Here is a 183,643-nt window from a genome sequence, read left to right as displayed (position 1 = left end):
CGAGGCAGGGAGGCAGAAACGAAGGCTGGTGGCGATCAGTCGCCTCGACGAAACGTCCCATCCGGCACCTCCGAAGCAGCTATCGAAGGCTATCACAGCGCGGGTTTTCACACAGCCTCGGCCCCAATCTAGGGGAGCGGAGCACGCCGCGTCGAGACGGCGGGAAAAGCTCCGCAAAGACAGCGGCCATGGGGTTGCGCACCGCCGGGCGCGCCGCTATACACGCGGCCTGTTCGCGAGGCGGAGTGTAGCGCAGTCTGGTAGCGCACCACGTTCGGGACGTGGGGGTCGCAGGTTCAAATCCTGCCACTCCGACCAGCGGAAGGCCTTTCGGTCTTTCGACGGCTTCGTGAACGAAAGGGGCGGCCTCAGGGCCGCCCTTTTTCGTTTCGCGAGGAGGAACGTCGGTCCTTGCCGGAACGGAGCCACGGCGAGGGATGGTGCTTTGATGCGGGGGCCTTGAAGGGCGCCTTTCGCTGCCTGGAGTATAGACACCGAAAAATCCCGCTTGTATCGGTATTTGTAGCAAGGAATTGTCGCAAGGGGAGCGCTGCGTTAACCAGTCTTTCACAGGGTGCAGCAATATTTGACACCTTACATGCCCATGAAAGAGGCAAAGGGAAGCGACGAGGAGATTGCTGCGATGGCGTCCATCCACCCACCCCCTTCCAAGGTCGTGAACCTGTTTTCGCGGCGTGAGCCGGAAACGGGCGTTGCAGCGGGCCGCGCGCAGGTGGTGCGCGCCTTCGCCGAGGCCACCCAGTCGCTAGGCCGGGCCGCCGAACTGCTCGACGGAAGCGCCCTCGATGCGGACACCAAGCTCACCCTCATCCGCGGGGTCAAGGAACTGGTGATCCGCACGTTCAACCTGAACGCCGCCTACATGGAAGCCGAGAGCGCGACCTTCCGCCTGCGCGGGCACGAGCAGCGCCCCGCGTCGCCGACCGGCGAGCCTTGCGGGCCGGATTCTGCACCCTGAGACGAGCGCCTTCGGGTCCTGGCCACAGGCAGCGTCCGCGACGGGCCGCGGAACTCCGGGCACGCGCCATGCGTTCGACCTGCATCACACGCAGGAGAGAGCCATGGCGGACACCGACTCCAAGATCGTCGACAACAAGATCGTCGAGCCGGACAACAGGCAGCAGCCGCCGCCGTCCTATGATGCGCCGGGCCCCCAGGTGATGAGGGCCGACACCGTGCGCAGCGGTCCGCTCGGACGGCCGGTTCTGGCGGTGCTGGTCACAAGCCTCGCCGCGGCGATGCTCGTGCTCTTTGTCTACCTGCTGTTCTGGTCGTCGACCGTCCCGTGACCGGCGTCAGGCCGTGACGAGCCTGCGGATGCCGGGGTTCTCCGGCGGCGGCGCGACGCGGTACTCGCCGCACCAGTCGCTGCGCGCGACGGATGGCCAGCGCGCCGATCCATCCTCGCGCGCCACGGGCGGATGAGCACGGCACAGGCCGCCACCCCGCGGTTCGAAGAAGTTCCGGCAGTTGCCACACATTTCGGCCATGCGACGCCTCTCGGTTCGTTGATGCGGCGCATAGTCTTAGCGGATGGGCGTTACCTCAGCGTTTCCATCAGGCCTGCAAGAAGGCGCGAACGCGGCAGGATCGAGGAAACCAGACCGTACTCCTCGAGGGTGTGCGCGCCGGCGCCGTCGATGCCGAGGCCGTCGAGGGTCGGGACGCCGAGGGCAGCGGTGAAGTTGCCGTCCGAGCCGCCGCCCGTCATCGGGCAGTCGGCAAGGTCGAAGCCGACCGCATGGGCGACAGCCTTCGCCTTCTCCAGCATGTCGACGATCATCGCCGTCTTCGGGTAGGCGGGCCGGTTGATGCCGCCGTCGATGGTGATGGTGACGTCCGGATCGACCGGCTTGAGGCCGAGCAGGCGCGCGACCATCTCCTCGCCGACGGCCGGGTCCGGCACCCTCAGGTCGATCTCGGCCGAGCACGTCTCGGGCGTCACGTTCGCCGCCGTGCCGCCCTTGATCAGGCCGACGGTCGTGGTGATGCCGCGCGCATAGTCCGTCATGGCCTCGATGGCGAGAATCTGGTGCGCCATCTCGCGGATGGCGCTGCGGCCGTCCTGGTGGCGTGCGCCGGCATGGGCCGGTCGGCCGTGGGTCGCGATGGTGAAGCGCCCGACGCCCTTGCGGGCGGTAACGATACGGCCGCCGTCGCGGGCCGGCTCGGTGACGAGGACATAGGCGGCTCTTGCGGCCTCCTCCTCGATGACCTGGCGCGAGGTCGGGCTGCCGACCTCCTCGTCCGGCGTGAACAGGAAGGTCACCGGCCGCGCCGTCGGCACGCCGGCCCGCACCAGCGCCCGATAGCCGGCGACGGCGAGATAGGCGCCGCCCTTCATGTCGTAGAGGCCCGGCCCGTAAAGCCGGTCGCCGTCGCGTCGGAAGGGCAGGCGGCCGGTGAGTGTGCCCTTCGGGTGAACCGTGTCGATATGGGTGAGGACGAGGATCGGCCTCTCGTTGGAGGGCTCCGCCGACGACACCTTGAGGATGCCGCCATAGCCGTCCCGCCCCTCGCGCCGGTCGAGGGTGACCGGCAGCCCCTCGAAATCCTTCTCGACGGCGTCGAGAACGGCCTCGACGCCGGCCGCGTCATAGGTCGGGCTCTCGATGGACACCCAGCGCCGGATGCCCTCGATCACCTCGTCCTCGTGGAGGGGAACGGTCGCAGCCCTGACGCTCATTGCAAGTCACCTATCGCTCGCGCTGCGCCCGTCGCGCCGCCGCCCGCATCTCGTCCAGCGCGGCGATGGTCCGCCGCGCATTGACGCCGAAATCCTGCCGTCCGTAGCGTGCCGCCGAACGCATGTCGATGCGGGACCTGCCATTCACGTGGCGAATGCGGATGACGATGTCGTCGCGCAGGCCGAGCACCACCGATCGCGTCACCATCTCGATGCGGCCCTCGCGGTCGGGGCCGTGGTAGTCCACCTGGTCGAGCACCGTCCAACGCCGCGCCGCGACCAGGTCGGTGACAATCTCGCCGACGCTCTCGGCCGGGAGGTCGATCTCGATGGGCCTGATCTCCGGATAGATGCGTCGCTGGGTCGCCGCGAGGCCGGCGTCGTATGTGGCGGGATTGGCAGTCCGCGGCCGGGCCATGGCGGAGATGGCGAAGGTGGGGGGATCGGCAAAATCGGTCGTCACGTCGGCGATGGCCGGCAGGCGCCAGCCGATGACGGCGAGGGTCACGGGATAGGCCGAGACGGCGATGCCGAGGATTATCGCGGCGGCCGCGTATCGTCCCCCGCGATAGCCGGTGAACCAGATGAGGACCCCGGCGAGAATGGCCGCGAGGACTCCCGCGCCGACCACGCCGAGGCCAACGGTCAAAGCCGTCACGGCCTGGGCGCCGTCGAGCCTGTCGGAGCGGGCGGCGAGCACGGCGATCAGCAGGACGGCCATGCCGACCGCCGTCAGGCGCAGGCTCCAGACGGCGAGGCGGGAGGTCGGCTCGACCAGGGGGCGGCGCATGCGATGCAGGTCCCGCCTCAGCTCGTGGTCTGGCAGATGTCGCGCAGCGCCTGCCACTGTGCGGGGCTGAGGGCCGGCGCCACGATCGGCCGGTCGCGGGCCATGCGGCGGATCGCCTCCTCGCGTTCGGCGCTGGCGGGATGGCTGGTGATCCAGGAGAGCGCGCCGGGCGGGCCGCCGCCTCCCGCCGAGCGGAAGAAGCCGGCGAGCCCTTCCGGATTGCCGCCGGCCTTCAGCATCAGGTCGACGCCGAAGGTGTCGGCCTCGCGCTCGGCCTCGCGCGAGAAGGCGCTGCTCAAGAGGGTGCGGGAGGCGAGCAGGATGGCGGTGCCTCCGGCGAAATCGCCGAAGACCGTGCCGAGCAGGAAGCCGAGGCCGCCGCTCTGGATCGCCGACTGCAGGCCATGCCGGTAGCGGACATGGCCGATCTCGTGGCCGAGCACGCCGGCGACCTCGTCGGGCCCGCGCGCCCGCGCGATGAGCCCGCGCATGATGTAGACGTATCCGCCCGGCAGCGCGAAGGCATTGACCATGGAATGGTCGATGACGACGACGCGCAGCGGCACGTGCAGGTTCGCATGCCGTTCGTAGCGGGAGACGAGTTCGTTGAGCGCAGCGACGCCGGCCGGAGCCGAGCAGGTCTTCATCCCGCCGGGGCCGCCGAACTCGCGCCTGATCTGCGGATCCATGGATGCGCCAAGGCGCATTTCCACGCTCGCCGGAACGAGCGGCGCGATGCGGCCGGCAATGGCCGGCAGTCCGAAATAGGCGAGCCCCAGTAGCGAGATGACGGCGGCGATCGCCCAGACGACTACCGAACGGCGTTCCTTGCGGGAGGCGGCGGAGCCGGTGAGCGTCAGGGGCGCGCGGCCGGCGAGCTCCGCCGCGAAGGCCGGGTCGGCGATCTCGAGCCGCGGTTCGGTGGTCGAGCCTGGATCTTGCTGCCGCGTGACGGCAAGGCCCGCGCCGCGGAAGCCCTCGATCCTGCGGACGGAGGCATAGGGCCATGTGGCGATCACGGCGCCTTCCGCGGAGAAGATCGCCAGCCCCTCCGGATGAAGCGACACCTCCACCGCGTGGCGGCGGCTGACGATCCCGTCGTAGTAGATGGCGGCGACGCTGGGCATCAGACACCGAACCCGAAATCGACCGCATCGCCGAGGCTGTCGCCCATGGCGGAGGCGTTGACGTTGTGAGCCCTCACGCCGTCGAGCGCCGCAAGGTTCAGCACCGTCAGCGATGCGAGGCGGACCCGGTAGAGCCTGAGGTCGATCAGAAGCTGCTTGGCGATCCATAGGATGCCGAAGAAGGCCATATAGGCCAGCACGAGCAGCACGACGCCGGTGACGCCCGCCACCGGCGAGTCCAGCGCCGGGGTGCCCCTGGCGAAGATCGCCGCTGCGATGCCGCCGAAGACGATCGCCCCGACGATCGCCATCACGATGAGAACGCCGAAAATGGCAAGGCCGCCGATGATATAGACGCCGTAGGAGGTGCCGATGGTGAAGGTCGAGGACAGCGACGCGCCGCCGATCCTGACGCCGTTCATCCGCCAGCGGAACAGGACCGCCTGGAAGGCCGGGAACAGTAGCACCGGGATGGCCACGGACAGGATGCCGGCGGAGCTCAGCGCGATGATGATCATGCCGGCGGCCGGGTGCTTGTCGAGCGTGCCGCTGCCTGCCGCATTGAACAGGCTCTTCCACAGGTCCGGCGGGATCGACAGGGCGACCGACATGACCACCAGGAGCGGCAGGCCGAGCGCGAGCAGCCAGATGAGGATGCCGCGCCGGAACAGATCGCCGGCGGTCCCGACGAAATCGCCCTGCGCGTCGCCGTACCAGGTCGCGCGCATCTTCATCCGCTCCATGGCGGTCGCCGCCCAGGGAAGGGCCAGCCCGAGGGTGGCGATGACGATGAGCCAGAGGCCGAAGGCGCGGAAGGCATAGGCCCAGGCCGATCCGGTCATGCGCAGCCTGAGGCCGCGGAACGAGGTCCGTGTCAGCCGGTAGCGCCGCCCGGCATAGACGGCGAACTGGCCGAGCAGCAGGTAGAGCACGAAGACCGTCGCCGAGACGACGAACTCGGCCTGCGGGACGCCGAGGAGGACGAAGAACGAGGCCGCCTGGATCGGCACGAGGATGGCGAGGGCGATGAGGAAGCCCTTCAGGAGTTCCATGCCGCGGCCGGTATAGGTGACGTCCTCCGGGCCGACGAAGCTGTGCGCCCAGTAGTAGCGGCGTACCTCGGTGATGAACCAGAATCGGTAGATGCCGAGCGTGACGACCTGCAGCAGGAAGCCCCGCACCAGCAGCCCGAGCAGTTCTCCCGCCTGACCGGTGAAGCCGATCCGGGTCGCCGGCGGCACCGGCGCTCCCGCCGTCGGAACGGCGGGAACCGACGGCCGGGCGGCCGCCTGCTCGGCCGCGGCCATGGCGGCGGCGGCGGAGCGCGGCCCCCACGGTCCAGGCTGAGCGGCATCGGTCATGGCATCCTCCGGCGGCGAACCTTCGGCATGCTAGCGGCAGGATCGTTTCAGCGCCACGCCGGCATTGCGCCGGCGGGATTGCGCGAAGGCTCAAGCCGCGCCTCAGGCGGGGAAGCGGTAGGCCTTGAACTGGTCCCTGAGCGTCGTCTTCTGGATCTTGCCCGTCGCGGTGTGCGGAATCTCGTCCACCACCACCACGTCGTCGGGCATCCACCACTTGGCGATCTTGCCGTCCATGAAGGCGAGAACGCTCTCGCGCGTCGGGGTCCGCCCGGTCTTGGGCACCACGATCAGCAGCGGCCGCTCGTCCCATTTCGGATGCACGACGCCGATGACCGCCGCTTCCGCCACGTCGGGGTGGCCGACCGCGAGGTTCTCCAGGTCGATGGAGGAAATCCACTCGCCGCCTGACTTGATGACGTCCTTGGAGCGGTCGACGATGCGCATGTAGCCGTTGGCGTCGATGGAGGCGACGTCCCCGGTGTCGAAGAAGCCGTCCGGATCGAGGATCTCGCCGCCCTCGCCCTTGAAATAGGCGCCGGCGACGGAGGGACCGCGCACCATCAGGCGGCCGAAGGCCTTGCCGTCGCGCGCCAGCTCATGCCGCTCGTCATCGACGATCTTCATCTCGACGCCGAAGGGCGGGTGTCCCGTCGTCTCCTTGATGTCGAGCCAGGCGTCGCCGGTGAGGCCGGCGACCTCGGGCTTCAGCGAGCACACCGTGCCGAGCGGGCTCATCTCCGTCATGCCCCAGGCGTGGAGAACCTCGACGCCATAGACGTCGCGGAAGGTCTGGGTGACGGCGCGCGGGCAGGCCGAGCCGCCGATGACCGTCTTGTGCAGGTGGGGCAGCTTCAGGCCGTGCTGTTCCAGGTGCTGCAGGAGCATCAGCCAGATCGTCGGAACAGCGGCCGAATGGGTCACCTTGCAGGTGTCGAGAAGCTCGTAGATCGAGGCGCCGTCCATCTTGGCGCCGGGCATGACCATGGTCGCCCCCGCCATCGGGGCGGTGAAGGCCAGCGACCAGCCGTTGGCGTGGAACATCGGCACCACCGGCATGATGACGTCCTTGGACGCCAGGCCGAACATGTCCGGATTGTTCACCACCATCGAATGGATGACATTCGAGCGGTGCGAATAGACGACGCCCTTCGGGTTGCCCGTCGTGCCGGAGGTGTAGCACATGCCGGCGGCGGTGTTCTCGTCGAAGCTCTTCCAGGCGAAGTCGTCATCGACCTCGTTCAGCCAGTCCTCGTAGGCGACCGCGTTGCGCAGGCTCGTCTGCGGCATGTGCGCGCCGTCGGTCAGCACCACGAAGCGCTCCACCAGCGGCAGCTTGTCCTGCAGCTTCTCCAGCAGCGGCACGAAGGTCAGGTCGATCAGCATCATGCGGTCTTCGGCATGATTGGCGATCCAGGCGATCTGCTCGGGGAAGAGGCGCGGGTTGAGCGTGTGATAGACGGCGCCGACGCCGGTGATGCCGTACCAGGCCTCGAGGTGGCGCCAGGTGTTCCAGGCCACCGTCCCGATGCGGTCGCCGAGCGTGATGCCGTCCTTCTCCAGTCGCTTGGCGACGCGCAGCGCGTTGCGGCGGATGGCGGCGTAGTTGGTCTCGACGATCGGCCCCTCGATGGACCGCGAGATCACCTTGCGTTGGGCGTGATACATCCCAGCATGGTCGATGATCTTGGAGATGAGCAGCGGCCAGTCCTGCATCAGACCGAGCATGGTGTCCTCCGGGGCATTCCGCGTCGCCGGCTGACGGCCGGCCGTTGGGGCCGAAACCTAGTGCAGGAGGCGGAGGCCCGTCCACTGCCGGGTGTTCCGCCGTTCGGCAGGTGTCTGGATGTTGCGCCACAGGCGGGTCGAACCCGCGCGGGGTCTTCGCAGCTTGGCGTTGAACCCGGCGGATCACATCGCTATGGTCCGCCGCTCCTGCTTCGCCCGGCCCGCGTGCCGGATGCCCTGCAGCAGGCTCTTGGGTCGTCGTCTAATGGTAGGACTCGGGTTTTTGGTACCCGCTATCTAGGTTCGAATCCTAGCGACCCAGCCAAGCTCCTTGGCTATCGAAGACAGCCGGATAAACACGCCCTAAGCAATGCACAGCAGGCCTTAGGATTTGCGTCGTGACAGGATGGGTTCCAACGCTGTCATCACCATGGCAGGTGCAATGAAAACGAGCCCTGGCGCAGCAATCAGTATTCCAACCCACCAGGGCCAGCCCATTACACTGACGGCTCCAAAATAACTTCCAATTGTCAGCGGCAGCAGAAATCGAAGTAAGATTGCGGCGACTACGGCGATGACAGCGGCTATAGCGCCGAGGTGATGCTCGATCCCCGCAAAGCCGAGCCAAATCTGCAGCAGTCCAATGATCAGGAAAATCGGAAGAAGGATGAAACCCATGCCAACACCCTCTCAGAGCAAAAGCGAGAATATTCAACTCTAGCGAGTGCCGGCAAATTTGGTCAAGCTAATCAGCTATAGGAACATTCCGCGCCTCTGTCGCGTTTTCCCGTCATTGCATCGGCTTTCGCGCCCTTTGTCGCGAAAGCCGTGAGGCTGGGAACGACACCGATGACAGGGCTCCGATCACTGGGCGCCGCGGTGGGGATCATCTCCCTCGTGGCAGCCTTCTCCCCCATCGCATCCGCGACGTCCGGCGCGCGCGTCTGCACGGTCGATACCTACGAGAGCGCCATCCTGTCCCAGCCTGGGCAGCCGGCCTCCGACCGCGTCATGGCGCTGATCGAGGGCAACCTGCCGCTTTATGCGATCGACATCGCCCTCGACGACAGCCTTCAGACCGAGGTCACGACGCAGCAGATGGAAATCATGCGTTCGGTGGCGCGCGAACTCGGCCTTGCCGCCGACGAGCCGATGCCGACGGCGGCCGACTAAGCGCAGCCTGGCTCCGCTCTGGCGGGCGATTTCTAGCGCGCGCAGATCCTGAAATCGTCGCCCTGCCAGCAGGCGCCATCGCGCTGCGACCGGCGTGCCGTGCCCCAGCGGGAATTGATGCCGTCGCGCGTCAGGCCGCGGACCTCGGCGAGGCCCGGCTCGATGACCGAGACCGACACCATGGACATGTTGCCGAACAGCGCTCCCTGCGCGCCGCCTCGCGGCGACAGGGTGAACGAGCCGTCGCGCCCGTCGGGTGCGAAATCGCAGGTGCGGTCGAGCACCACGCGCCCGGCCTGCTCGATGCGGCAGCCGGCATCGCGCGCCTCGCCGGCGACGGGAAGGAGACAGAGGGCGACGAGGGGCAGGAACGTGCGGGTCATGACAGGCTCCGGGAACGATCGAACGCTCATGCAACAGGACCGGCCGCGGGACAAGCCGCTCGACCGGCAATGCAGGGGATGACGCCGGAAGGGTTGGCGGTCGGCTCTGGTGTCGGCCGCAGCTTCGAGCCGGTCAGGCTGCGGCGTGACGTGCGGTTCTCTGCCAGTAGTCGACGATCGAGCCGATCATGGCCCGGTAGCCGTCGAGCGAGACGGGCTTGTGGAACATGGCGTTGGCGCCGCATTCATAGGCCTTGTCGACGGCCGGCCGCGCCGTGTCGCCGGAGATGACGACCACCGGGATGTGACGTGTCGATTCATCGCCCCGCAGCGCCTTCAGGAAATCGAACCCGTCCATGGCCCCGAGCCTGAGGTCGAGGATGATGATGTCGGGGTCCTCGATGAGAACCGGATTGTCGCCGCGCGCCTCGGCGAAGTGCAGCCGCGCCAGCGCCTCCTCGGCGGAGCTGAAGGTCTCGAACGCGCAGTCCGGGATACGCTCCTCGAAGAACTGCAGCATGAAGCCGATGTCATGCAGTTCGTCGTCAATGATCATGAGGCGCGTCAATTGCCGCATGTCCGTCTCCGGCCAGCAACGTGAGGATTTTCAGGAACGCGATGAAAAGCCCGCAACGCCAGGAAAGGCCTGGCGCATCGTTACCAGACTACAGTCTGGGGGGAGACGAGACAACAGGCCGCCCTGCGATCTGACGGCATTTCCAGATCAAATTTCCATGTGAGAAAACTGCGACGACCGTAGTGTGAAAGTCTCTTCGGTTGACAGGGACGAGCTTTCGAAGACGTTGCCTCCGGTTCCCTGTTGCTGTCGCAACTCTCGGACGATCCAAGGATCGACACAGGGCGGCGGGCATCAGGACTGCGCACCGGCCGGCAAGACGCCGGTGGCGGGCTGAGGGCTGGAGCGCGCCGCGGTGTCTCAGGGCTGCTTCTTGCCGTCCGGGCCGAACTGCCTGAGGAAGGCGGTCAGATTGGCGATCTGGGCCTCGTCACGAATTCCGACGAACACCATGCGCGTGCCGGGCGTGACGGTCCGCGGATCCCGGATGTAGGTCGCGAAGTTGTCTTCCGCCCAGACCTTTTCGGCGACCGCCGGGGTCTTGTAGGCCGGCGAATAGTTGAAGCCGGCGACCGATCCCGCCCGGCGGCCGAAAAGGCCGTTGAGCTGCGGGCCGACAAGGTTGCGCGCCGTCTCGCCAAGCTGATGGCAGGCGCGGCACTGGCTGGCGAAAACGCGTTCGCCGGCAGCCGGGTCACCGGCCGTCTGGGCGAGGGACGGAGACGCCGCGGCGAGAGCAACGGCCACACCGGCGGCGAGGACATGGATGCGCATGGGCTTTCCCGATTGTTGGGCACCGCCGGGGCGGAGGCCGCCTGTCGTTGGTCGACGTAGAGGATAGTGACTGGCACAGACCGGGGCCAGCGGCCTTGATCTGCCTCAGTGCGCCGTCACGTCCTCAATGCGCCGCGACTTCGGGGCTCGCGCTTTTCGCGTGGACCGGGTTACGAAACCGCATCCGAAGGATTATTTAGGATCGCGGAATATGTCGGTGGGCAGCACCGGCATGCCTCTTGCGTGGATTGCTCCAACGTATCGGGCTTCAGTGAGGTGAGATCGATGTCGTCGGGCGTTGCAGCAATTGCCGGAGCTTTCGCCGCCCAGGACGGCAGGTCCCCGGCCATCGAGAGCCTCATGGGCAAGGCCCGCGATGCCAGCGATTTCCTGAAGGCGCTGGCGCACGAGAACCGCCTGCTTCTGCTCTGCCTCCTCTCCGAGAGGGAGCGCTCGGTCGGGGAGCTGGAAACAATCTTGGCCCTGCGGCAGCCGACCGTCTCGCAGCAGCTGGCGCGCCTGCGGCTCGAGGGGCTCGTCACGACCCGCAGGGACGGCAAGACGATCTACTACAGTCTCGCGAGCGACGACGTGCGACGGGTGATCGGCGTCGTTTACGACATCTTCTGCGGCGCACCGGACAAGTCCGCAGACTGATCCCCGACACGCCAGACCAGGAGAGCGCGCGCCGCACCGGTGCTAGACTTCCCGAAAACATCCCGCGAATCACACGCGGATGGAGGGAATGGTCTTGGACGATGCGGTGAAGGAACGTTCGCTCGCAGTCTACCTCGCCGCCTTTGCGGCGGCTCTCTCAATTCCGCTGCTGCTCCTCGCCGGTCTGCTCGCCTGGCGCTATGCACAGGCCGAGGGCGCCCGGCTCGAGGCGGGTGGCCTGCAGCGCACGGAGAACGTCGCGGCGGAGATCGACCGGCTTCTGTCGTCCCGCCTCGCCATCCTGAAGGTCCTTGCGACCTCGCCGACCATCGACCAGCGCGACTTTCTTGCGTTCGACGATCAGGCGCGCGAGTTCTCCGGCCTCGGCATCGAGATCCGGCTGCGCGGCCTTGACGGCCAGATCGTGGTCGATACCAGCGTGCCCCGGGGAATGCCCCTGCCGAACTGGCCGATGATCCAGCCGATGCAGGAGGCGATCGCGCTCAAGGCGCCGGTCTTCTCCAACCTGTTCGTCAGCCGGGGCACCGGCACCTATGCGGTGGCCATCTTCCTGCCGGTGATCCGCAATGGCGAGGTCGCCCACCTGATATCGACAACCTTCAGTCCCGACGTCTTCTCGCGCGTGATGACGGAGTTCGGCGTCCGCGCTCCCTACTCCGCCTCTCTGTCGGACCGCTCCGGTCTCATCATCGCCCGGTCCGAACGGCATGCCGAACTGGTCGGGCGCCCGCTGCCCGCCTTCACGGCGGCCGTCGGCACCAGCGGCAACTGGCGCGGCACCAATGCCACCGGCATCCCCGTGTCCGCTTTCTACATCCGCTCGCCGATATCGGGGTGGCTGCTGACGCTCGGCGTCGACGTGACGGCCCTCAACCGCTCGCTGTGGCAGTCGCTGGGATGGATGGCGGCAACCGCCGTGCTTCTGCTCACGCTAGCCGTTGGGATGGCATGGTTGATCGTCGGCCGGCTGGCCTCCGCAAGCCGTGCAATGACGGACGCCGCGACGGCTGTGGGCCGAGGGCAGCTCACGGTCGTGCCGAAGACGCAGATCGCCGAGGTCAACCGGGTTGGCGAGGCCTTCGCCCAGGCCTCCGTCCGGCTCCACCTCCAGTCCGCGGCGCTGGCGCGCGCCAACCGGGAACTGGAGCAGCGGGTCGAGCAGCGCGGGGTCGAACTCAAGGCGAGCGAGGAGCGCTATCGGCTGCTCGCCGAAAACGCCAGCGACCTGATCATCCTGCGCAACGCCGAGGGCCGTGTCTTCTATGCATCCCCCTCCGCCCGCAAGCTGCTCGGCTATTCGCCGGAGGAGATGCGGGAGATCAGGCCGGCCATGCTGGTCCACCCCGACGACTGGGCGCGGGTGGACACCATCAACCAGGCCATCAGCGAGGGGAGAGACCTCGGCTTCAGCATCCACCGGCTGCGCCACAAGGAGGGTCACTGGGTGTGGATCCAGGCGGCGTACAGCCGCCTCGAGGGCGTCGGGCCGGACGAGCCCAACATCATGGTCGTCGTTCGCGACGACACCGAGAGGCAGGAGCAGGAGGCAAGGCTCCACCAGTCCAACGAGGCCCTGCGGCAGTTCTCGGCCATTGTGTCGCATGATCTGCAGGCGCCGCTGCGCCACATCAACATGTTCTCGGACATGCTGAAGTCACGCGTCGGCGAGAGCGACCCGCAGGCGGCGGGCTATGCAGCCAGCATCATGGCGAGCGTCGAGCGCATGCAGCGCCTCATCCGCAGCCTTATCGCCTACACGCAGGTCGCCTACGCCTCGGTGAAGCAGGAGGATGTCGATCTTGCGCGCGTCGCGGCGGACGCCGTGGCCCTGCTGGGTGCGGACATCGAGGCCGCTGGCGCGACAGTGAAGACCTTCAACCTGCCGACCGTGACCGGGGACGCGGGACTTCTCATCCGACTGTTCCAGAACCTCATCGGCAACGCGGTGAAGTACCGCGGCGAGGAACCGCTCGTCGTCAAGATCCGCGCGCGTCCGGCGGGGCGCTTCTGGGAAATCTCGGTGGAGGACAACGGCATCGGCATCGACGGGACCTATGCCGACCGGATCTTCGAGATCTTCCGCCGCCTGCACCGCGACGAGAGCCGCTATCCCGGACTCGGGCTGGGGCTCGCCCTGTGCCGCCGCATCGTGGAGAGCCACGGCGGCGAAATCTGGCTCGACAAGGAGTGGTCGCGGGGCGCACGCTTCCTCCTCACGCTGCCGCGTCGGCGTGCGGACAAGACGCGAGGAACCGGAGGAGAGGATGCAGATGCCGGGTCGGAAGCTGCTGATCGTCGATGACGATCCCAACGAAGTCCTGTTCCTGCGCAACGCCTTCGACGGAGCCGCGTCGTCGTTCGACATCCGCCACGCCGACTCCGGCGAGGCGGCACTGGCCGCGATCCCGGTCTTCCATCCCGATCTCGTCCTGCTCGACCTGAACATGCCGGGCATGGATGGCTACGACGTGCTCGGACGGATCCGCGCCGGCGATGCCACCCAGGGACTGCCGACCCTCATCTTCTCCTCCTCGGAGCGGCAGGAGGACGTCGATCGCAGCTATCGAAACCACGCCAACGCCTATGTGGTGAAGCCGCGCTCCTTCGAGGGCTATCGCCAACTGGCCGAGAGCATCGAGCGCTTCTGGTACGAGACCGCCCGGCTGTGAAGGGCCGGGTCATCGTGCCGCGGGCGGTTGCGCTCGTCGCGCTGGCTGTCGGCCTCTCGGGCTGCGTGACGACGACCTCGCCGGCATGCCCGCCCGGTGGCCGCGAGCGTCTGGTCGCGGAGTTGCTGTTCGGCCGCAACATCGGCGGGCGCGTCGGTGTCACCGAGACCGCCTTCCGACGCTTCGTCGATGCCGAGGTGACACCCCGCTTTCCCAATGGCCTGACCATCACCGACAGCCGAGGCCAGTACCGGCAGGCCGACGGCCGGCTGGTGCGCGAGCCGGGCAAGGTGATCCTGATCGTGCTGGGCGACGAGGCGCGCGACCTGCCGCGCCTCGCCGAGGTCGCCTCCGCCTACCGCCGCCGCTTCGCGCAGGAATCGGTGGGCATCATGACGCGCCGCGCCTGTGTCGCCTTCTGACCGGCTTGAAGGCGAAGGCCGGAGGGCGCTAGATCGCGCGCCATGAAGACGACCAACGCTCCGCGTCCCGATCCATCGCCGCTGCCGCCCGACCTGTCGGAGCGCAAGATCCGCGCCCGCTCCTGGTTCGAGGCGCTCCGCGACGACATCTGTGCCCGCCTCGAGGCCCTCGAGGATGAACTGACCGGTTCTCCGGCGCCGGCCGGCCGGTTTCGTCGCAAGCCCTGGACGCGCACCGACCATACCGGCCGTGACGGCGGCGGCGGTGTCATGAGCATGATGGCGGGCCGCGTCTTCGAGAAGGTCGGCGTCCATTGCTCGACGGTCTATGGCGAGTTCGCCCCCGAGTTCCGCGCCCAGATTCCCGGCGCCAGCGACGACCCGCGCTTCTTCGCGACCGGTATCTCGCTGATGGCCCATCCGGTGAATCCCAACGTCCCGGCCGTCCACATGAACACCCGGTTGGTGGCGACGACGCGGATGTGGTTCGGCGGCGGCGCCGACCTGACGCCGGTTCTCGACCGCCGCCGCAAGCAGGACGACCCGGACACGCTCGCCTTTCACGCTGCCATGCAGGCGGCCTGCGCGCCGCATTCCGTCGCCGACTATGCCCGGTACAAGGCCTGGTGCGACGACTACTTCTACCTGCCGCACCGCAAGGAGCCGCGCGGCATCGGCGGCATCTTCTTCGACTATCTCGACAGCGGCGACCGGGATGCGGACTTCGCCTTCACCCAGGATGTCGGGCGCGCCTTCGCCGACATCTATCCCGAGCTTGTCAGGCGCAACGTGGGAACGCCGTGGACCGAGGCCGACCGGGAGGAGCAACTCGTGCGGCGCGGCCGCTATGTCGAGTTCAACCTGCTGCATGACCGCGGCACGGTGTTCGGGCTGAAGACGGGCGGCAACGTGGAGAGCATTCTCTCCTCCATGCCCCCGGTCGTGAAATGGCCGTGAGCCCCGAAGGGCGGCACGGAGGGAGGGGAGCATGATGCAGCGGATGACGGGCGGCGAGGCGATCGTCGCGGGGCTCCTCGCCAACGGGGTCGACACGGTCTTCGGCCTGCCGGGCGCGCAGATGTATCCGCTCTTCGACGCACTCGCCCGCAATGCCGACCGCATCCGCACCATCGGCGCGCGGCATGAGCAGGCCTGCGGCTACATGGCCTTCGGCTACGGGCGCTCGACCGGCCAGCCCGGGGTCTATTCGGTCGTGCCCGGTCCGGGCCTGCTCAACACCACGGCGGCGCTGGCGACGGGCTGGGGCTGCAACACGCCGATGGTCTGCCTGACAGGGCAGGTCCCTTCGGCCTTCATCGGCAGGCGCCGCGGCCACCTGCACGAGATCGCCGACCAGCTCGGCACGCTGAAGTTGCTGGTCAAATGGGCCGAGCGTATCGAGAGGCCGGCTGATGCGCCGGCCCTCGTCGCCGAGGCCTTCCGGCAGGCGCAGTCGGGTCGGCCGGGACCGGTGGCGCTTGAGATGGCCTGGGACGTGATGGCGGATTCCGAGGTTGTGCCGGATGCCATCGCCGGCGTTCGCGACGCGCCGCCAAAGCCCGCTCCGGCGATGATCTCTCACGCCGCCAACCTCATCCGCGCGGCCCGCCTGCCGATCATCATGACCGGTTCCGGAGCCCAGCACGCGAGCGCCGAGATCGCCCGCCTTGCCGAGACCATCGGCGCGCCGGTGGCGGCCTTCCGGGGCGGGCGTGGCGTCATCGACGAGGAAGGCCCCTGGGGCCTCTCCTCCTACGCCGCCTTCCGCCTGTACCGCGACTGCGACCTCGTCATCGCCATCGGCACGCGGCTCGAGATGCCCACCATGCGCTGGGGCAACATGATGCAGGTGGCGACCGGCCTCGACGGCGGCCGCAAGCTCATCCGGATCGACATCGATCCGGCCGAGATGACGCGGCTTTTTGCCGATGCCGGCATCGTCGCCGACAGCGCCGAGGCGGCGGCCGCGCTGGCCGAGGCCCTTGCCGGACACCGCGGCCCCGACAACCGTTCCGCCATCGCGACGGCGCGGGCCGAGGCCGCCTCGGCCATCCGCGTCGTCCAGCCCGAGATGGACTATCTCGATGTCATCCGCGACGCCCTGCCGGCCGACGGCATTCTCGTCGAGGAGCTGTGCCAGGCCGGTTTCGCCAGCTATTTCGGCTACCCCGTCCACCAGCCACGCACCTATGTCTCGACCGGCTTCCAGGGCACGCTCGGCTTCGGCTTCCAGACGGCGCTCGGCGTGAAGGTCGCCCATCCCGACCGCGACGTGGTGTCCATCGCCGGCGACGGCGGGTTCATGTTCGGCGTGCAGGAACTGGCGACCGCCGAGCAATACGGCATCGGCCTCGTCACCGTCGTCTTCAACAACCAGGCCTACGGTAATGTCCGCCGTGACCAGGAGACGCGCTACGGCAACCGGCTGATCGGCGCCGACCTGGTCAATCCGGAATTTCCCGCCCTCGCGAAGGCCTTCGGGGTGGACAGCGCGACCGCCTCCTCGCCGGCCGAACTGCGTTCGGTTCTGTCCCAGGCCCTGCAAACGGCGCGGGCGACGTCGCGCCCCTCGCTCATCGAGGTGAAGGTCGAACGCGGATCGGAGGCCTCGCCCTGGCCCTTCATCCACCCGGTGAAGGCCTATTGACCGGCGCATTGCATCGCCCAAGTGCGTCCGGAAGCGAGCCTCGAAGGACGCACCTGGCTCATGCAAGGCAAGCCTCTGGCCTCAGGCGTCTAGCCGCAATTACCTATCATAGGAAAAAAATCATTGACACGGCGCCCCGCCGTTGATAGGTTGTTTCGTTCGTGCAGTGATGGGGTTTGACGACTAACGGGAGCTGGGCATGGATCGCAGACATCTGATGGCCGGCGCGGCCCTGCTGCCTTTCGCCGTGCGCGGCGCTCGCGCCCAGTCCGGCCCGATGCGCTTCATCTTTCCCTTCGCCGCCGGCGGGGCAGGGGACGCGCTCACCCGCATCGTCGCCGACGAGATCGGCGGGGCGCTGAACGAGACGACCATCGTCGAGGCGCGTCCGGGTGCCGGCGGCCAGATCGGCACGCAGGCGGTCATCAACGCGCCGCCCGATGGCCGCACCTTGTTGCTGACGCCGGTGGCGCCGATCATCATTCACCCGATCATCTTCCCGCAGCTGCCCTACGATCCGTTCCGCGATCTCGCGCCGATCAGCCTCGTCACCACCTTCGACTTCGCGCTGGCGATCCATCCGGACACGCCGGCGAAGACCCTGACCGAGCTCGTGGCCTGGATGAAGCAGGACCCGCGCCGCGCCACCTACGGTTCACCGGGCGTCGGCAACCTGCCGCACTTCTTCGGGGCGCTGATGGGCGAGAAGATCGGCGTCGCCATGCAGCACGCGCCCTACCGCGGCTCGGCGCCGGCGCTCAACGATCTCCTCGGCGGCCAGGTGCCGATGGTCATGACCACGACCTCCGACGTCACGGAGCTGGCGAGGGCAGGCCGCATCCGCGTGCTGGCCGTCTCCGGCCGCGAACGCTCACCCTTCCTGCCCGACGTGCCGACCTTCACCGAGGCCGGCATCCCCATCGCCGGCGGCGCCTGGTACGCGCTCTATACGAAGGCCGGCGCGCCGGCCGAGATGATCGGCAAGGTCAGCCGCGCCGTGATGGCGGCGATGCGCGATGCGGCCGTGAAGGAGAAGGTGCTGCGCCTCTCCATGGTGCCAACGGGGTCGACGTCGGAGGATCTCGCCCGCATCCAGAAGGAAGACCACGACGCCTGGACGCCGGCCGTGCGCGCCTCTGGCTTCAAGCCTTCGTAAGGGAAACTCGCCCCACCCTCACCCTCCCCTTGTGCGCTTCGCTTCAAGGGGAGGGGGACTACGACGCCCCGCAACTGCAGATCAGTCGCGCCTGGCTCGGCCTCAGGCTGAAAGGCGCGACGCGGTAGTCTCCCTCTCCTCGCATCAGCGAGGGGAGGGTAAGGGTGGGGCCTTCAGAAATCGCACGAAGCCCAGCCGGAACGAATTGCCATGCCGCATGCCGACAGGAATGTCCTCTTCATCATGTGCGACCAGCTGAGGTTCGACTACCTGAGCTGCTACGGACACCCGAAGCTCAAGACGCCGAACATCGATGCGCTGGCGGCGCGCGGCGTGCGCTTCACCCGCGCATATGTCCAGTCCCCGGTCTGTGGCCCCTCTCGCATGAGCTATTACACCGGCCGCTACATGCGCTCGCACGGCTCCAACTGGAACAACTTCCCGCTGCGCATCGGCGAGCCGACGCTCGGCCAGCACATCAAGGGTCTCGGCGTCCGCAACGTCCTCGTCGGCAAGACCCACATGACGGCGGACGACGAGGGCATGGAGCGGCTCGGCATTCCGAAGGGCTCGGTGATCGGGGTGGAGGCGGCGCAGTGCGGCTTCGAGCCCTATGAGCGCGACGACGGCCTGCATCCCTCTCGCCCAGGCGCGCCGCGGCCGGCCTATGACAAGTATCTCGAGGAGCACGGCTTTCCCGCCCGTAACCCCTGGGAGGATCGCGCCAATTCCGGCGTCGGTCCCAACGGCGAGAAGCAGAACGGCTGGCTGCTCGCCCATGCGGACAAGGAGGCGAACGTCCCGGAGGAGCACTCCGAGACGCCCTACATGACCCGCCGCGCCATGGACTTCATCCGCGAGGCGAAGGAGGACGGCCGCCCCTGGTGCCTGCACCTCTCCTACATCAAGCCGCACTGGCCCTATATCGCGCCGGCGCCCTACCACGACATGTTCTCAGAGGATGACGTCCAGCCGGCGATCCGCTCCGACGGCGAGCGGCAGAACCCGCATCCCGTCTACGGCGCCTTCATGGACATGCGCGTGTCGCGTAACTTCTCCCGCGAGGAGGTCCGCCGCCGCGTGATCCCCGCCTATATGGGCCTGATCAAGCAGATCGACGACCAGCTTGGCGTGCTGTTCAGGTTCCTCGATGACGAGGGCCTGACGGAGAAGACGATGATCGTCTTCACCTCCGACCACGGCGACTATCTCGGTGATCACTGGCTGGGCGAGAAGGACCTGTTCCACGAGGTTTCGGTGAAGGTGCCGATGATCATCGTCGACCCGTCGACGGAGGCTGATGCCGCCCGCGGCACGGTCTGCGACGCGCTGGTGGAAGCCATCGACCTCGCTCCCACCTTCATCGAGTTCTTCGGCGGCGTGCCGCCGCGCCACGTCCTCGAGGGACGATCCCTGGTGCCGCTGCTGCGGGGTGCGAAGCCGCTCGACTGGCGACGCGTGGCGATCTCCGAATACGACTATTCCATGCTCGATTCCCGCCGCACGCTCGGCCGCAAGCCGGACGAGTGCCGCCTGTTCATGGTCTTCGACGGCCGGTTCAAATATGTCCACGCGCCGGGCTTCCGCCCCATGCTGTGGGACCTCCAGACCGATCCGAACGAATATCGCGACCTCGGCGACGACCCGGATTTCGAATCCGAGCGCGACCGGCTCAAGGAGCATCTCCTCGCCTGGGCGCTGACCGACCACAACCGCATCACCATGCCCGACGCCACCATCGAGACCTACGGGCCCGCCCGGCAGATGCGCGGCGGCATCCTCATCGGCTACTGGGACGAGACGGAGGTGGCCGAAGCCCGCAAGGCCTACGGCCTGGATTGAGCGGCGCAGGGTCGTCGTTCCTGCTTGCCATCGGGCGTCGCGCGAGGCTCCATGAAAGTCCCCGCCCGGTCAGGACAGAGCCGCCGTGAGTCTCGACTTCGATCCCCATCCCCTGCGCCGCCAGGTGCTGGACGAGTTGCACGCCCGGCCGTTCCAGCTCGTCGAGACGCCGCGCCGCGTGCTGCTGCACGCCTTCTCCACCGGCGATCTTCCCGCCTCCGCGGAGCGCGCGACGCTCGCCGCCTGGTGCACCGCGACCGGTGCGGCCCGGCCGGACGACGGGGCCAACTTCCATCGCGCGGTCTTTCCCACGGCGCGGCTGCGCTGGGAGCGGCACAGCGAGTTCTCCACCTATGGCTGGGACGTGTCGGCGCCGGGCGCCGATCCCTTCCACTGGCCGCTGCCGCAGCCGACCCCGGTCGGCGGCTCGCTGGCGGCGCCCGGCCCGCTGCTCGTCGCCATCGATCTCGCGCTGATGCGCGAGGAGGCCCTCAAGCCGGACTGGCAGAGCCTCTTCGACCCGGCCTCGCTTTGCGTCTCCACGGTGAAGGACGGTGCGGCGCTGATCGCCACCGACTTCCGCCAGGATGCGCGCGGCTTCACGCGCATTCTCGTCGTCGATCGCGGGCTCAATCCGGCCGCAGCCGGCGCCCTGATGCAGCGGCTGCTGGAGGTGGAGACCTATCGCTGTTTCGCCCTGCTCGGCCTGCCCGAGGCGCAGCGCATGGGGCCGATCATCGGCCGCATCGAGCGCGAACTGGTGGCGGTGGCCGGCCGCATGAAGACGGCGACGGGGCTCGAGAGCAATGCCGCCCTGCTCGACACGCTCGTCGCCCAGGCCGCCGAACTGGAGGCGGAGGCGGCCCTGTCGAGCTTCCGCTTTGGCGCGACGCGCGCCTACGAGGCGCTGGTGCGCTCGCGCCTCGCCGTCATCGGCGAGACGCCGGTGGAGGGGCGCTCCACCTGGGCGGCCTTCCTCGACCGCCGCTTCGCCCCTGCCATGCGCACCTGCCAGACCGCATCCGAACGGCAGGCGGAGCTGTCGCAGAAGCTCACCCGCGCCGCGAACCTGCTGCGCACCCGCGTCGACATCGCCCTCGAACAGCAGAACCGTGCCCTGCTCGAGACCATGTCGGAGCGCGGCCGCCTGCAGTTGCGCCTGCAGCAGACGGTGGAGGGGCTCTCCATCGCGGCGGTCTCCTACTATGTGCTCGGCCTGCTCGGCTATCTGTTCAAGGGCGGCAAGGATGCCGGCGTGCTGCCCTTCGAGCCGACGGTGGCGACCGCCGTGGTGCTGCCCTTCGTCGTGGTGCTGATGGCGCTGGTGGTGCGCCGCATCCGCAGTTCGCACGGCGAACATTGACCGCATCGCTGCCCCGGCGCGCCGCGCCGTTCCGCCGGCCGGCGCGATCGGCTAGACCTTCGGCGAAACCCAACGGGAGATCGCCATGGAAACCGTGAAGCTCGGCCGCACCGGCCTCGACGTCTCGCGCCTCTGCCTCGGCTGCATGACCTATGGCGCGCCCGACATGGGCGCCCATCCCTGGTCGATGGGCGAGACCGAGAGCCGCCCCTTCATCCGGCGGGCGCTGGACCTCGGCATCAATTTCTTCGACACCGCCAACATTTATTCCCTCGGCTCCAGCGAGGAGATCGTCGGCAAGGCGCTGAAGGACATGGCGAAGCGCGACGACATCGTCATCGCCACCAAGGTGTTCAACCGCATGCGGCCGGGACCGAACGGCGCCGGCCTGTCGCGCAAGGCGATCATGACCGAGATCGACCATTCGCTGCGCCGCCTCGGCACCGACTATGTCGACCTCTACCAGATCCATCGTTTCGACTACGACACGCCGATCGAGGAGACGCTGGAGGCGCTGCACGACGTCGTGAAAGCCGGCAAGGCGCGCTACATCGGCGCCTCCTCGATGAGCGCCTGGCGCTTCCTGAAGATGCTGAAGACCTCCGAGGCCAACGGCTGGACGCGCTTCGTCACCATGCAGAACTACGTCAACCTGCTCTACCGCGAGGAGGAGCGCGAGATGCTGCCGCTCTGCTGCGAGGAGGGTATCGGCGTCATCCCGTGGAGCCCGCTCGCCCGCGGCCGCCTGACCCGCGACTGGGACGAAACCAGCGCCCGCACCGAGACCGACGAGTTCGGCAAGACGCTCTATGCCGCGACCGGCGACGCCGACCGCAAGGTGGTCGGGGCCGTCGCGAAGGTGGCGAAGGGCAGGGGTATTCCGCGGGCTCAGGTCGCGCTTGCCTGGGTGTTGCAGAAGCCCGGCATCACCGCGCCGATCATCGGCGCCAGCAAGATGGAGCACCTTGACGATGCCGTAGCGGCGCTGTCGGTAAAGCTGACGGCGGAGGAGATCGCGGAGTTGGAAGGCGCCTATGTCCCGCACGCGGTGGTGGGGTTCAAGTAGGGCGATGCTCAGCCCTTGATTTCATACAGGCCGCGGGCAACGCGAATGAACAATTCGGTATTTTGTCCTGGATTGCCTTTTGCGTGTTTGGCGAGAAACGTCCTGTATGTGTAGTCTGCCCAACCTGGGCAGACGGCTCTTACCATCTCTGCGTTGAAGGGTTGCCTCAGCTTTCCGGTTCTTGCTGCTGAGTAAATCTGCTTTGCGAACTCCTTCAATGTCGCCTCCTCACCGGATCGGCGAGAACCGCGTCGGCCTGAGAAACCGCACGTGCTGGGTCTCGACGAGGCCCTTCACCTTGGCGAGATAGGCCTGCCAGCGCGGGTCGGCCATCATGCGGTCGCGGCGGACGAGGCGGTCGTCGAGGCTCTCGTAGGACCACCAGGCGACGACGTGGTTCAGCTCCGCCGTCTCGGACGTGAAATAGCCGTGGAAGGTGCCGAGCAGCTCCTTCTGGATCGGCAGCCCGTGCTCCTCGTAGAGCCCGACGAACTCCGCCACATGGCCGGTCCTGATGCGGTAGTCGCGTTCCTCGACGATCATTCTCTCACCCCTTGGGATTGTGCGACGGATCAGCCCAGCCGAAGACGGTGCGCTTTTCGATCTCGGCCACGTCGACGGGGCGGGGGAAGGGCTCCGGCGCGGGCTCGCCGGGCGTCCGCTCGCGGCCGATGGCGGCGAAGAAATCCTCGAGGCCGCCCGGCATCAGGAACCAGACGAAGCTCATCGGCTCCGGCCCCGGATTGACGAAGCCGTGCTTGCGGTCGCGGCCGATGAAGACGGTGGAGCCGGCCTCCATCGCGATGTCCTCGCCGTCGATCCGCGCGAAGCCCTTGCCCGAGGTCAGGTGGATCACCTCCTCGTGCTGGTCGTGGGTGTGCTCGCGGATATGGCAGCCCGGCGCCACCGTCTGCGTGCCCATGGCGAAGCGGTTCTCTGAGGTGATCGTCTTCGGGTTGAGGATGCAGCGCACGAAGCCGTTGGCCGGCACGGGCTGCCAGTAGGACGGGCTCTCCTGCGGGCCGAAGACCTTCACCTCGCCGGGCGGTGTCGGGCTCATCAGTCAGACCTCCTGCGCGTCGAGCCGCCGGTAGAGCGGCAGGGCGTAGGGCGCGATGCGCCGGAGAATCGGCTGGAAGGGCTGCGGCGTCGGCTCCGAGAACGGCAGCCCGAGTTCGCTCTCGGGGACCCCTTGCGTGATCTTCGCCAGTTCCCGCCCCAGCGAGACGGACAGCGCCACCGCCCGGCCGTTGCAGCCGGCCCAGGCGTAGCCGTTGGGACCGAGCCTGTGGAAGCGCGGGAAGCCGGCGACCTGGGGTTTCAGAAGGTTGTCCGGCGTCATGCCGACATAGCCCGACCAGACATAGTCGAACTCGACGTCGCCGATCTGCGGCCAGAGCTTTTTCAGCCGATCCGCGAGATAGGGCTTCAGGTTGTCGCCGGCGGCACCGGGAAAGATCGCCGCGCCGCCCGTCACCAGCCGGTTGCGCGCATCCCATCGGCAGAAATAAAGCTCGCGGTGGGTGTCCGACATCGCCTGCCGGTCGGGAATGATGGTCTTGGCGATGTTGTCGCTGATCGGCTTCGTAGCCATCTGCCAGGACAGCACCGGAATGACCTCACGGGCAATGGCGGGATTGAGCGTGTCGCTGAACTCGCCCGTATAGGCGTTGGTGGCCAGCACCAGCGCCTTCGCCGTCACCGAGCCCTTGTCCGTCTTGACCACCCAGGCATCGCCGACGCGCGCATAGGACTGGACCGGCGAGCGCGAGCGGATGACGGCGCCGAGCGTCAGGGCAACCTCGGCAAGGCCACGCGCCAGCCCGAGCGGATTGATGTGGCCGCCCGTCCGGTTCCAGAAGCCGCCGAACCAGGCGTCCGAGCCGAGCATGCGGGCCATGGCCTCGCGGTCGAGCAGTTCCACCGGCGCGCCGAGCGCCGACCACTCCCTGACCCGCTTTTCGGCGATCTTGAAGCGGCCCGGCGAGTGAACCGGCTGCACCCAGCCGGCCTGTTCGGCCTCGGCCGGAATGTCGTGCTTGCGCACGATGTCGAAGAGATATTGCGCGCTGTCGCGCAGCACGGCGTTGAAGCGTTCTCCTGCGTCGCCGTGCCGCGCCGCCATACCGGAGGGATCGTGACCGGCCAGCGTCGGGATCACCTGTCCGTTGTTGCGTCCAGACGCGCCCCAGCCGGGCTCCACCGCCTCCACGACCGTGACCCCGACGCCCATCTCGCGCAGGTGGATGGCCGTCGACAATCCCGTGAAGCCGGCGCCGATGACGACCACATCGGCGGTCTCGTCACCCGTCAGCGGCGAAAGCGCGGGACCTGCAGGCGCGGTCGCGGCCCAGAGCGAAGGCGGCCAGGGGGCCGATGATGTCGACGACATGAAGCATTCTCCGCGGAATGTGGCATGATCCATGAAAGCGATATGCCGGAGCAGCGGCAAGGGCCGGGTGCCGGCGGCTGTGGAGGAGGGGGCCGCCCGGACGGTGGAATGGGCTTCGGTGACTCCAAGATATAGAATAATAATCTGTTTGTATTGCGAATGGCAGAAAAATGATACCGTGTGTCTTATCAATAATGTCGTTTGACAGAATTTTGTGCTATGGTAGCTATGAAGTGTGAGCAGCCGAGGTGCGGCGTTTCTGCTGGCCTCGCCGCGTTGCCTCTGCCGTCGCATTAGGCTGAACTGCGCGCCACATTTGATCAGGGAGGGCCGCTGCCATGCCGCTCAAGCACATTCTCGGCGCAGACCATGTCGTGGTCACGGTGCGCGATCTCGACGCAGCGGCGAAGGGCTGGGAGCGCATCGGCTTCACCATGTCGCCGCGCGGCACCCATTCGCCGCATCTGGGCACCGGCAACTACACCACCATGTTCGGCGAGGACTATCTGGAGCTGCTGGGCGTTCTCACCGAGACCGACCAGAACAAGCCGACCCGCGACTTCCTCAGCCGGCGCGAGGGCATCGAGCGCACCGCCTTCACCACCGATGACGCCGCCGCCGGCGCGGCGGAACTGAAGGCGCGTGGCCTCGAGCCGCTCGGCCCCGTCCACTTCGGCAGGCCCGTCGACCTGCCGGGCGGCGGTACCGGCGAGGCCAAGTTCAACGTGTTCCGCTGGCCGCTCGACCAGAATCCGGGCGGCATGCGCATCTTCGCCTGTCAGCATCTGACCCGCGACACGGTCTGGATTCCGGAGATCATGACCCATGCGAACGGTGCGAAGCGCATCGCCCGCATTGAGGTGCTCTCCGCCGATCCGAAGGCCGCCGCGCAGAAGATGGCAGGGCTCATCGACGAGCCGGCGACCGAGACGCCCGACGGCTGGCGCGTGCCCTCGGGCGGCAAGCGCGCCGACTTCCGCTTCTACGACGCGAAGACCTTCGAGGCGCTCTATCCGGCCGCCGTCCGGGAAGGCGCTGCGTCCGAGGGCGCGGTTGCCCTGGTCATCGCCACCGACGACCTCGCCAAGGCGAAGGCGGCCTCGGGTGGTATCGCCCATGGCGAGGAGACGGTCAGCGTGCCCGCCAGGCGCGCCAATGGCGTCATCGTGAGCTTCGTGCCGCATTGAGCGGCACCGACAATTCCTAAGCAGTGGGGCGATTGACGGGAATTTCCCATTCGCCCATCGTTGAATTCGAGTGTGCCCGCCGCCAGGAGGCTTTCATGAACTTTACCCGCCGCGCAGCCCTGATGACCTCGGCCGCCATCGCCGCCAACGTCGTCGATCCGTTCAAGGCCTTCGCCCAGCAGACGCCCCGCAAGGGCGGCGTCTTCGTTGTCCACTACGGCGCCGAGCAGCGCCAGCTGAACCCCAGCATCCAGGCCTCCACCGGCGTCTATATCGTCAGCGGCAAGATCCAGGAGCCGCTGGTCGATCTCGATGCCGCCGGCAATCCGGTCGGCGTGCTCGCCGAGAGCTGGGAGGCAACCCCCGACGGCAAGACCATCACCTTCAAGCTGCGTCGCAACGTGACCTGGCATGACGGCAAGCCCTTCACCTCGGCGGACGTGCAGTTCACCGCCATGGAGATGTGGAAGAAGGTGCTCAACTACGGCACCACGCTGCAGCTCTTCCTGACCGCCGTCGACACGCCCGATCCGCATACGGCGATCTTCCGCTACGAGCGGCCGATGCCGCTGAACCTGCTGCTGCGGGCGCTGCCCGACCTTGGCTACATCTCCGCCAAGCATCTCTACGAGGGCAGCGATGTCCGCCAGAACCCGCGGAACCTTGCCCCCGTCGGCACCGGTCCGTTCAAGTTCGTGTCCTACGAGCGCGGCCAGCACATCATCGCCGAGCGCCACGACGGCTACTGGAAGGGTCCGGCGAACCTCGACCGCATCATCTGGCGGGTCATCACCGACCGCTCCGCCGCCGCCGCCCAGATGGAGGCCGGCCAGCTCCACTACTCGCCCTTCTCAGGCCTGACCATTTCCGACATGGCGCGCCTCGCCAAGGATCCGCGCTTCGTCGTCTCGACCAAGGGCAACGAGGGCAATGCCCGCACCAACACGCTGGAGTTCAACTTCCGGCGCAAGGAGCTGGCCGACCTCAAGGTGCGCCAGGCCATCGCCCACGCCATCAACGTGCCCTTCTTCATCGAGAACTTCCTCGGCGACTTCGCCAAGCTCGGCACCGGCCCGATCCCCTCGGTCTCGGCCGACTTCTATCCGGGCGCCGACACGCCGCAGTATCCCTACGACAAGGCCAAGGCGGTCCGGCTGCTCGAGGAGGCCGGCCTGAAGCCGGGCGCCGGCGGCACCCGCCTGTCGCTGCGCCTGCTCCCGGCGCCCTGGGGCGAGGACATCTCGCTCTGGTCGACATTCATCCAGCAGTCGCTGGGCGAGGTCGGCATCCGTGTCGAGGTCGTGCGCAATGACGGTGGCGGCTTCCTCAAGTCGGTCTATGCCGACCATGCCTTCGATCTCGCCACCGGCTGGCACCAGTACCGCAACGATCCGGCCGTCTCGACGACGGTCTGGTATCGCTCGGGACAGCCGGCCGGCGCGCCCTGGACCAACCAGTGGGGCGTCGCCGATCAGGTGCTCGACAAGATCATCGACGACGCGGCCACCGAGGTCGATCCGGCCAAGCGCAAGGCGCTTTATGCCGACTTCGTCAAGCGCGCCAACGGCGAACTGATGATCTGGATGCCCATCGAGCAGATCTTCGTCACCTCGATCACGGCCAAGGCCCGCAACCACTCCAACACGCCGCGCTGGGGTTCGTCGTCCTGGCACGATCTTTGGTTGGCGGAGTGAGCCCGCAGCACCAGCCCCCGGCCTGATCCCATGCGTGTCCTCAGTCTAGCGGGGCGGCGTCTCGCCGCCTCGATCCCGACCTTGTTCCTGATCCTCGTCGGCGTGTTCCTGCTGCTGCAGTTCGCGCCGGGCGACACGGTCGACGCCATGATGGCCCAGATGGGCGGCGGCGACGCGAAAACGGCGGAGGACCTGCGCCGCTTCTACGGGCTCGACATGTCGGTCACGGCGCAGCTTGCCAGCTATCTCTGGCGGCTGGTGCGCTTCGACCTCGGCTTCTCCGCGATCTACGGCAAGCCGGTGGCCACCGTCATCGCCGAGCGCCTTCCGGCGACAATCCTCCTGATGACCGCCTCGCTGTCCTTCGCCTTCTTCTTCGGCCTCATCCTGGGGGTCATCGCGGCGCGCGGCGTCAACAAGTGGCCCGACACGCTGATCTCCACGGTCGGCCTCATCTTCTACGCGACGCCCTCCTTCTGGTTCGGGCTGATGGCCATCGTCGTCTTCTCGATCTACCTGCAATGGCTGCCGGCCGGCGGCCTCGAGGACATCACCACCTCGGCGACCGGCATCTGGCGGACGCTCGATATCGCCCGCCACCTCATCCTGCCGACGCTGACCCTCGGCCTGATCTTCCTCGCCATCTACCTCAGGATCATGCGCGCCTCCATGCTGGAGGTCCTGAACCTCGACTTCGTGCGCACCGCCCGCTCCAAGGGCCTCGACGAGACGCGCATCATCACTCGCCACGTGCTGCGCAACGCGCTTCTACCGATGGTGACGCTGATCGGCCTGCAGGCCGGCACCATGCTGGGCGGCTCGGTGGTCGTGGAGAGCGTCTTCTCCCTGCCGGGGCTCGGGCGCCTTGCCTATGAAAGCGTCGTCCAGCGCGATCTCAACACGCTGCTCGGCATCATCTTCGTCTCGGCCCTGCTGGTCATCACGGTGAACTTCATCGTCGACCTCGTCTATGCGCGCCTCGACCCGCGCATCACAACGGGGGGCTGAGCCATGGACGTCATCAAGGCCTATTTCCGATCGCCCCCGGCCATCATCGGGCTCGTGCTGCTGGCGGTCATCATCGCCATGGCGCTCAGCGCGCCCTTCCTCTTTCCGCGCGACCCGCTGGCGCTGGCCGGCCGGCCGCTGGTCTGGCCCTTCGCCAATCCGCGCTTTCCCCTCGGCACCGACAATTCCGGGCGCGACATCGCGGCGCAGATCTTCTACGGCGCCCGCATCTCGCTGCTGATCGGCGGGGTCGCCACCGTCATCGCCATCGTGATCGGCATCGCCATCGGGGCGGTCTCGGGCTACTATGGCGGCTGGGTCGACAATGTGCTGATGCGCATCACCGAAGCCTTCCAGACGCTGCCGAACTTCCTTCTGCTCCTGGTTCTGGTGGCGGTGTTCGGCTCCAACATCGTCACGGTGACGGTCGCCATCGGCATCGTGTCCTGGCCCGCGCCGGCGCGCCTGACGCGCGCCGAATTCCTGTCGCTGCGCAACCGCGAGTTCGTCCAGGCCGGCCGCACCCTCGGCCTGAAGGACCTCAAGCTCATCTTCGGCGAAATCCTGCCCAATGCCCTGCCGCCGGTCATCGTCTATGCCAGCGTCGTCATGGCGGTGGCAATCCTGCTGGAGAGCGCGCTCGCCTTCCTCCGCCTCTCCGACCCCAATGTCGCCTCCTGGGGTAACCTGATCGGCCTCGGCCGCGACGTGCTGCGCGTGCAGTGGTACGTCTCCGCCATTCCCGGCATCGCCATCCTCGTCACCGTGCTCGCCGTCTCCCTCGTCGGGCAGGGGCTCAACGACGCCCTCAACCCGCGTCTGAAGGGACGGTGACCGTGAGCCAATCCCCCGTGAATGCCGCCCCCGTTCTCACCCTCGAGGGCCTAAGCGTCCGCCTGCCGGCGGGGGCCGACCGCCCGCATGCGATGAAGGACGTCTCCTTCGCCATCGCCTCCAACGAGATCCTCTGTGTCGTCGGCGAGAGTGGCTCGGGCAAGTCGATGACCGCCAACGCCATCATGCGGCTGCTGCCGGGGGGCGTCACCATCGACGGCGGCAAGGTCATGTTCGGCGGCCGCGATCTGACGCAGCTCTCCGACGCAGAGATGCGGGATGTGCGCGGCGCCGGCATCGCCATGATTTTCCAGGAGCCGATGACGGCGCTCAATCCGCTGCGCACCATCGGCGACCAGATCGGGGAGATGTTCGACATCCACACCGGCCTGTCGAAGGCGGAGATCGCCGCCAAGGTGCAGGACCTCCTCGTGGAGGTGCGCATTCCCGATCCGAAGCTCGCCGCCCGCGCCTATCCCCACGAGCTCTCCGGCGGCCAGCGCCAGCGCGCCATGATCGCCATGGCGCTGGCGCTTGACCCGAAGGTGCTCATCGCCGACGAGCCGACCACCGCGCTCGACGTGACGACGCAGGCGCAGATCCTCGCCCTCATCAAGGATCTGCAGAAGCGCAAGGGCACTGCGGTGCTGTTCATCACCCACGACTTCGGCGTCGTCGCCGAGATCGCCGACCGCGTCGCGGTGATGCAGCATGGCCTCGTGGTGGAGCAGGGGCCGGCGGCCGATGTGCTCAACCGGCCGCAGCACGCCTATACAAAGCAGCTCATCGCCGCCGTGCCGCCGCTCAAGGCGCCGCCACCGCGGCCGATCTCCGACGAGCCGATCCTGACCATGGCGAACGTCTCCAAGACCTTCCGCACCGGCGGTTTCCTCGGCCGCGGCGTGCGCGTCACCCATGCGGTGAAGGACGTCTCGCTGGTGCTGCCGAAGGGCGGCACGCTCGGCATCGTCGGCGAGAGCGGCTCGGGCAAGTCGACGCTCGCCCGCTGCATCATCCGCCTCATCGATCCCGACAGCGGCTCGGTGGTGCTGAACGGCAAGGACCTCGCGAAGCTGACGCGCGAGCAGATGCGCCGCGAGACGCAGCATATCCAGATGGTGTTCCAGGACCCCTTCGGCTCGCTCAATCCGCGCCGCAAGGCCGGCGAGCTCGTGGCACAGGGGCCCATCGTCCACGGCATGGACCGGGCGAAGGCGCTCGCCAAGGCCAAGGATCTCTTCGGCCTCGTCGGGCTCGATCCCGCCTCCACCGACCGCTATCCGCACGAATTCTCCGGCGGCCAGCGCCAGCGCATCGGCCTCGCCCGCGCGCTCGCACTGGAGCCGGAGGTGCTGGTGGCCGACGAGGCGGTCTCCGCCCTCGACGTCTCGGTGCAGGCGCAGGTGCTGCGGCTCCTCGCCGACCTGCGCACGCGGCTCGGCCTCTCCATCGTCTTCATCACCCATGATCTGCGCGTCGCGGCGCAGGTCTGCGACCTCGTGGCGGTGATGAAGAGCGGCGAGGTGGTCGAGGCCGGCCCCATCGGCGAGGTCTTCGGCAACCCGCAGCACCCCTATACGCAGGCGCTGCTCGCCTCCATTCCGGGGCGCGAGTTCGGGCTGTCGCGGGAGGCCGAGACGGTCTGACGGCTCCGGTCCCGCCAGCTTTGCGATGGGCAGCCTTGCAGGTCGTCGGCCGAAGGGCGACTTTCCAAGGGCTCCGACGCTGCCTAAGGTCCGCTCCCCTGCCAAGCCACGAGCGGGCCTTTCATGGTCGACATCGCCACCCGGGTCTACAATCACACGTGGAAGCTCGACCCGATCATCCGGTCGCTTCTCGACTCGGACTATTACAAGTTCGCGATGCAGCAGCTCATCCGGCGCTTTCACCCGGAGGTGACGGCGACCTTTGCGCTGAACAACCGCAGCGTGTCCGTCCGCCTCGCCGACGTTATCGACGAGGGGGAACTCCGCGAGCAGCTCGACCATGTCCGCGAGCTGCGGTTCCGGCCGAAGGAGCTGATCTGGCTCGCCGGCAACACCTTCTACGGCCGCGAGCGCATCTTCGGCCCCGACTATCTCGCCTTCCTGAAGGATTTCCGGCTGCCGGAGTACCAGCTCGAGAAGCGCGACGGCCAGTACGAGCTGACCTTCGCCGGCAAGTGGGCCGAGACGACGATGTGGGAGGTGCAGTCGCTCGCCGTGATCAACGAGCTGCGCGCCCGCGCCACCATGCGCTCGCTGTCCAAGCTCGAACTCGACATCCTCTATGCCAACGCCAAGGCCAAGGCCTGGGAGAAGATCAAGCGCCTGCGCCGGCTGAAGGATGAGGTCGGCACGCTGAAGATCTCCGATTTTGGCACCCGCCGTCGCCACGGCTTCCTCTGGCAGCAGTGGATGATGGAGGCGATGGCCGACGCGCTTGGCCCCGAGGTCTTCACCGGCACGTCCAACATGAAGCTCGCCATGGATCTCGGCCTCGAGGCCATCGGCACCAACGCCCACGAACTGCCCATGGTCTATGGCGCGCTGGCGCGGAGCGACGAGGACCTGCTGAAGGCGCCCTACAAGGTGCTGGAGGACTGGGCGCGCATCTACGACCAGAACATGCGCATCATCCTGCCGGACTGCTTCGGCACCGCGCATTTCCTCGCCCACGCCCCCGACTGGGTGGCCGACTGGACCGGCGCCCGCCCTGATTCGAAGGACCCGACCGAGGGCACTGAAGAACTCATCCAGTGGTGGACCGGGAAGGGCCGTGACCCCACGAAGAAGCTGGTCATCCTCTCCGACGGCATGGACATCGATTCCATCGAGGAGACCGCCCGCCGGTTCAAGGGCCGCGTCCGCATCGGCTATGGCTGGGGCACCAACCTGACCAACGACTTCAAGGGTTGCGTGCCGAACGGCGACCCGAACGGGCTGGCGCCGATCTCGGTGGTCTGCAAGGTGATCGAGGCGAACGGCCGCCCGGCGGTGAAGCTCTCCGACAATCCCCTGAAGGCGACCGGCCCCAAGGACGAGATCGAACGCTATCGCCGCGTCTTCGGCACGGCGGGCATGAAGGCGCACGCGGTTGTCGTCTGACGTCGACGGGCAGCCATCAGCGGAGGTTCGACCATGCATGACCTGACCGGCAAGGTCGCCTTCATCTCGGGTGCCGGCTCCGTCGGCGAGGGCTGGGGCAATGGCAAGGCGACCGCCGTGCTGCTGGCGCGGCAGGGCGCGACCATCTACGGCACGGATATCTCCGCCGAGGCCGCCGAGGAGACGAAGGGTCTGATCGCGGCGGAGGGCGGCACCTGCGTGGCGCGCGGCGTCGACATGACCCGGGCCGCCGAGGTGGAGGCGGCGGTGGCCGACTGCCTCGCCCGCTTCGGCCGCATCGACATCCTCGTCAACAATGTCGGCGGCTCCGCGCCCGGGGACCCGGTGTCGATGAGCGAGGAGGTCTGGGACTTCCAGCTCGACCTCAACCTGAAGACCGCCTTCCTCGCGGCCAAGCACGTGATCCCGGTCATGGAGCGGCAGGGCGGCGGCGCCATCGTCAACCTCTCCTCGATCGCCGGCGTGCGCATCCTGCCCGACCGGCCGCATGTCGCCTACACCACGACCAAACTCGGCATTCTCGGCTTCTCGCGGTCGATCGCCGTGACCTATGCGAAGAAGAACATCCGCTGCAACACGGTGATCCCCGGCCTGATGCACACGCCGCTGGTCGAACACCGGCTGGCGAAGACCGTTGCCGGGGGCGATGCCGCGGCGCTCATTGCCGCCCGCAACGCGCAGGTCCCGACGGGCAGGATGGGCGATGCCTGGGACGTGGCGCAGGCCGTGCTCTTCCTCGTCTCCGACGAGGCGCGCTATGTGACGGCCGCCGAGATCGCGGTGGATGGCGGCCTGTCGGCGGCGAGCCGGTAGAGGCGCGTTGTCCCGCCGGGCGATACATCACGTATCGAAATTGCTATGATCGCGCGGAAGGAGGCCGCCATGAACGTGATGGTCACGCAGGGAGCCGAAGGACTGCCGCGGCGGGCGTTCACCGTCGAGGACGCCTTCCGCATGGTCGAGACCGGCATTCTTCGGGAGGATGAAAGGGTCGAACTGATCGAGGGGGAGTTCGTCCCGATGAACGCGAAGAACCGCATCCATCAGCGCGTGCAGGATGATCTCACCATGGCCTTCGCGCGGCTGCTTCCCGTGGGCTTTCGCGTCGGGGTCGAACCAACCCTGCAGCTTTCCGAGACCACTTTCCTGTCGCCGGACATCGTCGTGTACCGCGATTTCACCGGCGAGCGGTTGACCCCTGCCGACATTCTCCTGGCCGTCGAGGTGACGGACACGAGCCTGGCCTTCGATCTCGGTCGGAAGGCCGGTCTTATGGCGCGCCATGGCGTCGATGAGTATTGGGTCGTCAATGCCCAGGGGCTGGATGTCACGATCCATCGCAGGCCGCGCCCCGACGGCTATGGCACCGCCCTCCGGCTGTCGAAGGACGAGGCGCTGACCCCGGCGCACCCGGATCTTGGCATGGTTACGCTTCGTCTCACCGACCTGCGCTGAGCCCTATTCCGCCGCCGCCTTCCGCTCGAACGACCCCCGTGCGTGCCGCTTCGGCCGCGCCGCGATCTTCAGCGCCTCGAAATCGGCCCTGTCCTTCACTGCGTTGCGCAGCGCCTGGTCCTTTCCGGGCTGGTACTGCGGCGGCTGGTGGATGTCGACGCCGTACCAGGCGGCCGCCTTCAGCATGAAGGAGGGGTCGGCGAGATGCGGGCGGCCGAGCGCCACGAGGTCGGCGCGACCCGCGGCGAGGATCGTGTTCATCTGGTCGGCCGAGGTGATGTTGCCGACGCACATGGTCTTCACATCGGCCTCGTTGCGGATCGCGTCCGAGAACGATGTCTGGAACATGCGGCCATAGACCGGCCGGCTCTTCGGCGATGTCTGGCCCGTGGAGACGTCGATCAGGTCGACGCCGGCCTCGGCGAAGGCCCGGGCGATGGCGATGGAATCGGCTTCCGTCAGCCCGCCCTCGGCCCAATCGCTGGCGGAGATCCGAACTGACATGGGTTTGTCCGCCGGCCAGGCGGCGCGCATGGCGGCGAAGACCCGCAGCGGGAAGCGCAGCCGGTCGTCGATGGAGCCGCCATACCCGTCCCTGCGGGTGTTGGTGAGCGGCGACAGGAAGGACGCCAGCAGGTAGCCGTGGGCGCAGTGCAGTTCCAGCATGTCGAAGCCGCAGCGCACGGCGCGCTCGGTCGCCGCGACGAACTGCGCGGTGATGCCAGCCATGCCCGCCTCGTCGAGTTCGGCCGGCACCTGGCTGTCGGGATAGTAGGGCAGGGGTGAGGCCGAGACGAGGGGCCAGGCGCCTTCGGCCAGCGGCCGGTCCATGCCTTCCCACATCAGCTTGGTCGCGCCCTTTCTGCCGGCATGGCCGAGCTGGAGGCAGATCTTCGCCCGCGAGTTCTGGTGGGCGAAGGCGACGATCCGCGTCCATGCCGCCTCCTGCGCGTCGTTCCACAGGCCGGCGCAGCCGGGGGTGATGCGGGCGTCGGGGGCGACGCAGACCATCTCGGTGTAGACGAGGCCGGCGCCGCCGACGGCGCGGGCGCCGTAGTGGACGACGTGCCAGTCCGTCGGCAGGCCGTCGACCGCCGAGTACATGCACATGGGGGAGACGACGGCGCGGTTCTCGACCGTCATGTCGCGCAGCGCCAGCGGCTGGAACAGCGGCGGCCGCGGACGTTCCAGGTCGGCGCCGGGCACGCCTTCCGCGAACATCCGGTCGGCGGTCGCGATGAAGTCCGGGGCGCGCAGCTTGAGGTTCTCGTAGGTGATCGCCTTGGAGCGCGTCATCAGGCCGAAGGCGAACTGGCGCGGGTCCATGTCCCAGAAGCGGTCGACATGCTCGAACCAGACGAGAGACACGTCGGCGGCGTGCTGGGTGCGCTCCACCTCCTCGCGCCGGTCGGTCTCGTAGGAGGCGAGCGCCTCCTTGACGGTGCCTTTGGCGCGTAATGCGTCAAAGAGCGCGATGGAATCCTCCATGGCGAGCTTGGTGCCGGCGCCGATGGAGAAATGCGCCGTGCCCTTGGCGTCACCCATCAGCACCACATTGTCCTTCACCCAGCGCTTCGAGCGGATCATCGGAAACTGCCGCCACAGCGAGCGGTTGGTGATGAGCGGATGGCCGGCGAGTTCCTCGGCGAAGACCTGCTCGAGGAAGCGCGCGGAGGCCTCCTCGTCCATGTGGTCAAGGCCGGCACGTGCGAAGGTGTCGGGGTCGGTCTCGATCACCCAGGTCGAGCCGCCCGGCTCGTACTGGTAGGTGTGGGCGATGAAGATGCCGTGCGCCGTCTCGCGGAAGAAGAAGGTGAAGGCGTCGAGTTCGCGGGTCGAGCCGAGCCAGGTGAACTTGTTCGGGCGCAGGTCCACCTCGGGCTGGAAGTGGTCGCGGCTCGCCTCGCGGATGCGCGAGTTGATGCCGTCCGAGGCGACGATCAGGTCATAGCCTTCGAATGCGCCGAGGTTCGGCTCCACCTCGGTCTGGAAGCGCATCGCGACGCCGAGCTGGCGGGCGCGCTCCTGCAGCAGGATCAGGAGCGTCTGGCGCGAGCAGCCGCAGAAGCCGTTGCCGCCGATGCGGTGCACCGTACCCTTGAACCGCACCTCGATGTCGTCCCAGTAGGCGAAGTTCTCGGTGATGGCACGGTAGCTCTCGGCGTCGTAGCGCTCGAAGATGTCGAGCGTCGCATCGGAGAAGACGACGCCGAAGCCGAACGTGTCATCAGGGCGGTTGCGCTCGAACACCGTGACCTCGGCCGAGGGCTGCCACTTCTTCGTGAGGATGGCGAAATAGAGCCCGCCCGGTCCGCCGCCGATCACCGCGATGCGCATGGACGTCTCCTCTGTCGGCCTGCCGCCCGGCGGCGGCCGCTGGACCGCCCGCTCGACAAAATAGTTTAGGCTTAAAACAATCGGCGGCAAGGCAGCGAAAGCCCCTTGCCGGGAATTATTTGAAGCTTAAACTATTCTGTCAGGAGGCCACGATGCCGACGGACCCCGCCGCCGCCTCATCATCCGCCGCACGGCCGCTCGCCGGCAAGCGGGCGCTCGTCACCGGGGGCGGGCGCGGCATCGGCCGGGCCATTGCGGCGGCGCTGACCGGGCAGGGCGCCGAGGTCGTCATCCTGGGCAGGAACCCGGCCGCTCTCGATGAGGCCATCGCCTTCGGCGCCGCGGCCCAAGCCCTTACGTGCAACGTGACCGACGCGGGAGCGCTGGAGCGCGCCCTCGCCGATGCCGGCAATCTCGACATCCTCGTCAACAATGCCGGCCATGCCGAGACCGCGCCGATCAAACGCATGGACCGCGCGCTGTTCGACCGGATGATCGCGCTCAACCTCACGGCGGTCTTCGAGGCCATCCGCCTCGTCCTGCCGGGCATGGTGGCGCGCGGATCCGGGCGCATCGTCTCCATCGCCTCGACAGCCGGGCTCACCGGCTATCCCTATGTCTCCGCCTATTGCGCGGCAAAGCACGGGGTGGTCGGGTTGACGCGGTCGCTGGCGCGGGAGGTCGCGACCTCCGGCGTCACCGTCAACTGCGTCTGCCCCGGCTTCACCGAGACGGACCTCGTCTCCGGCTCCATCGACACCATCGTGGCGAAGACCGGTCGCACGCCGGAGGCGGCGCTCGCCGACCTCACGAAGTCCATGCCCATCGGCCGCCTGATCAGGCCGGAAGAGGTCGCAGGGGCCGTGCTCTGGCTCGTCTCCGATCAGGCCGCAGCCGTCACCGGCATCGCCCTGCCGGTGGCCGGTGGCGAGATCTGAGGGAGAGCCGCCATGTCCTCCTTTGATCCTCTCGCTCCTCTCCACTCCGCCCATGTCGACACCTTCGCGGCCCGCGGCCTGCCGCCGGCCGAGCTGCAGCCGACCTTCCTCTTCGATCGCCCGGAACTCGCCTATCCCGAGCGCCTCAACTGCGTGACCGCGTTCATCGATCGGCACCTGGCCGAGGGGAGGGGCGACAGCACCGCCATCCTCGCGCCCGACGGCACGCACTGGACCTATGCCGACCTTGCGGCTGAGGTGAACCGCATCGCGAATGTGTTCACCGGGTCCCTCGGTCTCGTGCCCGGCAACCGGGTGCTGCTGCGCGCGCCGAACAACCCGACCATGGTCGCGGCCTACCTCGCGGTGATCCGGGCCGGCGGCATCGTCGTCGCCACCATGCCGCTGCTGCGCGCCCGCGAACTCGGCCAGATCGTCGACAAGGCGGAGATCGCCCTGGCGCTCTGCGACGACAGGCTCACCGAGGAGTTGACCAAGGCCACCGGCACCTCCCGCTTCCTCAAGCGCATCGTCACCTTCTCCGAGTTGCAGTCGCTCGCCGCCGCGGCATCGGCGGATTTCGCCGCGGTCGACACGGCGCGCGACGATGTCTGCCTGTTCGGCTTCACCTCGGGAACGACCGGCGAGCCGAAATGCACCATGCATTTCCATCGCGACCTGCTCGCCATCTGCGACGCCTATGCGGGCAATGTGCTGAAGCCCACCGCCTCAGACCGCTTCATCGGCTCGCCGCCGCTCGCCTTCACCTTCGGTCTCGGCGGTCTCGTGCTGTTCCCCTTCCGCGTCGGCGCCTCGACCGTGTTGCTCGAGAAGGCCTCGCCCGGCGACCTGCTGCCGGCCATCGCCGCCTTCAGGCCGACCATCTGCTTCACCGCGCCGACCGCCTACCGCGCCATGATCCCGCTGCTCGGGGATCACGACTGGCGCTCCCTGCGCAAATGCGTCTCGGCTGGCGAGGCCCTGCCGAAGGCCACCTTCGATGCCTGGCAGGCGGCGACGGGCCTCAAGCTGATGGACGGCATCGGCGCCACCGAGATGCTGCACATTTTCATCTCGGCGCCGGAGGAGGCGATCCGCCCGGGCGCGACGGGCAAGCCGGTGCCCGGCTATGAGGCGAAGGTGATCGGCGCGAACGGCGAGGACCTGCCCCCCGGCACGCCCGGCCGTCTCGCCGTGCGCGGTCCGACCGGCTGCCGCTATCTCGCCGACGACCGGCAGCGGACCTATGTCCGCGACGGCTGGAACGTCACCGGCGACACCTATGTCGCCGACGAGGACGGCTATTTCTGGTACCAGGCGCGCAACGACGACATGATCGTCTCCGCCGGCTACAATATCGCAGGACCCGAGGTGGAAGCGGCCCTGCTCGCCCATCCGACCGTCGCCGAGGCCGGCGTCGTCGGCCGGCCCGACCCCGAGCGCGGCATGATCGTGAAGGCCTATGTGGTGGTGAAGCCGGAGGTCACGCTGACACCGGCGCTCGCCGTCGAGCTGCAGGCCTTCGTCAAGAACGAGATCGCGCCCTACAAGTATCCGCGCGACATCGCCTTCGTGCCCAGCCTGCCGCGCACCGAGACCGGCAAGCTGCAGCGCTTCGCCCTCCGCGAGCGCGCCGCCCGCGAGGCGGCCGGCCCATCCGACGACAACGCCAAGGCCGCCGAATAGACGCGCGCCGCCGGAGACGCTCCATGACCCAGCCCGTGACACCCGTGATCCCGCTCGCCCTGCCGGACGAGGACGTCCGCCCCGTCACCCTCAACCCCAAGGGCTGGCCGGTGCCCCGCGGCTATGCCAACGGCATGGCGGCCAAGGGCCGCATCATCGTCACCGGCGGCGTCGTCGGCTGGGACGTCATGGGGAACTTCGCGGAGGGCTTCGTCGCCCAGGCGCGCCAGTGCTTCGAGAACATCCGCGCCATCCTGGCCGAGGGCGGCGCCAGTCCCCACCACATCGTCCGCCTCACCTGGTACGTGACGGATGTGGAGGAGTATTCCGCCAACCTGCGGGCCATCGGCGTCGCCTATCGCGAGATCTTCGGGCAGCACTACCCGGCCATGGCGGTGGTGCAGGTGGTGCGGCTGGTGGAGGTGGCTGCGAAGATCGAGATCGAGGCGACGGCGGTGGTCGCGGAGTAGGGGGCGGGAGGCTATCGGCTCTTGAGTTCCGCGAAAACATCAATTCGCTGCGACCCTATTGGACGCTTCCCCTTTAGCAGTCCCTCAGCCTGACCAGTGTATCCAACGTCGCTTCGCCATACTTCGTTTGGACCCATCGTCAAATTGAACCGAGGGGGCTTTCGGAGTGGCTCGAAAAATGCGCGACCAACCCGGAAATGAATTGCCAAATGAAATATGCCCGTCAGTAGACTCTGAACGTCCTCACCGCCACCCAAGTGATAAGCTGGCGCAGGGTATATAAAGGCGCCGCATACCATTCGCCCCGCATTGCTTCCGATGCGTGTGTCTGGAAGAACAGTCGCATACACGTAATCGCTAGCTTGCTTAACGCTATGAGACCAGCGAGCATATTTCCAACTATCGTTGGGTTCTTTCACTTCAAATGCGATTGCGCAGTCTCGGAATCGTGAATCATCTGGAAATGCTACGATATCGGCGCGGATTGTAAGACGCGGGAACAACGCTGGCCGAAGTCGAACCTCTTCAAAGCAAGTAAAATTGCCATTCAGGGCGTTTACAAGCTCAGCCTGTCGGAGCTTTTCGATATCCATCTCAATCCGCCTCTTTCGATTTTTCGGCTGAGGCAGCAACGATGCAGTGATTCTAGATGCAAATCCGACTCAGTCGTGAATCCTGATCACCGCCTCCACCTCGACCGTGATGCCCATCGGCAGCGAGCCCATGCCGACGGCGGAACGCGCATGACGGCCGCGATCGCCAAGCACCGCCACCATCAGGTCGGAAAATCCGTTGATGACGCGCGGATGGTCGCCGAAATCGGGCGTGGCATTGACCATGCCGAGGACCTTGAGAAACTCCACCTTGGAGAGGTCGCCGCCAGCCGCCGCCTTGGCTGAGGCGAGGATCTGCAGGCCGACCAGCTTGGCGTGCTCGTAGGCTGCCTCCACCGTCACGTCGCCGCCGACCTTGCCGGAATGCAGCGATCCGTCCGCCCGGCGCGGGCCCTGTCCCGCGAGATAGGCGATGGCGCCGTCGCGCCGGAACGGCACGTAGTTGCCGGCAGGGGTTGGCGTCGGCGGCAGGGTCAGGCCCAACTGGGCGAGCTTGTCTTCGGGACTCATCGGTCGCGTCTCCTTCACCTCAGCTTGCCGCGGGCTGCGACCGGCAATATGCCGACGATTTCGTCGCCGCGCACCATCACCACCTCGTCCACCATGTTGACGACGACGCAGACATGGTTCGGCACCACGCGCACCACGTCGCCGACCTTCGGCCGCTCGTTGCACTTCGTCAGGTCGAGCATGCCGTGTTCCTCGGCGAAGCGGGCGATGCGTGCCTCCGGATGCTCGAGGATGAGGCCGAAGCCGTCGAGCCCGCCGCCGGGATCGGAGGTCAGCGTCTTGGAGCCGGCGTCGAGGATGCCGCGGTCGGGGCCGGCACGGCTGACGACAGTGGTGTAGATGGTAAGGGCGCAGTCATCGAGCGTCGCGACGCCGGCGGCGATCTGCATGCGGTCGTTGTAGATGTAGGTGCCGGGCCGGTGCTCGGTGGCGCCCTTGAGCTTGCCGACGTTCTTCATGTTCGGCGAGCCGCCGGTGGAGACGATCTCCGCGTCGAGGCCTTCGAGCCGGATGCCGGCCAGCGCCGCATCAAGGAACTTCTGCGCCTCCGGCCAGCCGTCCTCGGTCGGGTACATCATGAAGCCCCTGAAGGCGAGGCCGGGGGAGGCGGCGACGAGCTTGGCGAGTTCGATCGCCTCGTTCGGCGTCTCGACGCCAGCGCGCTTGCGGCCCGTGTCGCATTCGATGACGACGCCGAGCGGCCGGCCGCCGGCTGCGGCCGCCTTGGGCAGGTCGCCGATCACCACCGGATTGTCGGCGGCCACCGTCATCGTCGTGGTCTCGAGCAGCCTGCCGAGCCGTGCCATTTTCTCCTCGCCGAGGAGATTGTAGCTGATGAGGATGTCGTCGATGCCGGCGGCGGCCATCACCTCGGCCTCGCCGATCTTCTGGCAGGTGATGCCCTTCGCCCCGGCGGCGACCTGCAGCTTCGCCAGTTCCGGGCTCTTGTGCGTCTTGATGTGCGGGCGGTTGGCGACGCCCGCAGCGTCGCACTGGGCCTGGATGCGGGCGATGTTGGCCTCCACCCGGTCCATGTCGATGACGACGGCGGGCGTGCCGTAGTCGCGGGTGATCTTGGCGGCAAGCGAGGTGGTCATGAACGATCCGATCAGACGTGCAGGTAGCGGTCCTTCAGGTCGGGACTGGCGAGGAAGTCGCCGCTCGTCCCTTCCCAGACGATCCGGCCCTTCTCGAGGATCAGGTGCCGGTCGGCCAGTTTGACCAGAGCATCGACGTTCTTGTCGATGACCAGGATCGATTGGCCGTCCTGCTTGAGGCGCGCGAGGCAGGCCCATATCTCGGCACGAATGACCGGGGCGAGGCCCTCGGTCGCCTCGTCGAGGACGAGCAGCTTCGGATTGGTCATCAGCGCCCGGCCGATGGCCAGCATCTGCTGCTCGCCCCCCGAGAGCTGGTTGCCCATGTTGCGGCGGCGCTCCTTCAGGCGCGGGAAGAATTCATAGACCCGCTCCAGCGTCCAGGCCTGCTCCCGCCCGTCGCGGTTGGCAGCGGTGGCGACGAGGTTCTCCTCGACATCGAGGTTGGGGAAGATCTGCCGTCCCTCGGGCACGAGGCCGAGCCCGGCCTGCGCCACCCTGAAGGGCGGGCTGCCGGCGAGCGCCACGCCATCGACGTCGATGGAACCCGCCGCGGGCTTCAGCAGGCCGAAGATCGACTTGATGGTCGTCGTCTTGCCCATGCCGTTGCGGCCGAGCAGGGTGACCACCTCGCCGTTGCCGACGCCGAGCGAGACGCCGAACAGCACCTGCACGTCGCCATAGCCGGCCTCAAGGTTGGAGACGGTCAGCATGACGGTCCGCCTCCCTCCTGCCGGGCCACGGCGGCGCGCGCGACGGAGGCCTTGGTCTTCGCCAGCAGCCCCATCATCACCTCGCGCTCGGTTGGGTCGAGCCCGGCGAGCAACTCGCGCACCCAGGCGCCGTGCTCGCGCGCCATGCGGTTGAATTCCGCGTGTCCCCGGTCGGTCATGGCGATACGCTGGACACGGCCGTCCGCCGTATCGCGCCGCTTCTCAACATAGCCCTGCTCGGCGATACGGGCGACGAGCCCGGTGACGTTGCCGTTGGTCACCATCATGCGTCGGGAGATCTCGCCGAGCGTCATGCCGTCCGGCGACTTGTCGAGCTGGGCCAGCAGGTCGAAGCGCGGCAGGGTGATCTGGAACCGATCGGCGAGACGGCGTCGGATCTCCCGCTCGATCATGGTGGTGCAGGTGAGCAGGCGCAGCCAGAGCCTGAGTTCGGGGCGGGCATCGCGCGGCTGGTCGGCAAGGCGCGTTTCCGCGTCGATGGCGAGATCGACATCGGTCATGCGAAGTCCTCCTCGCCCAGATAGGCCTCGCGCACGGCCGGGTCGGCGCGCACCACCTCGGGCAGGCCCGAGGCGATGACGCGGCCATAGACCAGTACCGAGATGCGGTCTGCGAGGCGGAAGACGGCGTGCATGTCGTGCTCGACCAGCACCATGGGGTAGCGCCCCTTCAGCGCCAGCAGCACCTCCACCATGCGCTCGGTCTCCTCGCGCCCCATGCCGGCCATGGGCTCGTCGAGGAGGAGGAGCTTCGGCTCGGAGACCAGCGCCATGGCGATCTCGAGCTGGCGCTTCTCGCCGTGCGACAGGCTTGCAGCGGGCGAGGACGCGCGGGGCGCAAGACCTATCTGGTCGAGAGTGGCCATGGCCGTCTCGTTCAGCCGCTGGTCTGCGGCGGCGGGACGGAAGAAGCGGAACGAGGAGCCGTCATGGGCCTGGGCGGCAATGGCGACGTTCTCCAGCGTCGTGAAGCCGGGCAGGACCTGGGTGATCTGGAACGAGCGGGTGAGGCCCTTCAGGGCGCGGGCGTGGACCGGCAGGTGCGTCACGTCCTCGCCGCCGAAGGTGACGGTGCCGGCATCCAGCGCCACCTCGCCGACGATCTCGCCGATCAGGGTGGTCTTGCCGGCTCCGTTGGGGCCGATGATGGCGTGGAGTTCGCGCGGCGCGATGTCGAGCGTCACGCCGTCGGTGACCTTCAGCGCGCCGTAGCTCTTGTGGAGGTTCGACAGCGAGAGGATGGGGGCGGTCATCGCCTGTCCCCCCGGTCCAGCAGCTTCACGATGCCGCCGCGGGCGAAGATCGCCACCAGCACCACCATGGGGCCGAACAGCGCCTTCCAGTGCTGGGTCAGTTCGGCCAGCCACTCCTCCACCAGCGTCACGCCGATGCCGCCGATGATCGGGCCGATGAGCGTGCCCATGCCGCCGAGGACCACCATGGCGATGAACTCGCCCGACCGTTGCCAGGTCATGTAGGCCGGGGCCACGAACATGCCGAGATTGGCGAAGAGCGCGCCGGCCAGCGCGCAGATGGCGCCGGCGATGACATAGGCGGCGAGGCGGTAGCGGAAGGGATCGAAGCCGAGCGCCCGCATGCGCCGCTCGTTCTCCTTGGCGCCGCGCAGCACCCGGCCGAAGCGCGAGCCGACGATGGCCCGGAGCAGCAGGTAGCAGGCGATCAGTGTGCCCAGCACCACGAAGTAGAAGGTGGTGTCGTTGGCCAGGATGCGCGTGCCGAAGACCTCGGAGCGGTGGAACATCCTCAGGCCGTCGTCGCCGCCATAGGCCGACAGGCTGGTCGCGGTGAAATAGGCCATCTGCCCGAAGGCAAGGGTGATCATGATGAAATAGACACCGCGGGTCTTCAGCGAGATGGCACCTGTGACCAAAGCGAAGCCCGCGCCGGTGAGGATCGCCACGGGAAAGGCGATCGCCGCATCGACGATGTCATGGGAGAACAGGATCGCCACCGCATAGGCGCCGAGGCCGAGGAAGGCCGCATGGCCGAAGGACACGAGCGCGCCGTAGCCGAGGATGAGATCGAGCGACAGGGCGCCGATCGCCATGACCATGGCCCGTGTCACGAGGCCGAGGATGAAGCGCTCGCCCCAGACGAGCGGAACCAGGGCGAGCAGCAGAAAGACGGTGGCAGGAAGCCACAGGCGGCGCCAGAGAGGCGGTGTTGCGGGAATGCTCGGAAGGGAGGGTTCGGCCATGGCTCAGCCCTTGGCCGGGAACAGGCCGGTCGGCCGGAAGAACAGCACGGCGGCCATCAGGATGTAGATGGACATGGAGGCGATGGCCGGGCCGACGGTGCGCGCATCCGACGGCGACAGCCCGGCGAGGCGCAGGAGGTCCACCGAGAAGGAGCGCAGAAGCGTGTCGACGAGGCCGACCAGCAGCGCCCCGATGAAGGCGCCGCGGATGGAGCCGATGCCGCCGATGACGATGACGACGAAGGCGAGGATGAGGAGGTTGTCGCCCATACCCGGCTCGACCGAGAAGACGGGCGCCGCCATGCAGCCGGCAAAGCCCGCCAGCATGGCGCCGAAGCCGAAGACGATCATGAACAGGCGGCGGATATCGACCCCGAGCGCCGAGACCATGGGCGCGTTGGTCGCGCCCGCCCGGATCAGCATGCCGACCTTGGTCTTCGCCACCACGAGGTAGAGCCCGAGCGCCACCATGAGCCCCGAGGCGATGATGACGAGGCGCCACACGGGGTAGAGCACGCCGTCCGCGATAGGGATGGTGCCGGAAAGCGAGGGCGGGATCGGCACCTGCAGCGGGGCCGCGCCCCAGACGATCTTCACGCCCTCGTTGAGGAACAGGATCAGGCCGAAGGTCGCCAGCACCTGTTCGAGGTGGTCGCGGTCGTAGAGGTGGCGCATCACCACCACCTCCAGCAGCAGGCCGCAGGCAAGGGCCGTGATCAGCGCGAGGGCGATGCCGAGGAAGAAGTTGCCGGTCCAGGCGACGAACATGGCGGCGAGATAGGCCCCCAGCATGTACTGCACGCCGTGGGCGAGATTGATGAAGTCCATGACGCCGAAGACCAGCGTTAGCCCCGCCGCGATGAGGAACAGGAGCACGCCGAGCTGCAGCCCGTTCAGCGTCTGGATGATGAGCAGCGTGGAGGACATCGGACCTTGGCGATCGGGATGCACGGACGACCAGCCCTGCATCAGGCAAGTGCGTCCTTCGAGGGTCGCTGCGCTCGCACCTCAGGATGAGGGAGGTGGAGCGGTTGCAACAGCGTGGTCTGGCCGCACCGGCGGAACCGCCGATGCGCGAAGTGCCGGTCTCCCCCTCCTCATCCTGAGGTGCGAGCGTGAGCGAGCCTCGAAGGACGCACTCAGCCGATGCAGGGCCTCAGGAGATCACCACCGCATCTGGCACTGGGCGGCGTAGACGTCCGTGTAGTTCTCGAAGATGCGCTCCACGATCTCGGTCTGGAACTTGCCGTCCGGCCGCTTGGCGGCGCGCACGGTGTAGAAGTCCTGGATCGGATAGTGGTTGTTGGCGAAGCGGAAGCGGCCACGCAGCGAGGTGAAGTCGGCCTTGCGCAGCGCCGTGCGCACGGCGGCGCGGTCGGCGAGGTTTCCGCCCGTCGCGGTGACGGCGCTGTTGATCAGCATCGCCGCGTCGAAGGCCTGCATGGCGTAGGAGCCGGGCACGTGGCCATAGGCGGCCTCGTAGTCGGCGACGAACTTCTTGTTCTGCGGGTTGTCCATGTTCGGCGCCCAGGTCATGCCGGCGAGCATGCCGATGGCGGCGTCCTGCTGGGCCGGCAGCGTCGATTCATCCACCGTGAAGGCGGAGAGGAAGGGTACGCGCTGGGTGAGACCGGCCTGGCCGTACTGGCGCACGAGGTTCACGCCCATGCCGCCCGGCATGAAGGTGAACAGCGCGCTGGCGCCGGAGGAGCCGATGCGGGCGAGTTCGGCGGAGAAATCGAGATGGCCCAGGGGGGTGTAGACCTCGTCGACGATCTGGCCGCGGAAATGCCGCTTGAAGCCGGCCATGGCGTCGCGGCCGGCCTGATAGTTCGGGGTGAGCAGGAACACCTTCTGCATGTTCTGCCGCTGGGCGTAGGCGCCGAGCACCTCGTGAACCTGGTCGTTCTGGTAGGAGGTGACGAAGAAGTTCTCGTGGCAGCCGCGGCCGGCATAGCTGGACGGGCCGGCATTGGCGCTGATCAGGAAGGTGCGCTGCGAGTTGACCACCGGCGCATGGATCGCCTGCAGGATGTTGGAGAAGATCGGACCGACGATGAAGTCGACCTTGTCGCGGTCGATGAGCGCCTGCACGCGCTGCACGGCGACGTCGGGCTTCAGTTCGTCGTCGACGACGATGACCTGAACCTCCCGGCCGCCCATGCGGCCGCCGAGCTGGCGCACCGCGAGCTGCAGGCCATCACGTGCCTGCTGACCGAGGACGGCAGCAGGGCCGGATAGAGTCTGGATCACGCCGATGCGGATCGGCTCCTGTGCCTTGGCTGGAATGGAGGCGAAGGCCGCGGCCGCGCCGAGCGCCAGGGGAACGAGAATGCGCTTCATCGAAAACCTCCCACCCCGAGGGGAACTCGGGTCCAAAGCCGCCCCGGGCTTGTCCGTGGTCGCGGCCGATGCGAAGGCATTATCGCCGTGGAATTTTCGCGAACAACCCCGTCCGTAAAAAATATTTTAAGTGTAAAATAATTCGGCAGGAGACCCGAATGTTGCTCACCGATCACGCAGACGGCAAGCCCCGGTGCTGGTGGCCCGGCCACGACCCGCTCTACGTCGCTTACCACGACACGGACTGGGGCGTGCCGGAGCGCGACGACCGCGCCCTGTTCGAGAAGCTGATCCTCGACGGTTTCCAGGCCGGCCTGTCGTGGATCACGATCCTCCGCAAGCGCGACCATTTCCGCAAGGTCTTCGACGGCTTCCGCCCCGAGGTGATCGCCAGCTATGCGCCGGACAAGGTGGAGGCGCTGATGGCCGACCCGGGCATCATCCGCAACCGCGCCAAGATCGTCGGCACGGTGAAGTCGGCCGGCATCTATTGCGACATGATGGGGCGCGGGCAGGGCTTCGCCGACTACCTCTGGGGCTTCGTCGACGGCCGCCCCCTCCAGCCGGATTTCAGGGACCGCTCGCAGGTGCCGACCGAGACGGCCGTGGCGCAGGCCATCTCGAAGGACCTGAAGGCGCGCGGCTTCACCTTCGTCGGCCCCACCATCGTCTATGCCTTCATGCAGGCGGTGGGCATGACCAACGACCACATGGTCGGCTGCTTCCGCCACGAGGAGGTGAAGGCGCTGGCGTGAGGGGCTGGATGCGCTTGAGAGCCAGCGCCCTGCATCGGCCGAGTGCGTCCTTCGAGGCTCGCCACCGGCCGATGCTGGGGCATCGCCGGGGCTCGCACCTCAGGATGAGGGGGGTGTGAGCGGCACCACGGTTGAAATGAATCACGACGGTCACACCCTGGCCGGCCCCGATGCAGGCCTCCAACCCACCTCATCCTGAGGTGCGAGCCTGGAAGGCGAGCCTCGAAGGACGCACTTGCCTGATTCAGCGCGCCTCACTCCCCCTGCGTGCAGATGCGCGCGATCTCGCCGACCCGCGTGCGCTCGGTCGTGCTCATCTGTCCCGACAGCGCCTGTCCCCAGAGATTGTCGCGCTTGAGGCCGTCGGCCGTGCAGGTGCAGGCATCGCGGCAGACGTCTTCCGCCTGCCCGTTGCTGATGCAGGTGCGCATGCAGGCCTCGACGAAGGGGCGCGTATCGCTGTCCGCGATCGGGCGCTGTGTGGCCGCTCCCGGGAACAGCCACATCCAGCCGAGGATGAGGCCGATCAGGACCGGCTGGTGAACCAGATAGACCGGTAGCGAGTGCCGCCCCATCGTGGCCACGAGCGCCGCCGGCCGTGAGGTCGCCCGCCAGGCGGCGAGGCGCTCCTCGCCGACGATCCGCAGCGCAAGCCGCGCCGCGACGATGCCAGCGAGGACGCAGCCGAACCAGGGCAGCAGCGGCACGAAGTCACCGGAGCGGATCGGCCGGTCGCCGAGCCCGATCCACAGCAGCAGGTCGCTGTTGAACAGCGGATGGACGCCGAGATGCGGCAGCGCGAAGGCGGTCACCGCCGCGCCTGCGACCGCCAGTGTGGGCAGCAGGAGGAAGGGCAGTGCGAGGACGCTCGCCACCGCGATGTGGTGCAGGATGCCGAAGAACACATAGGCATCGGGCATGAAGGCATAGGTGCCGGCCGTGACGAGGGCGGCAGCGCCGGCGACGAGCGCCAGCCGCCGGAGGTAGCCGGCGGTGTCGAGCCGCTGGCGCGTGGCGAGGACGAGGCTTGCCCCGACCAGGGCGAGGAAGGAACCGGCGATTGCGTGGGCGAACCAGCGCCAGCCGGCATGGGCGACGATGTCGGTCGCGATCAGACGGTAGAATGAGAGGTCCCAGGCGAAGTGGTAGATGAACATCGCCATGAGCGCCGTGCCGCGCGCCACATCGACGAGGTCGATCCGGCGCGGACCCGGCCGGTCCTTCGGGCGGTCCGGCAGGCGCCCTTCGGCGGCGATCGTCATGCGGCATCCTTGCGAAACGGCGGCCCCTGGGGCGGGACACGCTGCAGCAACCCGGTTAGCGCGCCGCCGTTCCGCCGTCCACCTTGACCGGTCGGCCCGGCCCGCTGCGCCGAGCCGCCTCGCTGCTGCCAAAACCGGTCTTGCCGGTGTGCGGCGAAGCAGGCAGGAAAGGCCATGGCTTCCCGTCCGTCCCCCTCCCGGCAGAGCGCGCCGCGCGCCTGGCAGCGCATGTTGTCCGGCCGCCGCCTCGATCTGCTCGATCCCTCGCCCCTCGACGTCGAGATCGAGGACATCGCCCACGGCCTTGCCCGTGTCGCCCGCTGGAACGGCCAGACCACCGGGCCGCACGTCTTCTCGGTCGCTCAGCACTGCCTGCTGGTCGAGGACATCGCGACGCGCCTGAAGCCCGGTTTGGAGACGCGCTGGCGCCTCGCCGTGCTGCTGCACGACGCGCCGGAATATGTCATCGGCGACATGATCTCGCCGTTCAAGGCGGTGATCGGCGGCGACTACAAGGCGGTGGAGGCGCGATTGATGGCGGCCATCCACATCCGCTTCGGCCTGCCGGCCGTGGCGCCCGCCGAGATCGCGGCCCTCACCAAGAAGGCCGACCACATCGCCGCCTTTCTCGAGGCGACGCAACTCGCGGGTTTCGGGCTGGACGAGGCCGCCGCGATCTTCGGTTCGCCGGCCGGCGTCTTCGGCGGCGCGAAGGGCGTGCCGCCGGTGCTCGTGCCGCTGGAGGCCGAGGCCGCCAAGGCCGCCTATCTCGACCGGTTCACCGCCCTCGGTGGATGAGGGCGCATCCCGCGCCCGTCGGCCGGAGACTGCGACATCTCCCTCATCGCCGTGTCGCCTGTGTCGCGCTATCTGTTGAACGTCCCCGATTCCGGGACCCGAGGAGGTTGTCCATGGAGGTTCACGTCTGTTCGCTGTCGCGCCTTGCCGCGACCGTCGAGGCGACGGGCGCGCGCCACGTGGTGACCCTCATCAACCAGGGCACGGCGGTGCCGCGTCCCGCCGCCGTCCAGCCCGAGGATCACCTCTTCCTCGGCATGAACGACATCGTCACGCCGATGGACGGCTATGTGGCGCCGGGCGAGACCCATGTCGACCGCCTGCTCGGTTTCGTCGATGGCTGGTGGCAAGGCCACGGCACGGCGAGCCCGCTCGTCGTCCACTGCTGGGCGGGGATCAGCCGCTCCACCGCCGCCGCCTTCATCACCGCCTGCGCCATCCACCCGGGACAGGACGAGGACGACCTTGCGCGCGAACTGCGCCGTCTCAGCCCCAGCGCCACGCCGAACCTGCGCCTCGTCGCCCTCGCCGACCGCAAGCTCGGCCGCGACGGTCGCATGGTGGCGGCGATCGAGCGCATCGGCCGCGGCCGCGACGCCTACGAGGGCGAACCCTTCTCGCTGCGGCTGCTGCGCTGATCGTTCCGGGCCGCCGGCGAGACTTTCGCAAGACCTTCCGGTGACAATCGGTCCGGTGCGCGGCATCGGGCGGAAATGTTGCGGGCTCATTTCGCGGACGCTCTGCTGGCGCATTCCGCGTCGGCGCATGTCGAATTCGGCCTCGGGAGGCCGCACCGGATGGAAATCGTCTTCGGCGTTCTCGTCGCCATCGCCGTCGTCTTCGGCCTGCCGATCCTCGCCATCGCCGCCTTCATCCGGTCCGGCGATGCCAAGCGCCGCCTTGATGCCGTTGAACTGCGTCTCAGGCAGACAGAAACCGAATTGGGGCTGATCCGGGCCGGCCTCGCGTCAGGCCAGCCGCTGCCCGTGGCGCCCGTCATCCCCGCCGTCGACGCCGGGCTGGTCCCGACCGGGGAGCCGCCGGTCGCCGCGCGTCCCGACGAACCTCTTCCCGTTTCCGAGCCCGCTGTCGCCGAGCCCGCTGTCTCCGAGCCCATCCTGGCCGCCCGGCGCACGGTTCCCGCCGTCACCAGCGCCGGCCCGCTGGACGCCGTCGACCCGCTGGACGCGCCGCCGGCCGCCGCTCCTCCGCCTGCACCGCCCGCCAATCTCGGCGGCTTCGAGGAGACCATCGGCTCGCGCTGGGCCGTCTGGGTCGGTGCCGTCGCCCTCGGTCTCGGCGGTATCTTCCTCGTGCGCTATTCCATCGAGCAGGGACTTATCGGCCCGGGCATGCGCATCGCCCTCGGCCTGCTGTTCTCCATGGCGCTGCTCGCCGGCGGCGAATGGCTGCGTCGCAGCGACAAGGGCCTGCCGACCCTGCCGCTCGCCGACATCCCCTCGGCGCTGACGGGGGCCGGCTCGGTCGCCGCCTTCGGCACCATCTACGCCGCCCACGCGCTCTACGACTTCATCGGGCCGGCCTTCACCTTCGTCGCGCTGGGCGGCGTCGGTATCGGCACGCTGGTCCTCGCCGGCCTGCACGGGCCGCTGCTCGGCGCCATCGGTCTCGTCGCCGCCTTCGCCGCACCCTTCCTCGTCGCCGCCAAGGACCCGAACCCCTACGTCTTTCCGATCTATGCGGCGATCATCACCGCGGCCTGCTTCACCCTCGCCTGGATCCGCAACTGGTCCTGGCTGCGCCTCGCGGCCACCGCCGTGTCGGTCGGCCTCGGCGCGCTGACGCTGGTCGCGACCTCGGGCGGCGCTTATCCGAGCCTCGTCCAGGCGCTCGCCGGCATCGTCACCGCGGCCCTCTTCGTCGTTCCGGGCATCCGCTTCGCCGAACCCCGCGAGCGCGGCGGCGACGTGGTGGCGACGGCCATTCTGTCCGCCTTCGCACTTCTCGGCATGCTCGCCGTGGCCGAAGGCCAGCGCGAGATGACCGCCGTCGCGCTCTACCTGCTGCTCGCGGCCGCCGTCATGGCGCTCGCCTGGCGCGCGCCGTCCGTCACTGTCGCCATTCCCGTGACCGGCCTATTCGCGCTCCTCATCCTGCTCGGCTGGGCCGTGGGGATGAAACCGTCCGGCCTCGCCGATCCGCTCGGCGTGCCGCCGGAGTTTCCGGCGACGCTCTCGCGTCTGACCTGGTCGGGCCTTGCCTTCGCGCTGCTCTTCGGCATCGGTCCGGCGTTCCTTGGCGTCTGGCGCCGCCAGCGCGAGGCCTGGGTGGTGCTGACGCTTGCGGCAACCTCGGTCGTGGTGCCGCTGGCGATCCTCGCCATCGTCTATGGCAAGGTCGAGGGCTTCGTCATCTCGCCGCGTTTCGCCGCCCTCGCCATGGTTCTGGCGGCGAGCTTCGGCGCGGCAACGGAGGCCGCCCATCGCCTGCGCTCCGGCCAGCGGCCGGGCCTCGCCTCGGCGTCCGCGCTCTACGCCATCGGCGCGCTGGCGGCGCTCGCCTTCGCGCTCACCCTGCTGCTGGAGCGCGCCTGGCTGACCCTGGCGCTCAGCCTGATGATCGCGGGCATCGCCTGGGTTTACACCTTCCGGCCGCTGCCACAGCTGCGCTGGGTGGCGGCGCTGGCCGGCGCTGGCGTTCTCGTACGGGTCCTCTGGGACCCGGCCATCAACGGCTTGGATGTCGGCCAGACGATCGTGTTCAACTGGCTGCTGCCGGGCTACGGGCTGCCGGCCCTCGCGACCGCCGTGGCTTCCGTCATGCTGCGCCAGCGGCGCGGCGAGGATGCGCCGGTCCGCATCCTCGAGGCGCTCGCCCTGGTCTTCACGGCGCTGCTGGTGATCGTCCAGGTGCGCCATGCCTTCGGCGCCCACGGGCTCCGGCTCTTCGCTGCCCCCATGCGCTTCCCCGAGGCAGCAACCCATACCGTCACCATGCTCGCCTTCGGCCTCGGCCTGTCGCGCCTCGCCGCGATCCGCACCGGCGCGCTGTGGGAGAACGCCGTTCTGGTCGTCCGCTATGCATCCTGGGCCTGGATCGCGGTCGTCATGGGCTTTGCCTTCAATCCCTGGTTCACGGGGGCCGATGCCGGCCCCCACCCGATCATCAACTGGGCGATGCTCGGCTACGGCCTCGGCGCGTTGCTGGCGCTGGCGGCCGCCGTCTTTGAGCGGCAGGCGGGCCGGGCCGTCGAGAGCCGGATCATGGGTCTGTTCGGCCTCGCCATGCTGGTCAACTACCTGAACATCACGGTGGCGCTGCTCTTCCGCGGCGAGGTGTCGCTCCGCGACATTTCGGATGCCGAGCTCTACGCCTATTCCGCGGTGTGGCTGGTCTTCGGCATCGCCCTGCTCGCAGCCGGGGCCTGGCTCGGCAGCCGCACGCTGCGCCTCGCCTCGGCAGGCATGGTGGCCCTCGCGGTGCTGAAGGTCTTCCTCGTCGACATGGCCGGGCTCACCGGGCTGTGGCGGGCGCTGTCCTTCATCGGCCTCGGCCTGGTGCTGCTGGTCGTCGGGCGCGTCTACCAGCGCGTCCTCGGCATCGCCCAGGCGCGGGCGCAGGCCGCGCCGCCCGCGGGCGGCTGACGGCTCAGAGGATGGCGAGGCCCGCCTTGCCGCTCTCGGTGCCGAAGGCGACAGCCTTGCCGTCGGCCCGCCAGGCGAGCGCCGTGATGGCGTCACCGTCCGGTTCGCGCATCAGGATCTCGGCGCCGTCCTCGATCCGGCAGAGCAGGATCAGGCCGTCGGCGAAGCCGGCACCGATCACCGGCGCGCCGGGGTGCCCGGCGACCTGCGTCACCCGGATGCCGGCCTTGGCGGCCGGTGCGATCATGGTGGGGGTCGCGCCCATCGGACCGTTCTTGCCGGAGAAGGGCCAGAGGATCGCCTCGCTCGCGCCGGACGTCGCCAGGAACTTGCCGCCCATGGCCCAGGAGATGGAGCGCACCTTGCCGGGGTAGCCGGACATGCGCATGTGCTGGCCGTCCTCGAGCCGCCAGCCGTGCAACTGCGGCTCCTGCATGGTGGTGAGGACGAAGCGCTGGTCGATGCTGACGGCGACGCCGAGATGCGAGCCCTTCCATTCGAGACGGACCGGCTCGCTCGTCACGTTGGGATACCAGAGCGTCACGCCGTTGTAGTGGGCGATGGCCAGCCTCAGCCCCTTGGGGAAGAAGGCGAGGCCGCCGACGGCGGAAGGAAGGGCCAGCGATTTGGCTTCCCCCTTGGTCTGCGAGACGAAGGCCTTGCGCCCGGCGCTCCAGGCGATCGCGCCGTTGGGGCCGAGGGCGACGCGGTCGATCCAGGTGCCGCCGCTGTCGTGGAGCACACGCGGCTCGCCCTTGCCGTCGTAGGCGATGACGCGGCCATCGTCGCCGCCAGTCAGGAGCAGCGTTCCGTCGCCGGCCGTATCCAGAATGCCGCCGTCGTGCAGGCTGATCCGCTTTTCGGCCTCGCCCGCCACGACGACCTCGCCCGACGCGAGGACGAAGACGGCCTCGTCGCCGAGAAAATGCGCCGCCAGAACCGGCTCGCCCGTCGCGATGGGGCGGATGCGGTCACGGATGGAGGGGCGCTGCGTCTGGGCGGTCATGGCGTCTTGCTAGCTCAAGGCCGGGCGGAAGGCGAGGGGGAGAACAGGGGATGAGGGCCCTCGCCCCTTTGACATCGGCCGCCGGCTGGTTCATGCCAACGCCCGATTTTCCAGGAGATGCCCCTTGGCCAGCGGAACCCCGACACAGGTCGCGCCGACGCTCGGTTTCGACGCCATTCAGGACCTGGCGCGTGCCGTGCCGTTCCGGCCGCGCCTGTCGCGCCTGATCTTTCTGCGCCACGGCGAGACCGAGGGCAACCGGAAGGGCATCTACCAGTTCCCCGAGACGCCGCTGAACCAGACCGGCGAGGCGCAGGCGGCCGAGGCCGCCTCGATCCTGGCGCTGGCGTCGATCGTGCGTGTCGCGGCAAGTCCGATGATGCGCGCCTGGCGCACCGCCGCCGTGGTCACCGACGGCCGCGACGTGACGCCCGAGCCGGACGCCGCGCTGCAGGAGCGCATGTACATGGGTCTGTTCGGCACGCCGGTCGGCACGCTCGACTGGCGCGTCGATCCGCCGGCCTGCGAGCGGCTGTCGACCTTCGTTCACCGCACCGGCCATGCGCTGTCGCGCTGGATGGCGCAGGAGGACGATCCGGAGGGCGACGTGCTGATCGTCTCGCACGGCGGCGTGCTGCTGGTGCTGGCGGCGCTGACCGGCGTCGATCTCCATACCGAGCTCAGGCGCAATGCCACGCCGATCCTGTTCTCCCGCACCACCGGCGGCTGGGAAGCGACCGCGGCGGGGTAGTCAGCCACCGAACTCCGCCTTCACCGCCGCCGTGTGCTGGCCGAGCGCCGGCACCGGCCCGAACTGCGGCGTCGCGCCATCGTGGATCGCGGCAGGCGCCAGCAAGCGCTTGCGGCCAGCCGGGGTCTCGACCTCGATGTAACGGTTCTGCGGATGGACCTTGAGGTCGTCCAGCGAGGAGACGCGGCCATAGGCGACCTTTGCCTTCTCGAGCTTCGCAACGATCGCCTCGCGCGGCACCTTCGCGAAGGCGGCGAGGATCAGCGCGTCGAGCGCCGGGCGGTTGGCGACGCGCTTGACGTTGGCGTTGAAGCGCTCGTCCGTGGCGATGGCGGCATCGCCCAGAACGTTCTCGCAGAGCGAGGCCCATTCGCGCTCGTTCTGGATGGAGAAGAGGATCGCCTTGCCGTCGGCGCAGGGATAGGCCCCGTAGGGCGCGATCGTCGGGTGATTGAGACCCGAGCGCGGCGGATAGATGCCGCCATAGGCATATTGCAGGTAGGGCACGTTCATCCAGTCGGCGAGCGCGTGATAGAGCGACACGGCGATGTGCCGGCCCTCGCCGGTGATGGAGCGGCCGATCAGCGCCTGCAGGATGGCCTGGAAGGCGGTCATGCCGGCGGCGATGTCGCAGACGGAGACGCCGACGCGGGCGCGGCTGTCGCCCTCGCCGGTGATCTCGGACAGGCCGGATTCGGCCTGCACCAGCAGGTCATAGGCCTTCAGGTGCTGCCACGGGCCTTCCTCGCCATAGCCGGAGATGGAGCAGGTGATGAGGCGCGGATGGCGCCTGCGCAGCGTCTCCATCCCGAAGCCGATGCGCTTCAGCGCGCCGGGGGCGAGGTTCTGGATGAACACGTCGGCCTTCGCGACCATCGCCGCCAGCACCGCCTGGTCGCCTTCGTCTTTCAGGTCGAGGACGACCGATTCCTTGCCCCGGTTGAGCCAGACGAAATAGGCGCTCTCGCCATCCACCGCTCGGTCGTAGCGGCGGGCGAAGTCGCCCTCGTCACGCTCGATCTTGATGACGCGGGCGCCGGCATCGGCGAGACGCGAGGCGGCATAGGGCGCCGCCACCGCCTGTTCGACGGAGACGACGAGGAGGCCGGCAAGATCGGTCTGGGACGACATGGACGTCAGCACTCATCATGGAGACAGGTCGCTTCTCCATAGCGAGGCCATGCGGCCGCGGTCCATAGGGCACGGCCACGCGGCAGGGCTGGTGGCCGCTCCCGGAATGGACGCGCGGCGCTCAGGAGGCGAGCGCCCTGTCCACCGCCTCGCGTTCGGTCTCGATCACCGTGATATAGGCGAGGAAGGCGCTGTCCGGCATGGTGCGCCCCTGCTCGATGTCGCGCAGGCGGGCGAGATTGATGCGGTAGCGCCCGGCGAATTCCGGCTGGCTCAGACCGAGGGACTGGCGTAGCAGTCGCACGCGCCTGCCGGCGACGCCACGGTCGAGTTCTTCCTCGGTCGAGGGCGGATTGTCCGGATCGTCGAGCGCGTTCTGCTCGATCTCCTCCGGTGTCATGGCGTCGAGACGAGCGCGGGTCTCGGGCGACATCCTCGGGGGATTCCTGGGGTCGATGATCAGCCTAGCCTTGACCATAGCGTTTGGCCTCCGTCCGATTGGCGCGCCTCGCCGAGATGATCCAATGGATCGAGCCACGCCGCGTGTAGACGACCGTCATAAGCCGGCCGTCGTAGTTGCCGACCGTCCTTCTCCGATCCTCACCGTTCGACGCCCGCGTGACGTCAAAATCGATCCGCTCCGGATCGGAAAAAACGTCAACGGCTTCATGGAAGCTGAAGCCGTGCTTCTTCAGGTTTGAAGCGGCCTTGCCATCATGCCAGTCGAAATCAAGCGACGATGCCATACCATATCATACGGAAAATCCGTATGATATGCAATCATCGCGAGTGTTTCTAACTATCCTCACCTCTGCCCGTCGCGCTTCGCGATCTGGTCCTGCGTCAGTCCGCCCATGCGCGGATGCGGGCGCCCGCCGGTGGTCATGGCCAGCGCGAAGAGGATCTCGTCGGCGCGCGGACTGTCCTGGACCATCAGCGTTACGCCGTCGAAGTGCGAGCGCACGTAAGCCGCGTTGCGGTGATGGATCGGCACGTCGAGGATGGCTCCCATGGGGCCGACCTTCGTCATGGACGGCACGATGGACAGCGCCTCGCCCAGCAACTCGCGCATGGCATAGCCGCCGGGCACGTGCCAGAGCGCGCCATGCTCCAGTTCACCGGCGGCACCCACCAGCGAGCCCTTGCCATAGGCCTCGATCGCCGCGGTGTCGCCGCCCAGCGCGTTGAGAAGCTTCGTCGAGCATTCGAGGCCGAGCGGCTTCAGCGCATCCATCATCGGCTGGATATCCTCGACATAGCGGCCGGCGAAGGGGTTCTTCAGGATGGCGGCCACCCAGCCCTTCAGGATGGGCTTTGCGAGCTTCGGCCCGCCGTCGTGGCGGACCTCCTCGACGCCGACGACGATTTTCCTGACGTCGATGGTCATGGTCTCATCTCCCTGAGGCTTTGTGTCTGTCCGAGCACGCACGTTTCGCCCTTCAGGACGATAGCAGCGTCGCGAATGAGGCCCCGCTGGCGGAACTGCTCGGCGCGGGTGCGGCCGGCGTCGAGCGCGGCGGCGATCTGCGCCTGCGTCAGCGCGCCGACGGCGGTTGTCACGAGGTGGTCGCCGAGGTCGCTGTCGGGGTCGAGAGCGCGAGCCGGACTGCGGCGGACCTGCGGGTCGTCGATATCAACGGCGTTGGCCACGAGGGTCGCCGCGACATCCGCGGATGCGGCATCGCGGGCGAGCACCGTGACGGAATCGGCAATGCCAAGCGAGAAGGACCGCCCCTGCGCACCCGAGGTGGCGATGCCGCCGATGCCGTCGGTGTCCTTGAGGGTGATGCGGCCGTTGAGCGCCGGGATCGAGCCGCGCGAGAAATCCGCGGCGACCGCGATCTCCATGGTCTCGCCCTCGGTCAGGTGGATGGCGATGTCGCCGCCGTCATTGACGAAGGCGCGGTCGAGCGGGGCTGCCTCAACCATGCAGTCCAACAACTCGTCGGCGACGGCCCCGGCGACCGCCGCCATCGGGGTCACGAAAATGCCGGCATGGGGCCGGCAGGCGGCGACCATGCGGCGCGCCACCGGCGTCGTCACCCGCGGCCGGTCGCTCATAGGCTTGCGCAATTCGGTGAGCTCCCCGGCGAGCTCGGGCAGGATCGTCCCGAACCTTGCGATGGCCGCGTCATAGGCGTCGCGAACGGCGGTGGAGGCCCCCCAGGCGCGCAGAATCACGTCGATCGGGCCGTGCTGCAGGTGCAGTCGGTCGCCGTCGAGGCGCTGGATCGCGGGCGAATCCCACATCGTCAGCCGACCCGCGCCAGCAGGGCGAGCAGCGTTGCGGCCTCCTCGGTCGACAGCGGCTCCAGCGTGCGGGCCGAGACCTCCGGGCCGCGCGCCTTCATCTGCTCGACGATGTCGCGGCCGGTCGGGGTGAGGGCCAGGAGAACGAGACGCGCATCGTTCGGGTCGACGGAGGGCGAGACGAGCCCGCGCTTGGCGAGCCGCCCGGCGACGCCGAACATGGTGGCGGGGTCGATGCCGACCAGGCGTCCCAGCTGGTTCTGCGAGGTGGGCCCGAGGTCGTGCAGCTTGGCGAGCGCCGCATACTGCACGGGCGTCACGTCCATGCCGTCCATGACCTGCTCGAAAATGGCGCTGGCGCGCTGGTGGGCGCGGCGGATCAGAAAGCCGATCTGATCCTCGACGAGGTAGGGCCTGCCGGCCGGGGCCTCGCCCTGGGTCTTCAGGCGCTTTGCCGTCATGAAGGCGTCTCCGGGAACGGCCAGGGATTGCCCTCGATCCAGCCGTCGATGCGGGCTTGAGGGGCAACGTCACGCAGGATGTCGTCGATCGACACGATGTCCTCCATGTGCCCGCCGAGCCGTTCATACAGCGCCCGCGGCATGGTGAACTCGATGGGGGCGACGATGGCCGGGGTCGGCACATAGCCGAAGGCGTTCTTCGGCATGCGGGTGACGTCGGCCATGATCGTGATGCCGCCGCCGGGCCAGAGATAGACCGGCGCGCCGCCCATCGTCACCTTCGTCTCGCCGGAGGCGACCGACCGCGTCAGCAGCACCGGGTTCTCGGTGACGCCGGCGCGCAAGCTGCCGCCCGCGCCCGCCATGAACAGCACCGAGCAGAGCGAGGGCTCGCAGTTCTCGCCGATCCGGTCGACGACCTTCATCACCGCATCCGGAATCGGGGCGGGCACGGGCACGAGGTTCTCGTCCAGCACGCAGTAAAGGAAATGTTCGCCCGTGGTGGAGGTCATCAGCAGGCGCAGGCCCGGCCAGGCCATGGCCGGATCGATCTTCTGGATGATCGACAGCGGCTCCTCGATGTCCGTGCCGCCCCAGCCGATGCCGGGATTGGCGACCTGGAAATAGCGGCCGGGCGTGGATTTGCGCCCGCGCACGCGGATGCCGGCCTGTCGCATGTCGAGCACGCGGCCGGCCTGGTGCTCGGTCAGTACGCCGGTGATGTGGTCGTCGACGACGATGACCTCGTCGACATGGCCGAGCCACTGCTTGGCGAAAATGCCGACGGTGGCCGAGCCGCAGCCGACGCGCATGCGCTGTTCGGGCTTGCCGTCGACGATGGGAGCCTGGTTGGCGGCGACCACGACCTCATGGCCGCCGTCGATGGTCATCGTCACCGCCTCGCCGGCGCTGAGCTTCAGCATCGTGTCGCAGGTGACGTTGCCCTCCTTCTTGGAGCCGCCGGTGAGGTGCCGCACGCCGCCGATGGAGAGCATCTGGCTGCCGTACTCGGCCGTCGTCACATGGCCGACCTGCTCGCCGTTGACGCGGATGGGCGCAGCCTCGGGGCCGAGGTGGCGGTCTGTGTCGATCTTCACCTTGACGCCGCAGTAGCTGAAGATGCCCTCGGTCACGACGGTCACCGTGTCGACACCCTCGTGGACCGCCGAGACGATGAAGGGCGCCGGCTTGTAGTCGGGATAGGTCGTCCCGGCCCCGACCGCCGTGACAAAGGTCCGCTGCGGGTCGAGGACCTGTCCGTCCCAGTCGTTCTTGCCGAACTCGACAAGCTTGCCGCCGCTCTCGACCGTCCTTGCCAGCAGCACCACGGGGTCGGTGCGCACGAGCTGGCCGTTCTCATTGGCATAGCGCGAGCAGGCGCCCGCGCGGCCCGGCCGGATGCGGCAGAGCACCGGGCAGGCATCGCAGCGCAGGATGCCGTCGCCTTCGTCCGCGCCGAACTTCTTCGATCGGGCCGCGATGGACAGTTGGTCAGTGGCGGTCATTCCGCGGCCTCCTTCGCCTGCATCGCATGCCACAGCCGGTGCGGCAGGACAGGCACCTCGGTCATGCGCACGCCGACGGCGTGGCGGATCGCGCCGAGAATGGCCGGAGCCGTGGCGACGAGCGCCGGCTCGCCGACGCCCTTGGCGCCGAACGGGCCCTCCGGCTCGGTGTCCTCGATCAGGTGGATGGTGATCTCCGGCATGTCGCCGGCGGTGGGGATCAGGTAGTCGTGCAGGTTCTCGGTGCGGCCGGGGAGGTATTCCTCCATCAGCGCAAGGCCCAGCCCCTGGGCGATGCCGCCGTGGATCTGGCCTTCGGTCAGGGTCGGGTTGATGGCTCGCCCGACATCGTGGGCGGCTACGATGCGCCGGACCTTCACCGTGCCGAGCAGGCGGTCGACCTCCACCTCCGCCACCTGCGCGGCGAAGCCGTAGGTCGCGTAGGGAATGCCCTGGCCCTTGGGATCGAGGACCGTGGTCGGCGGGTCGTACTCGCCCTCGCCGGCCAGCACGATGCCGGTTTCGTCGGCAGCAAGGCTCGAAAGGTCGATCGAGCGGCTCGCCTCGCCGTCCATGACGACCAGCCGCGGCCCGTCGAGCCTCAGTCTTGCCTCATGTCCCGCATTGGCGAGCGCCAGGATCCTGGCCCTGAGGTCGGCGCCTGCGAGCTTCGCCGCATTGCCCGAGACGAAGGTCTGGCGCGAGGCGGAAGTCTTGCCGGCATCGAGGGTCAGGTCGGTGTCGCCGATGACGAAGTCGAAGGCGGCTGTCGGCAGGCCCAGCGCATCGGCGGCGATCTGCAGCAGCACGGTCGAGGAGCCCTGTCCGATGTCGACAGCGCCATTGAGGAAGGTCAGGCGACCGTCCTTCGCGAGCGTGATCCGCATCTTCGACGGGTTTGACATGGAGGTGTTGCCGCAGCCGTACCACATGCAGGCGACCCCGACGCCGCGCGCCGTGCGACTGCCTGTGGCGTTGTGCGCCTCCGCTTCGGCCATCAGCGCGTCGTAGTCGGCCTTCACCGCGTCGAGGCATTGCGGCAGGCCGGCCGAGGCGTGGAGCACCTGACCGGTTGGGGTCCTGTCACCGTGGTCGATGGCGTTGATGCGGCGGATCGTCCAGCGGTCGATGCCGAGGCGGTCGGCGAGATCGTCGATCAGCGTCTCGCCGGCGATCGCCGCCTGCGGCACGCCGAATCCGCGGAATGCGCCGGCCGGCGGCTCGTTGGTATGCACGGCGCGCGTGGCGTTCTTCACATGCGGCACCTTGTAGGGCCCGGTCGCATGCACCGGCACGCGATTGGCCACCGTCGGCCCCCATGAGGCATAGGCGCCGGTGTTGAAGTCGCCGGTCATCTCATAGGCGGTGAAGCGCCCCGCGGCGTCGGCCGACATGCGCGCGTGGATCTTCGAGGGGTGCCGCTTGGTCGAGGATGCCATGCTCTCGGTGCGCGAATAGACGATGCGCACCGGCTTCCTCAGAAGCCACGCCGCCGCGGCGATGAGCGGCTGCACCGAGACGTCGAGCTTGCCGCCGAAGCCGCCGCCGCAGGCGGTCGGAACGATGCGGACCTGGCTCATCGGCACGCCGACGACGCGGGCCACTTCCTCCTGATCCATGACGGCGGCCTGCGTGCAGGCGGTGACCTCGATCCTGTCGGAAGAGTCGTCCCACGCGATGTCTTCACGCGAACCGGTGCCCACTTCGCTTGAAATCGCTTTTGTCCGGACCGCAAACCCCGCCTCGGGCTCGATATAGGCGTGTTCGACGAAGCCGGTGCGGAAGCGCCCCTCTGCGGTAGTCGCGCCCATGCGATGGCCTTCGTTCACGTCGCCGGTCTCGAGGTAGCCGCGGGTGAGCACGTTGTCGGGAATATTGGCATGCAGCGGCGTCGCTCCAGCCGCCAGCGCCGCCTCGACGCCGATCAGCGGCTGCTGGACCTCCCAGCGGATGGGGAGGTCGGCATCGGCGACGGCTTCTACCGCCTCGCGCGTACCCACCAGCGCCAGTACCGCCTCGCCGCGATAGCGCACGAAGCCGGGGGCCAGCACCGGCTGGTCCTTCAGCGTCGGGAAGATGCCGAAGGAGTTCTCGCCCGGAATGTCGGCGGCGGTCAGGATCGCCGCGAGGCCCGGATGGGCCACCTTCACGGCATCGAGGTCGCCCAGGGTGAAGCGGGCGCGGGCATGGGGCGAGCGCACCGCGCGCAGCCAGAGCGCATCGGCGGGGGCAAAGTCGGCGCCGAAGCGGTCGGTGCCCAGAACCTTCGGCAATCCGTCGGCCCGGGCGATGCGGGCGCCGACGGCTTCACCGGCCTCCGCCACCGGCGCGAAGCTGTCGATGCCGCGCGCCACCGCGTCGATGGCCTCGATGATCTTCACATAGCCGGTGCAGCGGCACAGAACGCCGCCGATGCCGTCCTCGATCTCCTGCCTGGAGGGCGAGGCATTGCGCGACAGGAGGTCCGTCGCCGCCATGATCATGCCCGGCGTGCAGATGCCGCACTGGGCCGCGCCCTGGGCGAGAAAGGCGGCGCGCAGGCGGTCGACCAGCGGGTTCTGTGCCTCGATGGTGATGATGGCGCGGCCCTCGGCCTGTGCCGTCGCCACGAGGCAGGCGCAGACCTGCGCCCCGTCCATCAGCACGGTGCAGGCGCCGCAGTCGCCGGCATCGCAACCGATCTTGGTGCCGGTGAGCCCCAGCCCCTCGCGCAGCGTGTCGGCAAGGCTCGCGAAGGGGGCCGCCTGCACCGGGCGATCGGTGCCGTTGACGGTCAGCCTGACGGTCCGGAGCACGGGATGGTCGAGCATCAGGCGGCCTTCCGGCTGGCGGTGGAGGCAAGGTCGGCGAGCGCGTCGCGCACCAGCGCCTCGGCCGCGGCGAGACGGTAGGCGGCGGTGGCGCGCACGTCGTCGATGGGGTTGAGGGCGGCGAGGTGCGCGGCGGCAACGACGCTGCTGGCTGCCGCGAGCGGAACGCCCTTCAACGCAGCCTCCAACCCGGCCAGCCGCTGCGCCGCGGCCGAGCAGGCCCCTACCGCGATCCGCGCCTCGGTGATCTGCCCGGCGGCGTCGGTCGCCACCACGGCCGACACCATGGCGATGGAGATGACGAGATACTTGCGGGCACCGAGCTTGAGGAAGGTCGAGCGCGCGCCTTCCAGCTTCGGCACGATGAGCGCCGTGACGATTTCGTCGGCCTTCAGCGCCGTCTGCCGGTAGCCGGTGACGAAGGCGGCGAAGGGCAGGGTGCGCGTCCCCGTGCGGCTTGCAAGTTCCACCTGCGCGTCGAGCGCGAGCAGGTTTGGGATGCCGTCGCCGGCGGGCGACGCCGTGACGATGTTGCCGGCCAACGTGCCGAGGTTCTGCACCTGGACGCCGCCCACCTCGCGCGCGGCGCGCCGCCAGCCGTCGAACAGCGGCGGCAGGTCGGCCGTCGCGAGGTCGGTCCAGGTCGTCATGGCGCCAAGCCGCCAGTGACCTTCTTCCGCGCTGATGCCCTTGAGACCCGGCACGGCGGAGATGTCGAGCACGTCCCTGTGGGCCGGATCGCCCCAGGCGCGGCGGGCGGTGCGGACCGGATAGACGTCGGTGCCGCCGGCGAGCACGGTCACGTCGTGCTGAGCCCTGATGGCGAGCGCCTCCGCGAGGCTGGTCGGGCGGAAGTAGCGCATCAGCCCCTCCAGCCCCAGAGCGCCTCGGCCTCGGCTGCGGTGTAGTAGCCGCGCGCCACGTCGCGGGCGACAAGCGCCGGATCGCGCTTCGCCGGGTCGCCATAGCCGCCGCCGCCCGGCGTCATCACCTCGACGCGGTCGCCGGCGCGGATGCGCAGCCCCTGGTCCTTGGACAGATGCTCGGGAATCGTCGTCTCGTCACCGCGATGGATCTTCACGACGTTCGGCGCGCCGTCCTTGCCGCCGAGCACGCCGGGCGGACCGAAGCGGCCGTGGTCCATGACGAAGGAGGCGCGCGCCTCGCCGCGCAACAGCTCCACCTCGTAGTGGACGCCGAAACCGCCGCGCGTCTTGCCGGCTCCCCCCGACCCCTCGCGCAGCGCGAAGCGGCGGAACAGCACGGGATAGTATTGCTCCATCACCTCGACCGGTGCGGTCTTGGAGATTCCGATGGTCGAGCAGCCATTGGTCAGCCCGTCATGGCCGGCATTGCCGCCATAGCCGCCGCCGGTGATCTGGTACATGACGTAGCCGGCGTTTTTCGCGGGATCGAAGCCGCCGAGGGCGAAATTGCCGGACGTGCCGGCGGGCGCCGCTGTTACCTTTTCCGGGATCGCCTGAACGAGGGCGAGGAACACCGCTTCCGCGATCCGCTGCGAGACCTCCGCCGCGCAGCCGGAGACGGGGCGCGGATACTGCGCGTCGAGGAAGGTGCCCTCGGGCTTCAGCACGGTCAGCGGCTCGAAGGCGCCGGAATTGATGGGAACGTCCGGGAAGATGTGCTTCACGCCGAGATAGACGGACGAACAGGTCGTGGCGAAAACCGAGTTCATCGGCCCCTGACAGGGCGGGGATGACTCCGAAAAGTCGAAACTCATCGTCTCGCCGGATTTCGTCAGCGTCAGCGCGATGCGCAGCGGTTCGTTCACGACGCCGTCGGAATCGACGAAGCTCTCGGAGCGGTAGACACCGTCGGGAATGGCGCGGATCTCGGCGCGCATCCGCTCGGCGGAGCGGGCGCGGATCTGCCGGATCGCCTCGTCCAGTGTCGCCGTCCCATATTTTGCGACGAGGTCCATCAGCCGGGTTTCGCCCACCAGCAATGCCGCGGCCTGGGCCTTGATGTCGCCGATGCGCTGGTCGGCGATGCGGATGTTCGACGAGATGATCGCGAAGATCTCCGCATCCATCTCGCCGCGCTTGAAAAGCTTCACCGGGGGGAGCCTCAGGCCCTCCTGCTCGACCTCGGTCGCATGGGCGGAGAAGCCGCCCGGCACCATGCCGCCGATGTCCGGCCAGTGTCCGGTGTTCTGCAGCCAGCAGAACAGCTGGCCGTCGACGAAGACCGGTTTGGCGAAGCGCACGTCCATCAGGTGGGTGCCGCCGAGATAGGGGTCGTTGACGATGTAGATGTCGCCCGGCTCCGGCTTGCCCACCTTGCCTTCGCCGATCAGGCGGATGATGTGCCCGGTCGAGTGCTGCATCGTGCCGACGAAGACCGGCAGGCCGAACTCGCCCTGCGAAATCAGCGCGCCGGTGTCGCGGTCGTAGATGCCGTCGGCGCGATCGTCGGCCTCGGCGATGACGGGAGAAAACGCCGAGCGCGAGAAGGCGATGTCCATCTCGTTGCAGACCTGCTGCAGGCCGGCCTGGATGACCGCGAGGGTCAGGGCGTCGATGGCGGGGGGCGGAGCGTGGACGGTCATGCCTTCACCCTCAGGTTGCCGATGGCATCGACGGTCGCCACCGCCCCCGGCTCGATGACTGTGGTGGCGTCGATCTGCTGGATCACCGCGGGGCCGGTGACGGAGGCGCCGATGGGCAGGGCGTCGCGGGAATAGACCTTCGCCGGCCACCAGCGCCCGTCGGCATGGACCTGCCGCTCGCCGATCACCGCGTCGGCGGCGCTGGCCTTGCGGTCGGCCGCGTTCAAAAGCGCCGACAGCGGGAAGGCGCGGCGGCGGCCGATCACCGACGTCACGAGATTGACCATCACCGCGCGGATTTCCGGCAGGCGCACCTGGAAGCGGTGGAAATAGGCTGTCTCGAAAGCCGCCTGGATCTCCTCGCGCGTCACGTCCGGCGAGGAGAGCTGCACGCGGATGAGGTGGGTCTGGCCGCGGAACTGCATGTCGGCGCCGTGGATGACCACCGTCTCCTCGATCTCGGCCTTCTCCTCCTCGACCACGGCGAGGGCGCTGTCGCGCTGCGCCGTCATCAGGCGCTTCACCTCCTCCATGTCGACCTGGTCGAGCGGCCTGTTGACCGTGTTTACCCGGTCCTGCCGGAGATCAGCGACGAGGCAGCCGAGGGCATTGGTGAGACCGGGCCGCGCCGGCACCAGCACTTCGGGAATGCCGAGCTCGCGGGCGAGCGCCACGGCATGGAGCGGACCTGCGCCGCCGAAGGCGAAGAGCACGAAGTCGCGCGGGTCGTAGCCGCGCGACAGGGACACCATGCGGATGGCGCCGGACATGTGGACGTTGCCGAGGCGGATGACGGCCGCGGCGGCCTCCTCCACACTCATGCCGAGGGGCGCGGCGAGGTCGCGCTCGAAGATGGCGCGGATGTCGGAGAGCGACGCTTTCGCCTGCACCGCCGTCAGCCGGTCGGGGTCGAGCCGCCCCAGAATCAGGTTGGCGTCGGTGATGGTCGGCCGCGTGCCGCCGCGCCCGTAACAGATCGGCCCCGGTTCCGAGCCGGCCGAATGCGGGCCGACCTGCAGCATCCCTGCGGCGTTTACGGAGGCGATGGAGCCGCCGCCGGCGCCGACGGTGCGCACATCCACCATGGGGAGGTGGATGGGCAGGCCATAGTCGATGGTCAGTTCCGCCGAGACCTCCGGCACGCCTCCGTGGATCAGCGCGACGTCTGTGGAGGTGCCGCCCATGTCGTAGGTGATGGCATTGGAAAGGCCGGACTGGCCGAGGGTCGCGGCAGCCGCCATGACGCCGGAGGCCGGGCCTGACATGACGGTCTTGGCGGCCTCGCGGGCCACCATGCTCGCCGGCACCGTGCCGCCATTGCCGTTCATCACGAGGAGGTCGTGGGCAAATCCCTTCGCCGACAGGTCGCCCTGCAGCCGCTGCACATAACGGTCGAGGATGGGCTGCACCGCGGCGTTGACGCTGGCAGTCGTGCCGCGCTCGTACTCGCGATACTCCGACAGGAGTTCGTGGCCGAGCGTCACATAGGCGTTCGGCCAGACGCTGCGGACGATCTCGCCGGCCCGCAACTCGTGCACCGGGTTGGCGTAGGAGTGCAGGAAGTGGACGACGATGGCTTCGCAGCCGGCGGCGGCCAGCGCCTCGGCTTCGCGTCTCACGGCCGCTTCGTCCAGCGGGGTGACGACCTGCCCTTGAGCGTTCATGCGCTCGGCCACCTCGCGGCGGAACGGCCGCTCGATCAGCGGTTCGAAGGTCCCGGTCATGCCGTAGGCTCTCGGCCGGGTGCGCCGGCCGAGCTCGAGGATGTCGCGGAAGCCTTCCGTGGTGATCAGGCCGACCCTGGCGACCTTGCGCTCCAGCACGGCATTCGTGGTCGCCGTCGTGCCGTGGATGATGAGGTCGAGGTCGGCCGGGCTGACGCCCGCCGCTTCAATGGCCCTCACCACGCCCACCGCCTGGTTGGCGATGCTGGTCGGCACCTTGGCGAGCCTCACGGTCACGCCAGCACCGTCCTGCTCGGTCAGGAGCAGGTCTGTGAAGGTGCCTCCAACGTCGATGCCGGCAACGCGCCTCACGATTCACGTCCTTTTCATTCGCCTACGAACGGTGGGGTCGGAACCACGCCGTCCGGCTGTGCTCACCCTCCCCTGGAGGGGGAGGGTCGGCGCCCTCAGGGCGCCGGGGTGGGGTGAGGACGGCTGGATCACCCCACCCCGACCTCGCTTCGCTCGTCCGACCCTCTCCCTCCAGGGGAGGGTGAGGGCGCTGAGCCGACCAGCGCGTTCACACGCTGAGATAGGCTTCCCTGATCTCGTCGTTGCCCTCGAGATCCTCGGTCGTTCCCTCGTAGCGGATGGCGCCCTTCTCGATGACATAGGCCCGGTCCGACACGGCGGAGGCGAAGTAGAGGTTCTGTTCGGACAGCAGCACGGCGATGCCCTGCGCCTTCATGGCGAGCACGGCATCGGCCATCTGCTCGACGATGACGGGGGCAAGGCCCTCGGACGGTTCGTCCAGCAGCACCGCATGGGGATTGCCCATCAGCGTGCGGGCGATCGTCAGCATCTGCTGCTCGCCGCCCGACATGGCGGAGGCGCGACGGCCCTTCATCTCGGCCAGATTCGGGAAGATGGCGAAGAGCCGGTCGAGCGACCAGGGCTCCTTGCCCGGTGCGCCGGCCGCCGATTTCCGGCCGACCTCGAGGTTTTCATAGACAGTGAGATCGGTGAAGATGCGGCGGTCCTCCGGCACGTAGCCGAGGCCGAGGCGCGCGATGCGGTAGGGTTGCCAGCCGGTCACGTCCTGGCCCTCGAAGGTCACCGTGCCGCCGTTCGGCGGGACGATCCCCATGATCGCCTTCAGCGTGGTCGACTTGCCGGCGCCGTTGCGGCCCATCAGGGCGACGACCTCGCCGGCCCTGAGCTGCATGTCGACGCCGAACAGCACCTGCGCGTGGCCATAGGCCGCCGACAGCCCGCGCGTCTCGAAGATGACGGTGGAGGGAGCCAAGGTCATCACTGCGCTCCCGCCGCCTGCCGGCGCGCCTTGAGGGCGGCCTGCGAGCCGGCCTCGCCGAGATAGACCTGCTTGACGCGCTGGTTGCCGCGCACTTCGTCCGGCGTCCCGGCGGCGATGATCTCGCCGCGCACGAGCACGAGAATGCGGTCGGCATGGCCGAAGACCGAATCCATGTCGTGCTCGGTGAAGAGGACGCCGATGCGCCGCTCGCGGGCGATGTCGGCAGTGAGCTGCATCAACGCCGTGCGCTCCTTCGGCGCCATGCCGGCGGTCGGCTCGTCCATCAGCAGAAGTTTCGGCTCCGAGGCGAGGGCGATGGCGAGTTCCACCCGCTTCACGTCGCCATAGGCAAGTTCGTTCACCGGCCGGTCCGCCATCTCGCCCATGCCGACGCGGTCGAGGAAGGCGATCGCTGCGTCGCGATGGAGGGTTGTCGCCGCCGCCGCCACCGACCGCGTCTGACCGTGGTGCGAGATCAGCGCCATCTGGACGTTCTCCACCACGCTCATGGAGACGAAGGTCTGGGCGATCTGGAAGGTGCGGCCGACGCCGAGGCGCCAGATCTCGCGCGGCGGCTTGCCCGTGATGTCCTGTCCGGCCAGCACGATGGAGCCGGCGTCGGGCCTCAACTGGCCGCCGACCATGTTGAAGGTCGTCGACTTGCCGGCGCCGTTCGGGCCGATGATGGCCAGCATCTCGCCGGCCTCCAGCGTGAAGGTCACGTCCTTTCCGGCCGTGACGCCGCCGAAGCGCTTCTCGAGGCCGGTGACGGCGAGGAGGGGCGTGGTCATGCCGCCTCCTTGGCCACGGCGGCTGCCGTCGTGGCGTTGCCGGCCGGGCGGCGGGCAATCTTCTCGCGCAGCGTGTCGATGGCCCCCACTACGCCGCGCGGGAAGATCAGCACGATGGCGATGATCGAGGCGCCGAGGAAGAACCGCCAGAAGTCGGTCAGCGGCATGAAGAAGTCCTTGACCGAATGGAACACCGCCGTGCCGACGAGCGGGCCCATGACGGTCTGGATGCCGCCGGTGAGGATCATCATCAGGAAGTCGATGGACATGGCGATGGAGATCATCGTCGGGTCGATCGAGCCCTTGGAGAAGGAGTAGAGGCCGCCGGCGAGGCCCGCCGCGGCGCCCGCCACGATGAAGGCGAGCCAGCGATGCGTCCGCACGTCGATGCCGATGGCATCCGCCCGGTTGGCGCTGTCGCGCGCGGCGCGCAGCGTATAGCCGAAGGGCGTGTAGATGAGGTGCCGGAGCGCCGCGATCGTAATGAGCGAGAGCACCGCGACCACGTAGAAATAGACCTCGCGGCTCGCCGCCCAACGCGACGGCCAGACGCCGACGACGCCGTTGTCGCCGCCGGTCACCTCCACCCACTGGAAGCAGATGGCATAAGTGATCTGGGCGAAGGCGAGCGTCAGCATGGCGAGGTAGATGCCGGACAGGCGGACGATGAAATAGCCGAAGAGCGCGGCGGCGAGGCCGCCCGCGAGCGGGGCTGCGACCAGCGCCAGTTCCATCGGCGCCTTCAGTGGGCCGGTGACGAGGAGGCCCGCCGCATAGGCGCCGACGCCGAAATAGGCGGCATGGCCGAAGGAGACGATGCCGCCATTGCCGATCAGGAGGTTGAGCGAGAAGGCGGCGAGCGCGAAGACCATGATCTCGATGCCGACCTTCACCTTGTAGGTGTCGCCGAGGATCGGGATCAGAAGCAGCGCCAGGGTCAGCACGATCCAGACGACCGTCTCGGTACGGCCGAAGGCCTTGAGGTTCAGGATGCCCTCGGGCAGCACCGCGCGGCCCGCGGCGACGTCCGGCTTGCCCATCAGACCCCAGGGCTTGATCACCAGCACCACGGCCATGAGCAGGAAGACGAGCACCAGCGTGATCTTCGGGAAGATGAGGATGCCAAAGGCCTCCAGCATCTTGATGATCAGCGCGGCGATGAAGGCGCCCGGCACCGAGCCCATGCCGCCGATGACCGTGACGACGAAGGCCTCGGTGATGATGGAGAGGTCCATGCCGGTATTGGCCGGCAGGCGCGGGATCTGCAGCGCCCCGCCGAGGCCGGCGAGGAAGGCGCCGAGGAACAGCGTGCCGGTGAACAGCATGGCCTGGTTGACGCCGAGCGCGCCGACCATCTCGCGGTCCTGCGTCGCGGCGCGGATGAGCACGCCGAAGCGCGTCTTGTGCATGATGAGGAGGAGGGCGCCGAGCACCGCCGGGCCGACGAAGATGAGGAACAGCTCATAGGCCGGGAAGCGCTGGCCGAAGATCTCGATGCCGTGGCGCATGCCGGGCGCGCGTGGGCCGGTGATGTCCACCGGGCCCCAGACCTTCAGCACCACGTCCTGGACGATCAGTACGACGCCGAATGTCGCGAGAAGCTGGAACAGCTCCGGCACCTTGTAGATGCGGCGCAGGAGGACGAATTCCATGATGACGCCGAGGATGCCGACCACCGCGGCCGACAGCAGGACGCCGAGGAAGAACAGCGCCGGCGAACGGTCGAACTCCAGCAGCCACGGCACGATGGTGACCGCCATGTAGGCGCCCAGCATGTAGAACGAGCCGTGGGCGAAGTTCACGATGCGCGTCACGCCGAAGACGATGGTCAGGCCCGACGCGATGACGAACAGCGCCGAGGCGCTGGCCAATCCCGACAGGGCCTGGATGACGAAGAAGGAGAGATCCATCGGAGGGCGGCTCTCGGCGCAAACGATCAGAACAGGGTCGCGGCAGGGCCACGATCCGGCGGGGGAACGAAGCCCGGGCCGCGGCCCGGGCGTCTCATGCGAATGCGGTCAGCGCCGCGATGTCAGATCTTGCGCGCGGCGCGCACCTCGGCCTCGGGGAACATCACGTCCTTGCCGTCCACGTAGCGGAAGTTCTTCATGGTCGGCAGCTTGCCCTTCAGCGTCGTCTCGCCGACCCAGGCGCCGAGCGTCGACTGCTGGTCGATCCCGCGCATGGTGACCGGACCGCAGATGGTCTGCGTCGTCAGGTCCTTGAAGGCCGCGATCATCGCCGCCGTCTCCGTCGATTTCGCCTTGTTGAACATGTCGCGGATCATGAACGGGACGACATAGCCGAGCACCGAGCCGAGGCGCGGCGTGTCGTTGAACTTCGCCTTGTAGGCGGTGACGAAGGCCTGGTGGCCGTGCGTGTCGACCTGCTCCGGCGGGTAGCCGGTGACGATCCAGCCGTCCGGGGTCTCGTCGCCGAGCGGCAGCAGATATTCCGGCTCGCCGGTGAGCAGGCTGACGACCGTGCGGCGCTCGAACAGGCCGCGCGTGTTGCCCTCGCGCACGAAGGCGGTGAGGTCGGCGCCGAACAGGACGTTGAAGATGCCGTCCGGGCGGCTCTGGCCGAGCGCCCCGACAGTCGCGCCGGCATCGACGCGGCCGAGCGCCGGGAACTGCTCGGCGACCACCTCGAAGCCGGGAACGGCGGCGCCCATCAGGCGCTTGAAGGCGGCGACGGCCGACTGGCCGTACTCGTAGTTCGGGGCGACCACGGCCCAGCGCTTGATGCCCTTGTCCTTGGCGGCGTCGACCAGCATCTTGGTCTGCATGTAGGTGCCGGGGCGGACGCGGAAGGTGTAGGGGTTGCCGCTTGCCATGGTGAGCGCATCGGTCAGCGGCTCGGTGGCGAGATAGAGCACCTTCTTCTGGTTGGCGAAGTCGGCCAGCGCCAGGCCGACATTCGACAGGAAGGCGCCGGCGATGAAGGAGACGTTCTCGCGGGTGACCAGTTCCTCGGCGACGCGCACGGCGTCTCCCGGAGTGGCGCCGTCATCGCGATAGACGATCTCGAGCGGGCGCCCGGCGAGGCCGGAGAGACCGCCGGCGGCGTTGATCTGCTCGACCGCAAGCTGCATCCCGTTGCGATAGGGCACCGCAAAGGCCGCCATGCGGCTGTAGGAGTTCAGTTCGCCCACCTTGACCGGGGCGCCCTGCGCGGCGCCGGGGCCGCCGGTCAGCGCGACGCCGGTGGCGGCGAGGCCCCCGACGACGGTACGGCGCGACAGATTCAGCTTCGTCATGAAACATTCTCCCCTCAGATGCGGGCGGCGGGGACCGCCCGTTCCACCTCTGACCGAGACTTCCGTATTGTTCTTCTCCGGAAGATCATTCGTAAGCGAACGATACCGCGTCTCCTGCGGCTGGCAAGAGCCTTTTTTGGAATTCATGCGAACTGCGGCAACGCTCTGCGCAGCGAGGCAGCGCGCCCGGGGAATGTATCGCGTTCAGAATGGGTTACGCGAAGGTCGGCCGCAGCGAGCCGACCGTGATCCCGTTCCAGTTCTTCATCACGGGGTTCACGAAGCGCCCGAATTTGGCAGCCTCTGCCTCGTCCATGGGCAACAGTTTCGCGATCAGCGCGGCGATCATCACCTCGCTCGCGCGCGAGGCGCCGTCGAGGCATTTCAGCGCGATGCCGAAGCCCTGCCCGGGGAGCGCCGCGCAGAAGACGCCCTCGGCGCCGGTCTTCACGAAGACCCGTCGTCCGAACAGCGTCATCACGTCGGTGCAGAAGCGGCCGGACCCCGCCACCATGAAGGGCTCGGCGGCGCAGGCTGCCCGCAGCCGCGCAAAGGCCTTCGCCCGCTCCGGCCCGACGCCCTCACCGGTGGCGAGCTTCGCAAAGCCGTGGGCAAGGTTCTTCAACGGGACAGCGAAGGTCGGGATGGAGCAGCCGTCGGTGCCGACCGCCGTGTCGGCGTCAAGCCGGTGCCCGGTCACCTCGCCGACCGCCTCGGCAACGAAGCGCTGCACCTTGTGGTCGATGCCGACATAGCCACGCGGGTCGATGCCTTCAGAGCAGGCGAAGCAGACGAAGCCGGAGTGTTTCCCTGAGCAGTTGTTGTGGAGCGCCGTCGGCTTGCCGCCCGAACGGGCGAGGGCGTGGGTTGCGGCGGTCCCCGAGGGCCAGTGCGCGCCGCATTCGAGGGCGGCTTCGGTCAGGCCGGCCTTCGCCAGCATCCCGGCGGCCGTCTCGACGTGGCGGGCTTCCCCGCCATGGGAGGAGCAGGCCAGCGCCAGTTCGGCATCGCCGAAGCCGTAGCGGTCGGCCGCGCCGCTCTCGACCAGCGGCAGGGCCTGCAGCGCCTTGATGGCGGAGCGCGGGTAGATCGCCCTGTCGATGTCGCCGATGGCATGGACGATGCGTCCGTCGGAGTCGCAGACGACGACGGCGCCGCGGTGGACGCATTCCACCATGTCCCCGCGCAGGACCTCGACGAGGACGGGATCGGACGTGGCAGAAACGGACATGGCGGCCTCCAGCGATGGCGAGGCTTTAGAGCACGAGCGCCCGCGCCACGGAAAGCCTCATTCGGCCGGCTGCACCGATGTCTCGACCTTGCCCTGCGGCGCGTCCATGCGGGCGTTCATGTTGGCCACCATCTTCTTGACGATGGTCGAGGCGGTCTTCTCGAACAGGAACGGGAAGAAGGCATGGACCAGGGCGCAGAAGGCGCAGAAGGCGAAGGTGCCGGCATAGCGCAGCGCGACGCCCATGTGCTGGAAGTAGCTCTCGTTGACCGACTGGGGGTGGGTCATGAAGAGCGTCTTGGCGCGGTCGAGCATCGGGGGGCTCCACTGGATCAGGAATCAACCAATGGGAGAGGATAGTCGAGTTCAAGCGGGAGCATGTCCCAATGCGTCGGCTGATTGCCGATCGCATGTGGACATCATCCCATCAGATATGATTTGATTGGGACAATGTCACAGCCTCTGTCTCTCGACTCCATCGACAAGTCCCTGCTGCGCCACGTCCAGCAGGATGCAAGCCTGTCGATCGAGCAACTGGCCGAGCGGGTGAATCTGTCGCGTAACGCCTGCTGGCGGCGCCTCAGGCGGCTGGAGGACGAGGGCGTCATCCGCGCCCGTGTCGCCCTGGCCGATCCGGTCAAGCTGAACCTCGAACTGACCGTCTTCATCGCCGTGCGAACCAGCCGTCACGACGCCGACTGGGCGACCCGCTTCCATCAGGCCGTGCAGGACATTCCCGAACTCCTCGGCGTGTACCGGACGGCGGGGGAGATCGACTACATCCTCCACGCCCGCGTGCCGAACGTCGCGGCTTATGACCGCCTCTACAAGAAGCTCACCGCCCGCATCGAGATGCAGGACGTCTCGGCGAGCTTCGTCATGGAGGAGATCAAGGAAGTGACGGCGCTGCCGCTCGACTTCGTGTGAGGGGCAAGCCTCAAGCCGGCCTGAAGGCCCCGGTCAGCGAGGGCGCGCCGTCGCTGGTGGCGAGGCCCTTGCCCACGAGATCCTCGAGATGGGCGAAGACCGACAGCCCGGCGGCGCTCTTCAGCCGCGGATCGATCCCCTCGTAGATCGCCGCGACGATCTCGGGGATCTGGCGGTCCCCCGAGGCGAGGCGCTTCATGATCGCCGCCTCGCGCAGCCGGCGATGATGCGACAGCGCCCGCATGAACTTCGCCGGCTCGCGCACGGCACCGCCATGTCCCGGCCAGAACAGCTTCTCCTCGCGCGCCCTGAGCTTGTCGAGGGAGGCCATGTAGTCGCCCATGGCGCCGTCCGGCGGCGCGACGATGGAGGTCGACCAGGCCATGACGTGATCGCCGGAGAACAGCGTCTCCTCCTCGCGCAGCGCAAAAGCCATGTGGTTGGCGGTATGGCCGGGCGTGAAGACGGATTCGATCGTCCAGCCGGTGCCGGAGACGACGTCACCGTCCTTCAGCACGATGTCGGGAGCGAAGTCCTTGTCGCCGGAGGCGTCGAGCGCATTGGTTTCGCCGAGATTGAGCGGGCGCGCGGCCCGGTGCGGCCCTTCCGCATAGACTGGCGCGCCGGTAGCGGCCTTGATCGCAGGGGTCGCCGGGGAGTGGTCCCGGTGGGTGTGGGTGACGAGGATGGCCTCCACCGTCTCGCCCTTCACCGCCTCCAGTACCGCGGCGATGTGGCGCGGATCGTCCGGGCCGGGATCAATGATGGCGACGCGGCCCTTTCCGACCACATAGGTCACGGTGCCCTTGAAGGTGAAAGGGCCGGGATTGTCGCAGAGGATTCGGCGGACCAGCGGCGAGAGCTGTTCCACCTCGCCGGCGACCGCCGCGTCTTCGCGATTGAAGGGGATGTCCTCGGCCATTCTGCCTCTGTCGAATCGCGGGTGGTGGCCTGCTTGCGGCAGGCGCCGCCGGTCGGCTAGTGAGCCCAAGCGACCACGCCGGCCGGCAAATGACAAGCTGCCGCAACGGCATAGCCCCCGAAGGATTCCGACATGCGCAACGCGACCATCGCCGCGACCCTCTGGCCGTCGACCACGACCCATCTTGCTGCGGGAACCCTCATCCGCCCGGTTCTGCTGATCGCTGCCGGCGTCTGCCTGATCACGCTGGGCGCCAAGGCGAGCGTGCCGTTCTGGCCGGTGCCGCTGACCCTGCAGACCCTGGCCATCTCGGTGGTCGCGGCCGCCTACGGTTTCCGGCTCGGCGTCGCGACGGTTGCCGCCTATCTCCTCGCCGGCCTTCTCGGCGCACCGGTCTTCGCCGGGATGAACGTCGGCGTCGCGCCCTTCATGGGGCCGACCGGCGGCTTCCTCGCCGGCTTCGTCGTCATGGCCGCCATCATCGGCGCGGCCGCCGATCGGGGTTGGGACAAGGCATGGCCGAAGATCCTCGCCGCCATGGCCCTCGCCAACGTCGTCGTCTTCGTGCCCGGCCTTTTCTGGCTCGGCACCTTCACCGGCTTTGGCGCGCAGCTGCTGGCGGCCGGTCTCTGGCCCTTTGCGCTGGGCACCGTGGTGAAGACGGCGCTCGCTGCGGCGCTGATGCCGGCCGCCTGGGCCATCGTCCGCCGCCTCAGGGCCTGACGGGCCTGATCGCGAATGCCCGGCGCGCCTGTTCGATGTGGGCGAGTTTCGCCGCGAACTGACTCCAGTCATCACGCTCGGCGATGGGCGCCCACAGCGCCTCGACCTCCTCGATCAGCAAGGTCGCCGGGCCGTCGCCGTCGAAATAGGCGGCGGCCTCCGTCGGTTGCGGCAGGGGTGCGTGGGCGCCGAGCGCGGCCTCCAGCCGGTCGAACTCGGCCCCCCGGTAGAGTGAGGCCTGTGGCCCGACCTTGGCGAAGGCGCGCCGCGCCAGGCCGCCGTGCCAGTCGAACACGGTGCGCTCGAACAGCGCGCCGGATTTCAGCAGGAACTGGAAGAAGGCGGCGGCGAGCTCGTCATCCGCCTCGGCTCCCGCCTCCGCGACGCCGAGCCGCGCGCAGAGCGCCCGCCTGAGGCCGGCGTGGAAGGCGCCGGCATAGGACCTGAGCGCATCCTCGAGGTCGGCGACAGGCGCGACCAGCGTCAGGCATTCGGCGAAGCGTTCGAGGTTCCACGCCACCGCCCCGGGTTGGCGGCCGAAGGCATAGAGCCCGGTCTGGTCGAAATAGGCGGCCGTGAAGCCGGGGTCGTAGCGCTGAAGGAAGCGCCACGGGCCATAGTCGAAGCTCTCGCCGGTCACCACCATGTTGTCGGTGTTGAGCACGCCATGGACGAAGCCGGCGGCCATCCATTCGCCGACCATCGCGCCTGAGGCTTCAGCCACTGCCGCCAGCAGGGCAGGGGCCTCCCGCGTAACGTCGCCATCGCGCGCCGCCTGCGGGTGATAGTGGCGGACGGAGTGGGCGACCAGCGCCGCAATCCCCGCCTGATCGTTGTACGCCAGACAGCGCTGGAAGGTGCCGAAGCGCACATGGCTGTGGGACAGGCGCACCAGCACGGACGAGCGCGTCGGGGACGGCTCGTCGCTCCGCACCAGTGCCTCGCCCGTCTCGATGAGCGAGAAGCTCTTCGAGGTATAGACGCCGAACGCCTCCAGCAGGGCGGTCGCCAGCACCTCGCGCACGCCTCCCTTCAGCGTCAGCCGACCGTCGCCGAAGCGCGAATAGGGTGTCTGTCCCGAGCCCTTGGTGGCGAGGTCAAGGAGGCGGCCCTCGTCATCGACAAGCTGGGCGAAGAGGAAGCCGCGGCCGTCGCCGATCTCCGGGTTGTAGGAACGGAACTGATGGCCGTGATAACGCAGGGCGAGGGGTTGCGGCAGATTGTCTGGCAGGGGCTCGAAGCGGCCGAAATGGGCGATCCAGTCCGCGTCCGTGAGATGGCCGAGCCCCACTGCCTCCGCCCAGCGCTGGTTGCGGTGGCGCAGGACGTGCTGCGGGAAGCGGGCCGGGGCGACGACGTCGGAAAAGGCCGGACCGAGCGCCGTGTGGGCGGTCGAGGGGCGGTAGGTCACGCCGCCGCGGCCTTGCCCTGCAGGTCCTTCGCCACATCCGCGAGCATCTCATAGGAGCGCACACGTTTGCCATGGTCGAAAATGGCCGAGGCGACGATGACCTCGTCCACCTGCGTGTTGGCGATAAACTGCTCAAGGCCGCGCTTCACCGTCTCGGGCGACCCGACGAAGGAGAACTGCAGCATGCGCGAGGCCTGCGCCTTCTCCATCGGGCTCCAGAAGGTCTCAATGTCGTCGATGGGCGGCGGCAGCAGGCCGCGCACGCCCCGGAAGATGCCGGCGGCGCGCTGCTGGGCGGAGGTGAAGAGATGGCGGGCCTCGGCGTCGGTGGGGGCGAGGAAGACGTTGCAGCCGGCGACGGCATAGCTTTTCGACAGCTGCTTCGAGGGCTCGAACTTCTGCCGATAGACCGCCAGCGCCTGCATCAGCGCGTCGGGGGCGAAATGCGAGGCGAAGGCATAGGGCAGGCCGAGCATGGCCGCGAGCTGCGATCCGAATGTCGAGGAGCCGAGGATCCACAGCGGCACCTCGGTGCCGGCGCCCGGCACGGCCTGGATCGCCTGTCCCTCCTGGACCGGCGCGAGGAAGGCCTGAAGCTCCAGCACGTCCTGCGGGAAATTGTCGGATTCCATCGGATCCACGCGCAGCGCCCGCATGGTGCGCTGGTCTGTGCCCGGCGCGCGGCCGAGGCCGAGGTCGATGCGGCCGGGAAACAGGCTCTCCAGCGTGCCGAACTGCTCGGCGATCACCATCGGCGCGTGGTTCGGCAGCATGATGCCGCCGGCGCCGACGCGGATGCGGTTGGTCGCCGCCGCCACCTGCCCGATGACCACGGCCGTCGCCGCGCTGGCGATGCCGGTCATGTTGTGGTGCTCGGCCAGCCAGTAGCGCGTGTAGCCGAGCCGGTCGGCATGGCGGGCGAGGTCGATGGTGTTGCGGAGGGCGTCGCCCGGCGTGGAACCCTCCGGCACCGGGGCGAGGTCGAGAATGGAGAACAGCGTCATGGGGTCATCCGGGTTCAAGGTCCGGTGGTCAGGACCCTCAAGATAGGCGCGCCGCGCCGGATGGGGAGAGGGCCGACGGCGGGTCAGCCCTGCTCCGGGGCGCCGAGCTGGCGCAGTGCTTCATGGACCACGTCCGCCTTGTGACGGAGGTGCTCGCGCATCAGGGTTGACAGCGCCGCGCCGTCGCGGGCCCTGAGCGCCGCCATCATTCGCTCATGATCCGCGATGGCCTCGGCCCAGCGCTCCGGCGACTTGCGGGCGACGAAGCGGACGGCGTGGATCCGGATCATCAGGTTCTGGTAGAGGGCGGCAAGCGTCGCGTTGCCGGCGATACGGAAGACCTCCTCGTGGATCTGCCGGTTCAGCCGCGAATAGGGCACCCATTCGCCGCGCCGCCAGTGGCCGACCATCTCGGCATGCAGGGTCTCGAGGCGGGCAAGGTCATCAGGCGTCAGCCGCGCGCAGGCGAGTTCCCCGGCCAGCGCCTCCAGCATGCCCATAATGGGGAAGAGCTCCTCCACCGCCTCCGGCGCGATCCGGGCGACGCGCGCGCCCCGGTTCGGGGTGAGGTCGACGAGCCCCTCCGCGGCGAGCACCTTCAGCGCCTCGCGCAGGGGCGTGCGCGAGACGCCGAACAGGTCGCAGAGGTCGGGCTCTGAGATCTTGTCGCCGGCCTTCAGCGTGCCCTCGACGATCATGTCGCGCAGCCGCCCGGTGAGTTCGGTGGCAAGCGAGCGGCGGGCGATGAGAGGGTGTTCGTTCATCGAAGGGTCCTCTTCACGGGCTGCATCAGGCAAGTGCGTCCTTCGAGGCTCACCCTTTCAGGGTTCGCACCTCAGGATGAGCAGGACGGAGGCCTGCATCAGACGTTCAGGAGGCGCGGCCTTGCTCGCTCCATGATCCGATCTGCCATACTCATCCCTCCTCATCCTGAGGTGTGAGCCCCCGGCGATGCGCAAGCATCGTCCGGCGGCGAGCCTCGAAGGACGCATTTCGGCAGTGCAAGCCAGGTCTCACGCCGCTTTCGCACCACCCTCGCGTTTGGTGTCGGCGAGATAGGCCATGGCGGCGGTGACGCCGCCCGATTTGTGCGGCACCCCGGCGAGCCCCAGCCCCATCTCGACGCCGCCCAGCGTGCCGACCAGAGTCAGGTCGTTGATGTCGCCGAGGTGGCCGATGCGGAAGACCTTCTTCGCGACCTTCGACAGGCCGGTGCCGAGCGACATGTCGAAGGCGTCGAGAATGATCGACCGCAGCCGGTCGGCATCATGGCTCTCGGGCATGACGACGGCGGTCAGCACCGGCGAGAAATGCTTCGGGTTGGTGCAGAGGTTCTCGAGCCCCCAGGCGGCCACCGCGCGGCGCGTTGCCTCGCCATGGCGCATGTGCCGGGCGAAGACGGAATCGAGACCCTCCTCGTGCAGCATCTGGATCGCCTCGTCGAGGCCGTAGAGCAGGTTGGTGGCGGGGGTGTAGGGGAAATAGCCGGACTTGCCGGCCGCGATCATCTCCTCCCAGCCCCAGAAGCTCTTCGGCAGGCGGGACGTCTTCGACGCGGCGAGCGCCTTCTCCGACACCGCGTTGAACGACAGGCCGGGCGGGAGCATCAGGCCCTTCTGCGAACCGGCGACCGTGACGTCCACGCCCCATTCGTCGTGGCGGTAGTCCACCGAGGCGAGCGAGGAGATGGTGTCGACCATCAGCAGGGCCGGATGGCCGGCGGCGTCGATGGCCTTGCGCACCTCGTCGATGCGCGAGGTGGCTCCCGTCGAGGTCTCGTTGTGGACGACGCAGACCGCCTTGAAGCTGTGCGCCTTGTCCTCCCTCAGAGCCGCCTCGATCGCGTCCACGTCAGCGCCAGAACGCCAGTCGGAGGGGATGAAGGTTGCCTCCACCCCGAGCTTGCCCGCCATGGTCTTCCACAGCGTGGCGAAATGGCCGGTCTCGACCATCAGGACCTTGTCCCCCGGCGACAGGCTGTTGGCGAGGGCAGCTTCCCAGGCGCCGGTGCCCGAGGCCGGATAGATGACCACATGGCCCTTGGTCTTGAAGATCGAGCGCATGCCGTCGAGCACGCGCAGGCCGAGCTTGCCGAAGTCCGGGCCGCGATGGTCGATGGTCTGCATGCCGATGGCGCGCAGGATACGCTCCGGCACCGGCGAGGGGCCGGGGATCTGCAGGAAATGGCGGCCGGCGACGCGCGGTGCATTGGGGGCCATCGGGGGTCTCCTCGGAACAGGGCGGCGCCGGTTCTCGCGCTCGGCCTCTTGCCAGAATGAATAATGAATGCAAAATTCAAGTCAAGAGGAGCGCAGGCTCCTCAGAGCGTGACGGCTGCAGATCGCGCGTGCGTCCTTCGAGGCTCGCCACCGGGCGATGCGTCTGCATCGTCCGGTGGCGAGCCTCGACGGACGCACTTGGCTGATGTAGGGCTTGATTCGATGAACGAAATGAGCAACACGCCCGACACGCCGCTGCAGCGCCGCCTCGCCTCCGAAGTGAAGGGCGACGTGCTCTTCGACGCCTTCTCGCGCGGGCGCTACGCGACCGACGCCTCGATCTATCAGCTCATGCCGGTCGGCGCGGTCGTGCCGGACACCATGGACGACGCGATCCGTGCGGTCGCGCTGGCGCGGGAGGAAAAGGTCACGGTCCTGGCGCGCGGCGGCGGCACCTCGCAGTGCGGGCAGACCGTCAACGCATCGCTCGTCGTCGACTGCTCGAAGCGCCTGACCCGCATCCTCGATCTTGACGTCGCCGGACGGCGCGTCCGCGTCGAGCCCGGAATCGTCCTCGACGACCTCAACCGGCAGCTCAAGAAGCACGGTCTCTGGTATCCGGTCGATGTCTCCACGGCCTCGCGCGCCACCATCGGCGGCATGACCGCCAACAATTCCTGCGGCGGCCGCTCGCTGCGCTACGGCACCATGCGCGACAACGTCATTCAGGTGGAGGCGGCGCTGGCCGACGGCACCCGGCGCTGGTTCGGCGAGGTGTCGCGCGACGACGCCCTGCGCAACGATGCCGATCTTCTCACCCGCGACCTCCTGACCCTCGGAGAGCGCGAGGCGGGCGAGGTCGAGGCGCGCTTCCCGAAGGTCCAGCGCCGCGTCGGCGGCTACAATCTCGATGCGCTCGTGCCGGGCGGCGCCACCAACAACATGGCGCACATTCTCGTCGGCTCCGAGGGCACGCTTGCCTTCACCACGGCCGTCGACCTGAAGCTTTGGCCACTGATCGGCCCCAAGGTCTTCGGCATCTGCCACTTCGGCTCCTTCCACGAGGCGATGGACGCCGCCCAGCATCTCGTGACGCTGAAGCCGATCGCGGTGGAACTGGTCGACCGCACCATGATCGGGCTTGCCCGCGACATCGCCATGTTCCGCCCGACCATCGAGCGCGTCGTGCGCGGCGACCCCGATGCGCTGCTGGTGGTCGAGTTCGCCGAGGAGACGGAAGCGGAGAACCTGCAGAAGCTGAAGGACCTTGAGGCCCTGATGGGCGATCTCGGCTTCTCGTGGCAGGGATCGGGCGCTCGCTTTGGCGGCGTGGTCCCCGTCATCGAGCCGGCCTGGCAGGCGGCCGTCACCGAGATGCGCTCCTCCGGTCTCAACATCATGATGTCGATGAAGGAGGCCGGGAAGCCCGTCTCCTTCGTCGAGGATTGCGCCGTGCCGCTGCAGGATCTCGCCGCCTATACGGCGGGCTTGACCGAGATCTTCCGCGCCCACGGCACAGAGGGCACGTGGTACGCCCATGCCTCCGTCGGTTGCCTGCACGTGCGGCCCGTCCTCAACATGAAGCTGGACGTCGACGCGAAGCGCATGCGCTCCATGGCCGAACAGGCCTTCGAACTGGTGCGCACGTACAAGGGCTCGCATTCCGGCGAGCACGGCGACGGCATCGTCCGTTCCGAATTCCACGAACAGATGTTCGGCACGCGCCTCGTGCGCGCCTTCGAGGAGGTGAAGGACCGCTTCGATCCGGAGGGCCTGTTCAATCCGGGAAAGATCGTGCGCGCACCGAAAATGGATGACAGGACGCTCTTCCGCTATCCGCCGGGCTACGAGGGGATCGACTTCCGGCCGTCCCTCGACTGGTCCGACTATCCCGGGGCGGGCGCGGGTTTCCTCGGCGCCATCGAGATGTGCAACAACAACGGCACCTGCCGGAAGCTCGATGGCGGCGCCATGTGCCCGAGCTACCGGGTCACCCGCGACGAGCAGCACGTGACGCGCGGGCGCGCCAATACGCTCCGCCTCGCTATGACCGGACAGCTCGGCCCGGATGCCCTCCTGTCGAAGGAGATGGAGGAGAGCCTTTCCCTCTGCGTCTCCTGCAAGGCCTGCAAGCGCGAATGCCCGACCGGCGTCGACATGGCGCGCATGAAGATCGAGGTGAAGGCGGCGCGCTATCAGGCGAAGGGGGCGAGCCTGCACGACCGGCTGGTGGCGCACCTGCCGCGCTATGCCAGCATCGCGGCGAAGATGCCGTGGCTGTTCAACCTGCGCGACCGGGTGCCGGGTCTTGCCACGCTGTCGGAGAAGCTGGCGCAGTTCTCGGCCCGCCGCTCGCTGCCGCAATGGCGCTCCGACGTCTTCGCGCCAAAGGCGGTCGCCGAGGGTCCCGAGACGGGCCGCGAGGTGGTGCTCTTCGCCGACACTTTCAACCGCGCCTTCGAGCGGGAGAACCTCGATGCGGCGGTGACCGTGCTGACAACAGCCGGCTATCGCGTTCATCATGCGCAGCCCGTGGGCGGCGGGCGTCCGCTCTGCTGCGGCCGCACCTATCTCGCCACCGGCATGATCGACAACGCCCGGACGGAGGCCGAGAGGCTGATTGCAGCGCTGGCGCCCTTTGCCGCGCGAAACATCCCCGTGATCGGCCTTGAGCCCTCCTGCCTGTTCTCGCTTCGCGACGAGATCCCGGCGCTGCTGAAGTCGGACGAGGCTGCGTCCGTGTCGAGGGTCGCCGTGCTCTTCGAGGAGTTCATCGCCGCCGAGGCGAAGGCCGGCCGGCTGGCGCTGCCGCTCGGCGAGATGAAGGCCAAGGCAGTTCTGCACGGCCACTGCCACCAGAAGGCCTTTGGCGCCATGGGCGCGGTGGAAGGCGCGCTCAGGCTCATCCCCGGCCTCGAGGTGCAGACGGTGGAGAGCTCCTGCTGCGGCATGGCGGGGGCTTTCGGCTACCACGCCGAGACCATCGACACCTCGCTCGCCATGGCGGAACTGTCGCTGCTGCCGGCCATCCGCAAGGCGCCGGAGGATGCCATCATCGTCGCCGACGGCACGTCCTGCCGCCATCAGATCGCCGATGGAGCCGGACGCGAGGCCGTGCATGTGGCCCGTATTCTGGCAAGGAGCGTGGAAGCGGCGCGGCCGGCCGATTGAGAAACGAAAAGGCCCGCCGTGGCGGGCCTTCCCTGTCGCTTCTTCGAGGCGCCGCCGGCTCACTCCAGCTTGACGCCCGCATCGGTGACCACCTTGCGCCACCGCTGCACCTCGGACGACACGAAGCGGCCGAACTCCTCGCCCTCCAACGTCGGAATGGGGGAGCCGTTGCGGGCCCAGGCGTCGCGGATCATCGGCACCTGCAGGGCGGCACGGATCTCGCGGCGCATGCGGTCGATGACGGGAGCCGGCGTGTTCTTCGGCGCGAAGATCGCATACCAGGTCGAGACGTCGAAATTCTGCAGGCCGGCTTCCGCCGCCGTCGGGACGTTGGGAACCGCCGGGCTGCGGGTCGCGGCGGCCACCGCGATGCCGCGGATGGCGTTGCCCTGGATCTGCGGGGCGGAGGTGCCGAGACCGTCGAAGACCATGTCGATCTGGCCGGCGACGAGATCGGCCATGGCCGGACCCGCGCCGCGATAGGGGACGTGGCGGATCTTCGTCTGGGTCAGGATCTTGAACAGCTCGCCGACGAGATGGTGCGTCGTGCCGATACCGGCCGAGCCGTAGATCAGATCGTCGGGCTTCGACTTCGCCAGCGCGATGAGCTCGGCGAGGGTGGTCGCCGAGACGCGGCGCGGATTGACGACGATCACCTGCGGCGGCTGGGCGATGATGGCGATCGGGATGAAATCGGTCTCGATATTGTAGTCGAGCCGGGGATAGAGAGACGGCGCGATGGTGTGATGGGCGGCGCCGACGAAGAAGGAATAGCCGTCGGGCGCGGCGCGCGAGGCGACGAGCGCCCCGGCCGTGCCCCCGGCGCCGGCGCGGTTCTCGATGATGACGCCCTGGCCGAGTTGCTTCTCGAGCTGGGCTGCCAGCGGCCGAGCGAAGGCGTCCGTGCCGCCGCCAGCGGCGAAAGGCACGTGGAAGGTAATCGGCCGCGTCGGCCAGGTTTGCGCGTCGGCGGTCGCACCGGTGAGCGTGACGGAAAGCGCGGCCAGGCCGGCAAGAACAAATTTTCGCATCGGGGTCCCTCGGAACGGTTTCCTCTGGCGGCCCGATTGGGACGGGCCGCTCGTCCGGACTTGTCTGCCGGTTGCTACAGAGACTAGCGCCTGATCCGGGGGTTGCAAGGTGGACGCGACCGTCATCGTTGCGCGACGACGGCCGCGGGCACGATTCAGGTGCCGACCCGCACCGGCGCATTCAGCTTGCGCAGGGCGGCGATCACCGACAGCGCGGTGATGCGGCCGGTCTTCGGGTTGTCCGACGGGATGTTCTCGATGGCGAGCGACAGCTTGGCCGAATCGCTGTCGACCTCGATGGCATGGCAGTTCCGCGTCACCGTCGGGTCGGCCCAGATGTCGATGGTGGTGCGGTCCGGCCCGATGCCGGCGAGCGACAACGCCACGGCGACATTCACATTGGCCGGGAAGCCCTTCGCCGCTTCGCGGGCCGAACCCGAAAAGATCAGGGTCGGCTCCATGATCGCATCCATGTCGAGCCCCTTCTCGACGAGATAGGGGGCGCCGACGAGGCCCTTCGGTGGCTTTCGGGTGATCATGCGCACCGAATGGATCGTGCCCTCGGCCGCGGCGGTGACGGCGTCGAGGCCAAGCAGCGCGCCGGTCGGCACGATGATCTGGCCGCCATGGGTCTTCGCCAGGTCCATCAGGTGCGGTCGCGGCAGCAGCGCGCCGCAGGAGAGCACCATCACCCGCTTGCCGGCGGTCAGCATCGGCGTGCAGATCTCCTCGATCACGGCGGCCGGGGCGCATTCCACGGCGAGGTCGGCAAGCGCCGGAAACTCGGACAGCGGGACGACCGGCGCGGCGATGCCCTCTGCCGCAAGCCAGGCCTTCGCCTTGGCCTCGTCGCGGGCGGCCACGCAGGCGAGTATCGTCCCGGGAATCGCGCCGCCGGCAATCTTGGCGGCGAGCGTCCGTCCGATGGCGCCGAGACCGGCAATGGCGATGCGCGTGGGGGTCATGGAACTCTCCGTCGAAGGGAGCGGGACCATAGAATTTCCAGCGGCGAATGCCAGCCCATGCGGTCATGGAGGCCATGTGTCGCAGCGGTGATCCGAAGATGCGCGCCGCTGCCGGAGACCCGTGGCCGCACCCGGTGCCAGGGGGGTGGACAAGAGGTGGGTTTTGGCCATGATCCGCCGCTTCCAGAGGAGTTTTGCATGAATACCCCCTCCCGACGCTCCCTTCTCGCCCTTGCGGCGGCAGCTCCCCTCCTGATGGCGGCGCCCGCTGCAGAGGCGCAGACGTGGCCGGTGCGGCCCGTGACCATGATCATCCCCTTCGCCGCCGGCGGCCCCACCGACGTGCTCGGCCGTATTATGGCGGAACGGATGTCGCAGATCCTCGGCCAGCAGGTGGTGGTGGAGAACGTCGGCGGGGCCGGTGGCATGACCGGAACGGCGCGCATCTCGCGCGGCTCTCCGGACGGCTACAGCTTCGTGCTCGGCACGGTCGGCACCCATGCGGTGAACCAGACCCTGTACAAGCAGCCCCTCTACAATGCGGCCACCGACTTCGCCCCGGTGACGCTGATTGCCGAGGTGCCGCTGATCCTCATCACCCGCAAGGACTTCCCGGCGGCCAATCTCCAGGAGTTCATCGCCCATGTGAAGGCGAACCAGGCCAAGTTGCAGTTCGCCTCCGCCGGCGCCGGGTCCGCCGTTCACCTCGGCTGCCTCTACCTCAACTCGGTGATGGGCACGAACCAGGTGACCCATGTGCCGTATCGCGGCTCGGCTCCCGCCATCCAGGACCTCGTCGGCGGCCGCGTCGACTACATGTGCGAGATTTCCTCCACGGCGCTGCCGCATATCCAGGGCGGCACGGTCAAGGCGCTCGCGACGCTCACCGCCAATCGCGCCACCGTCTTCCCCGATCTGCCGACCGCCCAGGAGCAGGGCCTGCAGGGTTTCGAGGCCTACACGTGGAACGCCTTCTTCTTCCACAAGGACACTCCCCCGGCGATCATCGAGCGCCTGCACGCCGTTACCGTCGAGGCGATGGACACGCCGGCCGTGCGTGAGCGGCTGCAGGCTCTCGGGGCCATCATGGCGACGCCCGAGCGTCGCGGCCCGGCCTATCTCGCCCAACTCGTGAAGAGCGAGATCGAGAAATGGGCTGCTCCCATCCGCGCCAGCGGCGTCAGCCAGTAACGTTCGACATCCGGATGTGACCAAAGGGGCGGTCGGTCTCGGGGCCGCCCGCCCTGTCCGTTTAGGCCGCCCGTTCGAGGGCCGCCAGAACTTCGGACCGGCGCGGCAGCGCCGCGACGGCGCCATAGCCGGTTGTCGACAGGGAAGCCGCGGCGCAGGCATAGCGTCCCGCTACGAAGGGGTCGCCTGTCACCAGCCACTCGGCGAGGAAGGCTCCGTCGAAGCAGTCGCCGGCCCCGGTCGCGTCAACCGCGCCCACGGCGATGGACGGGATGATGCGCCGCTCCGCGGCCGTCGCGATGAGGGCCCCCTCCCGGCCGAGGGTCAGGGCGACGATCTTCGATCCGCCCTCCAGGTAGAAGTCGGCGATGGCATCCGGCGTATCGCGCCCGGTAAGCTGGCGCGCGTCGTCGAGGCCGGGGAGGGCGATGTCGGCGAGCCGCATGGCGGCATTGGTCACCTCGCGCGCCCGCTCCAGCGGCCACAGCCTCAATCGCAGATTGGTGTCGTAGGAGACGGTGACGCCCGATGCCCGGGCCTCCGCCATGGCCATGCGCACGGCCGCGCTGGCCGACGGCGAGATGGCCTGCGAGATGCCCGACACATGCAGCACACGGGCCTGGCGGATCGCCGTCACCGGCAGGTCGGCGGAGGTGAACTGCGCCGCCGCCGATCCGGCGCGGCGGTAGGCGAATTCGTGGCCCTCGGGGCCGTGGGTGACGAAGTAGAGCCCGGTCTCGCCACCCTTCACCAGGCGCATCGCGCTGGTGTCGATGCCCTCGGCCTGCCACAGGTCGAAGAAGGCCCGGCCGAAGGTGTCATCCCCCACCGCGCCGATGACGCCGACGCTCGCGCCTGAGCGTGCCGCCGCAATGGCGCAGTTCGACGTGTCGCCGCCGAAGCCGAACAGATAGGTCGGCTCACGCGGAATGGTCTGGTTGAACTCGCCGAGGGCTTCGCCGAAGCAGAGGATGTCGGAAGGCATGGCATGTCCGGTCGCGCAGGGGCGATCAGCATAGGCGGGGCGCGCCGGCCGGCAAGAGGCGAATAGGGCGCCTGTTCCGGCGGAATTGTCGCATTCCGGCTGTCGGCAGCCGGTTCTTGATCCATGTCGATGATTTAGCTGTTGCCTTGCGAGTATCTCTTGCCTAGTTGGTGCGATGCAGTATCATTCGTGTACGAATGAACCAGCGTCAGGCGCTTACCACCCCGGGCTCCGCCATGTCGAACATGAATTCCGAGCGTGTCCTTGAGGTTCGCCACTACACGGACCGCCTGTTCTCCTTCAAGACGACCCGCGACCCGGCGTTCCGCTTCGTCAACGGCCAGTTCACGATGATCGGCCTCGAGATCGACGGGCGCCCGCTCCTGCGCGCCTATTCCATCGTCTCGTCCAACTACGACGACAATCTTGAGTTTTTCTCGATCAAGGTGCCCGACGGCCCGCTCACCTCGCGCCTGCAGAACATCAAGGTCGGCGACCAGATCCTCGTTGGCCGCAAGCCGGTCGGCACGCTGGTGCAGGACGCCCTGCTGCCCGGCCGCGATCTCTACCTGTGCGGCACCGGCACCGGCCTCGCGCCCTTCATCAGCGTCGTCAAGGACCCCAACGTCTACGACCGGTTCGACAACATCATCCTCATCCACGGCACGCGCTTCATCGCCGAGCAGGCCTATCACGACTACATCACCAACGAATTGCCGAACGACGAGCTGATCGGCGATTTGGTGCGCGAGAAGCTGAAGTACTACTCGACGGTCACCCGCGAGCCGCACGTCCACAACGGCCGCATCACCCAGTTGCTGGAGAGCGGCGCTTTGCAGGCCGAGTTCGGCCTCGGCCCGCTCGACAAGGCCAACGACCGCGTCATGATCTGCGGCTCCCCGGCCTTCCTGAAGGACATGGTCGACATGCTGGTCGCTCGCGGCTTCGACGAGGGCGCGATCTCGAAGCCCGGCCATTTCGTCATCGAGAAGGCCTTCGTCGAGAAGTGACCCGCGCCTGGCCGCCGGCAGCGCCCAGCCGCGGCCGGCGTCATTCTTCGCGAATGACGTGAACCTTTTCTGCCATCCCGGCGACTGACGACGGGGCCGCATCCGCGGCTGCCTGTCGAACGTCGTCCGGATCCATGAACCCCGCCCTGCACCGGCCTGTCGCCGCTCCCTCCGCCCTCCATCTCATCAAGCGCGGGCTGATCCTGCTCGCGGTTGCCGGACTGGGTGTCGCGGCCGGCGGCCTGCTGGCGGCCGCGGGCGGCCGGGCGATCGCCGACGGTCTCGATCTCGGGCAGTTCAAGGACCGCGCCGTCTTCACGGCGGCAATGGGGCTGTCCGGCGGCCTCGGCGGGGGATGTCTCGGCCTCTGGCTCGCCCTGCGGGCCTCGGCCGCGCCGTGGTCGGTGGTGCGGGTGGTCGCCGGCGCCGTCGCGAGCCTTGGCGCCTCTGCAGCGGCCGTTCTCGCCTTCGCCTTCGTGATGACGACACCGCCGCCTCCGGCCTATCCCTATCTCGTCACCGAGTTCCGCGCCGGCGCCGCCGACGTGCTCTCGCTCGGGCTCGGGGCCGCTTCCGGCCGCACGCTCTGGTCGGAAGTGACGAAGACCAGCCGGACTGCACCCGGTGGTGGCACCGTCATCGAGGCGGTCTTTCCCATGGCCGTTCGGTCGGGCGTCGACTACATCGTCGTCCACCACCATCGCCGCGAGGTCGCGCGGTTCAGCCTCGGCCTGCCGTCCGATCCGCCGGCGACCGTGAGCTTCAGCCCCTGGCTCTCGCCCGACCGCTGGCAGGGCACCGAAGTCAGCGAGGCGCCGACCGGCGTCGAGATGCGGTTCCGCATCGAAAGGCGCATCGTGCGCTGAAGGCTCAGCCGGGTCGCTCGATGCCGAAGCGGGCGGCGGCGGCCTTCAGGTCGGCCTCGCTCCAGAAGCGGTGCTCGCCGCGCGCATAGGCGTCGGCATTGGCGGCATAGAGCCAGGCGTTGAAGCGGTTGGCGGCGCCCGAATCGCGGTTCGCCTTCACCACGGCCGGCACCCCGGCGACGATGGAGTTGGGCGGGATGACGGTGTTCTCCTTGAGGAAGGAGCCCCCGGCGATGATCGAGTTCTCGCCGATGATGCAGCCGTCCATGATCGTCGCGCCGATGCCGACGAGGACATTGTCGCCGATCCTGCAGCCGTGCAGCGTCACGTGGTGGGTGATGGAGCAGTCCTTGCCGACATGCGTGCCCGTGCCGTTGCCGACATGGATCATGACGAAGTCCTGCACGTTCGACCGCTCGCCGATGACGACCTCATGCATCTCGGCACGGATGACGGCGTTGGGCCAGACCGACACGCCGGCGGCGAGGCTCACCTGGCCGTAGATCTGCGCGCTGGGATGGACGAAGGCGGCGGGATCGATCGCGACGAGAGGTCCGCTGGGCGGAACCTCGGAACCCTTGAGCATGGCGTGACCTCGGCGGGCCGCTTCTGCGGGCGGCGGCGCCGACCATGCCCTTGCAGGCGAGCCGCGGCAAGCAGGCCCCGTCAGTCCTCGCGGGCGAGGGACGGGCGCTCAAGCCACTCGACGTCGTGCAGCGCTGCGACCTCCGGGTCGAAGCTCGCGGCCGGCGACAGTGGCGGCGCGACCATGACCGGCAGGCGGGTCTCGTCGGGGGTCATGGTCCGGCTCCTGTCGGCGAGGGTGTGGCGGTGGGCGGGCGCGGCACCGACCCGGTGGTCGCGGGGGCGCCCTGCTCCATCAGGTGGAAAACGATGGTGCGCATGACGGCGTTGTTCTCGTCCTCGGGAAGGTTGCGCAGATGCGGGTAGAACGGGCGGAAGGCCGTTCCCAGCAGGGCGACGAGTTCGGGAGACGCCTTGGGGATCTCGTCGGCCGCATAGGTCGCGTAGGAGGTGCGGCCGGCCAGCGCGGCGACCTGCGCCAGCACCCGCTCCTCGATCTCGCCGGTGTTGCGGAACTGGACGAGCGCGAAGGCGGCGCAGGCCGACAGTGCCTCGCCCGCGCCGGTGCGCAGATCGGCATCGGCGACCATCGCCTCCGCCGTGAAGCGTGCGAGGTCGGACGGCGCACAGGCTTCGCCCGCACCGGCCGGTGCGGCGAGCAGGGCGAGAATGGCGGGAACCGGGAGAAACCGGGCCAGCGCGCGCATCGGCGCCTCCGCACAGGAACAGACCTTGAGCGGAGACCGTGGACTGATCCGGTTAACGGGGTGTTAACAGCGCGTGCCGCAGGCCGGCCGTTCCTGTCGTGCGGCGACCGGACGATTCAGCGCACGCGGTTGCCGGAGACGCTGAGCTGGGCGTAGCGTCCGACGCCCTCGCGGGCCATGTCGCCGGTGACGGGCGTCTTCCATTCCATGCCCACCACGGCGCCGATCCGGGCGCCCTGCACGAGGTTGTCGGCGATCAGCGCCTGTCCGGCGCCGGGCACGACCGAGACTGCGATGCCGACCGGCGCGCCCTTGATGACGTTGGCGGTGACCGACAGGTCGCGCATGTACTGGCCCCAGCCGAGCTGGATGCCCGCGGTCGGCGCACCCTCGATGACGTTGGCCGAAATCGCGGCGTCGGCCTCCGCCGAGATGCCGATGCCCGCGACGTCGTTCGGGTCGGTGCCGGCCGGGCGGCGGTTGACGAGGTTGCGGATGATGTTGCCGTGGATGTTGGCGAGGCGTCCGCCGTGGTTGAAGTTGGTGGCGACGATGCCGAGGGCGGCGCCGTCGATGATGTTGTTGGCGACCACGGCGCCCTCGAAGCCGAACTCGACATAGACGGCGACCTCGCCGAGGGCGGCGAAGTTGTTGCCGGTGATGGCGACGTTGGCGGCGCCGTTGGCCCGCACCGCCGAGAAGGCGGCGCCGCGCACGCGGTTGCCGCTCACTGTCACGTTGCCGGCGCGGAAGACGTTGATGGCATTGCCGTTCTGGCCCGATCCACCGTCGCGCGCACCGATCTCCTCGATGCGGTTGCCCTCGACGATGGTGCCGTCGTCGCCGGCGAGCGTGCGCCAGACGAGGATGCCGTTGTTGGCGGCCGAGCGGATGGTGTTCTGGCTGAGCGTCAGGCCGCGGCTGTCGAGCGCCACGATGGCGGCCTTGGCGACCCCGGAGACGGTGTTGCCGCGCGCGATGCCCTCGATCCCCTCGAGGACGATGCCATGATGGCTGGAGCCGGCGATCTCGCAATCCTCGACGCGCACGCCGCGTCCGTGCTGGAGCACGATGAGGCCGCGCCTGTCGGGCAGCGCCTTGCCGGCGCCCTCGATGACGAGGCCCGACAGCGTCACCATGTCGGCGCGCTGGGCGGTCAGGCAGGCCGTCCCTCCCTGGAACACCAGGCGCGTGGCGCCGCGCACGCCGATGATCTGCGTGTTCGCGGGGAGGCGGACCTCGCCGATCTTGTAGGCGCCGGGCGCGAGCCGCAGCGGCATCCGCGAGCCTGCGGCGGTTTCCACCGCCCGCTGCATGTTGCGCGTCTGGTCTTCCGCTGCGCCCGGCTTGAGCCCGAAGGACTGGCCGTCGAGCGATGCGGCGCGCACGGAGGCGGGAAGCGCGAGCGTTGCGGCGGCGGCGAAGAGGAAGGAGCGGCGGGCGAGCATGAGGGCCTCCGGGGTTGCCGAGGCCCGCGCAAGCGCCGTGCCGGGGCGTCTGTGCCGGAATGGGATGTCCCGATGACGGTTGTCGCCGTCCATCGCCTGCGTCAGGCTCCGCCGACACTGCAGCGAAGGCCTCCATGAAACTCGCCATTATCGCTGACATCCACGGGAACGTCCTCGCGCTGGAGGCGGTCCTCGCGGACATTGCCGGGCGCGGCATCGACCGCATCGTCAATCTCGGCGACTGCGTCTCCGGCCCGCTCTGGCCGGCCGAAACGGCGGCACGGCTGATGGCGCTCGGCCTGCCGACGGTGCGCGGCAACCACGACCGCTGGGTTCTCGAGGCGCAGGGGGAGGGGCTCTCCTTCTCCGACAGATTGGCCCGTGAGCAACTGGACGAGGGCCAGCGCGATCGGCTCGCGAGGCTCCCCATGCAGCGCGACATGGATTGTGCCGGTCTCGCCGTCCGCCTCTTCCATGCGACGCCGGCCGACGACAACACCTATCTGATGGAAGACAAGCAGGGCGGCCGGCTCGTGCAGTCGGACGTCGAAGCGATCCTCGGACGGCTCGGCGATGTCGGGGACGCCCGGCTCGTGCTCTGCGGCCACAGCCATCTGCCACGGCTCCTCGTCCTCGGCGGCCTGACCCTGGTCAATCCCGGCAGCGTCGGACAGCCGGCCTATTCCGATCCGACGCCGCCGGACGCGCACGTCTCGGAGGCGGGCTCGCCCCATGCCCGCTATGCCATTGTCACCGTGCGGGCACGGGCGGTGGCGAGCGTCGATTTCGTCGCCGTCGCCTATGACTGGGAGCAGGCGGCGCGAAAGGCCGAGAGCTATGGCCGGGCCGACTGGGCGCGCGGCCTGCGGACGGGTTTCGCCAAGTAGGGACGGTCCACGATGGCGGCCGCGGCTCTGACGGCCACCTCGGCAAGGTCCGCCGCCGTCAGCCTTCGGTGGAAGCCGCCGCGGGCCGAGCGCCCGGTTCTCAGCGGCAGCGGCACGTGGACGAACACGGCACGTTTCACCTGCCGCCTCGCCACCGCTTCCAGCGCCAGCCAGTAGGCGAAGTTGCAGAGATACTCGCCGGCCGATGGCGACAGCCGCGCGTGAAGACCGGCGCGCCGGAGGCTCTGGGTCAATGCCCCTGTCGCAAAGCCGGTCGGCACGCGCCAGGGCCCGTCCGCGACGATGTCGGCGGAGGTGTGAAAGACACCCGAGGCGTCCGGCACGCGCCGGGTCGTGACGTTGTGGGCGTGCTTCTCGACGCGGACATGGCCGGTGCGGCCGGCGAGACCGAAGAGCAGCACCGCGTCCGGCCGCTTCAGGGCGATGAGGGCGGGCAGGTCGCGGGCGACCTCGGCATAGACGGTGTTGAACACGTGCCCGACGATGCGGACGCCGGGCAGGCGCAGCGCGGTGACGGCCTTCACCATGGCGGGCGTCGGGTTCTTCTCCCAGCCGGGAAAGGGGCCGAAGCCGGTGACGAGGAGGGTGGTCATGGGGCGGACCTCGCTAACGCGCCTCACTCGACCTCATCCGCCCTGCACCTCGCAAGTGCGTCCTTCGAGGCTGCAGGTCACAAGGGCGGCTGGAGGTCACCCTGCCTCACTTCAGCCACGCCCCGAGTCGCCGCACCGCCTCCTCCATGTCCTCCGTCGCGCCGGCGAAGGAGAAGCGGATGGCATGCATGCCCCCATAGGGGTCGAAATCTGGCCCCGGTGTCGCGGCGATGCCGGTCTCGGCCAGCATCCGCCGCGCGAAGTCGAGGCTGACATTGGTATATTTCGCCACATCCGCATAGACGTAGAAGGCCCCGTCCACCGGCAACAGCCGGTCGAGCCCCGCCTTCGGTAGCCCATCCAGCAGCACCCGCCGGTTCGCGGCATAGCCCGCCTTGATCGCCTCCAGTTCCTCGGTGGCGTCGAATGCGGCGAGCGCGGCTACCTGGGAGAGCTGCGGCGCCGAGATGAAGAGGTTCTGCGCGAGGCACTCCACCGAGCGCGCAAGGCTCTCCGGCACGATCATCCAGCCGATGCGCCAGCCGGTCATGCAGTAGTATTTCGAGAAGGAGTTGATGACGGTGACGTCGTCGCTCGTCTCCAGCGCCGTGTGGCAGGGCATCTCGTAGGAGAGCCCGTGATAGATTTCGTCCGAGATGAAGCGGATGCCGAGGTCGCGGGAGGCCTCCACCAGCGCCTTCAGCGCCTCGGGCGTCATCATCGTGCCGGTCGGGTTGGCGGGGCTGGCGATGAGGATCCCGTCGAGCCGCTTCCGCGCATGCTCGGCCGCCAGCATCTCCGGCGTGACGGCATAGCGCGTCGCGGCGGTGGTCTCGATGAACACCACCTCGCAGCCGAGCGCCTCGAGGATGTTCTTGTAGGCGGGATAGCCGGGGCTTGCGATGGCGACGCGGGCGCCCGCCTCAAACAGGGCGAGGAAGGACAGGATGAAGGCCGAGGACGAGCCCATCGTCACCGCGATGCGCCCGATCGGCACCTCGACGCCATGGGTCTCGGCATAATAGCGGGCGATGCGTTGGCGTAGCTCCGGCGTGCCGAGCGCCAGCGTGTAGCCGATCTGGCCGCCCATCAGTGCGTCCGACGCGGCCTTGCGGATGCTCATCGGCGTGGGAGCGGCCGGCTGGCCCACCTCCATGTGGATGACGTTCTGTCCTTCCGCCTCGGCCTTCGCGGCGGCCGTCATCACGTCCATGACGAGGAAGGGCGCCACCGATCCGCGCCGGGTCGGGGTCAGGAGGCTGCGGGCGATACCCTCGCGCGACATGGTCATTTCATCCCGGGCTGCTGCGGCGTCATCGTTTCGCCCCCTTGACCAGCCAAGAGAGCATCGCAGCGCCTATCACAGCGGGCGGGACGGGTCACCGTTCTCCGCGATGTGACCGGCGGCGCGTTGACCCTGGTCAGAGGGCTCCTTAGGTTCGCCAGCGATGACGTCGTCCCGATTTCCGATCCGTGCCGCGGCGGCCGCGATTGCCGGCCTGATCGCCCTGACGCCCGCCGCGCGCGCCCAGATGCCCGGCGGTCTGCCGATCATCCGCGACACCGAGATCGAGAACCTGCTGCGCGACTATGCCCGGCCGCTGTTCCGCGCCGCCGGCGTCGGCGGCAGCCAGACCAACGTCATCATCGTCAACAACCGCGGCTTCAACGCCTTCGTCGCCAATGGCCGGCGCATTTTCATCAATGCCGGCGCCATCCTCGATTCGCGCACGCCCAACGAACTCATCGGCGTCATGGCGCACGAGACCGGCCACATCGCCGGCGGCCACCTCGCCCGCCTGCGCGAGGCGGTGGAGCGCGCCCAGATCATCGCCGCCATCGGCATGATCGTCGGCGTGGCCGGCGCGGCGGCGGGTGCTGCGACCGGCGGGCGCTCCGGCACCGGCGAGGCCGCTCCCGGCGTGCTGACCGCCGGCGCCCACATGGGCATGCGCTCGCTTCTGTCCTACCAGCGCGGCGAGGAGGCCGCGGCCGACCGCGCTGCCATCACCTACCTCAACGCCACGGGCCAGTCGGCCAGGGGTATGGTCGAGACCTTCCGCCGTCTCCACAACGAGACGATGTTCATCGCCCGCCATGTCGACCCCTATGCGGTCAGCCACCCCATGCCGGCCGATCGCATCGCCATCATCGAGCCGCTGGCGCGCGCGAGCCCGCACTACGCCAAGACCGATCCGCCGGCGCTCGACGCCCGCCACCAGATGGCGCGGGCCAAGCTCGCCGGCTTCCTCGACCGCGCCGACGCCATCATGCGACGCTATCCGCCGTCGGACACCTCGCTGCCGGCCCGCTATGCGCGCACCATCCAGATGTTCCGCTTCGGCGACCGCAACCGCGCCGCCGCCATGGCGGACGACCTGATCCGGTCGCAGCCGAACAATCCCTATTTCCACGAGATCAAGGGGCAGATCCTGCTGGAGACCGGCCAGCCGGCCGCTGCCATGGGGCCGCTGCGCCGCGCCGTGTCGCTGGCGCCCAATGCCGGCCTGATCCGCATCATGCTCGGCCACGCCCTCGTCGCCTCCGGCAACAACAGCGTGCTCGACGAAGCCATCCGCGAACTGCGCCTCGCCCTCCAGCGCGAGCCGGAGGCCGGCGACGGCTACCGCCAGCTCGCGATCGCCTATGGCCGCAAGAACGACCGCGGCCAGGCCGATCTCGCCTCCGCCCAGGCAGCGTATCATTCCGGCGATCTCCAGACCGCGCGGGGCCTTGCCCGCCGCGCGCAGGGGTCTCTCCCCACCGGCTCGCCCGGTTGGCTGATCGCCGAGGACATCTACAATCAGCGCCCCCGGCGCAACTGAGGACCGTTTCCATGTTCAAGCGCCTGATCGCGCCGGCCTTCGCGGCCCTTCTCGCGGTGACAGCTCCGCTCGCTGCCCAGACGGCGGCCGCCCCGCCGACGGCCGAGGAGCGCGCCCGTATCGAGGGCATGATCCGCGACTATCTGCTGAAGAACCCGGAAGTGCTGCAGGAGGCGCTGGTCGAGCTTGAGAAGCGCCAGGCGCAGGCCGAGGATCGCGCCCGCGCATCGGCCTTCTCCGCCAATCGCGAGGCGCTCTACCGGTCGCCGAACCAGGTCGTGCTCGGCAATCCGCAGGGCGACATCACCCTGGTCGAGTTCTTCGACTACAATTGCGGCTTCTGCAAAAGGGCGCTGCCCGAGACCATGGAACTGCTGCGCTCGGACACGCGCCTGCGCGTCGTCCTGAAGGACTTCCCCGTCCTCGGCCAGGGCTCGATGGAGGCCGCCCAGGTGGCCGTGGCTCTCAAGATGCAGGTCAACGCGCCGAAATATCTCGAGTTCCACCAGAAGCTGCTCGGCGGCCGCGGCCAGGCCAACGGCGTCCGCGCCCTGGAGGTCGCCCGCGAGGTCGGGGCCGACATGACGCGCCTGCAGCGTGACATGCAGTCGCCGCAGGTGCGCGACACGCTGGCCGAGAACATGCGCCTCGCCGAACTGCTGCGCATCAACGGCACACCGACCTATGTGGTCGGCGACGAGGTCGTCGTCGGTGCCGTGGGCCTCGAGAAGCTGCGCGAGAACCTCGCCCGGGCCCGTGTCGCCTGCGCGTCGCAGCCGACCATGTGCTGAACCGCCGAGCGGACCATTCAGCATTGCTCGGTTGCCTTGTACAGGCACTCGGGGTCGCTTGAGTGTAGCTCGTCTTTTGAGGCTTGCTCGAAACGATTATAGATTGAGTGATCGGACGCCCCGAGAAGCATCGAGTGAGATCGCGAGGTTCTCAAAGAGGCGCCGGATGCTCTTTTCCCTCAGATCGACGTCCAAGACGGCCAACTCATGACCGATCCACAAATCTGTGGCGGTTGCCACCACGGCAGTCCCTCCCGCGCGCAGCAGGTTGGTAATCTGCGCGTTGATCCGGATGCTCGTTGACTGTGTCGGCCCCGGATTGCGGTAGTTGCCAAACCGCCTGCGCAAGCTATCGCTTTCTCCAATGTATCGATGTTCTATGCCGTCGGAATTGATCATTCGGATGGAGTATAGTCCAGGCTTCTCCTCAAGCGTTGGAGCAACAATTTTTCCTCTATTGTCTAGAGTTAAATGCCCTGCAGTTGTCCATCTCAATCCAATGAGACAGGTGTGTTCTTCCAAGGGTGGTTGATTGGCTGACGCGAGCCGAGTTTCTCGGGCGCGGCCGCTGTTTTCAGTTTGTCCTGGGGGTAGATTTGGCGCCATCCGAGGAAGGCACTGGAGGCAATTTCGGTTGTCGCGTCGGGCAGAACGGGCGGCCGCCTGTTGAGCCACCTCCATGGTTGGGAGAGGGCCGGTCCAACTGCCCGACGCCCGATCACCACCGCCGTGAATTCCCCTCCCATCTTGGCAGTAGGGACACGAGCCGAGATGAATACGTGTCTTATCGAGAACCCGATTCTCATAGACCCAGTAGTTCATCGGCTTCGAAGCCTCACTCTCTCACCTCGTACCGATAGGCCTTTGACACAATCCGCCAGCCGTCGGTGAGCTTCAGCAGCACCAGATAGTCCGTGAAGAAGCGCGGTGGCAGTGCGCAATTGACCTTCACGAAGGCGGTCGACTCGTCCGAGCGATCCACCGTGACGATGAAGTCGTGGCGCGAATGGCCCTGGGATTTCGCCGAGGGGCGCTTGGCGACGCGGTCGAGCCAGTCCTGATAGGTCAGCACCTGCAATTCGCCCTTGTCCTGCCAGCGCAGGTCGGCGGTCGGATGGAAGGCCGCGCCGAGCTTGGCAACGTCGCCCTCGTGCAGGCCGTCGAAATAGAGCTGGATGACGGCGTCGACGCTGGAGCGGTCGAAGGCCGGGGCGGTCGAGGCGGGAACGGGGGTCGCGATGGTCATGGGGGCGTCTCCTGTCGTGGTCTTGCCCGCAAGCTAAGCACACCATGGCGCGTGACGGAACGTCGCTTGCCCGCCGTGCGTCGCTTGGCCATAGTGCGGCGCAACCGACGGGGGCATGTCAGCCCGCGCCGTCGAAGTCGGGAGACCATCATGATTCAGGAGCTCATCAACCGCGTCGCGGCCGCCGCCGGTATCGACGAAGGGCTCGCAGCCAAGGCTGTCGGCATGATCCTCGGCTTCCTCCAGAAGGAAGGCCCGCAGGAGCAGGTGCAGCAGATGCTGGCGGCGCTGCCCGGGGCCGAGGGCCTCATCACCCAGAGCGGAGAGGGCGGCGGTGGCGGCCTGATGGGTATGGTCGGCGGCCTGATGGGCGGCGGCATCATGGGCCTCGGCGCCAACCTGATGGGTGCGGGCCTCGACATGGGCCAGATCTCGACGGTCGGCAAGGAACTCATGGCCTTTGGCCGCGAACACGCGGGCGAGGACGTCATGGGCCAGATCGTCGCAGGCACGCCGGGCCTGTCGCAGTTCGTCTGACGCCACATTCCGCATTGGCGCCCCGCTGTTGACAGGCGGGGCTGCCTGGCGTCCAAGGCAAGCCATGGCGCCCACTCAGCCCACATCCCCAGCCCCGATCAGCGGGCCGCTCGCGCGCATCCTCAAGGCCGGCCGGCCGGCGGTGATGGGCATTCTCAACATCACGCCGGATTCCTTCTCCGACGGCGGGCGCTTCTTTGATCCGCTCGTCGCCATCCGCCATGCCGAGCGCATGGCGGAGGAGGGCGCCGACATCATCGACATCGGCGCGGAATCGACACGTCCCTATGGCGGCCCCCAGCCGGTCAGCCGCGACGAGGAGATTGCCCGTCTCGCGCCCGTCCTGCCTGAAGTGGTGAGGCTCGGCCTGCCGGTCTCCATCGACACCATCAAGTCCGACGTGGCGCGCTGGGCGCTCGACCGGGGTGCGGCCATCGTCAACGACGTCTGGGGGCTTCAGCGCGACGCGGCCATGGCGCCGCTGGTGGCCGATCGCGGCGTGCCGGTTATTCTCATGCACAACCGCGAGACGTCCGACCCCGCGCTCGACATCATGACCGACGTCGTCGCCTTCCTGCGGCGCTCCATCGGCGTCGCCGAGAGCGCCGGCATCCCCCGCGACCGGATCGTCGTCGATCCCGGCATCGGCTTCGGCAAGACCCCGGAGCAGAGCATCGAGACCCTGGCGAAGCTGGACCGGCTGAAGGCGCTCGGCCTTCCCATGCTGGTCGGGGCCTCGCGCAAGCGCTTCATCGATACTGTCTCGCCCTCGCCCGTCACCGAACGCCTCGGCGGCTCGATCGCCGCCCATGTCCTCGCCATGGAGGCGGGGGCGGCCATCATCCGCACGCACGACGTCAGGGAGACGCTGCAGGCGCTGAAGGTGGTGAGCGCCATCCGGAAGGCCACATGAGCGACCGCATCTTCCTCAAGGGCCTGCTGATCCACGCCCACCACGGCCTCCTCTCGCACGAGAGCGAGGTCGGACAGCGCTTCGTCATCGACCTCGACCTGGCGCTGGACCTCTCGAAGGCGGCAGCCAGCGACCATCTCGTGGACACCGTCTCCTACGCCGACGTGGCCGAGGTCACGGTCAGCACCTTCAAGGCGCACAATTTCAACCTGCTGGAAGCCGCGGCCGGCGCGGTGGCCGACGCCATCCTCGCCGCCTTCGGCCGGGTCGAGGCCGTGACAGTCACCATCCACAAGCCGCATGCTCCGATCGCAGCCATCTTCGACGATGTCGGCGTCGCGATGACGCGGCGGCGGCCGGCCTGATGGCCGAGGCGCTGATCGGCCTCGGCGGCAATGTCGGGGATGTCCGCGCGACCCTCGATCGTGCCGTGGCGGCCTTCTGCGACGGGGACGCGGTGCGCCTTATCGCCCGCTCCGCCGACTATCAGACGCCGCCCTGGGGCGTTATCGACCAGCCGCCCTTCGTCAATCTCTGCCTCAGGGTGGAAACTGAGCTTTCGCCGAACGTGCTGCTCAAGCGGGCGCTGGCCGTGGAGGCGGGCCTCGGCCGCGACCGCTCCGCCGGCACCCGCTGGGGTCCGCGCCCGGTCGACATCGACATTCTCGCCTATGACGACCTCGTTCTCGACGCGCCCGACCTCACCCTGCCGCATCCGCGCATGACGGACCGCGCCTTCGTGCTGGTGCCGCTCGCAGAGATCGCGCCGGACTGGCTGGTGGACGGCGCGCGCGTCGCCGAACTCGCCGCGCGCATCGATCGCACCGGCGTCACGCGCTTGTCCGATCGTCCCTAGGCGAAGCTGACGCGCGTGCGCCCCTGCGGGCTGACGCGGATATGGGCCGAGGGCAGCATTTGCGGCATGACCTCGACGAAGGGGATATCAGAGCCGTCGAGGGCCTGATCCAGCGCCTCGGCGATCTGTGAGCCGCGGCGCGCCACGATGAGGTCGCTCATGTCGGTGCTGGTCAGGGCCACAGGCGTGAAATCGGCGCGCTTCATGAAGTTGCCGACCGCCTCCAGCACGCCGAGATTCTGGTTCATGCCCTTCTGGCTGTGGCAGCAGTCGTTCAGCATCATGACGCCGTTGGGCGCCAGCAGGTGCTGGTAGTAGAGCAGGTCGCGCAGCACATATTCGTACTGGTGGTTGGCGTCGACATAGATGAAGTCGAAGGCACCGTCGCCGTGCCGGTCGCGGATGCGGGCGAAGGCCGAGACCGTGTCGTCGCGGATGATCTCGACGTCGGGGCGTCCCTCGAAGCGCTGGCGGGCGACTTCGTAAGTGCGGTCGAACGTCGACTGGTCCGAGAGGCTGCCGCCGAAATAACGCTCGAAGGCGGTCAGCGGCAGGGTCCAGGGCGGCAGCCTGTCGAAATGGGAATAGGTCGCAAGCGACGCCGCGCTCCACGCGTCGACGAGGACGGAATGACGCGGTTTCAGCACCTCCATCAGGCGCGCCGCGTTGTCACCCTTGTGGACGCCGAGTTCGATCATCGCCGGCCGGCAATCCCCGGCCTGGAAGGCTGCCGCGACGACGTCGTAGAGGCGGGAACGGGGACAATCGACGACTTTCATGACGCGATCCGCATGGAGGAGCAGGCCGGAGAGGGCGACATCCACGGCGCGGTGCCCGCCTCCCAGAGATCGCCGAGCAGCTTGAGGGCGCGCAGCGTATCGGCGGCGAGCCAGAAGCCCTCGTGGCGGTAGGCGCCGAGCCGGCGTTCGTTCACCAGAGCCTCGTAGAGCCCGTTGAGGGTGGCGCCGTCGCCGGCGAGGGCAGGGTGTTCGAGGACGGCGGGATCGAAAACCGCGAAACCGCCATTGATCCAGCCTTCGCCGATCTGCGGCTTCTCGATGAAGCCGGCGACCTTGTCGCCGTCGAACCGGAGGCCGCCGAAGCGGGATGGCGGGCGCACGGCCGTGACGGTGACGACATGGCCGCGACGCTGGTGCTGGGCGACGACTGCATGGACGTCGACGTCCGACAGGCTGTCGCCATAGGTCACGATGAAGGGTTCGTCCGCCAGAAGCGGCCGGAGCCGTGACACGCGACCCCCGGTTTCGGTCTGCGTCCCGGTGTCGACCACGCGAACCCGCCAGTTGTCGCCCTCCGCGCCCGACCGGGCGATGTGGCGGCGCCCGGCGTCGATCTCGATGTCCCCGGCCGTGTCCATCTCGTCGAGGAAGAATCGTTTGATCTTCTCGCCCTGCTGGCCGGCCGCGACGATGAAGTCGTCGAAGCCCTGCAGGCAGAAGGCCCGCATGATGTGCCAGAGAATGGGCCTGCCGCCGATGTCGAGAAGCGGCTTCGGCGCGAGGTCGCCGTCGGACGACATGCGCGTGCCGCCTCCGCCTGCCAGGATCACCACCTTCATGCCAGCACCGTCCGGGCCCCGATTTGCCGACAGTGTTGCGGCGAACATGGTTAAGGGAGGGTAAAGCGCCTGCCTCGCGCCGGCATGCGCGTCCGCCCAAAGGACGCCTTCCTGTCGCCGCCGCTTCGTGGCATCGAAGCTGCATGACGACAGCCATGACACCCTCATCCGCGCTGCCCGCGCTGGCTTCCGAGTTTCCGCCCGCTACCGAGGCGCAGTGGCGCGCCGCGGTCGACGCCGTCTTGAAGGGCAAGCCCTTCGACAAGACGCTGGTGAACCGTACGGCGGACGGCATCGCCATCCAGCCGCTCTATCCGCGCAAGGCCGACGCCGCGACGCTGGCGGGGCGGGCTCCCGGCCAGCCCTGGAGCGTCAGCCAGCGCGCCGACCATCCCGATCCGAAGGCGGCCAATGCGCAGGCGCTCGAGGATCTCTCGGGCGGCGCCTCGGGTCTGGTCGTGGTGACGCGCGGCGCCATCGGCGACCGCCGGGGCGATGCGACCGTCATCGACGGCCTCGCCGATCTCGACGCCCTGCTCGCCGGCGTCATGCTCGACCTCATTCCCGTCCGCATCGACGCCGGCACCTCGGCCGGTCATGTCGCCGCCTTGCTCGCGGCGAAGGTGGAGCGCGACGGGCTCGACCCGAAGAGCCTCGCCATCGCCTTCGGCATCGATCCGATCGGCGCCTTCGCCCGCCGTGGCACGCTAGAGAGCTGGGACGGTGCGGCCGCCAAGGCGAGCGACGCGGTGCTGGCGCTGCGCCGCCGCGGCTTCGGTGGCACGCAACTCATGGCCGACGGCCGCGTCATCCACGATGCCGGCGGCTCGGAGGCGCAGGAACTCGCCTATGTGCTCGGCACGGCGGTGCAGTACTGGCGCATGCTGGAGGCGGCGGGCCTGCCGCTCGCCGACGCCGCCTGCAGCGTCTCGGTGGTGCTGTCCGTCGATGCCGACCAGTTCCTTTCCACCGCCAAGGTTCGCGCCATCCGCAAGCTCTGGGCACGGCTCGAAGCGGCGTGCGGGCTCGCTCCCACCCATCTCGACCTCCACGCCGAGACCGCCTGGCGCATGGTCACCAAGGTCGATCCGGCGGTGAACTGGCTGCGCACGACGACGGCAGTCTTCGCCGCGGGTGTCGGCGGTGCCGACCATGTCGTCGTCGAACCCTGGACGGCCGCCATCGGCCTGCCGGACGCCTTCGCCCGGCGCGTCGCCCGCAACACCCAGCTCATCCTCATCGAGGAATCGAACCTTCATCGCGTCACTGATCCGGCGGCTGGCTCCGGCGGTATGGAGGCGCTGACCGACGAGCTTTGCCAGCGCGCGTGGTCGCTGTTCCAGGACGCCGAGAAGGCCGGCGGCATCGTCGCCGCGCTTGCGGCCGGCACGGTTCAGGCGGCCGTCGCCGCGGTCCGCTCCGAGCGGGCCGCCGCCATCGCCAAGCGCCGCGAGCCGCTGACCGGCACGTCCGAGTTTCCCAATGTCCACGAGGCCGTGCCTGAGGTGCTGCAACCGCCGAAGCGCGAGACGCAGCGCGGCGCGGCGCCCGTCGATCTGCCCCCTGCCGGCAAGGGCGAGCGCTTCGAGGCGCAGGTGAAGGCCTTTGCCGGCGGCGCCATCCGCTCGGCGCTGTCGCGGCTGAAGAGCGACACCGTCTTCGTCGATCCGCTGTCGCCCATCCGCCTTGCCGAGCCGTTCGAGGCCCTGCGCGCCGATCTCGACGCCATCGCCGCACGGACCGGCGCGCGGCCGAAGGTGTTCCTGGCCGTGATCGGTCCCGTCGCCGCCTTCACGGCGCGCGCCAGCTTCGCCCGCAACCTGTTTGAGGCCGGCGGCTTCGATGCGCCCATTCCGGAGGGCTTTGCCGATCTCGCCGCGATCCGGGAGGCCTTCACGGCGAGCGGCACGGCGATCGCCTGCCTGTGTTCGTCCGACGACCTTTATGCCACTGATGCCATCGACGTCGCGGCATCACTGAAAGCTGCCGGCGCACGGCAACTCTGGCTCGCTGGCCGTCCCGGCGATCTCGAGGACAGCCTCAAGGCTGCGGGCGTCGACGGTTTCGTCTATGCTGGCGGTGACGTACTGGCCTTCCTGAAGGCCGCACGTGCGGCGCTGGATGCGTGAGGAGACAGCCATGACCCGCATCCCCGACTTCACCACCGTCGATTTCACCGACTCCGCGCCCGCCGCCTCCGGCGGCGAGGCCTGGTTGACGCCGGAGGAGATCGCCGTGCGCCCGGTGCACAGCGAGGCGGACCTCGCCGGCATCGACTTCCTCGACACCTGGCCGGGCATCAAGCCGTTCCTGCGCGGCCCCTATCCGACCATGTACGTGAACCAGCCCTGGACGATCCGGCAATATGCCGGCTTCTCCACCGCCGAGGATTCAAACGCCTTCTACCGGCGCAACCTCGCCGCCGGCCAGAAGGGCCTGTCGGTGGCCTTCGACCTCGCCACCCACCGCGGCTACGACAGCGATCATCCCCGCGTGTCCGGCGACGTCGGCATGGCGGGCGTCGCCATCGATTCCATCTACGACATGCGCACACTGTTCTCCGGCATCCCGCTCGACCAGATGAGCGTGTCGATGACCATGAACGGCGCGGTCCTGCCGATCCTCGCGCTCTACATCGCCGCGGCCGAGGAGCAGGGCGTGCCGCAGGCCAAGCTCTCCGGGACCATCCAGAACGATATCCTCAAGGAGTTCATGGTCCGCAACACCTACATCTATCCGCCCAAGCCCTCGATGCGGATCATCTCCGACATCTTCGCGCACACGGCGAAGGAGATGCCGAAGTACAATTCCATCTCGATCTCCGGCTATCACATGCAGGAGGCGGGAGCGACGCAGGACCTCGAGCTCGCCTACACCCTCGCCGACGGCGTCGAGTATATCCGCGCCGGCATCGCCGCCGGCATGACGGTCGACCAGTTTGCGCCGCGCCTGTCCTTCTTCTGGGCCATCGGCATGAACTTCTTCATGGAGGTGGCGAAGCTGCGCGCGGCGCGCCTCCTCTGGGCGAAGCTCGTCAAGCAGTTCGACCCGAAGAGCGACAAGTCCTTGCCGCTGCGCACCCATAGCCAGACCTCCGGCTGGTCGCTGACGGCGCAGGACGTCTTCAACAACGTCGTGCGCACCCAGATCGAGGCCATGGCGGCGACCCAAGGGCATACCCAGTCGCTGCACACCAACGCCCTCGACGAGGCGCTGGCCCTGCCCACCGACTTCTCCGCCCGCATCGCCCGCAATACCCAGCTCTTCCTGCAGCAGGAGAGCGGCACGACGCGCATCATCGACCCCTGGGGCGGCTCGCTCTATGTCGAGCGGCTGACCGCCGACCTCGCCGCCAAGGCCTGGGAGCACATCCAGGAGGTCGAGGCCCTCGGCGGCATGGCCAAGGCCATTGACGCCGGCATTCCGAAGCTGCGCATCGAGGAGGCCGCCGCGAAGACGCAGGCCCGCATCGATTCCGGCGTGCAGTCGGTCATCGGGGTCAACAAGTTCCGCCCGGACGGCGAGAAGCCGATCGACGTCCTCAAGGTCGACAATTCCGCCGTCCGCGCCTCGCAGATCGACAAGCTCCGGCGCCTGCGCGAGGAGCGCAATCCCGCCGAGGTGCAGGCCGCGCTTGACGCGCTGACCGCCGCCGCCGCCGGCGACGGCAACCTTCTGGCGCTCGCCATCAACGCCGCGCGGGCAAAGGCCACCGTCGGCGAGATGTCGGACGCCATGGAGAAGGTGTTCGGCCGCCACAAGGCCGAGATCAAGGCCATTTCCGGCGTCTACAAGCGCGAGGTCGGCGCCATGAACGAGAACGTCTCGAAGGTCCAGCACATGGTCGAGGCCTTCGCCGAGAACGAGGGCCGCCGCCCGCGCATCCTCGTCGCCAAGGTCGGCCAGGACGGCCACGACCGGGGACAGAAGGTCATTGCCTCCGCCTTTGCCGATCTCGGCTTCGACGTTGACATCGGTCCGCTGTTCGCCACGCCTGCCGAGGCCGCGAAGCAGGCGATCGAGAACGACGTCCACTGCGTCGGCGTCTCCTCGCTCGCCGCCGGTCACCTGACGCTGGTGCCCGAACTGAGGGCGGAACTCGAAAAGCAGGGCCGCGAGGACATCATGATCGTGGTCGGCGGCGTCATTCCGCCGCAGGACTTCGACGCGCTCTACGCCGCCGGCGCCTCCTCCATCTTCCCGCCGGGAACGCCCATCGCGGATGCCGCCATCGACCTGATGGACAAGCTCAACGCCAGGCTGGGCTACGTGCAGGCGGCGGAGTAGGCGCGTCAGTCGGGGCCGGCCGGCCCGGCGGAGACCTTGTTGCTGCCCTCGGCGTTGACCTGCGCGTCGCAGCAGACCAAGCCGGGGGAAGGCCATGATCGCGACCATCACCGCCTTTGAACAATCGCCGGACCGCGGCCGCGGTCTGGCGCGCGACATGGCGGTGCGATGGGCCCTCGAGGAAGTGGGTCAGCCCTATCAGGTCCGGCTGCTCAGCTTCGCTGCGATGAAGGAGGCGGCGCATCGGGCGCTGCATCCTTTCGGGCAAATTCCGACCTACGAGCAGGGCGATCTGGCCCTCTTCGAGTCCGGTGCGATCGTCCTCCATATCGCCGACCGCCACGCGGGTCTGCTGCCGGATAACGCCGATGGCCGGGCCCGCGCCGTGGGCTGGACGGTCGCCGCGCTCAGCACCATCGAACCGCCCATCATAGAGCGCGAGATGGCCATCCTGACGGAGGGTGACCGGGACTGGTTCGCCGCGCGCCAGCCGCTGCTCGACGAGCGGATTCACAAGCGGCTGGCAGCGCTATCGTCGCGACTCGGCACCGCAGACTGGCTCGATGACGCGTTCAGCGCCGGCGATCTGATGATGGTCTCGGTGCTGCGCCGGCTGGAGGGATCGCCGATACTCGACGGCTACCCCAATCTTTCCGCCTATGTGGCTCGCGCCAGCGCGCGACCTGCCTTCCGGCGGGCCTTCGAGGCCCAGCGCGCAGTATTCGCGGCCCTTGACGGACGGTCGTGACGCCCATCGCGGCGGGCGGCGCGACGATGGGCGGAACCCCGAGTGATCGCGTCATGCCTCCCCTGCCGCGCGAAATTCGGGCAATCGAAACGGTTGAACTGACTGCCATTCCAGTGCAGCTTCCTGTGATCACAGACAAGGACCGGATCAACCGGCCTCAATCGATCTAAGGGAGGATCATCATGACTGAACTTACGCGCCGCCATCTCATGGTCACCGCCGCGGGCGTCGGCCTCGCCTCGCAGCTCTCCGCGCCGGCCATCGCCCAGGCCTTCCCGGCCCGTCCCATCACGCTGGTCGTGCCGTGGGGCGCCGGCGGCGGCACGGACGCCACCGCCCGCATCATCGGGGCGTTGATGGAGAAGGAGTTCGGCCAGCCTGTGAACGTGGTCAACCGCACCGGCGGTTCGGGCGTCGTCGGCCATTCGGCCATCGCGACCGGCGCGCCGGACGGCTACACGATCGGCATGGTCACCGTCGAGATCTCGATGATGCACTGGCAGGGCCTCACCCAGCTGAAGCCCGACAGCTACACGCCCCTCGCGCTGATGAACGAAGATCCGCCCGGCGTGCAGGTTTCGGCCTCGAGCCCCTATGCGGAACTCAAGGCGCTCGCCGACGCCATCAAGGCCAATCCGGGCAAGCTGAAGGCCTCCGGCACCGGCCAGGGCGGCATCTGGCATCTCGCCCTCGTCGGCTGGCTCGGCGCCATGGGCCTGCCGGCCAGCGCCGTGCCGTGGGTGCCCTCCAACGGTGCGGCTCCCGCCATGCAGGACCTCGCCGCGGGCGGCATCGACATCGTCACCTGCTCGGTGCCCGAGGCCAAGGCCATGCTGGATGCCGGCCGCGCCAAGTCGCTCGCCATCATGGCGACCGCGCGCAATCCGCAGTTCGCCAACGTGCCGACGCTGAAGGAGGCGATCGGCGTCGACTATACGGTCGGCGCCTGGCGCGGCATCGCAGCGCCGAAGAACCTGCCGGCCCCGATCGCCGAGCGGTACACGACGGTCCTCAAGAAGATCAACGAATCCAAGGAATTCCGCGACTTCATGTCGGCCCGCGGCTTCGGCGTGAAATGGGCGGATGCCGCCGGCTTCGCCAAGTTCATGGACGAGGGCAACACTGCCATGGGCGTCGCCATGAAGGCGGCCGGTCTCGCCCGCTCGGCCTGATCTTTTCGTGCGGGGCGGCCCTTCCTCGGGGCCGCCCCGTTCCTTCTCCGCGGCGAGGGCCTTCCCGTGCGCTTCAACGATCTCGTGAGCGGGGCGATCATGATCGCCGCCGCCCTCCTCGTCATCGTCCTGACGCTGAGTTTTCCGGAGTTCCCGGGCCAGAACTACGGCCCGGCGGTGTTCCCACGCCTGCTGTCCGTGCTGATGATCCTCTGCGGTCTCCTGATGGTCATTCGGGGCTATGCCTCCTGGCGGGCGGGCGCGCCGCTGGCCGAGATTCCCTCCTGGGCGCGCGATCCGGTCAATGTCGTCTCGGCGCTGCTCGTCCTCGGCTCCGCGCTGGCCTATATCTTCATCCTCGACGCGGTCGGCTTCGTGCCGCTGACCCTCGTCGTCCTTCTCATCCTCTTCCTCTGGTTCAAGGTCCGCGTGCCGGTCGCCGTCGTCACTGCGCTCGTTGCGGCCTTCGGCATCAACTGGTTCTTCGCGAGCCTGATGCGCGTGCCGCTGCCGCGCGGCCTGATGGACTGGTTCCTGTGAGGAGCGCCCCGTGACCGTCGACATCCTCCTGCAGGCCTTTGCCCTCGTCTTCCGCTGGGACGTGATCCTGATCATCATCGCCTCGGGCATGTTCGGCATGTTCGTCGGTTCCATGCCGGGCCTCACCGCCACCATGGCGACGGCGCTGCTCATCCCGGTCACCTTCTTCATGGACCCGGTGCCGGCGCTGGGCGCCATCGTCACCGCCACGGCCATGGCCATCTTCGCCGGCGATATCCCCGCCGCCATGCTGCGCATGCCCGGCACGCCCGCCTCGGCCGCCTATACGGACGAGAGCTACCTGATGGGCAAGAAGGGGCAACTCGACCTCAATCTCGGCACCAACCTCGTCACCTCGGCGCTCGGCGGCCTCATCGGCGTCGCCATCCTGGTTCTGGCCGCCCCCGCCCTCGCCGAGTTCGCGCTGGCCTTCTCCAGCTTCGAATATTTCTGGCTCGCCGCCCTTGGCCTCACCTGCGCGGTGTTCCTCGCCACCAATGACCCGGTGAAGGGGTTCGCCTCGCTCTTCCTCGGCCTCGGCATCGGCACCATTGGCATCGATCCGGCCGCGGGCTTCCCGCGCTTCACCTTCGGCACGGTAGAGCTGATGCAGGGTGTCAGCTTCATCCCGGCCATGATCGGCATGTTCGCGATCTCGGAACTGCTGCGGGGCGTCACAAGCATGCAGACCACCAGCGAGGCGGTCACCCAGCGCGTCGGTCACGTCTTCAAGGGTGTCGGCGGCGTGCTCCGCAAATACTGGTTCAATTTCCTGCGTGGCTCGGGCATCGGCGTGGTCATCGGTGCGTTGCCGGGTGCCGGCGCCGACATTGCCGCCTGGATTTCCTACGCGGTCTCCAAGCGTTTCTCGAAGGAACCCGAGAAGTTCGGCACGGGCCATGTCGAGGGCATTGTCGATGCCGGCGCCGCCAACAACTCCGCGATCGCAGCCGCCTGGATTCCGGCCCTCGTCTTCGGCATTCCCGGCGATTCCATCACGGCCATCGTCATCGGCGTGCTCTACATGAAGGGCATGAACCCCGGCCCGACCGTCTTCCTGCAGAATCCGCAGCTCATCTACGCGGTCTTCATGATCTTCATTCTCGCCAACCTCCTGATGCTGCCGCTCGGCTGGGCGGTGATCAAGTCGGCCAAGCAGATCCTGCGGGTGCCGAAGAACGTCCTGCTGCCGCTGATCCTCATGTTCTGCGTGGTCGGCTCCTACGCCATGACCAATTCCACCTACGGCATCATCATCATGCTGGCGCTCGGCGTCTTCGCCTTCATGCTGGAGGAGAACGGCTTCCCCGTCGCGCCGATCATCCTCGGCCTGGTGCTGGGCGAGATGTTCGAGCAGAACTTCATCACCTCGATGATCAAGTCCGACGGCGCGTTCCTCGCCTTCTTCTCCCGGCCCATCGCCGGAATCCTCGGCGTGGCGACCATCGCCATCTGGCTCATCATGCTCTGGCGCATGGGGCCGTGGGCGAAGACGAAGCCGGCGGCGGCATGACGCGTTGACCTGAGCGGCCCGGGCTGGCATTCGATCATCGGATGCAGCCAATTCGTCTCGTTATTTTCGATTTCGACGGAACGCTCGCCGACAGCGAAGCCTGGTTCGCCGCCACGCTGAATCAGGTCGCCCGCAAGTTCGGCTTCCGCGAAACAGGCTTCCACGAGCGGGAGAGGCTTCGCTCGCTCTCCAGCCGCGAGATCATCGGCGAGCTCGGCGTGCCCTTGTGGAAGATGCCGCTCATCGTTGCGCATCTGCGCCAGCTCGCGAACCGCGATATCGACCACATTCCGCGCTTTCCCTGGGTGGAGAACCTGTTCGCCCAGCTGACGGCGGCGGGGACCGCCATCGCCATCGTCAGTTCCAACACGGAAGAGAACATCCGGCGCGTGCTGGGCCCGGCGTCCGTCCATGTCGCCGCATTCGGCGCCGGCGCGTCGCTATTCGGCAAGGCGGCGCGCTTCCGCCGGGTGCTCAAGCGCCTCGGCGTTCCCCCCAGCGCCGCGATGGCCGTGGGCGACGAGGTCAGGGATATCGAGGCGGCCCGGCAGGTCGGCGTCGCCTCGGTGGCGGCCGGCTGGGGCTTTGCCACGGCAGACGCCTTGCAGGCGGCCCATCCCGATGCCTTCGCCGCCGACGCGCCGATGCTGGCGGATATTCTGCTCGGGGCGAGGGTTCCGGTCTGATCAGGGCCTTGCCGGCGGCGGCTCGAGGCTTTCAGTCGTCACCGCCCGTGCGGTTTCCGGCTGGCCGGCCATCGGCGCCTGCTCCTGCGGCGGGCGCAGTTCAGAGGGCAGGGGCGGCGCCTCGGCCACCTGCGGCAGCGAATCCTCGATCACCGGCGGCTGGCTGATCTTGCCACCGATCAGGCGGACGATCTCGGGGGCCTCGGCGAAGGTGCCGTGGCGCACAAGGTCGGTCCACCCCGTGGCGCTCATCGTGAAGACGCGCACGCCGAGGCCGGAGATGATGCGCCGGTGCTCGGCATTGCGCACGTCGAGGGCGCCGAGCCGCTGGCGGTCCCAGGCGACGGTGGAGGAGGCGGCCAGCGCCCTGTCGTCGGACTGCACGAAGAGCGAGATGCGCGAGGGCCGCGAGATGCGCGCCATCTGCTGGCGGAACACCTCGACGTCGAGGTCGGGCGCCGCGAGGATCACTTCGCCGAGGCGGCCGCCGAGCTCGCCGTTGCCGGCGATGGAGGCCTGCCGCAGCGCCTCCATGGTCAGGAAGGCCCCCATGGAATGGGCGAGGATGTGGATGCGGCCGACGCCCGGCGTGCGGCCGAGATCGGTCAGGAGCCTGTCGAGCGCGTCGCGTGAGGCGGTCGCCACCTCGCGGTCGCCGCCATAGGCGAGGACGCGGCGGTAGCTCGGCCAGGTGAAGAGCACGTGCGTGCCGCGGAAGCCACCGTCCGCCGCCACCTGGACGATACGGAAGGCGGCCTCGTCGTAGTCGGTGTTGAAGCCGTGGACATAGACCAGCACGTCGCGCTGGTCGTGGGGCTTCGACGCGACGGCCTCCGCGACCTGCTGACGGAAGGCGTCGGGCGTGACCGCCGCGCGGTCGGCGAGCATGGCGTGCCGGCGCGGGTTCTCAGGAGTGATCTGCGGCCGCGGAATGGTGCCGGTGGCCCGGCCCGGCGGCATGGAGACGATCTGGCGATAGAAGCGGGCGCGCTCTGCCGAGGGGGCGCCCAGACTGTCGCCGCGGAAGGCGGGACGCGTCGAGGCGACGAAGACCGGCGTCGTGGTCGGCGTAGCGGCAGGGGCGGTCAGGCCGCCGAGCGAGCCGGTGATGCCTGTCAACCCGGTCGTGCCGAAGCAGCCGCCAAGCGCCAGCGCTGTTGCGGCCAGAACGGCCAGGCGAAGGGCGGCGAAGGGTGCGGCGACGGGGGCAGTCGACGGCCGGGACATGAGCAAAGGCTGCGCGGGATGGGGGTCGATCCAGATGGACGCCCGGAGGTGGCTGAAGGGTGAAGATCGCGCCGCAGGGCGGCTCGTCTGTCCTGCCGCGTAACCATGGCGCGTGGCCGCAATGGGGCGGGAGGGAGGCGCGAGGCGGCATCGAATCGCTCGCCTCGCGGGCGTGGCTTTGATACCACGCCGCCATGCGCGCCCTTCCCGATCCCGCCCAGTTGGCCGAGGCCATCCGTTCCGGCGACCGGGCCGTGCTGGCCCGGGCGATCACTCTGGTCGAATCGACGAAGCCCGACCATCAGGCGCTGGCCCGGCAACTCGTCCAGATTCTCCTTCCCGACACCGGCCGCGCCATCCGCATCGGCATCACCGGCGTTCCCGGTGCGGGAAAGTCGACCACCATCGACACCTTCGGCTCCAACCTGACGGCGGCCGGCCACCGCGTCGCGGTTCTGGCGGTGGACCCCTCGTCCTCGCGCACCGGCGGCTCGATCCTCGGCGACAAGACCCGTATGGCGCGCCTCGTCAACGACGACCGCGCCTATGTGCGGCCCTCGCCGTCCTCGGGCACGCTGGGAGGCGTCGCCGCCAAGACGCGCGAGACCATGCTGCTCTGTGAGGCGGCGGGCTTCGACGTGATCCTCGTTGAGACGGTTGGCGTCGGCCAGTCGGAGACGGCGGTCGCCGACATGACGGACCTCTTCCTCGTGCTGATGCTGCCGGGCGCCGGCGACGAGTTGCAGGGCATCAAGAAGGGCATCCTGGAGCTGGCCGACATCATCGCCGTGAACAAGGCGGATGGCGACGGCGCGACGCGCGCCAGGGCGGCGGCGGCGGAATATCGCGCCGCGCTGCACATCATGGCGCCGAAGTCGCAGGTCTGGTCGCCGCCGGTGCTGATGATCTCGGGCCTTGCGAACATCGGGCTGGACGCGCTCTGGGATCAGATCGTGGCGTTCCGGACAAAGACCGAGGCTGCCGGCGATTTTGCCGCCAAACGCCGCGCCCAGGGCGTCAAGTGGATGTGGACCATGCTGCAGGAGCGCGTCGCCGAGCGGCTGAAGCGCGATCCCGTGCTGAAGGCGCGCCTTCCCGCGCTGGAGGCCGACGTCGCGGCCGGCCGCCTCGCGCCCATGGTGGCGGTGGAGGAGATCGCCGGGGTGCTGGGGCTCTGAGGTCGCAGAGCAGGCGTCCGCAGTATCGCCCCTTTGCCACTCCCCGCCACGCGCATGACCCGCGCCCGTCGGCGGCACTTCCCCTCGCGACGTTCCCCGCGCACCATCCGCCCGTCATCAGCAGGGGAACAGCGACAGTGGCCAAGGCACCGATCTGGCAGTGGGGGGCGGTCGAGACCGCCAAGGCGATCAAGTCCGGCAAGGTCTCGTCGGAGGAGGTGGTCAAGGCGAACATCGATCGCATGAAGGCGGTCAATCCGAAGCTCAACGCCGTCGTCGTCGACCTGTCGAAGGACGCGATCAAGGCCGCGAAGGCCGCCGACAAGGCGCTCGCTAGGGGCGATGCGGTCGGGCCACTGCACGGCGTGCCGGTCACCATCAAGATCAATCTCGACGTGAAGGGCCAGGCCAATTCCAACGGCGTCGTCGCCTTCAAGGACAATATTGCGCCTGACGATTCGGCGGTCACCGCCAACCTGCGCAAGGCCGGCGCGGTCATTGTCGGCCTCACCAACACGCCCGAATTTTCCATGCGCGGCTTCACCGACAACCCCCTGCATGGCCTCACCCTCAATCCCTGGGATGCGGCCATCACCTGCGGCGGCTCCTCGGGCGGCGCCGGCTCGTCGATTGCGGCCGGTATCGGCGCCATCGCCCACGGCAACGACATCGGAGGCTCGCTGCGCTGGCCGGCCTTCTGCAACGGCGTCGCCACCATCAAGCCTACGCAGGGGCGGATCCCCGCCTTCAACCCGACGCAGCTCAACGGCGACGAGCGCCCGCTGATGGCGCAGTTCATGTCCTCGCAGGGGCCGATCGCCCGGTCGGTGGCCGATGTCCGCCTCGGTCTCGAGGTCATGGCCCAGCGCGACCCCCGCGACCCCTGGTGGGTGCCCGCGCCCCTGAAGGGGCCGAAGCTCAAGGGGCCGATCAAGGTCGCCTTCGCGAAAATCCCGTCGGACATGAAGACCGATACCAAGGTGATCTCGCTCGTCCGCACGGCGGCCGACCATCTGGCCGATGCCGGCTATGACGTGAACGAGGTCGAACTGCCCGATCTCGACGGCACCTGGAAGCTCTGGTCCGACCTGATCTTCACCGAGCTGGCGGTGCTGCAGGAGGCGACCATGCGCCAGCACGGCAGCCCCGACTTCATCACCGCCATCGAGGCCATGAAGAGCGCCAGCACGATCCTCGACCGCGAGGGCTACATGAAGGCGATCGCCCGGCGGTCGCGCGTGCTGCGCAACTGGCTGCTGTTCCTCGAGGAGTATCCGGTCATCCTGACGCCGCTGTCGGTGCAGCAGACGCCCTCTTACAACGCCGACCTCGAAGGGCCGGAGCGTGGCCACGACCTGTTCTGGAACGACCTGCGCTTCATGTCGGCGATCAACGTGCTCGGACTGCCGGCGGCCGTCGTCCCTGTCGGCCTCGTCGACGGCAAGCCGATCGGCGTGCAGATCATCACCTCGCGCTATCGCGAGGATGTCTGTCTCGATGCCGCCGCGGCGATCGAGAAGAAGGCGGGCACGGTCGTCCAGCAGCTCTGGGCGCGCGGATGAGGTGGGGCGCGGGGGCCGGGCCGGCCTCCGCCGCCTGCCTCACTTCTGCGGGCCGGAAATCGGCGGGCTCGAATCCTTGCCGGTATAGTCGACCCAGGCGAGCACCGAGCCGAACCCGACGAACACCACCAGAACCAGCCCCAGAAACATGGTCTCGGTCATATGTCCCCTCCCGGACTTTAGGGGCTGCATTGAGCCGATTGCCGGGGCCGGTGGCGTTGATTCACGTCAAGAGCAGATGTCCCGCCGGCTTTCGCGCGCAAGCCGCTTGGCGTTGACGGCAGGGCATTGCTAGAACGGACGACCTTTCCCGGTCAGCCCCAGGATCAGATCATGGCCGACGACGCCCTCCTCATCGGCAAGAGCACCAAGCAGGAATGGCTGGCGCTGAAGTTCGGCAACCGCCATGGCCTGATCACCGGCGCCACCGGCACCGGCAAGACGGTGTCGCTGCAGGTCCTTGCCGAAGGCTTCTCCAACGCCGGCGTTCCCGTCTTCGCCGCCGACATCAAGGGCGACCTTTCCGGCGTCGCCGCCATGGGCGAGGAAAAGCCCTTCATCCTTGAGCGCGCCAAGACCGTCGGGCTGGAATGGCACGCCGATTCCTTCCCTGTCGTGTTCTGGGACCTCTTCGGCGAGCAGGGCCATCCGATCCGCGCCACCGTCGCGGAGATGGGGCCGCTTCTGCTGTCCCGCCTGATGGACCTCAACGAGATCCAGGAAGGCGTCATCAACATCCTGTTCCACTATGCCGACCAGAACGGCCTTGCGCTGCTCGATCTGAAGGACCTGCGCGCCGTGCTGCAGGAGCTCGGCTCGAACAAGGAGTTGCAGAACGAGCTGCGCGCCGCCTACGGCAACGTCTCCGCTGCAAGCGTCGGCACCATCCAGCGCCAGTTGCTGACCCTGGAGAAGCAGGGCGGCTCGCATTTCTTCGGCGAACCGGCGCTGGCCCTGAAGGATCTGATGCGCACCGACAAGGACGGCCGCGGCACCATCAACCTGCTGGCCGCCGACAAGTTGATGGAAAGCCCCAAGCTCTATTCCACCTTCCTGCTCTGGCTGCTGTCGGAGCTGTTCGAGGAACTCCCCGAGGTTGGCGATCTCGACCGGCCCAAGCTGGTCTTCTTCTTTGACGAGGCCCATCTCCTGTTCAAGGACGCGCCGAAGGCGCTCATCGAGAAGATCGAGCAGGTCGTCCGCCTGATCCGCTCGAAGGGAGTCGGCGTCTATTTCGTCACGCAGAACCCCCTCGACGTGCCTGAGACGGTCCTCGCCCAGCTCGGCAACCGCGTCCAGCACGCGCTGCGCGCCTTCACCCCGCGCGACCAGCGGGCGGTGAAGGCCGCGGCCACGACGTTCCGCCAGAACCCGAAGCTGAACACCGAGGAGGTGATCACCCAGCTCGGCAAGGGCGAGGCGCTGGTCTCGACGCTCGAGGGCAACGGCGTGCCCTCCATCGTCGAGCGGACGCTCATCTGTCCGCCCTTCGCGCGGATCGGCCCGGTGTCCGAGCAGGAGCGCCGCCAGATCCTCGCGAAGAGCCCGTTCCGCGGCAATTATGACGAGACCATCGATTCGGAATCGGCCTACGAGATCCTGCAGAAGCGCGCGCAGCAGAAGCTGCGGGAGGCCGAACAGGCCGAACAGGCGCAGCAGGCCGGGACCGGCGGGCTCGGAGGCCTGCTCGGCTCCATCCTCGGCGGCAGCTCCGCACCGGCTCCGAAGGGTCGTGGCCGGCCGCCCATGTCGACCACCGAGGTCATCATCAAGAACGCGTCCGGTTCTCTTGCGCGCAGTGTCGGCACGCAGATCGGGCGGGCCATCATGCGCGGCGTGCTGGGGGGGCTCGGCCGTCGGTGAGGCCGAAATCGACGCGATCGCATCAATTGAAGCTAAATTCGTAGAGGCTCTCTAACAGGGCGACGCTATTCGGCTCATCCCGGTGCATGTTCGGGAATGGGCAGATGGCTGGGGTGAAGCGGATACGCACGGCGCGGGTTGTCGTGCTGCGTCTGGACGGGGTCGATGCCGGGACGGCGGCCGAGCGCCTGCAGAGCCTCGGCATGGTTCACGCGGTCGGCCTGTCGAATGCCACCGAGCTCAGCGTCCATATCGAGGGCGGCAAGGTGGACGTGGTGGTGATTGCCGCCACGGCGCGGCAGCCAGCCCTCGTGGATGTATCGCCGGCAGGCCTGCTGCCGCCGCCCGCCGCCGCGATCAGGGCCGGCATCCCCTGTCTCCTGCTTGCCGAGAGCATGTCCCGCACCCTCAAGCGGTCGGCGCTGGCCTGTGGCTATGCGGCGGTCATGGGCGCCGACAGCGCCCCGCGGCTCATATATCGCCGCGTCGGCGCCTTGATGCAGCGGGTCCGCCGCCTCGGCCGCGCCCGCGATGCCACGGATCAGATGGATGCGCCGGAAGCCGTCGTCGTGAAGAGCTGATCCGCGCCGCCGGTCGTTGCAATCCGGGGCGGGCTTGCTAGCGTCCCGGCCTCCCTTTCCCGCCTGCCGCAACCGGACCCGTGACACCATGACAACGCGACCCGTCGACAAGGTTCTCGCCGCCGTCGATTCCGGGCTCGACCAGAGCCTCGACCGCCTCTTCCAGCTCCTGCGGATTCCATCGATCTCCACCGACAGCGCCTTCGCCAGGGACTGCGCCGCGGCCGCCGACTGGCTGGTGGCAGACCTGACGAGCCTTGGCTTCGAGGCCTCGGCGCGCGCCACCGGCGGCCATCCGGCGGTGGTGGCGAAGAGCGCCGGCGGCGCGGGGCCGCACGCGCTGTTCTACGGCCACTACGACGTGCAGCCGGTCGATCCCCTGGACCTGTGGGAGACCCCGCCCTTCGAGCCGCGCATCGCCACCGCGCCGGACGGGTCGAAGCGGATCGTCGCGCGCGGCGCCTGCGACGACAAGGGTCAGGTGATGACCTTCGTCGAGGCCTGCCGCGCCTGGAAGGCGGTGACAGGATCGCTGCCCGTTGGCGTGACCATGCTGATCGAGGGCGAGGAGGAGAGCGGCTCGAAGCACCTCTTCGACTTCGTGAAGGCCAACAAGGCGGACCTTGCCGCCGATGTCGCCCTCGTCTGCGACACCGGGATGTGGGATGCGAACACGCCGGCCATCACCACCTCGCTGCGCGGCATCGTTTCCGACGAATTCAAGGTCGTGGCCGCCAACCGCGACCTGCATTCCGGCATGTATGGCGGTGCCGCCGCCAATCCCATCCATATGCTGTCGAAGGTCATCGCCTCGATTCACGGCACTGACGGCCGCATCACCATCCCCGGCTTCTACGACGGCGTCGAGGACCTCCCCGCCGACATCCTCGCGGACTGGAAGGCCCTCAACCTGACGGCCGAGGATTATCTGGGGGCTATCGGCCTCAAGCATCCGATCGGCGAGAAGGGTCGGCTGCTCATCGAGATGATCTCCTCGCGCCCCACCTGCGACATCAACGGCATCTGGGGCGGCTACACGGGGGAGGGCGGCAAGACGGTCATCCCGTCGGAAGCCTGGGCCAAGGTGACGATGCGCCTCGTCGGCAAGCAGGACCCGGTAAAGGTCCGGGACGCCTTCCGCGCCCATGTCCGGTCCATGCTGCCGGACGACTGCACGGCCGAGTTCTTCGGCTCGCGCGGCAGCCCGGCCCTGGCGCTGCCGTGGGACATGCCGGTGCTCGCCAAGGCGCGCGAGGCGCTGACGGCGGAATGGAACCGCAAGGCCGTGACCATCGGCTCCGGCGGGTCCATCCCCATCGTTGGCGCCTTCAAGGACGATCTCGGCCTCGATTCGCTTCTCGTCGGCTTCGGCCTCGAGGACGACCGCGTCCACTCGCCCAACGAGAAGTACGACCTGAAGAGCTTCCACAAGGGCATTCGCTCCTGGGTTCGCATCCTCGACGCTATCGCCGATTGACGTCCTCAGTCCGGCCGGGGCGGAGGTGTCTCCTCGCGGCCGTCCGCTCTCCAGGCGCGGATGCCGCGTGAGCGGCCGGGTCCGCACGCCTCGTCGGCGAGGCCATAGCTGCGCGCCAGCGCCGCCAGGGCGAGCTTCAGCACGATCCTGGCGGTGCGGACGGGCCAGCCCCGGTCGCGCTCGGCCTCTTCCAGCCCCTTCAGGAAGCCGCAGACGTCGAGAAGCAGGGAACTGAACTCCGGCCCCACGGCGACGATGGCGCGGTCGAGGCGTTGCCGCGCCGCGATGACGACGTCGGCATAGTCCAGGGCCTCGCCTGCGCGGCCACCGGAGACGGGCGCGGCCCAGGCGGCGCCGAGTTGCGGCGACAGGCCGGCCAGGGTGAAGTCGCGGCGGAAGCGCTCCCCCGCGGCGATCTCGCCCGGCGACAGGAACGGCCGTCCGGCGGCATCCTTCCGACTGGCGAGCCAGCGCAGCGGGCTCTCCGCCAGATTGATCTCCACCGGCCCCTCCGGCGTGTCGATGGTCTGGCGCAACTGGTGCGCCCGGCGGAACCGGTCGTCGTCCGGGGACGGGGTGTCGTACGTCGTGCGGCGGCTCATCGTCCGGCTCCCTTCGCCAGGGCGGCCCCGCGCAGCGGCATCAGGATCGCTTCCAACTGGGACAGGCGCCGGTCGAAGCCCGGATCGTCGCGCCAGTCCTCGATCCGTCGCAGCGCGTGGCGCACCGTCGCCCTGTCGCGTCCGAACGCCGACGACAGCCTGGACAGGTCGTGGCCGAGGGCGACATGGGCGAGATAGATGGCCAGTTGCCGGGCCGCTGCGACATGGGCTTCGCCGCGGGTGCCGCAGAACAGCGCGGCCGGGTCGACCCCGGAGACCCAGGCGGCGAGGGCGGTGGCGACATCGATGCCGGCATCCCGTGCGGAGCGGGGCGAGGCGGAACAGGTCTGGCAAGAACGCATCACCATGGGAACCTCCGATTAAAGGACAATAATCCTCATTCGGATCGCGACCAATGGTGATAAGTTTTTATTCCTCTGTGGGCACGTCGACTGCTGCCAGATCAGAAATGACGTGATTCATCAGCATGTTGTCCACGAGAGACAACCTGTGAGATGTAAAATACACTGATAAGTTGTCCCCATGCATCGTCGATGCGCGATCCTTCCGGCCAGACGCCGGGAGGTGACGATGAAACGAGTGGAGCAATCGCGCTGCCGCATCCGCAGCTGGCGCAGCGAGACCGTGGCGGCCACGGAGACCCTCGGCCGGCGGCTGCTGGCCGGAGAGGCCCTGTTCGGGCGCCGGGCGGACCGCCGCGCCCTGCAACGCCGGCTGGAAGGCGAGCTGCGCGCCGAGCGGTCGAAACGGTCGGGCGATCCGGCCGGCTACGATCTCGGCCGTCACGCGGCGCTGATCGGGGCCGTGGCCTTCCTCGGGGCGGCCGGCACGCACAAAAAAGCGCCGCCCGGCGGACCGGACGGCGCTTGGCGAAAGCCTGGAGCGGCGATCAGCGGCCCTTGCGGCGGCGCTGCTGGCCGAGGCCCATCTGCTTGGCGAGCTGCGAGCGGGCAGCCGCATAGTTCGGCGCGACCATCGGGTAGTCGGCCGGCAGGCCCCACTTCTCGCGATAGTCTTCCGGAGACAGATTGTACTGGGTGCGCAGGTGGCGCTTCAGCGACTTGAACTTCTTCCCGTCTTCCAGGCAGATGATGTAGTCGGGCGTGATCGACTTCTTGATCGGGATCACCGGCTTCGGCGGCTCGGCGGGAACCTCGATCTTGCCGGAGGTCACATTGATAAGAGCGTTGTGAACGCTGCCGATGAGGCCCGGAAGGTCGGCTGCGGAGACAGAATTGTTGCTCACATACGCCGAAACGATATCGGCGGCGAGCTCGATAAAGTTGTTGGCAGTCGACGAGTCGGCCATGGTGATGGAATCCTTCGACATGCGACGTTCAGTCATGCGTCGCGAATGGGAGCGTTGTGCTCGATTGCTGAAATGACAGGGCCCTTGGTCGATCACGCTGGGGTAAAGCGACTCAAGAGAGTGTCAATGAAAGGCAGATACTGCGGTTCAGCTTGTCTTGCAAGGCCGTCGGTGCTGTTCGTAAGTAAAAAAAGGACAGTAGTGGACGTATCCGTTGGTTTCCCGTAGGCCATTTTCACAATCGCATGTCGGAATGCGAGAAGCGCGAGCAAGAATGCAACCTGACGTTCTTGGGTAAGCTGGCGAGCACCGTCGCACTGTCCCGCGCAGCGATACACAGAATTGCCGACCGCAGGCATCGCCCTGTCTCCATGATCCATGCCAATACTGAAACAGACCGGTACGGTCGTTCCGGTCGCATCCCGAGCCGCACCTTGCCCTACGGAAGCCTGATGATTCTCCATCCCCTTGCCGCCCCGGCCCCCACCGCCGCCCGGCACCCGACCGAAAGAACCGTTCATGGCGCCGTCTTGCGCGACGACTACGCTTGGCTGAGGGCTGGCAACTGGCAGGAGGCGCTGCGCGACCCGGCGGTTCTTCCCGCCGACATCAAGGCGCATCTGACGGCGGAAAACGCCTATGCGGAGGCGGTGCTGACGCCGGTGAAGCCGCTGATCGAGGCCATGGTCCGCGAGATGCGCGGGCGCATCAAGGAGGACGATTCCTCCGTCCCCGCGCCGGACGGCGCTTGGGACTACTACGACCGCTATCGCGAGGGCGGCCAGCACCCGATCGTCTGCCGCCGTCCGCGCGGTGAGGAGGGCGGCGAACAGATCATGCTCGACGGCGACGCGCTCGCCGAGGGCAAGGCCTTCTTCGATCTCGGCGGCGCCGCCCACAGCCCGGACCACCAGCGCCTCGCCTGGAGCTTCGACGACAAGGGCTCCGAGTACTTCACGCTGAAGGTGCGCGACCTGACGAGCGGCGCGGACCTCGGCGACATCATCGGCGAGACGGGCGGCGAGGCCGTGTGGACCAGCGATGCCTCGACGCTCTACTACATCAGGCTCGACGAGAACCATCGTCCGCTCCGCATCTTCCGTCACGCGATCGGCACCGACACCGCCGGTGACGCGCTGGTCTTCGAGGAGAAGGACACCTCCGTCTTCGTCGGCATGGGCGAGACCACCGCCGGCGGGCTCGCGATCATTTCCTGTTCGCAGAGCGATTCCACTGAGACCTGGGTTCTCGACCTCGACGATGTGCAGGCGGCCCCGCGCCTCGTCCTGCCACGCGCCGGCGAGGTGAAGTCCTATCCCGACTACCACCCGGACTATCTCGGCGCGAAGACGCTGTTCATCCGCACCAATGACTACGCGGAGGACTACCGCATCGTCTCCGCCCCGCTCGCCGATCCCCGCCGCGAGACCTGGACGGAGGTGGTGCCGCACCGGCCCGGCATCCTCGTCCTCTCCGCCAGCGTGTTCCGCGACTGGCTGGTGCGTCTCGAACGCGAGAACGCCCTGCCGCGCATCGTCATCCGCAACCTGACCAGCGGTGAGGAGCACGCCATCGCCTTCGACGAGGAGGCCTATTCGCTCGGCGTGCTGTCCGGCTACGAGTTCGACACCGACACGCTGCGCTTCGTCTATTCCTCGATGACGACGCCGAACGAGACCTGGGACTACGACATGCGCGCGCGCAGCCGCGTGCTGCGCAAGCGCCAGGAGGTCCCGTCCGGCCACGATGCCGCGGACTACGTGACGCGGCGCCTGCTGGCACCGGCAGCCGACGGCGAGACAGTCCCCGTGTCGCTGGTCTACGCCAAGGGCACGCCGCTCGACGGCACCGCCCCGGTCCTGCTCTACGGCTACGGCTCCTACGGCGCATCCATGCCGGCCTCGTTCTCCACGGCGCGGCTGTCGCTGGTCGACCGCGGCTTCGTCTATGCCATCGCCCATGTGCGCGGCGGCATGGAGAAGGGCTACCGCTGGTACCGGAACGGCAAGCGCGAGCACAAGGCGAACACCTTCTCCGACTTCATCGCCTGCGCCGAGCACCTGATTGCGGAGGGTCTCACGGCGAAGGGCCGGATCGTCGCGCAGGGCGGCTCGGCCGGCGGCATGCTGATGGGGGCGGTCGCCAACATGCGCCCGGACCTCTTCGCCGGCATCCTGGCGGAGGTTCCCTTCGTCGACGTGGTCAACACCATGCTCGACGACACCCTGCCGCTGACACCGCCGGAATGGCTCGAATGGGGCAACCCCATCGCCGATCCGGAGGCATTCCGGCGCATGCGCGCCTATTCACCCTATGACAACGTCGCGGCGCAGGACTATCCGCCGATCCTGGCGCTGGCCGGGGTCTCCGACCCGCGCGTCACCTATTGGGAACCGGCGAAATGGGTGGCGCGGCTGCGCGCCACCAGGACCGATGGCAACCCCGTCCTGCTGGTGACCAACATGGACGCCGGCCATGGCGGTGCGGCCGGACGCTTCGACCGTCTCGCCGAGGTCGCGCGCTCCTACGCCTTCGCCGTGGCGGTGACGGGCGCGTCGCAGACGCCGGTTCAGTAGTCCCGGCGGCCGCCGAGCTTCAGCGACAGCGCGAGATGGGCGAGGCCGACCAGGCCGAGCCCGACCGCTGCAATGCCGAGGCCGGGCGTGCCGCCGAGGCTCTTGGCGATCCCGGCGAGGCTCGCGCCCAGCGCCGCGCCGCCATAGATGCAGGCGGCATTGAGCGACAAGAGAACCTGAAGGCGCGCCGGGTCGAGCGAGACGAGGCGCGCCTGCTGCGACACGCCGATGGTCCAGCCGAGCATGCCCCAGAGGAACAGGATGACGCCGCCGAGCCAGGGCTCCCAGGCGATGAAGGTCAGCGCCGCCATGAAGGGCAGGGGGCCGGCCGCCGAGATCAGCAGCGTCCGGTTGGCGCCGATGCGGTCGACCAGGAAGCCGCCGAGCGCGTTGCCGGCGACCGAGCCGACGCCATAGACGATCAGCAGGGTGGCGACGATGCCGGGGCCTCCGCCGGTCTTCTCCTCGATGATCGGCGAGAGGAAGGTGTAGGGGATCCAGGCCGCTCCCATCACCGTCACCGTCACCAGCACGGCCAGCGCCAGCCTTGGATCGGTCATGGCGCGGGCGAGATCCCCGAGGGTTGCCGGCGCGATGGCGATGTTCGCCGGAACCCGCAGCCACAGCGCTCCGGCCATGACCACCGCGACGGCGGCGATGCCGATGAACAGCCAGGGCCAGCCGATCGTGAAGCCGATCGTGCTCGCCGCCGGAATGCCGATGACCTGCGAGACGGTGAGGCCGGCATAGACGGCGGCCAGCGCACGGCCCCGCTGGGCGTGCGGCACGGCCATCATGGCCACCCCGGCGGCGGCCGGCGAATAGAGGCCCGCGCCGAAGGCGAGCACGATGCGGCCGGCATAGAGCACCGGAGGGTTGGTGGCGGTCGCGGTGAGCAGGGCGCCGGCTGCGATCATGCCCATGCCGATGACCAGGACCGTGCGGCGGTCGAGGCGCCCGGTGATCGAGGCTCCGATCGGCGAGCCGATGGCATAGGCGAAGGCATAGGCGCTGATGATCCAGCCTGCGCCGACCGGGGAGAGGGCAAGATCGCGGGATATCGGCGTGATGACGCCGATCACGCCGAAAGCGCCGAAGCCGACGATGAGCATGCCGATGGAGAGAAGGACGAGCAGAGCCATCGGGCCTCGTGACTGGGCAGGCGGAAGCGGGGGAGCGGCGTCGCGGGAGGCGACCCTATACGAAGCCGCCGCCGCTCACGATGATGTGGATGGTCATAGCCGCTGCCGCGCTGGAACATGGCATGGGCAAACGGGAGGGCAGCATGGCGTCAGGTCGTGACCGGGAGGTGTCGAGACGCCTCGCCCTCGGGCTTGCGGCGGCGGCTGCGGCGCCGCGCCTTGCCGGGGCGCAGCGTCCGGTGCCGGTGGACGTCCTGCTCGCCCTCGCCGCCGACGGTTCCGGCTCCATCGACAACGATGAACTGCGTCTCCAGCGCGAAGGCTATGGCCAGGCGCTCGTCTCCCCCGAGGTGCTCTCGGTCATCGCGAAGGGGATCAACGGCGCCATCGCCGTCATCTACACCGAATGGGGCGGCCCGACCTCGCAGCATGTCATCGTCGACTGGACGCTGATCCGTGACGAGGCGAGTGCGAAGGCCTTTGCGGCCGAACTGCTGGTCCGCCCGCGCGCGGCACGAGGCTACAATTCCATCTCCGCCGCCATCGATTTCTGCGTGAACCTGATGGAAACCGGCCCCTATCGCGGCCTGAAACGCGTCATCGACGTCTCGGGTGATGGGCCGAACATCGGCGGACGCGCCGTGGAGGCGGCCCGCGATGACGCCGTCGCCAAGGGCATCACCGTCAACGCCCTGGCGATCATCAGGCCCGGCGGGAGCGTGCCGGCCCGCATCGGCCAGCCGCTGTCGGACTATTACCGCGAGGCGGTCATCGGCGGCCCCGGCGCCTTCGTCGAGGTAGCGGACGAGAACCGGTCGTTTGCCGACGCGGTCAGGCGGAAGATCGTGACGGAGATTGCGTGAGGGGGGGCCGGGCCTCGTAGCGGGGAGGCCGGTCGTTGACACGCCGGTTCGAGCAACTGGCTCCGCTTCACCTCTCCCCGGCGGGGAGAGGTCGGCTGCGCCAGCAGCCGGGAGAGGGGGACAAGCCCCTGCCGGCAAACACTCTCCCTCTCGCCCGCCTCGCTGCTCTCGGCGACCTCTCCCCGCCGGAGAGAGGTGGAGGCGCTGCCGTCGCGCGCATCGCAGAGGCAGCGCCGGCTGCACGCGTCGGCAAAAATGCAAAACCCCGGCGCGAGGCCGGGGTTTTCTTGAAATCAGCGGGGCCGAGAGCCTCAGGCGGTCGCCTTCTGGAACATCTCGTCGACGTAGTCCCAGTTGACCATGTGCTCGACGAAGGCCTTGAGGTAGTCGGGACGGCGGTTGCGGTAGTCGATGTAGTAGGAATGCTCCCACACGTCGCAGCCGAGGATCGGCGCCGCGCCATGCACCAGCGGGCTCTCGCCGTTCGGCGTCTTCATCACGACGACCTTGCCGTTCTGCACGGCGAGCCAGGTCCAGCCCGAGCCGAACTGCGTGATGCCGCCCTGGATGAAGTCCTCCTTGGCCTTGTCGACCGAGCCGAAGCCGTCGACCAGCGCCTTCTCCAGGCCGCCCGGGATCTTGCCGCCGCCATTCGGCTTCATCCACTTCCAGAAGTGGATGTGATTGTAGTGCTGGCCGGCGTTGTTGAAGATGCCCGCATTCTTGCCGTAGGAGCCCTTCACGACGTCCTCGAGGCTCTTGCCTTCGAACTCGGTGCCCTTGATCAGGTTGTTGCCGTTGGTGACATAGGCCTGATGGTGCTTGTCGTGGTGATACTCGAGCGTTTCCTTCGACATATAGGGCTGCAGCGCATCGTAGGCGTAGGGAAGATCGTCGAGTGTGAAGGCCATGACACCGTCTCCTGATGGGGGCCGGCCGCGCCATGATCGTGGGCGGACGGTCTGATACGAACCAACAACCCTCACATAGGCCCACCGTTCCTTCGCGGCAATTGCCCGAATGCCATGGCGTGGTGTAGTTGCGGGAATCTGACGGCTCGCCTTGGATAGGTCGTTTTTTGGCGGCTCAACGGGTGCCGGGAGCGGACGATACGTCCGCGCGGGGTGAAAGGACGAACCATGGCCCTCATTCTGAAGGTGGTGGCCGCCGTGCTGACTGCGATCGGAGCGGCGACGCTCTACTGGGGCACCAGCCCCTCGCTGCTCAGCCTCGGCAATACGGTGATGATCGTCGGCTCTGTCATCGGCGCCGGCGGAATCGTCCTCTTCGGCCTCGCCGCCGTTCTGGGGCAGTTGCAGGTTCTCGGCGCCAAGCTCGACGGCCTCCAGGGCATGGCGGTCGGGCCGACCGATGTCCCGGCGCCGGCGGCCGTGGCTGAACCTCTTCATGGCGAACCCTTTGGCGCCGGAACGCTTCACGCCGAACCAATGCACTCCGGGCCGCACGCGCCGATCGCCGCTCCCCTGGTCGAGCCGGATCTGCGTCCTGCGCCCGAGCCGGTGCTGGCTCCGCTGCCCACCCAGGCCCCGGAACCCGCTGCTGCGGTGCCGCCGACCCGGCGCTCCTTCGGCCTGCCGCCGCTGGCGACGCAGGCGCCTGTCGCTGCGGGTGCCGCCGTCGCGGGTCTTGCCGCCGGCACTTTCGCCGCCGCGGCGGCGCCGGCGCTGTCGGCGGACAAGACGGCCGACCGCGCTCCCCCGGTCGAGCCCGTTGCTGCCCTCGAGCCGCCGGCCGTGACACCTGTCATGCCCGCCATCGTCACGCCGGAAGCCGAGCGAGAGAAGGACGCCGAACGCGACAAGGACCGGGAGCGCGAGAAGGACGTGGAGCGCGCCGAGGACATCTTCGGAGATGCCAAGGACGCGGCCCCCGAGGACTTCAAGGCCATGCACGCATCGCCCGAACTCGACCATGCGGTCGAGGACCTGAAGGACGAGGTCAGGGCCGCCGAGGTCGATCTCGCTGCGTCGCAGGAGCAAGCTGGCGATGATGGCGGCGACGGACCGGTCGATCACCTCGCCTCGCTGGAGCGACTGCTGCTTGGCGCATCGGAAGGCGATGCCCGCGCCCCGGCCGAGCCCGAGCCGCTGGAGCGCGAGCACGTCAGTTCAGAGGAGCTTGAGCTGAAGTTCACCGACGCCGAACCGCTTGAGCCCGAGCCCTCAGCACCCGAGATGGTGAAGACCGCGACGTCGGAGCCCGTGGCCACGCCGCCGGGTCTCGACACCGACGACTTCATGGCGCGCCTGCGCGAGACCATCTCACGGCCGGTCGCTCCCCCTGCGCCGCTACCCGACTTCCCCGCTGAAATGCCGAAGGCGGGGTTCCGGCCCGAGCCGCCCGCCGCCGAGCCAGCGCCGCCGATGTCCATCGAGGAGGAACTGGAGCGTGCGCTGAAGGCCTCGCTCGAGGCGCCGCAGCCGGATCCGGTGAAGCCGGTCTATGTCGAGCCGCCGAAACCGGCGGAGCCGGCGCCTTTCCTGCGGCCGCTCCCGCCCGAGCCGCTGAAAGCGCCCGCCTATGCCCCGGAGCCGGTCGCGGACAGGGAGCCGGACAGGCGCGATGATCCGATGGCGGCCCTCGCCCGCGACTTCCCCGAGCTCAACGACATCCTGAGCCCGAAGAAGCCCGCCGCCGATCCCGCCGGCTCGCTCATTGACGACCTGAAGGACATCTTCGAGCCGGTCGCAAGACCCGGTGGCCGCCAGGAGCCTACCTTCGCCGCCCCCGCCTTCGCCGAGCCCGCGCCGCCGCCCTCAACGCCGAAGCCGCCGCTGCTGCGCGAGGGCGTCATCGCCACCATTCCGTTCCGGCTCTACGGCGACGGAACGATCGAGGCGGATCTTCCCGAGGGAACCACCCAGTTCGCCTCGCTCAGGGACTTCCGCGCCCACGTCGGCGGCTGAGGTCGGCCATTGACGGGCGGCCCGGCGCACCGCCGGGCCTACCCTTCGACGCTTTGCCCGGCCTCAGACCCGCAGACCTTCCGCCGCATAGGCGAAGTAGAGATCGCGCGCCTTGCGGCCGATCGGCCCCGGCTGCAGGGCCCGGTCGTCGATCTTCGTCACCGGCATCACCTTGGAATAGTTGCCGGAGGTGAAGATCTCGTCGGCCGCCTCGAAGTCGGAATAGCGCAGGCTCTGCTCGACCACCGTCACACCGGCCTGCTTGAGCAGGGCGACGGTGCGCTGGCGGGTGATGCCGTTCAGGAAGGTGCCGTTCGGGATCGGCGTATAGACCACGCCGTCCTTGACCATGAAGATGTTCGACGTCGCGGTCTCGGCGACGTTTCCGACCATGTCCATCACCAGGCAGTTGTCGAAGCCGCGGGATTTCGCCTCGCGCAGCGCCCGGCCGTTGTTGGGATAGAGGCAGCCGGCCTTGGAATCGGTCGGGGCGTTCTCGATGGTCGGGCGGCGGAACTTGGACAGGGTGATCGACATGCCGGTGGGCGCGCCCATCGGCGCCTCGTAGATGCACAGGCAGAAGCGCGTCGAGTCCGGATCGGGCAGGATGGCGTTCGGACCGTCGGTCTCGGCCCAGTACATCGGCTTCACGTAGAGCGGCGTCTTGCCGTCGAATTTGCGGGCGCCGTCGCGGGCGAGCCCGACGATGTCCTCGGCCGCCATGGTGGCCTTGAGCCCCAGCGCCACGGCCGAGCGGTTCACCCGCGCCGCGTGCATGTCCATGTCGGGCATCAGCCCGTCGAAGACGCGCGCGCCGTCGAAGACGGAGGAGCCGAGCCAGAACGCGTGGCTGCGTGGGCCGGTCAGCGGCGGATTGCCCTCGAGCCAGTCACCGTCGACATAGGTGCGGGTTTTCGACCACGTGGTCATGTTTCTTCTCTCCTTGCGCGGGAGCGGAAATCTATCCCGCCCGGCGGCGGCGTCACCATGAATTGTGGTGATCCCAGCCGCGCAGGAAGTCGATGGATGAGGCGGGCTTGCTGCGGCGCGCTTGTGGCCCGAAGCTCGTCGCAATCGGGGAGGACGCCATGCCGGCCAATACCTTCATGTTCGATGCCTACGGAACGCTGTTCGACGTCCATTCCGCCGTGCAACGGGCGGGCGCGCCGCTCGGGCCGCTCGCCGAGCCCGTCTCGCAGCTGTGGCGGTCCAAGCAGCTCGAATATTCGTGGATCACCACATTGATGGGCGGCTTCGAGGACTTCTGGACCCTGACCGGGCGCGGCCTCGACTTCGCCCTCGCCCGCCACGGCATTGCCGATGCTGCGCTCAGGGCGCAACTGCTCGACGCCTATCGCACCCTCGACGCCTATCCCGACGTCGCCCCCGCCCTCGGTCGGCTGAAGGCCGCCGGCAAGGCCACCGCGATCTTCACCAACGGCACCCGGGAGATGGTGGATGCGGCCATCGCCGCGGCCGGCATCGGCGCCCTGATCGACCATGTCGTTACGGTGGAAGGTGTCGGCGCCTACAAGCCGGTTCCCGCCGTCTATCATCATGCCATGGGCAGCGTCGGCGTCGGCCAGCCCGGCGAGATCGTCTTCGTCTCGTCGAACCGATGGGACGTCGCGGGCGCGGCCGCCTTCGGCTTCGTGCCGGTGTGGATCAACCGCACCGCCATGCCGAACGAATATCCCGGGGCCGATCCCGTAGCGACGCTTGCCGACCTCTCCGGGCTCGCGCCGACGCTCGCCGGCTGATCAGGCGGCCATGGCCCGCTGGGCGTCGCGGCGGATGCGGTCGATCATCGAGCGCACGCCGTTGGAGCGCTGCTGGGTGAGATGCTGCTCGAGGCCGAAGGAGCGGAACAGGTCGAAGGCGTCGTCGCCGACGATCTCCTTCGCCGGGCGGCCGGAATAATAGGCCATCGTCAGGGCGACGAGCCCCTTGACGATATGGGCGTCGCTCTCGCCCTCGTAGCGCAGCACCGCATCGGCGCCGGGATGGTCGACATGGGTCACCAGCCAGACATTGCTGGCGCAGCCCCGCACGCGGTTCTCCTCATTGCGCTCCTCCGGCTTCAGGGCCGGCATCTGCTTGCCGATCTCGATGAGATAGCGGTAGCGCTCCTCCCAGTCGTCGATCAGGGCGAAGGCGTCTTTGATCTCGTCGATCGAGGGCACGGTGAGGCTGGTCATGCGGCCGGATATAGTCCGGTCCGACCCTGAAACAAAGCCCTCGGGCTTCGCGGCCTCAGGCCGGCCGGCGCGGCGGCATCGGCGCCCTGAGCGGCGCATTGCCGGCCGGGGCCTGGACGCCGCCGAACGGCACCTGCAGGTCCGCCGGGGTCAGCGTGTCCTGTGCGGTCGGAGCGGCGGTGCCGATCAGTTCGCGCTGGGCCGTATCCGTGACCATGCCGACGCCGCGGGCGCAGGTCTCCGCATGGTCGCGGCACAGTTGCGCGGCGCCGCGGATCACCGCGCTCGCCACCTGGCCGCCGGTCGGCAGGTCGCTGGACGCCGTCTGCGGCGCGGGGGCCGAAGGCGGCAACACGTAGAAGACGAGGCCGAGCCAGAAGGCGGCCTTGAGGAGGAATGACATGACGCCGTTTCCGGTCGTTGGAGCCCTGTATCCGGGCGGTCGTTGTCGCCTCGAGGGCACCGCTCCGGTTGCCGCAATCATGTCCGCGACCCATGAACAGGGCCTTGGCGGACAAGGTGAATCCGCCGGAAACCGGTCTCAATTCCGGTTAAGGTTTATGCAAATCGCACCGGCCGGTCCGGGCTGGCGGCGGCAAGGCTTTCTTCACCATGGCGCGCAAAACGGCGGTGTCGCCGGTTTTGCCCCCGCTGCCCTCTGCCGACTTAGCGTTTCCTTCACGCGGCGGTGCGATCGTTTCGGCATTGAGAACGGCGGATGCCGCGTGTCGGGGTGAGTGCGTTGCGTGAAAGCGCGTTGATCGGTTCGGTGAGGTCCTATCTCGACGGCCTGGTGCATCCGGCCGCGACGGTGGATCCCGTCGTCTTCACCCGCCACAGGGCCTTCATCGCCACCCGCCTCGTGCCGGGCCTGATCGCGCTCTCGGCGCTGCCGCTCTATCTGGCTTTTCTCGGCGTTCCCGGCCCGGTCGAGGCCATCGCGTTCGGCTGGCTGGTCCTGCCCATCGCCATCGCCTTCTATCTGTCGCGCACCGGCGCCTATGAGCAGGCGCATCTGTTGTCGGCGGCGGCCCTCACCGGAATCGTCGGCCTCATCGCCTTCCTCTCCGGCGGGCTGACCTCATTCGCCGTCATCTGGTTCGCCCTGGTCCCGGCGGAAGCCGTCCTGTCGGGATCGCGCCGCGTCGTGACCGCCGCCGGCGCGATGGTCGTTTCCGCCGTGGCGCTGATCGCCGTGGCGCACCAGGCCGGCTGGCTGCCCGCCGCCGGCCTCGAGGTCGGGATGCTGGGCCTTGCCTCCTTCATCTCGGTCGCAACCGCCGTGATCTACGCGCTGGGCCTTGCCCTCTCGGCGGTCATGGTGAGCCGCGCCGGCGAGGAGATCCATTCGGTCGGCGAACAGCGCTATCGGCTGCTGGCCGAGAACATGACCGACCTCATCACCTGCCATGGTCCCAACGGAGCCGTGGTCTTCGCCTCTCCGGCCGCCGAGCGCGTCGTCGGCGCGCCGTCCTACGGCCTGCACGGCCAGGGCCTGTTCGACCGCGTCCATGTCGCCGACCGGCCGGTCTATCTGAGCGCCCTGTCGATCGCCTCCTCGCGCCGGATCGAGGCCGCCGCCGAGTTCCGCCTGCGCCGCGAGACCGGCGAGGGCGGCGAGCCACGTTTCATCTGGGTCGAGATGCGCACCCGGCCGCTGACCTTGCCGGGCGAGAACCAGCAGGTCGTCTCGGTGCTGCGCGACGTCTCCGAGCGCAAGATCCACGAGGCCGCCGTCGAGGCGGCCCGCGATGAGGCCGACCGCGCCAACGAGGCGCGCGGCCGCTTCCTCGCCAATGTCAGCCATGAGCTGCGCACGCCGCTGAACGCCATCAACGGCTTCTCCGAAATGCTGATGCACGAGGAGGACATGCGCCTCGACCAGGCGCGCCGCCACGAATACGCGACCCTGATCCGTGATTCCGGCGAGCACCTGCTGAACCTGGTCAATTCGATCCTCGACATGTCGAAGATCGAGAGCGGCCATTTCGAGATCACGCCCGAGCCCTTCGCCCTGCCGCCGCTGATCGCCCAGTGCGTGCAGATGATGGAGCTCAAGGCCTCGGCCGGCGGCGTCCTGCTCACCGCCGAACCCGCGTCCGGCGTGGACGAGGTGGTCGGCGACAAGCGCGCCTACCGGCAAATCCTGCTCAACCTCGTCTCCAACGCGGTCAAGTTCACCAAGCCGGGCGGCTCCGTCACGATCGGCCTGCGCCGCGACGGCTCGTGGCTGTCGCTGTCGGTCAGCGACACCGGCATCGGTATCGCGGCCAAGGACCTGCCGCGTCTCGGCAGCCCGTTCTTCCAGGCCCGCTCCAGCTACGACCGGCCCTATGACGGCACCGGCCTCGGCCTGTCGGTGGTGAAGGGCCTCGCCGAACTGCACGGCGGCCGCATCGAGGTCACCTCGGCGGTCGGACGCGGCACGCGGGTGACCCTGCGCATGCCCATCGACTGCGAGGGCCACGGCGTGGTCGAGCCGCTGCCGCTCGCCCGGGCGCCCGCCGCGCTCCGGCCGGACACCATCCAGGAGGGACGGAAAATTGCGTGACGCGACCTATGACGACGAGGATCTGCGTCCCCGCCGTGGACGCGCCGCGCATGACAGGGACGACGCGGCGCCGCGCGTCTCGCTCTGGCGCCGGATCATGGGGCAGCATCCCGGCGACCGGGTCGCGCTGGCGCTGATGGGCTTCATCGCCGCCGGCATCGTCGCCAACGCCCTGGTGCGCCAGTCCGGACCGCATCCGGCCCCCCTGTTCGCCACCGCCGTCATCCGGCCGGCCCCGGTGCCCGTGGCGCGTCCCGCCGACGTGCAGCAGACGGCGAGCATCACGGCGCGCCAGACCGAGGTCACCCCGGCCGCCTCGCCCGCCTCCCAGCCGGCCGGCCGGCCGCGTTCGGATATCGTCGCCGACGTGCAGCGCGAGTTGCAGCGCCGCCGCCTCTATGACGGCACCATCGACGGCCTGACCGGCCCGAAGACCGAGGCCGCCATCCGCACGTTCGAGACCAACTCCCGTATTCCGCCGACCGGCGAGGCCACAGAGGCCCTGCTGGCGCGGCTGAAGCGCGGCGGTCCGGCCCAGGCCGCCGCCCGTCCGGCATCCCCGGCTCCCGCCGCCCGCGCGCCGCAGGGGCCGCAGAACATCGCCGATCTCCTGTCCCGCGACCCGCGCGCCGTGCCGGCCGCCCGGCCGCAGCAGGCCCCGCGCGACCGCTCGATCGGCGACCTCATCGCCGCCGATACGGGCCAAGCGCGCCGCTGATGCGGGTCACCTCCGACTTCTGGGTCTCGGCCTTCATCCGCAGGGTCGGCCTCGAGGGCGGCTTCGCCACCCTGCGCCGCCGCGGTGCCGCTGAAGCCGGCGCCATCGCCGTGACCGTATCGCGCGCCGCCGACCGGCTGGTCGCGCTCTACCTGCAGGCGCCGCAATCGGCCTTTGACAACGAGCGTCCCGCTGACCGGCTCTTCGTGCCGGCCTGGCCGGAGGTCTTCGTCGAGGAGATGCGGGTGACGGAAAAGCTGGGGCGCGAGGTGTCCTACGATCCGGACCTGTGGATCGTCGACGTCGACGATCGCGACGGCCGCTGCTTCCTCGATATCGCGAAAGTCTAGCCCGACCCGACCTCAGGAACCCTTGAAGGTGCGGTTCGTGGCCGGCCGTGCCGACGGCGCGCGCGGCGCGGTGCGTCCCGTGGTCGAGGCCGCCTGCCGGGCGCCGACCCTGTCGGACGCATCCGCCGCATAGACCGGCTGGTGCCGGGTCGTCCGTGCCACCACTTCCTGGCCCGCCGCGGCCTGCCAGGAGCGCAGGATCGTCACGGCAGCGACCCTCGGCATGGCCTCGTAGAGCGCCGCGAGCGCGTAGATGCGCTCGACCGACGTGCCGATGGCCTCGTGGGCGAAGAGCAGGATGCGGGTGGTCGCCTGCGGGCCGAGGTCGAAGGCGCGGGCGCAGACGACCAGGGGCTCGCCGCCGGGATCGCCGGCGATGCGTCCTGCCAGCGACGGCTCCAGCGCAAAGGCCCGGGCGACGGCCTCGGCGAGCGCATGGGCGCGGCGCGACAGGGCGGCGACCTCCAGCCCCTGGCCGAGTTCGGCGGCGCGAGGACCAGCGCCGGGCGGCAGGGTGGTCGGGCTCATGGCGAGTTCGGCAATGATGGATTCGCGCTGGCTGGCCGAACCCGAGAGGAAACGCCGGCCGATCTCGGCCGGGCCTGAGCCGGAGGACGTGCGGGCAGGGGCTGGAACCCGACCGACGCGCGCCGCGAGGGCGGCCCTGATCACCGGGTCGTCCATCTCCTCCAGCGCCACCAGCGCGGCAAGGCCGATATCGTCGCGCTCGGCCACGGCCAGCGCCTTGGCGAGGTCGCCGGAGCGCACCGCCAGGAACAGGTCGTCGTCGGACAGCGCCCGGCTGTGCAGCAGGACCGGTCGGGCGACGGCGCCGACGTCTGCGGCGAGCCGCCGGGCGACCGCCGTCGGCGTCTGCCGATGCCCGGCGAGCTTCTCCGCGACGATGGCGCGGTCGGTCTCGCTGGACTTGGGCAGCAGGTTGAGGACGAGTTCGCCGAACCGCGTCACCTCCGCGGCCGGATGATGGCTGTCGATGACGAACTGGTCGACCAGGACCCTCAGCAGCGTCGGCCGCACGTCGATGCCGTTCGACCGCGCGAGACCGATGAGACGCTGGACGCTGGGAAGGCTGGAGGACGACATGCGGAAGGGGCGACCGGATTGCCGGAGGAACGACTGCCGACAATACGAATGACTTCGCTAATGATCCGTTAGTGACAACGTGTCGTTAACCATTTGGGCAGGCTTCCAAATCTCCCCTTCCGACAACCGGGTCAGGCAGCGGGACCCGCCATGAGAGTTGCATCGTCCGGCCAGGGATAGAGCCGGTAGCCGCAGAAGTGCGGCGCGGCGCCGAGTGCGGCCGTCAGGAAGGCCGGAGCCGCGCTGGCATCGATGACGTCGTCCGGCGGGCGGTGCGCCGATTCCAGCACCAGCGCCGCGGCGGGCCGGTTCGACGTGCCGGTCGGGGCAGGGCGGGTGCGCCTGAGCAGCCTCACCCGGTCAATGCCGCGGGCCTGTAGCAAGGCCCCCCCCTCCGTGTCGAGCCAGTCCGCCAGCCGCGCCGTCAGCGCCGCATCCGCATCGAGGCGCCAGAGGGTGATCCAGTCGACGGCGAGCGGCGCGTGCGCCTCGCGGGCCGGATCGGCGTGGACATAGGGCGTGCGGATATTGGGGATCGCCGGCATGAAGGACGGCAGGTGCGGATCGGCGGCGGCGATGCGCCGGTAGCGGGCGAAACGCTCACTCTCGAAGATGCTCCAGTCCGGCGCCTGGTAGATGTCGACGATCTGCATGGCGCCGGAAATGCCGCGATAGGAGGTGCAGGTGGTGAAGCCCGCCTCGTAGAGATGCGGGGCGTGGACGTTGGCGTACCACGAGCGGAAGACCGCAAGATCCCTCTCTGGATCATCCGCGGGCAGGTCGATCTCGACGACATAGAAGAGCGGATCGGACATGGGCTTTTCCTCGCGGAAGACCTTCCCATGCGGCGGCCTGCGGACGTCGGCGTCAACCCGGCCTGCCGCGGGCCTGCCGTGCCGTCCGGCGACATCGCAGGGCGGGGCGACCGGGTAACGACTCGTTAACCAAAGGAGTTTCTTAATGGCCCTGCGCGTCGGCGAATGGTCGCCGGGCATGGCCGCATTGGAGGGCAGGCGCAAAGGAGGGGTTTATGGGTTCCGTCATTCGCTTCCCGCTCGAGCGCCGGCGCATCCTGCGCCCCGATGCGGGTACTGCCGCGGCCGGCCAGATTCTGCTGCTGCCGGTGGTGCGCGTCGAACGCCATGATCTTCCCCCGCCGCCCATCCTGACCGTCGATCCGCCCCGCAAGGGCGGCGACCGGCCGAAGCGCAGGCGCAGGAGCGCCTGACCCCTCTATCCCGAGAACGGGCGGCGATCCTCTCCGGGAAGGCCTTCGCATGCCTCAGGTGCCCCCGCCATCGGCGACCGGGAGCCCCGTTTTTGCTCTGCTGCGTCACGCTGCGACCGCGGTCGCGCTGGCCTTGCTGACGGCCTGCGCGCCGCAGGGCGATCTCGGCCGCCCCGCGCCGAACGTGCTCAACGACGAGATCATGCCCTGGGCCGGAGGCCATGCCGCCCGCCATCGCGGCGAGCCCGTCTCCGGCTACTCCTTCACCGACGCCGAACGCGAGCTGCGCCAACTCGGCTACGGCCTGATGATGCCGACCCACCCGTTCGACCGCTGGAACCAGTTCTGGGCCGAGTTGCGCCGCACCCGAATCGGCGATCCCGTCCGCTTCGATCCCGACCCGCGCGGCTATTGCCGGACGCTGGCGCGGGAGGACTACCAGTCGTCCAAGTCGCGCTTCATCCGCATGACCGATGACATGCGCGCCGACCGCCAGCGCATCCGGCCCTTCTGCGTGAAGGCGCGGGAGGTGGCGGAAGCCGACCGGGTCCGCGACGGCGCGCTCGGCCACATTCCGAACCTGACGCCGGTCGAGGTCCGCTCGGCCCGCGACCGCATCGCCGAAAACCGCACCATCGTCGCCTGGGTGCGCCACGGCCTGCGCCAGCATGCCGACGCCTATCGCTGCGCGCTCAACACCCAGATGGTCGCCACCCCGGAAATCGAGGCGGTGATGGCCGAGCGCGAACTGCGCGGGCTGCTGGAGGACATTCGGGAATTCGACAACCTCTGCGCCGCCGGGCCCGCCCGCGGCTCCATCGGCGTTGAGCAGGCCCCGCCGCGCTACTTCCCGCGCTCGCCGCCGCCGGAAGAGGTGATCATCAGCAAGTAGGAGGCCGGGCAGAGGATCGTGTACCGCCACCTTGCTGTCCGTCCGCTCCGTACTGGTGCCCTTGCCCCTCAGCGGTGATCCATTCCCCTCAGCAGTGACCCTTGCCCCTCACCCTTCCCTCTCCCCGCAGGCGGGGAGAGGGTTGCTCTGGCGTCGCGTTCGCGTGTCGGCCATTCCGCTGGGTAGGACGGACGAGAGAAGGACGGGACATCGAAGTCACCCTCTCCCCGCCTGCGGGGAGAGGGAAGGGTGAGGGGCGGCGGGGTGAGGGGCAGAAGAACCGGCCTCAGGGAGCCTGGCAATTGGCCAGCGGCCTCCCACCTACTGCGTCGCCGGCGCCTGCTCGGGCGTCAGGATCTCGCACAGGGACTGCGAGGCCAGTTGCTCCCGGATGATTGGCGCGAGGCTCGGCTGCACCGCCAGCGCCCGGATCAGCACGAAGCCCTCGACGGTGGGCGAGACGAGGATGAGATTGTCGGCCGCCGTGTCCTCCTCGTCGGTGGACAGCTCCCGGCGCTGCGCCTGGGTGACAACGAAGAGGTCGAGCGTGCGCCGCGTCGCCGCCCGGTCGTTGATCGCGCCGAAGGCGATGCCGGTTGATGTATAGAGCGCGATCGCCGTGTAGTGCGGCGTCACCGGCGCGCGGACATGCAGCGCCCCGGCGGTGAGGTCGAAGCGGCACACCGCGGTCTCGAAGGCCGGGTCGGCCAGCGGCAGCACGACCTCGCTTCGCCCGGACAGCGTCGTGACGCGGTTGACGGTGGTGACGTCGGCAAGGCGCGAGCGGGCGTCCTGTGGCGCGAGGCGGGGCAGGGCGAAGACCGACAGGATATGCACGGCGACGCCGAGCAGCAGGCCGGCCACGACCCAGGGCACCGTTCCCACGACGCTTCTGACCAGGGGCGGCATCCTCATGGGCAGCCCACCCGGGTGACCGCGGGCAGCAGCGTGCCGGAGGAGATCGTCGTGGCGATGGGCGTGTCGTAGAGCCTCAGGATCAGGCGAATGTCGGGTGCGCCTCCCGATGGCAGCCAGTTGCCCGGCCGCGCCTCCGGGGCGACGACGATCTCATCGGGGGCATCGGCGGCGCGGACGATCTCATAGCTGGTGAAGCCCTGGCGCACGCCCTCGGCCACCACGGCGCGATAGTCGGCGTTGGCTACGGTGAGCGTCCAGAAGCGGGCCGGCGGCATGGCGCCGGCGACCTTGTAGGTGCAGCGACCGTCGAGAGGTCCGCCGGCGCTGTCCCGGTCCGCGATGACGGCGAGGCCGTCGGCGAGGGCCAGCGGCAGGGCGCCGAGGCGCGCCGCCACGGCGCGGGCATAGGGATCGGCGTCGGTCGTGCCGGCCTTCGGCGTCACCTGCCAGGCGCCGATGCGCAGCGTGCCGGCGCCGGTGCCGCCGCCGACGGAGAAGGCGGTCAGCCCGAGGCCCGTCACGGCGCCGATCCCCATCGCCAGCAGGATGCCGGGAAGCGCGCGCATCTAGCGACTGTCCTTCCGTTGGCCTGCCATGGGTATCACCCCGTTGCCCCCGCGGTCAGCGCAGGAGGGAGCGCGCCGGCCCGGCCGACAGCGGTCCCGGCCGGTTGGTCTCGGCGGCATCGCGCAGCAGCAGGTCGATACGCCCGAGCACCTCCAGCGAGTGCCGCGAGAGAACCTGGGGACGGTCGGGAACGCCGGCCTGCGGCACCGGCGCCGATGCCGGCGCACCGGGCGTCGGCCGCGGGGCGATGGTGAGGCCGAAGATCGGCTTGCGATCGAGCCCCTGATGGGCGGCCGCCATGATCTGCGAGAAGGTCATCGCGGGCAGCGAGCCGCCGGTCATGCGGTTGGTTTCGGAATAGTCGTCGTTGCCGTACCAGACGCCCGTGACGAACTGGCCGGAATAGCCGACGAACAGAGCATCACGGTAGGAATTGGTCGTGCCGGTCTTGCCGCCGACCTGCACGGTCGGCACCTGCGCCCGGCGGCCGGTGCCGGATTCGACGACGCCGACCATGATGCCGTTCATGTCCGCCGCCACCTGCGGGGTGAAGACGCGGCGGCGGGCCGGCAGGTCGCGGTCGGCGCGCCAGACCAGTTCGCCGGAGGAATTGCGGATTTCGATCGCCGCATGCGGCTGGACACTGAGGCCGCCCGCGGCGAAGGTCGCATAGGAGGTGGTGAGCTCGACCAGCGTCACCTCCGCCGCGCCGATCGGGAGAGGCGCGGAATCGGTGAGCGGGCGGGTGATGCCCATCTCGCGCGCCGTGGCGATGATCTTCTGCCGGCCGATGCGGCTGTCGCCGCGGCCCATCTGCTGGGTCAGGATGACCGGGATCGAGTTGATCGACCGGACCAGGGCGGCGGTCACCGTCGTCGAGCCGGAGAAGCTGCGGCCATAGTTCTGCGGGCACCAGTTGCCGAGGCAGATCGGCCGGTCGACGACCACCGAGCGGCCGTTGATCAGCCCCTCGCGCATGGCGGTGCCATAGACGATCGGCTTGAACGAGGAGCCGGGCTGGCGCATCGCCTCGGTGGCGCGGTTAAACTGGCTGGTGCCGTAGTCGCGGCCGCCGACGATGGCGCGCACCGTGCCGTCGACGTCCATCACCACGGCTGCGGCCTGGCTCGCGCCGTAGTCGCCGCCATACTGGCGGATGATGCTCTCGATGGAGAGTTCCGCCTGCTTCTGGATCGTCAGGTCGAGGCCGGTGCGCACGGTCAGCACCCGGTCGACGAGGGACGGGGTTGCCGCCACCAGCCGCTTCACGTCCTCGAAGGCGTAGTCGAGATAGTAGTTGGGAACGGCGTCGTCCTTGCGGTCGACGGGCGTCGCCGGATTGCGGCGGGCGCCGAACACCTGGCCCTCGGTCATGAAACCGGCCTCGACCAGATTGTCGAGCACGGTGTTGGCCCGGGCGCGCGCCGCCGGCAGGTTGACGTGCGGGGCAAAGCGCGTCGGCGCCTTGAACAGGCCGGCGAGCAGCGCCGCCTCGGCCAGCGTCACGTCGCGTACCGACTTGCCGAAATAATACTCCGAGGCCGCCTCCGCCCCGAAGGCGCCGCCGCCCATGTAGGCGCGGTCGAGATAGGTCTTGAGGATTTCGTTCTTGCTGGCCCGCGCCTCCAGCCACAGGGCGAGGAAGGCCTCCTTGATCTTGCGCTCGATGGATCGTTCGTTGGTGAGGAACAGGTTCTTGGCGAGCTGCTGGGTCAGCGTCGAGCCGCCCTGCACGACGCCGCCGGCGCGGGCATTGGTGGCCAGCGCCCGGAACGTGCCGATGAGGTCGATGCCGTAGTGCTCATAGAAGCGCCGGTCCTCCGTCGCCAGCACCGCCTTGATCAGGTGGTCGGGAAACTCCTCCAGCGGCACGGAGTCGTTGTGGCGGATGCCGCGCCGGCCGACCTCGTTGCCGTAGCGGTCCTGGAACACGACGGAGAGTTCGGAGCGCTTGCGCCAGTCGTCGGCCGTCTCGCGGAAGGCGGGGATGGCGAGCATGAGCAGCACGACGAGGCCGCCGGTGCCGAGGGTCATGCCCTCCGAGGCGACCTCCGCCCCGACGCGCTTCCAGCCGTAGAGCTGCACCCGGTCGGCGAGGTCGGCAAGCTTCTCCCAGCCACGGCCGAGCATCCCGGCGAGGCGCCAGGCCCCGTCGTTCAGTCGGGCGTCGAGGTCGAGGAAGAAGCGCCTGATGGCGCCGCCCCACCCGCCGCTGGGCTGAGGATCACTCAAGCCGGGAACCCTTTCCGGGTGAACTCTTGACGATCCGCTTACCATATCGGAGATCGGCAGGGCGAGCCAACGGCGAGGCGCCCGGCGCATGGTTCTCTGACAACAAGGTTACTGCGGGCCCGGCCGGAGCCTAGGTCGTCGCAGCACGAGGAGCAGGCCGTTCATGGCCGATGACGTGACAGGGAAGGGCGCCCCGGAGGCGCCGTTCTGGCAGGTGAAGAGCCTCGAGGCGATGAGCGAGGCCGAATGGGAGAGCCTGTGCGACGGCTGCGCCCGCTGCTGCCTGAACAAGCTCGAGGACGAGGATACCGGCCAGATCCACTTCACCTCGGTCGCCTGCACCCTGCTGGACGGCGAATCATGCCGCTGCCGCGACTACCCGAACCGGCAGGACAAGGTGCCGGACTGCGTTCGCCTGACGCCGGAGGAGGCCCGGACCCTGCCATGGCTGCCGCCGACCTGCGGCTACCGGCTCGTCGCCGAAGGCCGCGATCTCTACTGGTGGCACCCGCTGGTCTCCGGCGATCCGGAGACGGTGCATCAGGCCGGCGTCTCGGTGCGCGGCCGCATCACGGCGTGGGAGCATGACCTCGAGGCGCTGCAGGACCTCGAACACCATCTGGCCGAATGGCCGGGTCAGGAAATCGACTGAAGCCGGTCATCATGGCGCATGGCCGGACCACGGGAGGATGCCGCCATGGCTGACGAGACGCAGGGACACGTCGACCCGTCGAAAGAGCGCTTCGCCCTGTTCAAGGACCTGCCCCGCGACGCGCCGGTCCACATGCTGAACCTCGTCAGGGTGCGGGCCGAGGCCGCCTATCCGGACGGGCGCAAGGCGACGGGCCGCGAGGCCTATGCCGCCTATGGCCGCGAGAGCGGGCCGATCTTCCGCCGCCTTGGCGGCCGCATCGTCTGGATCGGCCGCCCCGACCTGACGCTGATCGGCCCGGAAGCCGAGCGCTGGGACATCGCCTTCATCGCCGCCTATCCGTCGGGACAGGCCTTCATCGACATGATCCGCGACCCCGCCTACCGCGAGGCGGTGAAGCACCGGCAGGCCGCGGTGGCGGATTCCCGGCTCATCCGCATGACACCGGGCCAGCCGGGCGAGGGCTTCGGCGAGGAGGAGTGAGAGGGCTGGTCCTCTTCTGCTCTGCACTACGTCCTAGTTGGGAGCTTGGGCCGTGGGGGTGCCGTTTGCTGTTGTTGTCGGATCGCGTCCTCCAAGCATCCGGCGTAATCGCGGAGGCACACCGCGGTGTCGTAGAACCATCTGCAATATGCGACTGGGTCTCGATTTTCGATCTCCAGGCCCCTTTTGTGTTGCCCCAAATGCAGCGTTGAGATTCGTCCTTGAGCCTCAAAGAAGGGTGAGTGCGCCAGGTTGTTGCGGTCCTGTTCAAGGCCCTCGACGCGATCAAGGAGCCACTTGATCTCCGTTCGTAGAACTAGCGGGATGTCGTGGCCGAAAGCATCGAGCTGCGCCAATGCCAGCGCCATATCGCGCTGCGCGCGATCGACCTTAAGTGCGTGCCAAATGGCGCCTGGAATGAGAGCATTTGGAATCTTGGTTAGCGCCCAAAAGATCCCCCCAATCGACAAATGCAAATCATTCCAGATGAGTAGCGTCCGACCAAGCTCCGCCGCGAACACGTCGAATTCTTTGCGGCGAAAATCGCGGCGAGGATCTGGCATAGACATCTGACGTTCTCTGAGTTCTTGCGAACTGCCCATCGCAGAGCGACTCTACCGTGGTCGAATTCGTATTATACCGACCACAGGATGATTGTTGGGACGCGCTTGGTCACCATGTCACAGCGGGATTGTCAGGCTCCATGTCGCATAGAGTTGGGCTGGCGCCTGCGGGGATTGCCCAATCCTCGTCCCGACGGGTCGGGTACAATTCTACGAGCGACGATCGCGGTGAGCTACTGCGATGCTTCTGCCAGCGCGTTCTGCGACTATCACTGAGGAGGCGAGCCATGTCCCGGACCGTTCCGCTGCCCCATCCCGGTGAAATTCTGCGCGAGGAGTTCCTCGAGCCGATGGGACTTTCGGTCTATGCGCTGGCCAAGGCCATCGGCGTCCCGCGCAGCCGGATCAACGAGATCGCCCACGGCCGGCAGGGCATTTCGGCCGCCGTTGCCCTGCGGCTCGGCAAGGCGTTCGGCGTCGATCCGCAGTGGTTCATGAATATGCAGAGCAGGTACGACCTGCAGATCGCCGCGCAGACCGCCGACCTCTCGGCCATCCGGCCAGTCAGGGCGGCCTGACCCTCACGCCGCGCGCCGCGTCTTCCTCGCCGCCGCCGCCGGGGCGGGCCGGTGATCGCCGAGCTCCTCGATGATCGGGCAGGCGCTGCGCCGTCCCTTCTCGCAGGAGCCGACCAGCGCCTTCAGTGTTGCGATCATGTCCTGCAGCTTGCGGGCCTGGTCCTCCATCTCCTTGAGGTGGGTCTGGGCGATGGCGCGGACATCGGCATTGGACCGCCCAGTATCGCCCCACAGCGCCAGGAGCGAGCGGATCTGATCGATGGAGAAGCCGAGGTCGCGGGCCCGCCGGACGAAGCCGAGACGGTGGACGTCCTCCTCGCCATAGTCGCGATAGCCGCTGTCGCGACGCCCGGCTGCCGGCAACAGGGCGATGGACTCGTAATAGCGGATCATCTTGGCGGAGACGCCGGAGGCGGCCGAGGCCTGTCCGATGTTCATGGGCGGGATCCTTCTGATGGTCCGATCGGTTGAAGAGGGCGAAGCCGCTGTCCTTCTCCACCTTTCCCGGCCGGGGAGGCGATGCGGTCCCGATCTCGTCACTCGACCGGGAGTCGCGGAACTTGACCTTCCCATGATGGGAAGGATTACACGCCGACGCAAGAGCTGAGGGAGGCTGTCCATGACAGATCACGATCACAAGGCACCCGGCGGCTGCTGCGGTGGCGCAGGCAAGGCCGAGGCCGTTCAGCCGGGTGCCGCGGACCAGGGCTGCTGCGGCGGCAAGGACAAGGGCACTGTCGCGACGACGGCGGCCCCGGCGAATGCGGGCGGCTGCTGCGGGGGGCATGAGCACGGACCTGCTCACGATCACAGCCCTGCTCACGATCACGGTCATAGCCATGGCCACGGGCACGCCGATGCGGCAGTTGCCGACGGCAAGGTCATCGATCCCGTCTGCGGCATGACGGTCGATCCCCTGACGACGCCGCACAAGACGACTCACAAGGGCATCGAGCACTATTTCTGCTCGGCCGGCTGCGTCGTGAAGTTCACCAAGGACCCGCAGCGCTACCTCGATCCGTCCAGCGCGCCGCCTGCCGAGCCGGTGCCGGAAGGCACGATGTTCACCTGTCCGATGCATCTCGAGATCCAGCAGATCGGTCCCGGCACCTGCCCCATCTGCGGCATGGCGCTGGAGCCGATGATGGTGACGGCCGACGCCGGCCCGAACGAAGAGCTGATCGACATGACCCGGCGGTTCTGGGCCGGCCTGGTCCTCACCCTGCCGGTGCTGGCGCTGGAGATGGGCGGGCACCTCTTCGGCTGGGATCCGCTGCCGCACGGCTGGTCCAACTGGGTGCAACTGGTCTTCGCCACGCCGGTGGTCCTCTGGGCCGGCTGGCCCTTCTTCGTCCGCGGCTGGCAGTCGGTGCAGACGCGCAACCTCAACATGTTCACGCTGATCGCCATCGGCACTGGCGTCGCCTGGGCCTACTCCGTCGTCGCCACCCTGGCGCCCGGCCTGTTCCCGGCCGCCTTCCGTGACCATCACGGCACCGTCGCGGTCTATTTCGAGGCGGCGGCGGTGATCGCCGTGCTGGTCCTGCTCGGCCAGGTGCTGGAGCTGAGGGCGCGCGACGCCACCTCCGGCGCCATCCGCGCCCTGCTCGACCTCGCCCCGAAAACCGCCCGCCGCATCGGTGCGGATGGGACCGAGGCCGAGGTGCCGCTGGACGAGGTCCATGTCGGCGATGTGCTGCGCGTCCGTCCCGGCGAGAAGGTGCCGGTGGACGGCAAGGTCACCGAGGGCCGCTCGGCGGTCGACGAGAGCATGGTGACCGGCGAGTCGATGCCGGTGACCAAGGAGGTCGGCGACCATGCCATCGGCGGCACGCTGAACCGCTCCGGCGCCCTCGTCATCACCGCCGAGAAGGTCGGCCGCGACACCATGCTGGCGCGCATTGTCCAGCTGGTGGCGACCGCCCAGAGGTCGCGGGCGCCGATCCAGCGCCTCGCCGACCAGGTGTCGGGCTGGTTCGTGCCGGTGGTGCTGGCGGTGGCCGTTCTCGCCTTCACCGTCTGGGCGCTGTTCGGCCCGCCGCCGCAACTCGCCTTCGCCCTGGTCGCGGCCGTCTCGGTGCTGATCATCGCCTGCCCCTGCGCCCTCGGCCTCGCCACCCCCATGTCGATCATGGTCGGCGTCGGTCGCGGCGCCGAGGCCGGCGTGCTGATCCGCGACGCGGAAGCCCTGGAGCGCATGGAGAAGGTCGACACCCTCATCATCGACAAGACCGGCACGCTGACCGAGGGTCGCCCGGCGGTCACCGCCATCGTCGTGGCCGATGGTTTCGAGGAGGCCGAGGTGCTGCGCCTCGCCGCCGCTGTCGAGAAACCGTCCGAGCACCCGCTGGCGGAAGCCATCGTCCGCGCCGCTGAGGAGCGGGGCATCGCCATCCCGAAGGTGATGGGCTTCGATTCCCCCACCGGCAAGGGCGCCTACGGCATGGTGGAGAGGAAGCGCGTCACGCTCGGTTCGGCGGCCTTCCTGAAGGAACTCGGCATCGACGTCGCGCCGCTGGCGGAGAGGGCGGAGGAGCTGCGACGCGACGGCGCCACGGCGATCTTCGCCGCCGTCAACGGCAAGCCGGCCGCCGTCATCGCCATTGCCGATCCGGTCAAGGCGACGACCCCGGCCGCGCTGAAGGCGCTGGCGGACGAGGGCATCCGCATCGTCATGCTCACCGGCGACAACCGCACCACGGCCCTCGCCGTCGCCAGGAGCCTCGGCATCGCCGACGTCGAGGCCGACGTGCTGCCCGAGGGCAAGGCCGCCGTCGTCGCCCGCTACCGGGCCGAGGGACGCGTCGTCGCCATGGCCGGCGACGGGGTGAACGACGCCCCGGCTCTGGCCGCAGCCGATGTAGGCATCGCCATGGGCACCGGCACCGACGTCGCCATGGAGAGCGCCGGCATCACCCTGGTGAAGGGCGACCTCACCGGGCTCGTCCGGGCCCGCCGGCTGTCGGAAGCGACCATGCGCAACATCCGTCAGAACCTAGTTTTCGCCTTCGGCTACAACATGCTGGGCGTGCCGGTGGCGGCGGGTCTGCTCTATCCGGCCTTCGGCCTGCTGCTCTCGCCGATGATCGCGGCGGCGGCGATGTCGCTGTCCTCGGTCAGCGTCATCGGCAATGCGCTGCGGCTGCGGAGCGTGAAACTGGACGGATGAGAGCGGGCAGCGGCGGGCTGCGTCCGGAGATCGACCGCGCTTCGGCCGTGGAACCTTGTTCCTTCAAGCCGCGTTGTTGTCCCGTCAGTACCCGCAGCGAAGGAGAATTTCATGGGCAGCACCAGCGACAAGATCAAGGGCATGGCCAACAAGGCCTCCGGCAACGTCAAGCAGGCCGTCGGCAAGGCCATCGACAACAAGGAAATGCAGGCCAAGGGCAAGATGCAGGAAATCAAGGGCGAGGCCCAGCAGCTGAAGGGCGAAGCCAAGGACACGATCAAGAAGGTCGTCGACCGCGCCTGACGCCTGCGGAAAAAATGATCATCATGTGAAAATAAGCCTTGACAGCGTGACGCTGGTCGGCTAGGTTTTCGTCATATTGAAGAATTGCGCCCGGCGGGGGAAACCCCGGCCGGGCGTTGTCGTTTCCGGCGCTGTCATGCCGGCCGCCGATGGAGGCCTTCTTGCCGCCCTCCCGCAACCGCTCCGCACCCGAGACCGCCACTGCCGCGTTGCCGGCGGCAGGACGCGCCACACCGGCCCCCGAACTTGCCCGGCCTGCCGCTCCGCACCGGGCGGCGGCGAGCCCGTCACCGCCGCGGTCCGCGCAAGCGCCACCGCACGCCTTCGTCGAGGCCTCCCACGCCGGCAAGCCCTGTCCGGGCCTGGCCGACTGCCCGGAGCGGCCGCGCCTGGTGCGCCGGCTCTTCGCCGCCGCCGAGCGCGAGATCGAGGCGGTCGAGGCGAGCCTCGGCGGTCCCTCCGCCACAGCCGCCCGTCGCCTCGGCGCACTGGCCGCGACCCTCGACCGGCTCAGCGCCCTCGACCGCAAGGCGCTCGCCGCCCGCGACTCTGCCGGAGATGCCGATGCCCCGTCCGTCACCGCGCCTGTGGACGCCGACGCCTGGGCTGAGGCGATTGCGGCGCAACTTGATCCGGGCCCGTCCGGAGGGGGTCGCAAGCCTGGAGCCGGATGATGTCATCCGCCTGAGGGCCTTCTGGCCGGCCTTCGCCCGCCGCGAGCAGATGCCGCCGCCGGGTCGCTGGCGTGTCTGGGCCTTCGTCGGCGGTCGCGGCGCCGGCAAGACCCGCGCCGGGGCCGAATGGGTTCACGGCATCGTTCATGGCCGCGACGACTACGGTCCGAAGGCCGGCCGCATCGCCCTCGTTGGCGAAACCATCGACCAGGTCCGCGAAGTCATGGTGGAGGGGGTCTCGGGGCTTCGCGCCTGTGGCTTTCCGGCCGAGCGCCCGCGCTTCGAGCCGTCGCGCCGCCGCCTGGTCTGGCCGAACGGGGCCGTCGCCCACGGTTTCTCCTCCGAGGACCCGGAAGCGCTCCGCGGCCCGCAGTTCGACGCCGCCTGGGCGGACGAGACCGGCAAGTGGGTTCACGCCGAGGCGAGCTGGGACATGCTGAGCTTTGCGCTGCGCCTCGGCGAGCGGCCACGCGTCATGGTGACGACGACGCCGCGCGCCACGCCGCTGATGCGGCGGCTCCTCGCCGACGCCGACACCGTCGTCACCCGCTCGGCGACATCAGCCAACGCCGCCAATCTCGCGCCCGGCGTCGTCAAGGCGCTGATGGCCCGCTACGGCGGCACCCGCCTCGGCCGGCAGGAACTCGACGGCGAACTGATCGATGACCGCGACGGCGCGCTGTTCTCCCGCGCCGCCATTGAGGCGGCGAGGGTGGCGACGCCGCCAGCGCTGAAGCGCATCGCCGTGGCGGTCGATCCTCCCGCCTCGCACCGCAAGGGGGCGGATGCCTGCGGCATCGTCGCCTGCGGCCTCGATGCGGAGGGCACGGTCTTTGTCCTGGCGGATGTGAGCGCCGAGGGGCTCAAACCCCACGAATGGGCGGGCAGGGCGGCGACGCTCTACCGCAAGCTCGACGCCGACGCCCTCGTCGTCGAGGTCAACCAGGGCGGCGACATGGTGGCGGCGGTGATCGGAGAGGTCGCGCCCGACGTGCCGGTGACGCCGGTGCGCGCGGCGCGCTCCAAGCACCTGCGCGCCGAGCCGGTTGCCGCCCTCTATGCACAGAGCCGCGTCCGCCATACCGGGCGCTTTCCGGCGCTGGAGGACGAACTCGCCGATTTCGGCCCGGACGGCCTGTCGAACGGCCGCAGCCCCGACCGGCTCGACGCCCTCGTCTGGGCGGTGACCCATCTGGCGCTTCGGCCGCGCGCCGAGGCGCGGGTGCGGGGGCTTTAGACGTCGCTTTCCATCCCCTCCCGCCCCCTCGCGGAGACCCCCAATGTCCTTCCTCTCCCGTCTCCTCGGCGCGCCCGAGGCGAAGCGCTCGCGCACGGCCGCGCTTGTGGCGCTGTCGCCGCTCGGCCGCCCCTCCTGGTCCTCGCCCGAGCCGAAGCGCTTCCATGCCGAGGCGCTGGCGAAGAACCCTGTGGCGGCGCGGGCGGTGGCGCGCGTCGCCCGCGCGAGCGCCGAGATCCCCTTCCAGTTCACGGAGGGCGGCGCCGATGCCTCGGCCCACCCGGCGGCGCTCCTCATCGAGCGTCCCAACGAGACCCAGGACCGCGTCGCCCTCGCCGAAGTGCTGGCGACGCACCTCCTCCTCACCGGCAACGCCTATGTGGAGGCGGTGACGGTGGAAGAGCGGGTGCGCGAACTGCACGTGCTCCGCCCCGACCGCATGCGCCTCGTACCCGGCGCCGACGGTCGTCCCGCGGCCTATCTCTACGAGCTCGACGGCCGTTCGCTGCGCTTCCCGCAGGAGGGCGCGGTGCCGCCGGTCCTGCATCTCACCCTGCCGCACCCCTTCGACGACCATTTCGGCCTGTCGCCGCTCACGGCGGCGGCGAGCGCCATCGACATCCACAACGCCGCCACCGCCTGGACCAAGGCGCTGCTCGACAATGCCGCCCGGCCCTCCGGGGCCCTCGTCTATTCCGGCGGCGACGGCACGCTCTCCGAGGACCAGTACGAGCGGCTGAAGGCCGAGCTCGCCGAGAGTTTCTCCGGCAGCCGCAATGCCGGCCGCCCCCTGCTGCTGGAGGGCGGGCTTGACTGGAAGGCGCTGTCGCTCTCCCCGAAGGACATGGACTTCATGGAGGCCAAGCACGGCGCCGCCCGCGAGATCGCGCTGGCCTTCGGCGTGCCGCCGCTCGTCCTCGGCATTCCGGGCGATGCCACCTACGCCAACTACCAGGAGGCGAACCGCGCCTTCCACCGCGACACCGCCCTGCCGCTCGCCCGCCGCATCATGGGGGCGCTCACCGGCTGGCTGGTGCCGGAGGGAACGCTTCACGCCACCCCCGACGAGGATGCCATTGGCGCGCTGCACGCCGAGCGCGAGAGCCTCTGGCGGCGCATCGGGCAGGCCGGCTTCCTGTCGGAGGGCGAGAAGCGCGAGGCGCTGGGCTATCCGCGGGACAGGCCGGCGGTATGAGGGATGGGCGGCAGTCGGCAATAGGCAGTCGGGTTTTGTGGAATGCCCCTCACCCTTCCCTCTCCCCGCAGGCGGGGAGAGGGAGCACAGGCGTCGCTTTCCGCCATCGGTCGTTCCGCCAGGCAGGTCGGACACAAGACAGACGAGACGTCGTCGTCCCCCTCTCCCCGCCTGCGGGGAGAGGGAAGGGTGAGGGGCGTTCCGCCCGGCCCGACTGCCGACTGCCTATTGCCGACTGCCTTCATCCCCCGAAAGGACCGCCATGCTCCCCCAGGGCGCCGAACCCGTCGTCCGCGCCTTCGTCGAGCGCGCCGACATCGCCGCCCTGGCGCTGTTCATGTGGGCGGCGGTGACCACCGGCCTGCTGGTCTGGACGCTCAGGGAGCTCGCCGCCGCCAACCGCCGCTTCGACGCCTTCGTGCGCGAACTGACCCGCTTCAACGAGCGGGCGGGGCTACGCCGCTCCCTGCCGCGCGATGACGTCCCGCACGACGACTGAGGACCCTTGCCATGCTCATCGACCGCCTGACCGCGCCGCGGCGCGACCGCCCCGCCATGCCTGCCGCCGACCCCTTCCGCCGCTTCGTCGAGACGCTGGAGGCGCTCGAAAAGGCGCGGCCGGGGCCGGCGGGCGGCCGTGTCAGGACCCTCGATCCCGACCCGGTCCGCATCCCCCAGGCCCGGAGGCCCGCCTGATGCTGGACATGCACGCTCCCCCGGCGCGGCTCGACCCGGCGACCGGCCTCTTCACCGGCTATGCCTCGCTCTTCGGCATTCCCGACGCGCAGAACGACGTGGTCGAGCGCGGCGCTTTCGCGGCCTCGCTGCTCAGGCGCGGCCCCGCCGGCATCCGCATGCTGTGGCAGCACGACCCGGCCGAGCCCATCGGCACCTGGCTGTCGCTGGCCGAGGACCCGGTCGGTCTGCGCGTCACCGGCCGCCTGGTGACGCTGACCGCCCGCGGCCGCGAGGCGCGCGATCTCCTCGCCGCCGGCGCCGTCGACGGGCTCTCCATCGGCTTCAAGGCGCTGCGCGCCGAGCGCCGCCGCCGCGACGGCCCCCGCCGCCTTCTCGAGGTCGACCTCTGGGAGGTCTCGGTCGTCACCTTCCCGGCGCTCGCCGGGGCGCGGGTGACGCGGGTGGCCGCCTGACCGTTCCGCCTGTCTCCCCCAGCCCCGCCATCGCGCGGGGCTTTGTCGTTTCCACCCCCTCAAACCCCGAGGACCCCATGCCCGAGATCCACACCGACGCCTCCCCCGAGACCAAGACGCTGCTCCCCCACGAGGCGCAGGTGACCCATAGCGAGGTCATGCGCATCTTCGAGGCCTTCAAGGAGGCGAACGACGCCCGCCTCGCCGAGATCGAGCGGCGTGCCGGCGACGTCGTCACCGAGGAGAAGCTCGCCCGCATCGACCGGGCGCTGGACGACAGGCTCGCCCGCCTCGACCGCCTGGCGCTGGAGGCGCGCCGGCCGGGGCTGGCCCCCGAGCGCCGTGACGCGAGGACCGGCGCCAGCGAGCACAAGGCCGCCTTCGAGGCCTATATCCGCTCCGGCGAGACCTCCGGCCTGCGCAGCCTCGAGACGCGCGCCATGTCGGTCGGCTCCGGCCCGGACGGCGGCTATCTCGCCCCGCCGGAGATCGAGACGACGGTGACGCAGCGCCTCGCCGCGCTGTCGCCGATCCGCGCCATCGCCGGCATCCGGCAGGTGTCGGGCGCGACCTTCAAGCGGCCCTTCGCGAAGACCGGCCCGGCCACCGGCTGGGTCGGCGAGACGGCGGCACGCGCCCAGACGGACAGCCCGGTGCTCGCCGAGCAGGTCTTCCCGGCCATGGAACTCTACGCCATGCCGGCAGCGACCCAGACGCTCATCGACGATGCGGCAGTGGACCTCGAGAGCTGGATCGCCGGCGAGGTCGAGACCGTCTTCGCCGAGCAGGAGGGCGCCGCCTTCGTCGCCGGCGACGGCGTCAACAAGCCGACCGGCTTCCTCACCCAGACCCTCGTCGCCAACAGCGCCTGGGAATGGGGCAAGATCGGCTTCACCGTCACCGGCGCGGCGAGCGCCTTCCCCGAGGACGATCCGGCCGACGTGCTCTTCGACCTGATCTACGCGCTGAAGGCCGGCTTCCGCCAGAACGGCCGCTTCGTCATGAACCGCAGGACCCAGGCCGTGGTGCGCAAGATGAAGGATGCCTCGGGCGCCTATGTCTGGTCGCCGCCGGCGCAGGCTGGCGGGACGGCCGGGCTCTTCACCTTCCCGGTCACCGAGGCTGAGGACATGCCGGACATCGGCGCCGGCACCACGCCCATCGCCTTCGGCGACTTCCGCCGCGGCTATCTCGTCGTCGACCGGCTCGGCCTGCGCATCCTGCGCGATCCCTATTCCGCCAAGCCCTACGTGCTCTTCTACACGACCAAGCGCGTCGGCGGCGGCGTGGCGGACTACGACGCCATCAAGCTCCTGAAGGTCGCGGCGTGATCCGGCATCGGCCGGAGTGAAGCCATTGAGGCCCTGCCGTGTCGGCAGGGCCTTCGTTCTGAAGGGCTGCTGCTATGACACAAAGACAATTCCTGACTGAGATTGCGAAAGCAGGCCAAATCATCCGGGAGTTCAAGAGGTGCCTGTCCGACGCTCGTCTTTCGCGGCGCTATGATCCAGATCAGCCCCGGGTACCAGCCGGCAATCCCGGCGGTGGCCAATGGAGCGGCGGTGGTGGTGGAAGTGGGAGCTCGCTAGGAACGCTGTTGGCTGGTCGTCCCCACTCTCAGGCATACTGCGACCAGCAGTACAAGCGAGACATTTTCCAGTGCAAGATGGTCGGACTTCCGCAATGCTATGCACAAGCTATGGAGCGCTTGGTGGCCTGCGAACGAGGCCGACCAATTCCACCCATTAACTATTGAGGCGGTAATGCTCATCGGAACGCGAATGCTTCGCCTCAAGCTTCCTGACGGCCCGGTAGTAGTACCGGTCAGCGTCTATGTGCCGACGCCCAGCGACAACGCCTGGTCATGCGAATTTGAGATCGGCTGGCCCGACGGCATGAGAAGAAGTCGGGCAGCGGGCGCAGATGCCCTGCAGGCAGTTCACGCGGCCATGCAGAGGATAGCCATTGAACTCTACATGAGCCCGTATCACACGCAGGGACTCCTCGCATGGGGCGATCGCCCCGGTTACGGCTTTCCCATGCCGAAGAGCGGTCGCGACCTGCTGGTCGGCTACGACAAGGAATTCGGCGGCTGACGCCTCAGTTGCCGCCGCGGTCGATGCGCGCCCAGGGCGGCAGGCCCGCCCGCTCGGGCGCGCGCGGCGGCGGCAGGGTCGCGACCCGCGGATTGCCGGGGGCGCGGCTCTCGCCGGTGGCAACCGCGCCGCGGATCCATGGCGCGATGGCGACCACCGGCATGGCGACCGTGAGCGAGCCGCAGCCGCGCGTCTCGGGCGGACCCGAGACGAGGCTGACGACGCCGACGACGCTGCCCCCTGCCAGTGCCGGCCCACCGGAATCGCCCTGGCAGGCCGAGGGACCGAAGCCGCGCGCCATCATCTGCAGGTCGCCGAGGGCCGTGTAGCCCGAGGGCGAGCGCTGCAGCACGGGAAGCGTCACGCGGCGGAGCTGACCGGCGCTGCGCATGTCGTCGAGCTGCTGGCGGCCGAAGCCGGCGATCGTCACCCGCGTGCCGGGCGCCGGATCGCGGCCGCCGAGGCGGGCCGGGCCGAAGCCGGACGGCGGCAGGTCGCGCATGGTCAGCACGGCGACGTCGATGGGCGCGGTGCTGCCGGTCGGGCTGCGCACGCCGGGATGGCCGGCGGCGGCGAGGACGGGGGTCAGCGCGATGATGCGGCCCTGGCGGATGAAGGCGACGACGGCGAGCCGGGCTCCGGCGACGCAATGGGCGGCGGTCAGCACGCTGCGGCGGCCGATCAGCGTGCCGGTGCAGCCGTTGGCGTCGCCGGTGACGACGAGCACGGAGGACCGCGACAGCGCGTCGCCGGCGCCCACCGCCGAACCGCCGATGATGGCGTGGGCGGGATTTGCCGAGAGGGCCGCCGCCAGGGCGACGCCGGCCAGAAGGGAACGTCGGGGGGACGCGATGCGCATCACAAACCTCCAAGGCCGCGAACGGCTTCCTCGATCCAGCGCCGGTGGGGAGCCACGGGCACCGTTCCCGTCAGGGCGCCGCAGCGGGCCGACCCGCGACCGGTCGTCCAGCTGACGATACCCGATACGACGGGACGCCCCGCTTCGGATGCATAGACGGGCCCGCCGGAATCGCCCGTGCAGGCGCCGAGCGCCTGGGGACCCGGGCCGGTAAGCCTGACCTGATAGGTTGAAGGACGGCCCGTCACCGTCAAGGCGGCGGATCGCAGCACCCCGGCGCTGCGCGCATCGCCTTCCGCCGCCGGGCCGAAGCCGACCAGCCGGATGGCCGCGCCGGACCGGGGAATGGCGCCGCTCGCCAGCGCTGCCGGGCGGGTGCCGTGGCCGATCGGCAAGGTGGTGCGGATGACCGCGAGATCCACCGCCGTGCGCCGCGCCTGCCAGTCGGCGCGGCGGTAGGCCGGATGCACCCGCCGGTCGGCGATCTCGTTGATGATCGGAACGCGGCCGGGTCCGAAGATGAGGATGCCGAGACGGCCCGCGCCGTCGACGCAATGCGCCGCCGTGAGCACCAGCCGCTCGCCGAGCACCGCGCCGGTGCAGAAGCCCTGGCCGCCGGTGATGATCACCGTCTGCGGCGCCACGGGGTCGCTGGCGGGCACCGGAGCGCCGCCGATCACCGCCCCGGCCGGGGCGGCGCCGATGAGAACCAGCCCGGCCATGGCCCGGAAGAACGTCCGGAAGAACTGATGCACGTCGCCACCTCGAAATCGTCGGCCTGAGAAGGCCCCGTGCCGGCCCACCGTGTCAACACGATGGCCGGTCATCCCGCCGCGCCGATGAACCTCGGCGCCGCACGTCGCCACGCATGGCCAGCCGAAGCGAGATCCCATGAGCCTGATCCTGACCCAGCCACCCGCCGAGGAGCCACTCGGCCTCGCCGATCTCAAGGCCTTTCTCAAGGTCGAGGGCTCGGAGGAGGACGGCCTGATCCAGTCGGTCGCCGCCGCCGCCCGCACCCATCTCGAGGCGCTGACCGGCCGCGCCTTCGTCACGCAAGGGTGGCGCATCCGCCGCGACGCCTGGCCACCGGCCGGGCGCCTGACCCTGCCGCTCGGCCCGGTGGCCAGCCTCGACGCCGTGACGGTGGAGACCGGCGACGGCGCGGTGAGCGTGCCGCTCGACCGCTTCCGCCTCGACGGCGCGGCCCTGCCGCCTCGCCTCGCCTGGCAGCCGGGGAGCGTGCCGTCCCCGGCGGTGCCGCTCGCGGGCATCGCCATCGACGTGACGGCGGGCTTCGGCTCGCCCGCCGCGGTTCCGCCGCCGCTGGTCCAGGCCATCCGCCTGCTCGCCGCCTACTGGTTTGACAACCGCTCGCTGGTGACCGTCGGCCACGAGGTGGCGGTGATGCCGCGCATGGTCGCCGACCTTGTCGCTCCCTTCGTCGCACGGAGGCTGACATGAACCCCGGCGCCTTCCGCCACCGCCTCTTTGTCGAGGCGCCCTACGAGACCCCGGACGGCGCCGGCGGCGTCACCCGCGCCTTCGAGACCGTCGGCCTCATCTGGGGACTGATCGAACCGATGGGCGGCACCGAGGCGATGAGCCAGGACCGTCTCGCCCAGCGCCTCACCCACCGCATCACCATCCGCGCCTTCACCGGCCTCACCGCGGCGCACCGCCTGCGCAAGGGCGCCCGCTTCTTCGAGATCCGCGCCATCAGCGCGGACGTGCCGGCGCGCCGCCTGATGACCCTGTCCTGCGAGGAGATCGCCCCGTGAAACCGCTCGTCACCGTCGCCTTCGGCGGGCTCTCCGCCGACGCCCGCCTGCCCGGCTGGACCGCGCCCTTCCTGGTGCGCCTCGCCGACCGCTTCATGCTCGAGGCCGCCAATGGCGGGCCGCCGCTGCGCCTCGTCCGCAGCGACCGGGGTGTCGCGGTGGTCGATGAGGCGCCCGACGCCTTCGCCCGCGAGTTCGGAGCCCTCGACCGACCCGCCGCGCCGCGCCTCGGTCCCGCTGCCGACCGCCTGCGCGCGGGAGGCGTGTGATGAGCCTCGCCAGCCTGGCGCTGCGCCGGTCGCTGCACGACGTGCTCAACGCCCATGCCCCGCTCGTCGCCACGCTCGGCGGCGCGAAAGTCTATGACGAGCCGCCGCGCACCGCCGCCTTTCCCTATGTGACCCTCGGCGATGCCCGCACCACCGACTGGTCGACGGGCGATTCCGCCGGCCACGAGCACGCCCTGACCCTGCACGTCTGGTCGCGCCAGGGCGGCCAGTCGGAAGCCCATGTGGTGGCCGGGGAGGTGATGTCCGCCCTCGAGACGGTGCCGCTCACCCCCCTCGGCCAGCGCGTCGTCAACCTGCGCTTCGCCACCGCCGACATCCGCCGCGAGGACGATGGCCGCACCTGGCACGGTGTGGTGCGTTTCCGTGCCGTGACCGAGCCGGCCTGACCCCGTTCTGACCCTGATCCGGAGATCCCCATGGCCGCCCAGAAAGGCAAGGACCTGCTCGTCAAGATCGCCGACGGCGAGAGTTTCGTTACCGTCGCGGGCCTGCGCTCGCGTCAGCTGCGCTTCAATGCCGAGACCGTCGACGTCACCCATGCCGAGAGCGCCGGACGCTGGCGCGAACTGCTCGGCGGCACCGGCGTCAAGCGCGCCTCGGTGTCGGGTTCTGGCATCTTCCGTGACGAGGCCTCCGACGCGCTGATGCGCCAGGTCTTCTTCGACGGGGCGATCCGGACCTTCCAGGTGATCGTGCCGGATTTCGGCACGGTGGAGGGGGCGTTCCAGGTGACGGCGCTGGAGTTTGCCGGCAACCACAACGGCGAGGTGACCTACGACATGGCGCTGGAGAGCGCCGGTCAGCTCGGCTTCAGCGCCGCATGAAGCGCTTGAATCGAAATTCTCAGGGGGGCGGTACGAGGTCGTCACCAACGGCACCAACTCCCTGCGGGACCGGCCAAAACACCCTTCCACCTGAATCACCGTGTCACCAGCGGAGGCTTCCATGCCCAATGCCCGTCGCGGCGAGATCGAGGCTGAACTCGGCGGCGCGACGCGCCGCCTGGTGCTGACCCTCGGGGCCCTCGCCGAGCTTGAATCCCATTTCGAGGCGCAGGACCTCGTCGACCTCGCCGAGCGCTTCGGCACCGGGCGTCTGTCCGCCGGCGATCTCGTCGCGGTCATCGGCGCGGGGCTGCGTGGGGCAGGGGAGAGCATCTCGGACCGCGAGGTGGCGGCGCTCACTGCCGCAGGGGGAGCGGCGTCCTACGCCCGGATCGTGTCCGACCTGCTGACCGTCACCTTCGGGGCCGGTTCGGCCGGGGAGGGGGCCGCCGCCGCCCCTTTCGGTCCGGCGCCTCCGGCAGGCGCCAGCCCGAGCCCTTTCCGTGGGACGACGTGATGCGCCTTGCCCTCGGCCGGCTCGGCTGGTCGCCGGATGCCTTCTGGCAGGCAACGCCGCGCGAGCTCGCGGCCGCCCTCGAGGGGGCCTTCGGGCGGATGGGCGGCGCGGCGGACCGCCCGATGCTGGAGCGGCTCATGGCCGCCTATCCGGATCGGTGAGGCCCATCCTCGCAGGGGACTTGCATCTAACAAGTGCGTCCTTCGAGGCTCGCCACCGGTCGATGCTGAGGCATCGCCGGAGGCTCGCACCTCAGGATGAGGCGGGTGGGTGAGTTGCACCGGCGTCGACCGACGCTCGGCCGCTCCGCTCTTCCTGCACGTGCAATCCACGGCCTTCCTCATCCTGAGGTGCGAGGCGATAGCCGAGCCTCGAAGGACGCACTTGGCTGATGCAGGGCGCCGATCCGGAGCCCGACAAGCAGGTTCACGCATTCAGGAGCTTCCATGACCGCCATCGACACGCTTTCCGTCGAGATCACCGCCGACACCACCGCCTTCCGCCGCGAGATCGGCGAGGCGGACAGGCTGGCGCGCGGCTTCGGAACCTCGATGAGCCGGGCCTTCGCCAATGCCGTGGTGAAGGGACAGGACCTCGGCAGCGTCGTGCAGACCCTCGGCCAGCAGCTCTCGGCCATGGCGCTGCGCGCGGCGATCAGGCCCGTCACCGACGGCCTGTTCTCTTCCTTCCAGGATCTGCTGATGGGCTTTCGCGGCCTCGGCTCGGGCGTCACCGCGGAGGCCGGCCCGCTGTCCGGCCTCGTTCCCATGGCGCGGGGCGGCGTGATCGCCGCGCCGACCTACTTTCCCATGCCCGGCGGGCGCACCGGCCTGATGGGCGAGCGCGGCGCCGAGGCGGTGATGCCGCTGACGCGCACCGCCGACGGCCGTCTCGGCGTGGCGGCGGGAGGCCAGGGGTTGCGACCCGCCATCGTCATGAACGTCACGGCCCCGGACGCGGCGAGTTTCCGCCGCTCCGAGGCCGAGATGGCGGCCCTGCTGGCCCGCGCTGTGGCGCGCGGCCGGCGCGGGCTGTGAGGGACTGCGGGAAGGCTCAGGCCGCCTTGGTGAGGAGCACGACCAACTGGTCGAGCAGGTGCAGGCGTTCCTTCTTCAACTCCTCCGCCGTGTCGTCGGAGGCCGGCGTCACCTGCGTGTCGATGCGGTGAATCTCGCGGTTCACCGTGTGATAGCGCTCGGCCAGCCGGGCGAAATGCGCGTCGGTCTGCTTCAGTTTCGAAATGGTCTCGGCCTTGTCCGGGAATTCGGCGGCGAGTTCGTGGGGGGTATGGCTCACTGAATGGGTCTCCTTGGCTGAACCGCCGCCACTATCGCCGCGCCCGTGGCCGGCGGCCTTGTCCAGGATCAAGCGAGGGATGCCATGCCCGCCTTTCACGAGGTGACCTTTCCGCTCGACATCGCCCTGGGGGCGTCCGGCGGCCCTGAACGGCGCACCGACGTGGTGCTGCTCGGCTCGGGCGCCGAGGAGCGCAACGCCCGCTGGGCTCATTCGCGCCGCCGCTACGACGCCGGCTACGGGGTGAAAAGCCTCGCCGGCCTGCAGGCGGTCGTCGCCTTCTTCGAGGAGCGGCGCGGCCGCCTCCACGGCTTCCGCTTCCGCGACCGGCTGGATCACGCCTCCGCCCAGCCCGGCGCGGCGCCGTCGCCCGTCGATCAGCCGATCGGCATGGGCGACGGCGAGAGGCTCGTCTTCGCCCTGGCGAAGACCTATGGGGCAGGCGAGACCGGCTATGTCAGGCCCGTCGTCAAGCCGGTCGCCGGTTCTGTGAGGGTGGCGGTGGATGGGGAGGAGACGGCGGCCTTCTCCGTCGATCCGACGACGGGGCTGGTGACCCTCGCCGCGCCGCCTCCCGATGGGGCGGCGCTGACGGCCGGCTTCCTCTTCGACGTGCCGGTGCGCTTCGACACCGACCGGCTGGACGTGAACCTCACCTCCTTCGCCGCCGGCGAGATCCCCTCCATTCCCCTCGTCGAGATCAGGGTGTGACCGATGCGCGCCATTCCGCCCGCCCTGCAGGCCCGGCTCGACAGTGGCTGCACGAGCCTCGCCACCTGCTGGATCGTCCGCCGCATCGATGGCGTGGCGCTGGGCTTCACCGACCATGACCGCGATCTCGTCGTCGATGGTGTCGCCTGCCGCGCGGCCAGCGGCTTCGACGGCTCGGCCGCCGCCGAGAAGCTGGGCTTTGCCGCCGGCACGGCGGAGGTCGCCGGCGCGCTGGTGGACGAGGCGATCACCGAGGTCGACATCCGCGCCGGCCGCTATGACGGGGCGCGGGTGGAGGTCCACCTGGTCGACTGGTCGCAGCCGGACCTTACCGTCCTCATCAGGGTGATGACCCTCGGGGCGATCACCCGCGAGGGCAAGGCCTTTCGGGCGGAGCTGCGCTCGCTCGCCGCCGCCCTCGACGTGGAGCGCGGCCGGCTCTACACGCCGCGCTGCCCGGCCGATCTCGGCGACGCCCGCTGTGGCGTCGCGCTCGATGCGGCCGACCGCCGGGCGGATGGAACGGTGACGGCGGGCGGCACCGCAACGATCGTCTGCGCCGGGCTCTCCGCGCTCTCCGCCGATGCGCTGGCAGGCGGACGGATCGAGATCCTGACCGGTGCGGCGCAGGGCTTTATCGTGGAGATCGCCTCGGCGACGCCGGTCACCGACGGCGTCAGGCTCGTCCTCTGGCAGCCGGCGCCGGTGCTGCTCACGGCCGGCGACGCGGTCCGCGTCACCGTCGGCTGTGACAAGGCCTTCGCCACATGCCGCGACCGCTTTGCCAATGCGCTGAACTTCCGCGGCTTCCCACACATGCCGGGCATCGACCGCATCCTCTCCGTGCCGCTGCCGGGCGAGGGCGGGCACGACGGGTCGGTGGTCGGGCGGTAGGACGCCCGGCCCCCGGCCTCTTGCGTTGCCTGGCCCTCTCAACCCCATGGAACACCGCCCCATGCCCACGCGCTCCGCCATCGTCGCCGCCGCGCGCGGCTGGTTCGGCACGCCCTATCGCCATCAGGCCTCGATGCGCGGCATCGGCTGCGACTGCCTCGGCCTCGTCCGCGGCGTCTGGCGCGAGGTGATCGGTCCCGAGCCGGTTTTCGTGCCGCCCTATACGCCCGACTGGGCCGAGGCCCACGGCCACGAGACCCTGGCGGAGGCCGCCCGCGCCCACCTTGTCGAGGTTGCGCCCGCCGCAGCGCAGGCCGGCGACGTCGTTCTGTTCCGCTGGCGCGCCGGCCTGCCCGCCAAGCACTGCGCCATCCTCACCGGGCCGGCGACGCTGATCCATGCCCATGACGGCGCGGCCGTTGCGGAGGTCGCCTTCGCGCCGTGGTGGCGGCGGCGCATCGCCTTCGCCTTCGCCTTTCCAGACCTCGTCCCGGAGACCGCCTGATGGCCGCTCTCGTTCTTTCGCTGGCCGGCGCTGCGCTCGGCGGCACCTTCGGAGCAGCAGGTGCCGTCGCCGGCCGCCTCGTCGGTGCGCTGGCCGGAGCCGTCGTCGACCGGGCCCTGTTCGGTGCGCGCCCGCCGGACGGGCCGCGGCTGAAGGATCTCGACGTCATGTCCTCGACCGAGGGCGCGCCGATCGCGCGGGTCTATGGCCGCATGCGCGTCGCCGGTCAGGTCATCTGGGCGACGAAGCTGACAGAACATCCCTCCGGCGGCGGCAAGGGCGGGCCGCGCCAGCGCACCTACAGCTACACCGCGAATGTCGCCGTCGGGCTCTGCGAGGGGCCGATCGCCGGCATCGGGCGCATCTGGGCCGACGGCAAGGAACTCGACCAGACTGGCAAGACGATTCGCGTCCATCGCGGTACCGAGGATCAGCCGGCCGACCCGCTGATCGTCGCCAAGGAGGGCGCGGGCGAGACACCGGCCTATCGCGGCCTCGCCTATGTCGTCTTCGAGCAGCTCGCCCTCGACGATTTCGGCAGCCGCATCCCGCAGCTCACCTTCGAGGTGATCCGCCCCATCGGCGCGCTGGAGCCGATGGTGCGCGCGCTCGTCGTCATCCCCGGCGCGACCGAGTTCGGCTACGAGCCCGGCATCCACGCCCGCGAGCACGGCTTCGGCCGCTCGGCCCCCGAGACGCGCCACACGACACGCGACGGCTCCGACTTCACCGTCGCCCTGGACGAGGCGCAGTCGCTCTGCCCGAACCTCGAGGGCGTCTCGCTCGTCGTCGCCTGGTTCGGCGACGACCTGCGCGCCGGCCATTGCACCATCCGCCCGGCCGTGGAGCGCCGCGACAAGGAGGTCGCGGGCCTCGAATGGCTGAGCGCCGGCGAGACGCGCGCCACCGCCCGCCTCGTCTCCGAGGCGGACGGCAAGCCCGCCTATGGCGGCTCGCCGTCGGACGCGACCGTCATCCGCGCCATCCGCGACCTGAAGGAGCGCGGGCTGAAGGTGACGCTAATCCCCTTCGTGATGATGGACGTGTCGGCGGACAATGCGCTGCCAGACCCGCACACCGGCGCGGCGAGCCAGCCGGCTCATCCCTGGCGGGGACGCATCACCTGCGACCCCGCGCCGGGCCGGGAGGGGTCGCCCGACGGCACGTCAGGCGCGGAGGCCGAGGTCGCGGACTTTCTCGGCACGGCGGCCGCCGCCGACTTCGCCTGGGCGGGTGATGCGGTCGCCTTTTCCGGCCCGGCCGAATGGCGCTATCGCCGCTTCGTCCTGCACATGGCGGCGCTGGCGAAGGCTGCCGGCGGGGTGGATGCCTTCCTTCTCGGCTCGGAAATGGTCGGGCTGACGCGGCTGCGTGGCGCCTCCGGCCATCCCTTCGTCGATGGCCTGGTCGATCTCGCCGGTGAGGCGAGGGCGCTGTTGCCCGACACCATCCTCACCTATGCCGCCGACTGGACCGAATATGGCGGCCAGGCGCGGGGATCCGATCTCGACTTTCCCCTCGATCCGCTCTGGGCGAGCGCCGACATCGGCGCGGTCGGCATCGACTGGTATGCGCCGCTCTCGGATCGCCGGGACGAGACGACGGGCTCGCCCTATGACCGGACGCAGCTTGCGGAGGGCTTTGCCTCCGGCGAGGGATACGACTGGTTCTACGCCTCTGATCTCGACCGGGCCGTGGGCACGCGCGCGCCGATCGCCGACGGCCTCGGCAAACCCTGGGTCCACCGGCAGAAGGACATTCTCTCCTGGTGGTCCGAGCCGCATGTGCCGCGTGTCGGCGGCGTCGAGACGGCGGCGACCGCCTGGGTGCCGATGTCGAAGCCGGTCTGGCTCACCGAACTCGGTTTTCCCGCCGTCGACCGCGGCACGAACCGGCCCTCGGTCTTTCCCGATCCGAAGTCGAGCGAGAGCGGCCTGCCGCCCTTTTCCAATGGCGACCGCGACGACCTGATCCAGCGCCGGGCGCTGGAGGCGGTGCTGGGGCGGCTCGACCCGGCCTTCGGCGCGGGCGAGGCGGCGAACCCGGTCTCGCCGCTCTATGGCGGCCGCATGATCGACCCCGCGCGCATCGCGCTCTGGGCCTTCGATGCGCGGCCCTGGCCGGCCTTTCCGCGCGCCGCCGATGTCTGGGCCGATGGCGCCAACTGGGACACCGGCCACTGGTTGAACGGCCGTCTGGGTGGAGCCCCGGTCGGCGATCTCATGCGCGCCGTGCTGGCGGACCACGGGATCACGGCGGTGGACTCGGAGACGGTGGAGGGCGTCCTCGACGGCTTCTCCATCGACCGGCCAATGACCGCGCGGGACGCGCTGGAGGGCATCGCCCGCGCCTTCGGTGTGGATCTCGTCGAGCAGGCCGACCGGCTCGTCCTGTCGGGACGGCCCCCGCCGCCGGCGGGCAATCTCTCCGTCGACAGCTGCGTCGACGAGGACGACCGCTACCCGCTGTCCGTGACGCGCGGCGATCGCGACGACCTGCCGGCGGAACTCTCGATCGCCTATACGGAGACGGACGCGGACTTCCGCGCCAGCGCGGTGACGACGCGGCGGCTGGCCGGCGGCAGTTCCAGGGTCTCCGGGCTCTCCCTGTCGGCGGCCGGCGACCCCGGCGAAATGACGCTGCGCGCCGAAGGGCTGCTGCACCGGCTCTGGTCGGGCCGCGATGCGGCGGCCTTTGCCCTGCCGCCGTCGGCGCTGCGCTATGAGCCGGGCGATGCGCTCGTCATCGCCGGGCCGGCGGGGGATATGGCGGTGCGCATCACCGCCCTCGAGGGCACACTGATGCGGCGCGTCGAGGCCGAAAGCCTCGCGCCCGCGGTGCGGGGCCGCAAGCCGAAGCCGGTCCGCCGGGCCTATGACGGGCCGGCCGGCGATGGTCGCCCGGCTGTCGCCATCCTCGACCTGCCGCCGCTGTCGGAGGCCGAGCCCGTGCCGCTGTCGTGGTGCGCCGTCGCCGCCGAGCCCTGGCGCGGACCCTATACGGTCTGGCGCGGCGGGGAGGGGCTCGGCGACGAGCCGGTGGCGAGCCTGGTGCGTCCTTCGATCATGGGCCGGACGCTGTCGCCGCTTGGCGGCGGCGGGCCCTGGCTGTGGGAGCGCGGCGCGGGCGTCACGGTGCAACTCGTCACCGGCGCGCTCTCCGGGCTACCGGAGGCCGCCGTGTTCGGCGGGGGCAACGGTTGCGCCATCCAGCACGGCGATGGCGGCTGGGAGGTGATGCAGTTCCGCGACGCGCTGCTCGTCGCCGACCGGACCTATGTCCTGCGGCCTCTGCTGCGCGGCCAGCGCGGCACGGAGCACAGGACGGGACCGGTGGCGGCCGGGGCGCTGGTGGTGATGCTCGACGGACCGCTGGCCTCGCTCGGCACGGGACTCGACCTCGTCGGACGACCGTTCCGCTACCGGGTGGGCTCGTCGACGCTGCTCGCCGCCGACCCGGCGGTGGTGGAACTGGAGGCGACGGCCGGCCTCACCGCGCTGATGCCCTTTGCCCCCGTCCACGCCCGGGCGCGGCGGGAGGCGGCGGGCATCCGCCTCGCCTGGACCCGCCGCTCAAGGCTTGGCGGCGACGGCTGGGACCTGGCGGAGATCGGCCTCGGCGAGACCGCCGAGCGCTACCTCCTCACCATCCGCGATACGGGCGGCGCGGCTGTCCGCACCGTCGAAACCGCGGCGCCCGGCCATCTCTATGCGGAGGCCGACGAGATCGCCGATTTCGGTAGCCCCCAGCCGACGGTCCGCTTCACCGTCCAGCAGATCTCGGCGGTCGCCGGCCCCGGCCATGCGCTCGATGCCGTCCTTCCCCTCTGACGCGAGATTGCCATGTCCACGACCACCCACCTCGGCCTGCCGCTGATCGCGGCGGCGCAGGCGCAGAAGCACGTCACCCACAACGAGGCGCTGCAGGTGCTCGACGCGCTGGTGCAGCTCGCCGTCGCCGACAGTGATCGCACCGCACCGCCGACAGGTCCCGACGACGGCGACCGCCACATCGTCGCGGCGGGGGCGACCGGCGACTGGTCCGGCCATGACGGCGAGGTGGCCGCCTTCCTGTCGGGCGGCTGGGTCTTCGTCGCCGCGCGCCGCGGCTTCGTGGCGCTGGACGCGGCGGAGAACCGGCTGCTGATCCACGACGGCGCGGAGTGGCGCGACCTCTCCACCGCCTTGCGGCTGCAGAACCTCGGCCATCTCGGCGTCAACGCCACCGCCGACGACACCAACCGCCTCGCGGTGCGGTCAGGGGCGGCGCTGTTCTCGCACGTGCCGGCGGCCGAAGGCGGTAGCGGCGACATGCGCCTGACGCTCAACCGGGAGACGGCGGGCGACACGGCGAGCCTGGTCTTCCAGTCGGGCTGGTCGGGTCGGGCGGAACTTGGCCTCGCCGGCGACGACACGTTCCGCCTCAAGGTGTCGGCGGACGGCGCGGCCTGGACCGAGGCCGTCGCCGTCGATCCCGCCAGCGGGCGCCTGTCCGTGCCGGCCGCCGGCCTCAGGGCGGGCGCGGCCGAACTCGCCGCCCTCGGCAGCCTCTGGGGCATCAACACGGCGGCGCCTTCGGGAACGCTGCACATCGTCCATGACGGGACCGGGCAGGTGCCGCTGGTCCTCGAGCGCTGCCAGGACAGCGGCTCGCCCAATCTCGTCACCCGCCGCTCGCGCGGCTCTGTGGTGGCCCGCACCGCCGTTCAGGCCGGCGATGTCGTCGGCGGCCAGAACGCCTTCGCCCATGACGGCGCCGACTATCGCGTCTGCGCGCAGCTGCGCCCCGTCGTCGACGGCGCCGTGTCGACGGGGATCGTGCCCTCGCGCTGGGAGCTCTTCACCACCGACGCGAGCGGCGTCACCGCGGTCAGGACCACCGTCGACCGCAACGGCGACCTCACCCAGACCGGCGCTATCAGGGCTGGCGGTCCGGTCCGGCCCGGATCCTTCACGGTGGTGACGCTTCCCGCCGCCGCCGATCATGCCGGCGCGCTGGTCGACGTGGTCGACGAGGCGGGCGGGCGGACCCTCGCCATGTCCGACGGCGCCGACTGGCGGCGGGTTCACGACCGCGCCGTCGTGTCCTGACGGCGCGGCCCGTCCATCACCTTCATCCTTCCCCAACCAGGAGACCTGTCATGAACGACCTGTCCGATCTCGGCCTCAAATCCGTCCTCGCCAGCCGCACCGTCTGGTCGAGCCTCGTCGGCATGGGCTGCCTGCTGGCCTCGATCTTCGGCGTGCAGACGCATCTCATCGACCAGGGCGCGCTCGCCGAGGCCCTGCTGCAGGCGGCGACCGGCGTCAGCTTCGCTGGCACCATCGTCTTCCGCGTTCTGGCGAAGCGGAAGCTCGTGCCGTGACCGGGCTGTCATTCATCCGGGGTTCAGGCCGGGGGGCTAGCCTTCCCGGTTCTCTCAAACCCGGTGCCCCCGGTTGACCATGCCACTCGCCCGCATAGCCGCCACCGCCGTCGTCCTGGTGCTCGCCGCCGGGACGGCGCATGCGCAGGTCTCGTGCCTCTCGCCCACCGAGAGGCGCGCCGCCGTGGCCGGCGGACAGGCGATGCCGCTGTCGCAGGCGCAGCGCGGCCTCAGGGCGGAGCATCCCGGCGAGGTCATCAATGCCCGGCTGTGCCGGGCCGGCACCCAGCTCGTCTACCTGCTGACAGTCGTCGCCCGGCATGGCAAAGTCATGCGGGTGCGCATCGATGCGAAGACCGGACAGGTCGTCCAGGTTCGCTGACCGCGGCTGATTTTCTCAGGAGACTTCCCTTGCGCCTGCTCGTCGTCGAGGACGATCCGGATCTCAACCGGCAGATCACCACCGCCCTGACCGACGCGGGCTATGTCGTCGACAAGGCCTTCGACGGCGAGGAGGGCTATTACCTCGGCGACAGCGAGCCCTATGACGCCGTCGTGCTCGATATCGGCCTGCCGAAGATGGACGGCATATCCGTTCTTGAGCAGTGGCGCCGCTCCGGCCGCACCATGCCGGTGCTGATCCTCACCGCCCGCGACCGCTGGTCCGACAAGGTGCAGGGCTTCGACGCCGGGGCCGACGACTATGTCGCCAAGCCCTTCCACATGGAGGAGGTGCTGGCGCGCCTGCGCGCCCTGCTGCGCCGCGTCGCGGGGCAGGCCACCAACGAGTTCAACTGCGGCCCCGTCCGCCTCGACGCCCGCGCCGGCCGGGTGACGGTCGACGGCAATCCGGTCAAGCTGACATCGCATGAATACCGGCTGCTCGCCTATCTGATGCACCAGCAGGGCAAGGTCGTCTCCCGGACGGAACTCGTCGAGCACATCTACGACCAGGATTTCGACCGCGATTCCAACACGATCGAGGTCTTCATCGGCCGCCTGCGCAAGAAGCTGGGCGTCGACGTCATCCAGACGGTGAGGGGCCTCGGCTATATCCTCCAGCCGCCGACGCAGCCCGCTGCGAGCCCCTGACATGGCCGCCGCGTCCCGCGCGCCCTCGCTGGCGCGGCGCCTCTTCGTCCTGGCTCTGGCCTTCGCGGTGGTCCTGCTGACGCTCACCGGGCTTGTGCTCAACGCGGTGAACCGGGCGGCGATCGAGCGCGGTTTCGACCGGCGGCTCGGCGTCTATGTGAAGCTGCTGATCGCCGATCTCGCCGGCGCGGTGGATGATTCGCAGATTGTCGTCGGCGCCAATCTCGGCGAACCGCTTTTCGAACTGCCCCAATCGGGCTGGTACTGGCAGATCGTCCGCACCGACGCCGGCCGCAACGAGGTGCGCACCTCGCGCTCCCTGTTCGACGGTCGCCTGCCCAATCTTGGACCCGAGGCGGTCGCCGATGGCCCGACCCGCTCGCGCGAGGGCTATCTCGATGCGCCGAACGGGGTGCGCCTGCGCGCGGTCGAGCGCACCATCGAACTCGGCGAGGACGGCAATTTCACCATCCTCGTGGCCGGCCCGGCCGACGACATCGCGCAGGCGGTGCGCGAATTCAGCATCACCCTGATCGGCGCGCTGCTGTTGCTGGCGGTGGGCATGGGCGTCGCCGCCCTCTTGCAGGTGCGCGTCGGCCTCAAGCCGCTGCAGCGGCTGGTCGGCGGCCTCACCGCGATCCGCGCCGGAGAGCAGGAGCACCTGGAGGGCGACTTCCCGGTCGAGATCGCCCCGCTGGCGCGTGAGGTCAACGCCCTCATCGACAGCAACCGCGAGATCGTCGAGCGCTCGCGCACCCATGTCGGCAATCTCGCCCACGCCCTGAAGACCCCGCTCTCGGTGATCCAGAACGAGGCCGCCGGCCGCGACGATCCGCTCGCGGCCAAGGTCGTCGAGCAGGCGCGGGTGATGCGCGACCAGGTCAGCCATCACCTCGACCGGGCGCGGGCGGCGGCGCGCGCCCGCGTAGCGACCACGACGGTCCCGGTGGACGAGGTGGTGGCGGGGCTCGCCCGCACCATGGAGAAGATCCACCGCGACCGGTCGCTCTCGGTGACCTGCGACGTCCCGGCCGAGGTTCGGTTCCGCGGCGAGCGCAACGATCTGGAGGAAATGGTCGGCAATCTCGTCGACAATGCCTGCAAATGGGCCTCCGCCAGCGTCGCCGTCACCGGCTGGCGCGAGCAGAGCCCGACCTCGGCCGACCGCGCCTTCTTCTCGATCGCCGTCGACGACGACGGCCCGGGCCTGACCCCCGCCGAGCGCGAGTCGGTCGGCCACCGCGGCCGCCGCCTCGACGAGACCAAGCCGGGCTCGGGCCTCGGCCTGTCCATCGTCTCCGAGCTGGCCGGGCTCTATGGCGGCGGCCTGAGGCTCGATGCCTCGCCGCGCGGCGGCCTGCGCGCAATCCTGCGCCTGCCGGCGGTGTGAGGGGGCGCGGCGCCGCCTTTTCGCCTCATTCGGCTGGACAGTGGCGCCGTCATTCACGCTCCGGCCCGGCGGCCGGGCTCCATGAACGGAACGATCCCATGCGCCTGCGCCTTGTCGCCGCCACCGCCCTCATCGGCCTCACCGTCGCCGGTTGCGAGACCCGCGAACAGTCCGGAACCGCCATCGGCGCCGTCGCCGGCGGCCTCATCGGGTCGCAGTTCGGCGGCGGACCGGGCGAGCGCCTGGCAGCCGGCATCGCCGGCGCGGCCATCGGCGGCCTGATCGGCAACGCCATCGGCCGCGACCTCGACGCGCAGGACCGCGAGCGCGCCTATGCCGCCGAGCGCGTCGTCTGGGTCGAGGGCCGCCGCTCCGAGTGGCGGAGCGAGAAGGCCTACGGCTATGTCGAGCCGGGCCGCACCTACTACCGCGGCGCGGTGTATTGCCGCGAATACACCCATACGATCTATGTCGGGGGCCGCCCGCAGACCGCCGTCGGCACCGCCTGTCGCAACCCCGACGGCAGCTGGTCGCAGGTCGGCTGAGGCGCGGCCACCACTTCTTAACGCCCGCCGGTTAACGTCTGCGCCTCATGACCGAGGCTGCCACCGCGACCCGCCAGGAGAATGCCGCCGCTTCATCCCCCTTGGAGCGGCTGCGCGCCTATCTGGCTGCCCTGCCCGAGGCGGCCAAGCAACTCCTGTCGGCCGAGATCACCCGCGCCAAGGCGCGCGGCGAGGAGGTTCCCGGCGGCGATCTCATTCTGGCCGCCCTGCGCCAGGGAAGCGGTCCGGCGGTACCGGCCGCCATCGGCGCCGCGGCCGAGCCCCTTCCCGAGCGGGAGGATGTCGTCCCTCGGCTGATGTTCCGGCCGCTCGAACCCTTCCTCATCGACGAGCGCCTGGAAACCAAGGTGCGCGGCCGGATCATGCGCGCCTCGCTGCCGGCGATCTGGACCTTCGTTCGCCGCGATCTCAAGCCCAAGGAGGCGGCTGATCTCGAAAAGGCCTGCCGGCAGGCGCTGGAGGCGGTGGATGAGGCCCGGGCGCTGGCGCTGATCGCCGCCTTCCTGCCGCCGTTCACCGCCGCCGCCCATGCCGCAATCGAGCAGTCGAACGCCAGCGAGCAGGACCGCAAGCGCCTCACCGTGCGGCTCGGCGACGAACGGGTGCGCGACGACATGGTCGATGTCCTCGCGATCCTGACCGATCTTCCGGCAATCACCGCCGCCATTGCCAAGGGGCCGCCGTCGATCAAGAATCTCGCCGACGAGGGCCTCGCCAATGCCCGCGCCATGCTCGATCCGCTGGCGGCGAGCCGGCCGGGGCTGCTGCCCTATGCGCTGGCGCTGATGCAGGGCCGCCTTGTCCATCGCGCCCAGCTCGTGCGGCTCGCGGTATCGGCCGCCGACAGCGACGAGCCCAGCAAGATCGCGGCCAGCCCGTACCGCGCAGCGGTCGACCTCGTCATCGGCGACGTCGAGCGGGCGACCCAGCGTGTCTCGCGCGCGCTGAAAGAGGGCCGGGGCGACAGGGCCGCCTCCGGCATCAAGGAATTCCACGATTCCGTCCGGGCGCTGCGCACCGACATGAGCCTGACCAGCGACGGCCCCTGGCCGCGGCGCATCGGCAAGCTGCGCGCCGACCTCGCGACGCTCCTGTCGGCGCAGATCGAGGGCATTCCCGGCGAGGTTCGCCGCCTGATCAGGCCGCGCCAGCGCAGCGAGCAGCCGATGGCCCCGATCACCGAGGAGGTGGTCGTCGAGGTCGAGAATCGCCTCGAACTCCTCAACCATTGCCGCACCTACGCCTCCGAGATCGCGCTGAACGAGATCACCCAGCGCGTCTTCGCCGAGATCCAGGGCTATCTGGATCCGACCCTGACCCAGTTGATGGAGAACATCCGCAGCTCCCCCGACACGGATCGGGCGCTGAAGATCAGCCAGATCGAGGCGGCGGTGCGCTTCTCCGCCCGCATCTTCGGCGCGAGCTACGCCCAGCTCCTGCAGAAGGCGGCCGATGTCGCCATCAACAGCGGCAAGGCGCCCCGCTGAGGGCCGAAGGCTTGCGCCACATCAAACCTTGACGAGCGCGACAACCTGAACGTTGTCGGGCGTGCCCGTGTGGTCTATCTGGCGGGTATCGAGAGTGCCCCCCGGCGCTCGCCCGGATCACACCCGCCCCCGAAGCTCATGGACGGCTCCCTCACCATCTGGCTTGCGATTGCGGCGATGACCGGCGCGGCGGTTCTGGCCGTGCTGCTGCCCCTGTCGCGGACCGCCGGCGCCGTTGCCACCGGCGTGGATGTCGCCGTCTATCGCGATCAACTGGCCGAGATCGGCCGCGACTCCGAGGCCGGTCTCATCGGCGCGGCGGAGGCCGAGGCAGCGCGCATCGAGGTGTCGCGACGCCTGATCGCCGCCGCCGACCATCGCGACGAGGCCGATCTGGCCGGCGCGACGCGCCGCCGTCGGATCGTCGCCATCGCAGCCATCGTCGTCATTCCTGTGATCGCCGCGCTCGCCTATGGCCTGCGCGGCCAGCCGGGTTATCCCGGCCAGCCGCTGGCGGAGCGCCAGCGGGCAGCGCCCGCGCAAACCGACATCGCCTCCCTCGTCGGACGCATCGAGACGCATCTCGCCGCCAATCCCGAGGACGGACGCGGCTGGGAGGTGATCGCGCCGGTCTATCTCCGTCTCGGCCGGGTTCCGGACGCGCTCAGGGCGCGGGCCAACGCCCTGCGCATCCTCGGGGCGACCGCCGACCGCGAGGCCGACCTCGCCGAGGCGCAGACGATCGCCGCCGGCGGCGTCGTCACGGCGGAGGCGAAGGCCGGGTTCGAGCGCGCGCTCGCCCTTGGCCCCGGCCATCCCAAGGCCGGCTACTTCATGGGCATCGCCGCCGAACAGGACGGCAAGCCCGAGGAGGCGCGGGCGATGTGGACGAGGCTCGTCGAAAGCGCTCCGGCGGGAGCGCCGTGGATCGGCCTGCTGCAATCCGAGATCGCCCGCCTCGGCGGCCCCCCGGCCCCGGCGGCGGCCGCGACTTCCGCCCCTCCTGACATCCGCGCCATGGTGGACGGCCTCGCGGCGCGCCTCGCCGCCGACGGCTCGGACTTCGAGGGCTGGCTGCGCCTCCTGCGCTCCTATGCCGTGCTGGGCGAGGCGTCCAAGGCGCGCGAGGCTGCGGCCACGGCGCGCCAGCGTTTCGCCGCCGAATCCGACAAGATCACCCGGCTTGACGGCCTGCTGAACGAACTGGGGCTCGGTGGCTCATGACCATGACCGGCACTCCCGTCCTCGTCCGCAAGGGCATGACCCGCAAGCAGCGCCGCCTGACGCTCATCGGCCTGGCGCTGGGCGTTCTCGGCATCGCCGCCGGCCTCGTGCTCTACGCCCTCTCCGGCTCCATTACGCTGTTCCAGTCGCCGACCGATATCGTCCAGAAGAACCTCGCCCCCGGCTCGCGCATGCGCCTCGGCGGCCTGGTGGAGAACGGTTCGGTCCGGCGCGGCGAGAACATGCAGGTGAGCTTCACCGTGACCGACGGCACCCATTCGATCCCGGTGACCTATCGCGGCGTCCTGCCGGACCTGTTCCGCGAGGGGCAGGGGGTCGTCACCGAGGGCGTTCTGGGACCCGACCGTTCCTTCCGTGCCGACAGCGTTCTCGCCCGCCATGACGAGAACTACATGCCGAAGGAGGTGGCCGACAGCCTGAAGCGGCAGGGTCACTGGAAACCGGGTGAGGCGGCGCCGAACCCCAATGCCGCCAATCCGCGTCCCGCAACCGCCCCCGGCGCGGCGCCGACGCCAGCGGGGTCGCGCTGATGTCGCCCGAGATCGGTCACTACGCCCTCGTCCTCGGCCTGGCGCTGGCGCTGGTCCAGTCGGTCGTGCCGATCTGGGGCTCGCGCAAGGGCGACGCCGGGCTGATGGGCATTGCAGGTCCCGTCGCCATCGGCCAGTTCGCCTTCGTCGGCCTCTCCTTCGCGGTGCTCACCTACGCCTATCTGGTGTCCGACTTCTCGGTCGAGAACGTCGTCCTCAACAGCCATTCCACCAAGCCGCTGATCTACAAGATCTCCGGCGTCTGGGGGAACCACGAGGGCTCGATGCTGCTCTGGGTGGTGATCCTGACGCTGTTCTCGGCGCTGGTGGCGCTGTTCGGGGGCAACCTGCCGCTCTCGCTGAAGGCCAACGTGCTGGCGGTGCAGGGCTGGATCACCGTCGCCTTCCTGGTCTTCGTGCTGAAGACCTCCAATCCCTTCACCCGCATCAGCCCGGCGCCGATGGAGGGCCGCGACCTCAATCCGCTGCTGCAGGACGTCGGCCTCGCGATCCATCCGCCGCTGCTCTATCTCGGCTATGTCGGATTCTCCATGTCCTTCGCCTTCGCGGTGGCCGCCCTCATCGACGGCAAGATCGACGCCGCCTGGGCGCGCTGGGTCAGGCCCTGGACGCTGGTCGCCTGGATATTCCTCACCGCCGGCATCTCCATGGGCTCCTACTGGGCCTATTACGAGCTCGGCTGGGGCGGCTGGTGGTTCTGGGACCCGGTGGAGAACGCCTCGCTGATGCCCTGGCTCGCCGGCACGGCGCTGCTGCACTCGGCCGTCGTCATGGAAAAGCGCGAGGCGCTGAAGGTCTGGACGGTGCTGCTCGCCATCCTCACCTTCTCGCTGTCGCTGCTCGGCACCTTCCTGGTGCGGTCGGGCGTGCTGACCTCCGTCCACGCCTTCGCGGTCGACCCCGAGCGCGGCGTCTTCATCCTCGCCATCCTCGTCGCCTTCATCGGCGGCTCGCTGGCGCTCTATGCCTGGCGCGCGCCGGCCCTGAAGCAGGGTGGGCTCTTTGCGCCGGTGTCGCGCGAAGGCGCCCTGGTGCTCAACAATCTGTTCCTCACCGCCTCCTGCGCCGCGGTCTTCGTCGGCACCCTCTATCCGCTGGCGCTGGAGACGCTGACCGGCGCCAAGATCTCGGTCGGCCCGCCCTTCTTCAACTGGACCTTCGGCCCGCTCATGGTGCCTCTGATGGTGGCGATGGTCTTCGGACCCTTCCTCGCCTGGAAGCGCGGCGACCTCTATGCCGTGGCGCAGCGGCTGACGCTGGCCTTCGCCGCGGGATTCGTCGCCATGGCGGTGACCTTCGCGGTGAAGTCGGGTGGCCCGATCCTCGCGCCGGTCTTCGTCGGCCTTGCCGCCTACATCATCGTCGGCTCGCTGATCGACATCGCCGAGCGCGTGCAACTGTTCAAGGCGCCGGCCGCGACGAGCCTAGCCCGCGCCCGCGGCCTGCCGCGCTCCGCCTGGGGCACGGCCTTCGCCCATGCCGGCGTCGGGGTCATGCTGCTCGGCATCGTCGGAGAGACCGCCTACAAGCAGGAGACCATTGTCCAGATGAAGCCGGGCGAGAGCGTCTCCGTCGCCGGCTACGACATGACGTTGGTCGGGCTATTCCCGGTGCAGGGGCCGAACTACCGCGATCTCGTCGCCCGCCTCTCGGTGCGCGAGGGTGGGGTCAGCGTCGGCGTTCTCGAACCGGCGAAGCGCCTCTATACCGCGCGCAACATGCCGACCACCGAGGCTGCGCTGAAGACGCGCGGCGTCTCGCAGCTCTACGTCTCGCCGGGCGATGCCGGCACCGACGGCTCCATCGCGCTGCGCTTCTTCTACAAGCCGATGGTCCTGCTGATCTGGATCGGCACGCTGGTGATGATGTTCGGCGGGCTCCTGTCGCTGTCCGACCGCCGCTTCCGCGTCGGCGCGCCGAAACCCTCGGCCCGCCGCGCCGCGGCCGCCGCCCAGCCGGCGGAGTGACCGCCATGCGGATGCTCGCCCTTGTCCTTGCGCTCGTGACCGCGACGCCCGCCTTCGCCGTCCTGCCTGGCGAGCGGCTCGACAATCCGGCGCTGGAGGAGCGGGCGCGCAACCTGTCGCAGGACCTGCGCTGCATGGTCTGCCAGAACCAGTCGATCGACGATTCCGACGCGCCGCTCGCCCGCGACCTGCGCCTTCTGGTGCGCGAGCGGCTGAAGGCCGGCGACAGCGACAGGCAGGTGATGGACTATCTCGTCGCCCGCTATGGCGAGTTCGTCCTGCTGCGACCGCGCTTCGGCTGGCATACGGCGGTGCTCTGGGGCGCGCCGGCGCTGTTCCTGCTCGCCGGCGGGGCCTATCTCGTGCTGTGGGCCCGCCGGCGGCGGTCGTCTCCGGTGGCCGGCCCGGCGCCGCTGACCGACGAGGAGAAGGCGAAGCTCGAGGCGGTGCTGAAGTCCTGAGGCGGCCCAACCTTACGGAGATGTAACTTCCCCGACAGGGTGGCGTAATCCACGATCCTCCATGGTCCGGTCATACACGGCACTCACCGTGTGCCCCCATTCCGTGGAGATCCCCCATGACATCCGCTTCCAAGGCGTCCCGCATTCGCGCCGCCCTTCTCGGCACAGTGGCCGTGGTCGCCGTCGGCGCCGGCGTGCTGACCTTCCAGCCCCCCCGCTCCCCCTTCGTCGCCAGCGCCACCGCGCAGGGCGCGCAGACCGCTCCCATGTCCTTCGCCGACGTGGTCGAGCGGGTGAAGCCCGCCGTCGTCTCGGTGCGCGTCGCCCAGGCCGCCCCGACCCAGGCCATGAGCTTCCGCGAGCTTCCCGGCGGCGACGACGACGAGAACGGCCAGATGGAGCGGTTCATGCGCCGCTTCGGCGAGCAGTTCCGCAACGACCCCCGCTTCGGTGGTCCGCGCGGCCAGGGCGGCCCGCGCTTCGGCGGCCCGCGCGGCCCCGGCGGTCCGCGTTCCATGTCGCAGGGCTCGGGCTTCTTCATCTCGGCCGACGGCTACATCGTCACCAACAACCACGTCGTGCGCGGCGCGACCGAGGCCGACATCGTCATGGACGGTGGCCGCAGCTTCAAGGCGAAGGTGGTCGGCACCGACGAGCGCAGCGATCTCGCACTCCTGAAGGCCGATGGCACCGACTTCCCCTTCGTCCGCTTCGCCGCCAGCGCCCCGCGCGTCGGCGACTGGGTCCTGGCGGTCGGCAATCCCTTCGGCCTCGGCGGCACGGTGACGGCCGGCATCGTCTCGGCCCGTGGCCGCGATATCGGCTCCGGCCCCTACGACGACTTCATGCAGATCGACGCGGCGGTGAACCGCGGCAATTCCGGTGGTCCGACCTTCAACGTCAACGGCGAGGTCGTCGGCGTGAACACCGCCATCTTCTCCCCGTCCGGCGGCAATGTCGGCATCGCCTTCGCCATCCCCTCCGAGACGACCCAGAACGTCGTCGCGGCGCTGCGCGAGGGCGGCTCGGTCCAGCGCGGCTGGATCGGCATCCAGATCCAGGCGGTGACGCCGGAGATCGCCGAGAGCCTGAAGCTCGCCAAGCCCGAGGGCGCCCTCGTCGCCGGCATCCAGTCGGGCAGCCCGGCGGCCAACTCGGACATCAAGCCTTCGGACGTGATCATCGCCGTCGACGGCCAGCCGGTGCGCGATGCCCGCGACCTGTCGCGCCGTGTCGGCACCGCCCGCCCCGGCACGACGGTTCGCCTGACCGTCATGCGTGACGGCGCCGAGACGGCGGTCAACCTGACGCTCGGCCGCCTGCCGGACGAGCGCCGCAGCGCTTCCCTGCAGGACGGCCGCCGGGCACCGCCCAGCGACGTTGCTCCCGAGACGCCGCCCGCAGGTCCGCGTCTCGGTCTGTCGCTCGAGCCCGCCGGGCGCGGCGAGGGCATGGTGGTGACCGAGGTCGATCCCTCCGGTCCCGCCGCCCAGCGCGGCATCCGCCAGGGTGACGTCATCCTCGACGTCGCCGGGCGCTCGGTGTCCTCGCTGCGCGACGTGCGCGAGGCCCTGAACGCGGCCCGCGCCGACGGCCGGCGCTCGGCGCTGATCCGCCTGCGCTCCGGCGAGGGACAGCGCTTCGTCGCCATCCCTCTCAATCCGAGCTGAGACAAAAGTGATGCCGGCGTCGAACCTTTCCGGCGCCGGCCGCTACTCACGAGTGATCCCGGACTGGCAACCCCAGTCGCCCCCCGCCAGCCGGGATCGTCTCGAGCGGGGCGGTCGGAACTCCATGTCCGGCCGCCCCGCCATTTTTTGTCTCCGATCCCCCAACGTCTCTCGCCGGTCTGTGTCTCGCCGCGCCGGTCCGCCCGGGCGCGACGGACAACTGGATATGGCTCGCGGAGCCCGTGTAACATGGCCCCCATGCGGATTCTGATCATCGAGGACGACCGCGAGGCGGCGTCCTACCTCGTCAAGGCCTTCAGGGAGACCGGCCACGTCGCCGATCACGCCGCCGATGGCGAGGACGGCTTGGCCATGGCGGGCGACGGCCCCTATGACGTGCTCATCGTCGACCGCATGCTGCCGAAAAAAGACGGCCTGACCGTCATCGCAGAACTGAGGGCCGCCGGGCGGGACACGCCCGCGCTCATCCTCTCCGCGCTCGGCCAGGTCGACGACCGCGTCAAGGGCCTGAGGGCCGGCGGCGACGACTATCTCCCGAAGCCTTATGCCTTTTCCGAGCTTCTGGCGCGGGTCGAGGTGCTGTCGCGCCGTCGCGCCGCCGGGGCGCCGGAAACCGTCTATCGCGTCGGCGATCTGGAACTCGACCGCCTGTCGCACCGGGTGACGCGGGCCGGCGGGGAACTCCTGCTTCAGCCGCGCGAGTTCCGTCTGCTCGAGTACCTGATGAAGAATGCCGGCCAGGTGGTGACCCGCACCATGCTGCTTGAACACGTCTGGGACTATCATTTCGACCCGCAGACCAACGTTATCGACGTCCACGTGTCGCGCCTGCGCTCCAAGGTCGACAAGGGCTTCGAGCGGCCCCTGATCCACACCATCCGCGGCGCCGGTTACACGGTGCGCGCGTGACCACGGCTGCGCCGGCGAAGGCGCCGCGCCGGCCGTCGGGCTTGCGCACGCTGGTTTCGACGACGGCGTTCAAGATCATCGCCGCCTATCTGCTGATCTTCGTGCTCTTCGCCGGCTTCGTCATCGGCTGGCTCGGTTTTGCGACGCAGCGGCTGTTCACCGACCAGCTCACCGAGACGATCACCGCGGAGGTGCGGGGCCTCGCCGAGCAATATTCAGTCGGCGGCATCCGCCGGCTGGTCGAGGTTGTAGAGGAGCGCGGCAATCGTCCCGGCGCCTCGCTCTATCTCGTCACCTCATTCACCGGCGACGCGATGGCCGGCAATATCGGCGAGTTGCCTGCCGGGACGCTGAACCGGCCCGGCTGGATCGAGACGGATTACCGCCGCGCCGGGGAGAGCGTCACCGACCGGCCGCACCGCGCCATTGTGCAGATCTACGGCCTGCCCGGCAATTTCCGCCTGCTGGTCGGCCGCGACCTCGAGGAACGCGACCGGATGCGCGAGATCTTCGGGCGCGGTTTCCGGCTGGCGCTGATGGTGGCGCTCATCCTCGGCCTGGTCGGTGCCTATTTCGTTACCCGCCGCGTGCTGAAGCGCGTCGACGCCATGACCGACATGTCCCGCCGCATCATGGAGGGCGATCTGACTGGTCGCCTGCCGACGGCCGGCTCACGCGACGAACTGGACCGCCTCGCCGGCAGCGTCAACGACATGCTGGCGCGCATCGAGGCGCTGATGGCGGGCATGAAGGAGGTCTCCGACAACATCGCCCACGACCTCAAGACGCCGCTGACCCGTCTGCGCAACAAGGCCGAGGACGCCCTGCGCGTCGCCTCGGGCGAGGATGCCTATCGCGCCGCGCTGACCGGCATCATCGAGGAATCGGACGGGCTGATCCGCACCTTCAATGCCCTGCTCATGATCGCCCGGGCCGAGGCCGGCAACCAGCGCGAGGGCATGGCGCCGCTCGACCTGGGCGAGATCGCCCGCGGCGTCGCCGAGCTCTACGAGCCGGTTGCGGAGGAGGCGGGCATCGCGCTGGAGGTCGTGGCGGTGCCGGTGCGCGTCAGCGGCAACCGGGAACTGCTCGGCCAGGTCGTCGCCAATCTCGTCGACAACGCCCTGAAGTATGGCGCTCCCGAAGGCGGCGAGCGCAGGGTCAGCGTGACGGTCACGGCGGAGGGAGCCGATGCGCTGATCAACGTCGCGGATCGCGGCCCCGGCATCGCCGACGGCGACCGCGGCCGGGTTCTCGACCGTTTCGTCAGGCTGGAGACGAGCCGCTCCCGGCCCGGCTCGGGCCTCGGCCTCAGCCTCGCCGCGGCGGTTGCGCGGCTACATGGCGGTGGATTGTCGCTCGACGACAATCGTCCGGGTTTGAAGGTGGCGCTGCGTCTGCCACGATTGGCCGATGACACGAACCTCCCGGTCCGGCCCGCCTGATTCGTCGCTGAGCCTCGCCGCGCGGCTGAAGGCCGCCCCCGTCATGCCGAAAGGCGCGACGGCGGCCAAGCGCAGCGCCGAGTTCCTCGGTGGCGTGGACGATGCCGCCCTGCGCGCCAGTCTCGAGGCTGCGCTCAAGGCACCGAAGGCGCGCGCGCTGGTGGCCGGCGTCCTCGCCCACTCGCCCTTCCTCACCGCCATCGCGGTGGACGATCCCGGTCACCTCGCCGCCTGCCTCTCCGAAGCGCCCGAGGGCTGCTTCGCGCGGCTCAAGGCCGAGGCCTCCGCCGCCTGCCGCAAGGCGCGCAGCGACGAGGGGATCGGCCGCGCGCTCCGGCGGTTTCGCGCCCAGGTGGCGCTGCTCGTCGCGCTCGCCGATATCGGCGACGTCTGGCCGCTGGAGACCGTCACCCGCGCTCTGACCGCGACGGCGGACCTCGCCGTGGCCGAGGCGGTCGCCCATCTGATGCGCGACCTCGCCGACGGCGGGATCCTCGACCCCGCCGACCCGAAGAACGCGGAGGTCGGCTCAGGCTACATCGTGCTCGCCATGGGCAAGCACGGCGCCTTCGAGCTCAACTATTCCAGCGACATCGACCTGATCGTGTTCTTCGACCCCGACAAGGCGCCGATGAAGCCGGGTAGGGAGGCCCAGCCGGCCTATGTGCGCCTCACCCAGCGGCTGGTGAAGATCCTGCAGGAGCGCACGGCGGACGGCTATGTCTTCCGCACCGACCTGCGCCTGAGGCCCGATCCCGGCGCGACGGCGGTTGCCATCTCGACGCCTGCGGCGCTGCACTACTACGAGACCATCGGCCAGACCTGGGAGCGCTCGGCCTTCATCAAGGCGCGGCCCTGCGCCGGCGACATCGCGGCAGGCGAGGCGTTCCTCCAGGAGATGCAGCCCTTCATCTGGCGCAAATATCTCGACTATGCGGCCGTCGCCGACGTCCATGCGATGAAGCGCCAGATTCACGCCTTCCGCGGCCATGATGCGCTGGCCGTCGAGGGCCACAACATCAAGCTCGGCCGCGGCGGCATTCGCGAGATCGAGTTCTTCGTGCAGACGCAGCAGCTCATCGCCGGCGGCCGCAACCCGGCGCTGCGCGTTCGCGACACGATGACCGGGCTCGAGCGCCTGCGCGAGGCCGGCTGGGTGACGGCCGAGACGCGCGAGGCGCTGGAGCGCGCCTACCGCTTCCTGAGGCAGATCGAGCACCGGCTGCAGATGGTCGCCGACGAGCAGACGCACAGCCTGCCCGAGACGACCGAGGGCGTGGAGCGCATCGCAATGTTCCTCGGCTACAGCAACCATGCCGCCTTCGCCGCCGCGCTCACGGCGGAGCTCAGGCCGGTCGAGGCGGCCTATGCAAAGCTCTTCGAGACCCTGCCGACGCTGTCCGAGGTGAAGGGCACGCTCGACCTGACGTCCTCGCCGCCGAAGGCGACGACGGTGGCGGCGCTGAAGGACATCGGTTTCGCCGACCCCGTGGCCGTCGTCGCCACCGTGCAGGCCTGGCAGCATCCCAGGAGCGGCGGCCTTCGCGCCCGCGACGCGCGTGAGCGCGTTGCCGAACTCGCGCCGGCTCTCCTCGACGCCCTGTCGCGCAGCGGCGATGCCGATCTCGGCCTCAGGGCCTTCGACCGCCTGCTGACGCGCCACTCACAGCCGATCGAGCTGCTCGCCATCCTCAGGACCCATCCGGACCTGCTCGAGCTCATTTCGCAGATCCTCGGCTCGGCGCCGCGCCTCGCCGACCTGCTCGGGCGCCGCGCCCACGTGCTCGACGCGCTGCTGGAGCCGGCCTTCTTCGGCGAACTGCCGTCCGGTGCCGATCTGGCCGCCCGTCTCAAGGAGACGCTGTCCATGGCGGCCGACGCCGAGGACGTTCTCGACCGTGCCCGCATTTTCGGCCAGGAGCAGATGTTCCTCACCGGCGTGCGCGTCCTTGCCGGGACGGTGTCGGCGGAGGCGGCCGGCCAGGCCTTCGCGCGCCTCGCCGAGCAGCTCATCAAGGCGCTCTACCAGGCGGTCACCGACTGGATCGCCGCGGCCCACGGGTCCATTCCCGGCATGCGGACCGCGGTCATCGCCCTCGGCAAGCTGGGCGGCCGCGAGATGACGGCCGGTTCCGACCTCGACCTCATCCTGCTCTACGACCACGATCCCAGCGAGAGCGCCTCCGGCGGCCCGCGCCCGCTGACCGGCAGCCACTACTTCTCCCGCATGACGCAGCGCCTCATCAGCGCCCTGTCGGCGCCGACCAGCGAAGGCGTGCTGTTCGACGTCGATCTGAGGCTCAGGCCCTCGGGGCGGTCGGGACCGGTGGCCACCCATATCGACGGCTTCCGCGCCTACCAGGTGAAGGAGGCCTGGACCTGGGAGCACATGGCACTGACGCGCGCCCGCGTGGTCGCCGCAACCCCCGGCTTCGAGGTCGAGGTGAGCGAGGCCATCCGCCGCGTCCTGACGGCGAAACGCCCGGCCAAGGCGACCCTCGCCGACATCGTCGACATGCGCCGGGCCATCGCCGAGGACAAGGGCGACGCCGACCGCTGGGACCTGAAATATGTCCGTGGCGGGCTGATCGACATCGAGTTCGTCGCGCAGGCCCTGCAACTCGTCCACGGCGCGCGCCACCCCGACATTCTCGACACCAACACGATCCGCGTGCTGGACAAGGCCGCCGCCGCCGGACTCCTGAAACCGTCGCAGGGCGATGCCCTGCGGTCGGCCTGCCGGCTCTACCAGCGCCTGACGCAGATCCTCAGGCTCTGTCTGGTGGATGTCTTCGATCCGAAGACCGCCGCGCCGGGCCTGAAGCGCCTGCTCGCGCGGGCCGGCGAGCTGCCGGATTTCGCCACCGTCGACGCCCATCTGGCGGAGGTGCAGAAGCAGGTTCGCAAGGCCTTCGAGAGCATCGTCGGACCCCTCTAGGGAGGGTCAGGCGATCACCGCCGCCGCGCCGGGACCGTCGACCGGCAGCCTGACGACGACCGTC

At 69.1% G+C, this 183,643-nt stretch carries 183 protein-coding genes and 2 tRNA genes (1 of these 185 cut by a window edge); 105 read left to right on the top strand and 80 right to left on the bottom strand.

Features of this window, described 5'->3' with window-relative positions; all coding sequences use genetic code 11:
* Nucleotides 1-241 precede the first annotated feature (241 nt).
* The 3 genes from ACJ4V0_RS05015 (at nt 242) to ACJ4V0_RS05005 (ending at nt 1,310) form a co-directional block, all read left to right on the top strand.
* Nucleotides 242-318, top strand: a tRNA-Pro gene (locus tag ACJ4V0_RS05015).
* Between the two features lie 280 nt (nt 319-598).
* Entirely contained in the window at nt 599-979 is a 381-nt protein-coding gene (locus ACJ4V0_RS05010) for a hypothetical protein (protein ID WP_448298457.1), read from the top strand.
* A 103-nt stretch (nt 980-1,082) separates the two neighbouring features.
* Nucleotides 1,083-1,310 (top strand): hypothetical protein, encoded by a 228-nt coding sequence (locus ACJ4V0_RS05005; protein ID WP_448298456.1) that lies wholly within the window; start codon nt 1,083-1,085, stop codon nt 1,308-1,310.
* A gap of 6 nt (nt 1,311-1,316) precedes the next feature.
* On the opposite strand, the gene ACJ4V0_RS05000 is transcribed toward ACJ4V0_RS05005, so the two are convergent.
* The 6 genes from ACJ4V0_RS05000 to ACJ4V0_RS04975 all read right to left on the bottom strand — a co-directional run bounded on the left by ACJ4V0_RS05000 (nt 1,317) and on the right by ACJ4V0_RS04975 (nt 7,713).
* Nucleotides 1,317-1,511: a hypothetical protein gene (locus ACJ4V0_RS05000; protein WP_448298455.1), complete on the bottom strand. Its 195-nt coding sequence runs from the start codon at nt 1,509-1,511 to the stop codon at nt 1,317-1,319.
* A gap of 50 nt (nt 1,512-1,561) precedes the next feature.
* Nucleotides 1,562-2,707, bottom strand: a complete 1,146-nt coding sequence (locus ACJ4V0_RS04995; protein ID WP_448298454.1) for a M20 family metallopeptidase — start codon at nt 2,705-2,707, stop codon at nt 1,562-1,564.
* Between the two features lie 10 nt (nt 2,708-2,717).
* Nucleotides 2,718-3,497, bottom strand: coding sequence for a DUF1499 domain-containing protein (locus ACJ4V0_RS04990; protein WP_448298453.1), 780 nt, complete (start codon nt 3,495-3,497; stop codon nt 2,718-2,720).
* Between the two features lie 17 nt (nt 3,498-3,514).
* Entirely contained in the window at nt 3,515-4,624 is a 1,110-nt protein-coding gene (locus ACJ4V0_RS04985) for a M48 family metallopeptidase (RefSeq protein WP_448298452.1), read from the bottom strand.
* Complete coding sequence (locus ACJ4V0_RS04980; RefSeq protein WP_448298451.1) at nt 4,624-5,985, bottom strand: DUF898 family protein; 1,362 nt, start codon at nt 5,983-5,985, stop codon at nt 4,624-4,626. The genes ACJ4V0_RS04985 and ACJ4V0_RS04980 overlap by 1 nt, the downstream gene beginning before the upstream one ends.
* A gap of 102 nt (nt 5,986-6,087) precedes the next feature.
* Nucleotides 6,088-7,713 (bottom strand): long-chain-fatty-acid--CoA ligase, encoded by a 1,626-nt coding sequence (locus tag ACJ4V0_RS04975; protein ID WP_448298450.1) that lies wholly within the window; start codon nt 7,711-7,713, stop codon nt 6,088-6,090.
* 251 nt (nt 7,714-7,964) lie between these two features.
* Here ACJ4V0_RS04975 and ACJ4V0_RS04970 point away from each other — a divergent pair.
* Nucleotides 7,965-8,038 (top strand) — tRNA-Gln (locus tag ACJ4V0_RS04970).
* A gap of 59 nt (nt 8,039-8,097) precedes the next feature.
* On the opposite strand, the gene ACJ4V0_RS04965 is transcribed toward ACJ4V0_RS04970, so the two are convergent.
* Nucleotides 8,098-8,391 (bottom strand): hypothetical protein, encoded by a 294-nt coding sequence (locus ACJ4V0_RS04965; protein ID WP_448298449.1) that lies wholly within the window; start codon nt 8,389-8,391, stop codon nt 8,098-8,100.
* A 171-nt stretch (nt 8,392-8,562) separates the two neighbouring features.
* On the opposite strand from ACJ4V0_RS04965, the gene ACJ4V0_RS04960 reads away from it, so the two are divergent.
* Nucleotides 8,563-8,886: a hypothetical protein gene (locus ACJ4V0_RS04960; protein ID WP_448298448.1), complete on the top strand. Its 324-nt coding sequence runs from the start codon at nt 8,563-8,565 to the stop codon at nt 8,884-8,886.
* Between the two features lie 32 nt (nt 8,887-8,918).
* On the opposite strand, the gene ACJ4V0_RS04955 is transcribed toward ACJ4V0_RS04960, so the two are convergent.
* The 3 genes from ACJ4V0_RS04955 to ACJ4V0_RS04945 all read right to left on the bottom strand — a co-directional run bounded on the left by ACJ4V0_RS04955 (nt 8,919) and on the right by ACJ4V0_RS04945 (nt 10,620).
* A complete protein-coding gene (locus tag ACJ4V0_RS04955; RefSeq protein ID WP_448298447.1) occupies nt 8,919-9,269 on the bottom strand; it encodes a hypothetical protein in 351 nt (116 codons plus the stop codon).
* Between the two features lie 133 nt (nt 9,270-9,402).
* Complete coding sequence (locus ACJ4V0_RS04950) at nt 9,403-9,846, bottom strand: response regulator (RefSeq protein WP_448298446.1); 444 nt, start codon at nt 9,844-9,846, stop codon at nt 9,403-9,405.
* Between the two features lie 360 nt (nt 9,847-10,206).
* The gene (locus tag ACJ4V0_RS04945) at nt 10,207-10,620 is read right to left on the bottom strand and encodes a c-type cytochrome (RefSeq protein ID WP_448298445.1); all 414 of its coding nucleotides are present in this window, start codon (nt 10,618-10,620) and stop codon (nt 10,207-10,209) included.
* A gap of 285 nt (nt 10,621-10,905) precedes the next feature.
* Between ACJ4V0_RS04945 and ACJ4V0_RS04940 the strand changes: the two genes are divergently transcribed.
* From ACJ4V0_RS04940 to ACJ4V0_RS04895, 10 genes are all read left to right on the top strand, one after another.
* Nucleotides 10,906-11,277: a metalloregulator ArsR/SmtB family transcription factor gene (locus tag ACJ4V0_RS04940; RefSeq protein WP_448298444.1), complete on the top strand. Its 372-nt coding sequence runs from the start codon at nt 10,906-10,908 to the stop codon at nt 11,275-11,277.
* A gap of 88 nt (nt 11,278-11,365) precedes the next feature.
* On the top strand, nt 11,366-13,600 hold the full coding sequence (locus tag ACJ4V0_RS04935; protein ID WP_448298443.1) for a sensor histidine kinase: 2,235 nt from the start codon (nt 11,366-11,368) through the stop codon (nt 13,598-13,600).
* Nucleotides 13,569-13,967 (top strand): response regulator, encoded by a 399-nt coding sequence (locus ACJ4V0_RS04930; protein WP_448298442.1) that lies wholly within the window; start codon nt 13,569-13,571, stop codon nt 13,965-13,967. The genes ACJ4V0_RS04935 and ACJ4V0_RS04930 overlap by 32 nt, the downstream gene beginning before the upstream one ends.
* Nucleotides 13,964-14,389, top strand: a complete 426-nt coding sequence (locus tag ACJ4V0_RS04925; protein ID WP_448298441.1) for a DUF3574 domain-containing protein — start codon at nt 13,964-13,966, stop codon at nt 14,387-14,389. Before ACJ4V0_RS04930 ends, ACJ4V0_RS04925 begins: the two co-directional genes overlap by 4 nt.
* 42 nt (nt 14,390-14,431) lie before the next feature.
* Nucleotides 14,432-15,346 carry an oxygen-dependent coproporphyrinogen oxidase gene (hemF, locus tag ACJ4V0_RS04920; RefSeq protein ID WP_448298440.1) on the top strand — a complete coding sequence of 305 codons (915 nt, stop codon included), beginning with the start codon at nt 14,432-14,434 and terminating at the stop codon, nt 15,344-15,346.
* Between the two features lie 34 nt (nt 15,347-15,380).
* Nucleotides 15,381-17,036, top strand: a complete 1,656-nt coding sequence (locus tag ACJ4V0_RS04915) for a thiamine pyrophosphate-dependent enzyme (RefSeq protein WP_448298473.1) — start codon at nt 15,381-15,383, stop codon at nt 17,034-17,036.
* Between the two features lie 199 nt (nt 17,037-17,235).
* Nucleotides 17,236-18,192, top strand: coding sequence for a tripartite tricarboxylate transporter substrate-binding protein (locus ACJ4V0_RS04910; protein WP_448298439.1), 957 nt, complete (start codon nt 17,236-17,238; stop codon nt 18,190-18,192).
* Nucleotides 18,193-18,402: 210 nt separating this feature from the next.
* Nucleotides 18,403-20,034 carry an alkaline phosphatase family protein gene (locus ACJ4V0_RS04905; protein ID WP_448298438.1) on the top strand — a complete coding sequence of 544 codons (1,632 nt, stop codon included), beginning with the start codon at nt 18,403-18,405 and terminating at the stop codon, nt 20,032-20,034.
* A gap of 85 nt (nt 20,035-20,119) precedes the next feature.
* Nucleotides 20,120-21,397: a DUF3422 family protein gene (locus tag ACJ4V0_RS04900; RefSeq protein WP_448298437.1), complete on the top strand. Its 1,278-nt coding sequence runs from the start codon at nt 20,120-20,122 to the stop codon at nt 21,395-21,397.
* 85 nt (nt 21,398-21,482) lie between these two features.
* Complete coding sequence (locus ACJ4V0_RS04895; RefSeq protein ID WP_448298436.1) at nt 21,483-22,463, top strand: aldo/keto reductase; 981 nt, start codon at nt 21,483-21,485, stop codon at nt 22,461-22,463.
* Between the two features lie 8 nt (nt 22,464-22,471).
* Here ACJ4V0_RS04895 and ACJ4V0_RS04890 read toward each other — a convergent pair whose 3' ends face one another.
* The 4 genes from ACJ4V0_RS04890 to ACJ4V0_RS04875 are packed head-to-tail and all read right to left on the bottom strand — an operon-like array spanning nt 22,472 to nt 24,855.
* Nucleotides 22,472-22,681, bottom strand: a complete 210-nt coding sequence (locus ACJ4V0_RS04890) for a hypothetical protein (protein ID WP_448298435.1) — start codon at nt 22,679-22,681, stop codon at nt 22,472-22,474.
* A 10-nt stretch (nt 22,682-22,691) separates the two neighbouring features.
* A complete protein-coding gene (locus ACJ4V0_RS04885; RefSeq protein WP_448298434.1) occupies nt 22,692-23,006 on the bottom strand; it encodes an NIPSNAP family protein in 315 nt (104 codons plus the stop codon).
* Nucleotides 23,007-23,010: 4 nt separating this feature from the next.
* Nucleotides 23,011-23,523 (bottom strand): cupin domain-containing protein, encoded by a 513-nt coding sequence (locus ACJ4V0_RS04880; RefSeq protein ID WP_448298433.1) that lies wholly within the window; start codon nt 23,521-23,523, stop codon nt 23,011-23,013.
* A gap of 3 nt (nt 23,524-23,526) precedes the next feature.
* Nucleotides 23,527-24,855, bottom strand: coding sequence for an NAD(P)/FAD-dependent oxidoreductase (locus ACJ4V0_RS04875; RefSeq protein WP_448298432.1), 1,329 nt, complete (start codon nt 24,853-24,855; stop codon nt 23,527-23,529).
* 338 nt (nt 24,856-25,193) lie between these two features.
* Here ACJ4V0_RS04875 and ACJ4V0_RS04870 point away from each other — a divergent pair, with 338 nt between their 5' ends.
* The 8 genes from ACJ4V0_RS04870 (at nt 25,194) to ACJ4V0_RS04835 (ending at nt 34,140) form a co-directional block, all read left to right on the top strand.
* Nucleotides 25,194-26,042, top strand: a complete 849-nt coding sequence (locus tag ACJ4V0_RS04870; RefSeq protein WP_448298431.1) for a VOC family protein — start codon at nt 25,194-25,196, stop codon at nt 26,040-26,042.
* Between the two features lie 95 nt (nt 26,043-26,137).
* Nucleotides 26,138-27,736, top strand: a complete 1,599-nt coding sequence (locus tag ACJ4V0_RS04865; protein ID WP_448298430.1) for an ABC transporter substrate-binding protein — start codon at nt 26,138-26,140, stop codon at nt 27,734-27,736.
* Between the two features lie 30 nt (nt 27,737-27,766).
* Entirely contained in the window at nt 27,767-28,744 is a 978-nt protein-coding gene (locus ACJ4V0_RS04860; protein ID WP_448298429.1) for an ABC transporter permease, read from the top strand.
* A 3-nt stretch (nt 28,745-28,747) separates the two neighbouring features.
* Entirely contained in the window at nt 28,748-29,578 is an 831-nt protein-coding gene (locus ACJ4V0_RS04855; protein ID WP_448298428.1) for an ABC transporter permease, read from the top strand.
* 17 nt (nt 29,579-29,595) lie between these two features.
* The gene (locus ACJ4V0_RS04850; RefSeq protein ID WP_448298472.1) at nt 29,596-31,224 is read left to right on the top strand and encodes an ABC transporter ATP-binding protein; all 1,629 of its coding nucleotides are present in this window, start codon (nt 29,596-29,598) and stop codon (nt 31,222-31,224) included.
* A gap of 123 nt (nt 31,225-31,347) precedes the next feature.
* A complete protein-coding gene (locus tag ACJ4V0_RS04845) occupies nt 31,348-32,664 on the top strand; it encodes a nicotinate phosphoribosyltransferase (protein WP_448298427.1) in 1,317 nt (438 codons plus the stop codon).
* A gap of 33 nt (nt 32,665-32,697) precedes the next feature.
* Nucleotides 32,698-33,498 (top strand): SDR family NAD(P)-dependent oxidoreductase, encoded by an 801-nt coding sequence (locus ACJ4V0_RS04840; RefSeq protein ID WP_448298426.1) that lies wholly within the window; start codon nt 32,698-32,700, stop codon nt 33,496-33,498.
* 141 nt (nt 33,499-33,639) lie between these two features.
* Entirely contained in the window at nt 33,640-34,140 is a 501-nt protein-coding gene (locus ACJ4V0_RS04835) for a Uma2 family endonuclease (RefSeq protein ID WP_448298425.1), read from the top strand.
* Between the two features lie 3 nt (nt 34,141-34,143).
* Here the strand turns inward: ACJ4V0_RS04835 and ACJ4V0_RS04830 are convergent, their stop codons facing one another.
* Nucleotides 34,144-36,477: a bifunctional salicylyl-CoA 5-hydroxylase/oxidoreductase gene (locus ACJ4V0_RS04830; RefSeq protein ID WP_448298424.1), complete on the bottom strand. Its 2,334-nt coding sequence runs from the start codon at nt 36,475-36,477 to the stop codon at nt 34,144-34,146.
* 152 nt (nt 36,478-36,629) lie between these two features.
* Between ACJ4V0_RS04830 and ACJ4V0_RS04825 the strand changes: the two genes are divergently transcribed.
* From ACJ4V0_RS04825 to ACJ4V0_RS04815, 3 genes are read left to right on the top strand one after another with little or no spacing between them, the layout of a single operon-like run.
* Nucleotides 36,630-37,415, top strand: coding sequence for an SDR family NAD(P)-dependent oxidoreductase (locus ACJ4V0_RS04825; RefSeq protein ID WP_448298423.1), 786 nt, complete (start codon nt 36,630-36,632; stop codon nt 37,413-37,415).
* A gap of 12 nt (nt 37,416-37,427) precedes the next feature.
* Nucleotides 37,428-39,101 (top strand): AMP-binding protein, encoded by a 1,674-nt coding sequence (locus ACJ4V0_RS04820; protein WP_448298422.1) that lies wholly within the window; start codon nt 37,428-37,430, stop codon nt 39,099-39,101.
* A gap of 23 nt (nt 39,102-39,124) precedes the next feature.
* Nucleotides 39,125-39,571: a RidA family protein gene (locus ACJ4V0_RS04815; protein ID WP_448298421.1), complete on the top strand. Its 447-nt coding sequence runs from the start codon at nt 39,125-39,127 to the stop codon at nt 39,569-39,571.
* A gap of 662 nt (nt 39,572-40,233) precedes the next feature.
* Here the strand turns inward: ACJ4V0_RS04815 and ACJ4V0_RS04810 are convergent.
* From ACJ4V0_RS04810 to ACJ4V0_RS04775, 8 genes are all read right to left on the bottom strand, one after another.
* Nucleotides 40,234-40,695 (bottom strand): RidA family protein, encoded by a 462-nt coding sequence (locus ACJ4V0_RS04810; RefSeq protein ID WP_448298420.1) that lies wholly within the window; start codon nt 40,693-40,695, stop codon nt 40,234-40,236.
* 14 nt (nt 40,696-40,709) lie between these two features.
* The gene (locus ACJ4V0_RS04805) at nt 40,710-41,792 is read right to left on the bottom strand and encodes an alanine racemase (RefSeq protein ID WP_448298419.1); all 1,083 of its coding nucleotides are present in this window, start codon (nt 41,790-41,792) and stop codon (nt 40,710-40,712) included.
* Between the two features lie 11 nt (nt 41,793-41,803).
* A complete protein-coding gene (locus ACJ4V0_RS04800) occupies nt 41,804-42,505 on the bottom strand; it encodes an ABC transporter ATP-binding protein (protein WP_448298418.1) in 702 nt (233 codons plus the stop codon).
* Nucleotides 42,499-43,026, bottom strand: coding sequence for a MarR family winged helix-turn-helix transcriptional regulator (locus ACJ4V0_RS04795; protein WP_448298417.1), 528 nt, complete (start codon nt 43,024-43,026; stop codon nt 42,499-42,501). Before ACJ4V0_RS04795 ends, ACJ4V0_RS04800 begins: the two co-directional genes overlap by 7 nt.
* Nucleotides 43,023-43,778 carry an ABC transporter ATP-binding protein gene (locus ACJ4V0_RS04790; RefSeq protein ID WP_448298416.1) on the bottom strand — a complete coding sequence of 252 codons (756 nt, stop codon included), beginning with the start codon at nt 43,776-43,778 and terminating at the stop codon, nt 43,023-43,025. The genes ACJ4V0_RS04795 and ACJ4V0_RS04790 overlap by 4 nt, the downstream gene beginning before the upstream one ends.
* Entirely contained in the window at nt 43,775-44,743 is a 969-nt protein-coding gene (locus tag ACJ4V0_RS04785; RefSeq protein WP_448298415.1) for a branched-chain amino acid ABC transporter permease, read from the bottom strand. Before ACJ4V0_RS04785 ends, ACJ4V0_RS04790 begins: the two co-directional genes overlap by 4 nt.
* Nucleotides 44,744-44,746: 3 nt before the next feature.
* Nucleotides 44,747-45,670 carry a branched-chain amino acid ABC transporter permease gene (locus tag ACJ4V0_RS04780; RefSeq protein ID WP_448298414.1) on the bottom strand — a complete coding sequence of 308 codons (924 nt, stop codon included), beginning with the start codon at nt 45,668-45,670 and terminating at the stop codon, nt 44,747-44,749.
* Between the two features lie 237 nt (nt 45,671-45,907).
* A complete protein-coding gene (locus tag ACJ4V0_RS04775; RefSeq protein WP_448298413.1) occupies nt 45,908-47,086 on the bottom strand; it encodes an ABC transporter substrate-binding protein in 1,179 nt (392 codons plus the stop codon).
* Between the two features lie 158 nt (nt 47,087-47,244).
* Here ACJ4V0_RS04775 and ACJ4V0_RS04770 point away from each other — a divergent pair, with 158 nt between their 5' ends.
* Nucleotides 47,245-47,841 carry a DNA-3-methyladenine glycosylase I gene (locus tag ACJ4V0_RS04770; protein ID WP_448298412.1) on the top strand — a complete coding sequence of 199 codons (597 nt, stop codon included), beginning with the start codon at nt 47,245-47,247 and terminating at the stop codon, nt 47,839-47,841.
* Nucleotides 47,842-48,095: 254 nt separating this feature from the next.
* Here ACJ4V0_RS04770 and ACJ4V0_RS04765 read toward each other — a convergent pair whose 3' ends face one another.
* Complete coding sequence (locus ACJ4V0_RS04765; RefSeq protein WP_448298411.1) at nt 48,096-49,103, bottom strand: acetyltransferase domain-containing protein; 1,008 nt, start codon at nt 49,101-49,103, stop codon at nt 48,096-48,098.
* 174 nt (nt 49,104-49,277) lie between these two features.
* On the opposite strand from ACJ4V0_RS04765, the gene ACJ4V0_RS04760 reads away from it, so the two are divergent.
* The 3 genes from ACJ4V0_RS04760 to ACJ4V0_RS04750 all read left to right on the top strand — a co-directional run bounded on the left by ACJ4V0_RS04760 (nt 49,278) and on the right by ACJ4V0_RS04750 (nt 53,506).
* A complete protein-coding gene (locus tag ACJ4V0_RS04760) occupies nt 49,278-49,901 on the top strand; it encodes an HD domain-containing protein (protein ID WP_448298410.1) in 624 nt (207 codons plus the stop codon).
* A 113-nt stretch (nt 49,902-50,014) separates the two neighbouring features.
* Entirely contained in the window at nt 50,015-50,539 is a 525-nt protein-coding gene (locus ACJ4V0_RS04755; RefSeq protein WP_448298409.1) for a tyrosine phosphatase family protein, read from the top strand.
* A 159-nt stretch (nt 50,540-50,698) separates the two neighbouring features.
* Nucleotides 50,699-53,506 carry a DUF2339 domain-containing protein gene (locus tag ACJ4V0_RS04750; protein WP_448298408.1) on the top strand — a complete coding sequence of 936 codons (2,808 nt, stop codon included), beginning with the start codon at nt 50,699-50,701 and terminating at the stop codon, nt 53,504-53,506.
* Nucleotides 53,507-53,510: 4 nt separating this feature from the next.
* On the opposite strand, the gene ACJ4V0_RS04745 is transcribed toward ACJ4V0_RS04750, so the two are convergent.
* The gene (locus tag ACJ4V0_RS04745) at nt 53,511-54,512 is read right to left on the bottom strand and encodes a WD40 repeat domain-containing protein (protein WP_448298407.1); all 1,002 of its coding nucleotides are present in this window, start codon (nt 54,510-54,512) and stop codon (nt 53,511-53,513) included.
* A 124-nt stretch (nt 54,513-54,636) separates the two neighbouring features.
* Here ACJ4V0_RS04745 and ACJ4V0_RS04740 point away from each other — a divergent pair, with 124 nt between their 5' ends.
* Entirely contained in the window at nt 54,637-55,263 is a 627-nt protein-coding gene (locus ACJ4V0_RS04740) for a histidine phosphatase family protein (protein ID WP_448298406.1), read from the top strand.
* Here ACJ4V0_RS04740 and ACJ4V0_RS04735 read toward each other — a convergent pair whose 3' ends face one another.
* From ACJ4V0_RS04735 to ACJ4V0_RS04655, 17 genes are all read right to left on the bottom strand, one after another.
* Nucleotides 55,264-56,394: a CaiB/BaiF CoA transferase family protein gene (locus tag ACJ4V0_RS04735; RefSeq protein WP_448298405.1), complete on the bottom strand. Its 1,131-nt coding sequence runs from the start codon at nt 56,392-56,394 to the stop codon at nt 55,264-55,266. It abuts the gene before it with no gap.
* A 121-nt stretch (nt 56,395-56,515) separates the two neighbouring features.
* Nucleotides 56,516-56,827, bottom strand: a complete 312-nt coding sequence (locus ACJ4V0_RS04730) for a helix-turn-helix domain-containing protein (RefSeq protein WP_448298404.1) — start codon at nt 56,825-56,827, stop codon at nt 56,516-56,518.
* A gap of 31 nt (nt 56,828-56,858) precedes the next feature.
* Nucleotides 56,859-57,140 (bottom strand): BrnT family toxin, encoded by a 282-nt coding sequence (locus ACJ4V0_RS04725; RefSeq protein ID WP_448298403.1) that lies wholly within the window; start codon nt 57,138-57,140, stop codon nt 56,859-56,861.
* A 59-nt stretch (nt 57,141-57,199) separates the two neighbouring features.
* Nucleotides 57,200-57,781, bottom strand: a complete 582-nt coding sequence (locus ACJ4V0_RS04720) for an amino acid synthesis family protein (RefSeq protein ID WP_448298402.1) — start codon at nt 57,779-57,781, stop codon at nt 57,200-57,202.
* Complete coding sequence (locus ACJ4V0_RS04715; protein ID WP_448298401.1) at nt 57,778-58,644, bottom strand: UPF0280 family protein; 867 nt, start codon at nt 58,642-58,644, stop codon at nt 57,778-57,780. The genes ACJ4V0_RS04720 and ACJ4V0_RS04715 overlap by 4 nt, the downstream gene beginning before the upstream one ends.
* Before the next feature lie 2 nt (nt 58,645-58,646).
* Nucleotides 58,647-59,105, bottom strand: a complete 459-nt coding sequence (locus tag ACJ4V0_RS04710; protein ID WP_448298400.1) for a MarR family winged helix-turn-helix transcriptional regulator — start codon at nt 59,103-59,105, stop codon at nt 58,647-58,649.
* The gene (locus ACJ4V0_RS04705) at nt 59,102-60,610 is read right to left on the bottom strand and encodes a 6-hydroxynicotinate reductase (RefSeq protein ID WP_448298399.1); all 1,509 of its coding nucleotides are present in this window, start codon (nt 60,608-60,610) and stop codon (nt 59,102-59,104) included. The genes ACJ4V0_RS04710 and ACJ4V0_RS04705 overlap by 4 nt, the downstream gene beginning before the upstream one ends.
* A complete protein-coding gene (locus ACJ4V0_RS04700) occupies nt 60,607-63,420 on the bottom strand; it encodes a molybdopterin-dependent oxidoreductase (RefSeq protein WP_448298398.1) in 2,814 nt (937 codons plus the stop codon). Before ACJ4V0_RS04700 ends, ACJ4V0_RS04705 begins: the two co-directional genes overlap by 4 nt.
* A complete protein-coding gene (locus ACJ4V0_RS04695) occupies nt 63,420-64,283 on the bottom strand; it encodes an FAD binding domain-containing protein (RefSeq protein WP_448298397.1) in 864 nt (287 codons plus the stop codon). Before ACJ4V0_RS04695 ends, ACJ4V0_RS04700 begins: the two co-directional genes overlap by 1 nt.
* Nucleotides 64,283-65,989, bottom strand: coding sequence for a hydantoinase B/oxoprolinase family protein (locus ACJ4V0_RS04690; protein ID WP_448298396.1), 1,707 nt, complete (start codon nt 65,987-65,989; stop codon nt 64,283-64,285). The genes ACJ4V0_RS04695 and ACJ4V0_RS04690 overlap by 1 nt, the downstream gene beginning before the upstream one ends.
* Nucleotides 65,986-68,025 (bottom strand): hydantoinase/oxoprolinase family protein, encoded by a 2,040-nt coding sequence (locus ACJ4V0_RS04685; RefSeq protein ID WP_448298395.1) that lies wholly within the window; start codon nt 68,023-68,025, stop codon nt 65,986-65,988. Before ACJ4V0_RS04685 ends, ACJ4V0_RS04690 begins: the two co-directional genes overlap by 4 nt.
* Nucleotides 68,026-68,233: 208 nt before the next feature.
* Entirely contained in the window at nt 68,234-68,965 is a 732-nt protein-coding gene (locus ACJ4V0_RS04680) for an ABC transporter ATP-binding protein (protein ID WP_448298394.1), read from the bottom strand.
* Nucleotides 68,965-69,759 (bottom strand): ABC transporter ATP-binding protein, encoded by a 795-nt coding sequence (locus ACJ4V0_RS04675; RefSeq protein WP_448298393.1) that lies wholly within the window; start codon nt 69,757-69,759, stop codon nt 68,965-68,967. Before ACJ4V0_RS04675 ends, ACJ4V0_RS04680 begins: the two co-directional genes overlap by 1 nt.
* Nucleotides 69,756-71,669, bottom strand: a complete 1,914-nt coding sequence (locus tag ACJ4V0_RS04670; RefSeq protein WP_448298392.1) for an ABC transporter permease — start codon at nt 71,667-71,669, stop codon at nt 69,756-69,758. Before ACJ4V0_RS04670 ends, ACJ4V0_RS04675 begins: the two co-directional genes overlap by 4 nt.
* 122 nt (nt 71,670-71,791) lie before the next feature.
* Entirely contained in the window at nt 71,792-73,018 is a 1,227-nt protein-coding gene (locus ACJ4V0_RS04665) for an ABC transporter substrate-binding protein (protein WP_448298391.1), read from the bottom strand.
* A gap of 214 nt (nt 73,019-73,232) precedes the next feature.
* Nucleotides 73,233-74,249 (bottom strand): asparaginase, encoded by a 1,017-nt coding sequence (locus ACJ4V0_RS04660; protein WP_448298390.1) that lies wholly within the window; start codon nt 74,247-74,249, stop codon nt 73,233-73,235.
* A 57-nt stretch (nt 74,250-74,306) separates the two neighbouring features.
* Nucleotides 74,307-74,564 (bottom strand): DUF6356 family protein, encoded by a 258-nt coding sequence (locus ACJ4V0_RS04655; protein WP_448298389.1) that lies wholly within the window; start codon nt 74,562-74,564, stop codon nt 74,307-74,309.
* A 135-nt stretch (nt 74,565-74,699) separates the two neighbouring features.
* Here ACJ4V0_RS04655 and ACJ4V0_RS04650 point away from each other — a divergent pair, with 135 nt between their 5' ends.
* Nucleotides 74,700-75,176, top strand: a complete 477-nt coding sequence (locus ACJ4V0_RS04650; protein WP_448298388.1) for an Lrp/AsnC family transcriptional regulator — start codon at nt 74,700-74,702, stop codon at nt 75,174-75,176.
* 10 nt (nt 75,177-75,186) lie between these two features.
* Here the strand turns inward: ACJ4V0_RS04650 and ACJ4V0_RS04645 are convergent, their stop codons facing one another.
* The gene (locus ACJ4V0_RS04645; RefSeq protein ID WP_448298387.1) at nt 75,187-76,098 is read right to left on the bottom strand and encodes an MBL fold metallo-hydrolase; all 912 of its coding nucleotides are present in this window, start codon (nt 76,096-76,098) and stop codon (nt 75,187-75,189) included.
* Between the two features lie 132 nt (nt 76,099-76,230).
* Between ACJ4V0_RS04645 and ACJ4V0_RS04640 the strand changes: the two genes are divergently transcribed.
* Nucleotides 76,231-76,821, top strand: coding sequence for a biotin transporter BioY (locus ACJ4V0_RS04640; RefSeq protein WP_448298386.1), 591 nt, complete (start codon nt 76,231-76,233; stop codon nt 76,819-76,821).
* Here the strand turns inward: ACJ4V0_RS04640 and ACJ4V0_RS04635 are convergent.
* The 4 genes from ACJ4V0_RS04635 to ACJ4V0_RS04620 all read right to left on the bottom strand — a co-directional run bounded on the left by ACJ4V0_RS04635 (nt 76,811) and on the right by ACJ4V0_RS04620 (nt 81,455).
* Nucleotides 76,811-78,232 carry a protein adenylyltransferase SelO family protein gene (locus ACJ4V0_RS04635; RefSeq protein ID WP_448298385.1) on the bottom strand — a complete coding sequence of 474 codons (1,422 nt, stop codon included), beginning with the start codon at nt 78,230-78,232 and terminating at the stop codon, nt 76,811-76,813. The genes ACJ4V0_RS04640 and ACJ4V0_RS04635 overlap by 11 nt on opposite strands.
* Complete coding sequence (locus tag ACJ4V0_RS04630) at nt 78,229-79,236, bottom strand: LLM class flavin-dependent oxidoreductase (RefSeq protein ID WP_448298384.1); 1,008 nt, start codon at nt 79,234-79,236, stop codon at nt 78,229-78,231. The genes ACJ4V0_RS04635 and ACJ4V0_RS04630 overlap by 4 nt, the downstream gene beginning before the upstream one ends.
* 83 nt (nt 79,237-79,319) lie before the next feature.
* The gene (locus tag ACJ4V0_RS04625) at nt 79,320-80,000 is read right to left on the bottom strand and encodes a GntR family transcriptional regulator (RefSeq protein WP_448298383.1); all 681 of its coding nucleotides are present in this window, start codon (nt 79,998-80,000) and stop codon (nt 79,320-79,322) included.
* 249 nt (nt 80,001-80,249) lie between these two features.
* Nucleotides 80,250-81,455 carry a pyridoxal-phosphate-dependent aminotransferase family protein gene (locus ACJ4V0_RS04620; protein WP_448298382.1) on the bottom strand — a complete coding sequence of 402 codons (1,206 nt, stop codon included), beginning with the start codon at nt 81,453-81,455 and terminating at the stop codon, nt 80,250-80,252.
* A 231-nt stretch (nt 81,456-81,686) separates the two neighbouring features.
* Between ACJ4V0_RS04620 and ACJ4V0_RS04615 the strand changes: the two genes are divergently transcribed.
* Nucleotides 81,687-84,626, top strand: coding sequence for an FAD-binding and (Fe-S)-binding domain-containing protein (locus ACJ4V0_RS04615; RefSeq protein ID WP_448298381.1), 2,940 nt, complete (start codon nt 81,687-81,689; stop codon nt 84,624-84,626).
* Nucleotides 84,627-84,685: 59 nt separating this feature from the next.
* On the opposite strand, the gene ACJ4V0_RS04610 is transcribed toward ACJ4V0_RS04615, so the two are convergent.
* A complete protein-coding gene (locus ACJ4V0_RS04610) occupies nt 84,686-85,657 on the bottom strand; it encodes a Bug family tripartite tricarboxylate transporter substrate binding protein (RefSeq protein WP_448298380.1) in 972 nt (323 codons plus the stop codon).
* Nucleotides 85,658-85,812: 155 nt separating this feature from the next.
* Nucleotides 85,813-86,622: an aspartate dehydrogenase gene (locus ACJ4V0_RS04605; protein ID WP_448298379.1), complete on the bottom strand. Its 810-nt coding sequence runs from the start codon at nt 86,620-86,622 to the stop codon at nt 85,813-85,815.
* A gap of 198 nt (nt 86,623-86,820) precedes the next feature.
* Here ACJ4V0_RS04605 and ACJ4V0_RS04600 point away from each other — a divergent pair, with 198 nt between their 5' ends.
* A complete protein-coding gene (locus ACJ4V0_RS04600; RefSeq protein WP_448298378.1) occupies nt 86,821-87,813 on the top strand; it encodes a tripartite tricarboxylate transporter substrate-binding protein in 993 nt (330 codons plus the stop codon).
* 61 nt (nt 87,814-87,874) lie between these two features.
* Here ACJ4V0_RS04600 and ACJ4V0_RS04595 read toward each other — a convergent pair whose 3' ends face one another.
* The gene (locus ACJ4V0_RS04595; RefSeq protein ID WP_448298377.1) at nt 87,875-88,798 is read right to left on the bottom strand and encodes a sugar kinase; all 924 of its coding nucleotides are present in this window, start codon (nt 88,796-88,798) and stop codon (nt 87,875-87,877) included.
* A 236-nt stretch (nt 88,799-89,034) separates the two neighbouring features.
* On the opposite strand from ACJ4V0_RS04595, the gene ACJ4V0_RS04590 reads away from it, so the two are divergent.
* Entirely contained in the window at nt 89,035-89,808 is a 774-nt protein-coding gene (locus ACJ4V0_RS04590) for a ferredoxin--NADP reductase (protein ID WP_448298376.1), read from the top strand.
* Nucleotides 89,809-89,942: 134 nt separating this feature from the next.
* Nucleotides 89,943-90,674: a hypothetical protein gene (locus ACJ4V0_RS04585; RefSeq protein ID WP_448298375.1), complete on the top strand. Its 732-nt coding sequence runs from the start codon at nt 89,943-89,945 to the stop codon at nt 90,672-90,674.
* Nucleotides 90,675-90,678: 4 nt separating this feature from the next.
* Here the strand turns inward: ACJ4V0_RS04585 and ACJ4V0_RS04580 are convergent, their stop codons facing one another.
* The 4 genes from ACJ4V0_RS04580 to ACJ4V0_RS04565 form a co-directional block, all read right to left on the bottom strand.
* The gene (locus ACJ4V0_RS04580; protein WP_448298374.1) at nt 90,679-91,260 is read right to left on the bottom strand and encodes a gamma carbonic anhydrase family protein; all 582 of its coding nucleotides are present in this window, start codon (nt 91,258-91,260) and stop codon (nt 90,679-90,681) included.
* 80 nt (nt 91,261-91,340) lie between these two features.
* Nucleotides 91,341-91,475, bottom strand: coding sequence for a hypothetical protein (locus ACJ4V0_RS04575; protein WP_448298373.1), 135 nt, complete (start codon nt 91,473-91,475; stop codon nt 91,341-91,343).
* A complete protein-coding gene (locus ACJ4V0_RS04570) occupies nt 91,472-91,966 on the bottom strand; it encodes a hypothetical protein (RefSeq protein ID WP_448298372.1) in 495 nt (164 codons plus the stop codon). Before ACJ4V0_RS04570 ends, ACJ4V0_RS04575 begins: the two co-directional genes overlap by 4 nt.
* Nucleotides 91,967-92,082: 116 nt before the next feature.
* A complete protein-coding gene (locus ACJ4V0_RS04565; protein ID WP_448298371.1) occupies nt 92,083-93,414 on the bottom strand; it encodes a TIGR03808 family TAT-translocated repetitive protein in 1,332 nt (443 codons plus the stop codon).
* Nucleotides 93,415-93,548: 134 nt separating this feature from the next.
* Between ACJ4V0_RS04565 and ACJ4V0_RS04560 the strand changes: the two genes are divergently transcribed.
* Nucleotides 93,549-94,301 carry a metallophosphoesterase family protein gene (locus tag ACJ4V0_RS04560; RefSeq protein WP_448298370.1) on the top strand — a complete coding sequence of 251 codons (753 nt, stop codon included), beginning with the start codon at nt 93,549-93,551 and terminating at the stop codon, nt 94,299-94,301.
* Here ACJ4V0_RS04560 and ACJ4V0_RS04555 read toward each other — a convergent pair.
* Both ACJ4V0_RS04555 and ACJ4V0_RS04550 read right to left on the bottom strand, forming a co-directional pair.
* Nucleotides 94,250-94,915, bottom strand: a complete 666-nt coding sequence (locus tag ACJ4V0_RS04555) for a pyroglutamyl-peptidase I (RefSeq protein ID WP_448298369.1) — start codon at nt 94,913-94,915, stop codon at nt 94,250-94,252. The two genes, ACJ4V0_RS04560 and ACJ4V0_RS04555, sit on opposite strands and share 52 nt — an antisense overlap.
* Before the next feature lie 106 nt (nt 94,916-95,021).
* Nucleotides 95,022-96,200, bottom strand: a complete 1,179-nt coding sequence (locus ACJ4V0_RS04550; protein WP_448298368.1) for a pyridoxal phosphate-dependent aminotransferase — start codon at nt 96,198-96,200, stop codon at nt 95,022-95,024.
* A 163-nt stretch (nt 96,201-96,363) separates the two neighbouring features.
* On the opposite strand from ACJ4V0_RS04550, the gene ACJ4V0_RS04545 reads away from it, so the two are divergent.
* Entirely contained in the window at nt 96,364-97,740 is a 1,377-nt protein-coding gene (locus ACJ4V0_RS04545) for a M48 family metalloprotease (RefSeq protein WP_448298367.1), read from the top strand.
* A gap of 11 nt (nt 97,741-97,751) precedes the next feature.
* Nucleotides 97,752-98,531, top strand: coding sequence for a DsbA family protein (locus ACJ4V0_RS04540; RefSeq protein WP_448298366.1), 780 nt, complete (start codon nt 97,752-97,754; stop codon nt 98,529-98,531).
* A gap of 835 nt (nt 98,532-99,366) precedes the next feature.
* Here ACJ4V0_RS04540 and ACJ4V0_RS04535 read toward each other — a convergent pair.
* Nucleotides 99,367-99,777 carry a nuclear transport factor 2 family protein gene (locus ACJ4V0_RS04535; protein WP_448298365.1) on the bottom strand — a complete coding sequence of 137 codons (411 nt, stop codon included), beginning with the start codon at nt 99,775-99,777 and terminating at the stop codon, nt 99,367-99,369.
* A gap of 153 nt (nt 99,778-99,930) precedes the next feature.
* On the opposite strand from ACJ4V0_RS04535, the gene ACJ4V0_RS04530 reads away from it, so the two are divergent.
* The 4 genes from ACJ4V0_RS04530 to folK all read left to right on the top strand — a co-directional run bounded on the left by ACJ4V0_RS04530 (nt 99,931) and on the right by folK (nt 102,083).
* On the top strand, nt 99,931-100,314 hold the full coding sequence (locus ACJ4V0_RS04530) for a DUF2267 domain-containing protein (RefSeq protein ID WP_448298471.1): 384 nt from the start codon (nt 99,931-99,933) through the stop codon (nt 100,312-100,314).
* Nucleotides 100,315-100,378: 64 nt separating this feature from the next.
* On the top strand, nt 100,379-101,227 hold the full coding sequence (folP, locus tag ACJ4V0_RS04525; RefSeq protein WP_448298364.1) for a dihydropteroate synthase: 849 nt from the start codon (nt 100,379-100,381) through the stop codon (nt 101,225-101,227).
* Complete coding sequence (folB, locus tag ACJ4V0_RS04520) at nt 101,224-101,592, top strand: dihydroneopterin aldolase (RefSeq protein ID WP_448298363.1); 369 nt, start codon at nt 101,224-101,226, stop codon at nt 101,590-101,592. The genes folP and folB overlap by 4 nt, the downstream gene beginning before the upstream one ends.
* Entirely contained in the window at nt 101,592-102,083 is a 492-nt protein-coding gene (folK, locus tag ACJ4V0_RS04515; protein WP_448298362.1) for a 2-amino-4-hydroxy-6-hydroxymethyldihydropteridine diphosphokinase, read from the top strand. Before folB ends, folK begins: the two co-directional genes overlap by 1 nt.
* On the opposite strand, the gene ACJ4V0_RS04510 is transcribed toward folK, so the two are convergent.
* A complete protein-coding gene (locus tag ACJ4V0_RS04510) occupies nt 102,080-102,862 on the bottom strand; it encodes a class I SAM-dependent methyltransferase (protein ID WP_448298361.1) in 783 nt (260 codons plus the stop codon). The two genes, folK and ACJ4V0_RS04510, sit on opposite strands and share 4 nt — an antisense overlap.
* The gene (locus ACJ4V0_RS04505) at nt 102,859-103,662 is read right to left on the bottom strand and encodes a sugar phosphate nucleotidyltransferase (protein ID WP_448298360.1); all 804 of its coding nucleotides are present in this window, start codon (nt 103,660-103,662) and stop codon (nt 102,859-102,861) included. The genes ACJ4V0_RS04510 and ACJ4V0_RS04505 overlap by 4 nt, the downstream gene beginning before the upstream one ends.
* Nucleotides 103,663-103,817: 155 nt before the next feature.
* Here ACJ4V0_RS04505 and ACJ4V0_RS04500 point away from each other — a divergent pair, with 155 nt between their 5' ends.
* The 7 genes from ACJ4V0_RS04500 to ACJ4V0_RS04470 all read left to right on the top strand — a co-directional run bounded on the left by ACJ4V0_RS04500 (nt 103,818) and on the right by ACJ4V0_RS04470 (nt 112,608).
* The gene (locus tag ACJ4V0_RS04500) at nt 103,818-105,791 is read left to right on the top strand and encodes a methylmalonyl-CoA mutase family protein (RefSeq protein WP_448298359.1); all 1,974 of its coding nucleotides are present in this window, start codon (nt 103,818-103,820) and stop codon (nt 105,789-105,791) included.
* Between the two features lie 10 nt (nt 105,792-105,801).
* Nucleotides 105,802-107,949 carry a methylmalonyl-CoA mutase gene (gene scpA / locus ACJ4V0_RS04495; protein ID WP_448298358.1) on the top strand — a complete coding sequence of 716 codons (2,148 nt, stop codon included), beginning with the start codon at nt 105,802-105,804 and terminating at the stop codon, nt 107,947-107,949.
* Nucleotides 107,950-108,043: 94 nt separating this feature from the next.
* Nucleotides 108,044-108,697 carry a glutathione S-transferase family protein gene (locus tag ACJ4V0_RS04490; RefSeq protein ID WP_448298357.1) on the top strand — a complete coding sequence of 218 codons (654 nt, stop codon included), beginning with the start codon at nt 108,044-108,046 and terminating at the stop codon, nt 108,695-108,697.
* A 182-nt stretch (nt 108,698-108,879) separates the two neighbouring features.
* The gene (locus ACJ4V0_RS04485; protein WP_448298356.1) at nt 108,880-109,869 is read left to right on the top strand and encodes a Bug family tripartite tricarboxylate transporter substrate binding protein; all 990 of its coding nucleotides are present in this window, start codon (nt 108,880-108,882) and stop codon (nt 109,867-109,869) included.
* A 66-nt stretch (nt 109,870-109,935) separates the two neighbouring features.
* Nucleotides 109,936-110,409, top strand: a complete 474-nt coding sequence (locus ACJ4V0_RS04480) for a tripartite tricarboxylate transporter TctB family protein (RefSeq protein ID WP_448298355.1) — start codon at nt 109,936-109,938, stop codon at nt 110,407-110,409.
* A 10-nt stretch (nt 110,410-110,419) separates the two neighbouring features.
* On the top strand, nt 110,420-111,922 hold the full coding sequence (locus ACJ4V0_RS04475) for a tripartite tricarboxylate transporter permease (protein ID WP_448298354.1): 1,503 nt from the start codon (nt 110,420-110,422) through the stop codon (nt 111,920-111,922).
* 41 nt (nt 111,923-111,963) lie between these two features.
* Nucleotides 111,964-112,608 carry an HAD hydrolase-like protein gene (locus ACJ4V0_RS04470; RefSeq protein WP_448298353.1) on the top strand — a complete coding sequence of 215 codons (645 nt, stop codon included), beginning with the start codon at nt 111,964-111,966 and terminating at the stop codon, nt 112,606-112,608.
* Here ACJ4V0_RS04470 and ACJ4V0_RS04465 read toward each other — a convergent pair whose 3' ends face one another.
* Nucleotides 112,609-113,835: an alpha/beta hydrolase gene (locus ACJ4V0_RS04465; protein ID WP_448298352.1), complete on the bottom strand. Its 1,227-nt coding sequence runs from the start codon at nt 113,833-113,835 to the stop codon at nt 112,609-112,611.
* Nucleotides 113,836-114,029: 194 nt separating this feature from the next.
* Here ACJ4V0_RS04465 and meaB point away from each other — a divergent pair, with 194 nt between their 5' ends.
* Both meaB and ACJ4V0_RS04455 read left to right on the top strand, forming a co-directional pair.
* A complete protein-coding gene (meaB, locus tag ACJ4V0_RS04460; RefSeq protein ID WP_448298351.1) occupies nt 114,030-115,013 on the top strand; it encodes a methylmalonyl Co-A mutase-associated GTPase MeaB in 984 nt (327 codons plus the stop codon).
* A 116-nt stretch (nt 115,014-115,129) separates the two neighbouring features.
* Nucleotides 115,130-116,575, top strand: coding sequence for an amidase family protein (locus ACJ4V0_RS04455; RefSeq protein ID WP_448298470.1), 1,446 nt, complete (start codon nt 115,130-115,132; stop codon nt 116,573-116,575).
* A gap of 39 nt (nt 116,576-116,614) precedes the next feature.
* Here the strand turns inward: ACJ4V0_RS04455 and ACJ4V0_RS04450 are convergent, their stop codons facing one another.
* The gene (locus ACJ4V0_RS04450) at nt 116,615-116,737 is read right to left on the bottom strand and encodes a hypothetical protein (RefSeq protein WP_448298350.1); all 123 of its coding nucleotides are present in this window, start codon (nt 116,735-116,737) and stop codon (nt 116,615-116,617) included.
* 171 nt (nt 116,738-116,908) lie between these two features.
* On the opposite strand from ACJ4V0_RS04450, the gene ACJ4V0_RS04445 reads away from it, so the two are divergent.
* The 3 genes from ACJ4V0_RS04445 (at nt 116,909) to ACJ4V0_RS04435 (ending at nt 120,496) form a co-directional block, all read left to right on the top strand.
* Nucleotides 116,909-118,438, top strand: coding sequence for a helicase HerA-like domain-containing protein (locus ACJ4V0_RS04445; RefSeq protein ID WP_448298349.1), 1,530 nt, complete (start codon nt 116,909-116,911; stop codon nt 118,436-118,438).
* A 104-nt stretch (nt 118,439-118,542) separates the two neighbouring features.
* Nucleotides 118,543-119,019, top strand: coding sequence for a hypothetical protein (locus ACJ4V0_RS04440; protein WP_448298348.1), 477 nt, complete (start codon nt 118,543-118,545; stop codon nt 119,017-119,019).
* Between the two features lie 88 nt (nt 119,020-119,107).
* A complete protein-coding gene (locus ACJ4V0_RS04435) occupies nt 119,108-120,496 on the top strand; it encodes a dipeptidase (RefSeq protein WP_448298347.1) in 1,389 nt (462 codons plus the stop codon).
* 5 nt (nt 120,497-120,501) lie between these two features.
* On the opposite strand, the gene ACJ4V0_RS04430 is transcribed toward ACJ4V0_RS04435, so the two are convergent.
* The 3 genes from ACJ4V0_RS04430 to ACJ4V0_RS04420 all read right to left on the bottom strand — a co-directional run bounded on the left by ACJ4V0_RS04430 (nt 120,502) and on the right by ACJ4V0_RS04420 (nt 122,449).
* Complete coding sequence (locus ACJ4V0_RS04430) at nt 120,502-121,098, bottom strand: DUF6456 domain-containing protein (protein ID WP_448298346.1); 597 nt, start codon at nt 121,096-121,098, stop codon at nt 120,502-120,504.
* Nucleotides 121,095-121,466, bottom strand: a complete 372-nt coding sequence (locus ACJ4V0_RS04425; protein ID WP_448298345.1) for a helix-turn-helix domain-containing protein — start codon at nt 121,464-121,466, stop codon at nt 121,095-121,097. The genes ACJ4V0_RS04430 and ACJ4V0_RS04425 overlap by 4 nt, the downstream gene beginning before the upstream one ends.
* 542 nt (nt 121,467-122,008) lie before the next feature.
* The gene (locus tag ACJ4V0_RS04420) at nt 122,009-122,449 is read right to left on the bottom strand and encodes a Ros/MucR family transcriptional regulator (protein WP_448298344.1); all 441 of its coding nucleotides are present in this window, start codon (nt 122,447-122,449) and stop codon (nt 122,009-122,011) included.
* 431 nt (nt 122,450-122,880) lie between these two features.
* Here ACJ4V0_RS04420 and ACJ4V0_RS04415 point away from each other — a divergent pair, with 431 nt between their 5' ends.
* Entirely contained in the window at nt 122,881-125,004 is a 2,124-nt protein-coding gene (locus ACJ4V0_RS04415; RefSeq protein WP_448298343.1) for a S9 family peptidase, read from the top strand.
* Here the strand turns inward: ACJ4V0_RS04415 and ACJ4V0_RS04410 are convergent.
* Nucleotides 124,998-126,146 carry an MFS transporter gene (locus ACJ4V0_RS04410; RefSeq protein WP_448298342.1) on the bottom strand — a complete coding sequence of 383 codons (1,149 nt, stop codon included), beginning with the start codon at nt 126,144-126,146 and terminating at the stop codon, nt 124,998-125,000. The genes ACJ4V0_RS04415 and ACJ4V0_RS04410 overlap by 7 nt on opposite strands.
* Nucleotides 126,147-126,289: 143 nt before the next feature.
* Between ACJ4V0_RS04410 and ACJ4V0_RS04405 the strand changes: the two genes are divergently transcribed.
* On the top strand, nt 126,290-127,009 hold the full coding sequence (locus ACJ4V0_RS04405; protein WP_448298341.1) for a DUF1194 domain-containing protein: 720 nt from the start codon (nt 126,290-126,292) through the stop codon (nt 127,007-127,009).
* A 311-nt stretch (nt 127,010-127,320) separates the two neighbouring features.
* Here ACJ4V0_RS04405 and ACJ4V0_RS04400 read toward each other — a convergent pair whose 3' ends face one another.
* Nucleotides 127,321-127,920 (bottom strand): superoxide dismutase, encoded by a 600-nt coding sequence (locus ACJ4V0_RS04400; RefSeq protein ID WP_448298340.1) that lies wholly within the window; start codon nt 127,918-127,920, stop codon nt 127,321-127,323.
* Between the two features lie 228 nt (nt 127,921-128,148).
* Between ACJ4V0_RS04400 and ACJ4V0_RS04395 the strand changes: the two genes are divergently transcribed.
* Nucleotides 128,149-129,936 (top strand): hypothetical protein, encoded by a 1,788-nt coding sequence (locus ACJ4V0_RS04395; protein WP_448298339.1) that lies wholly within the window; start codon nt 128,149-128,151, stop codon nt 129,934-129,936.
* Nucleotides 129,937-129,999: 63 nt separating this feature from the next.
* Here ACJ4V0_RS04395 and ACJ4V0_RS04390 read toward each other — a convergent pair whose 3' ends face one another.
* Nucleotides 130,000-130,866, bottom strand: coding sequence for a branched-chain amino acid aminotransferase (locus tag ACJ4V0_RS04390; protein WP_448298338.1), 867 nt, complete (start codon nt 130,864-130,866; stop codon nt 130,000-130,002).
* A gap of 158 nt (nt 130,867-131,024) precedes the next feature.
* Between ACJ4V0_RS04390 and ACJ4V0_RS04385 the strand changes: the two genes are divergently transcribed.
* The gene (locus ACJ4V0_RS04385; RefSeq protein WP_448298337.1) at nt 131,025-131,696 is read left to right on the top strand and encodes a haloacid dehalogenase type II; all 672 of its coding nucleotides are present in this window, start codon (nt 131,025-131,027) and stop codon (nt 131,694-131,696) included.
* On the opposite strand, the gene ACJ4V0_RS04380 is transcribed toward ACJ4V0_RS04385, so the two are convergent.
* Together ACJ4V0_RS04380 and ACJ4V0_RS04375 are read right to left on the bottom strand one after the other, a co-directional pair.
* Nucleotides 131,697-132,134, bottom strand: a complete 438-nt coding sequence (locus ACJ4V0_RS04380) for a SufE family protein (protein WP_448298336.1) — start codon at nt 132,132-132,134, stop codon at nt 131,697-131,699.
* A 55-nt stretch (nt 132,135-132,189) separates the two neighbouring features.
* Entirely contained in the window at nt 132,190-132,537 is a 348-nt protein-coding gene (locus tag ACJ4V0_RS04375) for a hypothetical protein (protein ID WP_448298335.1), read from the bottom strand.
* Between the two features lie 366 nt (nt 132,538-132,903).
* On the opposite strand from ACJ4V0_RS04375, the gene ACJ4V0_RS04370 reads away from it, so the two are divergent.
* Genes ACJ4V0_RS04370 through ACJ4V0_RS04360 form a run of 3 tightly spaced genes read left to right on the top strand, consistent with a single transcriptional unit; the run spans nt 132,904 to nt 135,753 of the window.
* The gene (locus ACJ4V0_RS04370) at nt 132,904-134,685 is read left to right on the top strand and encodes a PAS domain-containing sensor histidine kinase (protein ID WP_448298334.1); all 1,782 of its coding nucleotides are present in this window, start codon (nt 132,904-132,906) and stop codon (nt 134,683-134,685) included.
* Nucleotides 134,678-135,403, top strand: coding sequence for a peptidoglycan-binding domain-containing protein (locus ACJ4V0_RS04365; RefSeq protein WP_448298333.1), 726 nt, complete (start codon nt 134,678-134,680; stop codon nt 135,401-135,403). Before ACJ4V0_RS04370 ends, ACJ4V0_RS04365 begins: the two co-directional genes overlap by 8 nt.
* Nucleotides 135,403-135,753: a DUF1491 family protein gene (locus ACJ4V0_RS04360; protein WP_448298332.1), complete on the top strand. Its 351-nt coding sequence runs from the start codon at nt 135,403-135,405 to the stop codon at nt 135,751-135,753. Before ACJ4V0_RS04365 ends, ACJ4V0_RS04360 begins: the two co-directional genes overlap by 1 nt.
* Before the next feature lie 12 nt (nt 135,754-135,765).
* Here the strand turns inward: ACJ4V0_RS04360 and ACJ4V0_RS04355 are convergent, their stop codons facing one another.
* Nucleotides 135,766-136,857 carry a hypothetical protein gene (locus ACJ4V0_RS04355; RefSeq protein WP_448298331.1) on the bottom strand — a complete coding sequence of 364 codons (1,092 nt, stop codon included), beginning with the start codon at nt 136,855-136,857 and terminating at the stop codon, nt 135,766-135,768.
* Nucleotides 136,858-136,988: 131 nt separating this feature from the next.
* Nucleotides 136,989-137,672 carry a hypothetical protein gene (locus ACJ4V0_RS04350; RefSeq protein ID WP_448298330.1) on the bottom strand — a complete coding sequence of 228 codons (684 nt, stop codon included), beginning with the start codon at nt 137,670-137,672 and terminating at the stop codon, nt 136,989-136,991.
* A gap of 215 nt (nt 137,673-137,887) precedes the next feature.
* On the opposite strand from ACJ4V0_RS04350, the gene ACJ4V0_RS04345 reads away from it, so the two are divergent.
* Nucleotides 137,888-138,085, top strand: coding sequence for a hypothetical protein (locus tag ACJ4V0_RS04345; protein WP_448298329.1), 198 nt, complete (start codon nt 137,888-137,890; stop codon nt 138,083-138,085).
* Between the two features lie 49 nt (nt 138,086-138,134).
* The gene (locus tag ACJ4V0_RS04340) at nt 138,135-138,977 is read left to right on the top strand and encodes a hypothetical protein (RefSeq protein ID WP_448298328.1); all 843 of its coding nucleotides are present in this window, start codon (nt 138,135-138,137) and stop codon (nt 138,975-138,977) included.
* Nucleotides 138,978-139,298: 321 nt separating this feature from the next.
* On the opposite strand, the gene ACJ4V0_RS04335 is transcribed toward ACJ4V0_RS04340, so the two are convergent.
* From ACJ4V0_RS04335 to ACJ4V0_RS04325, 3 genes are read right to left on the bottom strand one after another with little or no spacing between them, the layout of a single operon-like run.
* On the bottom strand, nt 139,299-139,892 hold the full coding sequence (locus tag ACJ4V0_RS04335) for a DUF1254 domain-containing protein (protein WP_448298327.1): 594 nt from the start codon (nt 139,890-139,892) through the stop codon (nt 139,299-139,301).
* On the bottom strand, nt 139,889-140,461 hold the full coding sequence (locus ACJ4V0_RS04330) for a DUF1214 domain-containing protein (protein ID WP_448298326.1): 573 nt from the start codon (nt 140,459-140,461) through the stop codon (nt 139,889-139,891). Before ACJ4V0_RS04330 ends, ACJ4V0_RS04335 begins: the two co-directional genes overlap by 4 nt.
* 55 nt (nt 140,462-140,516) lie before the next feature.
* Nucleotides 140,517-142,694 carry a transglycosylase domain-containing protein gene (locus ACJ4V0_RS04325; RefSeq protein ID WP_448298325.1) on the bottom strand — a complete coding sequence of 726 codons (2,178 nt, stop codon included), beginning with the start codon at nt 142,692-142,694 and terminating at the stop codon, nt 140,517-140,519.
* A gap of 163 nt (nt 142,695-142,857) precedes the next feature.
* On the opposite strand from ACJ4V0_RS04325, the gene ACJ4V0_RS04320 reads away from it, so the two are divergent.
* Nucleotides 142,858-143,346, top strand: a complete 489-nt coding sequence (locus tag ACJ4V0_RS04320) for a YcgN family cysteine cluster protein (RefSeq protein WP_448298324.1) — start codon at nt 142,858-142,860, stop codon at nt 143,344-143,346.
* Nucleotides 143,347-143,391: 45 nt separating this feature from the next.
* Entirely contained in the window at nt 143,392-143,829 is a 438-nt protein-coding gene (locus tag ACJ4V0_RS04315; RefSeq protein ID WP_448298323.1) for a DUF1330 domain-containing protein, read from the top strand.
* A gap of 26 nt (nt 143,830-143,855) precedes the next feature.
* Here the strand turns inward: ACJ4V0_RS04315 and ACJ4V0_RS04310 are convergent, their stop codons facing one another.
* Complete coding sequence (locus tag ACJ4V0_RS04310) at nt 143,856-144,398, bottom strand: hypothetical protein (RefSeq protein WP_448298322.1); 543 nt, start codon at nt 144,396-144,398, stop codon at nt 143,856-143,858.
* Between the two features lie 230 nt (nt 144,399-144,628).
* On the opposite strand from ACJ4V0_RS04310, the gene ACJ4V0_RS04305 reads away from it, so the two are divergent.
* Complete coding sequence (locus ACJ4V0_RS04305) at nt 144,629-144,970, top strand: HigA family addiction module antitoxin (protein WP_448298469.1); 342 nt, start codon at nt 144,629-144,631, stop codon at nt 144,968-144,970.
* 3 nt (nt 144,971-144,973) lie between these two features.
* On the opposite strand, the gene ACJ4V0_RS04300 is transcribed toward ACJ4V0_RS04305, so the two are convergent.
* Entirely contained in the window at nt 144,974-145,408 is a 435-nt protein-coding gene (locus ACJ4V0_RS04300) for a MerR family DNA-binding protein (RefSeq protein WP_448298321.1), read from the bottom strand.
* Between the two features lie 181 nt (nt 145,409-145,589).
* Between ACJ4V0_RS04300 and ACJ4V0_RS04295 the strand changes: the two genes are divergently transcribed.
* The 10 genes from ACJ4V0_RS04295 (at nt 145,590) to ACJ4V0_RS04250 (ending at nt 154,795) form a co-directional block, all read left to right on the top strand.
* Nucleotides 145,590-148,139 carry a heavy metal translocating P-type ATPase gene (locus ACJ4V0_RS04295; protein ID WP_448298320.1) on the top strand — a complete coding sequence of 850 codons (2,550 nt, stop codon included), beginning with the start codon at nt 145,590-145,592 and terminating at the stop codon, nt 148,137-148,139.
* A 111-nt stretch (nt 148,140-148,250) separates the two neighbouring features.
* A complete protein-coding gene (locus tag ACJ4V0_RS04290; RefSeq protein ID WP_448298319.1) occupies nt 148,251-148,442 on the top strand; it encodes a CsbD family protein in 192 nt (63 codons plus the stop codon).
* 161 nt (nt 148,443-148,603) lie between these two features.
* Entirely contained in the window at nt 148,604-149,116 is a 513-nt protein-coding gene (locus tag ACJ4V0_RS04285) for a hypothetical protein (RefSeq protein ID WP_448298318.1), read from the top strand.
* Nucleotides 149,070-150,353, top strand: a complete 1,284-nt coding sequence (locus ACJ4V0_RS04280; protein ID WP_448298317.1) for a DNA-packaging protein — start codon at nt 149,070-149,072, stop codon at nt 150,351-150,353. The genes ACJ4V0_RS04285 and ACJ4V0_RS04280 overlap by 47 nt, the downstream gene beginning before the upstream one ends.
* Nucleotides 150,354-150,396: 43 nt before the next feature.
* Nucleotides 150,397-151,548: a phage portal protein gene (locus ACJ4V0_RS04275; RefSeq protein ID WP_448298316.1), complete on the top strand. Its 1,152-nt coding sequence runs from the start codon at nt 150,397-150,399 to the stop codon at nt 151,546-151,548.
* A gap of 262 nt (nt 151,549-151,810) precedes the next feature.
* Nucleotides 151,811-152,047 carry a hypothetical protein gene (locus tag ACJ4V0_RS04270; RefSeq protein WP_448298315.1) on the top strand — a complete coding sequence of 79 codons (237 nt, stop codon included), beginning with the start codon at nt 151,811-151,813 and terminating at the stop codon, nt 152,045-152,047.
* An 11-nt stretch (nt 152,048-152,058) separates the two neighbouring features.
* Entirely contained in the window at nt 152,059-152,244 is a 186-nt protein-coding gene (locus ACJ4V0_RS04265; protein ID WP_448298314.1) for a hypothetical protein, read from the top strand.
* Entirely contained in the window at nt 152,244-152,699 is a 456-nt protein-coding gene (locus tag ACJ4V0_RS04260; protein ID WP_448298313.1) for an HK97 family phage prohead protease, read from the top strand. The genes ACJ4V0_RS04265 and ACJ4V0_RS04260 overlap by 1 nt, the downstream gene beginning before the upstream one ends.
* Before the next feature lie 77 nt (nt 152,700-152,776).
* A complete protein-coding gene (locus ACJ4V0_RS04255; RefSeq protein ID WP_448298312.1) occupies nt 152,777-154,030 on the top strand; it encodes a phage major capsid protein in 1,254 nt (417 codons plus the stop codon).
* A gap of 450 nt (nt 154,031-154,480) precedes the next feature.
* Nucleotides 154,481-154,795 (top strand): DUF6968 family protein, encoded by a 315-nt coding sequence (locus ACJ4V0_RS04250; RefSeq protein WP_448298311.1) that lies wholly within the window; start codon nt 154,481-154,483, stop codon nt 154,793-154,795.
* Between the two features lie 4 nt (nt 154,796-154,799).
* On the opposite strand, the gene ACJ4V0_RS04245 is transcribed toward ACJ4V0_RS04250, so the two are convergent.
* The gene (locus ACJ4V0_RS04245; RefSeq protein ID WP_448298310.1) at nt 154,800-155,654 is read right to left on the bottom strand and encodes a trypsin-like serine protease; all 855 of its coding nucleotides are present in this window, start codon (nt 155,652-155,654) and stop codon (nt 154,800-154,802) included.
* Nucleotides 155,654-156,409 (bottom strand): S1 family peptidase, encoded by a 756-nt coding sequence (locus tag ACJ4V0_RS04240; protein ID WP_448298309.1) that lies wholly within the window; start codon nt 156,407-156,409, stop codon nt 155,654-155,656. The genes ACJ4V0_RS04245 and ACJ4V0_RS04240 overlap by 1 nt, the downstream gene beginning before the upstream one ends.
* A 136-nt stretch (nt 156,410-156,545) precedes the next feature.
* Between ACJ4V0_RS04240 and ACJ4V0_RS04235 the strand changes: the two genes are divergently transcribed.
* The 8 genes from ACJ4V0_RS04235 to ACJ4V0_RS04200 all read left to right on the top strand — a co-directional run bounded on the left by ACJ4V0_RS04235 (nt 156,546) and on the right by ACJ4V0_RS04200 (nt 160,103).
* Nucleotides 156,546-157,118: a head-tail connector protein gene (locus ACJ4V0_RS04235; RefSeq protein WP_448298308.1), complete on the top strand. Its 573-nt coding sequence runs from the start codon at nt 156,546-156,548 to the stop codon at nt 157,116-157,118.
* Nucleotides 157,115-157,435: a head-tail adaptor protein gene (locus ACJ4V0_RS04230; RefSeq protein ID WP_448298307.1), complete on the top strand. Its 321-nt coding sequence runs from the start codon at nt 157,115-157,117 to the stop codon at nt 157,433-157,435. Before ACJ4V0_RS04235 ends, ACJ4V0_RS04230 begins: the two co-directional genes overlap by 4 nt.
* Nucleotides 157,432-157,704 (top strand): hypothetical protein, encoded by a 273-nt coding sequence (locus ACJ4V0_RS04225; protein WP_448298306.1) that lies wholly within the window; start codon nt 157,432-157,434, stop codon nt 157,702-157,704. The genes ACJ4V0_RS04230 and ACJ4V0_RS04225 overlap by 4 nt, the downstream gene beginning before the upstream one ends.
* A complete protein-coding gene (gp17, locus tag ACJ4V0_RS04220) occupies nt 157,704-158,111 on the top strand; it encodes a DUF3168 domain-containing protein (RefSeq protein ID WP_448298305.1) in 408 nt (135 codons plus the stop codon). The genes ACJ4V0_RS04225 and gp17 overlap by 1 nt, the downstream gene beginning before the upstream one ends.
* A gap of 30 nt (nt 158,112-158,141) precedes the next feature.
* Nucleotides 158,142-158,549 carry a phage major tail protein, TP901-1 family gene (locus ACJ4V0_RS04215; protein ID WP_448298304.1) on the top strand — a complete coding sequence of 136 codons (408 nt, stop codon included), beginning with the start codon at nt 158,142-158,144 and terminating at the stop codon, nt 158,547-158,549.
* A 121-nt stretch (nt 158,550-158,670) separates the two neighbouring features.
* Nucleotides 158,671-159,066 carry a gene transfer agent family protein gene (locus tag ACJ4V0_RS04210; protein ID WP_448298303.1) on the top strand — a complete coding sequence of 132 codons (396 nt, stop codon included), beginning with the start codon at nt 158,671-158,673 and terminating at the stop codon, nt 159,064-159,066.
* Nucleotides 159,066-159,227, top strand: coding sequence for a phage tail assembly chaperone (locus tag ACJ4V0_RS04205; protein WP_448298302.1), 162 nt, complete (start codon nt 159,066-159,068; stop codon nt 159,225-159,227). The genes ACJ4V0_RS04210 and ACJ4V0_RS04205 overlap by 1 nt, the downstream gene beginning before the upstream one ends.
* A 285-nt stretch (nt 159,228-159,512) precedes the next feature.
* Nucleotides 159,513-160,103 carry a phage tail tape measure protein gene (locus tag ACJ4V0_RS04200; protein WP_448298301.1) on the top strand — a complete coding sequence of 197 codons (591 nt, stop codon included), beginning with the start codon at nt 159,513-159,515 and terminating at the stop codon, nt 160,101-160,103.
* Between the two features lie 16 nt (nt 160,104-160,119).
* Here the strand turns inward: ACJ4V0_RS04200 and ACJ4V0_RS04195 are convergent, their stop codons facing one another.
* Nucleotides 160,120-160,362 (bottom strand): HP1242/YdcH family protein, encoded by a 243-nt coding sequence (locus tag ACJ4V0_RS04195; RefSeq protein ID WP_448298300.1) that lies wholly within the window; start codon nt 160,360-160,362, stop codon nt 160,120-160,122.
* A gap of 84 nt (nt 160,363-160,446) precedes the next feature.
* Between ACJ4V0_RS04195 and ACJ4V0_RS04190 the strand changes: the two genes are divergently transcribed.
* From ACJ4V0_RS04190 to ACJ4V0_RS04100, 19 genes are all read left to right on the top strand, one after another.
* Complete coding sequence (locus ACJ4V0_RS04190; protein ID WP_448298299.1) at nt 160,447-161,073, top strand: phage distal tail protein, Rcc01695 family; 627 nt, start codon at nt 160,447-160,449, stop codon at nt 161,071-161,073.
* Nucleotides 161,074-161,076: 3 nt separating this feature from the next.
* On the top strand, nt 161,077-161,967 hold the full coding sequence (locus ACJ4V0_RS04185; RefSeq protein ID WP_448298298.1) for a phage/gene transfer agent baseplate hub protein: 891 nt from the start codon (nt 161,077-161,079) through the stop codon (nt 161,965-161,967).
* Between the two features lie 61 nt (nt 161,968-162,028).
* Nucleotides 162,029-162,472, top strand: coding sequence for a DUF6950 family protein (locus tag ACJ4V0_RS04180; protein WP_448298297.1), 444 nt, complete (start codon nt 162,029-162,031; stop codon nt 162,470-162,472).
* On the top strand, nt 162,472-166,302 hold the full coding sequence (locus tag ACJ4V0_RS04175; protein WP_448298296.1) for a baseplate multidomain protein megatron: 3,831 nt from the start codon (nt 162,472-162,474) through the stop codon (nt 166,300-166,302). Before ACJ4V0_RS04180 ends, ACJ4V0_RS04175 begins: the two co-directional genes overlap by 1 nt.
* A gap of 12 nt (nt 166,303-166,314) precedes the next feature.
* On the top strand, nt 166,315-167,562 hold the full coding sequence (locus tag ACJ4V0_RS04170; RefSeq protein WP_448298295.1) for a DUF2793 domain-containing protein: 1,248 nt from the start codon (nt 166,315-166,317) through the stop codon (nt 167,560-167,562).
* Nucleotides 167,563-167,612: 50 nt separating this feature from the next.
* A complete protein-coding gene (locus ACJ4V0_RS04165) occupies nt 167,613-167,837 on the top strand; it encodes a hypothetical protein (protein ID WP_448298294.1) in 225 nt (74 codons plus the stop codon).
* A gap of 73 nt (nt 167,838-167,910) precedes the next feature.
* Entirely contained in the window at nt 167,911-168,219 is a 309-nt protein-coding gene (locus tag ACJ4V0_RS04160) for a PepSY domain-containing protein (protein ID WP_448298293.1), read from the top strand.
* A 29-nt stretch (nt 168,220-168,248) separates the two neighbouring features.
* The gene (locus ACJ4V0_RS04155) at nt 168,249-168,929 is read left to right on the top strand and encodes a response regulator transcription factor (protein ID WP_448298292.1); all 681 of its coding nucleotides are present in this window, start codon (nt 168,249-168,251) and stop codon (nt 168,927-168,929) included.
* A 1-nt stretch (nt 168,930) separates the two neighbouring features.
* Nucleotides 168,931-170,319, top strand: a complete 1,389-nt coding sequence (locus ACJ4V0_RS04150; RefSeq protein WP_448298291.1) for an ATP-binding protein — start codon at nt 168,931-168,933, stop codon at nt 170,317-170,319.
* Nucleotides 170,320-170,417: 98 nt separating this feature from the next.
* A complete protein-coding gene (locus ACJ4V0_RS04145) occupies nt 170,418-170,864 on the top strand; it encodes an RT0821/Lpp0805 family surface protein (protein WP_448298290.1) in 447 nt (148 codons plus the stop codon).
* A gap of 47 nt (nt 170,865-170,911) precedes the next feature.
* Nucleotides 170,912-172,372, top strand: a complete 1,461-nt coding sequence (locus ACJ4V0_RS04140; RefSeq protein ID WP_448298289.1) for a hypothetical protein — start codon at nt 170,912-170,914, stop codon at nt 172,370-172,372.
* 138 nt (nt 172,373-172,510) lie between these two features.
* Complete coding sequence (ccmI, locus tag ACJ4V0_RS04135; RefSeq protein ID WP_448298288.1) at nt 172,511-173,596, top strand: c-type cytochrome biogenesis protein CcmI; 1,086 nt, start codon at nt 172,511-172,513, stop codon at nt 173,594-173,596.
* A 35-nt stretch (nt 173,597-173,631) separates the two neighbouring features.
* Nucleotides 173,632-174,147, top strand: coding sequence for a cytochrome c maturation protein CcmE (ccmE, locus tag ACJ4V0_RS04130; RefSeq protein WP_448298468.1), 516 nt, complete (start codon nt 173,632-173,634; stop codon nt 174,145-174,147).
* On the top strand, nt 174,147-176,135 hold the full coding sequence (locus tag ACJ4V0_RS04125; protein ID WP_448298287.1) for a heme lyase CcmF/NrfE family subunit: 1,989 nt from the start codon (nt 174,147-174,149) through the stop codon (nt 176,133-176,135). The genes ccmE and ACJ4V0_RS04125 overlap by 1 nt, the downstream gene beginning before the upstream one ends.
* Nucleotides 176,136-176,140: 5 nt before the next feature.
* Nucleotides 176,141-176,596, top strand: a complete 456-nt coding sequence (locus ACJ4V0_RS04120) for a cytochrome c-type biogenesis protein (RefSeq protein WP_448298286.1) — start codon at nt 176,141-176,143, stop codon at nt 176,594-176,596.
* Nucleotides 176,597-176,712: 116 nt separating this feature from the next.
* On the top strand, nt 176,713-178,266 hold the full coding sequence (locus ACJ4V0_RS04115; RefSeq protein ID WP_448298285.1) for a Do family serine endopeptidase: 1,554 nt from the start codon (nt 176,713-176,715) through the stop codon (nt 178,264-178,266).
* A 258-nt stretch (nt 178,267-178,524) separates the two neighbouring features.
* Nucleotides 178,525-179,196, top strand: coding sequence for a winged helix-turn-helix domain-containing protein (locus ACJ4V0_RS04110; protein WP_448298467.1), 672 nt, complete (start codon nt 178,525-178,527; stop codon nt 179,194-179,196).
* A complete protein-coding gene (locus ACJ4V0_RS04105) occupies nt 179,193-180,641 on the top strand; it encodes a sensor histidine kinase (protein WP_448298284.1) in 1,449 nt (482 codons plus the stop codon). Before ACJ4V0_RS04110 ends, ACJ4V0_RS04105 begins: the two co-directional genes overlap by 4 nt.
* A complete protein-coding gene (locus tag ACJ4V0_RS04100) occupies nt 180,610-183,579 on the top strand; it encodes a bifunctional [glutamine synthetase] adenylyltransferase/[glutamine synthetase]-adenylyl-L-tyrosine phosphorylase (protein ID WP_448298283.1) in 2,970 nt (989 codons plus the stop codon). Before ACJ4V0_RS04105 ends, ACJ4V0_RS04100 begins: the two co-directional genes overlap by 32 nt.
* A gap of 6 nt (nt 183,580-183,585) precedes the next feature.
* Here ACJ4V0_RS04100 and ACJ4V0_RS04095 read toward each other — a convergent pair whose 3' ends face one another.
* A protein-coding gene (locus ACJ4V0_RS04095; protein WP_448298282.1) for a PAS domain-containing sensor histidine kinase crosses the window boundary here: on the bottom strand, nt 183,586-183,643 show its 3' portion. It continues 2,252 nt past the right edge of the window; only the last 58 of its 2,310 coding nucleotides appear in the window; the start codon falls outside the window, past its right edge; it ends in the stop codon at nt 183,586-183,588.

Source organism: Phreatobacter aquiterrae, from assembly GCF_053471285.1.
Note: the sequence above shows the minus strand (reverse complement) of the source record. Positions and strands in the feature narration are given on the sequence as shown.

Bases quoted from the DNA above. Each gene is read 5' to 3' on its own strand.
- ACJ4V0_RS05010 (WP_448298457.1), top strand. From the start codon at position 599: ATGCCCATGAAAGAGGCAAAGGGAAGCGACGAGGAGATTGCTGCGATG.
- ACJ4V0_RS05005 (WP_448298456.1), top strand. From the start codon at position 1,083: ATGGCGGACACCGACTCCAAGATCGTCGACAACAAGATCGTCGAGCCG.
- ACJ4V0_RS05000 (WP_448298455.1), bottom strand. From the start codon at position 1,511: ATGGCCGAAATGTGTGGCAACTGCCGGAACTTCTTCGAACCGCGGGGT.
- ACJ4V0_RS04995 (WP_448298454.1), bottom strand. From the start codon at position 2,707: ATGAGCGTCAGGGCTGCGACCGTTCCCCTCCACGAGGACGAGGTGATC.
- ACJ4V0_RS04990 (WP_448298453.1), bottom strand. From the start codon at position 3,497: ATGCGCCGCCCCCTGGTCGAGCCGACCTCCCGCCTCGCCGTCTGGAGC.
- ACJ4V0_RS04985 (WP_448298452.1), bottom strand. From the start codon at position 4,624: ATGCCCAGCGTCGCCGCCATCTACTACGACGGGATCGTCAGCCGCCGC.
- ACJ4V0_RS04980 (WP_448298451.1), bottom strand. From the start codon at position 5,985: ATGACCGATGCCGCTCAGCCTGGACCGTGGGGGCCGCGCTCCGCCGCC.
- ACJ4V0_RS04975 (WP_448298450.1), bottom strand. From the start codon at position 7,713: ATGCTCGGTCTGATGCAGGACTGGCCGCTGCTCATCTCCAAGATCATC.
- ACJ4V0_RS04965 (WP_448298449.1), bottom strand. From the start codon at position 8,391: ATGGGTTTCATCCTTCTTCCGATTTTCCTGATCATTGGACTGCTGCAG.
- ACJ4V0_RS04960 (WP_448298448.1), top strand. From the start codon at position 8,563: ATGACAGGGCTCCGATCACTGGGCGCCGCGGTGGGGATCATCTCCCTC.
- ACJ4V0_RS04955 (WP_448298447.1), bottom strand. From the start codon at position 9,269: ATGACCCGCACGTTCCTGCCCCTCGTCGCCCTCTGTCTCCTTCCCGTC.
- ACJ4V0_RS04950 (WP_448298446.1), bottom strand. From the start codon at position 9,846: ATGCGGCAATTGACGCGCCTCATGATCATTGACGACGAACTGCATGAC.
- ACJ4V0_RS04945 (WP_448298445.1), bottom strand. From the start codon at position 10,620: ATGCGCATCCATGTCCTCGCCGCCGGTGTGGCCGTTGCTCTCGCCGCG.
- ACJ4V0_RS04940 (WP_448298444.1), top strand. From the start codon at position 10,906: ATGTCGTCGGGCGTTGCAGCAATTGCCGGAGCTTTCGCCGCCCAGGAC.
- ACJ4V0_RS04935 (WP_448298443.1), top strand. From the start codon at position 11,366: ATGGTCTTGGACGATGCGGTGAAGGAACGTTCGCTCGCAGTCTACCTC.
- ACJ4V0_RS04930 (WP_448298442.1), top strand. From the start codon at position 13,569: ATGCCGGGTCGGAAGCTGCTGATCGTCGATGACGATCCCAACGAAGTC.
- hemF (WP_448298440.1), top strand. From the start codon at position 14,432: ATGAAGACGACCAACGCTCCGCGTCCCGATCCATCGCCGCTGCCGCCC.
- ACJ4V0_RS04915 (WP_448298473.1), top strand. From the start codon at position 15,381: ATGCAGCGGATGACGGGCGGCGAGGCGATCGTCGCGGGGCTCCTCGCC.
- ACJ4V0_RS04910 (WP_448298439.1), top strand. From the start codon at position 17,236: ATGGATCGCAGACATCTGATGGCCGGCGCGGCCCTGCTGCCTTTCGCC.
- ACJ4V0_RS04905 (WP_448298438.1), top strand. From the start codon at position 18,403: ATGCCGCATGCCGACAGGAATGTCCTCTTCATCATGTGCGACCAGCTG.
- ACJ4V0_RS04895 (WP_448298436.1), top strand. From the start codon at position 21,483: ATGGAAACCGTGAAGCTCGGCCGCACCGGCCTCGACGTCTCGCGCCTC.
- ACJ4V0_RS04885 (WP_448298434.1), bottom strand. From the start codon at position 23,006: ATGATCGTCGAGGAACGCGACTACCGCATCAGGACCGGCCATGTGGCG.
- ACJ4V0_RS04880 (WP_448298433.1), bottom strand. From the start codon at position 23,523: ATGAGCCCGACACCGCCCGGCGAGGTGAAGGTCTTCGGCCCGCAGGAG.
- ACJ4V0_RS04875 (WP_448298432.1), bottom strand. From the start codon at position 24,855: ATGTCGTCGACATCATCGGCCCCCTGGCCGCCTTCGCTCTGGGCCGCG.
- ACJ4V0_RS04870 (WP_448298431.1), top strand. From the start codon at position 25,194: ATGCCGCTCAAGCACATTCTCGGCGCAGACCATGTCGTGGTCACGGTG.
- ACJ4V0_RS04865 (WP_448298430.1), top strand. From the start codon at position 26,138: ATGAACTTTACCCGCCGCGCAGCCCTGATGACCTCGGCCGCCATCGCC.
- ACJ4V0_RS04860 (WP_448298429.1), top strand. From the start codon at position 27,767: ATGCGTGTCCTCAGTCTAGCGGGGCGGCGTCTCGCCGCCTCGATCCCG.
- ACJ4V0_RS04855 (WP_448298428.1), top strand. From the start codon at position 28,748: ATGGACGTCATCAAGGCCTATTTCCGATCGCCCCCGGCCATCATCGGG.
- ACJ4V0_RS04845 (WP_448298427.1), top strand. From the start codon at position 31,348: ATGGTCGACATCGCCACCCGGGTCTACAATCACACGTGGAAGCTCGAC.
- ACJ4V0_RS04840 (WP_448298426.1), top strand. From the start codon at position 32,698: ATGCATGACCTGACCGGCAAGGTCGCCTTCATCTCGGGTGCCGGCTCC.
- ACJ4V0_RS04835 (WP_448298425.1), top strand. From the start codon at position 33,640: ATGGTCGAGACCGGCATTCTTCGGGAGGATGAAAGGGTCGAACTGATC.
- ACJ4V0_RS04830 (WP_448298424.1), bottom strand. From the start codon at position 36,477: ATGCGCATCGCGGTGATCGGCGGCGGACCGGGCGGGCTCTATTTCGCC.
- ACJ4V0_RS04825 (WP_448298423.1), top strand. From the start codon at position 36,630: ATGCCGACGGACCCCGCCGCCGCCTCATCATCCGCCGCACGGCCGCTC.
- ACJ4V0_RS04820 (WP_448298422.1), top strand. From the start codon at position 37,428: ATGTCCTCCTTTGATCCTCTCGCTCCTCTCCACTCCGCCCATGTCGAC.
- ACJ4V0_RS04815 (WP_448298421.1), top strand. From the start codon at position 39,125: ATGACCCAGCCCGTGACACCCGTGATCCCGCTCGCCCTGCCGGACGAG.
- ACJ4V0_RS04810 (WP_448298420.1), bottom strand. From the start codon at position 40,695: ATGAGTCCCGAAGACAAGCTCGCCCAGTTGGGCCTGACCCTGCCGCCG.
- ACJ4V0_RS04805 (WP_448298419.1), bottom strand. From the start codon at position 41,792: ATGACCACCTCGCTTGCCGCCAAGATCACCCGCGACTACGGCACGCCC.
- ACJ4V0_RS04800 (WP_448298418.1), bottom strand. From the start codon at position 42,505: ATGCTGACCGTCTCCAACCTTGAGGCCGGCTATGGCGACGTGCAGGTG.
- ACJ4V0_RS04795 (WP_448298417.1), bottom strand. From the start codon at position 43,026: ATGACCGATGTCGATCTCGCCATCGACGCGGAAACGCGCCTTGCCGAC.
- ACJ4V0_RS04790 (WP_448298416.1), bottom strand. From the start codon at position 43,778: ATGACCGCCCCCATCCTCTCGCTGTCGAACCTCCACAAGAGCTACGGC.
- ACJ4V0_RS04785 (WP_448298415.1), bottom strand. From the start codon at position 44,743: ATGGCCGAACCCTCCCTTCCGAGCATTCCCGCAACACCGCCTCTCTGG.
- ACJ4V0_RS04780 (WP_448298414.1), bottom strand. From the start codon at position 45,670: ATGTCCTCCACGCTGCTCATCATCCAGACGCTGAACGGGCTGCAGCTC.
- ACJ4V0_RS04775 (WP_448298413.1), bottom strand. From the start codon at position 47,086: ATGAAGCGCATTCTCGTTCCCCTGGCGCTCGGCGCGGCCGCGGCCTTC.
- ACJ4V0_RS04770 (WP_448298412.1), top strand. From the start codon at position 47,245: ATGTTGCTCACCGATCACGCAGACGGCAAGCCCCGGTGCTGGTGGCCC.
- ACJ4V0_RS04765 (WP_448298411.1), bottom strand. From the start codon at position 49,103: ATGACGATCGCCGCCGAAGGGCGCCTGCCGGACCGCCCGAAGGACCGG.
- ACJ4V0_RS04760 (WP_448298410.1), top strand. From the start codon at position 49,278: ATGGCTTCCCGTCCGTCCCCCTCCCGGCAGAGCGCGCCGCGCGCCTGG.
- ACJ4V0_RS04755 (WP_448298409.1), top strand. From the start codon at position 50,015: ATGGAGGTTCACGTCTGTTCGCTGTCGCGCCTTGCCGCGACCGTCGAG.
- ACJ4V0_RS04750 (WP_448298408.1), top strand. From the start codon at position 50,699: ATGGAAATCGTCTTCGGCGTTCTCGTCGCCATCGCCGTCGTCTTCGGC.
- ACJ4V0_RS04745 (WP_448298407.1), bottom strand. From the start codon at position 54,512: ATGACCGCCCAGACGCAGCGCCCCTCCATCCGTGACCGCATCCGCCCC.
- ACJ4V0_RS04735 (WP_448298405.1), bottom strand. From the start codon at position 56,394: ATGTCGTCCCAGACCGATCTTGCCGGCCTCCTCGTCGTCTCCGTCGAA.
- ACJ4V0_RS04730 (WP_448298404.1), bottom strand. From the start codon at position 56,827: ATGTCGCCCGAGACCCGCGCTCGTCTCGACGCCATGACACCGGAGGAG.
- ACJ4V0_RS04725 (WP_448298403.1), bottom strand. From the start codon at position 57,140: ATGGCATCGTCGCTTGATTTCGACTGGCATGATGGCAAGGCCGCTTCA.
- ACJ4V0_RS04720 (WP_448298402.1), bottom strand. From the start codon at position 57,781: ATGACCATCGACGTCAGGAAAATCGTCGTCGGCGTCGAGGAGGTCCGC.
- ACJ4V0_RS04715 (WP_448298401.1), bottom strand. From the start codon at position 58,644: ATGTGGGATTCGCCCGCGATCCAGCGCCTCGACGGCGACCGACTGCAC.
- ACJ4V0_RS04710 (WP_448298400.1), bottom strand. From the start codon at position 59,105: ATGACGGCAAAGCGCCTGAAGACCCAGGGCGAGGCCCCGGCCGGCAGG.
- ACJ4V0_RS04705 (WP_448298399.1), bottom strand. From the start codon at position 60,610: ATGACCGCCACTGACCAACTGTCCATCGCGGCCCGATCGAAGAAGTTC.
- ACJ4V0_RS04700 (WP_448298398.1), bottom strand. From the start codon at position 63,420: ATGCTCGACCATCCCGTGCTCCGGACCGTCAGGCTGACCGTCAACGGC.
- ACJ4V0_RS04695 (WP_448298397.1), bottom strand. From the start codon at position 64,283: ATGCGCTACTTCCGCCCGACCAGCCTCGCGGAGGCGCTCGCCATCAGG.
- ACJ4V0_RS04690 (WP_448298396.1), bottom strand. From the start codon at position 65,989: ATGACCGTCCACGCTCCGCCCCCCGCCATCGACGCCCTGACCCTCGCG.
- ACJ4V0_RS04680 (WP_448298394.1), bottom strand. From the start codon at position 68,965: ATGACCTTGGCTCCCTCCACCGTCATCTTCGAGACGCGCGGGCTGTCG.
- ACJ4V0_RS04675 (WP_448298393.1), bottom strand. From the start codon at position 69,759: ATGACCACGCCCCTCCTCGCCGTCACCGGCCTCGAGAAGCGCTTCGGC.
- ACJ4V0_RS04670 (WP_448298392.1), bottom strand. From the start codon at position 71,669: ATGGATCTCTCCTTCTTCGTCATCCAGGCCCTGTCGGGATTGGCCAGC.
- ACJ4V0_RS04665 (WP_448298391.1), bottom strand. From the start codon at position 73,018: ATGACGAAGCTGAATCTGTCGCGCCGTACCGTCGTCGGGGGCCTCGCC.
- ACJ4V0_RS04660 (WP_448298390.1), bottom strand. From the start codon at position 74,249: ATGTCCGTTTCTGCCACGTCCGATCCCGTCCTCGTCGAGGTCCTGCGC.
- ACJ4V0_RS04655 (WP_448298389.1), bottom strand. From the start codon at position 74,564: ATGCTCGACCGCGCCAAGACGCTCTTCATGACCCACCCCCAGTCGGTC.
- ACJ4V0_RS04650 (WP_448298388.1), top strand. From the start codon at position 74,700: ATGTCACAGCCTCTGTCTCTCGACTCCATCGACAAGTCCCTGCTGCGC.
- ACJ4V0_RS04645 (WP_448298387.1), bottom strand. From the start codon at position 76,098: ATGGCCGAGGACATCCCCTTCAATCGCGAAGACGCGGCGGTCGCCGGC.
- ACJ4V0_RS04640 (WP_448298386.1), top strand. From the start codon at position 76,231: ATGCGCAACGCGACCATCGCCGCGACCCTCTGGCCGTCGACCACGACC.
- ACJ4V0_RS04630 (WP_448298384.1), bottom strand. From the start codon at position 79,236: ATGACGCTGTTCTCCATTCTCGACCTCGCCCCGGTGCCGGAGGGTTCC.
- ACJ4V0_RS04625 (WP_448298383.1), bottom strand. From the start codon at position 80,000: ATGAACGAACACCCTCTCATCGCCCGCCGCTCGCTTGCCACCGAACTC.
- ACJ4V0_RS04620 (WP_448298382.1), bottom strand. From the start codon at position 81,455: ATGGCCCCCAATGCACCGCGCGTCGCCGGCCGCCATTTCCTGCAGATC.
- ACJ4V0_RS04615 (WP_448298381.1), top strand. From the start codon at position 81,687: ATGAGCAACACGCCCGACACGCCGCTGCAGCGCCGCCTCGCCTCCGAA.
- ACJ4V0_RS04610 (WP_448298380.1), bottom strand. From the start codon at position 85,657: ATGCGAAAATTTGTTCTTGCCGGCCTGGCCGCGCTTTCCGTCACGCTC.
- ACJ4V0_RS04605 (WP_448298379.1), bottom strand. From the start codon at position 86,622: ATGACCCCCACGCGCATCGCCATTGCCGGTCTCGGCGCCATCGGACGG.
- ACJ4V0_RS04600 (WP_448298378.1), top strand. From the start codon at position 86,821: ATGAATACCCCCTCCCGACGCTCCCTTCTCGCCCTTGCGGCGGCAGCT.
- ACJ4V0_RS04595 (WP_448298377.1), bottom strand. From the start codon at position 88,798: ATGCCTTCCGACATCCTCTGCTTCGGCGAAGCCCTCGGCGAGTTCAAC.
- ACJ4V0_RS04590 (WP_448298376.1), top strand. From the start codon at position 89,035: ATGTCGAACATGAATTCCGAGCGTGTCCTTGAGGTTCGCCACTACACG.
- ACJ4V0_RS04585 (WP_448298375.1), top strand. From the start codon at position 89,943: ATGAACCCCGCCCTGCACCGGCCTGTCGCCGCTCCCTCCGCCCTCCAT.
- ACJ4V0_RS04580 (WP_448298374.1), bottom strand. From the start codon at position 91,260: ATGCTCAAGGGTTCCGAGGTTCCGCCCAGCGGACCTCTCGTCGCGATC.
- ACJ4V0_RS04575 (WP_448298373.1), bottom strand. From the start codon at position 91,475: ATGACCCCCGACGAGACCCGCCTGCCGGTCATGGTCGCGCCGCCACTG.
- ACJ4V0_RS04570 (WP_448298372.1), bottom strand. From the start codon at position 91,966: ATGCGCGCGCTGGCCCGGTTTCTCCCGGTTCCCGCCATTCTCGCCCTG.
- ACJ4V0_RS04565 (WP_448298371.1), bottom strand. From the start codon at position 93,414: ATGCTCGCCCGCCGCTCCTTCCTCTTCGCCGCCGCCGCAACGCTCGCG.
- ACJ4V0_RS04560 (WP_448298370.1), top strand. From the start codon at position 93,549: ATGAAACTCGCCATTATCGCTGACATCCACGGGAACGTCCTCGCGCTG.
- ACJ4V0_RS04555 (WP_448298369.1), bottom strand. From the start codon at position 94,915: ATGACCACCCTCCTCGTCACCGGCTTCGGCCCCTTTCCCGGCTGGGAG.
- ACJ4V0_RS04550 (WP_448298368.1), bottom strand. From the start codon at position 96,200: ATGTCGCGCGAGGGTATCGCCCGCAGCCTCCTGACCCCGACCCGGCGC.
- ACJ4V0_RS04545 (WP_448298367.1), top strand. From the start codon at position 96,364: ATGACGTCGTCCCGATTTCCGATCCGTGCCGCGGCGGCCGCGATTGCC.
- ACJ4V0_RS04540 (WP_448298366.1), top strand. From the start codon at position 97,752: ATGTTCAAGCGCCTGATCGCGCCGGCCTTCGCGGCCCTTCTCGCGGTG.
- ACJ4V0_RS04535 (WP_448298365.1), bottom strand. From the start codon at position 99,777: ATGACCATCGCGACCCCCGTTCCCGCCTCGACCGCCCCGGCCTTCGAC.
- folP (WP_448298364.1), top strand. From the start codon at position 100,379: ATGGCGCCCACTCAGCCCACATCCCCAGCCCCGATCAGCGGGCCGCTC.
- folB (WP_448298363.1), top strand. From the start codon at position 101,224: ATGAGCGACCGCATCTTCCTCAAGGGCCTGCTGATCCACGCCCACCAC.
- folK (WP_448298362.1), top strand. From the start codon at position 101,592: ATGGCCGAGGCGCTGATCGGCCTCGGCGGCAATGTCGGGGATGTCCGC.
- ACJ4V0_RS04510 (WP_448298361.1), bottom strand. From the start codon at position 102,862: ATGAAAGTCGTCGATTGTCCCCGTTCCCGCCTCTACGACGTCGTCGCG.
- ACJ4V0_RS04505 (WP_448298360.1), bottom strand. From the start codon at position 103,662: ATGAAGGTGGTGATCCTGGCAGGCGGAGGCGGCACGCGCATGTCGTCC.
- ACJ4V0_RS04500 (WP_448298359.1), top strand. From the start codon at position 103,818: ATGACACCCTCATCCGCGCTGCCCGCGCTGGCTTCCGAGTTTCCGCCC.
- scpA (WP_448298358.1), top strand. From the start codon at position 105,802: ATGACCCGCATCCCCGACTTCACCACCGTCGATTTCACCGACTCCGCG.
- ACJ4V0_RS04490 (WP_448298357.1), top strand. From the start codon at position 108,044: ATGATCGCGACCATCACCGCCTTTGAACAATCGCCGGACCGCGGCCGC.
- ACJ4V0_RS04485 (WP_448298356.1), top strand. From the start codon at position 108,880: ATGACTGAACTTACGCGCCGCCATCTCATGGTCACCGCCGCGGGCGTC.
- ACJ4V0_RS04470 (WP_448298353.1), top strand. From the start codon at position 111,964: ATGCAGCCAATTCGTCTCGTTATTTTCGATTTCGACGGAACGCTCGCC.
- ACJ4V0_RS04465 (WP_448298352.1), bottom strand. From the start codon at position 113,835: ATGTCCCGGCCGTCGACTGCCCCCGTCGCCGCACCCTTCGCCGCCCTT.
- meaB (WP_448298351.1), top strand. From the start codon at position 114,030: ATGCGCGCCCTTCCCGATCCCGCCCAGTTGGCCGAGGCCATCCGTTCC.
- ACJ4V0_RS04450 (WP_448298350.1), bottom strand. From the start codon at position 116,737: ATGACCGAGACCATGTTTCTGGGGCTGGTTCTGGTGGTGTTCGTCGGG.
- ACJ4V0_RS04445 (WP_448298349.1), top strand. From the start codon at position 116,909: ATGGCCGACGACGCCCTCCTCATCGGCAAGAGCACCAAGCAGGAATGG.
- ACJ4V0_RS04440 (WP_448298348.1), top strand. From the start codon at position 118,543: ATGGCTGGGGTGAAGCGGATACGCACGGCGCGGGTTGTCGTGCTGCGT.
- ACJ4V0_RS04435 (WP_448298347.1), top strand. From the start codon at position 119,108: ATGACAACGCGACCCGTCGACAAGGTTCTCGCCGCCGTCGATTCCGGG.
- ACJ4V0_RS04430 (WP_448298346.1), bottom strand. From the start codon at position 121,098: ATGAGCCGCCGCACGACGTACGACACCCCGTCCCCGGACGACGACCGG.
- ACJ4V0_RS04425 (WP_448298345.1), bottom strand. From the start codon at position 121,466: ATGGTGATGCGTTCTTGCCAGACCTGTTCCGCCTCGCCCCGCTCCGCA.
- ACJ4V0_RS04420 (WP_448298344.1), bottom strand. From the start codon at position 122,449: ATGTCGAAGGATTCCATCACCATGGCCGACTCGTCGACTGCCAACAAC.
- ACJ4V0_RS04415 (WP_448298343.1), top strand. From the start codon at position 122,881: ATGATTCTCCATCCCCTTGCCGCCCCGGCCCCCACCGCCGCCCGGCAC.
- ACJ4V0_RS04410 (WP_448298342.1), bottom strand. From the start codon at position 126,146: ATGGCTCTGCTCGTCCTTCTCTCCATCGGCATGCTCATCGTCGGCTTC.
- ACJ4V0_RS04405 (WP_448298341.1), top strand. From the start codon at position 126,290: ATGGCGTCAGGTCGTGACCGGGAGGTGTCGAGACGCCTCGCCCTCGGG.
- ACJ4V0_RS04400 (WP_448298340.1), bottom strand. From the start codon at position 127,920: ATGGCCTTCACACTCGACGATCTTCCCTACGCCTACGATGCGCTGCAG.
- ACJ4V0_RS04395 (WP_448298339.1), top strand. From the start codon at position 128,149: ATGGCCCTCATTCTGAAGGTGGTGGCCGCCGTGCTGACTGCGATCGGA.
- ACJ4V0_RS04390 (WP_448298338.1), bottom strand. From the start codon at position 130,866: ATGACCACGTGGTCGAAAACCCGCACCTATGTCGACGGTGACTGGCTC.
- ACJ4V0_RS04385 (WP_448298337.1), top strand. From the start codon at position 131,025: ATGCCGGCCAATACCTTCATGTTCGATGCCTACGGAACGCTGTTCGAC.
- ACJ4V0_RS04380 (WP_448298336.1), bottom strand. From the start codon at position 132,134: ATGACCAGCCTCACCGTGCCCTCGATCGACGAGATCAAAGACGCCTTC.
- ACJ4V0_RS04375 (WP_448298335.1), bottom strand. From the start codon at position 132,537: ATGTCATTCCTCCTCAAGGCCGCCTTCTGGCTCGGCCTCGTCTTCTAC.
- ACJ4V0_RS04360 (WP_448298332.1), top strand. From the start codon at position 135,403: ATGCGGGTCACCTCCGACTTCTGGGTCTCGGCCTTCATCCGCAGGGTC.
- ACJ4V0_RS04355 (WP_448298331.1), bottom strand. From the start codon at position 136,857: ATGTCGTCCTCCAGCCTTCCCAGCGTCCAGCGTCTCATCGGTCTCGCG.
- ACJ4V0_RS04350 (WP_448298330.1), bottom strand. From the start codon at position 137,672: ATGTCCGATCCGCTCTTCTATGTCGTCGAGATCGACCTGCCCGCGGAT.
- ACJ4V0_RS04345 (WP_448298329.1), top strand. From the start codon at position 137,888: ATGGGTTCCGTCATTCGCTTCCCGCTCGAGCGCCGGCGCATCCTGCGC.
- ACJ4V0_RS04340 (WP_448298328.1), top strand. From the start codon at position 138,135: ATGCCTCAGGTGCCCCCGCCATCGGCGACCGGGAGCCCCGTTTTTGCT.
- ACJ4V0_RS04335 (WP_448298327.1), bottom strand. From the start codon at position 139,892: ATGAGGATGCCGCCCCTGGTCAGAAGCGTCGTGGGAACGGTGCCCTGG.
- ACJ4V0_RS04330 (WP_448298326.1), bottom strand. From the start codon at position 140,461: ATGCGCGCGCTTCCCGGCATCCTGCTGGCGATGGGGATCGGCGCCGTG.
- ACJ4V0_RS04320 (WP_448298324.1), top strand. From the start codon at position 142,858: ATGGCCGATGACGTGACAGGGAAGGGCGCCCCGGAGGCGCCGTTCTGG.
- ACJ4V0_RS04315 (WP_448298323.1), top strand. From the start codon at position 143,392: ATGGCTGACGAGACGCAGGGACACGTCGACCCGTCGAAAGAGCGCTTC.
- ACJ4V0_RS04310 (WP_448298322.1), bottom strand. From the start codon at position 144,398: ATGTCTATGCCAGATCCTCGCCGCGATTTTCGCCGCAAAGAATTCGAC.
- ACJ4V0_RS04300 (WP_448298321.1), bottom strand. From the start codon at position 145,408: ATGAACATCGGACAGGCCTCGGCCGCCTCCGGCGTCTCCGCCAAGATG.
- ACJ4V0_RS04295 (WP_448298320.1), top strand. From the start codon at position 145,590: ATGACAGATCACGATCACAAGGCACCCGGCGGCTGCTGCGGTGGCGCA.
- ACJ4V0_RS04290 (WP_448298319.1), top strand. From the start codon at position 148,251: ATGGGCAGCACCAGCGACAAGATCAAGGGCATGGCCAACAAGGCCTCC.
- ACJ4V0_RS04275 (WP_448298316.1), top strand. From the start codon at position 150,397: ATGTCCTTCCTCTCCCGTCTCCTCGGCGCGCCCGAGGCGAAGCGCTCG.
- ACJ4V0_RS04270 (WP_448298315.1), top strand. From the start codon at position 151,811: ATGCTCCCCCAGGGCGCCGAACCCGTCGTCCGCGCCTTCGTCGAGCGC.
- ACJ4V0_RS04265 (WP_448298314.1), top strand. From the start codon at position 152,059: ATGCTCATCGACCGCCTGACCGCGCCGCGGCGCGACCGCCCCGCCATG.
- ACJ4V0_RS04260 (WP_448298313.1), top strand. From the start codon at position 152,244: ATGCTGGACATGCACGCTCCCCCGGCGCGGCTCGACCCGGCGACCGGC.
- ACJ4V0_RS04255 (WP_448298312.1), top strand. From the start codon at position 152,777: ATGCCCGAGATCCACACCGACGCCTCCCCCGAGACCAAGACGCTGCTC.
- ACJ4V0_RS04250 (WP_448298311.1), top strand. From the start codon at position 154,481: ATGCTTCGCCTCAAGCTTCCTGACGGCCCGGTAGTAGTACCGGTCAGC.
- ACJ4V0_RS04245 (WP_448298310.1), bottom strand. From the start codon at position 155,654: ATGCGCATCGCGTCCCCCCGACGTTCCCTTCTGGCCGGCGTCGCCCTG.
- ACJ4V0_RS04235 (WP_448298308.1), top strand. From the start codon at position 156,546: ATGAGCCTGATCCTGACCCAGCCACCCGCCGAGGAGCCACTCGGCCTC.
- ACJ4V0_RS04230 (WP_448298307.1), top strand. From the start codon at position 157,115: ATGAACCCCGGCGCCTTCCGCCACCGCCTCTTTGTCGAGGCGCCCTAC.
- gp17 (WP_448298305.1), top strand. From the start codon at position 157,704: ATGAGCCTCGCCAGCCTGGCGCTGCGCCGGTCGCTGCACGACGTGCTC.
- ACJ4V0_RS04215 (WP_448298304.1), top strand. From the start codon at position 158,142: ATGGCCGCCCAGAAAGGCAAGGACCTGCTCGTCAAGATCGCCGACGGC.
- ACJ4V0_RS04210 (WP_448298303.1), top strand. From the start codon at position 158,671: ATGCCCAATGCCCGTCGCGGCGAGATCGAGGCTGAACTCGGCGGCGCG.
- ACJ4V0_RS04205 (WP_448298302.1), top strand. From the start codon at position 159,066: ATGCGCCTTGCCCTCGGCCGGCTCGGCTGGTCGCCGGATGCCTTCTGG.
- ACJ4V0_RS04200 (WP_448298301.1), top strand. From the start codon at position 159,513: ATGACCGCCATCGACACGCTTTCCGTCGAGATCACCGCCGACACCACC.
- ACJ4V0_RS04190 (WP_448298299.1), top strand. From the start codon at position 160,447: ATGCCCGCCTTTCACGAGGTGACCTTTCCGCTCGACATCGCCCTGGGG.
- ACJ4V0_RS04185 (WP_448298298.1), top strand. From the start codon at position 161,077: ATGCGCGCCATTCCGCCCGCCCTGCAGGCCCGGCTCGACAGTGGCTGC.
- ACJ4V0_RS04180 (WP_448298297.1), top strand. From the start codon at position 162,029: ATGCCCACGCGCTCCGCCATCGTCGCCGCCGCGCGCGGCTGGTTCGGC.
- ACJ4V0_RS04175 (WP_448298296.1), top strand. From the start codon at position 162,472: ATGGCCGCTCTCGTTCTTTCGCTGGCCGGCGCTGCGCTCGGCGGCACC.
- ACJ4V0_RS04170 (WP_448298295.1), top strand. From the start codon at position 166,315: ATGTCCACGACCACCCACCTCGGCCTGCCGCTGATCGCGGCGGCGCAG.
- ACJ4V0_RS04165 (WP_448298294.1), top strand. From the start codon at position 167,613: ATGAACGACCTGTCCGATCTCGGCCTCAAATCCGTCCTCGCCAGCCGC.
- ACJ4V0_RS04150 (WP_448298291.1), top strand. From the start codon at position 168,931: ATGGCCGCCGCGTCCCGCGCGCCCTCGCTGGCGCGGCGCCTCTTCGTC.
- ACJ4V0_RS04145 (WP_448298290.1), top strand. From the start codon at position 170,418: ATGCGCCTGCGCCTTGTCGCCGCCACCGCCCTCATCGGCCTCACCGTC.
- ACJ4V0_RS04140 (WP_448298289.1), top strand. From the start codon at position 170,912: ATGACCGAGGCTGCCACCGCGACCCGCCAGGAGAATGCCGCCGCTTCA.
- ccmI (WP_448298288.1), top strand. From the start codon at position 172,511: ATGGACGGCTCCCTCACCATCTGGCTTGCGATTGCGGCGATGACCGGC.
- ccmE (WP_448298468.1), top strand. From the start codon at position 173,632: ATGACCCGCAAGCAGCGCCGCCTGACGCTCATCGGCCTGGCGCTGGGC.
- ACJ4V0_RS04125 (WP_448298287.1), top strand. From the start codon at position 174,147: ATGTCGCCCGAGATCGGTCACTACGCCCTCGTCCTCGGCCTGGCGCTG.
- ACJ4V0_RS04120 (WP_448298286.1), top strand. From the start codon at position 176,141: ATGCGGATGCTCGCCCTTGTCCTTGCGCTCGTGACCGCGACGCCCGCC.
- ACJ4V0_RS04115 (WP_448298285.1), top strand. From the start codon at position 176,713: ATGACATCCGCTTCCAAGGCGTCCCGCATTCGCGCCGCCCTTCTCGGC.
- ACJ4V0_RS04110 (WP_448298467.1), top strand. From the start codon at position 178,525: ATGCGGATTCTGATCATCGAGGACGACCGCGAGGCGGCGTCCTACCTC.
- ACJ4V0_RS04100 (WP_448298283.1), top strand. From the start codon at position 180,610: ATGACACGAACCTCCCGGTCCGGCCCGCCTGATTCGTCGCTGAGCCTC.